We start from the raw sequence: 224,949 nt of genomic DNA, 5'->3' as shown, positions 1-224,949 counted from the left end.
TGCCCGGCGCGGAGTGGCCCTGGATGTAGATCATGTCGCCGTCGAAGGTGTCGGTGCGGCCACGGAAGAAATGATCGAAGCCGACGTCGTACAGCACCGCCGCCGACTGGTAGGTGGCGATGTGGCCGCCGACGTTGGAATGCTTGCCGGCACGCAGCACCATCACCATCGCGTTCCAGCGGATCATCGCGTTCAGTCGGCGCTCGATGGCCAGGTCGCCCGGGTAGGCCGGCTGGCGCTCGGGCGGGATGGTGTTGACGTAGGCCGTCCAGGCACGGGTATGCAGGTCGCCGTGCTGCTGGGCATCCAGATCGCTCAGCTGGTCGATCAGGTAATGCGCGCGCGGCCGGCCGCCGGCCTGCATCACCGCCTCCAGCGATTCACGCCACTCCCGTGTTTCCAGCGGGTCGGTATCGAAGGGGATCAGGGCTTGGTTCATGACTGTCTCCAGAGGGCGCCGGTCGGACTTCTGCCTGGGCGACAACACCGGCAGGGCGCACAGCACTGGAGCGGGGTCGCAACGGCGGGGCCGTGACGCGAAGGGCGGCCGTGGCGGCCACCGAGAAGACAAGCGTAGGTGCGTGCCCAGATCGCGGGTAGACGGGCGCGGCTTGGGTCTGCGCCAATCCAGTGTTGCTTCCCGTGTGTAGAGTCGAGCCATGCTCGACTCCACAACAGCGCGGCGGTTCAATCGTGATCGAACCGCAGTGGCTCGCTGCCCATTGCCGGGTCGCTGGTGCCGGGGCGGCCATCCTCGGCGCGTCCGGCCAGGCGCAGCAGACTTTCACCCGCGCTGAGCTGCAGGTCGTACCAGCCTGCGGTAGGGGCCGCATCCCAGGCCAGCGAGGTCTCGGCATGCGCCGGCAGCGCCAGCGTCTGCTCGGGCATGTGCCCGGTATAGGCACCGGCATGCACGCGCAATTGCTGCGCGCTGTCACCCATATTGCGCAGGTGCAGCCGCAGCTGGCCATCCGCACGCTCGACCGTGGCCTGCACAGCGGATGCCTTGGCGCTGCCCTTGAAGTGCCTGTGGAAGCCGTTCGGACCGAGCAGCCACAGGTCATAGCGGCCCTGGGCGTCCAGCGGCCAGCGCTCGCGCAGCGGCATGCCCGGCAGCAGCGTGTAGCGGCGTGGCACCGCGTCCAGCCGCAGCCGGTCGTAGACATGCAGCACAACCGCCGCGCCTTCGCAGGACAACGCCAGATCCACGCCCGAGGCGTCGACCGCAGCAATCGATGCCTGCGGGCGATAGGGCAGGGCCCGTGCTGGGCGCACGCCGCTTTCCTGTTTCGCCGGTTTCAGCCCCTCCGGCAGCGCCGGCACGGTACGCCCCGGCAGGGCCGCCGCACGTGCCGCCACCGCGCTTACATCGGGCAGGCCGCGCACGAACGGACGGGTATCACGCTGGGCGAAGTCGAAGGCGCCCGTCAGGTCACCGCAGACGGCGCGGCGCCACGGCGAGATGTCCGGTGCGGCCACGCCGAAGCGACGTTCGATCAGCCGTATGACCGAGGTGTGGTCGTACACCTGCGAATCGACCCAGCCGCCGCGGCTCCACGGCGAGATGACGTACAGCGGCACACGCGGACCGAGACCATACGGGCGTCCGCGCAGCTCGGCGGCATCGTACTTCTCGTCGCCCGGTGCGGGATGACGGTGATACTCGCCCTCGGTACTGACCGACGAGGCACCTGCCCATCCACCGTTCACCGGCGAGGGAGGGGCCGGTGGCGGCATATGGTCGAAGAAGCCGTCGTTCTCGTCGAACATCAGCAGCAGGGCGGTGCGGCTCCACACCTCCGGATCGGCGGTCAGCGCGTCCAGCACGCGTGCCGTATAGGCCGCGCCCTGTGCCGGGCTGGACGGGCCAGGATGTTCGCTGCCGGCAGCGTCGGCAATGATGAAACTGACCTGCGGCAGGCGCCCGTCCAGCACATCCTGGCGCAGCTGTGGCAGGCCACGGGTGCTGACACCGCGTGCGCGCAGCTGCGGATCATGCCCGGGCGCAGCGCTGTAGGCCCGACGGAACGCCTCGAAGCCGGCCAGCGGGTTGTCGGTGAAGTTGTCGGCCATGTCCTGGTAGATCTGCCAGGACACGCCGGCCTTCTGCAGGCGCTCGACATGGCTGGTCCAGCGGTACGACGCCGGATGCCCGCCGTGTTCGGGGAAGTTGTCGTGCGAGTTGGCGATCACCGGGCCACCCGCGCGGGCCTGCGCATCGTTGTGACCGGTCCACAGGAACACCCGGTTCGGGTTGGTGCCGGCCTGCATCGCGCAGTGGTACGCATCGCAGATCGTGAAGGCATCGGCCAGCGCGAACTGGAACGGCAGGTCGCTGCGCTGGAAGTAGCCCATCGAGTGGTTCTGCTTGGCCTTCGGCCATTGCCCCATGCGGCCGTGGTCCCAGGCGCGCTGCGCATCGGGCCAGGTATGCGGCGTGCCTTCCACGCGCATGTAGCCGAAGTGCGCGGCGGTATCCAGCGGGAAGGGCGCGATCGCACGTTTGCCGCTGGCATCAGGCTGCAGCCACAGGCTGCGGGTGCGGCCACCCGCTTCCAGCGCGGCGGCCGGGGCGACGAACCGATCACCGAAGCCACGTACGCCCGGCAGCGTGCCGAAGTAGTGGTCGAACGAACGGTTCTCCTGCATGAACACCACGATGTGCTGCAGGTCTTCCAGGCTGCGCGTCTGCGCGGCGGGGGCGATCGCTGCGGCCCGGGCGATGCTGGGCAGCAGCGGGGAAAGGCCGGCGGCAACGCCGGCCTGCAACAACCGGCGTCGGCCGATATCGGTCACGGGCTCACTCACAGGTCCACGCGGAAGGAGATGCCGACGGTGCGCGGAGCGCCGATGAAGGCGTTGTCGCGGCCGTCCACCCCTGCAAGATACCGCTTATCGGTGAGGTTGCTCACCACCAGGTTGGCACCCATGCCCTTCAGGCGCGGCGACAGGCCCTGCAGATCGAAGCCGATGTTGGCGTTGAACACGGTGGCCGAGGGCAGCTTGTTGACGTTGGCGGCATCGAGGTAGCGCGTGCCCAGGTAACGGCCGGAGAGGCCGAAGTTCCAGTTGGCGCCCTGCCAGTCGGCCGACAGCACCAGGGTGTTCTCCGGCTGGCCGATCACCTTGGCACCGTCGACGATGCCCAGCTGGGTATCGCGGGCGGCATTGCCACTGCCCAGGTACTTGGAGCGGTTGTAGGTGTAGGCCGCGTTGATCCGCCAGCCATTGTCCCAGCCATAGCCGAACGCCGCTTCCAGGCCGTTGCTTTCCACGCCACCGAAGTTCTCGTAGACGCCGTCGGTCTCGCCCAGGTAATCGATGCCGCTGACGAAGCCCGCCGGCAGGTAGACGATGCGGTTGTCGAACTTGATGTTGTACAGCGTGACCGAGGCGGTCAGCGGCCAGCGGCTGATGCGCATGCCCACTTCGATGTTGTCGGCGGTTTCGGGCTCGACGTTGCGGAAGCGCTGCGGGTCGGTCTCGCCAAGCACGCCGGACGGAATCGCGGCGAAGTTCTGCGAGAAGCCGGCGAACAGCTCCATGCCTTCCACGCCGGGTGCCCAGGTGAAGCCGGTGGAGAGCAGCGGATCGGACTTGGAATCGGAGGTGACGTGCTCACTGGCACCGATCACGCGGCGGCGCGACTGGTCGACGAAGAACTGCTTCACGCCCAGGCGCGCGCTGAACGGGCCGAAGCGGGCCACGTCCTCGACGTAGTACATCTGCTCGTCAACCTTGTACTTGTCCTCGAACTGCACCCAGTACGGCTGGTGGTCGAAGTCGATGCTCTGGCCGACATTGAGCAGGCGATGCCAGTCGCGGCGCGCCGAACGGTCCAGCTTCTCCACCCACAGGCCGCCACGGATCGTGTTGTCGACCGCGCCGAACGTCTGTCGCCACTCGACATCGGCGGTCACGCCCATGCGGTCGTTGTCGTAGTGCGTGTGGCGATACGACTGCGCGCCCTGCACGTTGCCGGCGTAGCAGTTCGGATCATATTCGGCGGTGAAGCCCAGCCGCGGCGTGCAGCCGGCCAGGCGCTGTGCGGCGCTGCCGTCGGGATTGACGAAGAAGATCTGGCCACGGTTGCTGCCGCCGTACACGGTCTTTCCACCGATGTACTCCGACTCGGGGCGGCCCGCACCGTCATCGCTGACCTGCGCCAGGTATGGTGGCAGCCAGTCGCCACGGCCTTGCATGCGGTGCCCGTAGGCGGCCACCGACGCTTTGAAACCATTGCCGCCGTCAAAGGCTGCGCGCAGGTAACCGAAGGTGTTCTCGCGCAGCGCACGCGAACCGGAACGGTAGTTCTGGTCCAGGTACGGGATGCCGGTCAGGGTGCCGACCAGGTTGTCGCGCTCCGGGTTGGTCGCGAAGCCCTTCGGCGAAACGCTGGTGTACTCCGGTTCGTCGGCATCGTTGTAGGACAGGTAGCCGGTCAGCGTCCAACGGTCCAGTTCGGTGATGAACTTGCCGGCGATGTGATCGTTGCTGGCGTGACCGGTGCCATCGATCCAGTCGTGTACCTTCGACGAAGACGCGCTGACCCACGCGCGGGTATGGCCCCCTAGCAGGCCGGTGTCGTAGCGCACGTAGTACTTGCGCGCATCGTTGTCACCGGCACCGACCACGAAGCGCAGGCGGCTGTCCTGCAGCGGATCGCTGGTGAGGAAGTTGAGCGTGCCGCCCAGCGCCTCGTTCGAGCGCGAGGAGATATCGGCGGTGCCCTGGCTGACTTCCACCGTCTCCAGATCGAGGGTGTCGATGTAGCGGTTGGCCAGCGAGCCACCGCCGTAGCCCGAACCACCGTTCGGCAGGCCGTCGATGGTGGTGCCGATCTGCTGCGTATCGCGGTTGGTGACGAAGCCGCGCATGCTGATCTGCGTGCCCCACACCGACGAACCGGTGGCATCGGCCTCGCTGACCACCACGCCCGGCACTTCATTGAGCGCATCGTTGACGCTGCTCATCACCGTCTGCCGGTTCAGCGTTTCCGCGCGTACCGAGGTCTTGGCGTAGCTGGTGGCCTGGCCGATCACCTGCACCTGGTCCAGGGTGCGGGCATCAGTGCTGCGCGCCTCGGCCGCGTCGCCCTGCGGTGCTTCGGCCAGGGCGTCCAGTGCAGGGGCGATCAGCAGGGCAAGCAGCGAAACACGGGGAAAGCGCGCAATCGTTCGCATCGAAACCGGACCTTCAGCAGAGGGAAGCCCCGGAGTGTCGGCAGCGCCAATGACATCGGCATGACGTAGAGATGCAGGAACCGTGTTGTGTGACGGCCGGTGCCTCCGGCCGCTTGCCTGTCAGTACCGCGCGTCCTTGGGTTTCGGGTCGCGCGGCCAGTCCTTGGCCTTGTTGGCGAAGTCCGGCCGCGGCTGGTTGATGAAGTAGCTGGCGATGTCCACCGCATCCTGGTCGGGCATCACCTGCTGCCCGAGCGGGGGCTCGCGGGTCACTGCCGGTGGCATGTTGTGCTTGACGAAACCGGCGGCCTTGTAGAGGCGCGCCATGCCGGCGCCGATGTTGAAGCTGTGGTCGCCCCACAGCGGTGGGAAGGCGATGTCACCGCTGGCGTCGCGCCGGCCTTCGCCGTTGTCGCCGTGACACGCTGCGCACTGCACGGCGTACAGCGCCTGGCCACGGTTCGGGTCCGGGGTCAGTGTGCTGTCGATCGGTCCTTCGCTTGGGGCGGCGACCTTTGCACCGTCTGGTACGGGACTGCTCAGCCACGCCATGTAGTCGAGTATCGCGCGCATCTGCGGCGCGTCCTTCGGCAGCGGCTTGCCGTTCATCGAACGCTGCAGGCAGCCATTGATGCGCTCGGCCAGCCCGATCACCTTGCCCGGGCGCGGCATGTAACGCGGATATGCACCACCGCCGGTGTTGAAGTAGTGGTTGCCGAACGGTCGCTTGCCTTCGGCCATGTGGCACGAATTGCAGTTCAGATCGTTGCCGACGTTGTCCGGCAGCAGCCGCGCGGTTTCGTTGAGGAGGCGGCGACCGAGCATCACCGATTCGGCATTGCCCAGCCCGGCGATCTCTTCGGCGCTGGGCGCGTGGTAGTGGCCGACCACCTTGCCCTGCGCATCAAGGATATCGATCGTGCTGGCCACGGCGGCATCCAGGTCCGGGTACAGGTGGCGATAGGCAAGGGTGCCAGCACCGGCCAGCAGCGCCATGCTGATCGCGCTGCCGATCAGCAGGCGGGAACGTCTGCGCGAACGCTTCATCGTGCGGCCTCCTGCGGAACGTAGTGCACCGGCTTGTCGCGCACCACCCGGCGCATCCGCGCCACGTCGACCTCGCTCACCGCGCCGGCCTGGTTGCCCCAGCTGCTGCGGATGAAGGTCAGGATCTGTGCCAGCTGCGCGTTCGGCAGCTGCTCGAAGCCGGGCATGGTGAAGGCCATGCGGTCATGCGGCGTATGCGGCGTGCGGCCGCCGATCAGGGTCACCTGCACCAGCGAACTGGGATCGTCAGCGAACACGATCGAGTTGCCGGCCAGGGCCGGATAGACGCGCGGCATGCCGCGGCCGTCGGCGCGATGGCAGGCCTGGCAGTGCTCGGCGTAGGCGAGCGAACCGGCCACGCGGTAGTCGCCGCTGCGCAGTGCGGCGGTGGTCGTATCGGTGCCGGGCGACCACTGCGCGCTACGCCCTTCGCGGGCGGGCAGCTGCTTCAGGTAGCGCGCCATCGCCAGCAGGTCAGCATCGGACAGGTACTGCGTGCTGTGCTCGACCACATCGGCCATGCCACCGAAAGCCGCCGAACGATCGGTGCGGCCGGTGCGCAGGAAGTCGACGATCTCGCCTTCGTTCCAGCTGGCCAGGCCGGTCGATTCATTGCGCAGGTTCTTCGCATACCAGCCTTCCAGCACCGAACCGGACAGGAACTGGCGGCTGCCATCGTCGGCCATGGCCTTTTCCTGGAAGGCCAGGCCGCGCGGCGTATGGCAGGCACCGCAATGGGCCAGGCCTTCAACCAGTTCAGCGCCGCGCTGCTGGCCGGCATCCAGCTTCGGATCCGGGCTGAAGCTGCGCGGGCGTGCGAACAGGAGCTGCCACCAGGCCAGTGGCCAACGCATGTTGGCCGGCCACGGGATGGTGCTGTCGGCGTTGTCCTGTTTCACCGGCTGCACCGAGCCCATGAAGTAGGCGTACAGCGCCTTGACCTCGGCATCGCTGGCGATCACATACGAGGCGTACGGCATGGCCGGATACAACGGCTGGCCATCGTGGCGGATGCCACGGCGCACCGCGCGCTCGAAGTCGGCGTAATCGTAGGCACCGATGCCGGTCTGCGGATCGGGCGTGATGTTGGTCGAGTAGATCGTGCCCATCGGCGTCTGCATGCCGAGGCCACCGGCGAACGGCTTGCCGCCCGGTGCGGTATGGCAGGCCGCGCAATCGGCGGCGCGCGACAGGTACTGGCCCTGCGCGATCAGCGTCGGGTCGTGGATATCGACCTGCGCCGTCTGCCGCGGCGCAAACCAGTAGGGCGTGGTGCGGGCGATGCCGTAGGCGGCGGCCAGCGAGGCGGCCAGGGCAATGGCGAGCTTGAGCGAGGTGCGCATGGCGGCACTGTGGAGATTCCCGCGCGCGTGTTCATTGATCCGGATCAATGACTGAACGGATACAGCTTGTACACCAAGCTGAATCGTTCCTGCGTTGTCATCAAGCCGTCATCCATGCGCGATAGATGGCCCGTGCCCGCGTCGCTAACCTGCCACGCTGTCGCACCTTTTCCCCGATTGCCCATGAAGCGCCTGCTGCTGTTGTTGCTGGCGTGCGCCGGCCTGTGGCTGGCTGCATGCTCTTCCTCGATCAACGCGTCGTCCACCTCGCTCGCCGATCGGCTGATCGCGCCGGGTGGTGTGTCGACCCTGCTCGATCGCCCGCGCATCGCCGCGGCCATTGCCGAACTGCCCAACCGCCATGGCTTCGCACCGGGTCGCGATGGCGTGCCGATCTTCTGGCGCGTGTTCGACCCGGGGGATTACGGCGCGCGCTACCGCTACCTGCCGCAGCGCCACGAGAACGGCCTGCCGCTGGATACCGGCCTGAGCCTGGCAGTACCGCAACCGTTCCGTGCGCAGGCGCCGCGCGGCACCGTGGTGCTGCTGCACGGGTGGATGATGAACGGTGATTCGATGTTGCCGTGGTCGCTGCAGCTGGCCGAATCCGGCTACCGCGTGGTCACGCTCGACCTGCGCAACCATGGCCAGTCCGGTGCGGGGCCGTCCGGCTATGGCACCTACGAATCGGACGATGTGGTCGATGTGATCAGCGAACTGCGTGCACGCGGCGAAGTGACCGGCCCGCTGTATCTGTTCGGCGTGTCGTATGGCGCGGCCACGGCGGTGTTCACCGCCGACAAGCTGGGGGACCAGGTGGAAGGCGTGGTGGCGATGGAATCGTTCGCCAACGCCGGCGTGGCCATCCGCACGATGATTCCGCACCTGATGGGGCTGCAGCCGGAAGGCCTGAAGGCGCAGGCGGTGGCCTCCTACGCGCGCTGGCGCTATGGCGGCCAGGACATCAACCAGGTGATCGCCGCCGCCAGCCGCCGCATCGACGTCGATCTGGACCGTGTGGACGTGGCCCGCGCCCTGGCCGATACCCGCGCCTGCGTGCTGTTGCTGCACGGGCAGGGCGACCAGCACATTCCGGTCAGCCAGGGCCGCGAGTTGGCCCTGGCCAACCCGCGCGCGCACTACATCGAGATGCGCGGCGAGGACCACATCACCCTGCCGCTGCGGCTGGACCTGCTGGCCGGCGTGGTCGACGACTGGATGGCGCGCGACGAGCACCACCCGAAGAGCGCCTGTCCGGCCCCGCAGCTGCCAGCCCAGGCCGAGTGGCTCACCCACACCTGAAAAGGGGACGGATGAAAAGGGGACGGAGGGGATCAAGTCGTTTCCCGCACACCTGCGTTGGAAACGACTTGATCCCCTCCGTCCCCTTTTTGTGTCAGGGCAGGCGTTGTGCCAGTGCGCGGGCGGAGGCGGCTACGCCGAGCAGCAGGGCGGCCACGCACAGGAAGGCGAAGCCGAGGCTGGTGGCGTGAGCCAGCGCACCAATGGCTGCCGGGCCGGCGAGGATGCCGGCGTACCCCAGCGTGGTGACTGCGGTGATGGCGATGCTCTCCGGCATCACCCGTTGCTGGCCGGCCATCGAGAACAGCGCCGGCACGATGTTGGCGCAGCCCAGCCCGACCAGCACGTAGCCGGCCAGTGCCACCGGGAACGACGGCACCAGCGTGGCCAGACTGAAACCGGCCGCTGCGGTGATGCCGCCGATGACGATCGTGCGGGTACGACCGAGGCGCTCGACGATGCCATCGCCGAACAAACGCATCGCGGTCATTGCCAGGGTGAACACCGCAAAGCCAGCCCCGGCCTGGTCGCGCGGCACCTGTCGCACTTCGGCCAGGAACACCGCGCTCCAGTCCAGCATCGAGCCTTCGCCGAGGAACACCACGAAGGCCAGCACGCCGATGAACAGCACCACGCCATGCGGCAACGCCAGCAACGGCCCCTCATGCAGGATCCGTTGCGGGCGCCAGTGCGGCGCCGAGAGCGCCGCCACCAGCAGCAGTGCCGTCACCGAAGCCAGCGCGGCCATCCACAACGGTGTTCCAAGCACCAGCAGGCCGGTCATGCAGCCGGCGCCGACGAAGCCGCCGATGCTGTAGAAGGCATGGAAGCCCGACATCATCGGCCGCCCGGCGTCGCGTTCGACGGCCACTGCCTGCATGTTCATCGCGCAGTCCAGGGCGCCGACGCCTGCACCGAACACGAACAGTGCCGCCCCCAGTACCAGTGGCGTCGGTGCCAGTACCAGCAGGGGCAGGGCGCACAGCATCATCGCGCAGGTGATCACCATTACCCGGCGGCAGCCCAGCCGCCCCGTCAATGCGCCCGCCAGCGGCATCGCCAGCAGCGAGCCGAGGCCGAGGCACAGCAGCACGGCACCGAGGCTGGCATCGGACAGCCCGGCCTTGGCTTTGGCGTAAGGCACCATCGGTGCCCATGCAGCGGTGGCGAATCCGGGAATGAAGAAGGCAGCACGGGTGGCGTGCTGCTGGGCACGTGGGGATGAAGGCGTCATGCGCGGCGCGAAGCTCCAGGGAATCGCCATGAAAACGGTTCCAGTCGGGTTCGGCAAGTGCCATGCATGACATCGGACGACGCATACGATTGCAGTGACCCGATTGCGTCACCAGTGATTAACGCAATGCACGGACAGTGGCTGCACGGTCGGCATCCCGCCGGCCGCTGCCGGAGACCTGTTCATGAGCACGACACCGACCATCCTCCTCGTCCATGGATTCTGGGGCGGGGCCGCACATTGGGCCAAGGTGATCCTGGAACTGCATCGCAATGGCCACGACCGCGTGCAGGCGGTGGAACTGCCACTCACGTCGTTGGCCGACGACGCAGGGCGCACCCGGAAAATGATCCGCCAGATCGATGGACCGGTGCTGCTGGTCGGCCACTCCTACGGCGGCGCAGTGATCAGCGAGGCCGGCAACGAGGCCAATGTGAAGGGCCTGGTCTACATCGCCGCCTTTGCTCCCGATGCAGGCGAGAGCCCCGGCGGCATCACCCAGCAGCATCTTCCGGAAGCGGCGCCGAACCTCGCCCCGGACAGCGACGGCTACCTGTGGCTGCGTGCCGACAAGTTCCATGAGAGCTTCTGCCAGGACCTGAGCGACGACGAAGGCCGGGTGATGGCGGTGACCCAGAAGGCGCCGCTGGCCAGCACCTTCGGCGATACGGTGAGCGACCCTGCATGGAAGCACAAGCCAAGCTGGTACCAGCTCTCGCGCCATGACCGCATGATCGCACCGGAAAACCAGAAGGCCATGGCCGGACGGATGCAGCCCAAGCGCCTGCTGGAGCTGGATGCCAGCCATGCCTCGCTGGCATCGAAGCCCAGGGAGGTCACCGCGTTGATCCTGGAGGCCTGCGCCGCCATCGGCGGTTGAGCCCCAGCAGCACAGCACGACGGCACGCTGCACGACAGCCGGGGCGCAGGGGAGTACACTCCTGCGCCTGCGGCTGTCCGGCCGCGTTCCCATCCTGCCTCCAGCCGCCGCCAGAGGATCCCACCCGATCGTGGAGGTCCTGTCGTGCTGTACGTGCCCGTTGTCCGTCTTCCGTCCTCATTGCCGCGTCGCCGCCTGCTGCCGCAGGTGCTCGCGCAGAGCCTGCTGGTTGCATTGTTGGGCAGCAGCGCAATGGCTGCCGCGCAGTCCGCTACTGAACCGGACAAGGAGGATCGCCAGGCACCCGCCTCGCAGACCCTGCAGACGGTGCAGGTCACCGCCAACCAGCTGGGCACCATCACCGAAGGCAGCGGCGCCTATACGCCGGGCACCATCGCCACCGCCACCCGCCTGGTGCTGACGCCGCGGCAGACTCCGCAGACCATCAGCGTGATCACCCGTGCCGAGATGGATGACTTCGGCCTGCACGGCATCGATGACGTGATGCGGGTGACCCCTGGCATCAGCATCGTCACCTACGACAGCGAGCGCACCGAGTACTACGCACGTGGCTTCGCCGTGCAGAACTTCCAGTACGACGGCATCCCGATGTCGCGTGACTCGGCCTACTCGGCGGGCAACACGCTCAGTGATACCGCCATCTATGACCGCATCGAGGTGCTCAAGGGCGCCACCGGTCTGTTGACCGGCATGGGAGATCCCGGCGCGACCATCAACCTGGTGCGCAAGAAGCCGGGCAAGGACTTCGCTGGCAGCGCGACGCTGGGTGTGGGGCGCTGGGATGACTACCGTGCCGAGATCGATGTCGGCGGCCCGTTGACCGCCGATGGACGCGTGCGCGGTCGTGCAGTGGGCGCCTGGCAGGACAAGCATTCCAATCTCGATTACTACCAGCGCACCAGCAAGGTCGGCTATGCGGTGCTGGAAGCCGATCTGGGCGAGCGCACACTGCTGACCGTGGGTGGCGATGCGATGGACAGCGACCCGAAGGGTTCGACCTGGGGCGGCATTCCGCTGCTGGACAGTGCCGGCAACTTCAATGACATGCCGCGTTCGTTCAACAACGGCACCCGCTGGAGTGGCTGGCGCCAGTACGTTCGCACCGGTTTTGCCACGCTCGAGCACACCTTCGCCAACGACTGGGTGGCCAAGCTGCAGCTCAACCACCAGGTCAACGGCTATGACGCGGCGCTGGCGGGTGCGGCCGGTGGCAATCCCGATCCGGTCACCGGCGAAGGCGTGTCGTTGTGGCTGGGCAAGTACGTTGGCAAGACTGTCAGCAACGCGGCCGACTTCTACCTGAGCGGTCATTTCGGCCTGTTCGGCCGCGAGCATGAGCTGGTGGTCGGTGGCAGCGCCTCGCGCAAGCGCTGGACCAATACCGGTTACTCGCCGCAGCCCGGCTATCCGACCGAGGTGCCCGATTACCGCGCATGGCAGGGCGACATTGCGGAGCCGCAATGGCAGCGCAGCTACGATAACAATGAAGTGACGCGCGAGAACGGCGTCTATGTGGTCGGTCGTTTCGACGTGGCCGATCCACTGAAGGTGATCGTGGGCAGCCGCCTGGCCAGCTACCGCTCGCCGGGCACGCGCGAGACCGGCGTGTTCGTGCCATATGCCGGTGTGGTCTATGACCTTGGCGAGCACTACTCGGTGTATGCCAGTTACAGCACCATCTTCAAGCCGCACAGCGAACGCGACGAGCAGGGCAAGGCGCTGGATCCGCTGGAAGGCCGCAGCTATGAGATGGGCCTGAAGGCCGAGTTCCTCGATGGGCGCTTCAACGCCAGTGCGGCGCTGTTCCAGCTCGACCAGGACAACTTCGCCCAGCCCACCGGCGGCAAGACGCCGGACGGGCAGGATGCCTATCGCGCCCTGATGGGCGTGCGTACCAAGGGCTACGAGCTTGAGATGTCGGGCCAGCTGGCCGAGGGCTGGCAGGTGCAGGGTGGCTTCTCGCACAAGATCGCCCGCCAGGCCGGTGCCAAGGTCACCACGCTGGAGCCGGAAAACCAGTTCAGCCTGCACACCAGTTATCGCCTGCGTGGCGACTGGAAGGGCCTGACGCTGGGCGGTGGCGCGCGCTGGCAGGATTCCACGTTCGGCGAGATCAGCAACCCGGCCACCGGTGCGCAGGTCGTGCATCGCACCCAGCCGTACTGGCTGCTCGATGCGATGGCGCGCTATGAATTCAACGATCGCCTGTCGGCCACGCTCAACGTCAACAACCTGCTGGACAAGCGGTATTACACGATCTTCAGCTGGTACAGCACCTACACCTGGGGCGAGCCGCGCAATGTGCGGTTGAGCTTGAATTACAGGTTCTGACGCCGGTCCTGTAGAGCCGAGCCCACGCTCGGCTGGCTGCCAACCGCAGCCGAGCATGGGCTCGGCTCTACAAAGACGCCCGCGATGCGTGATGGCATCGCGGGCGCTGTCGTTACAGCGGCAGGTCGAACACCAGCACTTCGGCGTCGTTGCCGTTCTCCAGGGTCAGCTGCGCTTCGTCGCTGACCTGCAGCGCATCACCGGCTTCCAGGGTGATGCCGTTCACCTGCAGCTGGCCGCGCGCCACCTGCACGTACGCGCCGCGACCGTTGCCGAGGGCGTGGTGCAGCTTCTGGCCGCCATCGAGGATGGTGGCGAAGATGCGGGCGTCCTGATGGATGCGCAGCGAACCGTCGGCACCGTCCGGCGAAGCGATCAGGCGCAGCTGGCCGCGCTTGCTGTCCGGCGTGAAGTGGGTCTCCTCGTAGGACGGCGCGATGTTCTCCGCATCCGGGAAGATCCAGATCTGCAGGAAGTGAACGGTCTCGTCGGCCGAGTGGTTGAACTCGCTGTGGGTGACGCCGCTGCCGGCGCTCATGCGCTGCACGTCGCCGTAGCGCAGCACCGAACCGGTGCCCATCGAGTCCTTGTGTTCCAGCGCACCGCCCAGCACGTAGGAGATGATCTCCATGTTGCTGTGGCCGTGGGTGCCGAAGCCCTGTCCGCCGATCACCTTGTCTTCGTTGATCACCCGCAGCGGGCCGAAGCTGACGTAGCGGGGGTCGTAGTAGTTGGCAAAGGAGAAGGTATGGCGCGAGGACAGCCAGCCATGCTCGGCCAGGCCACGGGTAGCGCTCTTGCGGATCTGCAGCATGATGGAATCTCCTTGTTCGATGGTTTCGATGGGGCGGGGTGGGCCGGTAGTCGCTGTGTTTCCCCGTTGGAGAGAAGTATCCGCTTGCGCCCAGGGTTTGAAAAACGGATAGTTTTGACAGCCATCATCGAAAAATTCGAATGCTCAAGCTCAGTCTCGATGCCCTGCAGATCCTGGACGCCATCGACCGCCGCGGCTCGTTCGCCGGCGCCGGCAAGGCCCTGCACAAGGTGCCCTCGACCATCTCCTACACCGTGGCCAAGCTGGAGGAGGACCTGGGCGTTCAGTTGTTCGACCGGGTCGGCCCGCGCGCCGAGCCGACCGAGGCCGGCCGCGCGCTGCTGGACGAGGGCCGTCACCTGCTGCGCGCCGCACGCGAGCTGGAACTGCGGGTGCGCCGGGTGGCGTCGGGCTGGGAGACCGAGCTGACCCTGGCGGTGGACTCGGTGTTCCCGACCTGGCTGCTGGGGCCGGACATCGCCGCCTTCCGTGAGGCCGAGGCGCCGACCCGGCTGCGGTTGATCGGCGAGGCGCTGTCCGGTACCTGGGAGGCCTTGCTGGATCGCCGGGCCGACCTGCTGGTCGGCGCGCCGGGCGAGGGGCCCAGTGGTGGCGGTTACGTGGTCGAGCCGCTGGGCACGGTGGATTTCGTATTCGCGGTCGCACCCGATCATCCATTGGCTGCAGTACCGGGCGTGCTCGGGCGCGAGCAGCTGGTCGAGCACTGCGCGATCGCTGTCTCCGATTCGGCGCGGCGGCTGTTGCCACGCACGGTCGGCCTGTTGATGGGGCAGGAGATGCTGACGGTGCCGGACATGGCCAGCAAGCTGAAGCTGCAATGCGAAGGCGTGGGCTTCGGCTTCCTGCCCGAGCCGTGCGCGCGTGCTGCGGTGGCGCGTGGCCAGCTGGTGATCCGCGAGGTGGAGGAACACAAGCCGGAAGAGACCTTCTGGCTGGCCTGGCGCACCGGTGAGGATGGCGCCGCATTGCGCTGGTGGCGCGAACGCCTGCGCAGGCCGGAGCTGCTGTCGCAGTGGTGGCAGGCGATGGCCAGGGGGTAGGTGTACGGCAGGGCTGCGCCCTGCACCCGCTACGAGCTGGAGCAACAGCAACAGCAACAGCTGGTTTGCTGAGGGATGGCGGGGTGGGTCCGGTTGCGGGAGACGCCGTAAACCCGTCCATGGGGGCTTGGCAGCCGCATCCATGCGGCTGACACTCCCGCAACCGGACCCACCCCGCCTTCGACAGATTTTCGCGATCTGCCGGAATGGGATGGCCAGCTCTTGGTGGGTGTCGACCTTGGTCGACACGGTAGATCCACGCCATGCGTGGATGCTCTTCGATCAATTGTCGAAATACTCGAACTCGATGGAGATTCATCCACGCATGGCGTGGATCCATCAGGTCGCGAGAATCTGTCAGAGGTGGGGCGGTGTCGGAGTGCGGGGTGTCAGCCGCATGGATGCGGCTGCCAAGCCTACAGGGACGTACTTGCGGCGTCCCCGCACTCCGACACCGCCCCGCCAACCTACGGAATGCCAGCTCTTGCCGTTGCAGTTGCCTTGGCTTGAAGCATTTGCAGGTGCAGGGCGCAGCCCTGCCGAAAAACACGCATAAAAAAACAGCAGGCCGAGGCCTGCTGTTTCGGTGTAATGGTGCGCCCGGAGAGATTCGAACTCCCGACCGCCTGGTTCGTAGCCAGGTACTCTATCCAACTGAGCTACGGGCGCCAATTACATAAACTTGTTGTGTTGACTGTGTATGGTGCGCCCGGAGAGATTCGAACTCCCGACCGCCTGGTTCGTAGCCAGGTACTCTATCCAACTGAGCTACGGGCGCGCGGTACACAATCAATTTACTGCTTAATTTTACTTCATTTCCAGCGGCGGATGCTGGAAACCTGTCGAGTGGTGCGCCCGGAGAGATTCGAACTCCCGACCGCCTGGTTCGTAGCCAGGTACTCTATCCAACTGAGCTACGGGCGCCCTGCGACAGGAGCGGAATTATGCGGATGTCGGCGCGCACCGTCAACAGTTTTGTGAAAATTTTCATCCAACTGAATGAAAAAGCTGTCAGCCACGGCGTCCGGGGCCTTCAGCCAGGCGAAGTGATCGGCGCGCGTACCCAGTTCCTGCGCGGACAGCACGCGCAGCTGCGCGACCACATTCGGCAGTTTCGCCAGCAGCGTCTGCATCGATCCGGTCGGTGCCAGCCAGTCATGTTCCATCAGCACCGCCTGCGCGCTGCCATGCACGCGCGCCATCTGCGCGTCGAGGTCTTCGTCCATGCCGACCGCGGCGTAATGGTTGTTCAGGCCCACGCGCGCCCAGTCGGCGATCAGGCCGCGCGCCTCGGTGCCGCCGAAGCCAAGGCGACGGCCATGCAGGACGCCCTGGCGTTGCGCGATCCACGGCAGGAAGCGGTAGACCAGCGGCAGCAGCCAGCCCCGTGGTGGCGGGAAGCTGCGCCAGAACGGTGAGCCGCTGGCAGCCAGCCACAGGCGCTTGAAGTGCTGCGGATTGCGGCCTGCATGCACGCAGGCCAGCTGCCCACCAAGGCTGTGGCCGCCGATGATCCAGGGCAGGGCGCCAGCCTCGTCATCCGCTGCAGCCAGAACGGCCTGGCTGCCCGGTAGATCCTGTTCGAGTACTTCCCGATAGCCCCAGTCCTGCGTGCGCGATGGCCGCAGCGAGCTGCTGCCGTTGCCGCGCCACTCATGCAGGTAGACCGCAACGCCCCTCGCTGCCAGTGCCTGCGCCAGCGGCAGATAGTGGCGCGCAGCCACGCCCAGCGCGGGCAGCCACAGCAGGCGCGCGATGGCCTGTGCGGGCACGCAGGCGATCACTTCGTAGCGATGGCCGTCGTTGCACTGCACGGCGAGGATGCGTGGCGTCAGGCTCATGCGTGCGGTGCCGCGCCGAAATGGTCGAGCACCAGCACTTCGCTGCGGCCCGGCGCATAGCCTTGCTGCAGCCCACGTGCAACGTAGTCGATGCCGGCTTCGCAGGCATTGGCCAGGCTCAGGCCATTGCACAGCTGCGCAGCAATGGCCGAAGCCAACGTGCAGCCGGTACCGTGCGCGTCCAGTGGCAGGCGCGCATGGATGAATTCTTCGCTGCTGACGCCGTCGAAATAGCGGTCGATCACGCGATTGCCTTCCAGCAGGTGGCCGCCCTTGAGCAGCACTGCGCCAGCACCGAGGTCGAGCAGGGCCGAGGCGGCCTGTTCTGCGTCTTCGCCGTTGCTGATCTTCCGGCCGACCAGCAGTTCTGCTTCCGGCGTGTTGGGGGTGATCAGCGTGGCCAGCGGGATCAGGCGCTCACGCATGGCCTGCAATGCGCTGTCTTCCAGCAGGCGTGCGCCGCTGGTGGCGACCATCACCGGGTCCAGCACCACGTGGGGGGGACGATGCTTCTCCAGTGCGTCGGCGACGGCGTTGATCACTTCGGCGTTGGCCAGCATGCCGAGCTTCACCGCGTGGATGTCGAAGTCGTCGAAGCAGGCGTCCAGCTGTGCACGCAGGAAGTCGATCGGTGGCACATGTACGGCGGTCACGCCGCGGGTGTTCTGTGCGGTCAGCGCGGCGATCGCCGAAAGGCCGTGCACGCGATGCGCGGCGAAGGCCTTCAGGTCGGCCTGGATGCCGGCGCCGCCGCCGGAGTCGGAGCCGGCGATGGTGAGGGCGGAAACGGGAGTGGTCGGGCTCATCAGGCGATTGTGCCGTGGTCCTGCAGGGGAGGGTAGATCCACGCCATGCGTGGATGCCTTTGATCCGTCAGGCGGGGTCAGATCCCTTTTTCGCAGGAAAAGGGATCTGACCCCCGGGCGCCCGCAGCGCGACCCTCAATGCCGCCAACGTGCCCACTGCTGGTACAGCACATAGCCCAGCCCGGTCAGGCCGGTCAGCAGGGCCGGAGCGAGCAGGGCGTCGTATTGCCAGCGTACGAACAGCCAGGCGCCGATGACACCGCCGGCGAGGAAGCCGCTGATGATCAGTCCGCTGAGGGTCAGGCGCCGCACCTGCAGCGGCAGCCCGCGCAGCAGGTGGCCGAGGCCGATGCCCAGGTCGGTGAACATGCCGCTGAGGTGGGTGGTGCGCACCACCGCGCCACTGAAGGTGGTGGCCATCGCGTTCTGCAGGCCGCAGGCCATGGCGGCGGCCAGCGCGCCCCAGATCTGCTGTTGTTCAAAGAGCGGAATGGCGATCAGCAGCAGCGCCGATTCCAGCGCCAGTGCCACGCCATAGCGCCGGCCCAGTTGCAGGGCGCTGTCCTGGATCAGCAGGCCGCTGAGCATCGCGCCCAGCGAGAACGCGATCAGCAGCCCCCACAGGTGCCCGACGGCGCGCCAGTCCCCCTGGGCCAGTGCCATGCCGAGCTGGCTGGTACTGCCGGTCATGTGGCTGACCGCCTGGTGCTCGAAACCGAGGAAGCCGACCACGTTGACCATGCCGGCTACGCACGAGAGCGCGACCGCACCGATCCAGACCCAGGTGGGCAGGCGTATTCCCATCGGCGAGGCCCCTCAGGGCCCGCCGAAGCCGCCGTTGAACTGCAGCTCGCTGAAGGTATTGCTGGCCGGATCGAACACTGCGCCCCAGAACTGTGCTCCGCCATCGCAGGCGCGGATCGCTTCCCGTGCGGGATTCACGCCGCTGTCGTCGTGCGGGAAGGCGTTGATGTAGATCAGCCGCTTGCCGGCACTTTCGATGCCGACGTACTGGCGGTCGAAGTCCAGCACCTTCGGCACCTGTGCTTCAAGCGATGACAGCCGCGCTTCCAGCTGATCGATCTGCTGCCGGCTGGGTGCCCAGTAGCCGCTGACCCGCCCGGCCTCGCGGCCGGGGCTGGGCCGCGAGCAGGTGTCGAGCACCTGCGCGGCGATGATCGGGCGGGTGACGACCCAGGACTGGCCGGTGCGCTCGGCGGTCGGCACGCTGGCCGGGCCGCGCGTAGTGGTGCAGGCGCCGAGCACGGCTGCGAGGGTGATCGCAGCCGTGGGCAGCAGCAGGCGGGTGCAGCGGTTCACAACACCTCCGAAGCGTAATCGGCCAGGCGCGAACGCTCGCCACGGCGCAGGGTGATGTGCGCACTATGCGGCCAGTTCTTGAAGCGATCCACCGCGTAGGTCAGGCCCGAAGTGGTTTCGGTCAGGTACGGGGTGTCGATCTGCTCGACGTTGCCCAGGCAGACGATCTTGGTGCCGGGGCCGGCACGGGTGATCAGCGTCTTCATCTGCTTCGGGGTGAGGTTCTGCGCCTCGTCCAGGATCAGGTAGCGCGACAGGAAGGTGCGGCCGCGCATGAAGTTCATCGAGCGGATCTTGATGCGGCTGGCGAGCAGGTCGTTGGTGGCCTGGCGGCCCCAGGTGCCGCCTTCCTGGTTGTGCGTGAGCACTTCCAGGTTGTCGGTCAGCGCGCCCATCCACGGCGTCATCTTCTCTTCCTCGGTGCCCGGCAGGAAACCGATGTCCTCGCCGACGCTGACCGTGGCGCGGGTCATGATGATCTCGCGGTAGCGCTGCTGGTCCATCGTCTGCGCTAGGCCGGCGGCCAGTGCCAGCAGGGTCTTGCCGGTACCGGCGGTACCCAGCAGGGTGACGAAGTCGATCTCCGGGTCCATCAGTGCGTTGAGCGCGAAGTTCTGCTCGCGGTTGCGCGCACTGATGCCCCACACGGCGTGGCTGCCGTGGCGGAAATCATCGACCAGCGACAGCACCACCTTGCCGTCGCCGACCACGCGGCTGACGCGCAGTTCGACTTCGTCTTCGCCGGGCAGGTAGACGTACTGGTTCGGGTACCACTCCTCGCCGTCCTGCGCGAGGATTTCGTAATGGGTACGGCCCTTGTCGCTCCAGCTGCGCAGGTCGTCGCCGTGGCGCTTCCAGAAGTCTTCCGGCAGCTCGGTGGCGCCGGTGTAGAGCAGGCTGAAATCGTCCAGCGCGCGGTCGTTTTCGTAGTCCTCGGACACGATGCCGGCGATGGCGGCCTTGATCCGCAGGTTGATGTCCTTGGAAACGAACACCACCGGCAGGTCCGGCGTTTCTTCCTTCAGGGCCAGGATCGCGCCGAGGATGGCGTTGTCCGGAATGACCTTGCCGAAGCTCTTGCCGGCATCGAAATGGCTGGTCTGGAAGCGCAGCTTGCCCGCGCTCTGCTTGCCGCGCAGCTGCAGGCCATTGGGCCGCTGCAGCGGAATGCCGTCGGCCAGGTTGTCCAGGCCCGATGCCTGCACCAGTTCGTTGAGGAAGCGGCTCACCTGGCGGGCGTTGCGGCTCGCTTCGGAGGTGCCCTTCTTGCCGTTGTCGAGCTCCTCGATCACCTGCATGGGCAGGTAGACGTCGTGCTCCTCGAATTTGAACAGCGCGGTGGGATCGTGCATCAGCACGTTGGTATCCAGCACGTAGATGCGCTTGCCTCGGGTCATCGTCGATTCCTGGTTACGGACAGGGAAAAACCACCACGGCCTGCTGCGGGGCAGGGTGATGGCAGACACAGTAGGCAGTGGGACTCACTTGGACTGGGAGGCCTTCAGTTCGGCGAGAACGGCATCGGCATGGCCGGCAACCTTGACCTTGCGCCAGGACTGCACGATGCGGCTGTCGGGGGAAATCAGGAAGGTGCTGCGCTCGATGCCACGTACCTGCTTGCCGTACATGTTCTTCATCTTGATCACGTCGAAGGCGGTGCACAGCGCTTCGTCGCCATCGCTGACCAGCGGGAAGCTGAAGCCCTGCTTGGCACAGAAGTTGTCGTGCGACTTCACCGAGTCGCGCGAGACACCGAGCACGACCGCACCGGCCTTCTTGAACTTCGGCAGCAGCGCGTTGAAGTCGATGCCTTCGGTGGTGCAGCCGGGCGTGCTGTCCTTGGGGTAGAAGTACAGCACCAGCCACTGGCCGGCATAGTCGCCGAGGGTGGCCTGGTTGCCACCGGACAGTGCCAGCGGCAGGGAGAGGGTAGTGCTGTCCAGGGTATCGCCGTTGTTCATGAGGTCCTTCTGTCGAGCCTGGGTTGTTTCTACGACAATTGCATGAAACGCCACGCGCCCGTGAGAGGCGCGCGAAAAATCCGCACTTCCGATCAGAATTTCATCGGGTCCATGATCGCGTCCAGGTTCAGGTGGTCGCAGAACTCGAGGAAATCGTCGCGCAGCGCGGCGATGTGCATGTTGGCCGGCACGCCGATGGTGACCTGCGCGCTGAACATCTCCGCACCGGTCTGCATGGCGCGGTAGCGGGTGCTCTGCAGGTTCTCGATGGTGATGCCCTGGCGGTCGAAGAAATCGGCCAGCTGGAACAGGATGCCCGGCTTGTCGGCAGCGATCACCTCGACGATGTACGGCAGCAGGTTGGACTGCGCCTGCTTGGCGGCGGTGCGGTACCAGACCAGCTTCAGGCCTTCCTCGCGCTCGAGCCGGGTCAGCATCGCTTCCAGCTTGGCCACCGAGTCCCAGGAGCCGGTGGCCAGGGCGGTGACCGAGACATCGCGACCGACCGTGGCCAGGCGTGCGTCCACCAGGTTGCAGCCGCTGTCGGCGATGCGGCGGGTGACGGACAGCAGGGGGGACTCCGGATGCGTCGTGTAGGCGTTGATCAGGAGGTGGTTTTCGCTCGGCGCGGGGCGCGGGGTGGTGTCGGTCAAGGCGATTCCGGGTAATGCATGCGTTAGTCTGAATGCCCGCCAGAGGCGGGGATCCACCGGTGTCCAGCATACTTGCCCGTGCTTTCGCGCCGCAAGTAACATTCAGGTCGCCCCCGGCCTTTCGTGGCGGGCGTTTTCCCTTTCCAGCCAAGAGCAGCACGTCCTTGTCCCTTTCCGGCCTCATCACCGCGCTGGCGACCCCGTTCCGGGCCGACGGCGCCCTCGATCCCGACGGTTGGCAGCGCCTGCTGCACCTGCAACTGGAAGGTCGCGTCCACGGCGTTGTCGTTGCCGGCTCGACCGGCGAAGCGGCAACGCTCACCGATGCCGAGTACGACCTGCTGCTGGCCAGCGCGGTCGAGCGCATCGGCGGCCGCATTCCGGTCATCGCCGGTACCGGCCTGTCGGGCACCGCCAAAACCATCGAACAGACCCGCCGCGCCGCTGCACTCGGTGCCAGCCACGCGCTGGTGGTGACCCCGCCGTACGTGCGCCCGACCCAGGCCGGCCTGATCGCGCACTACCGCGCGGTGGCCGACCAGGGTGGGTTACCGGTCGTGCTGTACAACGTGCCCGGCCGTACCGGTTGCGACATGCAGCCGGAGACCGTGGCCGAACTGGCCAGCCATCCCAACATCGTCGGCATCAAGGAGGCGGTGGGCGACACCAGCCGGGTGCAGGCGCTGCTGGCCCTGCGCAGCCCGCAGTTCGCCGTCCTCAGCGGTGACGACGGCACGGCGGCCCGGTCGATCCAGGCCGGCGTCGATGGCTTGATCTCGGTCGGTTCCAATGTGCTTCCGGGCGCCTACCGCCGGATGTGCGAGCTGGCCGCCGCCCACGACCATGAAGCCACCGGGTCCTGGGACGCGCGCCTGCAGCCGTTCCATGACTTCTGCGGTGTCGAGCCGAACCCGATTCCGGTCAAGGCGCTGCTGCGCCGTATCGGCATCGGCCACGACCTGCGCCTGCCGCTGCTGCCGCTGTCAGCGCCGCACCATGCGGCTGCCGACCATCTTGCCGGCGACATCGCCGCCCTCGAAGCCCTTTCCAGCCACTGACCTTTCGTCTTGGTCTGACCCAGGAGATTCACATGCGTCAATCCGTTTCCACTGTCCGCGTGCTGTCCTACGCCCTGCTTGCTGTAGCTGTTGCGGCCGGCACCACCGGTTGCTTCAAGCGTGGCGTCAAGGGCGACTACGCCCTGGCCCCGGAAATGCGCCCGCTGGAAGTGCCGCCGGACCTGAACCTGCCGGCCACGACCGGCGACAACAAGGTGCCGGCGCTGGTTTCGGCCACCAAGCCGGCAGCACCGGCGGCCGCGGCTCCGGCCGTTGGCAACACCGGTTTCACCATTGCCGGTGGCAAGGATGAGGCCTTCGCCAAGGTCGGTACCGCGCTGGAAGGCGTGGAGGGCGTGACCATCGCCAGCCGCGCCCAGCTGCTCGGCTCGTACGACGTGGCCTACGAAGGCAGCAACTTCCTGGTCCGCGTGGTCGCCGTCGATGCCGGCGCCTACATCTCCGCGGTCGACCCGCGTGGCCTGCCGGCCACCGCCGAAGCGCCGGTGAAGCTGATCGCCGCGCTGAAGGCGAAGCTGGCGCAGTAAGGGCCAGCCGGCTGGGTGTGGGCCTTGGTCCGCACCTGCCTTGGGTAGCGCCGGGCCATGCCCGGCGAGCGTGAAGCGCGGCCCAGGATCCGCCGGGCATGGCCCGGCGCTACCGGAAATGGAAAAGGGCGCCCAAGGCGCCCTTTTTCGTTGCTGCTGCTTGCGCCTCAGCGCCTCAGCGCTCCAGCAGCTTCAGCTTGTCCGGCTTGCCATCCCATTCGCCGGCGTCGGCCGGCGGGTCCTTGCGCACGGTCAGCACCGGCCACTCTTTCGCCAGTTCGGCGTTGAGGGCGACGAAGCCTTCCTGGCCGGCGGGGACATCGTCCTCCGGGAAGATCGCATTGACCGGGCACTCCGGCTCGCAGAGGGTGCAGTCGATGCACTCATCCGGGTCGATCACCAGGAAGTTCGGGCCTTCGTGGAAGCAATCCACGGGGCACACTTCCACGCAATCGGTGTGTTTGCACTTGATGCAGTTTTCGGTGACGACAAAGGGCATGGGCTGGGGGTGGATCGATTCCTGAACCCGCCAATTCTAGAACAGGTTGGCCTTCGGTGTCGGCGCAGGGCGGAAATCGGGCGTCTGGCAGGCGCGGCCGTGGCGGTCATTGGCGGCAGGGCAGGGCCTGTGCGACGCTGCGGGACGATCGGTCACCCATCGTGGCCGGATTCCCTTCCCAGCAGGATCGTCCATGTCCCAAGCCCAGCCCGGCACCGCGCCCCACGGCGGTGAGAACACTGCATTCATCGTCCTGATCAGCTGCGTGGCCACCCTCGGTGGATTCCTGTTCGGCTTCGACAGTGGTGTCATCAATGGCACGGTCGACGGACTTCGCCAGGCCTTCAACTCCAGCGAGGCGGCGCTCGGTTTCGAAGTCGCTTCGATGCTGCTGGGGTGCGCGATCGGTGCCTTCCTGGCCGGCTGGCTGGGGGATCGCCTGGGCCGTCGTGGCGTGCTGATCGTGTCGGCACTGATGTTCCTGGTGTCGGCGCTGGGCGCCGGTGCTGCCCACGCCTCCTGGCTGTTCATTGCTGCACGCGTGCTGGGCGGCTTCGCGGTGGGGGCGGCCAGCGTGATGTCGCCGGCCTACATCGCGGAAGTGGCCTCGGCGCGCTATCGCGGGCGTCTGGCCACCGTGCAGCAGATGGCGATCATCTGCGGCCTGTTCGCAGCGTTCCTCAGCAACTACCTGCTGGCCCGTGCCGCCGGGGCCTCGACCGAGCCGTTGTGGCTGGGCCAGGAGGCCTGGCGCTGGATGTTCTGGATGCAGGCGCTGCCCTCGGGGCTGTTCCTGCTGCTGTTGCTGGTGATTCCCGAAAGTCCGCGCTTCCTGGTCGTGAAGGGGCGCCCGGAGCAGGCGAGGGCGGTGCTGTCGCGCCTGTATGGTGAGGGCACGGCCGCGACCAAGCTGGCCGAGATCGAGGCCAGCCTGGCCCAGGACCAGCACAAGCCGCGCTTTGCCGACCTGCGCGACAAGGTCACCGGCAAGCTGCGCCCGATCCTCTGGGTCGGCATCGGCCTGGCGATGTTCCAGCAGCTGGTCGGCATCAACGTGGTGTTCTACTACGGCGCGGTGCTGTGGCAGGCGGTCGGCTTCTCGGAAAGCGACGCACTGCTGATCAATGTGCTGTCCGGTGCGCTGAGCATCGGCGCCTGCCTGCTGACGGTGTTGCTGATCGACCGCATCGGGCGCAAGCCGCTGCTGTGGATCGGCTCGGTCGGCATGTCGGTGGCGCTGGTGCTGATGGTGGTGGCCTTCGCCAGCGGCAGCCTGGCCGACGGTCGCCTGCAGCTGTCCGACGGCATGGGCCGGCTGGCGCTGGTCGCGGCCAATGTCTACGTGGTGTTCTTCAACATGTCCTGGGGCCCGGTGATGTGGGTGATGCTGGGCGAGATGTTCCCGAACCAGATCCGCGGCCCGGCGTTGGCGGTGGCCGGCGCGGCGCAGTGGACCTCGAACTTCGCGATCACCGTGACCTTCCCGATGCTGCTGGCCGGCATCGGCCTGGCCGGTGCCTATGGCATCTATACGGTGGCGGCCATCCTCTCGATCTTCTTCGTGGTCCGCTACGTGCGCGAGACCAAGGGCAAGGAGCTGGAGCAGATGGAAGGCTGACGTTGCTCACCTTTTCAGCGCCTCCCTGTTACGAGGGGAGGCGGCAGGCCAGCCGATCCAGGACACGCCGTAAACCCATCCATGGGGGCTCGATGGCGCCATCCATGTCGCCAGCGGTCCTGGATCGGCTGGCCTGTCGCCTCTCGATACATTGCGGGTGGCGGACGCAGGTGTGCGCGTCGGGATTGAATTGACTGCGGAGGAGCGAGGCTGTTCGTGCCGCCGTCGCGGGAAACTGTCAGGAGGGGGCGGGTCACCCTTGACTGGACCGTTGGCGCCATGGATGGCGCCATCGAGCACCATGGATGGGCTTTTGCGTGTCCAGGCAAGGGTGACCCGCCCCCTCCCGCGCAGGGACAGGGAGGCGCTACTGCGGCCAAGCCGACTGATGCCATTGCAAGCCCCGGAAAACAGAAAAGCCCGCACAAGGCGGGCTTTTTCGGTTCCTGCTGCGGCGACTGGCGCTCCCTAGGGGACTCGAACCCCTGTTTTAGCCTTGAGAGGGCCACGTCCTAACCACTAGACGAAGGGAGCGTAACTGTGTCGCTGCCGAGGCAGGAGCGCTAGTATATGCACCTCGATGCCATTGGGCAATCCCGAAACTTCAACCGGAAGCGCCAACATCATTTCCTCTGCTACATCACCGTTCAGCCTGCGCGTCATCCCGCGCGACCAGCACACGATCTCCCGCAAGGACATCAGCCCGAACGCCCTGCGCGTGCTTTATCGCCTGCGCGATGCCGGCTTCGGCGCCTACCTTGTCGGCGGCGCGGTGCGCGACCTGCTGGTCAATGGCCAACCCAAGGATTTCGACGTGGCCACCGACGCCACGCCCGAACAGGTCAAGCAGCTGTTCCGCAACTGCCGCCTGATCGGCCGCCGGTTCCGCCTCGCCCACGTTGTGTTCGGCCGCGAGATCATCGAAGTCGCCACCTTCCGCGCCAACAGCGATGACGGCAGCGGCGACCGCGAGATGGAAAACGGCATGCTCGTGCGCGACAACGTGTACGGCACCATCGAAGACGACGCCGTCCGCCGCGACTTCACCTGCAACGCCCTGTACTACGCCATCGAGGACTTCTCGGTGCGTGACTACACCGGCGGCTTCGAAGACGTGCAGGCGCGCCTGATGAAACTCATCGGCGACCCGGTGCAGCGCTACCAGGAAGACCCGGTACGCATGCTGCGCGCCGTGCGCCTGGCGGCCAAGCTCGGCTTCCAGATCGAAGAGGGCACCGCCGCGCCGATCCCGCAGCTCGCCGGCCTGCTCAACGAAGCAGCGCCGGCACGCCTGTTCGAGGAAGTGCTGAAGCTGTTCCTGTCCGGGCACGGCGTGGCCAGCTTCGAAGGCCTGGAGCGTTACGGCCTGCTCGACGTGCTGTTCCCGGAAAGTGCCAAGGCGCTGAAGTCCAACCGCACCGGCGCGCTGCGCCGCATGCTGGTCGAGGGCCTGGCCAACACCGATGCGCGCGTGGCCAACGACGAGCCGGTCTCGCCGGCGTTCCTGTTCGCGCTGCTGCTGTGGCCGGCGTTCTGCCGCGCGCAGGCGACCCTGCTCAAGCAGGGCGTGGCACCGGAAGAGGCACAGCGTCGTGCTGCCGACCGTGTGACCGTGCAGCAGCTGAGCACCATCGCATTGCCGCGCCGCTTCTCGCTGCCGATGCAGGAAATCTGGCTGCTGCAGTCGCGCTTCGGCTCGCGCCAGCGCAAGCGCGTATTCCGTACGCTCACGCACCCGCGCTTCCGCGCCGCGTTCGACTTCCTCAGCCTGCGCCAGGTGGCCTCGGCCGAGCACGCTGCCGATGTTGAATTCTGGCGTGAGGCACAGGCCCAGTCTGGCCGCGAGCTGGAATCGTCGCTGGATGCGATGCACAGCGAAGAGGGCGATGACGAGAACGGGGCACCGCGCAAGCGGCGCCGTCGTCGTCGCCGTCCGGGTGCCTCGGCCGGTGCAGCTGGCGAATAAGCAATGACGCCTGCGTGGATCGGCCTCGGTGCCAACCTCGGCGATGCGGCCACGACTGTCGGCGCGGCGATCACCGCGCTGGACGGCCTGCCCGGGACACGTGTGCTGCAGGCCTCGCGCCTGTACGCAACGCCGGCCTGGGGCAATGAAGACCAGCCACCGTTCGTGAACGCGGTGGCCGCGGTCGAAACGTCACTGGCGGCCGATGAACTGCTGCAGGCGATGCTGGCGTTGGAGCAGCGCTTTGGTCGCGTGCGTGATGCAGCGGTGCACTGGGGGCCGCGCGCGCTGGACCTGGACCTGCTGCTGTATGGCGCGCAGGTGCTCGACCAGCCCGGCCTGCAGGTACCGCACCCTTACATGCACGAGCGTGCCTTCGTGTTGGTGCCGCTGGCCGAAATCGCGCCGGATCTGGCCATTCCCGGGCATGGCCGCGTGCGGGATGCAGTGATGCGGGTGGATGCCTGCGGGATTGCGCCGATAGGGTGATAATGCCCGGGTTATCTCCCCCGGTTATCAGCACATGAGCACCCACGCAGACAGCAAGCCCTGGACCGTTCCCGCCCTGGCCGAGGCCAAGCGCAACGGCCAGAAGCTGGTCATGTTGACCGCCTACGACGCTGGCTTCGCCCGCACCTTCGATGCCAATGGTATCGACCTGATCCTGATCGGCGATTCGCTGGGCATGGTCGTGCAGGGCCATGATTCGACCCTGCCGGTGACCGTGGCCGACATGGTCTACCACACCCGCGCCGTGGCCCGCGTGCTGCAGCGTGCGCTGCTGGTGGCCGACCTGCCGTTCGGTGCCGATGCTACCCCGGAGCGCGCGCTGGATGCCTCGCTGCAGCTGCTGCAGGCCGGTGCCGAGATGGTCAAGATCGAAGGTGCCGGCTTCAAGGTCGACATCATCCGCTACCTGGTCGAGCGCGAGATTCCGGTCTGCGCGCATCTGGGCCTGACCCCGCAGTCGGTATTGCGCCTGGGCGGCTTCAAGATCCAGGGCCGTGGCGATGCCGCGCGCCAGCTGGTGGAAGATGCCAGGGCGGTGGCCGCCGCCGGCGCCAGCATCATGGTGCTCGAATGCGTGCCGACCCCCGTCGCTGCGGAAGTGACCGCGGCGGTGGATGTGCCGACCATCGGCATCGGTGCCGGCCCGCAGTGCGACGGCCAGGTGCTGGTGCTGCACGATTTCCTCGGCCTGGACAGTGGCCATCGCCGCCCCAAGTTCGTCAAGGATTTCCTTGCCGAAGGCGGCTCGGTGGCCGGAGCCACCCGCGCTTTTGCCGACGCCGTTCGCGACGGCAGCTTCCCCGACGAACAGCACGCCTACGCCCAATGATCCAGACCTTCAACGAGCTCGGCGCGCTGCGCGAGCAGATCGCCCAGTGGAAGCGCGAGGGCCTGCGCGTGGCGCTGGTGCCGACCATGGGCAACCTGCACGGTGGCCACCATTCGCTGGTGACCCTGGCCCGCCAGTACGCCGACAGGGTGGTGGCGAGCATCTTCGTCAATCCGACCCAGTTCGGGCCGAACGAAGACTTCAACCGCTACCCGCGCACGCCCGAGGCCGACGTGGCCGGGCTGGAGCAGGTCGGCTGCGACGCGGTGTGGTTGCCCAGCATCGAGGCCATGTACCCGCTGGGCGTGGACAAGACCACGCAGATGCACACGCCGGGCGTGAGCGAGGTGCTGGAAGGCGCCAGCCGCCCGGGCCACTTCGATGGCGTCTGCACGGTAGTGGCGCGCCTGTTCCTGCAGGTGCAGCCGGATGTGGCCGTGTTCGGCCGCAAGGACTATCAGCAGCTGGCCGTGATCAGGCAGATGGTGGCTGAGCTGTCGTTCCCCATCCAGATCGTCGGCGCCGAGATCGTGCGCGACGAGGACGGCCTGGCCAAGAGTTCCCGCAACCAGTACCTCAGCGCTGAACAGCGCCCGCTTGCGACGACCATCCACCGCACGCTGCTGGGCATGCGTGAAGGCTACGTGGCAGGGCAGGCGCGCGCGCAGATCGAGGCCGAAGCCACCGCTGCGCTGCAGGCGGCCGGTTTCCAGGTCGATTACGCGGTGCTGCGCACCCCTGAGCTGGCCGAACCGACCTTCGACGGCGGTGGACGCGTGGCGCTGATCGCCGCGCGCCTGGGCACGACGCGCCTGATCGACAACCTGGAATTCTGAGTCGCACCTGGCTCCTGGGCGCCCCCACGGGGCGCCTCTTACCATCCCACGGACGGGAGACTGGAAATGAAAGAACCGGACACTGATGCGGGCCGCCTCGCCCAGGCCTCGATCCTGGCGGTACTGGCGGCAGGCATGTTGCCGGCCCAGCTGTTTGGCGGCCTGTTGTTCGCGCTTGAGTTCAGGCGTACGCCGATGCCTGCGCTCACGGGGGGTGGGCTGATGTTCGTGCTGGCAGCCTGCAACGCGATTGCCGTGCTGCTGCCGATGGCATTGATCCAGCAGTCTCAGCGACGCCTGCGCCGGGCCGGTTTCGTGCTGGTCGGCTTTGGCCTTGGCGCGCTGGCGATGGCCACCTGCGGCTGGCCGGGTGAAACCCAGGGCCCGCTGCTTCACCGCCTGCGCTATGTCGATACCTTCGATGTGATCAGCTACGCCTTGATGGTGCTGGCGGCGGGTGGCTTCGGCCTGGTTGCCGGGCTGGCCTTCCATGCGGTGTTCCGCCTCTGGCTGGAGGGTGCCTCCGGCCGCGCTCCGGCAATGCCGCCGGGCGAGGGCACCTGAACGGCCTTCAGCGTCCTGCCTTGGACCCCTGACGATGGCCAAGCGGGTGCTAGAATCCGCTCTTTCCTTTGCCGTTGCAGCGCCCCCATGCACCTGTCCCTGCTCAAGACCAAGATCCACCGCGCCACCGTCACCCATTCCGAACTGAACTACGAAGGCTCGATCGCCATCGATGACAACCTGCTGGCTGCCACCGGCATCCGTGAGTTCGAGCAGGTGCACATCTGGGACGTGACCAACGGTGCGCGCTTCTCGACCTATGCCATCCGCGCCGAAGCCGGCAGCGGCGTTGTCTCGCTCAACGGTGGCGCCGCGCGCCACGTGCAGGTCGGTGACATCATCATCATCGCCGCGTTCGCCAGCATGACCGAGCAGGAAGCCGACAGCTTCAAGCCGAAGCTGGTGTACGTTGATGGCAAGAACCAGATCACCCACACCAACGACACGATCCCGACCCAGGCCGCATGACAACGAACAACGGATTCGACTCGCTGCATTCCCACGCCCAGCGCCTGAAGGGCGCAAGCATCCCCAGCCTCCTCGCCGCCGAACCCGGCCGCGTGCAGGACCTGGCGCTGCGGGTCGGTCCGTTGTACGTCAACTTCGCCCGGCAGAAATACGATGCCGCGGCGTTGCAGGCATTGCTGGCTTTGGCCGCCGAACGTGATGTCGGCGGTGCCATCACGCGCCTGTTCCGTGGTGAGCAGGTCAATCTGACCGAAGGTCGCGCCGCACTGCACACCGCACTGCGCGGCGACGTGGTCGATGCGCCGGTGGCGGCCGAGGCCTATGCCACCGCGCGCGACATCCGCCAGCGCATGGGCGTGCTGGTGCGCGCGCTGGAAGACAGTGGCGTGACCGATGTGGTCAGCGTCGGCATCGGTGGTTCCGATCTCGGCCCGCGCCTGGTCGCCGATGCGCTGCGCCCGGTCAGCGGTGCGCGCCTGCGCGTGCATTTCGTGTCGAACGTGGACGGCGCCGCCATGCAGCGCACGCTGGCCACGCTGGACCCGGCGAAGACCGCCGGCATCCTGATCTCCAAGACCTTCGGCACACAGGAAACCCTGCTCAACGGCCAGATCCTGCACGACTGGCTGGGTGGCAGCGAGCGCCTGTACGCGGTCAGCGCCAATCCGGAGCGTGCCGCCAAGGCCTTCGCCATCGCCGCCGAGCGCGTGCTGCCGATGTGGGATTGGGTCGGTGGCCGTTATTCGCTGTGGTCGGCGGTTGGTTTCCCGATTGCGCTGGCCATCGGTTTCGAGCGTTTCGAACAGCTGCTGGAAGGCGCCGCGCAGATGGATGCGCATGCACTGGATGCGCCGCTGGAGCGCAACCTGCCGGTGCTGCACGGCCTGACCGACATCTGGAACCGCAACCTGCTGGGCCATGCCACGCATGCGGTGATGACCTACGACCAGCGCCTGGCGCTGCTGCCGGCCTACCTGCAGCAGTTGGTGATGGAGAGCCTGGGCAAGCGCGTGCAGCGCGATGGCCAGCCGGTCACCACCGACACCGTGCCGGTGTGGTGGGGCGGGGCAGGCACCGATGTGCAGCACAGCTTCTTCCAGGCGCTGCACCAGGGCACCAGCATCGTTCCGGCGGATTTCATCGGCTGCGTGCACAACGATGATCCGTACACGATCAATCACCAGGCGCTGCTGGCCAACCTGCTGGCGCAGACCGAAGCGCTGGCCAATGGCCAGAGCAGCGACGACCCGCACCGCGATTATCCGGGTGGCCGCCCGAGCACGCTGATCCTGCTAGACGCGCTGACCCCACAGGCGCTGGGTGCGTTGATCGCCATGTACGAACACGCCGTGTACGTGCAGTCGGTGATCTGGAACATCAACGCCTTCGACCAGTTCGGTGTCGAACTTGGCAAGCAGCTGGCCAGTGGCCTGCTGCCGGCGCTGCAGGGCGAGGATGTGGCGGTAGCCGATCCGATGACCCGCGAGATCCTGGCGCAGCTGAAGCGCTGACGCCCTGGTAGTGCCGGCCGCTGGCCGGCATTCCGGCGATGCGCCCACCGTTCATGAGGTTGCCGGCCAGCGGCCGGCACTACCGGTGGACGGCGTGGCGTCTCACCGGCTCGGGTCGCGTTCCGGGCTGGGCCGCTTGGCCAGCTTGCGCTGCAGCGAACGCCGGTGCATGCCGAGCAGGCGTGCGGCCGCCGATACATTGCCGCCGGTCTCGTGCATCGCCTGCTGGATGTGTTCCCACTGCAGTCGGCTGATCGGCGTCATTGCATCGGGCACTTCCATTTCGCCGTCGTCGGCCGGGCCGTCATCCTCCTCGCCCAAGGCGCGCAGGATCATCGGTACCGTGGCCGGCTTCGGCAGGTAGTCGTCGGCCCCGAGCTTGATCGCTTCCACCGCGGTGGCGATGCTGGCGTAGCCGGTCACCAGCAGGATCCGCATGTCCGCGCGCAGGGCGCGCAACGGCTGGATCAGTGCCAGGCCGGAGTCGCTGCCCAGCTTCAGGTCGATCAACGCGAAGGCAGGCGGATGCTGGCGGGCCAATGCCAGCGCGCTGGCGGCATCCTGCGCGGTCTGGGTTTCAAGCCCCTTGCGGGCCAGGCTGCGCTGCAGGGTGCGCAGGTACAGTTCGTCGTCGTCGACCAGCAGGCCGAGGGTTGAGGCGCTCATGGGGTTTCCTCGCGTGGGGCCAGCGGCAGGCGGAAGCCGACGCGGCTGCCGGCCCCTTGGGCCGGGCGCATCCACATCTCGCCGTCGAGGCGTTCGATCGTGGCATGGGACAGGGCCAGGCCGACCCCCATGCCTTCACTCTTGCTGCTGCCGAACAGCTTGCCCGGCAGTACTGCGGCGCGCGCGTTGAAGCCGTGGCCGTAGTCGCGTACTTCGCCGATCAGATCGTCGCCTTCGATGCGCAGGTCCAGGTCCACGCGCGGCCGGCCGGCCTGTTCGCCGGCATCGGCGGCATTGTTCAGCAGCACCATCAGCAGGTGGCCCACGCCGGGGTCGAGGGGCAACCGCAGCGGCGCATCGTCGTTGCGGTGCAGGTCGATGGTCGGACGCACAAGGCGCCATTGCTCCAGCACCTGCTGGGCGCTGGAATGGCTGCGTCCGGGCGCATCGGCCGAGGCCGGTGCGGCCAGCGCCAGCACGCGCTCGCGGCACTGCACCAGCAGCTCGCGCAGCGTTTCCATGTCCTCGCGCACTTCCGGCTCTTCACTGCGCTCGGCCACATCGTCGGCCAGCAGAGTCATGGTGGCCAGCGGTGTATTCAGTTCATGCGCCACTGAAGCGGCATGGGTGGCCAGGGCGACGATGCCTTCGTTGCGGGCGAAGCGCTCGCGCAGTGCCGACAGTTCCAGTTCGCGCTCCCGCAGGGCCAGTGCCAGGCGGGTGGAGAACGCCAGCACCACCGCAGCGGAAATCAGGAAATTGGCAACCACGCCCCAGCGGTTGAGATCCTGCGCGCGGAAGTAGCCGTCCGGCAGGGACTGGCCGAAGATGCCACTGCTGGCATAGCCGAGCAGGCAGGCCAGCGCGACCGCCAGCGCCCAGCGCAGGGGCAGGGCGAATGCGGCCAGTGCGATCAGGATCAGGAACAGCGAACTGAACGGATTGGCCATGCCGCCGCTCCAGCCGACCATCCAGGTCAGGATGATCACGTCCACCAGGATGTGGCCGAATGCGGTCAGCGGCGCGGTGTCGGCCGCTTCCGGGCGCAGCTGGGTATAGACGTTGAACAGGGCCAGCACCGCCACGCCCGCCCACAACGGCAGCTGCGGCAACGGCAGCCCCAGCACCCAGGTGGCGACCAGGATGGTGGCGGCCTGGCCGCCCACGGCAAGCCAGCGCAGGCTGCACAGGGTACGGAGAAACGGGGCGTCGGGACCGGTCATGCACGCTCATCGTATGCGTTCACGCGTGCACGTGCCTGCGACAATCGGCCGCAGCCGTGCCGCCGGCTGAATGCGAGTCACCCCGAATGCAGGGCCGGGCGGTAGAATGCGCCCATGCACGACGCCGTCACCCGCCCGACTCCGCCCTCCGATGCCACTGCCTGGCCGCGCCGCCAGACCCATGCCGTCCAGATCGGCGGGGTCACCGTGGGCGGGGGCAAGCCGGTGGTGGTGCAGTCGATGACCAATACCGACACCTCCGACGTCGCTTCCAGCGTGAAGCAGGTGGCCGATCTGTGGCGTGCCGGTTCGGAGATGGTGCGGTTGACCGTCAACACCGTCGAGGCTGCCGCCGCCATTCCGCGCATCGTCGAGAAGCTGGCGATGATGGGCATTGACGTGCCCCTGATCGGCGATTTCCACTACAACGGCCACCAGCTGCTGACCGCCGAACCGGCGTGTGCCGAAGCACTGGCCAAGTACCGGATCAACCCGGGCAATGTCGGTTTCGGCAAGAAGAAGGATCTGCAGTTCGCCCAGCTGATCGAGTTCGCGATCCGCTACAACAAGCCGGTGCGCATCGGCGCCAACTGGGGCTCGCTGGACCAGGCCCTGGCGGCGAAGCTGATGGACGAGAACAACCTGCGCGAACAGCCCTGGGACGCCGGCCGCGTGCTGCGCGAGGCGCTGATCCGCTCGGCGCTGGATTCGGCCGAACAGGCAGTGGAGCTGGGCCTGCCGCGCGATCGCATCGTGCTGTCGGCCAAGGTCAGTGGCGTGCAGGAGCTGATCGCGGTGTACCGCGACCTGGCCCAGCGCTCCGACTTCGCCCTGCATCTGGGCCTGACCGAAGCGGGTATCGGTAGCAAGGGCATCGTTGCATCGTCCGCGGCGCTGAGCGTGCTGCTGCAGGAAGGCATCGGTGACACCATCCGCATCTCGCTGACCCCGGAACCGGGCCAGTCGCGCACGCAGGAAGTGATCGTCGCCCAGGAGCTGCTGCAGACCACCGGCCAGCGTGCCTTCACGCCGCTGGTCACGGCCTGCCCAGGTTGCGGCCGCACCACCTCCGAGTTCTTCCAGGAGCTGGCCAAGGTGGTGCAGAACCACGTGCGCGAGAAGATGCCGCTGTGGAAGATCCACCACCCGGGTGCGGAAAACATGACCCTGGCGGTGATGGGCTGCATCGTCAACGGGCCGGGCGAGTCGCGTCACGCCAACATCGGCATCTCGCTGCCGGGCACGGGTGAGACGCCTGCGGCACCGGTATTCGTCGATGGCGAGAAAAAGGTGACCCTGCGCGGCGACAACATCGCCCAGGAGTTCGTCGCTCTGATCGACGATTACGTCGAACACAAATATGTCCGAAGCGCCGGATAAGCCTGCGATCCTCGCCGCACCGGAGTCCGCCTCCGGCTTCCGCCACTGGATGGCGCGCAACGCCTGGCGCCTGGTCCTGTTGTTCGGTGGCGTACTGCTGCCGTTGGCAGGCTTTGTTGCCCTGGCGGACGAAGTGCACGAGTTTGAATCGTTCCATTTCGACGCGCCCCTGCTGTGGCAGATGCATGGCCTGCATTCGCCGTGGCTGGACCGTTTCTTCGTGCTGATCTCGAAACTGGGCTACGAGTGGTTCCTGATCCCGGCCGACGTGCTGATCATCGGCGCGCTGCTGGGCTACCGGCGCTGGCGCGAGGCGACCTTCGTCGCGGTCAGCTTCGTGGGATCGGCGCTGCTGAACATGGGCAGCAAGCAGTTCTTCCAGCGCCAGCGCCCCAGCCTGTGGGAATCGATTGCGCCGGAATCGACGTTCAGCTTCCCCAGCGGGCACGCGATGGGCTCGATGACCCTGGCGGTGACCCTGGTGCTGCTGGCCTGGAACACCCGCTGGCGCTGGCCGGTCCTGATGCTGGCACCCGCGTTCAGCCTGCTGGTCAGCGTGTCGCGGGTCTACCTTGGGGTGCATTACCCCTCCGACATCCTGGCCGGATGGTGTGCCGCGCTGGTTTGGGTGGTAGGGTGCTATCTGGTCATGTTCAGTCGCCGGCACCCTTGGCGACGTCACGGCCCGCCGCCAGCGAAGGCCAGCGAAGCACCACCACAGGGGGTTTGACGTGGATGGCCCTTGAGGGACGTCTACGTGATAGATCAGTTGTTTCGTTGCAGCAGGTTCTGCAAGACAGGGGGCAAGCACAACGCGCGGTTATGTGATGCGCAAGGCAGATCGTCGGCGCCGCATTCCGGACGCGCTTGCAGGGTATCGGCACCCTGCCTAGCTTGACCTGCAATGGCCGCATTCGAAGAGGTACGTGAATGACGATTCGAGTCTACCTGGTGGATGACCACGCACTGGTCCGCACCGGTATGAAGATGATTCTGTCGGGGGAAACCGACATCGAGGTGGTGGGCGAAGCCGAGACCGGTGAGGACGCACTGCGCGAGGTCCGCCAGCTGTTGCCGGACGTGGTGCTGTGCGACCTGCATCTGCCGGGCGTGAGCGGCATGGAAGTGACCGAGCGCATCGTCCGCAGCCACCGCAATACCCGCGTGGTGATCGTGTCGGTACTGGAAGACGGCCCGCTGCCCAAGCGCCTGCTCGAAGCCGGCGCGGCCGGTTACATCGGCAAGGGTTGCGATGCGCAGGAACTGCTGCGTGCGGTGCGTGATGTGGCGGCCGGTCGTCGCTACCTGGGCACCAGCATCGCGCAGAATCTGGCGCTGTCGACGGTGGAAGGCAATGGTTCGCCGTTCGACAACCTGTCGCCGCGCGAGCTTGAGGTGGCGCTGCTGCTGACCCAGGGCCTGCGCCAGGAAGATATCGCGCGGCGCCTGAGCCTGAGTGCGAAGACGGTGAATACTCACAAGGCGCGGTTGTTCGAGAAGATGGGGATTCACGACAACATCGCGTTGGCGCGGATGGCGAGCCAGTACGGGTTGGTGGATCCGGCGCGGCCGCTGTAACGGGTTTCGGCCAACGGCTGAGCCCCTCGCGGTGTGCGGTGCGGTTGGATTCTGGGGGGGGGGGGGCCGGGCGGATAGGCTGTGCAGGGGGCGCTGCAAGTACGTCCCTGTAAGCTCGGTCGCCGCATCCATGCGGCTCACGCCCCTGCACAACCCATCCGCCCGGCCACGGACAGTTTCCGTGCGCGTCCACCGCGGAATGAAGAAGGAAGAGCAGGAGCGGGTCGCGCGCTGCGCGCGCTCGTAGCTTGGGGTCGGATCCCTTTCCCGACGGAAAGGGCTCTGACCCCGATCCTCTTGTCAGTGGCCGCGGACGCGCTTGATGATCTTCGCGGCGTCGGCGGCGCTGGCGCGCACCTTGTCCCATTCGCCGTCGGCGATCCAGTTGCCCGGCACCATCCACGAACCACCGATGCAGACCACGTTCTTCTGCTCAAGGTACTCGGCAGCGGTGTTTTCGGTGATGCCACCGGTCGGGCACAGCTTGAGGTCGGCGACCGGGCCGGCCAGGCCCTTGATCATTGCCAGCCCGCCCACGGCCGTGGCCGGGAACAGCTTGCACACGCGGAAGCCGCGCGCGTAGAGCGACAGCAGCTCGGTTGGCGTGGCCGCACCCGGCACCACCGGCAGCGGCGCAGCGGCCAGTGCATCGGCCAGCGCCGGCGGTGTACCCGGGGTCACCAGGAAATCCGCACCCGCGTCGATGGACTGCTGCATCTGCTCCACGGTCAGCACCGTGCCCGCGCCCACCACCACATCCGGCAGCTCACGCTTGAGCATCGCCAGCGCTTCCATCGCCACCGGCGTCCGCAGCGTCAGCTCGATCGCTGGCAGCCCACCTTCCAGCAGCGCCGCACTGACCGCCCGCGCCTGGTCCAGCGTATGAATCGTCACCACCGGCAGGATGCCCGCCGCATGCAACAGCTCCGCCGCCTTCACCTGATGTTGTTCGATACCCATAGCTCTGCTTCTGCCTTTGCTTCTGCTTTTGAATTTGGTTTTCAGTGACCACTTCGCGGCGCGAGGGCGCCGGGAAACTGTGCTGAGGCGGCGGGTAGCCCCCGCCAGGACCGTGAGCGGCACGGATGCCGCGACCGAGCCCCCATGGATGGGTTTACGGCGTGTCCTGGTGGGGGCTACCCGCCGCCTCAACCAGGACACTCACCGCCAACGCACACCCGCAGCGCTCTTCAACCCTCAGGCGTCCTTCGCCTCATGCGGCGCCGCCGCCGCGGCCGCATCGTGCCCCAGCTCATACTCCGCGTCGTAATCCCACGGCCCGCCATCGGCCGCCGCCGGCCCGCACGAAATCGAGATCGCCCCCTGGTCCGCCGGACCCACCACGCGACGGTTGATCGCGAACAGATTGCGGCCCAGGTCATGCGCGGCCGGCGCGGTGTTCGGTGCCAGCGAACGTGCGGCCCATTCGGCCGCATCCACCAGCACTTCCAGCGTGCCAGCTTCACCGTCCAGGCGGATCATGTCGCCCTCGCGCACCTTGGCCAGCGGGCCACCGCGCGCCGCTTCCGGCGTCACATGGATGGCCGCCGGAATCTTGCCCGAGGCACCGGACAGGCGGCCGTCGGTGACCAGCGCCACACGCCGGCCCTGGTTCTGCAGCAGGCCCAGCAACGGCGCCAGCGAATGCAGTTCGGGCATGCCGTTGGCACGCGGGCCCTGGTAACGCACGACCGCCACGAAGTCCTGCGGCAGCAGGCCACCGGCGTGCAGCTTGTTCAACACCTGCGGTGCATCCACCACCACTGCCGGTGCTTCGATCGTGCGGTACTGCGGTTTCACCGCCGACAGCTTGATCAGCGACTTGCCCAGATTGCCGCGCAGCAGGCGCAGGCCGCCCTGGTGTTCGAACGGGTTGTCGACACCACGCACGACCTCGTCATCGGCGCTGTGTTCCAGGCCCGGCAGATAGACCAGCTGGCCGTCGCGCAGCTGCGGTTCGCGCGCGTAGTCGGCCATGCCGCCGCGCGCCACGCTGACCAGGTCGCCGTGCATCAGGCCGGCCTTGATCAGCTCACCGAACACGAACGCCGGGCCGCCGGCCGCAGCGAAACGGTTCACGTCGGCGTCGCCGTTCGGATAGACGCGGGCCAGCAGCGGAATCAGCTGCGACAGCTCGTCGAAGTCGTCCCAGGTCAGCACGATGCCGGCGGCACGTGCCACCGCGATCCAATGGATGGTGTGGTTGGTCGAACCGCCGGTGGCCATCAGCGCGATGACCGCGTTGATGATCGCGCGCTCGTCGATGATCCGGCCCAGCGGACGGAAGTCATCGCCCAGCGCGGTGATGTCCAGCGCACGTTCGGTCGCTTCGCGGGTGAGTGCATCGCGCAGCGGCGTGCCCGGATTGACGAACGACGCGCCCGGCAGCTGCACGCCCATCGCTTCCAGCAGCACCTGGTTCGAGTTGGCGGTGCCGTAGAAGGTGCAGGTGCCGGCGCCGTGGTACGAGGCGGACTCGGCTTCCAGCAGCTCTTCGCGGGTGGCTTCGCCGGCGGCATAACGCTCGCGCACTTCCGCCTTCTGCTTGTTCGGGATGCCCGGGGTCATCGGGCCGGCCGGCACGAACACCGCCGGCAGGTGGCCGAAGGCCAGTGCACCGATCAGCAGGCCGGGCACGATCTTGTCGCACACGCCGAGGTAGACGGTGGTGTCGAACATGTCATGGCTGAGCCCGATCGCGGTCGCCTGTGCGATCACATCGCGCGAGAACAGCGACAGTTCCATGCCGCCACGGCCCTGGGTGACACCGTCGCACATCGCCGGCACGCCGCCGGCCACCTGTGCGGTGGCGCCCAGCTCGCGGGCGATCCCGCGGATCTGCTCGGGATAGGTCTCGAACGGCTGGTGCGCCGACAGCATGTCGTTGTAGGCGGTGATGATGCCCAGGTTCGGCGTCACGCCACCGCGCAGGCGGCTCTTGTCGGTGCCGCCGCAGGCGGCGAATCCGTGGGCGAGGTTGCCGCAGCTCAGGCGGCTGCGGAACGGGCCCTCGCGCAGGGAGGCGTCGATCGCGGCCAGGTAGGCAGCGCGCGAGGCGGCGCTGCGGCGGATGACGCGCTCAGTGATGGCTTGCAGTTGCGGATGGAGGCTCATTGGCTACCGGCGTTCGTGGTGGCGAGAGGCAAGCGGCGGCATGCGCCGCCGCCGACATCAATCAGCCCAGTGGACGCGCAGGCGCGCGCCTTCCAGGTTGATCGCATTGAGGATCGGGTACTGCTGGGCGTCATTGCTGTCCAGCGCCTGGCGCAGCACCTGCAGCTTCTGCTTGCCGCGCAGCAGCAACAGGCGCTGGCGGCACTGGCGCAGGCCATGCGGCGTCAGCGTGATGCGCAGCGGCCACTGGTTCGCGCCCGGGCAGCCGGTGGCATCCAGCGCTGCGTAGGGCAGGGTGCTTTCCAGTGCACGGGCCAGGTCCTTCGAACCCGGGAACAGCGAGGCGGTGTGGCCGTCGTTGCCCATGCCAAGTGCCACCAGGCTCGGCGGCTGGCTGTGCTGGGCCTGCAGGTTGGCGGTATAGACGCATTCCGGCAGCGGCTTGCCGATCCGTACCAGCGGATCGAAGTGGGCGCCTTCGGCGCGCTTGAGCAGGTGCTCGCGGACCAGCCAGGCGTTGCTGTCGCGATCCTGCGGCGACAGCCAGCGCTCGTCGGCCAGGCTCACCTCCACGCGGTCCCAGTGCACGTCCAGTTCGGCCAGGGCCTGGTACACCGGCGCTGGCGTGGTGCCACCGGACAGCAGGATGCGCGCACGGCCTACTTCATTGATGTCGTGGTTGAGGGTCTGCGCCATCTCGGCGGCCACCGCTTCGATCCAGCCATCGGCGTCGCCGTGGTGGATGAACTCGATGCGATCGTCGTGGAAGGTGGGGCTCATGCGGCAACTCCTGGTGCGTCACGTTCGGCGTCGGCGGCATAGGCGGCGGCGCCCAGCAGCCCGGCGTGGGGGTGCATCACGGCCAGCGACGGCACCCGCGCCATGATCGAAGAGAACCGCCCCTTGTGTTCGAAGCGCTGGCGGAACCCGGAGTGCTGCAGTGAATCGAGCATCTTCGGGGTCAGTCCGCCGGTGAGGAACACGCCGTCCCAGGCGCCCTGGGTCAGTACCAGGTCGCCGGCAATGGCGCCGAACACTGCGCAGAACACATCGACGGTGCGCATTGCCTGCGGATCGCCATGCAGGGCACGGGCGGTCACGTCCACCGGTTGCAGCTGGCCCGGGTCGATGCCGGCCATCTCGCACACCGCGCGATGGATGTTGACCAGGCCGGGGCCGCAGATCAGCCGCTCGTTGGAGACGCGGCCGAACTGCTCGGACAGGATCTCCAGGATGCGGATCTCTTCCGGAGTACCCGGTGGGAAGCTGACATGGCCGCCTTCGGTTTCCAGCGGATAGCAGCGGCCGTGGCGCAGGATCAGGCCACCGACACCGAGGCCGGTACCCGGCCCGATCACCGCGTAGTTGCGCGGCTGGCCCGGCTTGCCCGGCACCCAGGCGGCACCGCCGACCTGGACCACGTCATCGGGTTGCAACAGCGAGATCGCCATCGCCTGCGCGGCGAAGTCGTTGATCAGGTGCAGTTCGTTGAAACCCAGCATCGCTGCGGTGCGGCTTCGCGAGATCACCCACGGATGGTTGGTGATGCGGGCTTCATCGCCATCGACGCGGCCGGCCACCGCGAACACGCCGCGGCTGGCGACAGCGCCGATCTGCTCAAGGTGGTGGCGGGCCGCATCGCCGAGCGACGGGAATTCGGCCACTGCATATTCGCGGATGCTCTCCTTCAGCAATGGCGCGTCCAGCGAGGTGTCGGCCAGGGCGAAGCGGGCGTTGGTGCCACCGATGTCGGCGACCAGCACCGGCTGCGAGCTGGCACTCATGCCGAGGCTCCGCTGTCCGGTGCGTCCACGCCCTGCGGCAGGAACTCCGTTGCGTTGCTCGGGCCCCACTGGCCAGCGGGGTAGGGTTCGAGCGGCAGCTTGGCCTCTTTCCATGCGTCAGCCACGCTGTCGATCCAGGCCCAGGCGGCACGTACCTCGTCGTCGCGCACGAACAGCGTATGGTTGCCGTTGAAGGCGTCCAGGAACAGGCGTTCGTAGGCGATGCGGCGGTGCAGGCCGGTCGGCACCGACAGTTCCAGTTCCAGCGGATGCAGTTCCAGCGCCCCCCATTCCGGGCCGGCCAGGCTGCTCATCAGGCCCAGTTCGATGTTCTCCTGCGGCTGCAGCTGGAACACCAGGCGGTTCGGTGCGGCCTGTGCACGTTGCGGGCGCTCGAACAGCCAGTGGGTGACCGGCTTCAGCGTGACCACCACGCGGGTGGTGCGCTCGGGCAGGCGCTTGCCGGTGACCAGGTGGAACGGCACGCCGCTCCAGCGCCAGTTGTCGATGTGCGCGGTGACACCGGCGAAGGTTTCCACGTCGCTGCCTTCCGGCGGCTGATAGGCCTGCGCCGGCTGGCCATTGATGGTGCCGGCGGTGTAGCGGCCGCGGATGCTGTCACGCGCGGCGTGCTTGGCATCGAGCGGACGCAGCGCGCGCAGCACCTTGACCTTCTCGTCGCGGATGCGGTCGGCTTCCAGCGAGGCAGGCGGCTCCATCGCCACCATGCACAGCAGCTGCAGGATATGGCTCTGCACCATGTCGCGCAGCGCACCGGAACGGGCGTAATAGGCATCGCGGCCATCCACGCCTTCACTCTCGGCCACCAGGATGTGCACCGATTCGATGTAGTTGCGGTTCCACACCGCTTCCAGCAGCGTGTTGCCGAAGCGCAGTGCGATCAGGTTCTGCACCGCCGCCTTGCCCAGGTAGTGGTCGAGGCGGAACACGCGGTCCTCGTCGATCCACTGGCCGATGGTGGAGATGATCTCCTCGGCGCTCTCGCTGTCGCTGCCGATCGGCTTTTCCAGCATCAGGCGCGCCGGCGCGGCGAGGGCGCCGCCCTTGGCCAGGCCTTCGCAGGTGGAGATGTACAGGCCCGGCGGAATGGCCAGGTAGCTGACGCACTTGCGGTGCACCAGGTCGGAAACCGCGGCGGCGACCGAGTCGACGTCGCGCAGGTCGACCGAACGGTAGTCGATGCGGCGCAGCAGGCCGTTGATGTCGTCCTGCGAGGCCATCGGCATGGCCTGCTGCAGGCGCGGGCGCAGGATGTCATGGAAGGCTTCGGTGTCATGCCCGGACAGGGCCAGCGCACGGATGCGGAAGTCCTCCGGCAGCAGGCCGTCGCCAAGCAGGCGAAGCAGCGAAGGGAACAGGTAGCGCTGGGCCAGATCACCTGTGGCACCGAACAGGAAGAGGGTGTCGTGCATCGCTCGAGTTTCAGATCCGGGTGACATCGTTGTCAATCGCTTCATGGCTGGGTTCGGGGGACATCCGCGCAACTGCCTGTCCGAGGTTCGTCAGGGGCGTTCTTCCGGGCATCGGAAGGCCGTTCCATTCGAAACCACTGCCCCGGCGGAAGCTTCGTTCCACCGCCGACGCAGATCGGTGCGCACCGATCATCGGATAGTGCCACGTGAAAACGTTTACATGGCAGAATGGGCAACTGTATTCGATTGCAGTGCTCGCCGTCATGCGGCAAGCGCGCAATCATCACTGCCATCGGGAGGGCCGAGGCAGTCCCAAAAGACAGCCCGGCTTCGGGCGGACCGGATAGGTGATATGGCAAAAGTGCAGTTGCAGGGTGTGCGCAAGGTCTATGACAACGGCCAGGTCGCGGTGAAGGACGCCACCTTCGAGGTCGCCGATGGCGAGCTGATGGTGCTGGTCGGTCCGTCCGGCTGTGGCAAGTCGACCCTGCTGCGGATGGTGGCCGGCCTGGAGGAGATCAGCGGCGGCACGCTGAGCATCGGCGACCGCGTGGTCAACGACGTGGCGCCGAAGGACCGCGACATCGCCATGGTCTTCCAGAGCTACGCGCTGTACCCGCACATGACCGTGGCCGAGAACCTGGCCTTCGGCCTGAAGCTGCGCGGCCATGACAAGGCCACCATCGACAAGCGCATCGCCGAGGCGGCGCAGACGCTGGGCCTGACCGAGATGATGGACAAGCTGCCCAAGGCGATGTCCGGTGGCCAGCGCCAGCGTGTTGCGCTGGGCCGTGCGCTGGTGCGCGAGCCGGCGGTGTTCCTGCTGGACGAGCCGCTGTCCAACCTCGATGCCAAGCTGCGCCACAGTGTGCGCACCGAAATCGCGCAGCTGCACCGCAAGCTGGGCACCACCATGATCTACGTGACGCACGATCAGGTGGAAGCGATGACCCTGGGCCAGCGCATCGTGGTGCTGAAGGACGGCATCATCCAGCAGATCGATACGCCGATGGCGCTGTACGACCGCCCGGCCAACCTGTTCGTGGCCGGCTTCCTCGGCAGCCCGGCGATGAACGTGCTGCGCGGCACGTTGCAGGGCGATGCCGGTGGCGTGACCGTGGTCGACGGCGACTGGCGTGCACCGCTGGGCCAGGCCACGATCGATCCGGCGTGGCTGCAGAAGCCGATCGCGGTGGGCGTGCGCCCGGAGCACCTGCAGCCGGCGGGCGCTGATGATGCGCATGCGTTCAGCGCGCGCATCGAAGGCATCGAACCGGTCGGCAACGAAATCTTCGTCAACCTCAGCAGTGGCCAGAATGCGCTGACCATGCGCGTGGCGCCGCAGTCGCTGCCGGCCGTGGGCGAGGATATCCGCGTGGCGATCCACCCGCAGGGCCTGCATTTCTTCAGCCCGGAAACCGGCGAACGCCTCTGATCCTGTAGAGCCGAGCCCACGCTCGGCTGCTTCGTTGCAGTGCGGACCAACGGTCCGCACCCACCCGGCCAAGGGGCCGGAATCAGTAGATCCACGCCATGCGTGGATGAAGCGGTAGCGCCGGGCCCTGCCCGGCGTGAACCTCAGCGCGCCAACCCATCCATCAACGGCACGCGCTGCGCCACGGCGCCACCCACCTGCAGCTCGGCGTCGCCGGCCTCCAGCGGCAACACCGCCAGCGCCAGGTCACCAGCTACGCTGGCAATCGTCCCCAGCGCGGCGCCGTCCTGCTGCACGCCATCGCCGGCCTGCGCCGGTGCCGCGGTCTGAAGCAGCTGCACCGCGCGCTTGGCCTTGCCGAGGAAGTGGGTGCGGGCGACGATTTCCTGGCCCGGATAGCAGCCCTTCTTCACGCTGTAGCCGTTCAGGCGATCCAGCCCCAGCTGCTGCGGGGTCCACACCTCGCGCTGGCTCTGCTCAAGCCGTGGCAGGCCGTAGCGCAGGTCGGCCTGGCGCCAGGCCAGGGCGAAAGCGGCCTCATCGGTTTCGCTGCCGGCGGCAAAGGCATCAGCAGCGCCGATGCGCAGGGTGCGCGGCAGGGCATCGCTGCCCAGGTCCAGTTCCCAGCCGTCACCGGCAGCGTGCGCAATTGCGGCGCCGCTGGCGGCCTCGGGCGCGGTGAACGCGCCGGCCACGCACAGATCGCTGCGTACCAGCACCTTCACCTTGCGACGGAACACGAAGCGCTGCAGTTGCGACGCAATCGCATCGGCATCGCCGTCGCCGTCGGCCAGCACCAGCATCACGTGGTCCTCGGCCAGCCGAAGCAGCTGGAACACCGCCAGGGTGCGGCCCTTGGCGCTCAGCCAGGCACTCCACTGCCAGTGCAGCAGGGGCAGGGCGGTGACGTCGCTGCTGAACTGGGCGTGGGCGAAAACGGCCGCATCCACACCCTGCAGGCTCAGCAGCTGGTGGCCGGGCAGGCGCGGATATCCGACGAAAGCAGGGGGCAGGTTGTCAGGCACGTGAACGAGGTCTAAAATTTGTGCGTTGCGAGACCGAACATGATAGGCCAAACAACCCCCACTCCCGACGACGAATCTGAAGCCCCGCTGGTCCCCGCGGCACCCGTGCCCGTGGAACAGGAAAAAGCAGAGGAATTCGGCGGCCGCGGCGGACTTGATCCGGTGCGGTATGGCGATTGGGAGAAAAACGGACGCTGCATCGATTTCTGATCAGCATTGAGCCAACGCGGCCGTGTGCCGCCCAGCCGAGACAACGAGCCCAGCGAATGGCGACCAGACAACGCCCACTTTCCCCGCACCTTCAGGTGTATCGCTGGCAGATTCAGATGGCCACCTCGATCCTGCATCGAGCCACTGGCGTCTTTCTGTCTGTTGGTGCCCTCATCATCGCCGCCGGCCTGCTGGCCCTGATGATGGGGCCCGAGTCCTGGAACTGCTTCACCGGCCACGCCGGGGCCTGGTATGGCCGCGTGTTCCTGTTCGCGTGGACATGGTCGTTCGCCTACCACCTGTGCAATGGCATCCGCCACATCGTGCAGGACTTCGCCATCGGCTTCCGCATCGCCACCTTCATCCGCAGCAGCTGGATGTCGGTCATCGGCAGCCTGGCGATCACCCTGGCCGTGTGGGCCTATGTGATGTTCGGAGGTGCCGCATGAGCAAGTTCCGTACCCCGCTGAAGAGCGTGCGTGGCCTGGGTTCGGCCAAGACCGGCACCGAGCACTTCGTGCATCAGCGTCTGACCGCTGCCGCGCTGGTGGTGCTGGGCATCTGGTTCCTCGTGTTCGTGCTGGGCCTGCTGGGCTCGGATTACGCGACCGCCACCGCCGCGATCGCCAAGCCGTGGAACGCGGTGCCGCTGATCGGCCTGCTGATCGCCATGTTCTGGCACGCGCAGCTCGGCCTGCAGGTCGTGCTGGAAGACTACATCCACGAATCGCTGCTGGCCCTGGTGCTGCAGACCGCGGTGAAGTTCGTCGCCGTGCTCGGCATGATCGTCAGTGTGTTTGCGGTGGGCCGCATCGCCCTCGGCGTTGCCTGAGCCCAGGCGCCAAGACAGGAATCCAGACTAGATGTCCGCTTACAAGATTACCGAACACAAGTACGACATGGTCGTGGTCGGCGCCGGCGGCGCCGGCCTGCGCGCCACGTTCGGCCTGGCCGCCAAGGGCCTGCAGACCGTGTGCCTGACCAAGGTCTTCCCGACCCGTTCGCACACCGTTGCCGCCCAGGGCGGTATCTCGGCCGCACTCGCCAACATGGGCGAGGACGACTGGCGTTACCACTTCTTCGACACCATCAAGGGTTCGGACTGGCTGGGCGACCAGGACGCCATCGAATACATGTGCCGTGAGGCCATTCCGGCCATCATCGAGCTCGAACATTACGGCGTGCCGTTCTCGCGTACCGCCGAAGGCAAGATCTACCAGCGCCCGTTCGGCGGCATGACCACCAAGTACGGCGAAGGCCCGGCGGCGCAGCGTACCTGCGCGGCGGCCGACCGTACCGGCCACGCGATGCTGCACACCCTGTACCAGCAGTCGCTGAAGCACGATGCGCGCTTCATGATCGAGTACTTCGCGCTCGACCTGATCTTCGATGACGAAGGCGCCTGCCGCGGTGTGCTGGCCCTGGACATGTCCGACGGCACCCTGCACCTGTTCCGCGCCCAGGGCGTGGTGCTGGCTACCGGCGGCTATGGCCGTGCCTACTTCAGCGCCACCTCGGCGCACACCTGCACCGGTGACGGTGGCGGCCTGGCCATGCGTGCCGGCCTGGCCATGCAGGACATGGAGTTCGTGCAGTTCCACCCGACCGGCATCTACGGCGCCGGCTGCCTGATCACCGAGGGTGTCCGCGGTGAAGGCGGCATCCTGCGCAACAGCAGTGGCGAGCGCTTCATGGAGCGTTACGCACCGCATTACAAGGATCTGGCCTCGCGCGACGTGGTCAGCCGTTCGATGACCATCGAGATCCGCGAAGGCCGCGGCGTCGGCGAGCACAAGGATCACATCCTGCTCGACCTGACCCACCTCGGCCCGGGCGTGATCGACGACAAGCTGCCGGGCATCGCCGAGAGCGCCCGCATCTTCGCTGGCGTCGACGTGCACAAGCAGCCGATTCCGGTCATTCCGACCGTGCACTACAACATGGGCGGCATCCCGACCAACTACCACGGTGAAGTGGTGCAGCGGGTCGGCGACAACGACAATGCCGTGGTGCCGGGCCTGTACGCCATCGGCGAAGCGGCCTGCGTGTCGGTGCACGGCGCCAACCGCCTGGGCTCGAACTCGCTGCTGGACCTGGTGGTGTTCGGTCGCGCGGTGGCCAACCGCTGCGCCGAGACCATCAAGCCGGGCGCGGCGCACAAGCCGCTGCCGGCCGATGCCTGCGACAAGGCGCTGGGCCTGCTGGACAAGCTGCGCCACGCCAACGGCGATACCCCGACCTCGGTCATCCGCGATCGCATGCAGCGCACCATGCAGGCCGACGCGGCGGTCTTCCGCACCAGCCAGACGCTGAAGGAAGGCTGCGAGAAGATGGACAAGATCTTCGACTCGTTCCAGGACGTGAAGGTCTCCGACCGTTCGCTGGTCTGGAACTCGGACCTGATCGAGACCTACGAGCTGAACAACCTGCTGCTCAACGCGGTGGCGACGATCAACTCGGCCGAACAGCGCAAGGAAAGCCGCGGCGCGCATGCGCACGAGGACTATCCGGACCGCGACGACGTCAACTGGCAGAAGCACACCCTGGTCAGCGTCGACGAGAAGGGCAAGTGCAGCTTCGACTACCGTCCGGTGCACATGTACACGTTGACCGACGACGTGTCCGTGGTGCCGCCGAAGCCGCGCGTGTACTGATCCGACCCCGCCTACCATGCAATCCGCGCCCAAGGGCGCGGGCCGCCTGAGCCAACGAGAGCAGCCATGGCCGAGTTTTCACTCCCCAAGAATTCCAAGATCACGAAGGGCAAGCACTTCCCCGTCAAGAACGGCGGCAAGAACGTGCGCACCTTCAAGATCTACCGCTGGAGTCCGGACGACGACAGCAACCCGCGCACCGACACCTATGAAGTCGATCTGGACGCCTGTGGCCCAATGGTCCTGGACGCCCTGATCAAGATCAAGAACGAGATCGACCCGACCCTGACCTTCCGCCGCTCCTGCCGCGAAGGTATCTGTGGTTCGTGCGCGATGAACATCGACGGCACCAACACCCTGGCCTGCACCCGAGCCATCTCGGACTGCGGCAAGAAGGAAGTGCCGATCTACCCGCTGCCGCACATGAACGTGGTCAAGGATCTGGTTCCGGACCTGACCCACTTCTACGCGCAGTACGCCTCGATCAAGCCGTGGATCCGCACCCAGACCCCGGCACCGCCGGACCGTGAGCGCCTGCAGTCGCCGGAAGACCGCAAGAAGCTGGACGGCCTGTACGAGTGCATCCTGTGCGCCTGCTGCTCGACCAGCTGCCCGAGCTACTGGTGGAACGGCGAGCGTTACCTGGGCCCGGCGATCCTGCTGCAGGCCTACCGCTGGATCATCGACTCGCGCGATGAGGACACCGGTGCGCGCCTGGACGATCTGGAAGATCCGTTCAAGCTGTACCGCTGCCACACCATCATGAACTGCGCCCGGACCTGCCCGAAGGGCCTGAACCCGGCGTTGGCGATCGCCGAGATCAAGAAGCTGATGATGGAACGCCGCGCCTGATACGGTCCGGCTGTACCTGGTAGAGCCACGCCATGCGTGGCTGCGCCACCTCAGTAGAGCCACGCCATGCGTGGCTTTGCTGTATCTGGAGAAACACGATGGAAGAAGACGTTCTGCTGAAGAAGCTGCGCTGGCGCTGCCGCCGCGGCATGCGCGAGCTGGACCAGCTGTTCGGCCGCTACCTCGACCACGAATGGAGCACTGCGCCGACCGAAGAGCGCGAGGTTTTCCTGTTCCTGCTCGACTGCGAGGACGATAAGTTGTGGCGCTGGTTCATGGGCTATGAGGCCTGCCCGCATGCGCACGCGATCCCCCTCATGCAGAAGATCCTCGCCCTCAAGCCTTGAGTGGCGGCCCTCACGGCTGCAGGCCTCCGCCCAGCTGGCGGTGCTGCTGGCCGCACCCTGGCTGCCGCGCGCATCGGACCTGCCGCCGCGCCTGCTGATGCCCGCGGTACTGCTGGCCTGGGCCATTGGCGTGACCGAACTGGCCTGGCGTCAGCGCAGGCCGCGCGTGCAGGTGCTTCTGCCGGCGCCACCCGAGCCGCTGCAGGTGGCGGGGAAGGAGGTGGAGGCGCCGCAACTGGTGGTGCGCGGCCCCTGGCTGCTGTTGCTCTGGCGTGAGGATCGGCGCCGCCGGCGCCTGCTGTTCTGGCCGGATGTGCTCGATTCCGGGCAGCGACGTGAACTGCGACTGGCCGTCGCCGCACGCAGCGTTTCCCGTCGGCCCCGGTCGATGGCACCATAAGCTGAATTGACCGGCGTGCCTGCATGTTCAAACCCATCCCCGTGGCCATCGGCCTGCGCTACCTGCGCGCCAAGCGCCGCAACGGCTTCATCTCCTTCATCTCGATGGCATCGATCCTGGGCATCGCGCTCGGCGTCACGGTGCTGATCACCACCCTGGCGGTGATGAGCGGTTTCCAGAAGGAAATCCGCAGCCGCCTGCTGCAGATGACCGCGCACACCACCATCAGCCGCGACGGCGAGCCGATGCCGGACTGGATGCGGGTGGTCGACGTGGCCAACAAGGATCCGCGCGTGGCCGGTGCCGCGCCGTACATCGAGATCCAGTCGATGATCAGCGGCCCACGCGTGCAGGGCGCGATCATCCAGGGCATCGATCCGGCGCTGGAGCCGAAGGTGTCGGTGATCGACAAGAAGATCACCAAGGGCAGCTATGACAGCCTCAAGCCAGGCAGCTTCAACGTACTGCTGGGCAAGGAGCTGGCGATCTGGCTGGGCGTGGACGTGGGCGACCAGGTGCTGGTGACCTTTGCAGAAGTGCAGGGCACGCCTGCCGGCGCGGTGCCACGGATGAAACGCTTCACCGTCAGCGGCATCTTCGAGGCCGGTTACAACGAAGTCGACCGTGGCGTGGGCTTCGCCAACATGCAGGACCTGGAGCGCGTACTGCGCAGCGACGGCGCCACCGGCGTGCGCCTGAAACTGCACGACATGGACCGTTCGTTGGAAGTGGGCGTGGATCTGGCGCAGAACCTCGGTGGTGCCTACCGGGTGAGCGACTGGACCCAGCAGAATGCCAACCTCTATCACTCGCTGCGCATGGAGAAGGTGGTGATGGGCATCCTGCTGTCGCTGATCATCGCCATGGGTGCCTTCAACCTGGTCTCCTCGCAGGTGATGCTGGTGACCGACAAGCAGGCCGACATCGCCATCCTGCGCACCCTCGGCCTCACCCCGGGCGGCGTGATGCAGGTGTTCATGGTGCAGGGCTCGCTGATCGGCATCTTCGGCACGCTGGCCGGCCTGATCGGTGGCATCACCCTCACACTCAACCTGGAGCGCATCCTCGGCGCCATCGAGAGCGTGTTCAACGTCAAGCTGATGCCGGAGGATGTCTACTACATCACCGGCCTGCCGACCGACATGCAGACCGGCGACGTGGTGGCGATCACCGTGGTCGCACTGCTGATGAGCTTCCTGGCCACCCTGTACCCCGCCTGGCGGGCAGCACGCACCCAGCCGGCGGAGGCCCTGCGTTATGAATAAGGTCTTCAACCGCGGCGATGAAGTAGTCCGCGCCGAAGCACTGGGCAAGACCTACGCCGAAGGACGCATGCAGACCCCGGTGTTCGATGGCCTGGACCTGACCGTGACCGCCGGCGAGACGGTGGCGATCATCGGTGCCTCCGGCGCCGGCAAGAGCACGCTGCTGCACCTGCTGGGCGGCCTGGACATTCCGACCGCCGGCGAGGTCTATGTGACCGGCCAGCGCATGTCGGCGCTGTCGGACACCGCGCGTGGCCTGCTGCGCAACCAGGCACTGGGTTTCGTCTACCAGTTCCATCACCTGCTGCCGGAGTTCACCGCGCTGGAAAACGTGATGATGCCGGTGCTGCTTGCCGGTACCGCCGTGGCCGAGGCGAGCAGCCGCGCCACCACGCTGCTGGAAGCGGTCGGCCTGGGCCACCGCCTGGATCACAAGCCGGGCGAACTGTCCGGTGGTGAGCGCCAGCGTGCCGCCGTAGCTCGTGCACTGGTCAATCATCCGGCCTGCGTGCTGGGTGACGAGCCGACCGGCAACCTGGATGACCGCACTGCCGGCACCGTGTTCGAGCTGATGCTGGAGCTCAACCGCGCACGTCACACCAGCCTGGTGCTGGTCACCCACGACCGCAGCCTGGCGCGTCGCCTGGACCGGGTGCTGGAGCTGCGCGAAGGGCGCCTGCACGCACTGGCCCATGCCGACGTCTGAGTCGCTGTGCCCGCTTTGGTAGAGGCCGACCCTGGTCGACCAGGGAAGCCGCCGACCAGCGGCTGAATGGGGATGCCGGTCGTCGCGCCGGCGTTGCCAGGCCAGGCGCATGATGGCGGCAGTTCCCCGAGGAGATCGCCATGAAGACCCCGCTTCTGCTGGCCGGCCTCTGCTTGGCCCTGGCCGCCTGTGCCACCACCGGTCGGATCAGCAGCACTGAAAAACTGGCCCTGTACCGCGCCCATGCGGGCGCGCCACAGAATGACATGCAGTTCTTCGGCAGCCTCAATGGCTGGACCGAACTGGGTGACAGCGCGCTGGCGGTGTGGACCCGGCCCAGCGAGGCTTATCTGCTGGAGTTGAGAGGCCCCTGCCAGGACCTGCCGTATGCCACCGCCATCGGCCTGACCAGCCAGATGGGCCGCGTGTCGTCGCGCTTCGACAAGGTGCTGGTGCGCGACCCCACCGGCGGCCCACGCATGCCGTGCTTCATCGACAGCATCCGCAAGCTGGACGTGAAGGCACTGCGCACCTCCGAACAGGAGCTGCGCCAGGCGCAGGTGCAGGAGCGCGAGGAAGCCGCGAAATAGAGAGGTAGCGCCGGGCCATGCCCGGCGGAATCGGGAACGCCGGGCATGGCCCGGCGCTATCTCGAGATCAGGCTTCCGGAGTGAAGCCAGCCGGCTTTTCCGCGTCCTTCTCGAACAGGAACTTGACCAGCTCGCCTTCAAGGAACGCGCGATGCTCCGGCGTGCGCGGCGACAGCCGGTTCTCGTTGATCAGCATGGTCTGGTGCGCCAGCCATGCGGCCCAGGCCTGCTTGCCGATGTTGTTGAAGATGCGCTGGCCCAGCTCGCCGGGGTAGGGCACGAAGTCCAGGCCCTCGGCATCGCGTTGTTCGTACTGGCAGAAGACGGTTCGGGGCATGGCACTCACTCGTGGTTGCGGGATTTCTTGGAGGTTCGTTTCGGCGTCTTGATCGTGGCGCCGTCGAGCAGTTTGCGGATCGGCGCCGGAAGGCCCAGCGCGGGCAGTTCGTCGGCAGCCACCCAGCGCAGCGTGGGTTCTTCCACGCGCAGTCCGTGTACCTGCCGAGACAATACCTGCAGATGCAGCTTGTAGTGGCTGAAGGTGTGCTGCAGCACCGGCAGTTCGTCGGCATCTTCCAGCGAGCCGTCGACATGCGTGTCGAACCAGTCCTGCAGGTCACTGCCCGCCTCGGCCTGCGGCAGCGTCCACAGCTGCGCCCAGATGCCGGTGTCCGGCCGCTTCTGCAGCAGCACGCGCTGCTGGGCGTCGCGCAGCAGCAGGGCGACCGCTTCGCGCTCGGGCAGCGTCTTGCTCGGCTTGGGCGTGGGCAGGTCCGCAGTGCGGCCTTCGCGGCGTGCCACGCACGCGTCCTGCAGAGGACAGATGACGCAGGCGGGTTTGGCCCGGCTGCACACGGTGGCGCCCAGGTCCATCTGCGCCTGGGTATAGTCGGCCATGCGCCCGGCCGGCACCTGTGCCACGTGCGCCTCGGCGATGGCCCACAACTGCTTCTCGATGGCCGGCAGGCCGGGGAAGCCGTCGATGCCGTGGTAGCGGCTGAGCACGCGCTTGACGTTGCCGTCGAGGATCGCGAACGGGTCGTTCCAGGCCTGGCTGAGGATTGCTCCGGCGGTGCTGCGGCCGATGCCGGGCAGGGCATGCAGCGCATCGAAGTCACGTGGCAGGTCGCCATCGTGCAGTTCGACGCAGCGCTTGGCTGCCGCATGCAGGTTGCGCGCGCGGGCGTAGTAGCCGAGCCCGGCCCATTGCGCCATCACCGCGTCGTTGCTGGCGGCGGCAAGGTCGGGCAGGGTCGGGAAGTGCTGCAGGAAACGCTGGAAATACGGGATGACCGTGGCCACCTGGGTCTGCTGCAGCATGATCTCCGACAGCCAGACCTGGTACGGGCTGCGCGGATGCTGCCAGGGCAGGTCGTGGCGGCCGTGGTCGTCGAACCAGTGCAGCAGGCGGGCGACGAAGTCGTCTTGCTGGGCGGTGTCGGCGCTGGCGTGCGGCTGGCGGGGCATTGGAGTTCCAGAGAGGCAGCCACCCGTGGGTTCACCCTTGTAGAGCCACCCCATGGGTGGCTGCACCAGAGTGCGGTGGCTGCACGGTCTATCAGGCACCCAGTGCTTCAGGCAGCAGGGCGTCGACGAAGGCTTCCGGATCGAACACGCGCAGGTCTTCCGGGCGCTCGCCGATACCGGCGAAACGGATCGGAATGCCGAACTCGCGGGCCAGCGCGAACACCACGCCGCCCTTGGCAGTGCCGTCCAGCTTGGTCACCACCAGGCCGGTCACGTTCACCGCAGCATTGAACTGGCGCAGCTGCGACAGCGCGTTCTGGCCGGTGGTGCCGTCGATCACCATCAGCACCTCATGCGGCGCGGTGGGGTCGATCTTGCCGAGCACGCGGCGGATCTTGCCCAGTTCGTTCATCAGGCCGGACTGGGTGTGCAGGCGGCCGGCGGTATCGGCGATCAGCACCGAGGTGCCACGGGCCTTGCCGGCCTGCAGCGCGTCGAACGCCACCGAAGCGGCATCGGCGTTCTGCCCCTGGGCGACCACGGCCACGCCGTTGCGCTCGCCCCAGGCCTGCAGCTGCGCCACGGCAGCGGCACGGAAGGTGTCGCCGGCGGCCAGCATCAGGCTGTGGCCATCATCCTTGAAGCGCTTGGCCAGCTTGCCGATGGTGGTGGTCTTGCCGACACCATTGACGCCGACGGTGAGCACCACGAAGGGCTTGGCGTTGCGGTCGATCACCAGCGGCTTGGCGACCGGCTGCAGGATCGCGATCAGCTCGGCGCGGAGCGCGGCCAGCAGCGCATTGGCATCAGCGAACTCGCGCGACTTCATGCGCTTGCGCAGGCCTTCGACCAGGTCGGTGGTGGCGCCCACGCCGACGTCGGCGGTGATCAGCGCGGTTTCCAGCTCGTCCAGCAGGTCGTCGTCGAGCTTGGGGTTGCGCGAGAACAGGCCGCCGAAGCTGCGCGCGATGACGCTGTTGCGCAGGCGTTCGCGCCAGCCGGGCTTGCCGGCCGGCGCCGGAACGGCGTCGACCGAAGCAGCGGCCGGCAGGTCGTCGGCGGCCGGTGCCGGGGTGGACTCAGGCGCCGGTGCCGGTTCGATGGCCGCGGGCGCGATGGGAGCGACGTCGATCACCGTCGGAGCTGCCGGAACCGGAGTGGCTGGAGCCTGAATCACCGGAGTGGGCTCGACAGCGACCGGAGCGACGGCTGCGGCGGGCAGCTCGACCGGTGCAGGCTCGGCTGGTACGACTACCGGTGCCGGCTCTTTGTCCTCGACCGGGGCGGCCGACGGGAACGCCGCCGCCAGCTCTTCAGCCGAGTAGTGCTGGGTCTTGGGGGCCTCCGTTGCGGGGGCATCCTGGGGCTTCTTGCGGCGGAAAAAACTGAGCATTGGCAAAAGGCGCTGAAATCAGGGGGATATGCTACCACTCGGGCCTGTCCGGCCGATGTGGACTCAAGGTCGCGGCCCGCCGGCCGTTAACTGGTCCGGAGGGCTGCGCGGGGCGGCCCGGAGACCACCATGAACAACGTCATGAACAACGTGATGGGAACTGCACTCGGCGGCATGCGTGCAGCCCAGCAGGGCGTGCAGGTGGCCGCGCACAATGTTGCCAACCTCGCGACCCCCGATGCCGAGCGCTTGCAGCTGCAGCGCAGTGCGGTGGCGCAGGGCGGGGTGGAGACGGCGGTGGCCACCACCGGTCCCGATCCGGGCGCGCCACTGGGTGATCTGCTGGCGGCCAAGGCCGAAGTGGTGGCTTTCGCTGCCAACGCCGCAGTGATCCGGCGGCAGGACCAGATGCTGGGCTCACTGCTGGATCGCGAGGCCTGAGCAACCCGCCTCGGCAGGTGCCAGCCGCCGCCCCTGGTGGGTGCCAACCGCCGCCTCTGGTAGGTGCCAACCGCCGCCTCTGGTGGGTGCCAACCTTGGTTGGCACGCCGGACCCGCCCTGGTAGGTGCCAACCTTGGTTGGCACTCATGGAGCAGTCGAGCATGGCTCGACTCTACAAAAGCGCGTCACCAAGGTTGACCTCCACCCTGCCGATCAGGCCGACAGCTCCAGCAGCAGCTTGTTCAGGCGCGCCACGTAGGCGCCCGGGTCCTTCAGGCTGTCACCGGCGGCCAGTGCGGCCTGGTCGAACAGCACCCGGCCGAGGTCGTCGAAACGCGCGCCATCGGCTTCGGCATCCAGCTTGGCGATCAGCGGATGGCCCGGGTTGATCTCCAGTACCGGCTTGCTGTCCGGCACCTTCTGCCCGCTGGCTTCCAGGATCTGGCGCATCTGCAGGCCCAGGTCCTGTTCGCCGATGGCCAGTACCGCCGGCGAATCGGTCAGGCGGTGCGAGACGCGCACTTCGGCCACGTCATCGCCCAGCACCGTCTTCAGGCGCTCCACCAGGCCCTGCTTGTCCTTGGCCGCTGCTTCCTGTTCCTGCTTGTCCGCTTCGGTTTCCAGCGCGCCCAGGTCGAGGTCGCCACGGGCGATGTCGACGAAGCCCTTGCCGTTGAAATCGGTCAGGTAGCCCATCAGCCACTCGTCGATGCGGTCGGTCAGCAGCAGCACTTCCACGCCCTTCTTGCGGAATACTTCCAGGTGCGGGCTGTTGCGCACCTGGCTGTAGCTCTCACCGGTCAGGTAATAGATCTTGTCCTGGCCTTCGGCCATGCGGCCGATGTAGTCGGCCAGCGACACGGTCTGCGCATCGGCCTCGCCACGGGTGGAGGCGAAGCGCAGAAGGCCAGCCACCTTCTCGCGGTTGTTGTAGTCCTCGGCCGGGCCTTCCTTCAGCACCTGGCCGAATTCCTTCCAGAACGTGGCGTACGGCTCGGGCTTGTCGGCAGCCAGCTTTTCCAGCATGTCCAGCGAGCGCTTGGTCAACGCGGCCTTCATCGAATCGATGACCGGGCCGGACTGCAGGATCTCGCGTGAGACGTTCAGCGACAGGTCGTTGGAATCGACCACGCCCTTGATGAAGCGCAGGTACAGCGGCAGGAACTGCTCGGCCTGGTCCATCACGAACACGCGCTGCACGTACAGCTTCAGGCCCTTGGGCGCGTCACGGTGGTACAGGTCGAACGGCGCGCGGCCGGGCACGTACAGCAGCGAGGTGTACTCCAGCTTGCCTTCGACCTTGTTGTGGCTCCACGCCAGCGGGTCGCTGTGGTCGTGCGCCACGTGCTTGTAGAACTCGGTGTACTCGGCGTCGCTGATCTCGGTGCGCGGGCGGGTCCACAGCGCGCTGGCGCGGTTGACGGTTTCCCATTCCAGCGCGGCGCCTTCTTCGCCTTCCTTCGGCATCTGGATCGGCAGGCCGATATGGTCCGAGTACTTCTTGAGGATGCTGCGCAGGCGCCAGCCATCGGCGAAGTCATGCTCGCCGTCCTTCAGGTGCAGCACGATGCGGGTGCCGCGCTCGGCCTTGTCGACGGTGGCCACTTCGAAATCGCCTTCGCCACGCGAGGTCCAGCGCACGCCTTCGCCTGCAGCCAGGCCGGCGCGGCGCGAGGTCACTTCCACTTCGTCGGCGACGATGAAGGCGCTGTAGAAGCCGACACCGAACTGGCCGATCAGCTGCGAATCCTTCTTCTGGTCGCCGGACAGCTGGCGCAGGAAGTCACCGGTGCCGGATTTTGCAATCGTGCCCAGGTGGGCGATGGCTTCGGCGCGGCTCATGCCGATGCCGTTGTCTTCGATGGTGATGGTGTGGGCGGCGGCGTCGAAGCTGACACGCACGCGCAGCTCGCTGTCGCCTTCCAGAAGGGCCGGCTGGGTCAGGGCCTCGAAGCGCAGCTTGTCGGCGGCATCGGCGGCGTTGGAGACCAGCTCGCGCAGGAAGATTTCCTTGTTGGAGTACAGCGAGTGGATCATCAGCTGCAGCAGCTGCTTGACTTCGGTCTGGAAGCCAAGGGTTTCGGTCTGGGTGGTCTCGGTCATCGATAAGGCTCCATGTGCAATGCCGCGCCAGCGCGTGCGGCCTCGCCAAGGGGTATGGCTGATTGTCCCGAAATCAAGGGGTTGTTCTGGCAGGGCGGCGCCCTGCACCCGCAGAGACTGAAGCAACAGCAACAGCAACAGCCGGCTATCCGTGGGATGGCGGGGCGGTGTGGGTTGGCAGGACACGCCGTAAACCCGTCCTTGGGGGCTCGTTGGCGCCATCCATGGCGCCAACGGTCCTGCCAACCCACACCGCCCTGCCTCTGACAGGTTCACTCGGCTGTTGGTGGGTGTCGACCTTGGTCGACACATCTGTCAGATATCGATACATCAAATGGGGTCAGATCCGTTTTCCGTAGGAAAACGGATCTGACCCCAAGAGTCGTTCCGACAGCTCGCAGGAAACTGTCGAAGGCGGGGTGGGGCCGGTTGAGGGGGTGTGAGCGGCATGGATGCCGCGACCAAGCCCCCATGGATGGGTTTACGGCGTCCCCCGCAACCGGACCCACCCCGCCATCCCACGGATAGCCCGCTGTTGCTGTTGCTTCGGCCGTTGCTGTGGCCTCTGCGGGTGCCGGGCGCCGCCCGGCCGAACTACAATCCCGCTCATGCTGAAATTCTCGAATGAACCCCGCCGGGGGCGCCAATGAGCGGCCGTGCGGGCAATGACGGCCAGGTCCGCATCATCGGCGGGCGCTGGCGCAACACCCGCCTGCCGGTGCCGACCCTGCCAGGCCTGCGGCCCAGCAGCGACCGCGTGCGCGAAACCCTGTTCAATTGGCTGATGCCCAAGCTGGGCGGTGCACGGGTGCTGGACCTGTTTGCCGGCAGTGGCGCGCTCGGGCTGGAGGCAGTCTCGCGCGGTGCCAACCACGCCACCCTGGTCGAGCGTGACGCTCAGCTGGGGCGCAATCTGACCGCCGCCGTGGCCAAGCTGCAGGCTACCGAACAGGTCACCGTGGTGCAGGCCGATGCCCTGCGCTGGCTGCAGGGCGCTCCGGCACAGCTGGCCGACCTGGTCTTCATCGACCCGCCGTTCGCCGACGGGCTCTGGCAGGACGTGCTGGCCCAGCTGCCGCGGCACCTGGCCGCCGATGCCTGGCTGTACCTGGAATCCCCGGCCAGCCACGTGCCGGTGCTGCCGCCGGAATGGCTGCTGCACCGCGAGGGCGGTACCCGCGAGGTGCGCTTTGCCCTGTACCGCCGCGCCACTGCTACACTTTGACTTCATCTGAACATCTGTATCCGCCCATGACCGTGGCCAACCGCCGCATCGCCGTCTACCCCGGCACGTTCGACCCGATCACCAATGGTCATATCGACCTGGTCAGCCGGGCCGCGCCGCTGTTTGAAAAGGTCGTGGTGGGCGTGGCGCAGAGCCCGTCCAAGGGCCCGGCGCTGCCGCTGGAACAGCGCGTGCAGCTGGCGCGTGGCGCACTCGGCCACCATGGCAACGTCGAGGTCATCGGCTTCGACACCCTGCTGGCCCATTTCGTACGTTCGGTCCAGGGCGGGGTGCTGCTGCGCGGCCTGCGCGCGGTGTCCGATTTCGAGTACGAGTTCCAGATGGCCAGCATGAACCGACATCTGATCCCCGAGGTCGAGACCCTGTTCCTGACCCCGGCCGAGCAGCACAGCTTCATTTCGTCCTCGCTGGTCCGCGAGATCGCGCGCCTGGGCGGCGACGTGTCCGGCTTCGTGCCGGCCGCGGTGCTCGAAGCCCTGCGCAAGGTCCGCGAAGCGAAGGCGGCACAGTCGTAAGCCCCGCTGTACCCGCACCCCATTACGTACAACACCACGCACCATTCCGGGAGGAAACCCATGAACACCACCATGCGCGCGATGCTGATCGCTTCGTTGGCCCTGGCCTTCACCGCCTGCAAGAAGGAAGAGGCCGCTCCGGTCGACGAGGCCAAGCAGGCCCTGGTCGCCCCGGCCAAGGATGACGATGCAGGCTGGAAGAAGTACCTGCAGGAAGTGGCCATCCAGAACATGGGCAACATCACCAACAGCCCGTTCCTGTACTACCTCTCCCCGGAATCGGACCCGGACTTCCAGTCCAAGTACGAGCGCCAGACCGAGAGCGCGACCCAGGCCGTGGCCCGTGGCGTGCAGCCGGGCAACATGCTGGCCTTCGGTTCGTCGGCCTCGGGCAAGATGGCTGACATGATCCAGGCCGTGTTCAAGGACGTGTCGCCGGATTCGATGAAGGGCGTGCGCGTCGTCTTCATCGGCCAGTCGGCCGACAACGCCCGCGTGCAGGCTGCCATCCAGCCGACCGGTGCCGAGTACATTTTCGTCGAAGCCAAGTAACACCGAGCCATGGCGGCCATGCTCCGGCATGGCCCGGGCGGCGTCCTGCAAGGGCGCCGCTGATGACCTGACCGGCCCGCGCGCCCGCGCTGGCCGGTCCTTTGTCCCAGGGCGCGGGCGAGGAGTATCGCCGTGTCGCTGAAAATCAACGAGCTCTGCGTCAACTGCGACGTATGCGAGCCGGCCTGCCCGAACCAGGCCATTGCGATGGGTGAAACCATCTACGTGATCGACCCTGCGCGCTGCACCGAATGCGTGGGGCATTTCGACGAGCCACAGTGCGTGGTCGTCTGCCCGGTCGAGTGCATCGATCCGGACCCGGAGATCGTGGAAACCGAAGACCAGCTGCTGGCCAAGCTGCGCCAGCTGCAGCACGATCACCCCGAACTCTATGCGGAGCCCCCATCCGAATGAAGACGCTGATCGTCCGTCCCCTGTTGCTGCTCGGCCTGCTGCTGAGCCCGATTGCCTGGGCCGACAGCCCGGCCCGTGCCGAGCGCCCCGATGGCGCGGCCATTGCCAGTGGGCACGCGCTGGCGACGCAGGCCGGCATCGACATCCTGGCGCAGGGCGGCAATGCCTTCGACGCTGCGGTGGCAGTGTCGTCCACGCTGGCGGTGGTCGAGCCGATCAGCTCCGGCCTGGGCGGCGGCGGCTTCTTCCTGCTGCATGACGAGGCCACCGGCAAGGACGTGATGCTGGACGCGCGCGAGACCGCGCCGGCCGCTGCAACGCCGCAGGCCTTCCTCGACAAGCAGGGCAACCTCGACCGTGACCGTTCGGTCAACGGTGCCTGGTCGGCCGGTATTCCGGGCCTGCCTGCAGCACTGGTCGAACTGTCGGCCAAGCATGGCAAGCTGCCGCTGTCGGCCTCGCTGCGGCCAGCCATCCGCATCGCGCGCGAAGGCTTCCCGGTGTACGACCGCATGGCCAAGGGCTATGCCTCGCGTCGTGAGGTGATGGAGCGCTATCCCGGCACGCGCGAGGTATACCTGCGCAACGGCAAGCCGATCGCCACCGGTGACCTGTTCAAGCAGCCGGAACTGGCGCAGACGCTGGAGCGCCTGGCCGCGGGTGGCTTTGATGGCTTCTACAGGGGCCAGACCGGAAAGCTGCTGCTGGCCGGTGTGAAGCAGGCCGGCGGCAAGTGGACCGCTGAAGAGCTGGCCGGCTACCGCGTGAAGCAGCGCGAGCCGATCGTCTTCAACTACAACGGCTGGAAGATCACCACCGCGCCGCCGCCGTCGTCCGGTGGCATCGCGCTGGCCAGCATGCTGCAGATCCTGGAAGGCTGGGACATCAACAAGATGGACCCGGCGCACCGCACCCACCTGGTGGTGGAGTCGATGCGCCGTGCCTACCGCGACCGCACCTTCTTCCTCGGCGATCCGGACTTCGTGCAGATCCCGCAGAAGGTGCTGACCAGCAAGGATTACGCACAGGGCCTGCGCGCCACCATCCATCCGGAGAAGGCCACGCCCAGCGACCTGCTGTCGGGCAATCCGACCCCGCTGGAAGACGATGAGACCACGCACTTCTCGATCATCGACCGTGACGGCAACCGTGTCGGCGCCACCCAGACCGTCAACCTGCTGTACGGCTCGGGGCTTATTCCGAAGGGCACCGGCGTGCTGCTGAACAACGAGATGGACGACTTCGCGCTGAAGCCGGGCACGCCCAATGCGTTCGGTGTGATGGGCTACGAGGCCAATGCGCCGAAGCCGGGCAAGCGCATGCTCAGCTCGATGACGCCGACCTTCATGGAGAATGCCGACAAGGTGGTGGTGCTGGGCACCCCGGGTGGCAGCCGCATCATCACCATGGTGCTGCTGGGCATCCTCGGCTACGACGCCGGGCTGGATGCGCAGCAGGTTGCCGCGCTGCCGCGTTACCACCACCAGTGGCTGCCGGACCTGATCGAAGCCGAGGACGATGCGTTCGACGCGGCGACGGTGAAGCAGCTGCAGGCGATGGGCCACAAGATCGACCTGCCGGGCAATGTCGCCGCGGGCGGCCGCGGTTCCAGCCACGTGTGGGGCAACCTGCAGACCGTGGAATGGGATCGCAAGGCCAATAAACTGTTCGGCGGCAGCGACCCGCGCAACCCGGTGGGCAGCGCCCAGGTCGTGCCGGCGCACTAAGGCGGCGGTAGCGCCGGGCCATGCCCGGCGAAATGAGAATCACCGAACCCCGCCACCCGGCGGGGTTTTCTGTTTTCTTCCTAGCGATTATTTAACGAGCCGGCGCCGATAATCGGCGCATGAAACTCTGGTCTATTCGTGGAAACTCGCAACGCCTCGATGGCGGCGCGATGTTCGGCAACGCGCCGCGTGCGTTGTGGGAAAAATGGGCGGCACCGGACGAGCTCAATCGCATCGAGCTGGCCTGCCGTGCGCTGCTTGCCAGCCCGCTGGAAGGCAAGACAGTGCTGTTTGAAACCGGTATCGGGGCATTTTTCGATCCGCGCATGCGCGAGCGTTACGGTGTGCAGGAAAGCCAGCACGTGCTGATCGATTCGCTGCGCGAGGCCGGTTTCGAGCACGAGGATATCGACGTGGTGGTGCTGAGCCACCTGCACTTTGATCACGCCGGTGGCCTGCTGGCGGCGTGGAGCGAAGGACGTGAGCCGGAACTGCTGTTTCCCAATGCGACCTATGTGGTCGGTGCGCAGCATTGGCAGCGCGCCATGCAGCCGCATCCGCGCGACCGGGCCAGTTTCATTCCGGAGCTGCCTGGCCTGCTGCAGGCCAGCGGCCGCCTGGAAGTGGTGGACGGCGAGTATTCGAAGGTACTGGGTCGCAGCGTCCGCTTCAGCTACAGCGATGGTCACACGCCGGGGTTGATGCTGGCCGAGATCGTCGGCCATGCGCACGCCGGCGAGGATGCGCATGGCGGGGTGGTGTTCTGTGCTGACCTGATTCCCGGCCGCTCATGGGTGCATGTACCGATCACCATGGGCTACGACCGCAACGCCGAACTGTTGATCGACGAGAAGCGGCAGTTCCTTGAGGACAAGCTGGCGCGCAACGTGCATCTGTTTTTCACCCACGATCCGCAGGTGGCACTGGCGCAGCTGGGGCGCGATGACAAGGGGCGTTTCGTGACCCTGCACGAGCAGGGCGAACTGAAGGCGCGCGCGCTGGGGTGAGGGGTGTTGTCGGCAGGGCTTGCAGCCCTGCACCTGCACGACGGCAACGTCAACGTCAAAAGCGGGCTATCCGTGGGGTGGCGGGGCGGTGTCGGATTGCGGGGACGCCGCAAGTACGTCCCTGTAGGCTTGGCCGCCGCATCCATGCGGCGGACACCCCGCAATCCGACACCGCCCCGCCTCTGACAGATGGCTGCGATCTGTCGGGGTCGGATCCCGTTGCTGTGCAACGGGCTCTGACCCCATTCGATTGAACTGGACTGTCTTACGAGGCCTTCAGGCAGCTGCTCATGAAGGTCTTGCGCGCGTCACCGGCCAGCTTCTTGGCACCCGCGTCAGCGTTGCACTTGCGCATGCGTTCCTGCTGCGCATTGACCGGCTTGGCTTCGGCGGCATGGCCACTGAGGCAGGAACTCTGCGCGGTCTTGTAGGCGTCCCCCTTCAAGCCCTTGTTCTTGGCCGAGCAGTCGGCCATGCGCTGCTGCTGTGGCGTGGTGGCATTGGCGGCCAAGGGCAGGCTGACCAGCAGGACAGCGGCCAGCAGGAAAGAAGCTTTCATCGAGGACACTCCAAGCGGTGGCGGGTGCGCGGAGCATTGGCCTGCGGGCAGCAAGGCCACGTGAAGAATCGTGCCCCGGCAGTGATCGCTTGCAGCGGCATTCAGATGGGCGTATTACTTAGCCATATGGGTAAGTATGATCCTGCCATTCAAGACGTGTTCCAGGCACTGGCCGACCCCACCCGATGCGCGATCGTGGCCGCGCTGGGGCAGGGGCCGCGCACGGTGTCGACCTTGGCCGAGCCTTTCGAGATGGCCTTGCCCTCGCTGATGAAACATCTGGCCGTGCTGGAGCGCAGTGGCGTGGTGCGCAGCCGCAAGCAGGGACGTGTACGCACCTGCGAACTGGTGCCGGAACGGTTGGGCCAGGCCGAGCAATGGCTGGCCGCGCAGCGCGCCGTGTGGGAAGCACGCGCCGAGCGCATGGTCGAGTTTGTAGAAACCCTTCACCGACAGGAGCAGGCCCATGGCCGTAGACGCAGGTAACAACCCCGACACCGATCTGGTCATCAGCCGTGTGCTGAACGCACCGCGTTCCGCCCTGTGGCGGGCGTGGACCGACCCGGAACTGCTGCGCCAGTGGTGGTGCCCGAAACCGTGGACCACCGAGGTACGCGCATTCGACCTGCGCCCCGGCGGGGCCTTCCACACCTTCATGCAGGGCCCCGACGGCGGCCGCAGTGACAATCCGGGCAGCTTCCTGGAGATCGTGCCGCAGCAGCGCCTGGTGTTCACCTCGATGCTGGGCCCGGGTTGGCGGCCGCAGTCACCGTGGCTGGGCTTCACCGCCATCATCACGATGGAGGACGAGGGCCAAGGCTGCCGTTACACCGCGCGGGTGATGCACCCGGACAAGGCCCTGCGTGACCAGCATGAGCAGCTGGGTTTCTTCGACGGCTGGAACACCGTCATCGGCCAGCTGGAAGCGTTCGCAGCCGGCCTGTAGTACAGCGCTTGGGGTCAGAGCCCTTTCCGTCGAGAGGGATCCGACCTCGTGCCGGTTGGGGTCAGATCCCTTTCGGCACGAAAGGGCTCTGACCGCCGGTACTCCGGATCAGCCCACGCGGGTACCGAAGATGCGATCACCGGCATCGCCCAGGCCCGGCAGGATGTAGCCCTTGTCGTTGAGCTGGGCGTCGATGGCCGCGGTGTAGATTTCCACGTCCGGGTGCACGGCCTTGACCGCCTCGATGCCTTCTGGCGCGGCCACCAGGAAGATGCCCTTGATGCGGCGGGCACCGGCACGCTTGAGCATGTCGATGGTGGCGATCAGGGTGCCGCCGGTGGCCAGCATCGGGTCCAGGATCAGCGCGTCGCGCTCTTCCAGGCGGCCGGTCAGGCGCTCGAAGTAGGGCACTGGCTGCAGGGTTTCCTCATCGCGCTGCAGGCCGACCACGCTGACGCGGGCGGCCGGGATCAGCGACAGCACGCCGCTGAGCATGCCCAGGCCGGCACGCAGGATCGGCACCACGGTGATCTTGGCGCCGGCGATGCGCTGTACGGTGACCGGGCCGGCCCAGCCGGGCAGGGTGTGCGGTTCGGTGTCCAGGTCGGCGGTGGCCTCGTAGGCCAGCAGGGTGCCCAGCTCGTTGGCCAGTTCGCGGAAATCCTTGGTGCTGAGCGCGGCATTGCGCATCAGGCCGATCTTGTGCTGCACCAGCGGGTGGCGCACTTCGACGATCTTCATGGTCGGGAAGGGGAAAAAGGAGAGAGGACGCCATTTTGCCGGATTGGGCGCACAACCCCAAACCGGGGCCGGAGACGGCCTGCATGAAATGTGCAGATCCATGTCACGGCCATGCAACCTTGCGGACATACCGTGCAGACCCATTCTTAACAGGAATGGGGATTCCCAGTGCATATCAAGACTCCGTTGGCCGTTGCCATCACCCTGACCCTGGCGATGGGGGCTGCCGCACCGCTGCAGGCCGCCGGGCAGCAGGCGGTCGCCGCCACCGGCGCCGTGGCCGCCGATGCGGTCGACCTGGACCGCATTGAAGTGCGCGCCCAGCTTGAATCGCAGATCCGCGCAGTGGACCTCAAGCGCAGCAGTGACGCGATCGAAGACGCGGTGTCCTCCGACGCGCTGGGCCAGTACCCGGACAAGAACGTGGCCGAGTCGCTGCAGCGGCTGCCGGGCATCAGCGTCACCCGCGACCAGGGCGAGGGCCGCTTCGTGGTGATCCGTGGCCTGGATGCCAATCTCAACAGCGTCAGCGTGGATGGCATCGCCGTGGGCACGCCGGAGGATTCCAGCCGCGCCGCCCCGCTGGACGTCATCCCGTCCGATTCCACCGAGCGCCTGCGCGTGGTGAAGTCACCCACCCCGGACATGCCCGGCGACGCCATCGGCGGCGCGGTGCTGGTCGAGTCGGCCTCGGCCTTCGACCGTGACGGCCGCAGCCTGCGTGGCAAGATCGAAGGCAGCCATCAGCAGCTGTCCGGTGAAACCAGCCCGAAGGCGGCCTTCAACTACAGCGAAGTGTTCAACGACACCTTCGGCGTGGCACTGGGCGTGAACTACCAGAAGCGCAAGTTCGAGTCGGACAATACCGAAGTGGAGTACGACGGCGAGGATGACGCCGCACCGGGCGACGTCACCGCGATCAACCTGCAGCACCGCAAGTACGAGATCGAGCGCAAGCGCATCGGCGCCAACCTCAACCTCGACTGGCGCCCGAACGAAGACAGCAGGTACTACCTGCGCACGCTGTACAGCCAGTTCGACGATGCCGAAACCCGCCAGCGCGTGATCTTCAACTTCGACGACGCGAAGATGGTCAAGACCGGCACGGACCAGTACCGCCTGGATGGCATGCCGAAGGATTCGATCGACAAGCGCATGCGCTATCGCACCAAGAAGGAAAACACCTTCGCGGCCAGCCTGGGCGGCGAGAACAAGCTGACCAACGCCGTGGTCGACTACAAGGTGGGCTACACCCGCACCGAAGAGCGGGTGAATGACGAGATGGAGGCGCGCTTCAAGCTCAATGGCAAGGCCTTCAATGGCACGCTTGACCAGAGCAGCCGCCTGCCCAGCTACAGCTTCGACAATCCGCAGTGGCTGGACAACAGCAACTACGCCTTCGACCGCTTCGTGCTCTCGCCCAAGCAGGTCAATGACAAGGAACACAGCGCGCAGGTCAACGTGCGCTTCGACGGCGACAGCGGCAGCATCAAGATCGGGCTGCTGGGCCGCTGGCGCGACCGCGACGTCAATGTCGACGAGAACGAACTGCGGGTCGGCCCGAAGGTCGCGCTGTCGAGCTGGAGCACCTCCTCGCCCGAACACCGCCATGGCAACCTGGGCGACGGCATGGACTCGGCTGCGATGCGCGCGTTCTGGGCGGCCAATGGCAGCCAGTACAGCGCCCGCCCGCAGGACATTGGCGGCAACGCGATGACCTCGCTGGAAGAAGACTACGTGGCCAGCGAGGACATCTTCGCCAGCTACGCGATGGGTACCTGGGACATCGGCGCACTGCGCATCATCGGCGGCGTGCGCGTGGAGAACACCCAGTTCAAGGCGACCGGCAACCAGGTGGACGTGGCGGCCAACGGCCGCAGCTTCACCGTCACCCCGCGCGTGGCCAACAGCAGCTACACCAACGTGCTGCCGGGCCTGCACCTGCGCTACGACGCCGCAGACGACTGGGTGCTGCGTGCCTCGGCCAACAAGACCGTATCGCGCCCCTCGTTCGGTGACATTTCACCTCGCGTGGGCTACAGCCGGGGTGACGAGGAAGTGCGCCTGGGCAATCCGGAACTGGACCCGTACGAATCGAAGAACATCGACCTGTCGGTGGAGAAATACATCGGCAGCAGCGGCATCGTCTCGCTGGGCCTGTTCCACAAGTCGATCGATGGCTACATCGTGGAAACCGTGCGCACCAACGACCCGGCCTACGGCGGTTTCGACGTGACCCAGCCGATCAACGGCCGCAAGGCCACCGTGCGTGGTGCCGAGTTCAACTGGCAGCAGCAGCTGGCCTTCCTGCCTTCCGGCCTGGATGGACTGCTGGTCGGTGCCAGCGGCACCTGGCTGGACACCACGTTCGATGCCGGCATCAAGGACCGCCCAGGCGAGGACTTCACCCTGCCGCGTGCCTCCAAGCACGTCTACAGTGCCCACATCGGCTATGAGAAGTACGGTCTGAGCACGCGGCTGGCGGCGGTGTACCGCAGCGAGTACCTGGACAGCATCGGCAAGGGCCGCGCCTTCGATATCTACGTTGCGCCGAACACCCAGCTCGACTTCTCGCTGGACTACAAGTTCACCTCGCGCGTGAGCATGTACCTCGAAGCGCAGAACCTGCTGGACAAGCCGCTTGAGCTGTACCAGGGCACGCGCTCGCGCACGCTGCAGATGGAAGAGTATGGCCGTACCTACGCGCTGGGCCTGAAGGTGGCACTGTGATGGGGCGTCGCATCACCGTCATGGCCGCGGCGCTGGCGGCTGCCCTGCTGGCGGGCTGCACGCCGGCCACCAGCAACGATCCGTCCGTGGCCAAGCCCGAGGCGAAGGCCACGGCCGAGCGTGCGGTGACCACCATCGCCGAGGCATTCCTTTCGCCGATGACGCCGGCCGACAACATCGATTCGCCCGCCGCCTGGCGTGCACCTGACGGAAAGCTGTGGCTGATCGCCACTGCCAAGGCCACCGACAAGCTGGTGGTCTACGACGGCAGCAGCGGCCAGCACCTGCGCGACGTCGGCAGCAGCGGCACCGCGCCAGGGCAGTTCGACCGCCCAAACGGCATCGCGGTGACCGACGATCTGCTGTGGATCGTGGAGCGCGACAATCACCGCGTACAGGTGCTGAGCCTGCCGGACTTCACCCCGCTGGCGACCTTCGCTGCGGACGACCTGCGCAAGCCGTACGGGCTGTGGGTCGACCGCCGTGCCGATGGCTACAGCGTCTACGTCACCGACTCCTGGGACAACGGCGAGGATGCACAGGGCCGTGACATCCTGCCGCCGCTGGCCGAGCTGGACAAGCGCGTGCGCCAGTACCAGGTGACCCGCGATGGTGCGAAGGTCGAAGCGAAGCTTGTGGCCAGCATTGGTGACACCACGGAGGCCGGTGCCCTGCGCGTGGTCGAATCGATCTGGGGCGACCCCGAGAACGATCGCCTGCTGATCGCCGAAGAGGACGAGAGCTACGCCAGCGAGTTCAAGGTCTACACGCTGGCCGGGCGTTTCACCGGCACTACCTTCGGTCGTGATGTGTTCAAGGCGCAGGCAGAAGGCGTGACCCTGCGCACCTGCGGCAAGGACGGCTGGTGGATCACCACCGAACAGGGCAAGCAGCGCAGCGTGTTCCACCTGTTCGACCGCCACACCCTTAAGCCGGTTGGCGCATTCCAGGGCAATACCGTGGCCAACACCGATGGCATCTGGATGATGCAGCAACCCAGTGCACGCTTCCCGCACGGTGCGCTGTACGCGGTGCACGACGACCAGGGCGTGGTGGCGTTTGACTGGGAGAGCATCGCCAGGCAGCTGGCGCTGCCGCTGGAGTGTGGCGCATGAGCCGGCCTTGCGTGATGCGCACGCTGGTGCTGGGCCTGCTGTTGGCCGTGCCGTCGCTGTCGTTCGCAGCGGCTGAACCGAACACCCAGGTGCCGGTGGGCAGCCGCCATTACGCGGCAACCATGGTGCCTGACCGCATCGTGGCTTCGCCTGCAGCCGATCCCAGCCACGGTTTCGCCGTGGCCTGGCGCACCGACGGCAGCGTGCAGGCGCCGCTGCTGGAAATCGCTCTGGCCGGTGATTCACCCGCCATCGAGGGCATCCGCCAGATCCGTGCGACGACCCGCACACTGCAGACAGAGAACGGTGTATCGCACCATCATCGCGCCGACATCGATGGCCTGGAGCCGGATACGCAGTACGTCTACCGCGTGCAGGGCGATGGCAGCTGGAGCGCCTGGAACCAGCTGCGCACGCTGGCTGCGCCCGACCAGCCGCTGACCCTGCTGTACTTCGGTGATACCCAGAACAAGAACGTCAGCCATGTCAGCCGCGTGGTGCGCGCCGCACAGAAGGCCGCACCCGCAGCACGCCTGAGCCTGTTCGCCGGCGATCTGGTCAGTGGTGGCGACGGTGCCGATGACAGCGAGTGGGGGGAGTGGTTTGCCGCCACCGGTTGGCTCGCGCAGGAAACGCTGGTGGCGCCGGCGATCGGCAACCACGAGTATTTCGAGGAGTTCGAGGACACCCCGCAGGAGCGCCGCGTGCTGGGCAGGCACTGGCCGGTGACGTTCGCGCTGCCGGGCAATGGTGCTGCCGCCGCACGGCAGACCAGCTACTGGTTCGATGCGCAGGGCGTGCGCGTGGCGGTGGTCGATGGCACTTCGGCACTCGACCTTGGCACGGCCAAGGCACAGGCGCAGTGGCTGGACAAGGTGCTGACCGGCAATCCGCAGCCGTGGACCCTCGTACTGCTGCACCAGCCGTTCTATTCGCCGCGCGAAGGCCGCGAGAACGCCGCGCTGCGCGACGTGCTGCTGCCGGTGGTACGCCGCCACAACGTCGATCTGGTGCTGCAGGGCCACGATCACACCTATGGTCGCCGTGGCGAAGGGCAGGCCGCGACGCCACAGTACGTGGTGACCGTGGCGGGGCCGAAGCAGTACCGTCTCTCCGACGAGGCACGAAAGACGATGGATCCGGTGGCCGAGGACACCCAGCTGTTCCAGGTGCTGCACATCGACCCGCAGCACCTGCGCTATGAAGCGCGCACGGTGACCGGCCGGCTCTACGATGCCTTCGAGCTGCGCCGCGACGCCAAGGGCGGCAAGCAGCGCACGGAGCTGACCGAAGGCCGCATCACGCCACGCGACTGCCCGCGTGCGCAGACCGCCAAGGGTCGTGCCGATCGTTGCTGGGAATGAGGAGAAGCAGATGACCACGCCCCGCCGCATCCTCCCGTTCGCCGCCATCGGCGCCGCTCTTCTGTTGCTGGCCAGTGCGGTGACCGCCGCCGATACTGTATTGCATCCGTTCCTGGTGGCGCAGCCGAAGCAGGCGCCGCAGGAGGTGAATCTGGCCGTGGAGATTCCGGCCGGCAGCTTCACCAAGTACGAGATCAAGGAAGATGGCCTGGTGCATGTGGATCGCTTCCAGTCGATGCCGGTCGCCTATCCGGCCAACTACGGTTCGATGCCGCGTACGTTGGCTGGCGACAACGATCCGCTGGACGCGCTGGTGCTGACCCGTGAACCGCTGCACCCGGGCGTGATCGTGCGCTTCCGGCCGATCGGCTACCTGAAGATGATCGACGGCGGCGAGCACGACGAGAAGATCATCGGCGTGCCTACCGACAAGGTGGATCCGACCTACGCTGGTATCCGCGATCTGGCCGATCTGCCGGAGATCGAACGACAGCGCATCGAAGCGTTCTTCCGTGTCTACAAGGACCTGCCGGCCGGGCGCAACCCGGTGCGGCTCAACGGTTGGGGCAACGCCGCCGAGGCGCGGGCACTGATCAGCGAGGCGATGCAGCGCTTCAGTCGGTAGATCCACGCCATGCGTGGATTCAGCCTGTCAGCGACTGCATGAAGCACTCGGCGTCCAGGCGGTTGCCCAGCACCTGCGCAACCGCCTGCACCGCCGCTTCCTCGTGCACGGCGCGGATGCCGCCATCGTCGTCATCGTTGTAGAGGTCGTCACCCGCATCCAGGTACACGGTGCCGGCAGCCGCCAGCATGGTCATCAGGGTCGGCACGTCGGCGGCGATCTCGCTGGCATCCAGCAGACCCGCACCGTGGTGGCTGAACAGCACACGGCCGTCATCCAGGTCGAGGATGAACGGATCGGCGCCGCGATCGGCAATCACCAGCCAGTTCGATGGCCAGTTGTCGATCGGCTCGCCGCTGATGCCATGCCAGCGATAGCCGGCCTGGTGACTCCACAGGCGCTGCAGCGGCGGTATCCAGACTTCGAGGCCGGGAATGGTGATGCCGGCATTGCCCACCCTTGCGTTGATCTCATGACCCAGCGGTCCCACCTGCGCGTAGAAGCGTGCCAGTACGGGCGGTAGCGGGAAAGGTCCCTGCCAGTCACCCTCGTGCTGGGCCCGAAGCAGGCCGAAGCGGGCGAATGGGGCATGCAGATCATCCATGGCGGGGTCCAACGAGGAGCGGCCCGGCAGCCTAGCAGACGGCGTCTGCGTGCAACGCCTTCACCGCCGCTGGCTATCATGTCCGCCTTCAACAACGAAGGCGGTGTCTGTGTCGGTAGCGTTGGTATGGTTCCGCCGTGATCTGCGGCTGCAGGACAATCCGGCCCTGCAGGCCGCGCTGGATGCCGGTCACGACGTGGTGCCGGTCTACATCCATGCGCCGCACGAAGAAGGCGAGTGGGCGCCGGGAGCTGCCTCCGATGCGTGGCGCCACCGTTCACTGGCCGCGTTGGATGCGGATCTGCGCGCGCGGGGTTCCTCACTGGTGCTGCGCAGCGGTGACAGCCTGCCCACGCTGTTGGCCCTGATCGAACAGACCGGCGCAGAAGCCGTGTACTGGAACCGCAAGTACGAACCGGCTACCCAGCCACGCGACGCGACTATCAAACGCACGCTGCGTGAGCTGGGCATCGACGCGCAGAGCTGCAATGGCAGCCTGCTGTTCGAACCCTGGGATATCGCCACCCAGCAGGGGCAGCCGTACAAGGTGTTCACGCCGTACTGGCGCAACGTGCTAAGCCATTGGCGCCTGCCCGCATTGCAGGCTGCACCGGAGAAACTGCCGGCACATGAGGTCGACAGCCGCGCGCTGGACGCGCTGCATCTGGCGCCTGCACTGGACTGGGACACCGGCTTCTGGGAGCACTGGCAGCCAGGCGAGGCAGGTGCGCTGGAAGCACTGTCCGTCTTTGAAGACGGTGCCCTGCGCGGGTACCGCGAGCAGCGCGACCTGCCGGACCGGGTCGGGACCTCGCGGCTGTCGCCGCACCTGCATTTCGGCGAAATCGCACCCTGGCGCATCGCCCACGCGCTGGAAGGGCTGCGCAGTGCCGGCACCGACGCCGACATCGATGGCTACCTGCGCCAGCTGGGCTGGCGCGACTTCGCCTACCACCTGCTGCATCACTTCCCGAAGACGCCCACCGACAACCTCAACCCGCGCTTCGATCGCTTCCCCTGGGCAACGCCCAGTGACGCGCAGCTGCGCGACTGGCAGCGCGGCAACACCGGTGTGCCGATCGTCGATGCAGGCCTGCGCGAGCTGTGGCACACCGGCTACATGCACAATCGGGTGCGGATGATCGTCGCCAGCTACCTGTGCAAGCATCTGCGTGCGCACTGGCTGCATGGCGCGCGCTGGTTCTGGGACACCCTGGTCGATGCCGACCTGGCCAACAACACGATGGGCTGGCAGTGGGTGGCGGGAACCGGTGCCGACGCCGCACCGTATTTCCGTGTGTTCAACCCCGTGACCCAGGCCGAGAAATTCGATCCGCAGGCTCGGTACATCAGCCGCTGGGTGCCCGAACTGGCCGCACTGCCGGTGAAGGCACGATTCGCGCCCTGGCAGCATCCGTTGCTGCTGGCGGCACGCGCACCGGGCTATCCACGCACGCCGCTGGTGGATCTGGCCGCGGGCCGCGACGCCGCGCTGGCGGCTTACCGCCAGTCGGGGGCAGGGTAAAGAGCGACCTGAGCGATCCGGTCAGTTAGCTGAACGTGGGCCTGTCGCGGTGCCCGATCATCATTCCGGCATCGCATCGGGCTGTTTATTCTCTTTGCGCCCGCAGGCCGCCGGCCGACCGGAAACCAAGGAGAACCTCATGATCCGCAACACCACCCGCAACGTCGCACTGGCCCTGATGAGTGCGGCCGTCCTGTCGGCCTGCGCCACCGGCGGCTCCTACGTACAGAGTGACCAGTACGGCAACCCGACCGAGCAGCAGAACCGCACCGGCCGCAACGCCCTGATCGGCACCGCCATCGGCGTGGCAGCCGGCCTGCTGACCGGCGACAGCGCCACCGAGCGTCGTCAGCATGCCCTGATCGGTGCCGGTATCGGTGCGCTCAGCGGCGCCGCCGTCGGCCAGTACCAGGATCGCCAGGAACGCGCGCTGCGCGAGCGCACTGCCAACACCGGCATTGACGTCCAGCGCCAGGGCGACAACATCATGCTGAACCTGCCGGACGGCATCACCTTCGACTTCGGCAAGTCGACCCTGAAGCCGCAGTTCTACGGTTCGCTCAACGGCGTGGCGGGCACCCTGCGTGATTACAACCAGACCATGATCGAAGTGGTCGGCCATACCGACAGCATCGGCAGCGACGCGGTCAACAACCGCCTGTCGAAGGAGCGTGCCGACTCGGTCGCGCAGTACCTGATCGGCCAGGGCGTGCAGAGCGTGCGTATCGAAACGCTGGGCGCCGGCAAGTCGTACCCGATCGCCGACAACAGCACCGATGCCGGCCGCGCAAAGAACCGCCGCGTCGAGATTCGTGTGATTCCGCTCAAGCAGTAACGCGTAGCGTTACTGCTTGAGCCGGTCCGGCCATCGGCCGGAACGAAAATGCCGCCCTTGCAGGCGGCATTTTTGTGGGTGCCGAGCGCTGCTCGGCACGCCGATAGCGCCTGTAGAGCCGAGCCACGCTGGAAAGCGGCATCGCGCGCCCGGGTAGATCCACGCCATGCGTGGATACCCTCGGTCATGCCGCCGAAGCGGCCACCTTCTCCAGGATCCGCTTGCCGCTGCTTTCCAGCGCTGCGTCTTCCTTTTCCTTCTGCTGCTGCGCCAGCTTCGCGCCCGGGCACTGCGCCAGCATGTAATTGGCGTCAAAGTTGAGCTTCTCGACCAGGAAGTCGACGAACGCCCGCACCTTCGGCGAAACCAGGCGGCCGCCGGCGAAGACGGCGTTGAAGTCCACTTCCGGGCCGGTCCAGCCAGCCAGCACGCGGCGCACCATGCCCGATTCGACGAACGGTTTGGCCATCACGTCGCCGGTCAACAGCAGGCCTTCGCCACACACCAGCGCGCCATTCAACGCAGACATGTCGTTGGCGGTCATCAGCGGGGTGACAGGGAAGTCGCGCAGTTCACCGCCGTTCTCGCCCAGCTGCCAGGTGAAGCGCGGCGAATTGCCAGTGTGGTACGGCTTGCGCATGGCCAGGATGCGATGGAACTGCAGTTCTTCCGGATGCAGCGGTTCGCCATAGCGCTCGATGTAGGCAGGGCTGGCGAACACCTGCGTACGCAGGCTGCCCAGCTTGCGCGCCACCAGGTTGGAATCGGGCAGGGCACCCACACGTAGTGCAAGATCCGCTTCACCTGCAATCAGGTCCAGCTTCTCGTTGCCCATATGCATGTCCAGGCGGATTTCCGGGTACTGCGCATGGAACTGGCCCAGCAGCGGGGCGATCCAGGTGATGCCGATCGAATAGGGCACGGTGAAGCGCAGCCAGCCACGCGGACCGGACTGCAGCTGGCTCACCGCGCTCTCGGCTTCTTCCAGTTCGCGCGCGATGCGCTGGCAATGCTCGTGGTAGATCGAACCGGCTTCGGTCAGGCCGAGGCGGCGCGTGGTCCGGTGCAGCAGGCGCGCGCCCAGGCGCGTTTCCAGCTCCTGCACTTTGCGGCTGACCGTGGTCTTGGGCAGGCCGAGCGATTTGGCAGCGGCAATGAAGCTGCCTTGCTCGACCACTTTGACGAAGATCAGCGTCTCGTTGAGATCGTGGGACATGGTCGGGGATCCTGGACGTCGGGGATGGGGCAATCGTGACAGAACGATTGGACCGGGAGCGGGATGATTATTCCCCTTAATCAGGACTAATCAAGTAAAGGTTTGAGGTCTATCGTGGCGCCATTCGTTAATTGGAGCCCGTCCGCCATGAGCCTGCGCAACATTCTTGCCCGACTCCGGAACGCCGGCCAGAACACCCTGGACCTGGCGATGACCGTCGAAGCCCGCCCGAGTTCCTTGGTACACAAGGACTTTCGTGAGTTTACCGCGCCCATGCGTCAGCAGCGTGGCGGCGCCATCCGCCTGGTCCCTCACAAGGGTGACCGACTGCGCCGAATCGGGACTATCCCGGATTTGGGAGGAAATGTCCCGTGAATGGGATGCTGACGCCCGAAGTCCTGGTCCTGGGCGGCACCGGTGCCGTCGGCCAGGGTGTGGTTGGCGCGCTGTTGGAGGCCGGCAGCCCGGTACTGGTTGTCGGCCGCGATCCGGGCCGGCTGGCGGCGCTGCACGAGCAGTTCGCCGATGAGCCGGGCCTGGAGACGCTGCTGGGTTCGCTCAGTGACGACGGCTCTGCGCGCGTGCTGGCCGAACGCATCACGCAGCGCCCGCGCCCGCTGGCGGCAGTGATCGCCGCAATGGGCGGCCCGTACCGCCGCGGTCGCGTGGTCGATCGCAATGGTGACGAACTGATGGGCGCGATGCAGGCCGATCTGATGCCGCACGTGCACGCGGTGCGTCATCTGCTGCCGCTGCTGCAGGACAACGTGCACGCGCGACGCTACGTGATGATCGGCAGCCCGGCCAACGCCAAGCCGTGGGCGGGCTACGGCGAGACCTCGATCACCACCGCCGCGCTGCGCATGTACGCGCAGGTCGTGCACCAGGAAGCGCAGGCGCTGGGCGTGCGCGCGCAGATGCTGGAAGTCTGCAGCCCCGTCTGTACCCCGGCCAACGCGGCCAATGCCTGCATCGAGTGGCCCAGCTCGCTGCTGGTCGGCCGTCGCGTGGTCTCGCTGTTGGATGGTTGCCGCGACAACCGCGCCATCGTCCGCTGTGACAGCAGCGATGCCGAACTGCCGCGCGGCCTGCTGCACCTGGAAGTTCCCCCTTTGTGGCGCGATACCGCAGGCGTCGCTTGACCTCGACCATGGTTGAGGTCGCAGTATGCGGCGCCGATTTTTGCAACACGTTCTCATCTAGCTGTACCACCCCTCCGTACGGATGCATGCCATGACTTCCCCCAATACCACCCCACATCGTTTCGGCCATCGCATCGCGATGGTCGGCGTGTCGATCCTCGCCGCGGCCGTGCTGGCGGCCTGCAGCGGCGGCCATGCCGAAGAAGCCGGTGCACCGCCTCCGCCGCAGGTCAGCGCAGCGCCGGTGCTGGTCAAGCAGGTCAGCCAGTGGGACGAATTCAGCGGCCGCGTCGAAGCGGTACAGAGCGTTGAACTGCGTCCGCGCGTGTCCGGCTACATCGACAAGGTCAACTACGTCGAAGGCCAGGAAGTGAAGAAGGGCGAAGTGCTCTTCACCATCGACGCGCGCAGCTACCAGGCCGAGTACGATCGCGCTGCCGCAGAACTGGCCCGTGCCCGCACCCAGGCTACGCTGGCCCGCAGCGAGTCCGAGCGTGCCAAGCGCCTGTCCGAGCAGCAGGCGATCTCCACCGAGACCGCTGAACAGCGTCGCGCGGCGGCCGACCAGTCCGGTGCCGCTGTGCAGGCCGCGCAGGCGGCGCTGGATGCCGCCCGCCTCAACCTGGAGTTCACCAAGGTGCGTGCCCCGATCGACGGCCGTGCCGGCCGCGCGATGGTCACCGCTGGCAACCTGGTCACCGCCGGCGACAGCGCCAGCGTGCTGACCACGCTGGTCTCGCTGGACACGGTGTTCGTCTACTTCGATGCCGACGAAAGCACCTTCCTGCGCTACGCCCAGATGGCACGCAAGGGCGAGCGCCCGAGCGAGCGTGACAGCGAGCTGCCGGTGAAGGTCGGCCTGTCCGGTGAGGAGGGTTACCCGCACTCGGGCAAGGTCGACTTCCTCGACAACCAGGTCGCCCGCAGCACCGGCACCATCCGCGTCCGCGCACTGCTGGACAACGCCGACCGCCAGTTCACCCCGGGCCTGTTCGCCCGCGTGCAGCTGCTCGGCAGCGGCCAGTTCCAGGCCCTGCTGATCGACGACAAGGCCGTGCTGACCGACCAGGACCGCAAGTATGTCTACGTGGTCGACAAGGATGGCAAGGCCCAGCGCCGCGACATCCAGCTCGGTCGCACCGCCGACGGCCTGCGCATTGTCGAACACGGCCTGGCCGCGGGCGACAAGGTGATCATCGACGGCGTGCAGAAGGTCTTCATGCCGGGCATGCCGGTGCAGGCCAAGGCGGTGGCGATGCAGCCACAGGCCGCGCCGGCACCGGGCCGCGATGCCACCGCCGCCCTGAAGTACTGATCCGCCGTCTCCTGATCCGAGTTTCCGCTTAGCTGCCGGCGCCAGCGGCAGCCTTCCCTGCCTTCGTCATTTCGGCGAGGGGCAGGGTGGCTGTTGCCCGCCGAATGCCTTTCCCAGGAATTCCTCCATGGACTTTTCCCGTTTCTTCATCGACAGGCCGATCTTCGCGGCGGTGCTGTCGATCGTGATCTTCGCCGCCGGCCTGATCACGATTCCAATTCTGCCGATCAGCGAGTACCCGGAAGTGGTGCCGCCGTCGGTGGTCGTGCGCACGGTCTATCCGGGCGCCAACCCCAAGGTCATTGCCGAGACCGTCGCCACGCCGCTTGAAGAAGCCATCAACGGCGTCGAAGGCATGATGTACCTGAAGTCGGTCGCCGGTTCCGACGGCGTGCTGCAGATGACCGTCACCTTCCGCCCGGGCACCGACCCGGACGCGGCGGCGGTGAAGGTGCAGAACCGTGTGGCGCAGGCGCAGGCGCGCTTGCCCGAGGACGTGCGCCGGCAGGGCGTGACCACGCAGAAGCAGTCGCCGACCTTCCTGATGGTGGTGCACCTGACCTCGCCGCAAGGCAAGTACGACACCCTGTACCTGCGCAACTACGCACGCCTGCACGTCAAGGATGCGCTGGCGCGTATTCCGGGCGTGGGTGACGCGCAGATCTTCGGTGGTGGCGACTACGCCATGCGCGCCTGGCTGGACCCGGACAAGGTGGCCTCGCGCGGCCTGACTGCCAGCGACGTGGTGCGCGCCATGCGCGAGCAGAACGTGCAGGTGTCGGCCGGCCAGCTCGGCGCCGAACCGCTGCCGGACAGCAAGTTCCTGACCCTGATCAATGCCCAGGGCCGGCTGAAGACCGAAAAGGAATTCGGCGACATCGTGCTCAAGAGCGGCACCGATGGCGAGATCGTGCGCCTGTCCGACGTGGCCCGTCTGGAGCTGGGTGCGGGTGACTACACCCTGCGCTCGCAGCTGGACGGCAAGAACGCGGTCGGTATCGGTATCTTCCAGTCGCCGGGTGCGAACGCGCTGGAAATCCGCGACCAGGTCATCTCGACGATGGACGAGATGCAGAAGACCATGCCGGCTGACGTGAAGTACGAAGCGGTGTATGACACCACCATCTTCGTGCGCGACTCGATCAAGGCCGTGGTCTCCACGCTGCTGGAAGCCATCGCGCTGGTGGTGCTGGTGGTGATCCTGTTCCTGCAGACCTGGCGTGCCTCGATCATCCCGTTGATCGCGGTGCCGGTGTCGGTGGTCGGTACCTTCGCCGCGCTGTACCTGCTGGGCTTCTCGATCAACACGCTGAGCCTGTTCGGCCTGGTGCTGGCGATCGGCATCGTGGTCGACGACGCGATCGTGGTGGTGGAGAACGTCGAGCGCAACATCGAGGAAGGGCTGTCGCCCACCGCGGCGGCACACCAGGCCATGCGTGAGGTGTCCGGCCCGATCGTGGCGATCGCGCTGGTGCTGTGTGCCGTGTTCGTGCCGATGGCGTTCCTGTCTGGTGTCACCGGCCAGTTCTACAAGCAGTTCGCAGTCACCATCGCCATTTCCACGGTGATCTCGGCGATCAACTCGCTGACCCTGTCGCCGGCCCTGGCCGCGCGCCTGCTGAAGGCCCACGGCGCACCGAAGGACGGCCCGAGCCGCCTGATCGACCGCCTGTTCGGCTGGGTGTTCCGTCCGTTCAACCGCTTCTTCAAGTCCAGCTCGGAGAAGTACGAGCGTGGCGTGGCGCGCATTCTCGGCCGTCGCGGCGCGGTGTTCGTGGTCTACGCGATCCTGCTGGTCGGTACCGGCGTGATCTTCAAGCTGGTGCCGCCGGGCTTCATTCCGACTCAGGACAAGCTGTACCTGATCGCCGGTGTGAAACTGCCGGAAGGTTCGTCGATCGCGCGTACCGATGAAATGCTGCGCAAGGTCGCCAAGATCGCCCAGGAAACCGATGGCGTGGCCCACACCATCTCGTTCCCGGGTTTGAACGCGCTGCAGTTCACCAACACGCCGAACACCGGTGTGGCGTTCATTCCGCTGAAGCCGTTCGCCGAGCGCCATGGCCGTACCGCCGCGCAGATCAATGCCGAGATCAACCAGAAGATCGCCGGGCTGCAGGAAGGCTTCGCCTTCGCGATGATGCCGCCGCCGATCCTCGGCCTGGGTAACGGCAACGGCTACCAGATGTTCATCGAGGACCGCGGCAACCTGGGCTACGGCGCGCTGCAGAATGCCGTGCAGGCAATGCAGGGCACCGTTGCGCAGACGCCGGGCATGGCCTTCCCGATTTCCAGCTACCAGGCCAACGTGCCGCAGCTGGATGCCGAGGTGGACCGCGTCAAGGCCAAGGCGCAGGGCGTGCAGCTCACCGAACTGTTCGACACCCTGCAGACCTACCTGGGTTCGGCCTACGTCAACGACTTCAACCAGTTCGGCCGTACCTGGCAGGTGATCGCCCAGGCTGACGGTCCGTTCCGCGAGACGGTCGAGGACATCGGCAAGCTGCGTACCCGCAACGACCGCGGCGAGATGGTGCCGATCGGTTCGATGGTCACCATCAAGCAGACCTTCGGCCCCGACCCGGTGCTGCGCTTCAATGGCTACCCGGCAGCGGACCTGGCCGGTGAAGCCGACCCGCGCCTGCTGTCCTCGGCTGAAGCGATGAACAAGCTGACCGAGATTGCCGGCAAGGTGCTGCCGGTGGGCATGACCACTGAATGGACCGACCTGAGCTACCAGCAGGCCACCCAGGGCAAGGCCGCCTTCATCGTGTTCCCGGTGGCGATCATGCTGGCCTTCCTGGTGCTGGCTGCGCTGTACGAGAGCTGGTCGCTGCCGCTGGCGGTGATCCTGATCGTGCCGATGACCCTGCTGTCCGCGCTGTTCGGCGTGTGGCTGACCGGTGGCGACAACAACGTGTTCGTGCAGGTCGGCCTGGTGGTGCTGATGGGCCTGGCGTGCAAGAACGCGATTCTGATCGTCGAATTCGCCAGAGAGCTGGAGATGGGCGGCAAGGGCATCGTTGAAGCCGCGCTGGAAGCCTGCCGCCTGCGCCTGCGCCCGATCGTGATGACCTCCATCGCGTTCATCGCCGGCACCGTGCCGCTGGTGCTGTCGCACGGTGCAGGCGCCGAGGTGCGCTCGGTGACCGGTATCACCGTGTTCGCCGGCATGCTGGGCGTGACCCTGTTCGGCCTGTTCCTCACCCCGGTGTTCTACGTGGCCCTGCGCAAGTTCGTCACCCGCAATGGTGGTGGCCAGCTGGTGCAGCACGGCGAGCCGACCATCCACCACTGACATGGAACCCCGCCGCCGCCGGTCATTGGCCGGTGGCGGCTTTCCCCTCACAAGGCATGAATCCATGAACACCCATCAGAACAAGATCGCGCTGGTCACCGGCGCCACCCGTGGCATCGGCGCCGAGACCGTGCGCCAGCTGGCCCAGGCCGGCGTGCACACGCTGCTGGCCGGCCGCAAGCGCGAGACCGCCGTGGAGCAGGCACTGAAGCTGCAGGCCGAGGGCCTGCCGGTGGAAGCCATCCAGCTGGACGTGACCGATGCGGCAAGCATCGCCGAAGCAGTCGAGCAGGTACGCCAGCGCCATGGCCGCCTCGACATCCTGGTCAACAACGCCGGCATCATGATCGAGAATCCGGCGCAGGCGCCGTCGGAGCAGTCGCTCGATACCTGGAAGCGCACCTTCGACACCAACGTGTATGCGCTGGTGGCGGTCACCCAGGCCTTCCTGCCGCTGGTCAAGCAGGCCAAGTCCGGCCGCATCGTCAACGTATCGAGCATGCTCGGCTCGCAGACCCTGCACGCCGACCCGGCGTCGGGCATCTACGATTTCAAGGTGCCGGCCTACAACGCCTCCAAGGCAGCGGTGAACAGCTGGACGCTGAGCCTGGCCTACGAACTGCGCAACACCCCGATCAAGGTCAACACCGTGCATCCGGGTTACGTGAAGACCGACATGAACGGCGGCAACGGCGAAATCGAAATCAGCGAAGGCGCACGTTCCAGCGTGGAAATGGCGCTGATCGGTGAATCCGGCGCCAGTGGCAGCTTCACCTACCTGGGTGAGGTGCTGCCATGGTGATCCGCACGTTGGCGATGGCCGTCTCCAGCCTGGTGCTGGCAGGCTGTGTCAGCGTCGGCCCGAACTACAAGGCGCCCGTGCAGGAGCCGGTGGTGCTGCAGGGAGCGCAGCAGCCGGTGTTCAGCACCACCTCGCCGGTGGCCAGCTGGTGGGCGCAGTTCGATGATCCGGTGCTGGAAGAACTGGTGCACGGTGCGCTGTCGGACAACCTCGACCTGCGCGTGGCGGTGGCCCGCGTCAGCCAGGCCCGTGCGGTGTTCGTCGAAAGCCGTTTCGACCAGGCCCCGCACATCACCGCAGGCGGCAGCTACGACCGCCGCAAGCAACCCGATCCGCAGCTGGGTGGGCAGCGGGTGTTCAGTGAAAGCTACCAGCTCGGCTTCGACGCCGGCTGGGAGCTGGATCTGTTCGGCCGCAAGCGCCGTGCTGCAGAAGCCGCGCGCGCCGACCTCGACGCCGAGCAGGCCAACCTGGCCGATGCGCAGGTACTGGTCGCCGCCGAAGTGGCTCGCAACTACTTCGAGCTGCGCGGTACGCAGAAGCGCATCGCGGTGGCCCAGCACACCCTGGTCAACCTGCGCGATACGCAGAAGCTGACCGAGGCGCGCTGGGAGCTGGGCGCTGGCAGCGAGCTGGACGTGCAGAGCAGCCGTGCCCGGTTGAAGGCGATCGAGGCCGACATTCCGCTGCTGGAAGTATCCGAGACGCAGTCGCGCAACCGGCTGGCGGTGCTGCTGGGCCAGCGCCCGGAAATGCTGACCGCCATGCTGGCACCGCATGAAGTGCCGGCGTTCGCCAAGGCGTTGCCGCTGGGCGATACCCGCGAACTGCTGCGCCAGCGCGCCGACGTGCGTGTGGCCGAGCGTCGCCTGGCGGCGGCGACCGCACGCGTGGGCGTGGCGACTGCGGACCTGTTCCCGCGGCTGTCGTTGTCCGGTTTCGTCGGCTTCCTCGGCGGCGACGCCAGTGGCCTGGTCAATGGCAACAACAAGGCCTGGTCGCTGACCCCGTCGCTGAGCTGGGCCGCGTTCGACTTCGGTACCGTGCGTGCACGCCTGCGTGCCAGCAAGGCAGAGGCTGAAGGCGTGGCCGCGCAGTATGAGCAGGCCGTGCTGCTGGCGCTGGAAGACACCGAGAACGCGCTGACCCGCTATTCCAAGCAGCAGGCGCGGCTGGCGATCGTGGTCGAGCAGGCGCAGGCGGCACGACGTGCCGAATCGCTGGCGCAGATCCGCTATCGCGAGGGCTCGGAAGACTTCCTGACCCTGCTGGATGCGCAGCGCACGCAGCTGGCGGCGGATGATGCATTGGCGGCGGCCGAGGCCGAAGTCAACGTCAGCGTTGTTGGCGTGTACAAGGCGCTGGGCGGCTGGGGGCAATCGCCGCAGCAACCCAGCGTGGCGCAGCTGCAGTAGGCATGAGGGGACGGAAGCCGCGGCTTCCGTCCCTATCTGCTTCAGGGCCAGAGATTGGCCGGTACTGCGCGTTCGCGCATGCGCACGATGCAGAAGCGATGGCCGGTGGGCGCTTCCATCACCCACCAGCGTTTGACGAAGCCGATCCGGCGCGCGCCGAGTTTTTCCAGTCGATCTGCCTCGGCATCGATGTCGTCGCTCTCGATGTCCAGGTGCACGCGCGAGGGGTGAGCGACCCGCTGCACCTCCACCTGCAGCCCTCCCGGCGCATCCCGCAGCTCGGCATACTCGGCGCCATCTTCGCCATACGATGGCTGCGGCTGCAGGCCGAGTGCGGCCGCCCAGAAGCGCGCGCCTTCGTCAGCGGGCGTGTCCTGGCAGTCGATGATGAATCCGGCCAGACGGCTCTGGTGCGCCATGACGTCCTCCGCAGATTGGGAATGGAGGCAGGGTAGCGCGTCGCGTGCTGTGGACGTTGTCACAGTCATGACGTTTCTGACTCTGCCGGAACCGGGGCCCGCGGTGTAACTAGTGGGGCAGATTCCAGGAGGGCAGGCGATGAGCGATGACAAGCGCGATACCCAGCGCATGCTGTTCGGTGATCCGGGGCCGCCTGGTGCAGGGCTGTCGGTAGCGGTCGTAGTGCTGATGGTATTGGCTACGATGGCGGCTGCGATCGGCTTCGTGCGCCTGCCGGACCAGATGCTGGGGCTGGGCCTGATCGGCATCTCCGTGTTTCTGGCGGTCGGTGCCCGCATCTGCCAGGCACGCAACCAGCATCAGGCGCTGTACCGGCTGATGTCGCGACAGCCGCCGCCGTAGCTGCGGCTGCCGCGCAGGTTCAGTGTTTCGGCCAGTCCAGCTCGACCACCAGCGGGAAATGATCCGATGGCAACACGCCGTCGATGCGACGGTCATCGGTGACGAAGCTGCGTGCACTGAAGCCACGCACCAGCACCCAGTCCAGCTGCACGGTGGCCTTGCCGGTGAAATCGTGGAAGGTCAGGCGTGGGCCCTGCGGAGCCTTCACCTGGGTACGGGTGTCCTGCAGCAGGCGGGTGAATGCCTTGTAGGTGTCACCACCGGGCTCGCTGTTGAAGTCGCCGGTCAGGACCACCGGCAGGTCGGTCGGCAGGGTTGCCAGATGCTTGCCGATCAGTTCGGCACCCTTCACCCGGCGCGGCTCGTCCTCGTCGCGGTAGGGCAGGTGGGTATCCATGAAGTAGAAACGACGGCCATCGTCCAGGCGCCGGAACAGGGCCCAGGTGACCATGCGCGGGTACAGGTTGCCCCAGGTGATGCTGCCGGGCACCTCCGGCGTATCGGACAACCAGAAGTTGCCGGATTCCTCGACGGCCAGCACCTTGCTGTCGTAGAACACGCCCATGTGTTCGTCACCGCTTCCGCCGCGGCGGCCTTCGCCGAACCAGCGGTAACCGGGCAGGTGCTCGGACAGGTAGTCGGCCTGCTCCTTCACCAGTTCCTGGGTGCCGATCACGGCAGGGTGTGCATCAAGGATGACCTTGACCATGGCATCGCGACGGTCCGGCCAGCGTTTGCCCGGTTCGGTATCAGCCGGGGTGCGGACATTGAACGACATCACTTTCAGTGGCGCCGGTGCGGCGGCCCAGGCAACGGCAGGCAGAGCAAGCGCCAACAATGCGCACAGCGCAGGGCGACGGAAGCGCGACAACATCGTGGAATCCCTCCATTCCATGAAAACGGTTTCATGGAGCATGCCATGGAAGGCGGGGGCAGCGGTATGCCGGGACGGGCGGATGGCAGGTGCCGGGCGGGCGGTGAAAGCGCCGCCCGGCGGATCGCGCGGGCGCGATCAGGAGATCATGTCTGCTCAGTCGGCGGGCAGGTACCACTGGCCATTCTGGTCAATCCAGTACACCCGGATGTAGGGAGTGCCATCCTCTTCGAAGTACGTCACTTCGCAACGTTGATGGTAATAGGGCCCCATCTTGACCCGGACGCAGTTCGTGTTCTCCGGACCACCGCCACCACCGCTGGCGGTGGCCTGGGACGACGTGGAGAGAGCTCCCACAGCAAGCATCAGTGCGGCCATCGAGGCCAGGTGCAGTTTCATGGGCATCATCCTTGTGTCTGCAATCGCGCATCTGCGCGGTGTCATGCAACTACCCCCGGTAGATCAGGCGACCGTGCGGCAGCTGCTGCGTACGCGCCGGCCCGGCTCGCGGCCCGGCGCAGTCCCTTCCCGGCTCAGTCGCGCAGGTAAGGGTTGCCGTACTCGTCGATCCAGTACTCGGCTGTGTAGACGTTGCCGAATTCATCGGTGTAGGTTTCCGTGCAGTGGTGGTGGACACGGTTGCGGTCCACATTCACAGGCACACAGGAAACATTCTCTCTCGGGACCCCTGTGTTGGCGTCCGCCACCGGAGCCAGGGTTGCAGTTGCCACCACCAACGCGGCCATCGTGGCCAGTTGCAGTTTCATAAGCATCATCCTTGCTTTCTGCAATCGCGCACATGCGCATGGCGTGTGTAACACGCGAACCAGACCGCCGGAAGTGCCTCGCCGCGATCAGTCTTCGATCTCGCCGCGACGGCTGGCGGCACGCACTGCCTGCGCGGTGGTCGCCACACCCAGGCGTTGGCGCGCGTGGCGCAGATGGTTCTCCACCGTGCGCGTGGAAAGCCCAAGCGTGGCCGCGATCTCAGCCTGCCGGCGGCCGGCGGCAACCCAGCGCAGCACTTCGCGCTCGCGGTTGCTCAGCGCGCTTCCCGAAAGCTCGGCAGGCGATTCGGCCAGATGGCGTGCGGCTCGGAATGCTGCGGTTGCAGCAGTCTCCAGCTGGAGGCGCGCGCTGGCCGACGCGTCGATCGACGTACCGGCAACGCTGATCGCGCCCTCCAGGCCGGTGGTGCCGAACACCGGCACCTGCAGACCATGCAGGCCTTCGCCGCGTGGCTGCTTCACTATCTGGTAGCGTTCGCCGCGAACGCCCTGGCGCTTGCTCCAGAAGAACGGCGCGTCGCTGTCCAGCACGTGGCGATTCACCGGGCAGGCGTGAAGGTAGCGCGCAAGGTCGGTATCGCTGCCATCGCCGAACCAGTCGCCTTCGATCCAGTACACGCGTTGTGTACCCCGCTCCAGCCCGGTGCCGGTGGCGAACACCAGCACGCGGTCGTAGCCGAGTGGTGCCGCGATGCCTCGCAGGACCGCACCCACCGCGCTCAGCGAACGGGCGCGTTCCAGTTCCAGCAACGCCTGCACCAGCGCGGTCATCCGGTTCAGCGCCCGGCCAGGGCGTCGAGCAGGGTGCGTGCAGCCAGTTTGCCCAGCGCATTGCCGGCCAGCGGGCTGTCACCGGTCAACAGCAGTCGGTCCTGCAGCACGCTGCCATCGATGCCGTCGTTGACGATCTGCACGCCCTGCTGTGCCAGGCGCTCACCGAAGAACCACGGCAACTGTCCAGGCATGTAGCCGATCTCCGGCGTCTGCCGGTCCATCGCATCGGGGAAGGCGCAGATGCGGTAGCCGCGGAACAGCGAACCGCCATCGGCCTCGTCCACGCCTGCAGCGAGCAGTGCAGCCGGACCGTGGCACAGGGTGATGATGTGGCGTTGCTGGGCCATCGCCCAGTGCAGGACGGCCTTCACCGCACGGCTCTGCGGCAGTCCGATCAGGGCGCCATGGCCGCCGGGGATGAACACCGCGGCATAGTCCGAATCCGCATCAAGCCCGGCGACCACCTTGTCCAGCGGCAGCGGCTGGCGGAAGCGCGACTCGTAACGTTCGTACAGTCCGCCGATCTCCTTGTCCTCGCGCGGGAACGCCCACCACTCGAATTTGGCGGCGTTGCCCGACAGCGTAGCCACATCGATGCCGAAGCCGGCCTTGTCGAGGTGGTACATCGGCAGCAGGGTCTCCACCGGATGGTTGCCGGTGGAGAACAGGTGGCCATTGGCGGTGGGCAGGTAGCGCTCGTCGGCGGCGATCATCAGCACCTTCCAGCGACCGTCGCGGCGTGCGTCCGGATAGTCGGCACCGGACAGGTCGCTCCTGGGCGAGGTGAACTGCGACAGCGAGTAGGGCGACGGGAAGAAGGCATCGCGCTCGGCCGGGTCGGGGCTGGGCTGGCGGCTGGGCTCTTGCGTGTTCATGCGGACCTCCTGCGGGGAATGTGAGGCCAGCATAGGAGGACGGGTGCGCAGGCGCGATGAGGGATTTCCCTCAGTCGGATGTCGCCGGCGCCTGTTGGCGCCAGGCATTCGGGCTCATGCCGAACGCGCGGCGGAACGCACGACTGAATGCGGGTTCGGACAGATACCCGACGTCTCCGGCAATCTGCGACACCCGTCGCTTGCCACTGCGCAGCATCTGCGCGGCCAGCTGCAGTCGCGATTCAGCCAGATAGCGCATCGGTGGCATGCCGGTGGCGAGGCTGAATCGCTGCGCGAAGTTCGAGCGGGACTGATTCAGGCACGCTGCGAGTGACTCGACGGTCCATGCGTGTGCGGGCCGGGCCTGCATCAACGCCAATGCTCGCCCGATCAGGGGGTCGGCCAAGGCGTGCAGACGCTGGCAGTTGTGCGGACCGGATGTTCCGAGCCAGTAGCGCAGGGTCCAGACAAACAACAGGTCGAGCAGGCGTGACAGCATCAAGCCGCTGCCCAGCGTAGGCCGGGCTGCTTCAGCCTGGATCGCGGCCAGGGTTACCGCCATCCAGTCGGCCGAGTTGGCGGGAAATCCGCTTGGCATCCGGTCCACCCCTGGGACATGCAACCAACCGGGCAGGGCATCGAGCAGCAGACGGCTGCCGGGGCCATCGAACCCGAACGATGCGGTGGTCAGATGGGCCGGCCCCTGCGCGTCGGCGGCGCAGTCGATGCGATGCGTCCGGCCATGCGGCATCAACAGCAGCTCGCCCGTACGCAGCGGCACGACGGCGGAATCTGCATGCAGCCGCGCCGTGCCGTGCTCGATGAAATGGAAGCACCCCTGGCCTTCGGCAACGGTGAGTGATCCGCCGGGCTGCATGACGTGGCGGCTGATGTCGCCGCCCTGCATGCGCGACGACTGGAAGATCGCAAACAGTGCGTCGGATCCAGCCTGGAGCGATTCGGTGTTGTGGAGCCTTGGCATGGTTTTCAGGAGTCCGTGCATCGCTGCTGGCGGGTGCGATCCGTAGTCTGGCCGGGTGGCTTCAGGCAGCGCGGGCTGCTGCCAGCCAACCATCCCATCCAAGTGAGGAGTCCTGCAAGATGAGCAAGCCAAGCATCATTCTGGTTCATGGTTTCTGGGGCGGTGCCGCGCATTGGGCCAAGGTGATCCTGGAGCTCGATCGCCGAGGCTTCCACGACCTGCATGCCGTGGAACTGCCACTGACATCGCTGGCCGACGACGCGGAACGCACCCGCCGCATGATCCGCCAGGTCCAGGGGCCGGTGCTGCTGGTTGGCCATTCCTATGGTGGTGCAGTGATCACCGAGGCCGGAAACGAACCCAACGTGATGGGGCTGGTCTTCATCGCCGCGTTTGCGCCGGATGCGGGCGAGAGCCCCGGCGGCATTACCCAGCAGCAGTTGCCCGAGGCGGCGGCCAACCTGGCGCCGGACAGCGACGGTTACCTGTGGCTGCAGCCGGGCAGGTTCCACGAGAGCTTCTGCCAGGACCTGCCGGTCGATGAGGCGCGGGTAATGGCGGTCACGCAGAAGGCACCTCTGGCGAGCACGTTCGGCGATGCAATCAGCGATCCAGCGTGGCGGCACAAGCCGAGCTGGTACCAGGTCTCCAGCGCTGATCACATGATCCATCCCGACAACCAGCGGCGCATGGCGGCGCGCATGCAGCCGCGTGCCACCCTCACGCTGGATGCCAGCCACGCGTCGCTGGCATCGCAGCCGGTAGCAGTGGCAGATCTGATCACCGAAGCTGCAGCCGGCGGAGAAGGCTGAGCAGTTCGTGCCTGCCGCAGTGGCGGTGTTCCGGCAAGCCCGGGCACCGCCGCTGTGATGCGGCCGCGCGGGACAGCCAGCGGCCGTGATGATGTGGGCTACCTGTTCTGGCGGTCGTGCTCCTGCATGTCCTCATGCAGGATCCGCCGCAGCTCGACGATGGCAGGCGTGGCTTCCTGCACGCTGTGACCGGACACGATCACCTTCTCCGAGTCCGCGTGCGGCAGGTGCGAGCTCCAGTACGGCACCAGTCCGTCGTCGGTCTTTTCCAGCGGGCCATCGGCCTTGGCGCGCGCGATGATCGAGTGGTAGTGCACCTTCGGCGACATCGGCAGGTCGGCCACCGCGCGGACGAAGGGATCATCCTTGTCCAGGTTCTGGATGCTGTTCATTTGGTAGCCGTGCTTGCCGTCATTGCGGTCGATCTGACCATCGTTGGCAATGGTGGCCACGTCTTCCAGCACGGTCAGCGGCAATCGCACCAGGCGTCCGATCCAGCGGCCCAGGCGGGTGCCGGCCACGTCGGTGCCGCGGTGCGGCGTGGCGATGAACACCACGCGCGACACTTCCGGTTCCGGCAGGAAGGTCAGCACCGGTGCGCCCTTGGTGCGCAGGAGTTCCTGCTGTGCGGGTGTCATCTGCGCGGTTGCCAGCAGCGTGTCCACCAGATGATCGCCGGAAGAGGAGATCATCAGCCGCGCGATCACGCCGCCCATGCTGTGCCCGACCAGCACCATGTCGTGCGAGGCCTGCGCCTTGCCGCCGGGATCGAAGTGCTTGAACACTTCGGCCAGCGTATGGCGCATTGCATCGTGGCTCATCGCGATGGGCATGTTGGTCGGGTAATAGAACTGCCAGATCTGGAAATCCTGGCGGATCTCGTCGTCACGCATCAGCTCGTTGGCAACGTTGACCCATGCTTCCGGGCTGCTGGCCAGGCCATGGATCATCAGCAGCACGCGGCGGTTGGGATCGTAAGGCTGCATCATGTACAGATGCGGCGTGTCGATGCCGCCCTTGCCGCCGAACAACGAGCGCAGCGACTGGTGGCTGAAGTTGGAACGCGCCAGCCACAGCGCGTAGCCAGCGGTGAAGTTCGCGGCCAGCGGCACCTGCTGGCCATGCAGGGTGACTTCCGTGACCTGGTAGGGATCGTGGATTTCCAGTTCCGGCTCGTCGTCGTGCAGCACTTCCCACAAGTTCTTTCCCGAGAAGCGCAGCAGCACCGTCATCGACGGCGACGGCATCTCGCTCCAGCTCTGCGTGGCCGAAGCGCTGGCCTGCGTCGCAGGCGTCGCTGCCGGCGGCGTGGTGGTCGTGGCGGCTGCGGGATCGTCCATCACCGCCACCAGTTCGGCACCGAAGCCATCGCGGCGATGCACGCTGCGCAGCGTGCCGGTGAACGACAGCGAGGCCGCCGGCACCAGCTCGGTGGGGGTGCGCGTATCCAGCGGCGATGCTTCGCCTGAAGGGGCCAGCACGAAGGTCCAGCGGCCCAGCTGGAAGTGGCTGGCTTCGCTGTGCACGCGGCCGGTGGCGTAGGCGTTGTACAGCTGTACCGAGGCTTCCTGCACGGCCAGGTTGTAGTAGTCGCGCACCTGGGTCTGGCGGTCTTCGAAGCCGCGCTGGTTGGCGGTGCGCTCGGTGAAGAACAGATAGGCGTAGGCCTGGCGCGCGACCTGCATCCACGCGTCCAGGCGCGGTTGGAAATCGGCATCCAGCTCGGTGATTGCGCTCTTGGCACGGCCGGAGGTGGAGTACTCGCGCTTCGGCGCGGGCAGGGTCATCGCATACTGCAGCCACAACTCGGCCAGGCTCGAACGCTTGTCCTCCTCGCGCACCACGATGCTGCCTTCCATCGCTTCGATGCAGGGCAGGCCCGGCTTGGCGCAGACGCCTTCATCCAGGCCGGCCACGCGCAGCGTTTCCATCGTCGCCGAGCTGAGCTTGCCGGTGGTGAGGATGTCGCCGCGCTTGAGCGCGATGTACTGGCCGGGCGTGACCGAAGCCACCTGCACCGAAGGGCCGAACTGGCGCAATGTCGCGCAGCCACCCAGGGTGAGGAGCACGGTGATGATGAGGGTCGTGCGGCCGATGAAGCCCAAGCCCGTGGTAGCCATACGATCCTCCTGCGCGGTCGCGCCACTCTAGCGGTCGGCATGTCAAAGCGGAACATACCGGGCGGTCGGTTTGGGCCCCTGAGCCACTGCCGTGCAAGCGATTCAGGCAGGTTCGTGTGACACTGGGGTGAATGGAGCGATGCAGGGACTGCGATGACGTGGCTTGAGACCCGGATCCCGCCGCCGCTGGTGATGCTGCTGTGCGCGGGAATCGGCTGGCTGGGTAGCCGGCTGTGGCCGGATGCGGTGTTGTCCCTGCCGATGCCAGCGCTGATGGCAGGCGGGGTGATGGCGATCGGTGTGGCGTTGAACCTGCTGCCGAAGCTCGCGTTCCAGAGGGCGCGCACCACGGTCAATCCGCTGCGCCCTTCGGCATCGAGCGCGCTGGTCATGCACGGCGTGTACCGCTACACGCGCAATCCGATGTATCTGGGCCAGGCAACGATCCTGACCGGTGCGATGTTGTACCTGCAGAACACGATCGCGTTGCTGGCGGTGCCGTTGTTCGTGCTGTACATCACCTGGCTGCAGATCATGCCGGAAGAGCGGGCGTTGCTGGCCCGCTTCCCCGAGGTGTATCCGTTGTTCCGCCAACGAGTGCGGCGTTGGTTGTAGCGCAGGTGATGCCGTTACCGGGTGATCTGGCACTTCACGGCAGCGGAATAGCCTTCGTAGTCGTCGCCTGCGATCACGTGCAGGGTGTGTCGCTTGTCGATGGCCTTCACGTATGAAGGCTCCTCCGTGTTGGCGTGCTCGTTGACCGTGGTCACTGACCATGCCTTGGCCAGACGCTTGGAATCAACGCCGTTCAAGTAGACGAAGAGGCTCTTCTCGCCTTCGGCCACGTTCACATCCGCGCTGGTGACGGTACCGCCGAACAGGGCAACCGGCTTGTCCTCCGGCTCGAAAGTGCCACCTGGTTTCCTGGCCAGGCCGGCGGCCTGCAGTGCATCGATGGCGTCGGCCTCGCTGAAGTTCGAGCCGGCCTTGCAGGCCAGCATGGCTTCCAGCGTGGCGGTGCCAGGTGGAGCAATGGCTGGTGCGGCGGCGTGCGTGGCCGGAGCTGCGGCGAATGCGGCGAATGCGGCGAAGAGCAGGGTGAGGGCGAGGGGGGCTTTCATGGCAGATCCTTCAACGTGTTGCGGGATAGCCGGTGGCGGGGCGAACAGACCCGGCCACCGGCCACATTCGACGCGATGGGTCAGTCGAACCAGACGAGTGGCATGTCGGCATTGAGCGACATGTGGCGGAAATCTCCCAATACCTGGGCCACGGCCTGCACGGTGTGGCAGCCCGTCCCCAGCGCGGATGATCCCGCGCTCAGGTAGCTGGCGGAGATGGTGCGGGTGCTGACCGAGTCCGGCTTGGAGCCCAACTGCTGGGTGCCGAGGCTGCCCACCTGCTGGCCATCGATCTTCAGGAACAGAAACACGCTTCCGCCACCGTCGTTCGGGTCACCCTGCACGCGAGACTTCGTCGAGAAAAGCACCACGCCGTTGTGCCCCTGCGGAATGCAGACCTGGCCCTCGCCAATGACCACCTGCGAGCCCACCGACGGACAGCCCGGCGCGAAGCCATTGGTCCCGACGCAGACATAGGCGAATCGGCGGTACGGGCCTGCGGCGGCGTAGTTGAATCCAGGATTCAACCCCTTTCCGACCACGCCAAAGCCGTTGGACAGCGTCACCAGTCGGGAATTGGCGCCGAACTTGTACTTTACGTTGTTGGTGTTGGCGTCCTGCGGTTGGTAGTACGGCGATTCGGACGCGACGAAGCTGACAGTGCTGTAAGCCGGCGGATTGACGAACAGGCCCTGCGAATAGAAGGGAGCCTGCGTTTCTGCGCCACTGAAGATGTCATTGATCGACCAGGTCATCGATTCGATGCCGGGCTCCTGCTCGTTCAGGAAAATCCCCATCATGCCATCGCCGTAGTTGCCCCACGCGAACGCGCGGCCGGAAGCCATGGCCACGATGGGGCCACCGGGATTGCCGGCCTGGGCAGTCATCAGCAGCTTGCGGTCCTTGGCCTGCAACGCCATTCCTTCAGGGCTGCCGACCGTATTGAAGTCCAGCTGTGCGGTGTCACTCGCAAGGCCGCTGTTGGTAACTGCGCCTGCAGAGGTGATGAGCACGGAGAGGTTGCTGGCGGAGCCGAAATTGACGGCAGAACCGATGGCCTGCCCGGCCAGGTTGACCGTATGGCGTCCGGCAGGCAGGTACTTGGCACCGATGACATTGAAGGAGTGCTGTTGGGCCGACGTTGACTGCCGCCAGTCGATGTAGCTGTCGTTGGAGACCACCTCACCGTTGATGGTGATGTAGGCATTGGCAGCCGAGCTGCCGCCAGGGAAGTACCGTCCATCCGACTGCACGTACACCCAACCGGGGGCGCTCAGATCGATGGTGCTCGAAAGCAGGGTTGCCGTGCCGGGTTGTACGCGCTGGTCAGCGGCCAGCTGCAGATAGCGGGAGCCTGGCGTGGCAGCGGAAGCCTGCCCCAGTGCCAACGCCACGGCCAAGCCCACAAACAGTGTGATGCGCTTCATCTGATGTCCTTTCAGGTTTCGGGTCACGTCGTGTGACGCATGGACTCTACTGGATCCGGATCTCAGCTTCTGTGACTGGCTCCCGATGCGGGTGGCATCAGGGGATGTCGGGACAGCAGACGAGGGCGCCATCTTCGGGAAACAAAAAAGCCGGAACCCCAATGACGGGAGATCCGGCTTCTTGCGGCCTCGACAGGCCATACAGATGGTGGAGGTGGGCGGAATTGAACCGCCGTCCGAAGGCACTCCATCCCCAGCACTACATGCTTAGCTCGCCGTTAGATCTCGTCCCCGAACAGCACGGCGTGCAAAGCGCATCCGGGAACCAGCCTGTTGTGTTCTAGTGCCGGACTGACAGGCAGCCACCCAGCGCGATTCCATGATAGTGACTCTACACCGCGAGCATGGACACAAGCGGTTTCGAGGCTTAGGCCTTAAGCGGCCAGAGCGTAGTTGTCGTCGTTGGCAACTAGAGTTTTGCAGCTGGATTTACGAGGAAAGCTACCCCCTCGGCATGCGCCAGGCGACTTCACAACCCCCGTCGAAACCAATGCACCCCCGGTTTCTACAGTGCTGCAAGGTACAGGGCCGATTCCGTGTCGCCACGGGCAGGGCCTGCCCAACGCCGCGAATGTTACGGCAATACGGCTGAACAGTCACGCACGGGAGTCGGAACCTGGAAATACACGATGGAGCCGGCGGAGGGGCCATCCGCCCGCCGCCGGTTCCGCCCATGTCGCTTGGCACGTTGTGGTCACAGCAGCGGCGTGCTCGAATCGGTCAACGCCCTTCCGCGGACGGCCCCGGCCATGCCCTCCAGCTCCCGCATTCTGCGATTCCGTGGTGCTGCCGCTGTACTCGCCGTCCTGATGGTGATGCCATTCTGCACGCTCCAGGCGGCGGAGCCTCCCTATTCGGTGGAGGTCCGCTACAGCCGGGTGCTGGATCTGTTCAATCTGCTGGACAACCTGCCGGACTGGCTGCCTGGATACACCTCGCCGGTGTATCGGGAAGCGTGGCAACGCCGCTTTGGCCTGAGCGATCAGGACAGGACGCTGCTGGCCGGCTACGCGGCTTTCCGGCAGCGCACGTCTCCGCTTGCGCGAAGCGGTTCGGAACCGTCGGCGCCGGCTGATCGCCTGTTCGCGGGTGCCGACACCCGCACCGGCGATCCTTACGCGAGGCATTTCCTGGCCGCGCCGTCCTTCATCGCAGCTGTTGACGCCGCCATCGCGGGGCAGGACAGGGAGGATCAGCTGCTGCTGCGCCGCTACTACGCGCACTTCGCGCCACGTGCCGAACAGCTGCTGGCGGTACAGGCGCCGTTTGTTGCGCAGCAAGCGTCGCTTGCCCGGCAATTGTCCGCGCCTGCGGTGCTGGCGCTGGCCCAGCAGATGAAGGCGTTCTTCAACGTGGACGATTCGCCCGTCTTCCAGGTCCGCTTCGTATGGTGGCCCGAGGCGGAACGAACCCAGGCCAAGCTACGCGGGGGCTACATCCTGCTGTTCTCGACGTTCGAGACCGACGACGATTGGGCGCCGATCGTGATGCACGAGTTCAGTCACTTCCTTTCGGCGGGACAGCCGGCGCCGCAGCGGCGGATCCTGGCCGAGTCCTTCGCCGCGTTGTGCCCGCAGGCCCTGGCGCTGCCCAACCCCCTCAATGCACTGGAAGAGCCGCTGGCGATCTACTGGGGCCAGTACCGTTTCGAGCAGCAGGTGCGGGGCGAGGCGCTGTCAGCGGAGCGCGCCTGGTACGTGCAGCCGCAGGCCGACCGTGCGGCGAAGGCGCTTGCATTGGCCTTCCCGGCCGGCGGCCCTGCGCCACGCCTGGAGGTCGGCCCCTTGCTGCGCGCTGCGGCGTCTGCCTGCAGCGCTCCAGAAGACGAGCGGCGTTGACCGGCACGCCGGCGTATCCGGTCCGCAGGGTTGGCACCTGCCAGCGCATTCTGGCAATCCGCAAGAAGTTGTAGAGCCGCCGTCATAGCGGATTGGTAACGTCATTGGCACGAATTTGCGACACACTGGCGACGACCATCCAAGCCAGGACAGACACGGAGACGGTGGGTGACCGATGCAAGCCAACAACGCAGCCTGCGACTGCTGATCGGGCCGGTCGGTGCCGACTACCAGCGGCGCGCGTTGCCGCCGGGCTGGGTCTGGGCGGTGCTGGCGGTGCTGCTGGCGGCCACCTGGCTGACAGAGCTGCCGGCCACGGCTGCGGCCGCGCTGATCGCCAGCGCGGTGGTGGTGCACTGGTCGCAGCGCGGTCGCATCCATTGGCTGGGTTGGCGCTTGCCGGGCCTGGCCGTACTGGCGGCCCTGCTGTGGGGGCCGGAAGTGCTGTCGCAGTGGTTCGAGCACGGGCTGGCCGTGGTCCTGATGTCGCTGGCCAGTCTCAGCATTGGCGTGCACGTGTGGCAGTCGCGGCAGATGGCGCGCCAGCTGCAGGGCGCGGCCGATGCGCTGGATGATGCCCAGCTGCTGTCGTTGCTGCCGGATGATGCCGCGCAGCTGGCCCAGCAGTGGCGGGAGGGGGATGATCGCTACGCGCCGGAACTGGCGGTGGTGATGCACCTGGCGGTGATGCACGCGGCGCTGGCGCCGCGCATGCGCGGGCAGGGCGTACTGGCGGGGTGATCCGCCTTTTGTAGAGTCGAGCCATGCTCGACTGCTTCTTTGCCGAAGCCGAGCATGGCTCGGCTCTACAGGGGGCCAAGGCAGCCGAGCATGGCTCGGCTCTACAGAGGGCCAAGGGAGCCGAGCATGGCCCGGTATTGCAGCCTTATGCGTCGCGGTTGCCGCGACGCATCACGCGCTGCTTCTCGATCGCCCAGTCGCGGTCCTTGGCGGCATCGCGCTTGTCGTGGGTCTGCTTGCCCTTGGCCAGCGCGACTTCGAGCTTGATCTTGTTCTTGCTCCAGTACATCGCGGTGGGCACGATCGTGTAGCCATCGCGCTCGACCTTGCCGACCAGCTTGTCGATCTCGCTCCGGTGCAGCAGCAGCTTGCGCTCGCGCCGGTCGTTGGCGACCACGTGGGTGGAGGCCTGGATCAAGGGGGTGATCTGGGCGCCGATCAGGAAGATCTCGCCGTGCTTCACGTAGGCGTAGGCATCGATGATGTTGCCGCGGCCAGCACGGATCGACTTCACCTCCCAGCCCTGCAGCGCCAGGCCGGCCTCGAAGCGTTCTTCGATGTGGTACTCGTGGCGGGCACGCTTGTTCAACGCGATGGTCTTGTTGGCCGTCGCGCTCTTTGCTTTATCCTTGCCGCTGTTCTTGCTCATTTCCGTATTGTCTCCGATTCGGGCCCGCCCGGTCGATTGCCGAAACGTCCTGTATTCATGCCTACTATCCGCCGCAGCGCCCTGGTCGAGCATTCGTCCGCGCGCATGTTCGACCTGGTCAACGATGTCCAGGCCTATCCGCGCCGCTTCCGCTGGTGCTCGGCTGCCCAGATCCTGGAGCAGGGCGAGGACCGCCTGGTGGCGCGCCTGGACCTGGGCCTGGGTTCGTTCAGCACCTGGTTCCAGACCGAAAACACCCTGCAGCGCCCGCACAGCATCGACATGCAGCTGCGCGATGGCCCGTTCAAGCAGTTGCACGGCCGCTGGGAATTCCATGCGCTGGCCGAGGACGCCTGCAAGGTCACCCTGACCCTGGAATTCGAGCCCAGCTCGCGCCTGCTGGGACCGGCCCTGGCGATCGGCTTCCAGGGTCTGGCCGATCGGATGGTCAATGATTTCGTCCGCGTTGCCGACGAGGCCTGAGCGATGATCGAGGTCGAGGTGGTGCTGGCCTGGCCGCAGCAGGTGCTGTCGCGCCGGCTGCAGCTGGACGAGGGCGCGACCGTGGCCGATGCCATTGCCGCCGCCGCGCTGGAAGGCAGTGACCGATGCCCGGCCGTGGCCGTGCATGGCGTACTGGCGCGCCCGCAGCAGGTGTTGCTGGAGGGTGACCGTATCGAGCTGCTACGCCCGTTGCTGGCCGACCCCAAGGACAACCGCCGGCGACGCGCGCTCGGCGGTTGATGCCCGCAACCCGTCCGTGGGGACGGGCAGGGGGCCTCAGCGGCCCTTCTTCTTCTTGTCCTTCGGCAGGTTGCGGCCGAACTGGCGCACGGTCTGCTGGGCCAGGGCCTTGTCGTTGCCCGGGAAGTAGTCGCCTTCCCAACGGGTCACGGTGTCATTCTCGAAGAACACCACGAAGTTCTTCACTTCGGTACGGCCCAGGCGGTTCACGCGCTGGCTGGAGGTGTAGTCCCAGCGCTGGGCGTGGAACGGATCGGGAATGGACGGGGTGCCCAGCAGCGCGGTGACCTGCTGCTTGCTCTGCCCGACCTGCAGCTTGGCCACGGCATCTTCCCGGATCAGGTTGCCCTGATAGATGGGTTGCTTGTAGATGATGCCGCACCCGGTGGTGGACAGGGCGACGGCGGCGACCAACAGGAGATTGCGCATCGGGACTGGCGGTTGGGGAAATCAAACCGATGATACACTCCCGGCGTGCCACCGCGACCCAATCCGAGGCAGCTGGCGCTAAATCGCCAATGAACGGAGACCTATGGAAACCCACGACCTGCGAAAAGTCGGCCTGAAGGTGACCCATCCACGGATGCGGATCCTGGCGCTGCTCGAACAGCGCAATGCCCAGCACCACATGACCGCCGAGGACATCTACCGCCAGCTGCTGGAGCATGGCGATGAGATCGGCCTGGCTACGGTCTACCGGGTGCTGACCCAGTTCGAGGCCGCCGGCCTCGTGCTCAAGCACAATTTCGAAGGCGGCCAGGCCGTCTACGAGCTGGACCGTGGCGGCCACCACGACCATATGGTCGACGTGGACAGCGGCAAGATCATCGAGTTCGAAAGCCACGAGATCGAGGAGCTGCAGCGCAAGATCGCAGCCGACCACGGCTACGAGCTGGAAGAGCACTCGCTGGTGCTGTACGTGCGCAAGAAGCGCAAGTAAGCCGATCCGGCCAGCCATATGCGACGAAACCCCGGGCCTGCCCGGGGTTTTTCGTTGGTGGGCCTGATGCTGGGGTCAGAGCCCTTTTCCATGGGAAAAGGGCTCTGACCCCTGACCTCCAAGCAGCGCGTCCAGATCCACCGCCTCGGCCATCGCCCGGTTCCCCGCATCACCCGGATGCAGGTGATCACCGGAGTCGTAGGCAGCGGCCATCCGTGATGGATCGGCCGGGTCGCGCAGCGCCGCATCCAGGTCGATCACTGCGTCGAACGGGCCGTCGGTGCGCAGCCAGGCATTGAGCTGGCTGCGCAGGGCGTCCTTGTCCGGCTGGTAGTAGTCGTCCAGCGGCGTACCGGGCAGGGCGCCGGCGAACGGCGGCAGGGTCGCGCCCACGATCCGAACGCCACGGCGATGGGCCTGTCCGGCCAGAGCGCGGTAGCCCGCCTGCAGTTCGGCAAGCGTGGGCCGCGCCTGCTTGCGCGCGAAGGCGGTGCCGGGCCAGCTGATGTCATTGATGCCAATCAGCACGATCACGCTGGACACGCCAGGCTGATCCAGTGCATCGCGCTGGAAGCGGGCCAGCGCGGATTCCCCCATGCCGTCGCGCAAGAGGCGGCCACCGGAGATGCCGGCATTGACCACCGCCACCCGCTGCGGGGCCAAGCGGGCGGCCAGGTGGTCGGTCCAGCGCTGGTCCCGGTCGAGGCTGGCGGTGGCGCCGTCGGTGATCGAATCGCCGATCACCACCACGCTGCGTGCGCTGGCCGGGGCCTCGACCTCGATGCCGGTCAGGAACAGCCGGGCTGTGGTGGCGCTGGTCCCGCTCAGGCCGCGTGCCTGGCTCTGGTCGCCGGGGGCGATCCAGCTGGTCTGGCGGCCGTCCCAGTGGAAGGTCTGCAACGGCGTCGACTCCGGCACAAAGACGCTGACCTGCAGCGCTTGGCGGTCCTGCACCGTCAGCGACAGCGGGTCGCTCAGCCGTTCCTGGCCGGGGCCGATCAGCACCTCGGGCCGGCCATCGAAGCGGAGCTGTTGCGGCGTCGCACCGGCCTGCGGCGCGACGCTGGCACCGCCGATCCGCAGCGGCTGGGTGCCATAGGCATTGCTCAGCCGCACCCGCAGGCGCGGGCCGCCCAGGCTGATGCGCGCGGTCTGGCGGAAGGTCTGGTCGTGCAGCGACGCCGGTATCAGTGACGGGAACAGGAAGTCCGCTCCCCAGACCGGTTGCGGGCTGGCCTGCCAGCTGGCCACCCAGTGCGGGGCAGGGGCGGCGCTGGCGGCACTGGACAGGCCGATCAATGCGGTGGCGGCGAGCTGGCTGAAGCGGTTCATCGGGCAATCCCGGGTGGAGGGAAGGCCATGGTGATTCCGCACTCATCTGTGAACTAGACTGCGCATGGACAATCATCTGTGAACTGGATTCATTGCCATGGCGCGCTCCGACATCAACCGATCCGGCGAACTGGAAGTGTTCGTGCGGGTGATCGAGACCGGGGGCTTTTCCGCGGCCGCCCGAACGTTGGAGATGACCCCGTCGGCGGTCAGCAAGCTGGTGGCGAGGCTGGAGCAGCGGCTGGGGACGCGCCTGCTGCAGCGTTCCACCCGCCAGCTGCAGCTGACTCCCGAGGGCTGCGCGTTCTACGAGCGCGGCCTGCGCGTGCTGGCCGACCTGGACGAGGCCGAGCGCTGTGCCAGTGCCCACGCCGAGCCGCGTGGACGCCTGCGGGTCAATTCCAACGTGCCGTTCGGCCAGCATTTCCTGTTGCCGCTGCTGCCGGCGTTCCTGCAGCGCAACCCGCAGGTAGGTGTGGACCTGACCCTCAACGACGAGGTGATCGATCTGCTGGAGCAGCGCACCGATGTGGCGGTGCGGGCCGGTCCGCTGAAGAGCTCCAGCCTGGTCGCGCGGCGGCTGGGCGCGACGCGGATGATGATCGTGGCCGCGCCGGCCTATGCGCAGCGCCACGGCCTGCCGGCCGACGTCGAGGCGCTGCAGTCGCACAACCGTCTGGACATCGGCCATGCGCGGGCGATGCAGGGCTGGCCGCTGCTTCAGGACGGACGTGAGCGGATGGTGCTGCCCAGCGGCAACGCCCGTGCCAGCAACGGCGATGCACTGCGCCAGCTGGTGCTGGGGGGGCTGGGCATGGCACGGCTGGCAGCGTTCCAGGTGCAGGCCGACATCGCTGCCGGACGCCTGCTGCCGGTGCTGGAGGAAGCCAATCCCGGTGACCTGGAAGAGGTGCACGCGGTGTTCCTGGGGCAGGGCGGCTACCTGCCGCTGCGGGTGCGCGCGTTTCTTGATTTCCTGGTGGAGAACGTCGACCTGGCGCAGCCACGGCGGTAGTGCCGGCCGCTGGCCGGCAACCTCACGCTCATCGTCCACCGGTGTTGGGTTGCCGGCCAGCGCCCGGCACTACCGTGCGGGTGGGTTGTAGATCCACGCCATGCGTGGATAACCGCGAGCAGGCCTCAGACCTGCAGCAGCTTGCGTGCGGCGGCGCGCGCTTCCTTGCTCACTTCCACGCCGCCGAGCATGCGCGCCAGCTCTTCCTCGCGCGCCTTGCTGTCCAGCTTCTCCACGGCGCTCTGGGTCATGCCTTCCACCGGCGCCTTGCTGACCCGGTAATGCGCGTGGCCCTTGGAGGCGACCTGCGGCAGGTGGGTCACGCACAGTACCTGGCGCTTCTCGCCGAGCGCGCGCAGCTTCTGGCCGACAATGTCGGCCACAGCGCCGCCGATGCCGGAGTCGACCTCGTCGAACACCATGGTCGGCACCGCATCCAGGTCCAGCGCGGCGACTTCGATGGCCAGCGAGATACGCGACAGTTCACCGCCCGAGGCGACCTTGCGCAGGGCGCGCGGCGGCTGGCCGGCATTGGCCGCGACCAGGAATTCCACGCGCTCGGCACCCTGCGGATCGGGCTTGCCGGCGTCCTGCGGCTCCAGCTCGATCAGGAACTGGCCACCGCCCATGCCGAGCTCGGCGATGATGCCGGTGGTGGTAGCCGACAGCTCGGCGGCGGCATTGCGGCGGCTGGCGGTGAGCACCTCGGCCTGCACGCGCCAGGCGGCAGCGGCCTTGTCGATCTCGCCGGCCAGGCGCTGCAGGCGCTCGTCGGCACCGCGCAGCTGTTCCACTTCGGCATGCATGCGCTCGCGCTGCGCGCCCAGCTCATCCATCGGCACGCGGTGCTTGCGGGCCAGGTCGTGCAGGCGACCGAGACGGCGCTCGTTCTCTTCGAACTGCTCCGGGTCGGCGTCGAGGTCGTCATGCACCCGGTCCAGCAGCGACAGGGCTTCGTGCAGCTGGATCGAGGCATTCTCGATCAGGCCATCCACCTCGCCCAGGCGCGGGTCGTGTTCGATCAGGCGTGACAGTTCGTGGCGTACCTGCTGCAGCAGGTCCAGTGCGGAACTGCCGTCGTCGCCGTTGAGCTGGTTGCTGGCCGCCTGGCAGGCGCTCAGCAGGGCGCTGGCGTGGGCCTGGCGGCGGTGGCTGGCGCCGAGTGCGGCAATCGACTCCGGCTCCAGGTCTTCACGGTCGAGCTCGCGCAGCTGGTGCTCCAGGAAGCCGATCCGGTCACTGACGTCGCCCTGTTGCGACAGCGCCAGCGATTCATCGACCAGTGCCTGCCAGGCCGCGGCGGCGCGGCGCACCTGGCGGCGTTCGTTTTCGTTGCGTGCATAGGCGTCGAGCAGGGCCAGCTGCGACGGGCGCGTCAGCAGGGCCTGCTGTTCGTGCTGCCCGTGGATCTCCACCAGCAGCGAGGCCAGGTCGCCCAGCTGCGCCAGGGTCACCGGGCGGCCATTGATCCAGGCCCGCGAACCGCCATCGGCGCGGATCACCCGGCGCAGCTGGCACTGTTCCTCATCGTCCAGCTCGTTGTCGGCCAGCCACTGGCGCGCGGCCTGCAGCTGCTCCAGCGCGAACTCGGCCGAAAGCTCGGCGCGGGCGGCGCCATGGCGGACCACGCCGCTGTCGGCGCGCAGGCCGGACAGGAAGCCCAGCGCGTCGACCATCAGCGACTTGCCGGCGCCGGTCTCGCCTGAAACCACGGTCATGCCTGGCCCGAACTCCAGTTCGGTGGCGCGGACGACGGCGAAATCCTTGATCGAAAGATGTCTGAGCATGGGTAAGGGGGTATCAGCAGCCGCGCAACGCTAGCACGCGGGCGAGGGAGGTCCAATGACTTGCCAAGGTGATGCGTCGCCATTATCTAGTGTCCGTGTCTCACAGGTTGATTCCATGCACGGTTCTCCCGACCAGCTTGCCCCGCGTGCGCGCCATCTGCTGCGCACGCTGATCGCGCGTTACATCCAGGACGGTGAGCCGGTCGGCTCGCAGACGCTGGCGCGCGTGGCCGGCCTGGAGGTCAGCCCGGCCACCATCCGCAACATCCTCGGCGACCTTGAGGACCTGGGCCTGCTGGCCTCGCCGCATACCTCGGCCGGGCGCGTTCCGACCGCGCATGGCTACCGGGTGTTCGTCGACAGCCTGCTGCAGATGCAGCCGCCGGGCGAGGGCGAGCTGGCCCGGTTGCGCCAGGAGCTGGCTGGCGGCGGCAGCACCCAGGCCCTGCTCGGCAGCGCCTCGGAGCTGCTGTCGGCGATGAGCCACTTCGTCGGCGTGGTCAGCGCGCCGCGGCGCGAGCAGTTCGCCTTCCGCCAGATCGATTTCGTGGCGCTGGACGGGCGACGGGTGCTGGCGATCCTGGTGTTCGCCGACAACGAGGTGCAGAACCGGGTCATCGAAACCCGGCAGGAGTTCGCACCGGGCCAGCTGGAGCAGGTGGCCAACTACCTCAATGCCCATTTCGCCGGCCTGCCGATGGCCGAGATCCGCACCCGCCTGCTGCTGGAACTGCGTGACGCCCGCTCGGAGCTGGAACAGCTGCTGGCGCACAGCATCGAGCTGGCCGAGCAGGCCCTGCAGCCGGCTGCCGACGACATGCTGGTGGCGGGCCAGACCCGCTTGATGGGGGTGCAGGACCTGTCCGACCTGGAGCGCCTGCGCGAGCTGTTCGAGCTGTTCTCCAGCAAGCGCGAGATACTGCAGCTGCTGGAGCGGACCATCCAGGCGCCCGGCGTGCGCATCTTCATCGGCGAGGAGACCGGGATGATGCCGCTGCAGGGCGTCTCGCTGGTCACCGCGCCGTACACCGCCAACGGCCAGGTACTGGGCGTGCTGGGCGTGATCGGCCCCAAGCGGATGGCCTACGACCGTGTGATCCCGCTGGTCCAGGCCACCGCCGATGTGCTCGGCGCGGCCTTTTCGCCGGCCGGCCGCACGCCGGGAACATCCGACGCTTGAAACGCAGCATCCCGCCCACACTAGGGTGGGTGGAGGCGGAGATTGACCGCCAGGGACCCAGACATGAACCACGAACATCCAGATATCGAATCCCAGCAGAGTGCCGCTGATGCGGCTGCCGCCGCCGGCGTCAACGACGAAGTGGAGCGCCTGCGCGCCGAAGTCGAGCAGATCAAGGCCGATGCGCTGCGTGAGCGCGCCGACCTGGAGAACCAGCGCAAGCGCGTGGCCCGTGACATCGAGCAGGCCCGCAAGTTCGCCAACGAGAAGCTGCTGGGCGAGCTGCTGCCGGTGTTCGACAGCCTGGATGCCGGCCTGAAGGCCGCCGGCGACGACCCGCACCCGCTGCGCGAGGGCCTGGAGCTGACCTACAAGCAGCTGCTGAAGGTCGCCGCCGACAACGGCCTGGTGCTGCTGGACCCGATCGGCCAGCCGTTCAACCCGGAACACCACCAGGCCATCAGCCAGGTGCCGACCCCGGGCGCTGTCCCGGGCAGCGTGGTGACCGTGTTCCAGAAGGGCTACCTGCTCAACGAGCGCCTGCTGCGGCCGGCGCTGGTGGTGGTGGCCGCCGACTGATTGCCACGTGGGGCAAGGCCGCCGGGCATGGCCCGGCGCTACCTGGCCCCGATCGGCATCGTCGGGCTATGCCCGGCGAAGGTTTTCCAGGCGCTGAACACAGCGTTCGGGAGATGGCTTGAATGTTCCACGAGCCTCCCCCACATCGTATTCATCCACCGGCCGAACGGCCGGACTGACCCCAACAAGCATCCTCAGGAGTCTCCCCCATGGGCAAGATCATTGGTATCGACCTCGGCACCACCAACTCGTGCGTGGCGATCATGGACGGCGGCAAGGCCCGCGTCATCGAGAATTCGGAAGGCGATCGCACCACCCCGTCGATCGTCGCCTACACCAAGGACGGCGAAGTCCTGGTCGGCGCCTCGGCCAAGCGCCAGGCCGTGACCAACCCGAAGAACACCTTCTACGCGGTGAAGCGCCTGATCGGCCGCAAGTTCACCGACGCCGAAGTGCAGAAGGACATCGCGCACGTCCCGTACAGCATCCTCGCCCATGACAATGGCGATGCCTGGGTGGCCACCAGCGACGGCAAGAAGATGGCCCCGCAGGAAATCTCGGCCAAGGTGCTGGAAAAGATGAAGAAGACCGCCGAGGACTTCCTCGGTGAGAAGGTCACCGAAGCGGTCATCACCGTGCCGGCCTACTTCAACGACAGCCAGCGCCAGGCGACCAAGGACGCCGGCCGCATCGCCGGCCTGGACGTCAAGCGCATCATCAACGAGCCGACCGCGGCCGCGCTGGCCTATGGCCTGGACAAGGGCGACAACAAGGATCGCAAGATCGTGGTGTACGACCTGGGCGGCGGTACCTTCGACGTCTCGGTGATCGAGATCGCCAACGTCGACGGCGAGAAGCAGTTCGAAGTGCTGGCCACCAACGGCGACACCTTCCTGGGCGGCGAAGACTTCGACAACCGCGTCATCGAGTACCTGGTTGAAGAGTTCAACAAGGACCAGGGCATCGACCTGCGCAAGGATCCGCTGGCCCTGCAGCGCCTGAAGGACGCCGCCGAGCGCGCCAAGATCGAGCTGTCCAGCGCCCAGCAGACCGAAGTGAACCTGCCGTACGTCACCGCCGACGCCTCGGGCCCGAAGCACCTGAACATCAAGCTGACCCGCGCCAAGCTGGAAGCGCTGGTGGAAGACCTGATCAAGAAGTCGATCGAGCCGTGCCGCGTCGCCCTGAACGATGCCGGCCTGCGTTCGAGCGACATCAGCGAAGTGATCCTGGTCGGTGGCCAGACCCGCATGCCGAAGGTGCAGCAGGCGGTGACCGAGTTCTTCGGCAAGGAACCGCGCAAGGACGTCAACCCGGACGAAGCCGTGGCACTGGGTGCGGCGATCCAGGGCGGCGTGCTGGGTGGCGACGTCAAGGACGTGCTGCTGCTGGACGTGACCCCGCTGTCGCTGGGCATCGAGACCATGGGTGGCGTGTTCACCAAGATCATCGAGAAGAACACCACCATTCCGACCAAGGCCTCGCAGGTGTTCTCCACCGCCGAGGACAACCAGTCGGCCGTGACCGTGCACGTGCTGCAGGGTGAGCGCGAACAGGCCCGCTTCAACAAGTCGCTGGCCAAGTTCGACCTGTCCGGCATCGAGCCGGCCCCGCGTGGCCTGCCGCAGGTGGAAGTGTCCTTCGACATCGACGCCAACGGCATCCTGCACGTGTCGGCCAAGGACAAGAAGACCAACAAGGAACAGAAGGTCGAGATCAAGGCCGGTTCGGGCCTGTCCGAGGAAGAGATCGCGCGCATGGTCGCCGACGCGGAAGCCAACCGCGAGGAAGACAAGAAGTTCCAGGAGCTGGTGCAGGCCCGCAACCAGGCCGACGCCCTGATCCATGGCACCCGCAGCGCCATCACCGAGCACGGCAGCAAGGTCGGCGGCGATGTCATCGGCAAGGTCGAGGCGGCGCTGGCCGACCTGGAAACCGCGATGAAGGGTGACGACAAGGCACAGATCGAAGCCAAGTCGAAGGCGCTGGAAGAAGCTGGCCAGTCGCTGTTCGCCGCTGCTTCGGCCGACCAGGGTGGTGCTGCCCCGGGTGCCGACGCCGGCAACGCAGGCAAGGCGCAGGATGACGTGGTCGACGCCGAGTTCACCGAAGTCAAGGACGACAAGAAGTCCTGATCCGGACCGACACGGGACGCTGGCCACCAGCGTCCCGTTGTCGCATCAGGGTCCTGACCGCCCACCGGCGTGTCGGGGCGCCCGACGCAAGAGCGGACCTGGTTCCGCTCTTCCGCTTTGACGAATCCCGACTTTCCGGAACCAGATTCACGATATGAGCAAGCGCGATTACTACGAAGTGCTGGGCGTTGCCCGCACCGCCACCGACGACGAGCTGAAGAAGGCGTACCGTCGCTGTGCGATGAAGTTCCACCCGGACCGAAACCCGGGTGATGCGGCGGCCGAAGCCTCCTTCAAGGAGTGCAAGGAAGCCTACGAAGTGCTGTCCGATGGCAACAAGCGCCGCATGTATGACAGCCACGGCCACGCCGCGTTCGAGCACGGCATGGGCGGCGGTGGTCCGGGCGGTCCGGACATGAACGATATCTTCGGCGATATCTTCGGCAACATCTTTGGTGGCGGCGGCGGTGGTCCGCGCCAGGCCCGTCGCGGTGCCGATATCGGCTACGTGATGGAGCTGGACCTGGAAGAAGCCGTGCGCGGCGTCGAGCGCCGCATCGAGATTCCGACCCTGGCCGAGTGTGGCGACTGCGATGGCAGTGGCTCGGAAGACGGCAAGGTCGAGACCTGCAACGTCTGCCATGGCCGTGGCCAGGTGCGCATCCAGCGCGGCATCTTCGCCATGCAGCAGGCCTGCCACAACTGCGGCGGCCGTGGCCAGATCATCGCCAAGCCCTGCAAGACCTGCCACGGCAACGGCCGTGTCGAGGAAGACAAGGTGCTGTCGGTGAAGGTGCCGGCCGGCGTCGATACCGGCGACCGCATCCGCCTGCAGGGCGAGGGTGAGGCTGGCCCGGCCGGTACGCCGCCGGGTGACCTGTACGTGGAAGTGCGCGTGCGCGAGCATGCGATCTTCCAGCGCGATGGCGACGACCTGCACTGCGATGTGCCGATCCGCATCTCGCAGGCGGCGCTGGGTGATACCGTGCGTGTGGCCACCCTGGGCGGCGAAGCGGAGATCCGCATTCCGGCCGAGACCCAGACCGGCAAGCTGTTCCGCCTGCGCGGCAAGGGCGTGCGTTCGGTGCGCAGCCGCAGCGAAGGCGACCTGTACTGCCGCGTGGTGGTGGAGACCCCGGTCAACCTCACCACCGAACAGCGCAAGCTGCTGGAGCAGTTCGAGGCCACCTTCGTCGGCGAGGAAGCGCGCAAGCATTCGCCGAAGTCGGCCACCTTCATGGATGGCGTGAAGGGCTTCTGGGACCGGATGACGTCCTGAGTTTTCAACGCAAGCGTTGAACGGTAGCGCCGGGCCATGCCCGGCGTTTTCGTATGCGGGCGCCGGCTGCATTCCGCCGGGCATGGCCCGGCGCTACCGGGAAATGCTCACCGGAAAAACGCCGCCGGCGTCTGCCCCAGCTGCCGTTTGAACATGCTGGTGAACGCACTCGGGCTGTCATACCCCATCGCCAGCGCAACATCGATGACCTTGTCGCCGACCGCCAGCCGCTCCAATGCGGCCAGCAGCCGGGCCTGCTGCCGCCACTGCCCGAAGGTCATGCCCAGTTCGCCGGCGAAATGCCGCTGGATCGTTTTCACGTCCACCTCCAGCGCCTGCGCCCAGTCCTGCAACGTGGCGTCGTCACCCGGATGCTTCTGCAGGTGCTGGCAGATCCGCCGCAGGCGCGGGTCGGTCGGGGCGGGCAGGTGCAGCGGCAGCACATCCATGCGATGCAGTTCGTCCAGCAGCAGGCGCACCACGCGGCCATCGCGGCTGTCTTCGATGTGCTCGCCCTTGATCAGGGTGGCTGCCTGCAGCAGTTCGCGCAGCAGCGGTGCCACCTGTACCGCGAACGGTTCGGCTGGCAACTGCGGGGCGAACGATGGATCGATGTACAGGCTGCGCATGTGCACGGCGGCAATGCAGTCCACCGCGTGCACCATGCCCGCCGGCATCCATATCGCACGGGTGGAGGGCACGACCCAGCGACCCACTTCCGAGCGCACCACCATCAGCCCGGAGATGGCGTAGACCAGCTGGTGGCGCTGGTGCTTGTGCCCGGCGATATGGGTGCCGGCCGGGTACTGGGTAACCCGGTAGGTGACCGGGCGATGCAGCGGCACATCGCGCCACGGCGCGGCCGGGTCGACATCGCTGGCAATGTCCTTTTTGCGATAGGGCATGACCCGAACGCGGCAGAAGGGAAGAGATCGCAACCGTAGCATGCGTGGCTCGCCCCCAACCTGACTGCGTCCATGTCCGCCCTGGCTTCCCCCGCAACACCCGCACGCCCGGTGGCTCCCGGCGTGCTGGCCGCCATTTCCACCTCGCATGTCGTCAACGACATGATGCAGTCGCTGATCCTGGCCATCTATCCGGTGATCAAGGGCGGCTTCAACCTCAGCTTCACCCAGATCGGCCTGATCACGCTGACCTACCAGCTGACCGCCTCGATCTTCCAGCCGCTGATCGGCGCAGCCACCGACCGTCGTCCGGCGCCGTACTCGCTGCCGATCGGCATGGCCTCGACCCTGTGCGGCATGCTGCTGCTCGGCTTCGCGCCCAACTATGCCGTGGTGCTGATGGCCGCGGCGATGGTCGGCATCGGTTCGGCGATCTTCCATCCGGAAGCCTCGCGCATCGCACGGCTGGCCTCGGGTGGCCGGCACGGTTTCGCGCAGTCGGTGTTCCAGGTCGGCGGCAACTTCGGTACCGCGCTCGGCCCGTTGATCGCCGCCGCGGTGATCGTGCCGTATGGCCAGCACGCAGCATCGTGGTTTGCCGGCGCCGCGCTGATCGGCATTGCGCTGCTGACCTATGTCGGCCGCTGGTACGCGCTGCACCTGGGCACCCCGCGCCCGGCCAGCACCGCCTCGATGGCTCCACGCCATCCGCCGCGCACCGTGGCCAAGGTGCTTGCAATCCTGCTGGTGCTGATCTTCAGCAAGTACTTCTACATGGCCAGCATCGGCAGCTACTTCACCTTCTACCTGATCCACCACTTCGGCATTCCGGTGGCACAGGCGCAGTTGCACCTGTTCGCGTTCCTGGTGGCGTCGGCTGCCGGCGGCTTCCTGGGTGGTCCGCTGGGTGATCGCATCGGCCGCAAGCCGATCATCTGGACCTCGATCCTGGGCGTGGCGCCGTTCGCACTGATGCTGCCGCATGCCGACCTGTTCTGGACCACGGTGCTGGCGGTGCTGATCGGTTTCGTGCTGTCCTCGGCGTTCTCGGCGATCGTGGTGTACGCACAGGAAATGATGCCGCACCGCATCGGCATGGTCTCCGGCCTGTTCTTCGGATTCGCCTTCGGCATGGGCGGCCTGGGTGCTGCCGTGCTCGGCCTGCTGGCGGACAAGACCAGCATCGAGTACGTCTACCACCTGACCGCGTTCCTGCCGTTGCTGGGCATCGTGGCGGCGTGGCTGCCGCCGTCGCGGCCTGCAGTTCACTGAGGGAGGCTGGGTTTGCAGGGCTTGCAGCCCTGCACCTGCTGCAAGCCAGAGCCGAAGCAACAGCAGAAGCTGGCTATCCGTGGGTTGGCGGGGTGGGTCCGGTTGAGGGGGACGCTGCAAGTACGTCCATGTAAGCTCGGTCGCCGCTTGCTCGTGTGCGCTTTCCTGCGCACACGGCAAGACCAGGGTTGGGCGTCCTGCCCAACCCGCCCGAGGCATGCCTCGGGCCCATGCGGCTCACGCCCCCTCAACCGGACCCACCCCGCCTTCGACAGTTTTTCGCGATCTGTTCGGACAGCTCGCGGGGTCAGATCCGTTTTCCGAAGGAAAACGGATCTGACCCCATTTTTGTGTATCGATATCTGACAGATTTCATCCACGCATGGCGTGGATCTACCAACCGTCATTGGAAGTCTGTCAGGGGTGGGGCGGCGTGGGATGGCAGGACCGTTGGCGCCATGGATGGCGCCATCGAGCCCCCATGGATGGGTTTACGGCGTGTCCTGCCATCCCACACCGCCCCGCCAAGCACACAGACAACCCAGAGCCGGCTGTTGCCTTTGACGTTGATCTGGCCTGCAAGCAGGTGCAGGGCTGCAAGCCCTGCCGAACCCCTCACCGGGCGTAGAATGCGGTCATGAGCGAATCCCTTGATAACCACCTGGTCCACGGCCGCCGCCAGCGGCCAGACGGTCCGTCGCCGATCGATGTCATCTCGGTCCAGTCGCAACTCGTCTACGGCCACGCCGGCAACAGCGCCGCCGTGCCGCCCATGCGCGCATTGGGCGTGCGCGTCGCGGAAATCCCGACCGTGCTGCTCAGCAATGCGCCGTTCTACGACACCACCCGCGGCCGCGTACTGCCCGCTGACTGGTTCGCCGACCTGCTGCTGGGCACCCGCGAACGTGGCCTGCCGCAGCGGGCGAAGATGCTCGTCTCGGGGTACTTCGGCAGCACCGCCAATGGTGCTGCCTTCGCCGACTGGCTGGACGAGATCCTGCCGGCCTGCCCGCAGCTGCGCTATTGCCTCGACCCCGTCATCGGCGACACCCACACCGGCCCCTATGTGGAGCCAGGCCTGGAAGCGATCTTCGCCGAGCGCCTGTTGCCGCATGCCTGGCTGGTCACGCCGAATGCTTTCGAACTCAATCGCCTCACCGGCATGCCGGCGTTGGCCGAAGCCGATGCCATCGCCGCCGCACGCACGCTGCTGGACCGTGGCCCGCACTGGGTGATCGCGCATAGCGTCGGCGGCAACCCGGGGGAACTGGTCACTCTGGCCGTCGGCCGCGAGGAAACCTGGCGCTGGACCTCACCGCTGCTGCCGGTGGACGTGGCCGGCACCGGCGACGTGCTGATGTCGCTGGTGGTGTCGTTCCTGCTGCGTGGTGAATCGATGCAGCAGGCGATCTCGCGTGCGATCGCCGGTACCCATGCAGCGTTGGAAGCGACCCTGGACAACGGTTTCGAAGAGTTCGACGTGATCGTCGCAGCACCCGCTGCCCTGGCCGATGGCGCACGCTTCCGCGCCGAACGCGTGGCATGAGCGACCTGCTCGAACGTACGCCGCGCACGGTCGGCATCGTCGGAAGTGCAGGCGCCTACGGGCGCTGGCTGACCCGCTTCTTCCAGCAGCACATGCAGCTGCAGGTGATCGGCCATGATCCGGCGGATACGCAATCGCATACGCCGGAGCAGTTGCTGGCACAGGCCGACGTGCTGGTCTTCTCGGCGCCCATCCGGCATACGCCCGCATTGATCGCCGAGTACGTGCGGCAGTCCGCAGGCCGCGAGCGCGATCGCCTGTGGCTGGACGTGACCTCGGTGAAGGAGGCGCCGGTGCAGGCGATGCTGGCCTCGCAGGCCGAAGTGGTCGGGCTGCACCCGATGACCGCGCCGCCCAAGGCACCCACCCTGAAGGGCCGGGTGATGGTGGTCTGCGAAGCACGGCTGCAGCACTGGCAACCCTGGGTCGATGCGTTGTGCGCGACGCTGCAGGCCGAGTGCGTGCGCGCAACCCCGCAGCACCACGACCAGATGATGGCGCTGGTGCAGGCGATGGTGCACGCCACCCATCTGGCCCAGGCCGGCGTGCTGCGCCAGTACCAGCCGCAGCTGGGCGACCTGGCCGCGATGATGCCGTACCGTTCGGCGTCGTTCGAACTGGATACGGCGATCATCTCGCGCATCCTGTCGTTGAACCCGGCGATCTACGAGGACATCCAGTTCGGAAACCCGTATGTGGCGCCGATGCTGGAGCGCTTGGTCGCCCAGCTGCAGGCCCTGCAGGCCCAGGTCGGGCAGGGCGACGACACTGCACGCAGTGCATTCCGCGAGCAGCTGCTGTCGGCCAATCGCAGCGCGTTCGGCGAGCAGGCGCTGGCCGAGGGCAACTACACCTTCGAACGCGTGGGCTATCTGCTGGCAGACCTGACCGAGCGCAACGCGCTGTCGGTGCACCTGCCCGAAGACCGGCCGGGTTCGCTGCGCGAACTGCTGAACGTGTTCGAGCAGCACCGCATCAGCCTGGCCTCGATCCACTCCTCGCGTACGCCCGGCGGCGAAGTCCATTTCCGCATCGGTTTCGTTGCGGGCAGTGATCCTGCAGCGATCACCCTGGCGGCGGCCGAAGTGGACGCCAGCGGCATCGGACGCGTGCTCGGCTGAGCGCATTCATCCACAGGCGGTGTGGATGATTCCTGAGCAAACATGTGGATAACCGCGTGCAGCCCTTGGCAGCCAAGGCTGTCAAGATGGTTGATCAAAAATTGACCACGCCGCTTCTGTAGAGCCGAGCCATGCTCGGCTGCTTTCGGCCAAGGCGCGTGTCGACCAAGGTCGACACCCACCAGAGCGGATCCGGTAGTGCCGGGCGATGCCCGGCGTACCTCAGATCGTCAGCCTCAGCTCACCACCGCTGGTGGTGAATTCGCGGCCATTGCGCACCAGCAAGCGACCATCGTCGAGCTCGTAGCGGGGCGTGGCTTCGGAGTGGTGCCCGCTGCCGTTCGCCTCGGGCTTGAACTCGATGATGATGTGGCTTTCACCATGGCTGTCGACGGCGGGGAACTGACGGAACGACATCGTGCACCTCCTTCAGCGGATGCTGTTGATGCGGTGCCAGCTTCACTCCGCCGATGTTAGCCGGCCGTCATCAATCGATGAACTGCAGTCGTGCCAGTTCAGCGTACAGGCCGCCTTCGGCAAGCAGCTGTGCGTGCGTGCCTTCCGCCACGATGCGGCCCTGGTCCATCACCACGATGCGGTCGGCCTTGAGCACGGTGGCCAGGCGGTGCGCGATCACCAGCGTGGTACGGCCAGCCATCAAGCGCTCCAGCGCCTGCTGCACGCCATGCTCGCTCTGTGCGTCCAGCGCGCTGGTGGCTTCGTCAAGCAACAGGATCGGTGCGTCCTTCAGCAGTGCGCGGGCAATTGCCACGCGCTGCTGCTGGCCGCCGGACAGGCGCGCACCGCGCTCGCCCAGCTCACTGTCATAGCCCTGCGGCAACGCGCGCAGGAAGCCATCCGCCTCGGCGGCGCGTGCGGCAGCCTCGACCTCGCTGTCGCTGGCCTGCAGGCGGCCATAGCGGATGTTGTCACGCGCACTGGCAGCAAACAGCGTCGGCTGCTGCGGCACCAGCGCCAACTGTCCACGCAGCTCGGCCGGGTCGACCTGGCGCACGTCGATGCCATCCACGCAGATGCGGCCCTCCGCCGGATCGTGGAAACGCAGCAGCATCGACAGCACCGTGCTCTTGCCCGCGCCCGACGGGCCGACCAGGGCCACGGTCTCGCCCGGGCGCACGTGCAGGTTGAAGTGGTCCAGCGCGGCCTGGTCCGGTCGCTGCGGGTAATGGAACACCACGTCGTCGAACTGGATCTCGCCACGCAGCGGCTGCGGCAGCACGTGCGGCTGCGCCGGCGCGCGGATCTCGATGTCTTCCTGCAGCAGTTCGCCGATGCGGCCCATGCCGCCGGCCGCGCGCTGCAGTTCGTTCCAGACTTCGGCCAACGCACCGACCGAGCCGCCGCCGATCAGTGCGTACAGCACGAACTGGCCCAGGGTACCTGCGCTGAGGCGGCCGTCGATGACATCGTGCGCACCCAGCCACAGCACGCCGACGATGGCGCCGAACACCAGCAGGATGGCGCTGGCGGTGACCAGCGACTGCGCACCGATGCGGCGGCGGGCGGCCTTGATGGCATCGCCCAGCGCGTGGTCGAAGCGGCCGCGCTCGTAGGGTTCGCGTGCGTGCGCCTGCACCGTCCGTACCGCACCGAGGGTCTCGCTGGCCAGACTGTTGGCATCGGCGATGCGGTCCTGGCTGCTGCGCGCGACGGTGCGCAGCTTGCGCGCGCCGATGATGATCGGCAGTACCGCAAGCGGAATGCCCAGCAGCGACCACGCCGCCAGCCGTGGGCTGGTGACGAACAGCATCGCCAGGCTGCCGACCACCGTGACGCTGCTGCGCAATGCCACCGACATGGTCGAGCCGACCACGCTGCGCAGCAGTTCACTGTCGGCGGTCAGGCGCGAGACCAGCTCACCGCTGCGGCTGCGGTCATGGAACCCGGCACCGAGCTGGATCAGGTGTGCATACAGGCGGCTGCGCAGGTCAGCAACGACCTTTTCGCCCAGCAGCGACACGAAGTAGAAGCGCGCGGCAGTGGCCAGGGCCAGCACCACGGCCACCAGCATCAGCAGGGCGAAGGCGCGGTTGATCTGGCCTCCGCTGCTGAAGCCATGGTCGATCATCTGCTTGACCGCCGGCGGCAGGCTCAGCGTGGCTGCTGAAGACACCGCCAAGGCCAGCAGCCAGGCGGTGAACAGGCCACTGTGGCGGCGCACGAACGGCCATAGCGTGCGCAGGCTGCCGAGGCGGCGCAGCGGCGGGGGCGAGGCGGGGGCGCCGTCCTTGTCAGTCATCCTGGTGGTCGTCTTCTATGCGGATACGGTCACGAGTGGCGTCGCGCAGGCGGATTTTCAATGCGTCGACCTGATCGGCCGGCAATTCGATCCGCAGGCACACCCCGCTCGCGTCGAACTGTTCATCGCGCTTCTCCGCGCCGAATGCCGGCAGGGCCGCATGCAGGGTGCCCAGGTCTTCGAAGCCGGCCTGCAGCTGCAACCGGGCCATGGCAACCAGCGCCAGCCGCGGCGCAGTGCGCAGGCATTCGGCGGCGGCGCCGCCGTAAGCCCGGACCAGGCCGCCGGCACCGAGCTTGATGCCACCGAACCAGCGCGTCACCACCACCATCACCCGATCGAAGCCCTGGCCGTCGATCGCGGCCAGGATCGGCCGCCCGGCGGTGCTTGCCGGCTCACCATCATCGCTGGAGCGGTAGTCCTGGCCATGCCGGTAGGCCCAGCAGTTGTGCGTGGCGTCGGCCACGGCAACCTGTTGCAGGAACGCCAGCGCTGCGGGGGCGCCGTCGATCGGCGCGGCATGGGCGATGAAGCGGCTGTGTTTGATTTCCAGCGTGTGGCTGACGGGCTGGGCGAGGGTATCGAGCATTCCCGTCATTCTACGGTGTTGCCGGGTACCCCCGTCCGTTTCAGTCGTCCAGCAGCGGGCGCAGGTCGCGCGGCAGGCGCGCTTCCGGATACTGCTGGATGTAGCGTTCCAGGCTGGCACGGGCGAGGTCGCGCTGGTCCTGGTCACGGCGCTCGCGGATCTTCTGCAGCCATTGCCGGCGTGGCAGGCGCGCGTCGGCGTCTACTTCGGCCTGCACCGTGTCCGCACTCAGTCCGGCTTCGCTGCTGCGACGCATGACGCCGGGTGCCGAGCGGTTGGTGGCAACGCGCTTGCTCGAAGTGACCTGGACCCGATCGAGTGCCGGAGCCGGTTCGGCGTCGGCTGTGCTGGCTGCGACTGGCGCAGCGCTGCGCGCCTGCATGGCGCCGACCGGAGCCGGTGCGGATGCTGGAGCGGGTGCGGCGTAGGCAACCGGTGGCGCCGCCGCCGGCGGAGGTGGTGGCAACGCCACGAAGGCGGTATCGGCGACAGGCTCTGCGACGTGTGCGCGTGCCACCTCTGCCTTCGCCGAGGCGGGGGCCGGCGCTTCAGCAGGCGCTGCCGGGGCTGGCACCGGGGCGCGGGCGAGGGCGGGTGCCGGAGCGGCAATGGGCGTCGCCTCGGAAGCGGCGGGGGGCATCGCCTGGGGTGCGGCGAATGGCGCCGCCTCTGGCGCGGGCGGAGCCGGAGCCATCGCAGTCTCGGCCGCATTGCCTTCGGCGGCCTGGTCGGCCACGGCGTCGTCAGCGGCAGGCGCGGCGGCGACCTGCGCTTCGCCGGCCGGAATCGGCGGCGGTTCCGGTCGCAGCTGCCAGGCGATGCCGATGGCGAACACCATCGAGGCGGCTATGCCGAACACTGCCGGCCAGCGTGGGCGTGCTTGCCGTGCGCGCGGTGCGTCCGCAGGGGCAACGGTGCCAGCGGCCGGAGCATCCACGGCGGCACGCGCCGCGGCCAGGATGGCAGCATCCAGCGCGGGCGGCGGTGCCTGCTCGGTGCGACGGCCGAGCAGCCGGGCCAGCTCGCGTTCTTCCGGCGTCAGGGGTTCGTCTCGGTTCATGCGTTCAGTCCCGCACGCAGCTTGTCCATCGCATAGCGCAGCCGCGATTTCACTGTCTCCCGGCCCACGCCGGTGATCTGGCCGATCTCCTCCAGGCTCAGTTCCTGATCCAGCCGCAGTTGCAGCACTTCGCGCTGCTCGGGCGGCAGTTGCTCCATCGCCAGCTGGATGCGGCGACGTTGTTCGAATTCAGAGAGTTCCGCTTCCGGGGTCTGCCCATCCTCGATCGCCGCCAGGCGCAGATCGGCGTCGGCTGGTGCAGCCGGGCGATGACGGGCCGCGCGCCAGTGGTCGTTCAGGCGGTTGTGGGCGATGCGGAACAGCCAGGTGCTGAACGCCGCCTCGGGTTGCCAGCCCGCGCGCGCGCTGATCACCCGCTGCCACACGTCCTGGAAGATCTCTTCGGCCAGCGCGGTATCGCGCAGTTGCCGCAGCAGGAAGCCGAACAGGCGCTTGCGGTGGCGTGCATACAGGCTTTCGAACGCGCGCAGGTCGCCACCGGCCCAGGCCAGCATCAAGGCTTCATCGGTTGGCAGTGCGCTGGCTTCCACGGCGTACAGGGTAAGGCCTGCAGGCGGTGGCGCATAGCCGGTGGCAGGGGCGGGCAGGGCGAGGTTCATGGCATGGAAGCGGCTACGGACAGCACGAAAAACGTACGAGCGCACGATTCGGGGTTTACGGGCTTCCATTGCCCCCCGGGTGGCGCGCTATGCTCGGCGGCTCAGGGGAGGCGACGCACAGACGGCGCCAAGAGATTGTCATTTGTCCACGCATGCTGAATCGGCGGAAGAGCCACCACACGAGGCCGTGTTGAGCACGGCGCTGGTGCGCGCGTTGCATGCGCTGTTGCCGGAGACGGCGGTGGTCCGCGTCGGTTGGGACGATCCGCAGCTGGGGTATGGCCAGGGGGGCTGGCCCTTGCTTGCGATTGGCAGCGCTGCGTCCGTGGAACCCGGCACCGGCGATGGCCAGCACGGCTGGGAGTATGACGGTGCGCGGCTGCTGCTGTCGGTTGCGGGCGCGGCGCCTTCACCCGCGTGGTGGGGGCTGGCCCGGCAGGCGATGGAGCTGGCCCTGCAGCGCGGCCGCCAGGCCGGCCAGATCAAGGCACTGGAAGAAGCCGAGCGGCTCCAGCAGGCCCTGTTCCAGATCGCCGACCTGGCCGGTGCCGACCTGGAGATGGGCGAGATGCTGCGCCACGTGCACGGTGTGCTGGGCACACTGATGTACGCGGAGAACTGCTACATCGTCGAGTACGACGATGTGCGTGAACAGATCCGTTTCCTGTACTTCGCCGACCAGGTGGATGACTTCGTTGCTGATCCGTCGCAGAGCCATGACGCCAGCGAGATGCCGCGCAGCCTGACCGTGGCGCTGCTGCGGCATGGCAAGCCGCTCAGTGGCCCGTCGCGCGAACTGCTGGCGCGGGTGGTTGAACAGGAGCATGACCCGCAGCGTGGTCCGGAAAGCCTTGACTGGCTGGGCGTGCCGATGCTGCGCGATGGCCGTGTCTGCGGCGCCATCGTAGTGCAGAGCTACGAGCATGCCGCCCGTTATGGCGAGGCAGAGCGGGCCCTGCTGGGGTTCGTTGCCCAGCACGTCCAGACTGCGATGGACCGGCGCCAGGCGCAGGTCCGGCTGGAACAGCAGGTGGAGCGGCGCACGCTTGAGCTGCAGCGCGCCAACCGCAGCCTGCAGGACGAGGTGGCCGAGCGTCGCCGCGCCGAACAGCTGCAGACCGCGCTGTACAACATTGCCGAGATGGCGATGTCGGCCGACAGCCTGGCCCAGTTCTACGGCCAGGTGCATGGTGTGGTCGGGCGCCTGCTCGACGCCCGGAATTTCTACATCGCGCTGGTCAACCCGGCTGGCAATGGCCTGGACTTCGTTTATTCGGTGGACGAGCACAACGCCAGCCGCGCGCCACGGCCGTTCAGCCGCGGCCTGACCGAATACGTGGTGCGCAACCGGCGCCCGCTGCTGGCTTCACGCGCGCAGATCGATGCGCTGCTGGCCAGCGGTGAAGTGCGCGAGTCCGGCGCACGCTCGCATTGCTGGCTGGGCGTGCCGCTGCTGCGCGACGACGAGGTGGTGGGTGCGATCGTGGTGCAGAGCTACAGCGAGAACAGCACGTTCAGCGTGCATGACCAGCGCCTGCTGATCTTTGTGGCGCAGAACATCGGTACCGGGCTGGCCCGGCAGCGCGACCAGCAACGGCTGCGTTTGGCGCACGCCGAGCTGGAAAAGCGCGTGGAAGAGCGTACCCGCGAGCTGGCCGAAGTGAACGAGAAGCTGCTCGGCCAGATCGGCGAACGCCTGCGCGCCGAGCAGCGCCTGACCCACCAGGCCATGCACGATGCGCTGACCGGCCTGCCCAACCGCCTGCACCTGCTGGATCGCCTGCAGGATGCCCTGGCACTGGCCAGGCGTGAAGGCGGGCCGGTATTTGCCGTTCTGTTCCTCGACCTTGACCGCTTCAAGCTGGTCAATGACAGCATCGGCCATGCCGCCGGTGACCGCATGCTGGTGGAAGTGGCCAAGCGCATCGTGTCGATGGCCGGTACCGAAGATGTGGTGGCACGGCTCGGCGGTGATGAGTTTGCTGTGCTGCTGCAGTGCCCGCAGGGCCTGGCGCAGGCATTGGATTTCGGCCAGCGGCTGCTGCTGGCGTTGCAGGAGTCGATGTGGATCGCCGGGCGCGAACTGTTTCCGTCCGGCAGCTTGGGCATTGCCCTGTGGAATCCGCGCTACCGCACCGGTGAAGAGCTGCTGCGCGATGCGGACGCAGCGATGTACCGGGCCAAGGCGCAGGGCCATGACCGCTGTGCGATCTTCGACGAGGACATGCGCGAAGAAGCCATGCGCAGCCTGGACCTGGAAGCCGATCTGCGCCGTGCGATCAACAACCGCGACTTCCTGCCGTTCTACCAGCCGATCGTGCGCTTGTCCGACGGTGAAGTGGTCGGTCACGAGGCGCTGCTTCGCTGGCAGCATGAGCGCCGTGGCCTGCTGCTGCCCGGTGCGTTCCTGGAACTGGGCGAAGAGAGCGGCCTGATCGAACAGGTGGACTGGCTGATCTACGAGCAGGTCATCGCGGGGCTGGCACGGGGGGGCGAAGGCTACGTCTCGGTGAACGTGTCGCCTCGGCATTTCCGCTCGGCGGAGTTCAGTGATCGCCTGTTCGGCCTGCTCGACAGCTGCGGTGCCGATCCGCGCCGGCTGCGCCTGGAAATCACCGAGGTGGCGTTGCTGGACGATGGCCCGCACACGCTGCGCATCCTGCAGGGCCTGCGCGAGCGCGGCATCCAGGTGCAGCTGGATGATTTCGGCACCGGCTTCTCCGCGTTGTCCTACCTGCATCGCTTCCCGATCAGCACGCTGAAGATCGACCAGAGCTTCATCGCCGGCCTGCATGGTCCGGAAGTGCAGAGTACGCGCGCGCTGGTTGAAGGCGTGCTGTCGCTGGCGCGCACGCTGGGCATCGAAACCATCGGCGAAGGCATCGAGACCGACGCGCAGCGGCAGACCCTGCGCGAACTGGGCTGCGATTACGGCCAGGGCTACCTGCTGGGGCGGCCCGCCCCGTGGGCGCACGCGGCGGCCTGAGCCGCTGCGTGCAGCTGCATCATCGCAGGGCGGCGCGGCGCTTCTCGTCGATCCACTTCGAGGCCTGTGCCGGCTGGTAGTTCTTCATCCACTCCAGCATCTCTTCGATGTCCGAGCCGTACCACAGGTCCTGGCGCTGGTCCGGGTGCAGGAAGCGCTCTTCCACCATGCGGTCGATCATGCCGATCAGCGGGGCGTAGAAACCTTCCACGTCGAGGAACGCGCATGGCTTGTTGCCGATGCCCAGCTGGCGCCAGGTCAGCATCTCGAAAATCTCTTCCATGGTGCCGAAGCCGCCCGGCAGGGTGACGAAGCCGTCGGCGAGGTCGAACATGCGCGACTTGCGCTCATGCATCGAACCGACGATTTCCAGTTCGGTCAGGCCACGATGGGCCACTTCCCAATCGGCCAGCTGGCGCGGGATCACGCCGGTCACCTCGCCGCCGGCGGCGAGCACGGCATTGGCCACGGTTCCCATCAGGCCGACGTTGCCGCCGCCATACACCAGGCGCAGGCCGTCGCGGGCGATGCGGTCGCCCAGTGCAATGGCGCGTTCGGTGTAGGCCGGCTTGCTGCCAGCGTTGGAACCACAGTACACACAGATCGATTTCATGGATCTTCCTGTCTCTTGGCCGGAAACGAAAACGCCCCGTCGCCGACCGGAAGGCGGTCAGGGACGGGGTGTGCGTAGAGTATGAGGCCTTGAGAAGCCTTCTGTAGAGCCGAGCCGCGCTCGGCTGCTCTTCGTTCAGATCGCCACATGCCCTTGTAGAGCCGAGCCATGCTCGGCTGCTCTTCGTTCAGATCGCGGCAAGGTCCCAGCCGAGCATGGCTCGGCTCTACAAGAAGCAGGGGCTTACGCCGCCGCGGCCTGCTCGCGGCGCGGGCCTTCACGCAGGGCGCGGCCGACCATGCCCACCAGCAGGTCCAGCTCCTCGCTGTCCATGCCGAAGTGCGGGGTGAAGCGCAGTGAGTTCTCGCCACCGTGGATCACGTTGATGCCGTGCTGGCGCAGCCATTCCTCGGTGGAGTTGGCGCCGTAGCACTTGAACTGCGGAGCCAGCTCGCAGGAGAACAGCAGGCCGGTGCCCTGCACCTTGGTGATCAGGCCACCCAGCTCGCCCTTGAGCTGCTCCAGCTTGCGCACGGCCTCGGCACCGCGCTCGGCGATGTTTGCACGCACCTGCGGGGTCAGCTGGGCCAGGGTGGCGCAGGCCACGTCCAGCGCACGCGGGTTGCTGGTCATGGTGTTGCCGTAGATGCCCTTGCGGTACAGCTGCGCGGCATGCTCGGTCACCGCCAGCACCGACAGTGGGTACTGCGCCGCGTTGAGCGCCTTGGAGTAGGTTTCCATGTCCGGCGGGTCCAGGCCTTCGAAGCCCGGGTAGTCGACGACCGAGAGCACGCCATGCGCGCGCAGGCCGGCCTGGATCGAGTCCAGCAGCAGCAGGCTGCCATGGGCACGGGTCAGTTCGCGGGCCACGGCATAGAACGCCGGCGGCACCGAACGGCCCGGGTCGCCTTCGCCCATCACCGGCTCCAGGAACACCGCTTCGATGAACCACTGGTTGCGTGCGGCATCCTCGAACACCTTGCGCAGGCCGGCCTCGTCATAAGGCGCCACGGTGATCACCGAATCCTCGCCACGGTAGCTGGCCAGGTGCTGCATGTAGCTCTTGCGGCTGGAATCGGAATACAGGGCCGGGCGGTCGGTGCGGCCATGGAAGCTGCCCTTGACCACCACGCGCTTGATCGCGGCACCGGCGTGCCGTGCGCCGGGGTCGGTCTGCAGCTTGGCATTGACGTCGGCGATGCGCGCGGCCAGGCCGACCGCTTCGGAGCCGGAGTTCAGGCACATGAAGCGGGCGAATGGGCAGCCGCCACGGCGGTGGCCGATCTCGGCGCGCAGGGCGGTGATGAAGCGCTGCTGCGACAGGCTGGGGGTCATGATGTTGGCCATCACCTGCGGGCGGGCCATCGCCTCCAGCACGGCGTCCGGGGTGTGCCCGAAGCCGAGCATGCCGTAGCCGCCGGCGTCGTACAGCACCGCACCCTTCAGGGTGACCACCCAGGGGCCGCGCGCGGCCAGCGCCACGTACGGCGTCACCGCGTCATCGGCGTAGAAATTGACGAAGCCGTCCTGCATCGCGTCGATCTGCGCCTGTTCGTCCTGCGCCAGCAGCGGCCCCAGGTCGGCCTGCACGCGCGCGAATTCCTCGGCGGCGGCGTCCACCGCGGCGATCAGCTGCGGGTGGTGGGCGGACAGGGCGGTCAGGGTGGCGTCGTCCAGGCCGGTGGTGAGGCGGGTGCCGGGCTGGCTGCGCAGGGGGGCGAGGCGTTCGATGAAGCTCATTGCAGATCTCCTGAAACAATGGGTCGCACGGGTCTTCAAAAGCAAAACGCGCGTCATCACGCGCGCTTGGGGCAGGCTCGTGCAGCGGACTTCCGGCTCGATGCTAGCACTTGTTTTTTTGCGCGATAACCCCGCATAAACCTGCTGCATAGCAGCATTTTGCGCGACGTTCGCCGCGAAGCGCGCCGGCTCGCAGACGCTGGACGTACAATGCGCGCCATTGTCGACCTGTTGCCGCCTACCGCCTTGAAGAAGTCCGATTTCCATTACGACCTGCCGGCTGAACTGATCGCGCAGGCTCCCTTGGCCGAACGTTCCGCCAGCCGCCTGATGCTGGTGCCACCCGCACCGGCCGCCTTCACCGACCTGCAGGTGCGTGACCTGCCGTCGCTGCTGCAGCCGGGCGACCTGCTGGTGTTCAACGACACCCGGGTGATCCCGGCGCGCCTGTTCGGGCAGAAGGCCAGCGGTGGCCGCGTGGAGATCCTGATCGAGCGCCTGCTCGGCGGCCAGCAGGCCCGTGCGCAGGTCGGCGCGAGCAAGTCGCCGAAGGCAGGCAGTCGCATCGCCCTGGACGCCGGTGGCGAAGCCGAGGTGCTGGGCCGTGATGGCGAGTTCTACGTGCTGCAGTTCCATGTACCCGAGTCGCTGGAGCAGTGGCTGCTGCATGCCGGCCGCCTGCCACTGCCGCCATACATCCAGCGCGAACCGGGCGTGGACGACCGCGAGCGCTACCAGACCGTGTTCGCGCGCGAAGTGGGTGCGGTGGCGGCACCGACCGCCGGCCTGCACTTCGACGAACCGCTGCTGGCCGCGCTGAAGGACAAGGGCGTGGAGTTCGGCCACGTCACCCTGCACGTGGGCGCGGGCACCTTCCAGCCGGTGCGCGCCGATGACCTGAAGGACCACGTGATGCACCGTGAGTGGCTGAACGTCGGCGCCGAACTGGTGCAGCAGGTGCGGCGCACGCGCGCCGCCGGCGGCCGGGTGGTCGGCGTCGGCACTACCGTGGTGCGTGCGCTGGAAAGCGCGATGCGCGATGGCGAGCTGCTGCCGTTTGCCGGCGAGACCCAGATCTTCATCACCCCGGGCTACCGCATCCGCAGCGTCGACGCGATGCTGACCAACTTCCACCTGCCGGAAAGCACGCTGCTGATGATGATCTCCGCGTTTGCCGGCAAGGAGCGCGTGTTCGAGGCCTACCAGCACGCGATCGAGCAGCGCTACCGCTTCTTCAGCTACGGCGACGCGATGCTGCTGTTCCCGCAGGCGGGGTAGGGGGCTGACCTCTGCTTGCCTCTGGTGGGTGCGCACCTTGGTGCGCACGTGCCGGTGCTTGCAGGCCAGGAAAGCCACGCATGGCGTGGCTCTACTACCCAGGCAGATCCACGCCATGCGTGGATGAAACCGGTAGCCCCGGCCCTCCCGGGCAAACCGCTCCGCCGGGCATGGCCCGGCGCTACCGGAGCAGGAAGGGCGGTTTTGGGAGACAATGGGCGACTATTTGCCTGAACGACCGCTCCATGTCCCGACTGCAGTTCCAGCTCCAGACCCGCGACGGCCGTGCCCGCCGTGGCCGCCTGACCTTCCCGCGTGGCACGGTGGAAACGCCGGCTTTCATGCCGGTGGGTACCTATGGCTCGGTCAAGGGCATCCTGCCGGACCAGGTGCGCGCGCTGGGCGCCGAGATCATCCTCGGCAACACCTTCCACCTGTATCTGCGCCCGGGCCTGGACATCATCGCCGACCATGGCGGCCTGCACGGCTTCTGCCGCTGGGATGGCCCGATCCTGACCGACTCCGGCGGCTTCCAGGTGTTCTCGCTGGCCCACCGCCGCAAGATCACTGAGCAGGGCGTGACCTTCGCCTCACCCACCGACGGTGCCCGCGTGTTCCTGGGCCCGGAAGAGAGCATGAAGATCCAGAAGGTGCTCGATTCGGACGTGGTGATGATCTTCGACGAGTGCACCCCGTACCCGGCCACCGAAGACGTTGCCCGCCGTTCCATGGAGCTGAGCCTGCGCTGGGCCCAGCGCAGCCGCAACGCGCATGACGAACTCGGCAACGACGCGGCTCTGTTTGGCATCGTCCAGGGCGGCGTTCACACCGACCTGCGCAGCCGCTCGGCCGAGGCCCTGCAGGCGATCGGCTTCGACGGCTATGCCATCGGCGGCCTGGCCGTGGGTGAGCCGGAGCACGAGCGCAATGCCATGCTCGACCACCTGGACCCCGAGCTGCCCGGCGACCGTCCGCGCTACCTGATGGGCGTGGGCCGGCCGGAAGACCTGGTCGAGGGTGTCGCACGTGGCGTGGACATGTTCGATTGCGTGATGCCGACCCGCAATGCGCGCAACGGCCACTATTTCACATCGTTCGGCACCGTCCGCATCCGAAATTCGCAGTACGCGCGGGACATGGACCCGATCGAGCCGGGCTGCGGCTGCGTGGCCTGCACCGGCGGCTACACCCGCTCCTACCTGCGCCACCTGGACCGCTGCAACGAGATGCTCGCGCCGATGCTGGGCACCCTGCACAACCTGTTCTATTACGAAAAGCTGATGGCCGACATCCGCGCGGCGATCGAGGCGGGAACCTTCCTGGCCTTCCGTGAGTCTTTCTACGCGGCACGCGGGGCGGTCGCGCCGCCCCTGTAACCCCGACGCCCCCTGCCAAACGGCCCAAGGACGAACGCCCGGGGCCGTGGCATACTTCAAGGCTGACCCAGATCCGCGGTCGCGACCGTGGCACCTGATGGGTGCCGGGGCGCCGCCCAACCAAAGGACCAACGATGAACCTGCTTGCCTTCCTGATTCCCGCCGCCCACGCCCAGGCCGCCGGCGGCCAACCGCAGGGCATGGGCCTGACCACGCTGCTGTTCCCGGTCATCCTGATCGCCATCATGTACTTCCTGATGATCCGCCCGCAGATGAAGCGGCAGAAGGAGCACAAGGCCATGCTGGAGAAGATCAAGCGTGGCGACGAAGTGCTGACCAACGGCGGCATCGCCGGCATCGTCACCGACATCGGCGACAACTTCATCACCATCGAAGTGGCTGACAACGTGCGCATCCGCGTGCAGAAGGGCGCCGTCGGCAACGTGCTGCCGGCCGGTACCCTGAAGTCGGCCCAGTAAGCCACTCCCTTTCCGATGCACAACCGCGGCGCCGGGGATGGCGCCGCGCGGGACCCAAGCAATGCTCGAATTTCCACGCTGGAAGTACGTCGTCATCCTGATCGTACTGGCGCTCAGCGCGCTGTACGCGCTGCCCAACATCTACCAGAAGGACCCGGCCGTCCAGATCACCGCCAACCGTGGCGGGCAGGTCGACGACGCGCTGCGCGACCGTGTGCTGGCCGACCTGAAGAAGGCCGGTGTGGACACCCTCGGTGCCGAGAAGGAAGGGGAGAGCCTGATCGTCCGCCTGCCGGACCTGAAGGCGCAGTCCGCCGCCAGCGACGCCCTGCGTGACACCGTCGGCGAGAAGTACACCGTGGCCCTGAACCTGGCCTCGACCGTGCCGGACTGGCTGGCCAACCTCGGCGGTCGCCCGATGGTGCTGGGCCTGGACCTGCAGGGTGGCGTGCACTTCGTGCTGCAGGTCGACCAGAAGGCCGCCCTGGACAAGCGCCTGGACGCCTACACCGAAGACGTGCGCAGCACCCTGCGTGACGCGCGCATCGCGTACCAGTCGGTGGAGCGCCGCGCGGACAACAGCATCGTGGCCAACCTGAGCCCGTCCGCCGGTGATGACGCCGCGCAGCGTGCCCGTACGGCCCTGGTCAAGGCGCAGCCGACGCTCGGCTACGACGTCAGCGGCAACCGCATCACGGTCACCGTGCCGGAGACCGAGATCGCGCAGATCGCCAATGGCGCCATCGAGCAGAACATCAACACCCTGCGCAACCGCGTGAACCAGCTCGGCGTGGCCGAGCCGATCATCCAGCGCCAGGGTGCCGACCGCGTGGTCGTGCAGCTGCCGGGCGTGCAGGACACTGCCGAAGCCAAGCGCATGATCGGCGCCACTGCCACCCTGGAATACCGTGCGGTGGTCGAGGGCAATGCGCAGGACGCCATCAACTCCGGCCGCATCCCGCCGGAAGCGAAGGTCTACCAGCGCCGTGACGGTGGTGGTCCGATCCTGCTGAACAAGCGCGTGATCGTCACCGGCGACCAGATGGTCGGCGCGCAGGCGGTGACCGACTCCAACAGCGGTGCACCGGCGGTCAGCGTGACGCTGAACAACGTCGGCGGCCAGCGCATGTTCGATTTCACCAGCGCCAACGTGAACAAGCCGATGGCGGTGGTATACACCGAACGCGTGCCGACCGTGACCATGGTTGACGGCCAGGAAGTGCGTGGTTTCAAGGTCAACGAGGAAGTGATCTCGGTGGCCAACATCAACGGCGTGTTCGGCAAGAACTTCCAGACCACCGGCCTGCAGAAGAAGGAAGCCGATGACTTGGCCAAGCTGCTGAAGTCGGGCTCGCTGGCCGCACCGATGGACTTCGTCGAAGAGCGCGTGGTCGGCCCGAGCCTGGGCGCCGAGAACGTCAAGAACGGCATGCGCGCGGTGGTGTTCGCGTTCCTGTTCACCCTGGTGTTCTTCAGCGTGTACTACCGCATGTTCGGTGTGATCACCTCGGCAGCGATGCTGTTCAACCTGCTGATCGTAGTGGCGGTGATGTCGCTGTTCGGCGCCACCATGACCCTGCCGGGTTTCGCCGGCCTGGCGTTGTCGGTGGGCTTGTCGGTGGATGCCAACGTGCTGATCAACGAGCGTATCCGTGAAGAGCTGCGTGCCGGCGTGCCGGGCAAGACCGCGATCGTGACCGGCTACGAGCGTGCCTCGGGCACCATCCTCGACGCCAACCTGACCGGCCTGATCGTCGGTGTGGCGCTGTTCGCATTCGGTACCGGTCCGCTGAAGGGCTTCGCGCTGACCATGATCATCGGTATTTTCGCCTCCATGTTCACCGCGATCACCGTGTCGCGTGCGCTGGCGACGCTGATCTACGGCCGTCGCAAGAAGCTCCAGAACGTGGCCATCTGACGGGACGACACGCACAATGAAACTGTTTCCGCTGCACATCCTCCCGAACGACACCAAGATCGACTTCATGCGCTGGCGCCATGTCGCCATGGCAGTCACCATCGTGGTGTTCCTGGCCTCGATTGCCATCATCGGCATCAAGGGCTTCAACTACGCGCTGGACTTCACCGGCGGCACCCTGATCGAAGCCCGCTTCGACAAAGCGGTGGACGTCGAGCAGGTCCGCAACAAGCTCGAGCAGAATGGCTTCGAAGGCGCCCAGGTACAGAGCGTCGGTGGCAACACCGACCTGCTGATCCGCCTGGCCCCGCACGGTGAGCATGCGCCGGGTACCGGTGACGCCGCCGCCGAGGACAAGGCCACTGCCGCCGCAGTGGTGAAGGCGCTGTCTTCGGCCGACAACCAGGCCACCGTGCTGCGCAACGAGTTCGTGGGTCCGCAGATCGGCAAGGACCTGGCGATGAATGGCCTGTACGCCACCATCTTCATGCTGGCCGGCTTCCTGATCTACATCGCGGTGCGCTTCGAATGGAAGTTCGCGGTCACCGCCAGCATCGTGGCGATGTTCGACCTGATCGTGACGGTGGCTTACGTGTCCCTGCTGGGCCGTGAGTTCGACCTGACCGTGCTGGCCGGCCTGCTGTCGGTGATGGGCTTTGCGATCAACGACATCATCGTGGTCTTCGACCGCGTCCGCGAGAACTTCCGCAGCCTGCGCGTGGACTCGATGGAGGTGCTGAACCGTTCGATCAACCAGACGCTGTCGCGTACGGTGATCACCGCGGTGATGTTCTTCCTGTCGGCACTGGCGCTGTACATGTACGGCGGCAGCTCGATGGAAGGCCTGGCCGAGACGCACATGATCGGTGCGGTGATCGTGGTGCTGTCCTCGATCCTGGTGGCGGTGCCGATGCTGACGATTGGCTTCCTGCGCGTGAGCAAGCAGGATCTGCTGCCGAAGGCAAAGGACGTCGAGGCCCTGGCCCGTCGCCCGTAATTGCCTGCTGCATGCAGCACATAGAGAACCCCGCGCAAGCGGGGTTTTTTGTTGGCAGGGCTGCGCCCTGCACCCGCCGAGGCAACAGCAATAGCAACGGCAACATCAACAGCGTGCATTCCTTGGGATGGCGGGGCGGTGTCGGAGTGCGGGGACGCCGTAAACCCGTCCATGGGGGCTTGGCAGCCGCTTGCTCGTGTGCGCAGTCCTGCGCACACGGCAAGACCGGGGTTGGGCGTCCTGCCCAACCCGCCCGAGGCATGCCTCGGGCCCATGCGGCTGACACCCCGCACTCCGACACCGCCCCACCGTTGACAGATTCCTGCGGCTGTTGGTGGGTGTCGACCTTGGTCGACACATCTGTCAGATATCGAGCAATCAAGATGGGGTCAGATCCGTTTTCCTCCGGAAAACGGATCTGACCCCAAGAGCTGTTCCGACAGATCGCGGAAAACTGTCGAAGGCGGGGTGGGTCCAGTGGCAGGGGTGTGAGCCGCATGGATGCGGCGACCAAGCCCCCATGGATGGGTTCACGGCGTCCCCTGCCACTGGACCCACCCCGCCATCCCTCAGGAACCGGCTTTGGCTGTTGCCTCGGCTCCGGCCGTTGCCTCTGCGGGTGCAGGGTGCAACCCTGCAAAACAAACACCACCCTACGCCAGCGTCGGTTGTGCATTCGGCCCCCGCGCACTACGATCCTGCGGTTCGCGCGCGCAGGCGCGCGCCCGTATTCCTGCTGAGCGCCCCGTGCGCCGCATCTGCCAACCCGAGGTATCCATGGTCATCAAACCGCGCGTCCGCGGCTTCATCTGCGTCACCACCCACCCGACCGGCTGCGAAGCCGCGGTCAAACAGCAGATCGACTACATCCGCGCGCGTCCGCCCATCCAGAACGGCCCCAAGCGCGTGCTGGTCATCGGTGCCTCCACCGGTTACGGACTGGCCGCGCGCATCACCGCCGCGTTCGGCAGCGGTGCCGCAACCCTGGGCATCTTCTTCGAGCGACCGGGCACCGAATCCAAGCCAGGCACCGCCGGCTGGTACAACTCGGCCGCGTTCCACAAGTTCGCCGACGAAGCCGGCCTGTACGCCAAGAGCATCAACGGCGACGCCTTCTCCGATGAAGTGAAGGCCAGGACCATCGAGATGATCAAGGCCGATCTGGGCCAGGTCGACCAGGTCGTCTACAGCCTGGCCGCGCCGCGCCGCAAGCACCCGAAGACCGGTGAAATCATCAGCTCCACGCTGAAGCCGATCGGTGAGCCGATCACCCTGCGTGGCCTGGATACCGACAAGGAAGTGCTGACCGAGACCCACCTGCAGCCTGCCACCCCGGAAGAAATCGCCGGCACCGTTGCAGTGATGGGTGGTGAGGACTGGCAGATGTGGATCGATGCGCTGGCCGATGCCGGCGTGCTGGCCAACGGCTGCACCACCACCGCCTTCACCTATGTGGGCGAAGAGATCACCCAGGCGATCTACTGGAACGGTTCCATCGGCGCCGCCAAGAAGGACCTGGACACCAAGGTGCTGGGCCTGCGCGAAAAACTGGCGAAAATCGGCGGCGACGCGCGCGTGTCGGTGCTGAAGGCCGTGGTCACCCAGGCCAGCTCGGCCATTCCGACCATGCCGCTGTACCTGTCGCTGCTGTTCAAGGTGATGAAGGAAAAGGGCACCCACGAAGGCTGCATCGAGCAGCTCGACGTGCTGTACGACATCCTCTACGGCGGCAAGGCCGACGGCGTGGCGATCGATCGCCTGCGCCACGACCTGGTCGATGGCGAGGGCCACACCGTTGCGCTGGTCGATGAGGAAGGCCGCCTGCGTGCCGACTACAAGGAAATGGCGGCGGACGTGCAGGGCAAGGTGGTCGCGCTGTGGCCGCAGGTGACCAACGAGAACCTGTACGAGATCAGCGACCTGGCCGGCTACAAGGCTGACTTCCTGCGCCTGTTCGGCTTTGGCGTGGAGGGTGTCGACTACGAGGCCGACGTCAACCCGGACGTGAAGATCGACAACCTGGTCGACATGACCTGATCAATGAAAAGGCCGGCGAAAGCCGGCCTTTTTGTTTGTGTAGAGCCGAGCCATGCTCGGCTGCTCGTCGCTTGAGTCCCGCAGCCGAGCATGGCTCGGCTCTACAGAGGGGCATCACCCGAACTCGAACCCCATCTCCGGCAGCGCCGGGCCGACGAAGTCGCCCTGCACGTAGTCCACGCCGGCACTGAACAGCAGGGTCATCGAATTGGCATCGCTGACGAACTCGGCGATGGTGCGGATGCCGGCTTCCTGCGCCCGTGCGGTGATCTGGCTGATACGGTCGATGTTCTCGCGGGTGGCCGCCAGGTCGCTGGTGAAACCGCGGTCCAGCTTGAGGAACTGCGGCTGGAAGTGGGCCAGCAGCTGGAACGAGTCCAATCCCGAACCAAACTGTTCCAGGCCGATGCGGCAGCCCAGCGGTGCTACTTCGGCAAGGAACTGCTGCGCACTGCGCAGGTGGGTGAACACCTTCGCTTCCGGCGCATGCAGCCACAGTCGTTCACCGGGTACACCCTGCGCCTGCAGTTCGCGCCGCAGGGTGGCGATCATCTGCGGGTCGTCGAACGACTCCGGCGTCACTTTCACCAGCACCTGGGTGGCATGGCCCTCGCGGGCGCGCTGGCCGAGCACTGCGATCGCCTGTGAAACCACCCAGCGGTTGATCTCCGCCAGCAGGCCGTACTCCTCGGCGATGCCCAGGAACGCGGTCGGGCTCAGCAGTTCGCCATTGTGCTCCAGGCGCAGGTAGGCCTCGTACAGCTCCAGCGGCTCGCCCTGCAGGTTCAGCACCGGCTGGTAGTGCAGCTGGAAGCCGTCGCCGGCCAGTGCTTCACGGATACGGGTGACCCAGCGCAGCACGCGCTCTTCCTCGACGCGGTCGGCCGCGGCCGGGTCGAAGATGCGGCAGGTATTGCCCAGTTCGGCGGCGGCATGCGTGCACTCGCTGGCGCGTGCGAGCACCTGGCCGATGCTGGCGATCTTCTCGCCCACCTGTACGCCACCGATGCTGACCGTCACCGTGGCCGAGCGCGCACCGATGCTGAACACATGCGCTGCATATGCTTCGCGGATGCGCTCGGCCAGTGCCACGGTCTGTGCGTAGGGCCCGGCCTGCAGCACGGCGAAATTGTGTTCGCCGAAGCGGGCCAGCTGGGCCTGCTGGCCGACCACCTCGGCCAGCAGGGCGGCCAGGGCGCCGATCAGGGTGTCGGCCGATGCCAGGCCGATGTCCGGCAACAGGCGCGCATAGTGGTCCGGCTCGATCAGCAGCAGGCCGAACTGGCCTTCGCTGCGGCCGGCCTGGGCCACCGCGCTTTCCAGCTGCAGCATGAAGGTCGGGCGGTTGAGCAGGCCCGTGACCTGGTCGCGCTGGCGCAGGTCCTCCACTTCGCGGGCCAGCTCCGGATCGAATTCCATGCGGCGGCGAAGCACCACCTGCAGGCAGGATTCGCCTTCGTAGGTGGCCGCGGTGAATTCCATGGTTGCCGCGAACGTGCTGCCATCCTCATGGCGGGCATCGAGCTGGTACTGCGGTGGCGGCGCCTCGCCACGGCTGAGGCCCTTCAGCAGCTGCTTGAAGCCCTCCACGTGCTGGGCTGCGACCATGTCCAGCAGCGAAATGCCTTCGATGTCGTCGAAGTGCTCGTAGCCGAACATCTCCAGGTAGGCGTCGTTGGCGCGGATGTGCATGCCTTCATGCACGTAGGCGATGGGGTCGCGCGAGGAGGCGATCAGCGCATCGCAGCGGCGCTCGGTCTCACGCATCTGCGCCTCGATGCGGCGCAGGCCGCGACGGGCCTGCAGGTCCACCCATTGGTCGCGGACCACGGCCAACAGATGTTCGGAGCGCTGGCGCAGGGCGAGGGCACGGATGCCGTGGCTGCTGGCCTGCACCAGCTCGTCCTCGTCGATGCGCTCGGCCAGCAGTACCAGCGGGATGTCCTTGCCACTGGCGGCGATGTGCTGGGCCACCAGCGGCAGCGGTATGCCCTGCGAGGGCGACGCCAGCACCAGGTCGATGGCCTGGCTGGACAGCACCTGGGACAGCTCGGCCGTATCCTGCGGCCTCCACGGGCGTACCGCGATGCCGCTGTTGCGCAGGGTGCTGACAATGGCTTCGGCGTTTTCGCCGCTGTCATCGACGATCAGCAGGCGGATGGTGATGTCGTTCGCGTTCTGCATGCACTGGTCCCCAATCTGCGAATCTAGATACACGATGCGCGGCGAACCGTCCATGCGCGCACCCCTTGCGCGCATCGAACGGCGATCTGGTTCACACCACGCCACCGGCCGCGTGGCCGCTGGCCCAGGCCCACTGGAAGTTGTAACCACCCAGCCAGCCGGTCACGTCCAGCACCTCGCCAACGAAATGCAGGCCCGGCACGCGCTTGGATTCCATCGTCGAGGACGAGACCTCGGCGGTATCCACGCCGCCCAAGGTGACTTCGGCAGTGCGGTAACCCTCGGTGCCGCTGGCCACCAGCGGGAACGCGCCCAGCAGCTGCGCGGCCTGGCGCAGCACCGGCTCGTCCAGCTGGCGCACGGGCCGGTCGGGCAGCCAGTGCTCGCACAGGCGCTGCGCCAGTCGCTTGGGCAGCACCTCACCCAGTACCGTGCGCAGCTCGGCGGCCGGGCGCTCGCGCTTCATCTGGCGCAGCCACTCGCCAGCATCCTGGCCGGGCAGCAGGTCCAGCTCCAGCGCATCGCCGGGTTGCCAGAACGAGGAGATCTGCAGGATCGCCGGGCCGCTCACGCCGCGATGGGTCAGCAGCATGAAGTTCTGGAAGCGCTTGCCGTTGCAACGTGCCTCGATCGGCAGGGCGACACCACTCAGATCGGCCAGCCGCTCCTGGTGCTTGCCGCTGAGCGTCAGCGGCACCAGGCCTGCGCGGGTTGGCAGCACCTGGTGGCCGAACTGGCGCGCGATCTCGTAGCCGAAGCCGGTCGCGCCCATGCTCGGAATCGACAGGCCGCCAGTGGCCACCACCAGCGAGGCGCAATGGAACAAGCCATGCGTGGTGTGCAGGCGGAAGCCATCGCTGCAGTGCTCGATGCGCTGCACGGCACAGTCGGTGCGGATCCGCGCGCCCGCGGCCTGGCATTCGTCCACCAGCATCTTCACGATCTGCTTGGACGAGACGTCGCAGAACAGCTGGCCCAGCTCTTTTTCGTGATAGGCGATGCCGTGCTTGCTGACCAGCTCGATGAAGTGCCAGGGCGTGTAGCGCGCCAGCGCCGACTTGCAGAAGTGCGGGTTGGCCGACAGGAAGTTGGCCGGGGTGGTGCCGGTGTTGGTGAAGTTGCAGCGGCCACCGCCGGACATCAGGATCTTCTTGCCGACCTTGTTGGCATGGTCGATCACCTGCACCTGGCGGCCGCGCTGGCCAGCCGTGATCGCGGTCATCAGCCCGGCCGCGCCGGCGCCGATGACCACCACGTCGCAGCGGATCGTGCTCATGCCTTGGCGCGCTTGCGCCAGTTCGGGATCACGTCGAGCTGCATCTGATCGTTGAGCAGCTGCACTTCACCGTCCTGGATCAGCACGCTCCAGCGCATCGCGCGCTGGACCTGCTGGCCCCAGCGTTCGACGAATTCACCGTCCAGATCAACCACCGACAGGTTGTCGAAGCGCGCCAGGCCCTTGCCCTGCTTGCCCCACCAGATGTCCGAGGCGTTGCCGCCGTAATTGATCACCTGCACCTGGCGGCTGCGGTTGCTGGCCTTGCGGATGCGGGATTCGTCGGGATGACCCAGGTCGATCCACTGCAGGATGTCGCCGGTGTAGTCGTGTTCCCACAGGTCCGGCTCATCGTCGGTGCTCAGGCCACGGCCGAACTCCAGGCGGTCTCCCGCATTGAGCGCGAAGGCGAGCAGGCGCACCATCAATCGTTCGTCGGTCTCGGACGGGTGCTGGGCCAGGGTCAGGTTATGGGTCGCGTAGTAACCGCGATCCATGTCGCTGATCTGCAGTTCGGCCTTGCGGATGGTGGCGGTAAGAGCCATGGGGGATCCGTGGACTAAAGACGACAATGATAGAGGTTTGCTCCTGGGGTGTCCGTTGCGGGGCTGTCTGCCGGACGTCAACGTGGCACGCTTGCACGCTTTCCCCGCCGCAGGAATGGATCCGATGACCCTGCCCAGCCGTCTGCAGCTGCCACCCGGCCACTGGCCCAGCCTGCTCGAAGGCCTGTGCGCACGTTTCCCGCGCATCGACCGTGCGCAGTGGCAGGATCGCTTCGCGCGTGGCCGCGTGCAGGACGTGCAGGGCAGGGCGCTGTCGCCGGACATGCCCTGGCAGGCGGGGCTGGAGATCCAGTACTTCCGCGAGGTGGCCGACGAGCCGGTGATTCCCTTCGCCGAGACCATCCTGCACCTGGATGAGCACCTGCTGGTGGCCGACAAGCCGCACTTCCTGCCAGTGACGCCGGCCGGCAGCTACGTGCGCGAAACCCTGCTGGCGCGCCTGATCGCACGCACGGGCAATACCGGGCTGGTACCGCTGCATCGGCTGGACAGGCTGACCGCTGGCCTGGTGCTGTTCTCGACGCAGGCGGCTACGCGCGATGCCTACCAGCGGTTGTTCCGCGAGCGCCGCATTGAAAAGACCTATGAGGCGCTGGCACCGGCGCTGCCCGGACTGGCGTTCCCGCTGCGGCGGCACAGCCGGCTCGCGCCGGGCGAGCCGTTCTTCCGCATGGCCGAAGTGCCGGGCGAGCCCAATGCGCGCAGCCTGATCGAGCCGATCGAGGCCGAGGGGCCGATCTGGCGCTACCGGTTGAAGCCGGAAACCGGCCGCAAGCACCAGTTGCGCGTACACATGGCCGCGCTGGGCGCGCCGATCGAGGGCGATGACCTTTACCCGCAGCTGCAGTCGCGGCCGGAGGGCAGCGCCGAGCCACCGCTGCAGCTGCTGGCACAGGCGCTGGCCTTCGATGACCCACTCACCGGGGAGCCGCGGCGGTTCAGCAGCCAACGGCGCCTGCGCCGAATGGACCAGGGCGGCTAGCGCGGGTCAGCGGGCCGGGCGCCGCGCCAGCCAGCGGTCCAGCTCGGCGGCGAACAGCTGCCGGTCGCGCGGTCCCAGCGGAGGCGGTCCTCCGGTCTGCACCCCGGCGCCGCGCAGCTCCTCCATGAAATTGCGCATCGACAGGCGCTCGGCCATGTTGTTCGGCGTGTACAGCTGGCCGCGCGGGTTCAGCGCCACGGCCTTCTTCTCCAGCACCAGTGCGGCCAGCGGGATGTCCTGGGTGACTACCAGGTCGCCGGCAGCCACCCGTTCGACGATGGCACTGTCGGCCACGTCCAGGCCCTGCGGCACCTGGATCGAGCGCAGCCAGCGCGATGGCGGTGTGCGGATCCACTGGTTGGCGACCAGAGTCAGCTCGATCCCGACCCGTTCAGCGGCCCGGAACAGGATGTCGCGAATGACGGTGGGGCAGGCATCCGCGTCCACCCAGATGCGCGGGGGGGCGGGTTCAGCTTGGGTTTCAGCTTCAGTCATTTACCCAGTGTAGGGTAGGAAAAACCTGAATGGGGACTCGGGTTTAGCCCTGATCGGCTGCCAGCCCTTGCCACGCCTAGCGGGCGGGGTCTGCCCATGAACGTCCGGGCTATCGCTTTTTGCAGAAAACACGCGTATCGTTCGTCCCACTGTGTTTGCTAGGGTCACCGTGAATCGTGGCCTGGTGCAGTTGATCTCACGATCCGCTCATCGATCCGCTTTACCAACGCCTGCAACTCAGTCTCGGCCCCGATACCCGGTGGCTGCGATTTTTTCAACATGTGTTTCAGGAGTTAGTCAAATGTCTGATCGTCAGACCGGCACCGTCAAGTGGTTCAACGACGCCAAGGGCTTCGGCTTCATCACCCCGGAAAGCGGCCCGGACCTGTTTGTGCACTTCCGTGCCATCCAGGGCACCGGCTTCAAGACCCTGCAGGAAGGCCAGAAGGTTACCTTCATCGCCGTCCAGGGTCAGAAGGGTATGCAGGCTGACCAGGTGCAGGCGGTCTAATCCGTCTGCTACCGTTTGGTAGCCAGAACGCCGGAAGCGAAAGCTTCCGGCGTTTTTTGTTGCCCGCTGTTCTGTAGCGTCGAGCCATGCTCGACTGCTCTCAAAGGCAGTCGAGCATGGCTCGACTCTACATGGGGCATGCAGCCATCACGGTACGATGTGGGCTTCCCCAAGGATCGTCCCCATGCGCATCGTCCACCATCTGGAAAACTCCCGTTCCCTGCGCGTGCTGTGGATGCTGGAGGAGCTGGGGCTGGACTACGAGCTTCGCCGCTATCCGCGCGATCCCAAGACGCTGCTGGCACCGGCGGAGCTTCGCAACGTGCATCCGCTGGGCAAGTCGCCGGTGCTGCAGGATGGCGAACTGGTGCTGGCCGAGTCCGGTGCCATCCTCGACTACCTCGCGGATCGCTATGACACCCAGCGCCAGCTGTCGCCGTCACCGATGCCGGCCGATGGCGCAGAGCGCATCGCCTACCGCTATTGGCTGCACTACGCCGAAGGCTCGGCGATGCCGCCGCTGCTGCTGACCCTGGTGATGGGCCGCATCCGCAACGCGCCGATGCCGTTCTTCGCGCGCCCGATCGCGCGCAGCATCGCCGACAAGGCCGAGCGCGGCTTCATCGGTCCGCAGCGGCGCCTGCACCTGGACTGGATGGAGCGCCGCCTGGCCGAAAGCCCGTGGTTCGCGGGTGAGCGGTTCAGCGCAGCCGACATCCAGATGAGCTTCCCGATCCAGGCCGCGGCCGCACGGGGTGGTGGCCTCGACGACAAGCCGGCGCTGCGTGGCTTCCTCAAGCGCATCAGCGAGCGGCCGGCCTACCAGCGCGCCGAAGCCCACGGCGGGCATCTGCAGGCGCTCAGCGGCAATTGAGGAGGGCGGCGGTCGCCCCCATCTTCAACGCCATGGATACCGACAGCCCCCGTTTCGACAACCGCCTGCTGCATGCCCTGCCGGGTGATTCAGAATCCGGCCCGCGCCGCCGCGAAGTACTGGGCGCCGCCTGGTCGCCGGTGATGCCGACGCCGGTGGCAGCCCCCACGCTGCTGGCCTGGTCGCCGGACGTTGCCACGATGCTCGGCTTCGACACCACCGAGGTCGAGAGCGAAGGCTTTGCGCGTGTGTTCGGCGGCAACGCGCTGTACGCCGGCATGCAGCCGTGGGCAGCCAATTACGGCGGCCATCAGTTCGGCCAATGGGCCGGGCAGCTCGGCGACGGCCGCGCGATCTCGCTGGGCGAACTGGTCGCACCCGATGGCCGTCATTGGGAGCTGCAGCTGAAGGGGGCGGGCCCCACGCCGTATTCGCGTGGCGCCGATGGTCGCGCAGTGCTGCGCTCATCGATCCGCGAATTCCTGTGCAGCGAAGCGATGCATCACCTGGGCGTGCCGACCACGCGTACGCTGTCGCTGGTCGGCACCGGCGAAGACGTGGTGCGCGACATGTTCTATGACGGCCACCCGCGTGCCGAGCCCGGCGCGATCGTTTGCCGGGTATCGCCCTCGTTCCTGCGCTTTGGTTCATTCGAGTTGCCAGCGTCACGCGGCGAAACCGCGCTGCTTCAGCAGTTGGTCGACGCCTGCATCGCCCGCGACTTCCCGGAGCTCGAAGGGCAGGGTGAGGCGCTGTACGGCGACTGGTTTGCGCAGATCGCGGTGCGCACCGCCGAGATGATCGCGCACTGGATGCGCGTCGGCTTCGTGCATGGCGTGATGAACACCGACAACCTGTCCGTGCTCGGCCTGACGTTGGACTACGGCCCCTATGGCTGGGTCGAGGACTTCGATCCGGACTGGACACCGAACACCACCGATGCCCAAGGCCGGCGCTATCGCTTCGGTACACAGCCGCAGGTGGCGTACTGGAACCTGAGCCGATTGGCACAGGCGTTGTCACCGTTGTTTGCCGATGTCGAACCGTTGCAGGCAGGATTGGCCGCGTACCAGTCCACGTTCGTCGCCTGCACCCGTCGCGATGCCGCAGCCAAGCTCGGCCTGGCTGCGGCGGATGATGAAGACCTGCAGCTCTACCTGCGCTGGCAGCAGCTGATGCAGGACGGCGCGATGGACATGACCCTGGCCTGGCGCGCGCTGATGCGCATCGATCCAGCGGCACCGGACGCAACGGTGCTGGACGCGGTGTACTACGACGAGGCACGCCAGCAGTCGGTGCAGGCACCGTTGCAGCAGTGGCTGCAGGATTACGCAGCGCGGCTGCGCGTGGATCCGCTGTCGGCCAGCGAGCGCACGGCGAAGATGGCCGCGGCCAATCCGCTGTACGTGCTGCGCAACTGGCTGGCGCAGGAGGCCATCGATCGCGCCGAACAGGGCGACCTCGGCGGTGTTCATGCGTTGCAGGATGTACTGCGTGATCCATACACCGAGCGTGCCGGGCTCGAGCACTTTGCCGGCAAGCGCCCGGCCTGGGCCGACAACCGCGCCGGCTGCTCGATGCTGTCCTGCAGTTCCTGAGAGTGGGGTTCGGCAGGGCTGCGCCCTGCACCCGCAGAGGCAACAGCCGAAGCCAAAGCGGCTCTGGATTGCTGATGGTCTGGCGGGGCGGTGTGGGGCTGCAGGACACGCCGTAAACCCGTCCCTGGGGGCTCGATGGCGCCATCCATGGCGCCAACGGTCCTGCAGCCCCACACCGCCCCACCTCCGACAGATTCCCGCTGCTGTGGGAAGGTGTCGACCTTGGTCGACACGGTAGATCCACGCCATGCGTGGATGCTCTTCGTTCAATTCTCGAAATATTCGATTTCGACGGAGATTCATCCACGCATGGCGTGGATCTACGACAGATCGCAGGAACCTGTCGAAGGCGGGGTGGGTCCGGTTGCGGGGGCGTGAGCCGCATGGATGCGGCGACCGAGCTTACATGGATGTACTTGCAGCGGCCCCCGCAACCGGACCCACCCCGCCATCCCTCGGAATGCGGCTTTTGCTTTCGCTTTTGCTTGCGCGGTGGCCTCTGCAGGTGCCGGGCGCAGCCCTGCCGAACACCCCCAACAGGCAGCCGGCGCCCGGAACAGGTACCCTATGCCGCCATCAGATAGCCAACGTGACATGACCGACGCCCTCGTCGCTCCGCAGTGGGCCTCCCGCCTGCGCGACATCGCCGACTTCCCCAAGCCCGGCATCCTCTTCAAGGACATCATGCCGCTGCTCGCCCACGGCGAGGACTTCCGCGGTGCCATCACCGCGATGGCCGACCGTTGGCGCGACCAGAAGCTGGACGCGGTGGTGGGCATCGAATCGCGTGGCTTCATCCTTGGCGCCGCGATGGCGCTGGAGCTGGGCGTGGGCTTCGTGCCGGTGCGCAAGCCGGGCAAGCTGCCTGGCCAGGTGCTGCGCGAGGAATACACGCTGGAATACCGCAGCGACTGCATCGAAGTGCATGCCGATGCGCTGCCGGCCGGCGCGCGCGTGGCGATCATCGATGACGTGCTGGCCACCGGCGGCACGCTGGTCGCTGCCTTGTCGCTGGTGCGCCGCCTGGGCGTTGACGTGGTCGGCGCCGGTGTACTGGTCGAACTCGACGGCCTTGGCGGCCGTGCGCGCTGGGAAGCGGACCTGCCGCTGCACACCGAACTGGTGTTCTGAGTCTGTCGCCGGGCGTGGCCCGGCGCTACACACGGCATGCAGGTAGCGCCGGGCCATGCCCGGCGACCACCTTGCCAATCACATCATCCGCACGCGGAAGCGACGGCCCTTGATCTTGCCGGCTTCCAGCTTTGCCACGGCCTTGTTGGCCTGCTCACGCGCGATCGCCACGTAGGAACGGGTCGGGAAGATCGCGATCTTGCCGATGAACTTGCTCGACAGGCCGGCGTCGCCGGTCAGTGCACCGAGGATGTCGCCCGGGCGCAGCTTGTCGGTCTTGCCACCGTCGATGCGCAGCGTGCGCATCGCGGCCTGCGGCAGCTCGGCCGGGCGCGCGGTCGCCAACGGCGTCTTCTGCCAATCCAGCGGTTGCCCCATCTGCGCTTCGATGGCTTCGGCGCGGGTCTTTTCGCGGCCGGCCACCAGGCTGATCGCCAGGCCACTGGCACCGGCACGGCCGGTACGGCCCACGCGGTGCTGGTAGCTCTCCACGTCGGTCGGCAACTCGTAGTTGATCACCGCGGCCAGTTCTTCCACGTCCAGGCCACGTGCGGCCACGTCGCTGGCGACCAGTACGTTGCAGCTGCGGTTGGCCAGCAACAGCAAGACTTCCTCGCGGTCGCGCTGCTCCATGTCGCCGTGCAGGGCGAGTGCGGAGAAGCCGAACTGCTGCAGCGAGTTCGCCACTTCGTCCACGTCCTTGCGGGTGTTGCAGAACACCACCGCCGATTCCGGCGTGTACTTCAGCAGCAGGCCGGCCAGCGCCTTCTGGCGGTGCGCCGGTTCCACTTCGCAGAACATGTGGCGGATGGCCGGTGCCTGGTCGGCGCCTTCCACGGTCACTTCCACCGCATCGCGCAGCAGGTCACGCGCCATGGCGCGGATGCTGTCGGGGAAGGTGGCGGAGAACAGCAGGCTCTGGCGGTCCTTGTGGGTGCGGCCGGCGATCTCGCGGATCGGCTCCTCGAAGCCCATGTCGAGCATGCGGTCGGCCTCATCAAGTACCAGCGTGCGCACCGCGCCAAGATTCAGCGCGCGCTTGCGCGCCAGTTCCTGCACGCGGCCGGGGGTACCGACCACCACGTGCGGGTCATGGCCTTCCAGGGATGCCAGCTGTGGGCCGAGCGGCACGCCGCCCACCAGCAGCAACAGCTTCAGGTTGGGGATGCCGGTGGCCAGCTTGCGGATCTGCTTGCCGACCTGGTCGGCCAGTTCGCGGGTCGGGCACAGCACCAACGCCTGCACGCGGATCAGGCTGGGGTCGATGGACTGCAGCAGGCCCAGGCCGAAGGCGGCGGTCTTGCCGCTGCCGGTCGGCGCCTGTGCGATCACATCGCGGCCATCGAGGATGGCCGGCAGGCTCTGCGCCTGCACGGGGGTGAGAGTGGTGTAGCCGAGGGCATCCAGGCCGGGCTGCAGGGCCGGGCTCAGCGGCAGGGTCGAGAAGTCAGTCATGGCGCATTGTACCTGCCTGCGCGGCCGGTCCTGCTCCGGGGCCTTCATCCACGCATGGCGTGGATCTACGGGTGGGTGCCGACCGTTGGTCGGCACTGCCCTCAGCCCAGCACCGCCAGCACGCCCTGGTGAATCGCCAGGCCACCGAACAGCAGCCAGGCGAACAGGATCAGCGCCAGCAGCAGCGGCTTCAGGCCCGCCTGGCGCAGCGCCGAGACGTGGGTGGTCAGGCCCAGCGCGGCCATCGCCATCGCCAGCAGTACGGTGTCCAGCTGCACCAGCCCCGCCTGCAGGCCGGCCGGCAGCAGATGCAGCGAGTTGAACCCGGCCACCGCCACGAAACCGAACGCGAACCACGGCACCACGATGCGCGCCTTGTTGCCGTTGGCGCTGGCCTTGCCGCTACGCGCCAGCCACAGCGACAACGCGATCAGGAACGGCGCCAGCAGCATCACCCGCACCATCTTGGTGATCACCGCGGTATCGGCGGCGGCTTCGTTCACCGCACGGCCGGCGGCCACCACCTGCGCCACTTCGTGCACCGTCGCACCGGTGAACAGGCCGTACTGCCGCGCGTCCATCGCCAGCCAGCCGTGCGATTGCACCAGCGCGTACAACGCCGGATACAGGAACATCGCCAGCGTGCCGAACACCACCACCGTAGAGACCGCCACCGTCACCTGCGCCGCACGGCCACGCACCACCGGTTCGGCGGCCATCACGGCCGCTGCGCCGCAGATTGCGCTGCCGGCGCCGATCAGCATCGCAGCCTCGCGTTCCATCTTGAACACGCGCACGCCCAGCCAGCAGGCCAGGCCGAAGGTGCTGGCAACCACCAGCACGTCCATCAGCACGCCGCTGACACCGACATGTCCGATGTCCTGGAAGGTCAGGCGCAGGCCGTACAGCACGATGCCGGCGCGCAGCAGCCAGTGCTTGGAGAAACCAACACCGGCCGCGCTGCTCGGTGCCAGCCGCGGATAGAAGGTGTTGCCGACCACGATGCCGGCCACGATGGCCACGGTCAGTGCGCTCAGGCCATGCGCCTGCAGCCAGGGCAGCTCGGCCAGGTACAGCGACGCCGCCGCGACCAGGCCGACCAGCAGCAGGCCGGGCAGGCGCGGCTGCCAGCGCTGGCGCAGGGCGGGCAGGGACCAGGGGGAGAGGGCGGGGGCGTTCATGGCAGGGGCAGGGCTGGAGGGATGGGGCAAGCGTGCGCCTCAGACGATGACCTGTAAAACGAATAATATGGGTGAAACCTACCCATCTAGAAGGTAAGCGCCATGCGCCTGACCTTGCGCCAGCTGCAGGTCTTCGTCGCCATCGCCGATCACGGCAGCACCACCGCTGCGGGCCAGGCCATCGCGCTTTCGCAGTCGGCCAGCAGCGCCGCCCTGCAGGAGCTGGAGGCACACTTCGGGACCCCGCTGTTCGACCGCATCGGCCGCCGCCTGGCGCTGAACGGGCACGGCCGCGCGCTGCTGGAGCCTGCCCGCACGCTGCTGGTCAACGCCGCCGACCTGGAGCGGCAGCTGGCCGCAGGCGGCGACCCGGCGCAGGGCGCACCGCTGCGGCTGGTACTGGCGGCCAGTACCACCATCGGCAACTACCTGCTGCCACCGCGCATCGCCGAGCTGCTGCGCCAGGCGCCGCAGGCCGAGGTTGATCTGCGCATCGACAACAGTGCCGGCGTTGTCGCCGCCGTGCAGCGCTTGGACGTCGACGCCGGCCTGATTGAAGGCCCCTGCCACGAACGTGGCCTGCAGGTCGCGGCCTGGCAGCAGGATCCGCTGGTGATCGTCGCTGCCGCCGATGCCCCCGCGCGCTGGTCACTGGATGAACTGCGCCGCGCCCGCTGGCTGCTGCGTGAGCCCGGCTCCGGCACCCGCGAGGCGGTGGAGCAGGCGTTGTTGCCGCATCTGCGTGGCTTCGCCCAGACCCTGCAGCTGGGCAATACCGAAGCGATCAAGCAGGCCGCGATCGCCGGCCTCGGCCTGGCCTGTCTGTCGCGCCACGCGCTGGAAGAACCCTTGGCCCTCGGCCGCCTGCGCGTGCTCGAGACCCCGCTGCCCGACCTGCAGCGCACCCTGTGGCTGGTGCGCCACCCCGGCAAGCACTGGCTGCCGGGCCTGCAGGCGTTGTTGGGGGAGGTGGGGTAATTCATCAGATTCCCATGTGTCGACCAAGGTCGACACCCACCAGAGCAGAATGCCGTCACGGCAGATCGCAGGAAATTGTCGAAGGCGGGGTGGGTCCGGTTGCGGGGGCGTGAGCCGCATGGATGCGGCGACCGAGCTTACATGGACGTACTTGCAGCGTCCCCCGCAACCGGACCCATCCCGCCATCCCACAGGAAACCAGCTTTTGACGTTGCTTTGGCTGCGGCCGTTGCCTCTGCGGGTGCCGGGTGCAACCCGGCCGACGCCCCCAACCCGTACAATATGCGGATGCCTCTGATTACTCTGCAGAACGTCGACTTCAGCGTCGGCGGCCCGTTGTTGCTGGAAAAGGCCGAACTGTCGATCGAGCCGGGCGAACGCATCGCCCTGATCGGCCGCAACGGCGCCGGCAAATCCACCCTGCTCAAGCTGCTGTCCGGCGACCACAAGCCCGATGACGGTGAAGTACGCGTGCAGCAGGGCGTGCGCGTCACCCGCCTGGAGCAGGAGGTGCCTCACGGCGCCGCCGGCTCGGTGTTCGACGTCGTCGCCGATGGCCTCGGCGAACTGGGCCAGTGGCTGGCCGAATTCCACCACCTCAGCCATGCCGAGGTGTTCGATGGCGAAGCCCTCGGCAATGTGCAGGCCAAGATCGATGCCGCCAACGGCTGGGGCCTGGACCAGCGCGTCAGCGAAACCCTGACCAAGCTCGACCTCGACGGCGAGGCCGAGTTCGGCCGCCTGTCCGGCGGCATGAAGCGCCGCGTGCTGCTCGCCCGTGCACTGGTCTCCAGCCCGGATGTGCTGCTGCTGGACGAACCGACCAACCATCTGGACATCGAAGCCATCGACTGGCTCGAGGCGTTCCTGAAGGGCTGGAGCGGCAGCGTGGTGTTCGTCACCCATGATCGCCGCTTCCTGCGTGCACTGGCCACCCGCATCGTCGAGATCGACCGCGGCCAGGTCACCAGCTGGCCGGGCGACTGGGCCAACTACGAGCGCCGCCGCGAGGAACGCCTCAACGCGCAGGCGCAGGAAAACGCGCGCTTCGACAAGCTGCTGGCGCAGGAAGAAGTGTGGATCCGCCAGGGCATCAAGGCCCGCCGCACCCGCGACGAAGGCCGCGTGCGCCGCCTGAAGGCGATGCGCACCGAGCGTTCGCAGCGCCGCGATCTCAGTGGCAACGTCAAGATGGAAGCCGCGCAGGGCGTCAGCTCCGGCAAGAAGGTCATCGACGTCAAGGACATTTCGTTCGCCTTCGGCGAGCGCACCATGGTCCGCGACTTCACCACCACCATCCTGCGTGGCGACCGCATCGGCCTGATCGGCCCCAACGGCAGCGGCAAGACCACGCTGCTGAAGCTGCTGCTGGGCGAGCTGCAGCCGGCCAAGGGCGAGGTCAACGCCGGTACCAATCTGCAGATCGCCTACTTCGATCAGTACCGTGCGGTGCTGCGCGAGGACTGGAGCGCGATCGAGAACGTGGCCGAAGGCCGCGATTTCCTCGAGTTCAACGGCAAGCGCAAGCACGTGCATGCCTACCTGCAGGACTTCATGTTTACCCCGGAACGTGCGCGTGCGCCGATCACCCGCCTGTCCGGCGGCGAGCGCAACCGCCTGCTGCTGGCCAAGCTGTTCGCGCAGCCGTCCAACCTGCTGGTGATGGACGAACCGACCAACGACCTGGACGTGGAAACGCTGGAGCTGCTGGAAGAGCTGCTGGGCGAGTACACCGGCACGCTGCTGCTGGTCAGCCACGATCGTGACTTCATCGACAACGTGGTGACCTCCACGCTGGTGATGGAAGGCGATGGCGTGATCGGCGAGTACGTGGGTGGTTACAGCGACTGGCAGCGTTATGCGGCCAGCATCGCAGCGCCTGCCGCGGCCCCTGCGGCCAAGCCGGCGGTCGCTGCACCTGCCGCGCCGGCAGCTGCTCAGGCGGCACCCAAGCGCAAGCTGGCCTACAAGGAAGCACGCGAACTGGAGCAGCTGCCGAAGACCATCGAAAAGCTGGAAGGCGATGTCGAAGGGCTGACCTCGGCGATGAACGACCCGTCGTTCTACACCCGCAGCAGCGCCGAAGTGACCGCGCACACCCAGCAGCTGGCCAAGGTGCAGGCCGAGCTGGATGCCGCGTACGCGCGCTGGGAAGAACTGGAAGGCTGAGTCTGCCGGGTTCATGCGGACCAGCGGTCCGCACCTACCAATGCGGGTGTCTGGTAGATCCACGCCATGCGTGGATGGGGGCACCCGTGCGGACCTAGGTCCGCACCCACCAAAGCGGATTCCGCACCCACCGGGGGGGGGCAGCGGTCATTTAACCCCGTGCAGATCCCGCAGCTGGCTCGGCCGGCTGCCGAAATACGCCGCCAGATCGGCGATGTCCTGATCGCTCAGGTCCTTCGCCTGCGGCGTCATCAGCATGTGCTGGCGGTCACCGGCGCGGTAGGCCTGCAGCGCGTGCGCCAGGTAGTCGCCGTACTGCCCACCGAGCTTCGGATAGGTTGGGTCGATCGGCGCATTGCCGTCGGCCCCGTGGCAGTCGATGCAGCTCTGGTTGGTGGCCTTGCCCTTCACCTTGGCGCGGGCTTCGCCGGCGGCCTCGCGGCCTGCAGGCAGGCCAGCCGAAGAGGAAGAGCCGTGTTCGCCGCTGGCATGGCCCGGGTCGGCGGCGGATTTCTCGCTGTTTTCCACCTGCGACTGCGAACAGGCGGCCAGCAGCAGGGCAACGGACAGGGCGATGGCATGACGCATCGGATGCGCGGCTTTCGACATGGGCGGGCCTTACTTGACGGTGGACAGGTAAACAGAGAGATCGGCGATCTCCTGTTCGCTGAAGCTCATCGACTGCGCCTGCATCGTCGGATGCCGGCGCTTGCCCTGGCGGTACTCGGTCAGGGCCTGGGCCAGGTACTGCTGGGTCTGGCCGCCGATCTTCGGCACCCGGTAGCTGGGGTAGGCGTTCTTGTAGCCGGTGATGCCGTGGCACCCCTGGCAGGTGTAGGCCAGCACGCGGCCATTGTCGAAGTTGCCGGTGGGCGCGGCAGGCGCCGGCGCAGCGGCAGCAGCCGGGGCCGGAGCGGGTGTGGCAGGAGCAGGAGCGGGCTGTGCGGCGGCCCCAAGGGGCAGGAGGACGGCCAGAGCGAGACAAGCGGCGAGCGGCTGCGGGCGCATGGTGTCGTTTCCGGGGATTCGGGTCTGGTCGTTCCGGCGTGGGGTACGGAACGACCCGAGTATAGCCTCAGGTTTCATCTAGCTGAAATGGGGTCGGTCCGACCGGTGGCGTGAAGGCACCATGACCTTTGGGATATGGTGTGGCCGTGAAGTGGTGCATTACTTTGCTACCACACCTGTCCACGCATCCTCCAGGGACCTGACGATGTCGCATCCAACCTTCCTGTCCGGCCGTCGCAGCGGAATCTGTGCCGCCGCACTGCTGATCTCCACCTCCCTGCTGCTGGGCGGTTGCGCCGCAGGGCCCAATTCCGAAGCCAAGGCCGCCGAGACCAAGGAGGAGAAGAAGGTCGACGCGGTGCCGGTCGAAGTGGCGGTGGCCAGCCACCGTGCGGTCGCGGCCAGCTACACCGGAACCGCTGCGCTGGAGCCGCGCGCCGAATCGCAGGTGGTCGCCAAGACCTCCGGCGTGGCGCTGGCGGTGCTGGTCGAGGAAGGCCAGCGGGTGACCGCTGGCCAGCCGCTGGTACGCCTGGACCCGGACCGCGCACGCCTGGCTGTTGCCCAGAGCGAAGCGCAGATGCGCAAGCTGGAAAACAACTACCAGCGCGCCCAGAAACTGGTTGGCCAGCAGATGGTCAGTGCCGCCGATGTCGACCAGCTGCGCTTTGATCTGGAAAACGTCCGCGCGCAGTACCGCCTGGCGACGCTGGAACTGTCCTACACCACGGTGGTGGCGCCGATCTCCGGCGTGATCGCCTCGCGCTCGATCAAGACCGGCAATTTCGTGCAGATCAACACGCCGATCTTCCGCATCGTCGACAACTCGCGCCTGGAAGCCACCCTCAACGTGCCCGAGCGCGAACTGGCCACGCTGCGTGCCGGCCAGCCGGTAACGTTGGCCGCCGATGCACTGCCGGGCCAGAGCTTCACCGGCACCGTCGACCGCATCGCGCCGGTGGTGGATTCGGGCAGCGGCACGTTTCGCGTGGTCAGTGCCTTCGATGGCGCCGCCCACGCGCTGCAGCCCGGCATGTTCGGGCGCATCCGCATCGATTACGACCAGCGTGCCGATGCACTTGTGGTGCCGCGCCTGGCGCTGCTCGACGACGGTGAGCCGGCGGTGTTCCGGGTGCGCGAAGGCAAGGTCGCACGCGTTCCGGTCAAGCTGGGTTACGCCGAGGGCCCGTGGGTGGAGATCCGTGATGGCCTGGCGGCCGGTGATCAGGTGGTCACCGCCGGCAAGGTCGCGCTGCGCGACGGTACCGCGGTGCAGGTGATCGCCGATCCGAAGGCAAAGGCGAAGACGGTTGCAGCGGCCGCCAAGCCGGCGGACAAGGCCGGGAGCAAGCAATGACCGCCCCGGGCCACGACCACGGTGCCTCGCCGGCGAGCGACGGCGCCGCCGCCGGCATGCGCGGCGGCCTGGTGGAATTCGCCACCCGCCGCCGCGTGACCATTGCCATGTGCACGGTCACCCTGCTGCTGTTCGGGCTGATCGCGCTGGGCAACCTCAAGGTCAACCTGCTGCCTGACCTGAGCTACCCGACGCTGACCGTGCGCACCGAGTACACCGGTGCGGCGCCGACCGAAATCGAAACCCTGATCACCCAGCCGGTCGAAGAAGCGGTGGGCGTGGTCAAGAACCTGCGCAAGCTGAAGTCGGTCTCGCGCACCGGCCAGAGCGACGTGGTGCTGGAGTTCGCCTGGGGCACCAACATGGACCAGGCCAGCCTGGAGGTGCGCGACAAGATGGAGGCGCTGAACCTGCCACTGGAGGCCAAGGCCCCGGTGCTGCTGCGCTTCAATCCGTCCACCGAGCCGATCATGCGCCTGGTGCTGTCGAGCAAGGACGCGCCGGCCACCGATGCCGATGCGATCCGCGAGCTGACCGGCCTGCGCCGCTATGCCGATGAAGACCTGAAAAAGAAGCTGGAGCCGGTCACCGGCGTGGCGGCGGTCAAGGTCGGCGGCGGCCTGGAAGACGAGATCCAGGTCGACATCGACCAGCAGAAGCTGGCGCAGCTGAACCTGCCGATCGACACCGTCATCAAGCGCCTGAAGGACGAGAACATCAACATCTCCGGCGGTCGCCTGGAGGAGGGTTCGCAGCGCTTCCTGGTGCGCACCGTCAACCAGTTCGCCGACCTGGAGGAGATCCGCAACCTGCTGGTCACCACCCAGGCGTCGAACGGCAGCGCGGCCGACTCGGCGCTGCAGCAGATGTTCAACATCGCCGCGTCGACCGGTTCGGCGGCCGCCATCGCGGCGGCCTCGGCGGCGCAGAGCGCATCGTCCGGCGGTGGCTCCAGCGTGGTCGCCAACGGTGTGCCGGTGCGCCTGAAGGATGTGGCCACCGTGCGCCAGGGCTACAAGGAACGCGAAGCGGTGATCCGCCTGGGCGGCAAGGAATCGGTTGAACTGGCCATCTACAAGGAAGGCGATGCCAACACCGTGTCCACCGCCGAAGCGCTGCGCAAGCGCCTGGAGCAGATCAAGGGCACGTTCCCGTCCGATGTCGAGATGACCACCATCGAGGACCAGTCGCGCTTCATCGAGCACGCCATCGCCGACGTCAAGAAGGATGCAGTGATCGGCGGCCTGCTGGCGATCCTGATCATCTTCCTGTTCCTGCGTGATGGCTGGAGCACGTTCGTGATCAGCCTGTCGCTGCCGGTCTCGATCATCGCCACGTTCTTCTTCATGGGCCAGCTCGGCCTGAGCCTGAACGTGATGTCGCTGGGCGGCCTGGCACTGGCCACCGGCCTGGTGGTGGACGATTCGATCGTGGTGCTGGAGAGCATCGCCAAGGCCCGCGAGCGCGGCCTCGGCATCCTGCAGGCGGCGATTGCCGGTACCCGCGAAGTGAGCATGGCGGTGGTCGCCTCGACCCTGACCACCATCGCGGTGTTCCTGCCGCTGGTGTTCGTCGACGGCATCGCCGGCCAGCTGTTCCGCGACCAGGCACTGACCGTGGCGATCGCCATTGCGATCTCGCTTCTGGTGTCGATGACCCTGATTCCGATGCTGAGCTCGCTGAAGGGACGGCCACCGCTGGCGTTCCCGGAAGAAGCACCGAACGAGCCGTGGCAGCCGCAGAACCGCTGGCAGAAGCCGGTCGCACTGGGCCGTCGTGGTGCCGTCGCAACCGCGCGCTGGAGCTTCTACGCGCTGGCCTGGCTGGTGGTGCGCGCGTGGCGTGGCGTGGTGGCGGTGGTCGGCCCGGTCATGCGCAAGGCCAGCGACCTGGCAATGAAGCCCTACGCCGGTGCCGAGCGCGGCTACCTGCGCCTGCTGCCGAGCGCGCTGGCCCATCCGGGCAAGGTGCTGGGCGTGGCCACGATCATCTTCGTGGCGACCATGGCGCTGGTGCCGATGCTCGGTGCCGACCTGATCCCGCAGCTGGCACAGGACCGCTTCGAAATGACGGTGAAGCTGCCGGCCGGCACGCCGCTGAAGCAGACCGATGCGCTGGTGCGCGAGCTGCAGCTGGCCCACGGCAACGGCGAGGGCGTGGCGTCGCTGTACGGCGTCAGTGGCAGTGGCACCCGCCTGGATGCCAGCCCGACCGAGAGCGGCGAGAACATCGGCAAGCTGACCGTGGTGATGGAAGGCGGTGGCAACGCGCGTACCGAAGCGGAGATCACCGAGCGCCTGCGTGACACCATGGGCCAGCATCCGGGCGCACAGGTCGACTTCGCGCGGCCGGCGTTGTTCAGCTTCTCCACGCCGCTGGAAATCGAGCTGCGCGGGCAGGACATGGCGACGCTGGAAGTGGCTGGCCAGCGCCTGGCGGCGATGCTGCGTGGCAATGCGCACTACGCCGACGTGAAGTCGACGGTGGAAGAGGGCTTCCCGGAAATCCAGATCCGCTTCGACCAGGAGCGTGCCGGTGCACTGGGCCTGACCACCCGACAGATCGCCGATGTGGTGGTGAAGAAGGTGCGCGGCGATGTAGCCACCCGCTACAGCTTCCGTGACCGCAAGATCGACGTGCTGGTGCGTGCCCAGGAGGGCGACCGTGCCAGCGTGGAGAGCATCCGCCGGTTGATCGTCAATCCGGGCAGCACCCGCCCGGTCACGCTGGACGCGGTGGCCGACGTGGTCGCCACCACCGGCCCCAGCGAGATCCATCGCGCCGACCAGACCCGCGTCGCCGTGGTCTCAGCCAACCTGCGCGATATCGATCTGGGCGCGGCCATGCGCGAAGTGCAGCAGATGGTGGCCGAACAACCGCTGGGCGCAGGCGTCGGCCTGCATATCGGCGGCCAGGGTGAGGAGCTGGCGCAGGCGGCGAAGTCGCTGATCTTCGCCTTCGGCCTGGCGATCTTCCTGGTCTACCTGGTGATGGCCTCGCAGTTCGAGTCGCTGCTGCATCCGTTCGTGATCCTGTTCACCATCCCGCTGGCACTGGTCGGCGCGATCCTGGCACTGATGCTGACCGGCAAGCCCATCTCGGTGGTGGTGTTCATCGGCCTGATCCTGCTGGTCGGCCTGGTCACCAAGAACGCGATCATCCTGATCGACAAGGTCAACCAGCTGCGCGAGGCCGGCGTGGCCAAGCACGAAGCACTGGTGGAAGGTGCGCGCTCGCGCCTGCGGCCGATCATCATGACCACGCTGTGCACGCTGTTCGGCTTCCTGCCGCTGGCGGTGGCGATGGGCGAGGGTGCCGAAGTGCGCGCACCGATGGCGATCACCGTGATCGGTGGCCTGCTGGTGTCGACCCTGCTGACCCTGCTGGTGATCCCGGTGGTGTACGACCTGATGGATCGCCGCGGTGATGCCTATTACCGCGAGCGTGGCCGCAAGCACGCCGGTGAGATCGAGCCGGGTGCGGCGGGCAGCGCGGCGGGCGCGGAGGAACCGGCATGAGTGTTGCCGAGTTCTCCATCCGTCGCCCGGTCACCACCATCATGTGTTTCGTGTCGCTGGTGGTGATCGGCCTGATCGCTTCGTTCCGGCTGCCGCTGGAAGCGCTGCCGGACATCTCCGCGCCGTTCCTGTTCGTGCAGATCCCGTACACCGGTTCGACGCCGGAGGAAGTGGAGCGGACCATCATCCGCCCGGTGGAGGAATCGCTGGCGACGATGACCGGCATCAAGCGCATGCGCTCGTCGGCCACCTCCGAAGCGGCGTTGATCTTCATCGAGTTCAGCGACTGGGACCGCGACATCGCCATCGCCGCCTCCGATGCACGCGAGCGCATCGATGCGATCCGCAGCGACCTGCCCGATGACCTGCAGCGCTACAACGTGTTCAAGTGGTCCAGCAGCGACCAGCCGGTGCTGAAGGTGCGCCTGGCCAGCACCACCGACCTGACCACTGCCTATGACATGCTCGACCGCGAGTTCAAGCGGCGCATCGAGCGTATCCCCGGTGTGGCCCGCGTCGACATCACCGGCGCGCCGCCGAACGAAGTCGAGATTGCCATCGACCCGAACCGGCTCAACGCGCACGGCCTGAGCATCAATGAGCTGAGCGAGCGCCTGCGCACGCTGAACTTCTCGATCTCGGCCGGGCAGATCGACGACAACGGCCAGCGCGTGCGCGTGCAGCCGGTGGGCGAGATCACCGACCTGCAGGAAATGCGTGACCTGGTGATCAACGCCAAGGGCCTGCGCCTGGGCGACATCGCCGACGTGCGCCTGAAGCCGGCACGGATGAACTACGGGCGGCGCCTGGACGGCAACCCGGCGGTCGGCCTGGACATCTTCAAGGAGCGCAGTGCCAACCTGGTGGAGGTGTCGCGCGCGGCGCTGGCGGAGGTTGAAGCGATCCGTGCCGAAGCGTCGATGCGCGACGTGCAGATCAAGGTGATCGACAACCAGGGCAAGGCGGTAACCTCCTCGCTGCTGGAGCTGGCCGAGGCCGGTGCGGTGGGCCTGATCCTGTCGATCACCGTGCTGTTCTTCTTCCTGCGCCATTGGCCGTCCACGCTGATGGTGACCCTGGCCATTCCGATCTGCTTCACCATCACCCTGGGTTTCATGTACTTCGTCGGGGTGACGCTGAACATCCTGACCATGATGGGCCTGCTGCTGGCCGTGGGCATGCTGGTCGACAACGCCGTGGTGGTGGTGGAGAGCATCTACCAGGAGCGCGAGCGCATGCCCGGGCAGCCGCGGCTGGCCTCGATCATCGGCACCCGCAACGTGGCCATCGCGCTCAGCGCCGGTACGCTGTGCCACTGCATCGTGTTCGTGCCGAACCTGTTCGGCGAGACCAACAACATCAGCATCTTCATGGCGCAGATCGCGATCACCATCTCGGTCTCGCTGCTGGCCTCGTGGCTGGTTGCGGTCAGCCTGATCCCGATGCTGTCCGCGCGCATGGCCACGCCCAAGCTGGTGCACTCGCAGACCGGCCTGATCGCGCGGCTGCAGCGCCGCTACGCCAGGCTGCTGGACTGGTCGCTGCACCATCGTGGCTGGAGCCTGCTCGGCATTCTGCTTGTCGTGCTGGTCAGCCTGGTACCGATGAAGCTGACCAAGATCGACATGTTCGGTGGTGACGGCGGCAAGGACATCTTCATCGGCTACATGTGGAAGGGCGCCTACACCTACCGGCAGATGTCCGAGGAAGTGGCGCGGGTGGAGAACTGGATCGATGCCAACCGTGAACGCCTGCACGTCAAGCAGGTCTATTCCTGGTACAGCGAGCAGGAAGGCAGCTCGACCGTGGTCACCCTGGATGAGAAGTACGCCAAGGACATCAAGGCACTGCAGGAAGAACTGCGCAAGGGCCTGCCGAAGTCGGCGCGTACCGACTACTTCGTCGGCAACCAGGGCGGCGATGGCGGTGGTGGCGGCAACCAGGGCGTGCAGGTGCAGCTGGTCGGCGATTCCAGCAGCATGCTGCAGGAGATCGGCCAGGAGGTGGTGCCGCTGCTGGCGCAGCGCACCGAGCTGCGCGATGTACGCATCGACAACGGTGAAAAGGGTGGCGAGCTGAAGGTGCGCGTCGACCGCGAACGTGCGGCGGCGTTCGGCTTCAACGCCGAACAGGTGGCCAGCTTCGTCGGCCTGGCGCTGCGCGGTGCGCCGATGCGCGAGTTCCGCCGTGGCGACAACGAAGTGCCGGTGTGGGTGCGTTTCGCCGGTGCCGAGCAGAGCAGCCCGGAAGACCTGGCCGGTTTCAGCGTGCGTACCGGCGATGGCCGCAGTGTGCCGCTGCTGAGCCTGGTCACCGTTGATGTCGGTTCGTCAGCCACCCAGATCGGCCGCACCAACCGCCAGACCACGCTGACCATCAAGGCCAACCTGGCCGAGAAGGTCACCGCGCCGGATGGCCGCAAGGCGATGGAGTCGGTGCTCAAGCCGATGAACTTCCCGGCCGGCTATGGCTACACCTTCGATGGCGGCGATTACGGCAACGATGACGAAGCGATGCAGCAGATGGTGTTCAACCTGTTGATCGCGCTGGTGATGATCTACGTGGTGATGGCGGCGGTGTTCGAGTCGCTGCTGTTCCCGGCGGCAATCATGAGTGGCGTGCTGTTCTCGATCTTCGGCGTGTTCTGGCTGTTCTGGATCACCGGTACCTCGTTCGGGATCATGTCCTTCATCGGCATCCTGGTGCTGATGGGCGTGGTGGTGAACAACGGCATCGTGATGATCGAGCACATCAACAACCTGCGGCGCGGTGGCATGGGACGCACGCAGGCGCTGGTGGAGGGCTCACGCGAGCGATTGCGCCCGATCATGATGACGATGGGCACGGCGATCCTGGCGATGGTGCCGATCTCGTTGACCAATACGCAGATGTTCGGCAACGGCCCGGAGTACGCTCCGATGGCGCGCGCGATTGCCGGCGGCCTGGCGTTCTCGACGGTGGTCAGCCTGCTGTTCCTGCCGACGATCTACGCAGTGCTGGATGACCTGCGCAATGCCGTGACGCGGCTGATCCGCCGCGCGCGCGGTCTGGAGGTCGTGGCGGGTACCCCGGTGTAGTGGTCGAGCTTGCTCGCCCGTAATGCGCGACAACGTGTTGTGGTGTGGGGGAGGCCGGTCGTAGTGGGGCGGCCTCCCCCTTTTTTTTGATGTTCTGCGCAGGGCATGCTCGGCGGATCTTTGCGGCCGGCGTAACGCGTGCCAACCAAGGTTGGCACCTACCGGTCGCGCGCGTAGACGCCATGCGGCCGGTAGCGCCGGGCCATGCCCGGCGGGGCGTTGCAATCAACCGGCGACCTTGCCCCAAACCTTGAACGTGGTGAGCCACAGACCGAGCATGCTGCCGATGTTGGTCAGCATGAAGGTCAGCACCACGCGCGTGACGCGGTTGCTGTACCAGCCCTTCAGGCTCTGCGCATCGTCGCGCAGCTTCAGGAAGTCCTCGTAGGCCGGCTTGCGCAGGCGCGCTTCCACCAGCGCCGAGAACGCACCGGTGGGGATGCTCAGGCGGAACGGCTTGAATGGGGCCACCGCGATCGCGGTGAGGATGCTCAGCGGATGGCCGCCGGCCAGCAGGCAGCCCAGGCCCGCCAGGCCGCCGGTGTACATCGCCCAGGTTGCCAGCAGTTCGGTACCCACGCCGAGGCCGCCGCGGTAGAAGCCCACGCCGATGCCGGTCGCCACGATGGCCAGGATGCCCAGCGTGAACCACGGGATGTTGCGCTTCTTCGGTACCGCTTCCAGTTCGGCACGCAGCGGCGTCGGTGCTTCGGTGTCGGTTTCCAGGTAGCGCGCCAGGCCTGCAAGGTGACCCGCACCGACAACCGCCAGCACTTCACGCTGCTGCGGGTTGTGTTCCTCGCGCAGGCGCGTGGCCATGTAGCGGTCGCGCTCGCCGATGATGGTCTCGTACAGCGCCGGGCTCTCGCTGGCGAACTCGCCGAAGCTCGACTCCAGCATGTCGCCCTGCTTGAGCTTCTCGATCTCGTTTTCGCCCACTTCCTCGGACGAGAACAGGCCGGCACCAAGGCCGGCGACCAGCTTCAGCTTGCCGAAGAAACCCAGCCGCTGCGAGGCGCGGCGGAAGGTCAGGCCGACCTCGCGGTCGATCAGGTGCACCGGCAGGTTGCGCTCGCGGGCCAGTTCCACTGCGCGCTTCAGTTCGGCGCCGGGCTCGATGTCCAGCTGTTCGGCCAGGCGGCGCTGGTAGGCGGACAGGGCCAGGTTGGCGGCGAACAGGGCGACGCGGCCCTTGCGGATCACCTCGACCAGGTCGAGCTTGGCCAGCGTGTCTGGATCACTCAGTGCCTGCAGGCGCTGCGGGTCAAGCTCGACGGCCACCGCATCGAAACGGCCGCTGTCGATGGCTTTCTCCACCGCCTCGACGCTGGCACGCGAAACGTGGGCAGTGCCCAGCAGGGTGTAGCGCACGCCGTCGCGTTCGACGACGCGCACCGGCTGGCCGGCGAACAGATCGTCGCCGGTCTCGGGAAGGGTTTCGGTCATGGGTTCATTCATTGGAAGGTGCGGTGTCGGCGCCGTCGCCGAGCGCGCGCTGCATCTGCACGGTATCCAGCCAGCGGCCGTGCTTGCGGCCGAGGCCACGGAACACGCCGACCAGCTCGAAGCCGAAGCGTTCGTGCAGCTTGATTGAAGCGGTATTGGTGGGTTCGCCGATCACCGCCACCATCTGCCGGTAGCCTCGCGTCACGCAGGCATCGATCAGGGCCTGCAGCAGGCCGGTGCCGACGCCCTTGCCCTGGAAGCCGGCATCGACGTAGACCGAGTTTTCCACGGTCCACTGGTAGGCGACGCGGGTGCGGTAGGTGTTGGCATAGGCATAGCCAGCCACCTGGCCGTCGATCTCGGCGACCAGGTAGGGGAAGCCGCGATCGACGATGTCGCGCATGCGGCGCAGCATCTCGGTCGCGTCCGGGATGTCGTACTCGTAGGTGTTGACGAAGTCGGTCACTTCCACCGCATAGATCGCGGTGATCGCGTCGATGTCGGCCGGGCCGGCATCACGGATGAGGACGGCCATGCGCGGCTCCGGCTCAGTCGATGTAGCGCTTGAGCAGGTCACCGTACGCGTCGATGCGACGGTCGCGCAGGAACGGCCAGATGCGGCGCACGTGCTCGCTGCGCTGCAGGTCGACATCGCACAGCAGCACGGTGGCGTCGGTGCCGGCTTCGGCCAGGAACTCGCCCTGCGGGCCCAGCACGTGACTGTTGCCCCAGAACTGGATGCCCGACGCGCCCAGCGGCGATGCCTCGTGGCCGACGCGGTTGCAGCTCAGCACCGGCAGACCATTGGCCACAGCGTGGCCGCGGTGGCTCAGCACCCAGGCGTCGCGCTGGCGGGTCTTCTCGTCCTGGACGTCGTCCGGGTCCCAGCCGATCGCGGTCGGGTACAGCAGCAGTTCGGCACCGGCCAGCGCCATCAGGCGCGCCGCTTCCGGGTACCACTGGTCCCAGCACACCAGTACGCCAAGGCGACCCACCGAGGTGTCGATCGGCTTGAAGCCGATGTCGCCCGGGGTGAAGTAGAACTTTTCGTAGAAACCCGGATCGTCCGGGATATGCATCTTGCGGTACTTGCCGAGCAGCGTGCCGTCCTTCTCGAACACCACGGCGGTGTTGTGGTACAGGCCGGCGGCGCGGCGTTCGAACAGCGAGCCGACCAGCACCACGCCATGCTTCTTCGCCAGCGCGCCCAAGCGCTCGGTGCTCGGGCCCGGAATCGGCTCGGCCAGGTCGAACTCGTCCACCGACTCGTGCTGGCAGAAGTACGGACCGTTATGCAGTTCCTGCAGCAGCACCAGTTTCGCGCCCTGCGCAGCCGCCTCGGCCACGCGTGCTTCGATCACCGCCAGGTTGGCGGCGGCATCACCGTGGTTGCGCTCCTGGATCAGGGCGACGGTAAGGGGGCTGCGCGAGTTCATGCGGGGCGTTCCTGCGGGGGAAAACCTGCATGTTAGCGCGGATGGACGGCGACGGCGTGTCGCGCGCTGAATGGGTGCACGCAACCGGTAGCGCCGGGCCATGCCCGGCGGATTTTCCAGATGCGGCAGCGTTCGCCGGGCATGGCCCGGCGCTGCCGGTTCGGCTTACGCCTTCAACAGCCCTGCCGGCAGCTGCATGGTGATGCAGTGCAGGCTGCCGTTCTGCCAGATCAGCGAGCGGCAGGGTACCTGCACGATCTCGCGGCCCGGGTGCGCCTGCGCCAGCACGTCGCGGGCCAGGTCGTCGGCCGGATCGCCGTAGGCCGGCATCAGCACCGCGCCATTGACGATCAGGTAGTTGGCATAGGAGGCGGCCAGGCGGCGGCCCTCGTCGATCACCGGCTGTGCCCACGGCAGCGGGAACAGGCGGTACGGCTGGCCATCCTTGGTGCGCAGCGCGGCCAGTTCGTTGCCCATCGCCTGCAGCTCGGCGTAGTGCGAGTCGCTCTCGTCGTCGCAGGCCTGATAGACGATGCTGTCAGCCGAAGCGAAGCGGGCGAGGGTATCGATATGCGCGTCGGTGTCGTCGCCTTCCAGGTAGCCGTGGTCCAGCCACAGCACGCGGTCCTGCTGCAGCCAGTCGGCCAGGTCGGCGCTCAGGCTGTCGCGGTCGCGGTCGGGGTGGCGCTCGTGCAGGCACTTCCAGGTGGTCAGCAGGGTGCCTTCGCCGTCGGTTTCGATGCCGCCGCCTTCCAGCGCGAACGGGATGCTGCGCACCGGCGCGTCATTGAACACGCCGGCCTGGTCCAGCACGCCCACCAGCTGGTCATCCAGGGTGGCGTCGAACTTGCCGCCCCAACCGGTGAAGCGGAAGTCCAGCAGCTGGAAACCGCCGTCGGCGCGGCGCAGGGTGATCGGGCCGGAATCGCGCAGCCAGGTATCGTCGTAAGCGGCCGTGGTGAAGTGGACCTTGTCCATGTCGATGCGGTTGGAGCGCAGCCGCATTTCGGCATAGGTCTCCACATCGTCGTCGGCCACGCAGATCAGCACCGGCTGGAAGCGGGTGATGGCCGCGACCAGGGCGATGTAGGTCTCTTCCACCTGGCCCAGGCGGTCGGCCCAGTCGGTGTCGGCGGTGGGCCAGGCAATCAGGACGCCACTCTGGGCTTCCCACTCGGCAGGAAAACGAAGGGTCTGGTTCATGGTCTCGCTACACAGGCCCGCCCACGGCGGGTAATGGGATCAACGGATCGGCGGTTTCGGGCCGATTTCGTTCGGGTCCGCCTGGTTGGCCACCACGTTGATCACCTTCTGCTTCTCGAAGTAGACGGTGAACTGCGGGTACACCCAGCGGTTGATGGTCGGCCATTGCCGTTTCTGCCCGCCGCGCGGCTGCAGCTGCTCGCTCGGCGCGCCGAACTGCGCCTGCACCTGCTGCATGCTCTGGCCGCGCACGGGCAGGGCACCGGCCGGCTTCTCGCGGGCGCGGTCGACAAGCAGGGTATCGGCCAGCGCCGGCGTGGCGGCGACCAGCGTGGCCATCACGGCCAGGACAGACAGGTAACGCTTCATCTCGATCTACTCCCCAGTGGTCAAGAAAGGCGATTACAGCAAAAACGGCAGGAAAAAGCCGCATAAACAAAAAACCGCCCGAAGGCGGTTTCTTGCATCGGGTCGGCCCCGCGTAGGGCCAGCCGCAGCCGCGAGGGCTGTTGGGCTTAGCGCTGACGCGCCTTGAAACGCGGGTTCGACTTGCAGATGACGAAGATCTTGCCGCGACGACGGACGACCTTGCAGTCGCGGTGACGGGCCTTCGCCGACTTCAGGGAGGACAGGACTTTCATGGCATACCTCGGCGTAAACAGTAGTTGTTCGGGTGGAGCGTGGCCGCGATATGCGAAAGACAATCGGCAGTTGACGCTCGTTCAAGCCCGCCATTCTACCGGGCTTTTTGTCGATGTTTCAAGTGGTTGCGCGAAAGTCGCCGCGCGGGCCCCCGGGCAGGGGCTAGAATGACCCCTTCACACGCTCTGGGAACCCCATGAATCCACTCGCCCCCGTCCTGACCATCGACGGCCCTTCCGGGGCCGGCAAGGGTACCATCAGCCGCATCATCGCGCGCCGGATGGGCTGGCATTACCTGGATTCGGGCGCGCTGTACCGTGCAGTGGGCGTGGCCGCGAGCTGGGCAGACATCGACACCTCCGACGCCTCGGCGCTGGTGCGCTGCACTTTCGACACCCATGTTCAGTTTGTTGAACAGGGTGAGTCGATGCGGGTCATGGTCAACGGCACCGATGCCACCGACGAGCTGCGCCTGGAGACCACTGGCGCCCTGGCCTCGGCCATTGCCGCCATTCCCGAGGTGCGCGCGGCCCTGAAGGAGCGCCAGCGCGCATTCAGGGAGCTGCCCGGCCTGGTCGCCGACGGTCGTGACATGGGCACGGTGATCTTCAAGGACGCCCCCTACAAGGTCTTCCTGACCGCCAGTGCCGAGGAGCGCGCCGAGCGCCGGCATAAGCAGTTGAAAGACAAGGGGGTTTCTGTTAACTTTGATGACCTCCTGCGCGAGATCATGGCCCGCGACGCCCGTGATGCTCAGCGTACCGTGGCGCCCCTGAAGCCGGCAGACGATGCTGTCCTCATCGACACCACAGGCATCGGCATCGATGATGTCGTTGCCCGAGTGATGGATCTGCTTCCGGTTCCGGCTGCCTGATCCGTTCGCGCGGGAGCACTGCCAGCTGCATCGGTGGTGGTCGCGCAAAGCAGTGCTGTACCAGCTCCGTCGCGCAATGATGCGTGGCGGTTTTCCTACTACACACGACCTGCGATTCCGGGGTCGACCAACAGGCGGGCGGTCGCCATTCCCCTGAAGGGGACGCCACCGACCCATGTGTCCAACAGAGTAAATCTAATGACCGAATCATTTGCCGAACTGTTTGAAGCCAGCCAGGCCAACCTGGCCAAGCTGAAGCCGGGCGCCATCGTCAGCGGTACCGTTGTTGAAGTCCGCGGCGACGTCGTGGTGATCAACGCTGGCCTGAAGTCCGAAGGCATCGTGCCGATCGAACAGTTCCGTAACGACGCTGGCGAAATCGACGTCGCCGAAGGCGACATCGTCAAGGTCGCCCTCGACTCGATCGAGAACGGCTTCGGCGAAACCGTCCTGTCGCGCGAGAAGGCCAAGCGCGCGATGGTGTGGGACGAGCTGGAAGAAGCGTTGGAAAAGAACGAAACCATCACCGGCCGCATCAGCGGCAAGGTCAAGGGTGGTTTCACCGTGGACATCAAGGATGTCCGCGCCTTCCTGCCGGGTTCCCTGGTCGATGTGCGCCCGGTGCGCGATCCGGCCTACCTGGAAGGCAAGGAACTCGAGTTCAAGCTCATCAAGCTAGACCGCAAGCGTAACAACGTCGTGGTCTCGCGCCGCGCTGTCGTCGAAAGCGAGCACTCGGAAGAGCGCGAGCAGCTGATGGACAAGCTGCAGGAAGGCGCGATCCTGAAGGGTGTCGTCAAGAACCTGACCGATTACGGCGCGTTCGTGGACCTGGGCGGTATCGACGGCCTGCTGCACATTACCGACATGGCGTGGAAGCGCGTGCGTCACCCGTCGGAAGTCGTGAACGTCGGCGACGAGCTGGACGTCCGCGTGCTGAAGTTCGACCGCGAGCGCAACCGCGTTTCGCTGGGCCTGAAGCAGCTGGGCGAGGATCCGTGGGACAACATCGGCCGTCGTTACCCGGCCAACAGCCGCGTCTTCGGCAAGGTCTCCAACGTCACCGATTACGGTGCATTCGTTGAGATCGAGCCGGGCGTCGAAGGCCTGGTGCACGTCTCCGAGATGGATTGGACCAACAAGAACGTCAACCCGTCCAAGGTTGTCCAGGTTGGTGATGAAGTCGAAGTGATGGTGCTGGACGTCGATGAAGAGCGTCGCCGTATCTCGCTGGGCATGAAGCAGGTTGCCGCCAATCCGTGGGAAACCTTCGCTGCCACCCACAAGAAGGGTGACAAGGTGTCGGGCCAGATCAAGTCGATCACCGACTTCGGCATCTTCATCGGCCTGGACGGCGGCATCGACGGCCTGGTCCACCTGTCCGACATCAGCTGGAACACCACCGGCGAAGACGTCGTTCGCAACTTCAAGAAGGGCGATACCCTGGACGCCGTCGTCCTGGCTGTCGATCCGGAGCGCGAGCGCATCTCCCTGGGCGTGAAGCAGCTGGAGCAGGATCCGTTCGGCCAGTACATGGCTGCCAATCCGAAGGGCTCCAAGGTTGAAGGCGTGGTGAAGGAAGTCGACGCCAAGGGCGCGATCATCGAGCTGGCTGACGGCATCGAGGGTTACGTTTCGGCTCGCGACATCGCCAACGAGCGCGTTGACGATGCTACCCAGCACCTGAAGGTCGGCGACAAGATCGAAGCCAAGTTCGTGGGCATGGACCGCAAGGGCCGTACCCTGCAGCTGTCGATCAAGGCCAAGGACGACGCGGAAATGCGCGAAGTGCTGGAGGAATACCAGTCCTCTTCGGCTTCCAGCGGCACCACCCAGCTGGGCGCGCTGCTGCGTGCACAGCTGAACGGCAACAAGTCCGAGTAATCGGCCTTACGCTGTTTGTTGTTTCCTGGACGGCCCGGGCTTCTGCCCGGGCCGTTTCAGGCTGAGATGCCCCTGATGTGAGCCGGTAATGACCAAATCCGAACTGATCGAAATCCTTGCGCGCCGCCAGGCGCACCTGAAGGCCGATGATGTCGATCTGGCGGTGAAGTCGTTGCTGGAAATGATGGGCGGTTCGCTGTCCGCCGGGGATCGCATCGAAATCCGTGGTTTTGGCAGCTTCTCGCTGCACTATCGTCCGCCGCGCCTGGGTCGCAACCCGAAGACCGGCGAATCGGTTGCCCTGCCGGGCAAGCACGTCCCCCACTTCAAGCCGGGCAAGGAACTGCGCGAGCGGGTCAGCAGTGTGCTGCCGCTGGACGCCGATCCGGCCTGAGCCCCCCGTCGCGCCACCGCGTGCGAATCCAGCCGCGGGTCGGATAAGCTACGGACTCCTGCCACTGGAGCTGTCGCATGAAGGTCTTTCGTCTGCTGGTCCTGCTGGCGGTCCTGATCCTTGGGCTGATCATTGGTGCGGTCAACATGACCGCGATGTCGATCAACCTGCTGTTTACCCAATTGAATACCTCCGTCGGCGTGGCGCTGATTGCGGCCCTGCTGATCGGTGTCATCGTCGGTGCCGGCCTGGTGCTGGTGAGCGTGGTCATTCCGCTCTACAGCCAGCTGCGCCGTGCCAACAAGTCCGTGGCGGCAACGCCGGCCGCGGGTGTTTCCCCCCAATCTTTTGATGGACGCTGATCGAAGATGGATTTCGTCACCGAGTGGCTGTGGTTTTTCCTGTTCGTTCCGCTGGCCGCACTGGCCGGGTGGGTGATCGGCCGGCGTGGCGGCCAGCGCCACGGTGACAACCAGGTCAGCCGCCTGTCCAGCACCTACTTCCGTGGCCTGAACTACCTGCTCAACGAGCAGCCGGACAAGGCCATCGAACTGTTCCTGCACATCGCCGAGCTGGACAAGGAAACCTTCGAGACCCAGGTCGCGCTGGGCCACCTGTTCCGCCGCCGCGGTGAAGTCGACCGCGCCATCCGCCTGCACCAGGGGCTGGTCAACCGCCACGACCTGAGCGACGCGCAGCGCGTGCAGGCCCTGCTGGCGCTGGGCGAGGACTATATGAAGTCCGGCCTGCTGGACCGTGCAGAGACCGTGTTCACCGAGCTGGCACAGCTGGACCAGCGCGCCCCGCAGGCGCTCAAGCACCTGATCGGCATCTATCAGGCCGAGCGTGACTGGGAAAAAGCGATCGACAACGCCACCCGCTTCGAAGACGTCACCGGCGAGCCGATGGGCAAGCTGATCGGGCAGTTCGAATGCGAACTGGCCGAACGCTTCCGCGGTGTCGGCAAGCTGGAAGAGGCGAGGGCGGCGATTGCCCGCGCCTACCAGGCCGACGCCATGTCGGTGCGCGCCGGCATCATCGAAGGTCGCCTTGAGACGGATGCGGGCAACGCTGAAGCCGCCGTGCGCGCATTCGAGCGTGCCGCGCGCAACGACCCGGAGTACCTGCCCGAGCTGCTGCCGGCGTTGATGGAAAACTACCGCAAGGTCGGCGACCTGGGTGGCGCACGTGCGTTCCTGTCGGAAATGACCGAGCACTACCGTGGCATCGCCCCGGTGCTGGCCCTGACCCGACTGATGGAAGAGCAGGAGGGCGTGGCTCCGGCCCGAGCCTACCTTGGCCGCCAGCTCAAGGATCGCCCGTCGGTGCGTGGCGAATCGGCGCTGATCGACCTGACCCTGGCCGAGGGCGCCGATTCCACGGCGACCCTGCATGACCTCAAGCACATCACCGACCAGCTGCTGGTGCGCAATCCCGCTTACCGCTGCACCCGTTGCGGGTTCGGTGCACGCACCCACCACTGGCAGTGCCCGAGCTGCAAGGAATGGGGTACGGTCAAGCCGCTGCTGAACTACGCGGTGCTCTGATCCATGCCGTGGCTCGTGATGGGCGCGCTGCTGGGGCTGGCCCTGCTGAGTGCGGGGTTGACCTGGGCGGCACGGGGGTATGCCCTGCGCCAGCAACTGGTGGACCAGCCTGGCGAGCGTCGCAGCCATAGCGTGGCGACGCCGCGCGGTGGTGGTATCGCCATCGTCATCAGCCTGCTGGTCACCGCCGGCGCAGCGATGTGGTTCTGGCCCGAATCGACGCCAAGCCTGCTGGTGGCCAGCCTAGGCCTGGTACTGGTGGCGGGCATCGGCTGGTGGGACGATCACCGGCCGTTGCCGGCCATGCGCCGCCTGCTGGTGCACTTCATTGCCGCCGCGCTGCTGGCCGCCCTGGTCAAGGTGCACGGTGGAAGCTGGTTGCTGGCCGGGCTGGTGCTGGTATTCACCGCCTCGTTGATCAACATCTGGAACTTCATGGATGGGATCAACGGTATTGCCGCCAGCCAGGCCATTGTCGTTGCACTGGGGCTGGCGCCGGTGCTGCCCTGGCCGTACTCGCTGGCGGCGGTGGCGCTGGGCCTGGCCTGCCTGGGTTTCCTGCCGTTCAATTTCCCGCGGGCCCGGATCTTCATGGGTGATGTCGGAAGTGGCGCGCTGGGCTATGCAGTCGCCGTCGTCCTGGCCATCGCCGCGGTGCGTACCGATATCAACTGGATCCTGCTGCTGGTGCCGGCTTCGGCGTTCCTCGTGGACGCGGGCTTCACACTGGCGGCGCGCATCATTTCCGGACAACGCTGGATGGAACCCCATACCCAGCACGTCTACCAGCGGGCGGTGCAGGCAGGAGCCAGCCACGCCCAGGTGACAGGGATGTACTTTGCTTTGGGCCTGTTCAGTATTACAGTGCTTAATGTCTGCTCCAATTTGCAGCCGAGGTGGGAGGCTGTCCTGGCGGTCGCGTGGTTTCTCGCGCTGAGCGTCCTCTGGCTCCTCCTGCGCAATGGATTGCGTCACCGACAAGGAACTACCTGACTTATGGCTTCACCCTGGCGGGACAGAATTCTCGGCCTGATGCCGCGTTCGGCCATCGTCTGCCACGACCTGTTCATGGTCTGGGCATGCTGGCAGCTGCTCCACGCCGGGCGGTACTCGATCCTCCCCAACGCGCCCGCGCTTCCGCTCTGGAATGTCGACACCACGCTGGTGCTGCTGCTGCAGGGCCTGGTGTTCTGGCGCGTAGGCCTGTATCGCGGGTTGTGGCGCTTTGCCAGCGTCAGTGACCTGCTGAACATCTTCAAGGCCAGCTTCATCGGCCTGGTCGGCATCGTGCTGGTGCTGATGTGGAAGCGTTTCGACGGCGTGCCGATGTCGGTGCTGGTGATCTATCCGTTCGCGCTGTCGGCGCTGCTGGGCGCGCCGCGCCTGCTGTACCGGGCCTGGAAGGATTACCAGGCACTGCAGTCGGATTCGAGCGCGCGCCGCGTGCTGATCCTGGGTGCCGGGCAGGCCGCTGAGACCCTGGTTCGGGATCTGCGCCGCTCCGGCAACTTCGAGCCGGTCGGCCTGCTGGACGACGCACCGCACCTGCGCGGTGCCAAGCTGCAGGGCCTGCCGATCCTGGGCAGCCTGGATGATGCCCCGGCCGTGGTCCGCGAGACTGCAGCCAAGTTGCTGGTGATCGCCATGCCCTCGCTGGATGCCGCAGGCATGCAGCGGGTGGTCGCCATCTGCGAAAGCACCGGCGTGCCGTTCCGCACCGTGCCCAAGCTGAGCGACATCCTGCAGGGCCAGTCGCTCCCCGGCCAGCTGAAGGAAGTGGCGATCGAGGATCTGCTCGGCCGCAAGCCGATCACCCCGGACTGGAACCTGATCCGCGGCTGGTTGGGCGGGCGCACCGTGATGGTCACCGGTGCCGGTGGCTCGATCGGCTCGGAACTGTGCCGCCAGTGCGCGCGCCATGGCGCCGGCCGCATCATCCTGCTGGAGATCAGCGAGCTGCTGCTGCTGACCATTGAAGGTGAGCTGCGCCGCAGCTTCCCCGATATCGAGATCGAAGCGGTGCTGGGCGATTGTGGCGATCCTGCGGTGATCCGCCATGCGCTGTCGCTGCATCCGGTCGACACCGCGTTCCATGCTGCGGCTTACAAGCATGTGCCGGTGCTGGAGCGGCAGCTGCGCGAAGCCGTGCGCAACAACATCCTGGCGACCGAGAACGTGGCCCGTGCCTGCCTGGAAGCCCGCGTCGAGCATTTCGTGTTCATCTCCACCGACAAGGCGGTGGACCCGGTCAATGCGCTGGGTGCCAGCAAGCGCTATGCCGAGATGATCTGCCAGAGCCTGGACCAGAAGTCCACGCACACCCGTTTCGTTACCGTGCGCTTCGGCAACGTGCTGGCCTCGGCCGGCAGCGTGGTGCCGCTGTTCCGCGAGCAGATCCTGCGAGGTGGGCCGGTCACGGTCACCGATCCGGAAGTCAGCCGCTACTTCATGACCATCCCCGAGGCCTGCCAGTTGATCCTGCAGGCAGCGGCTTCGGCCTCGCACGGTGCGATCTACACGCTCGACATGGGTGAGCCTGTGCCGATCCGGCTGCTGGCCGAGCAGATGATCCGCCTTGCGGGCAAGCAGCCGTACAAGGATGTGCAGATCATCTACACGGGCCTGCGTCCGGGCGAGAAGCTGCACGAGACGCTGTTCTATTCGGATGAGGACTACCGCGCCACCGCGCATCCGAAGGTCCTTGAGGCCGGTGTCCGCATGTTCTCGCGCGATCTGGTGCTGGGCAACGTCCCGCGCCTGCGCGAGGCAGTCTGCAGCTACGACACCGAAACCATCAAGGAAGTCCTGTTCGCGACGATGCCCGAATTTTCGCCAATCGAACAGGATGCTTACATTTCATCCGCTAAAGTCGTGCCCTTTCCGGCACGCGAGGCCAACAGGCACCAATGAGCAAGCGAATTCGCAAAGCAGTTTTCCCCGTAGCGGGTCTGGGGACGCGTTTTTTGCCAGCAACCAAGACCGTGCCGAAGGAGATGCTGCCGATCATTGATCGGCCGCTGATCCAGTACGCGGTGGATGAAGCAATCGAGGCGGGCTGTGACACGCTGGTGTTCATCACCAACCGTTACAAGCATGCAGTCGCCGACTATTTCGACAAGGCCTACGAGCTGGAGCAGAAGCTCGAGCGCGCCGGCAAGCAGGAGCAGCTGGAGCTGATCCGTCACGTACTGCCCAATGGCGTGCGCGCGATCTTCGTGACCCAGGCCGAGGCGCTGGGCCTGGGCCATGCGGTGCTGTGTGCCAAGGCCGTGATCGGTGACGAACCGTTCGCGGTGCTGCTGCCGGACGACCTGATCTGGAACCGCGGCGACGGCGCGCTGAAGCAGATGGCCGATCTCAACGAAGCCAGTGGCGCCAGCGTCATTGCGGTTGAAGATGTGCCGCACGACAAGACCGCCAGTTACGGCATCGTCGCGACCGAGGCCTTCGATGGCCGCAAGGGCCGCATTTCGCAGATCGTGGAGAAGCCGAAACCGGAGGACGCACCGAGCGATCTGGCGGTGGTCGGCCGCTACGTGCTGAGCCCGAAGATCTTCGAGCTGCTGGAGCAGACCGGCAGCGGTGCCGGTGGCGAGATCCAGCTGACCGATGCGATCGCGCAGCTGCTGAAGACCGAAGAGGTCGATGCCTACCGGTTCGAGGGCACTCGTTTCGACTGCGGTACGCACCTGGGGCTGGTGGAGGCGACGATCCGCTTTGCGCTGGACAACCCGAAGCTGGCAGGGCCGGCGCGGGAGAAGCTGGCGGCGATGCTGGCGGAATGAGGGTTTTATCAAGCGCTCCGTTCGCGGCGCCTTGACTGATACGTGGGGGAGGGGGCGGATGGCCCTCTCCAAAACACGCCAAAGCCCTTCCATGGTGCTCGATGGCGCCATCCATGGCGCCAACGGTTTTGGAGAGGGCCATCCGCCCCCTCTCGACAGTTTCCGTGCGGCGCGGACGGGAAGGGCGGAATCAAGGGCAGGGGCAAAAGCAAAAAAGGCAGCCAATGGCTGCCTTTTTTCGTGGGTCGGGGTCAGAGCCCTTTGCGTAGCAAAGGGCTCTGACCCCAGCTCTTGCTTTGCTCATCCCTCCGCCGCGCGGAATGATGGATGGCGCGGGTGGGTGAGGCTGACCGGGACTGTCAGCGGCATGGATGCCGCTGCCAAGCCCCCATGGATGGGTTCACGGCGTGTCCCGGGCAGCCTCACCCACCCGGGCCCCACAGCCAACCAACAATCAGCCGGCAACGCCTTGATCCTTACAGCGCCTCGAAAATACCCGCTGCGCCCATGCCGGTGCCGATGCACATGGTCACCATGCCGTACTTCTGCTGGCGACGACGCAGGCCGTGCAGCAGGGTCGCGGTGCGGATCGCACCGGTCGCGCCCAGCGGGTGGCCCAGGGCAATCGCGCCGCCCAGCGGGTTCACCTTGCTCGGGTCCAGGCCGCAATCGCGGATCACCGCCAGCGACTGCGCAGCGAAGGCTTCATTGAGTTCGATCCAGTCCAGCTGGTCCTGGGTCAGGCCAGCCTGTTTCAGGGCCTTCGGAATCGCGGCGATCGGGCCGATGCCCATCACTTCCGGACGCACGCCGGCCACCGAGAAGCTGACGAAACGGGCCAGCGGGGTCAGTCCGTAATCCTTGATCGCCTGCTCCGAAGCCAGCAGCACCGCACCGGCGCCATCGCTCATCTGCGACGAGTTGCCGGCGGTCACGGTGCCGCCGAACTGGCCGTTGCGGAACACCGGGCGCAGCTTGGCCAGGCCTTCAGCGGACGAGTCCGGGCGCGGGCCTTCGTCGGTGTCGGCGATCTTGTTGCGGGTGATGATGCGCTGGCCATCGGCCAGGTCCGGCAGGTGCGAGACGATTTCGTACGGGCTGATCTCGTCCTTGAAGTCGCCGTTCTGGATCGCGGCCATGGCCTTCTGGTGCGAGGCGAGGGCGAAGGCGTCCTGGTCTTCGCGCGAGACCTTCCACTCTTCGGCCACCTTCTCGGCGGTGATGCCCATGCCGTAGGCGATGGCCACATGGTCGTTGTCGAACACGCTCGGCGCCATCGCGATCTTGTTGCCCATCATTGGCACCATCGACATCGACTCGGTACCACCGGCCAGCATCAGGTCGGCGTTGCCCAGGCGGATCGCGTCGGCGGCCTGCGCCACGGCCTGCAGGCCGGAGGAGCAGAAGCGGTTTACGGTCTGTGCGGCGATGGTGTTCGGCAGGCCGGCCAGCAGCACGCCGATGCGTGCCACATTCATGCCCTGCTCGGCTTCCGGCATGGCGCAGCCGATGATCGCGTCATCGATGCGGTTGACGTCCACGCCCGGGGCCTGGGCGACGACGCTGCGCAGCACGTGCGCAAGCATGTCGTCGGGGCGGGTGTTGCGGAACATGCCCTTGGGCGCCTTGCCAACCGGGGTACGGGTGGCGGCGACGATGTAGGCGTCCTGGATTTGCTTGGTCATTGCAGTGATCTCTCGAATAGGTTTTGTAGAGTCGAGCCATGCTCGACTGCCACATCAGGGAGTGCCCACCAAAGTGGGCACCCACCAAAAGCAGGGATGGCGATCAATTACGCAGCGGCTTGCCGGTCTTCAGCATGTGCGCGATGCGGGCCTGGGTCTTTTCCTGCTGGGCCAGTTCGACGAAGTGCTTGCGCTCCAGGGTCAGCAGCCACTCTTCGTCCACCAGGGTGCCGCGGTCGACCTTGCCGCCGCACAGCACGGTGGCGATGCGCTCGGCGATCTCGTAGTCGTACGGGCTGATGAAACGGCCTTCCAGCATGTTGACCAGCATCATCTTGAAGGTGGCGATACCCACGTCACCGGCGACCTGGATGCGGCGCGCCGGCAGCGGCGGACGGTAGCCCGCTTCGGCCAGGGCGCGTGCTTCGGTCTTGGCGATGTGCAGGGCCTCGTAGCTGTTGAACACCACCTTGTCGGTACTGCGCAGCAGGCCCAGTTCCTTGGCGTTGACCGCCGAGTTGGACACCTTGGCCATCGCCACGGTCTCGAAGGTCTTCTTCAGTTCAGCGAACACATCGCCGCCCGGGCCTGCGGCCTGCGAGGCACGCACGGCCAGTTCCTTCAGGCCACCACCGGCCGGCAGCAGGCCGACGCCGGCTTCGACCAGGCCAATGTAGCTTTCCAGGAAGGCCACGGTCTTGGCGCTGTGCATCTGGAACTCGCAGCCGCCGCCCAGGGCCAGGCCGCGAACCGCTGCCACCACCGGCACCAGCGAGTACTTGATGCGCTGGCTGGTGCGCTGGAAGTTGGCGACCATCTCTTCGAACTGGTCGACCTTGCCGGCCTGCAGCAGGCCGAGCGCACCGGCCAGGTCGGCACCGGCGGAGAAGGGTTCCTTCTGCTGCCAGATCACCAGGCCCTGGAAATCCTTCTCGGCGCGGCTGACGCATTCCTGCAGGCCATCAAGCACCTGGTCGGACACGGTGTTCATCTTGGTCTTGAAGCTGACCACGGCGATGCCATCACCGTCGTGCCACATGCGCAGGCCGTCGTTCTCGAACACGGTCTCGCCCGGCGCGAACTTCTCGCCCAGCAGTGGATCCGGGAAACGCTGGCGCTGGTACACCGGCAGCGACGAACGCGGCAGCTTGGCGTTGCGCGACGGGCTGTAGCTGCCTTCGGCGGCGTGCACGCCGTCGCGGCCATCGAACACCCAGTCCGGCAGCGGGGCGTTGCTCATGCTCTTGCCGGCGACGATGTCATCGGCGATCCACTGTGCCACCTGCTTCCAGCCCGCGGCCTGCCAGGTTTCGAACGGGCCCAGCGACCAGCCGTAGCCCCAGCGGATGGCCAGGTCGACGTCACGCGCGGTCTCGGCGATATCGGCCAGGTGGTAGGCGCTGTAGTGGAACAGGTCGCGGAAGGTCGCCCACAGGAACTGCGCCTGCGGGTGCTGGCTCTCGCGCAGCTTGGCGAACTTCTCGGCCGGGTTCCTGATCTTCAGGATCTCGACCACTTCCGGTGCGGCGGTGCGGTCGGCCGGACGGTAGTCCTGCTTCTCCAGGTCCAGCACCACGATGTCCTTGCCGACCTTGCGGAAGATGCCTGCGCCGGTCTTCTGGCCCAGCGCGCCCTTGGAAATCAGCGCGTCCAGCCACTTCGGCGACTTGAAGAATTCATGCCACGGGTCGTTGGGCAGGGTGTCGCCCATGGTCTTGATGACGTGGGCCATGGTGTCCAGGCCGACCACGTCGGAGGTGCGGTAGGTGGCCGACTTCGGGCGGCCGACCAGCGGGCCGGTCAGGCCGTCCACTTCATCGAAGCCCAGGCCGAACTGCTGGGTGTGGTGGATGGTGGACAGGATCGAGAACACGCCGATGCGGTTGCCGATGAAGTTCGGGGTGTCCTTGGCGTACACCACGCCCTTGCCCAGGGTGGTGACCAGGAATTCTTCCAGGCCTTCCAGGACTGCGGCATCGGTGGTGGTGGCCGGGATCAGCTCGGCCAGGTGCATGTAGCGCGGCGGGTTGAAGAAGTGCACGCCGCAGAAGCGATGGCGCAGCTGCTCGGGCAGCACGTCGGCCAGCTTGTTGATGCCCAGGCCCGAGGTGTTGGACGCCAGCACCGCGTGGTCGGCCACGAACGGGGCGATCTTCTTGTACAGGTCCTGCTTCCAGTCCATGCGCTCGGCGATGGCCTCGATGATCAGGTCGCAGTCCTTCAGCTGCTCCAGCCCGGATTCGTAGTTGGCCGGTGTGATGGCTTCGGCCAGCGACTTGCTGGCCAGCGGCGCCGGGCTCAGCTTGCCCAGGTTGGCGATCGCCTTCAGCACGATGCCATCGGCCGGACCTTCTTTGGCGGGCAGGTCGAACAGCACGGTGTCGACGCCAGCGTTGGTGAGGTGGGCGGCGATCTGGGCACCCATGACGCCGGCACCCAGCACGGCGGCGCGGCGGACTAGCAGGGAATTGGACATGGTGTAGGGCCTTTGTTGGTCAGCAGTTACTGGGTGGAATCAAAGGGAAGCGGGCAGGGCGCTGGCGCGTGCGGCGGCGCGGAACCCGGCTTCGGCGAAATGGATCAGTTCGTGGGCGGCATGGGCACGATGCGCCGCTTCGGTGACACCGGCGGGACGCTTGATCAGCCCGAAGTCAGCCATCGCATAGGTCAGTGAGCCGGCCAGGAAGTCGAGGCGCCAGTACAGCTCCTCCTTGCTCAGGTCCGGTACGCATTCGCCGATGGCCTTGCCGAACGCACGCAGCACGTGGCCGTAGTGGTCGGACAGGAACTTGCGCAGGTTGTCGTTCTTCTCGGCGTAGGCGCGGGCGATCACGCGCACGAAGGCGCCGCCGTTCTGGCGGTCCTGGGCCAGCGCCAGCGCCGGCTCGACAAAGGCGGCCAGCACCGGGCGCAGTTCGCCGGGATGCTCCGCGCGGGCACGTTCCAGCTGCGACAGGCGGGCGCCGGTCATCTCGTCCATGCGGCGGCGGAACACCTCGTTGACCAGGTTTTCCTTGGAGCCGAAGTGGTAGTTGACCGCGGCGATGTTGACGTCGGCCTGGCTGGTGACCTGGCGCAGCGAGGTGCCGGCGAAGCCGTGCTGGGCGAACAGCTCCTCGGCGGCACCGAGGATCCGGTCCTTGGTCGAGAAGTGGGCGGGCTTGGCCATCGGTGGGCGGACCTTAATCAAACGATTGTTTGATACTAGAACCAGACGGTACCGTATGGCATTTTGCAGTGCAGCAAAAATTCCCGGGGCGGTCAGAATCCGCTCAGGTGGGTGAATGGGCGCGGTGGGGTCGGATCCCCGCAGGGGCTCCGACCCCTGGCCGCGACGGGGTTGCCGGCCAGCGGCCGGCACTACCACCGCGCCGCTTTATCTTTTACAATTCGCCTACGTTTATCAGGCTAAGCCCGCGTCCCGACGCGGGTTTTTTTCATGTTACCCTTCGGGCCATCAGCGGCCCGATTCCATTGGAGACATCCCATGGCGCTGGAGCGCACCCTTTCGATCATCAAGCCGGACGCCGTTGCCAAGAACGTCATCGGCGAAATCTACGCCCGCTTCGAGAAGGCCGGCCTGAAGGTCGTGGCCGCCAAGTACAAGCAGCTGTCGCGCCGTGAAGCCGAAGGCTTCTACGCCGTGCACCGCGAGCGTCCGTTCTTCAACGCACTGGTCGAGTTCATGATCTCCGGCCCGGTGATGATCCAGGCCCTGGAAGGCGAGAACGCCGTCCTGGCCCACCGCGACCTGCTGGGCGCCACCAACCCGAAGGAAGCCGCCGCCGGTACCATCCGCGCCGACTTCGCCGAATCCATCGATGCCAACGCCGCCCACGGCTCGGACTCGGTCGAGAATGCCGCGATTGAAATCGCCTACTTCTTCGCCGCCACCGAAGTCGTTTCGCGCTGAGAGTAATGCCGTGAACGAGGTCGTACAGTCCCCCGCCATCCAGCCGCTGCCGAAGTCGGCACCCACGGCTGGCAAGCAGAACCTGCTCGACCTCGATCGCGCGGGCCTGGAGAAGTTTTTCGTCGAGGTTCTTGGCGAAAAGAAGTTCCGTGCCCATCAGGTGATGAAGTGGATCCACCATCGCTACGTCACCGACTTCGATGAAATGACCGACCTCGGCAAGGTCCTGCGCGCCAAGCTGCAGGCCCATGCCGAGGTACTGGTTCCGAACATCGTGTTCGACAAGCCCTCCGCCGACGGCACCCACAAGTGGCTGCTGGCGATGGGCGTGGATGGCAAGAACGCCATCGAGACCGTGTACATCCCGGACAAGACCCGCGGCACGCTGTGCGTGTCCTCGCAGGTCGGTTGCGGCCTGAACTGCACGTTCTGCTCCACCGCCACCCAGGGCTTCAACCGCAACCTGACCACCGCCGAGATCATCGGCCAAGTGTGGGTTGCCGCACGCCACCTGGGCAACGTGCCGCACCAGATGCGCCGCCTCACCAACGTGGTGATGATGGGCATGGGCGAGCCACTGATGAATTTCGACAACGTCGTGCGCGCCATGAGCGTGATGCGCGACGACCTGGGCTACGGCCTGGCCAACAAGCGCGTGACCCTGTCGACCTCCGGCCTGGTGCCGCAGATCGACCGCCTGTCTGCCGAAAGCGACGTATCGCTGGCGGTGTCGCTGCATGCGCCGAACGACGCGCTGCGCGAGACGCTGGTGCCGCTCAACAAGAAGTACCCGATCGCCGAGCTGATGGCCTCGTGCGCACGCTACCTGCGCGCCAACAAGCGCCGCGAATCGGTCACCTTCGAATACACCCTGATGAAGGGCATCAACGACAAGCCCGAGCATGCCCGCGAGCTGGCCCGCCTGATGCGCCAGTTCGACAACGCGGTGCAGGCCAAGGATTCGGGCAAGGTCAACCTGATCCCGTTCAACCCGTTCCCGGGCACCCGCTACGAGCGTTCGGAAGAAGCGCACATCCGCGCCTTCCAGAAGATCCTGCTCGACAGCAACGTGCTGACCATGGTCCGCCGTACCCGTGGCGACGACATCGACGCCGCCTGTGGCCAGCTCAAGGGCCAGGTGATGGACCGCACCCGCCGCCAGGCGGAGTTCAACAAGACGCTGCAGGCGGGGAAGGGGAGCGATGCCGCGGCCTGACCGCCTCTGGCTGGTTCTGCTCGCAGGCACGCTGGCCCTCGCGGTCGGCGGCTGCAAATCCCATCCCAAAGCCAAGCTCGGCCCGAGCGAGGCGCCGGTCTACTCCGTCCGTGATCCGGATGGGGTGCGGCAGCAGGTGCGCTGGCAGGAGTTGCTGACCCTGGCCGGCCGCGACATCCAGGGCGGTAATCTCGATGCTGCCGAGCGCAAGGCGCGCGAAGCCCAGAAGCTGGTGCCCACGGCCCCTGACGGCCTGGTCCTGCTGGCGGGCATCGACGAGCGTCGTGGTCGCAGCCAGCAGGCCGGCGAGAACTTCCGCAAGGCCGCCGAGCTGGCGCCGCAACGCGGCGACGTGCTCAACAACTATGGTGCCTGGCTCTGCCAGCAGGGCCAGGCCGCTGAATCGCTGATCTGGTTCGATCGTGCCCAGCGGGCGCCGGGCAATCCCGCCGTAGCCGAAGCACAGGCCAATGCCGGCAGCTGTGCGCTGGATGCAGGCCAGTTCGAGCGTGCCGAGCGCGACCTGCGCGCGGCGCTGGCGACACTGCCCGGCAACCCGGTCGCATTGGAGGCCATGGCCCAGCTCAGCTTCCGCCAGGGCCGCTACATGGAGGCCCGGGCCTTCGCCGAACGTAGGATTGCGGCTGCACCCGCAACGCGTTCCGTGTTACAACTTGCGTCTCAAATCGAAGCGCGGCTGGGGGATAGAGCGGCATCTGACCGCTATCTCCAGCGGATTCGACAGGAATTTCCGCAGGAAGCGGGCTCCTAACTCCAGGGTTGATGCATTGTGATTGATGACCAGACTGTGAGCGCTCTCGAGACTGCGGCCGGCTGCGGCACCCGCCTGCGCCAGGCCCGTGAAGCGGCCGGACTGACCCTTGAGGATGTCGGCTCGCGCCTGCGCATGCCGGTCCAGGTGGTCAAGTCGCTGGAAGAAGAGCAGTGGCAGAAGCTGGGCGCGCCCGTCTTCGTGCGCGGCCAGCTGCGCAGCTACGCGCGCCTGCTTGATGTCGACGTGAGCCAGCTGCTCGAGCAGGCCCAGGTAGGTCCGGTGGTGCCGCCCACCCTGGTCAGCCATACCCATACCCCGCGTGCGCGCCGCATTGCCGAGAACCTCGGCCGGCGCGTGCTGTACGTCGGCATCACCGCCGTGCTGGCCGTGCCGGTGTGGTTCGCCACCCGCGGCCATTTCGATGGCAGCGCCACGCCGTCGCCGAACACCGCCTCGCTGGACGCGATCCCGGCCGCTGTGCCGGTGGCCCCGTCCGCTGCGGGTGTCGAGCCCTCGGCCCCGGTTGAAGTCGCAAGCGCCCCGGCCAGCAAGCCGGCCGCAACGCCGTATGTCGCTTCGCTGTCCCCGGTGCCGCGTTCGGCACCCGCTGCGCCCGCGGCTGCCAATACGCTGGAGATGCAGTTCAGCGGCGACAGCTGGGTCGATATCGGTGGTCCGGACGGCGCCACCGTCGAGAAGGCGCTGATCAAGTCCGGCGAGAGCCGCAGCTTCACGCCGGGCCAGGTGACCCGGGTGACCCTGGGCAACGCCTCGGCGGTCCAGGTTCAGCAGAACGGCGCTATCGTCGATCTGACCCCCTACCAGCGAGCCAACGTGGCACGCTTTCAGGTATCCTCTGAAGGCTCCGTAGTCCCGGTTTCGCACTGAGGCGCGGTTTCACCACCTTCGATTAAACCCAATGGTCCCTCCCGATGGGCGGGGCGAGAGTACGCATGGCGATCGACGATCTGCTCGACGAGCACGAACAAAGTGAACGCGTCCGCAGCTGGCTGCGGAAGAATGGCGCCAGCATCCTCGGTGGCGTAGCCATCGCGATCGGTGCCATTGCCGGCTGGCAGTGGTACCAGAAGGATCAGGGCGGCAAGCTGGCCTCGGCCAACGTGGAGTACCAGAAGGCGCTGGTCGGCCTTCAGCAGAACAAGCTCGACGACGCTGCCAAGGCAGTGAAGGCGCTCGAAGCCGGCCCGTCCAGCATCTACGGCGACCTCGCGGCGCTGCAGCTGGCCAAGGCCCAGGTCGACGCCGGCAAGAATGAAGAAGCGCTGGCCACCCTGCGCGCCGTGAAGGTCGAAGGTGACCTGCAGCGCGTGGTCGACCAGCGTGTGGCCCGCCTGCTGGTGGCCACCGGCAAGAGCGACGAGGCGATCAAGCTGCTGGGCAGCGCCACCGACAGCAGCAGCCTGGAAATCCATGGCGATGCGCTGCTGGCGCAGGGCAAGCGCGATGACGCCCGTGCACAGTACGAGAAGGCGCTGAAGTCGCTGGACGTGGCAGCGCCGCAGCGGCGCCTGCTGGAAACCAAGGTTATGGATGCCGGCGGCACGGTCGCCGCCCCTGCGGAGTCGGTTTGATGAGTCAGAAGGTCATGATCACCCGCGTCGCCACCGTGCTCCTGATGGGCATGGCCCTGACCGGCTGCAGCACCATGAAGGGCTGGTTCGCCGGCAAGGACGCGGCAGCGAAGAAGGCCCAGGAGCCGGCTGAGCTGGTCAAGTTCGAGCCGAGCGTGAAGGTCAACAAGGCCTGGTCGGTCAACCTCGGCAAGGGCGAGCGCCGCATCGGCGTGCGCCAGGGCCCGGCCGTGGCCAATGGCCATGTGTTCGCCGCAGCGATCACCGGTGGCGTGCATGCCATCGACCTGCAGACCGGCAAGAAGGTCTGGACCTGGGAGCCGCAGAAGGAAAAGAAGAAGCCGAAGCTGCGCCTGTCCGGCGGCCCGGGTGTCGGTGAGAACCTGGTCGTGATCGGCACGCTCGATGGCCAGGTCATCGCGCTGGACATCAACGACGGCAGCGAGAAGTGGCGCGCCCGTGTTCCGGGTGAAGTCATTGCCGCGCCGGCCGTGGCCCAGGGTCTGGTGTTCGTGCGCAGCAACGACGGCCGCGTCACCGCCTTCGATGCCGGCAACGGCACGCAGAAGTGGTTCAACCCGAGCGAACTGCCGGCGCTGACCGTGCGCGGCAACGCGCCGGTGGTCACCGGTCCGGGCGTGCTGTTCATCGGCAAGGACGAAGGCGCGGTTGCCGCGCTGGCCATGCAGGATGGGCGTACCCTGTGGGAACAGAACCTCGGCAACGGCGAAGGCCGTACCGAGCTGGACCGCATGGCCGACGTCGATGGCGCTCCGGTGCTGGAGGGCAACACCCTCTTCGTGAGCAGCTTCAAGAACCAGACCATGGCCATCGAAGGCCCGACCGGTCGCCCGCTGTGGGCACGTGACCATGGCGGTGCAGGTGGCGTGGCGGTGTCGTCGGGCAACGTGTTCGTCACCGACAACAAGGGTGGCGTGTTCGGCCTGGACAAGGCAACCGGCGCTGCCATGTGGTCGCAGACCGAGCTGGCGCGTCGTTCGCTGACCGGCCCGGCGCTGCACGGTGATTACGTGGTCGTCGGCGACTACAAGGGATACGTGCACTGGTTGAAGACCTCCGATGGTGCGATGGCGGCACGGGCGAAGAGCGGCGGTGACGCCCTGCTGGCCCAGCCGGTCGTCGTCGACGGGGTGCTGCTGGTGCAGAACGTGGATGGCAAGCTGACCGCCTTCCGGTTGGCAAATTAAAAATTGGAGTAATCGCGATGCTGCCTTTGGTCGCCCTGGTTGGACGGCCGAATGTCGGCAAGTCGACTATTTTCAATGCGCTTACGCGCACCCGCGACGCGCTGGTCCATGACCAGCCCGGCGTCACCCGTGACCGCAATTACGGCGTCTGCCGCCTCGACGAGGACAATCATTTCCTCGTCGTGGATACCGGCGGTATCGCCGGTGAGGACGAAGGTCTGGCGGGCGCTACCACGCGCCAGGCCCGGGCTGCCGCGGCCGAAGCCGATCTGATCCTGTTCGTCGTGGATGCCCGCGAGGGCGCCTCGGCGCTGGACGACGAGATCCTGGCCTGGCTGCGCAAGCTGTCGCGCCCGACGCTGCTGCTGATCAACAAGATCGACGGCACCGACGAGGACAGCGTGCGTTCGGAGTTCGCCCGCTACGGCTTCGGCGAAATGCTGACCGTCTCGGCCGCACATCGCCAGGGCCTGGACGACCTGCTGGACGAAGTGATCCAGCGCCTGCCGGAAGAAGGCAGCGGCGAAGAGCTGGACAACGACCCGAATCGCATCCGCATCGCCTTCGTCGGCCGCCCGAACGTGGGCAAGTCGACCCTGGTCAACCGCATCCTCGGCGAGGAGCGCATGATCGCCTCTGACGTGCCGGGCACCACCCGCGACTCGATCGCGGTGGACCTGGAGCGTGACGGCCGCGAGTACCGCCTGATCGACACCGCCGGCCTGCGCCGTCGTTCGCGCGTGGACGAGGTCGTCGAGAAGTTCTCGGTGGTCAAGACCATGCAGTCGATCGAGCAGTGCCAGGTGGCCGTGCTGATGCTGGATGCCACCGAAGGCGTGACCGACCAGGACGCCACCGTGCTTGGTGCCGTGCTCGACGCCGGCCGTGCACTGGTGATCGCCATCAACAAGTGGGATGGCCTGACCGAGTACCAGCGCGAACAGGCCGAGACCATGCTGTCGCTGAAGCTGGGCTTCGTGCCGTGGGCCGAGTCCGTGCGCATCTCGGCCAAGCATGGCTCGGGCCTGCGTGAGCTGTTCCGTGCGGTGCACCGCGCGCACGAATCGGCGAACAAGACCTTCACCACCAGCGAAGTGAACAAGGCGCTGGAAGTGGCGTACGAGACCAACCCGCCGCCGACCATTCGCGGCCATGTCTCCAAGCTGCGTTACGTGCACCCGGCCGGCGCCAACCCGCCGACCTTCATCGTGCACGGCACCCGCCTGAAGGAGCTGCAGGAGTCGTACAAGCGCTACCTGGAGAACTTCTTCCGCAAGCGCTTCAAGCTGATCGGCACGCCGGTGAGCTTCATCTTCCGCGAGGGTGCCAACCCGTACGAGGGCAAGAAGAACGTCCTTACCGAGCGGCAGATCAAGGCCAAGCGGCGCTTGATGAAGCACGTCAAGGGCAAGTAACCGGAAAGGCGGCCGCAGGGCCGCCTTTTTCGTTTGACGGCGCCACTCAGGCGGTGCACCAGGCGGCGCCTTCGGATGTCACTTGGCGTCCAGGCTCTTCTTGAAGAATGCGATGAGCTTGTCGAAGGGGATCAGATCCACTCGATCATACAGGTCGACATGTCCCGCTCCCGGCACGATGTAGAGCTCTTTGGGCTGGCCGGCCAGTCGATAGGCCTCCTCACTGAACTCAAGCGAATGGGCTTCGCTGCCTGCAATGAACAGCATCGGCCTGGGCGAGATGGTCTCGATATCGTTGAACGGATAGAAGTTCATGAATCGAACCTCGCTGCTGAGCATGCGGTTCTGCGTCTGTTCCAGCGTGTAGCCCTTGGGAATGGCAATGCCGCGCGGCGTACGGTAAAAGTCCCAGAACTCCCTGGTCACCGGATCAGTCCTATCATCCGGCTTGGCGGGCAGATAGTTCAGGAAGATGCCCTTGCCGGTGGTGAACTCCTCATAGCGCTGCTCTGCGGCCTTCTCAAGCAGTGCCTTGCGCTGCTCCAGGCTCACCGAGTGCTTCAGACCGTTGCGGGTCACCGCGCCCATGTCGTACATGCTGACCGTCGCCACCGCCTTCAGGCGCGGGTCCAGCTTGGCCGCCGCGATCGAGAAGCCGCCGCTGCCACAAATGCCCAGAGCGCCGATGTGATTGCGATCGACAAAGTCGCGGGTGCCGAGGAAGTCCACCGCGGCACTGAAGGCTTCGACATAGAGTTCCGGTGCAACCAGGTTACGAGGCTCACCGTCGCTTTCACCCCAGAAGGGCAGATCGATGGCCAGAGTGACAAAGCCCTGTTCTGCAAGCTTCTGGGCGTACAGCTGCGAGCTCTGCTCCTTCACCGCACCCATCGGATGACCAACGATGACTGCCGGCGCGTGGGTGCCGCTGCGCAGACTCCTGGGACGATAGAGGGTGCCGACCACGTTCATCTTGTACTGGTTAACGAAGTTGACCCGTTCACCAGACACCGTGTTGCTCTTGTAGAAGTTGTCCGCCCCCGCCGGGATTCCACCCGTTGGGGCCGGGGCGGCGGAGGCAGCGAAGGGGGCGACGGAGCAGGCGACCAGCGCCAGCAACAGAGTGGTGCGCTTCATGGGAGTCCTTTGGTAGACGGTGAGGGGTGCGGGATGCACCGGGCGATCACCTTGGATGCCACGATAGACCGGGGTCGCCCCGCCGATAATTGGGCTGCAACTACAAGCATTGCTGAGTCTTGCTCACAAATGGTGGTACGCTGACCCCCGCGCTCCGACGGGCTGATCCGGCACATGACAGCTATCAAGACCAATGACCTGCAGGCCTTCGTGGTGGTTGCACAAGAGCAGAGCTTCACCAAAGCTGCCGCCAGGCTCGGGGTGACCCCATCAGCGCTGAGCCATTCCATGCGCTTGCTGGAGGAGAGGCTGGGAATTCGCCTTCTGGCCAGGACCACGCGCAATGTCGCAACCACCGAAGCCGGTGAGAGGCTGCTAAGTTCGATCGCTCCGCACTTTGACGCTATTGGCGAGAGCGTGGAAGCGCTGGGAGAGCTTCGCGACCGCCCTGCAGGGACGCTTCGCATTTCCTGCACCGACGATTCTATCGAGATGGTGATGCGTCCCAGACTTGCGGGGTTTCTCGAAGCCTATCCAGAGATCACCGTCGAGTTCTTTGTCGACTATGGGTTCTCCAACGTCGTTGAGGAACGCTTTGATGCCGGGATCCGGCTGGGAGAGGCCCTTAGCAAGGACATGATTGCTGTCCGGGTTGGCCCGGACTGGCGCTTGATAGTCGTGGCATCGCCGGAATATTTCGCCAAGCACGCTCCGCCCAGGAAGCCGGCAGATATCACCAAGCACAAATGCATTCACATCCGTCATCGGCCGACCGGCTCGATCTACTCGTGGGAATTTGAGGAAAAAGGCAAGGAATTCACCGTACAAGGCGATGGGCAGCTCGTGTTCAACAGCATGACGCACGTCATGAACGCGGCGCTGGATGGATTAGGACTTGCCTATGTCCCAGAGCCCTTGGTGCGCGATGCCATTGCGTCCGGACGCCTCATCCAAGTGCTTGATAAGTGGTGCGTCCCGTTCTCTGGCTACCACCTTTACTACGCAAACAGGCGTCAGCATTCTTCAGCATTTGCTGCTCTTCTGGACTGGTTCAAGTACACCACCTAGCCGGCACCAACTTCAGCGCGCAGCATTGCCATTGGTCCGAGCGGTCGCGGCCGCCACCAGCGATCCAAGGATCAGCACGAACGCACTGGCGATGAACGTGATCCGATAACCGCTGGAATCAAACAGCACGCCGCCAACGGTTGAACCCAATGCGATGGAGAGCTGAATAACCGCAACCATCAAGCCGCCGCCGGCCTCGGCGTCGTTCGGGAGAGACTGCGCCAACCACGACCACCAAGCCACAGGGACAGCGGTCGCCACCAGGCCCCAAAGTGCGAGCAGGGCGAACACCAAGCCGGTCATGTGACCCAGGACGACCAAGGCCACCGCGACAGCGGCCATTACCAGCGGAACCACGATTAGAGGCTTGTAAACGCCCCTCTTGATCACTGAGCCAATGATCACCGTTCCAACGAAGCCCGCCAACCCGAGGGCAAGCAGCATCATCGACAGCTCCGTGACGCTGACACCCGTGACCGTTTCAAGGAACGGGCGCAGGTAAGTAAACAGTATGAACTGGCCAATGAAGAAGAGACCGACGGCCGCCATGCCGCGGCGGACAATGCGCTGGTACGGCACGCCGAATGCACCAGCCGGGGCGCCATTACCCTTCTCGGCTTTGAGCGAAGGGAGACTGATCCACTGCCAGATCAGCGCGATCAATGCGATGGGCACCACGCACATGAAGGCCCCTCGCCAACCGATGACACCGCCAAGGTAGCTGCCGAGCGGGGCTGCAACGACTGTTGCCAGTGCGTTGCCGCCGTTGAAGATGGCCAAGGCCTTGGGAACACTCTTGGCCGGCACCAGGCGCATGGCGATGGCTGCTGACATCGACCAGAAACCGCCGATCACCACGCCGATGAGCGCACGGCCCATCATGTAGACCGGATAGCTGGGTGCCAAGCTGACGATCACGCCAGACACACCCATTGCCATGGTGAGCAGAAGCAGCAGCGTCTTGCGGTTCAGATTGCCGGCCAAGCGACTGATCGACAGACTGGTGATGACGGCAAAGGTGCCGGAGATGGCGATGCCGTAGCCTGCCCAGCCCTCTGAGACGCCTAGAGAGGTCGCGATGGGGGTAAGCAGGCTCACCGGCATGAATTCCGATGCGATCAGTCCGAAGACGCATAGCGTCATTGAGAGCACGCCTGCCCAATTGGCGGTGGTGGTGGCGCTCGCGTCTGCCGCACCTTCCGTTGTACTTGGCGATGTTGCGGGGTTCATGTGGATCGACTCCTGATGGTTCGCATGTCTGATGCCCCACCCTCAGCCAGGGCTGAGGTAAGCGCGGGGCTAGAAGCAGGGGCGACGGCAAGATGCGTCGGCTTGAGCTAAGCCGTTGGCTCGATCACCGGCCCGGAAACGAGCCGTCACTCTGGCGAGCGCTATGGTGTCGTGGGTTCAGCCCGCTGATAAGCAGGTGTAATCTCTAAGCACTACTGAGATCACCTCAGTAATCCCCGCCGCGGCAGTAGGGCCTGGGGAGAAGCCCGGATGCATGTCGCATGCAAGGCTCGGGGGCATTGCGTCCCAGCGAGTTTCCGCGATGAGCGAGTATTGCAGGCAAGTGCGCCCTCATGGCGTTTGACGGGGAATGGGGTCAGGTCCCTTTTCCTTCGGAATAGGGATCTGACCCCCGGGGAAGCTCCGTGGGCAGGGCCTGCGCGATAATGCCGCCATGAGCATCCAAGAGCTTTCCCCCACGCAGGCACGCGAGCGCCTGGCCCACGGCGCCGTGCTGATCGATGTGCGCGAGGCGCACGAACGGGCCGGTGGCATGGCCGAGGGCGCGCGCGGCGTGGCCAAGGGCGAGCTGCAGGCCGACCCGGCCGCGCATCTGCCGCGGCGCGACCAGGAAATCCTGCTGATCTGCCAGAGCGGCAAGCGCTCGGCCGATGCCGCGCAGTCCCTGCTGGAGGCGGGCTACACAAACGTCGCTTCCGTGACGGGCGGCACCGTGGCCTGGCGCGAGCAGTCGCTGCCGCTGGTGCAGCCGCTGGCCAGCGCCGCCGACCGCGATTTCTTTGATCGCTATTCGCGGCATCTTCTGTTGCCACAGGTAGGCGAAGCTGGCCAGCGCACGCTGCAGCAGTCGCGCGTGTTGGTGCTGGGAGCGGGTGGGCTGGGTGCCCCGGCCGGCTTCTACCTGGCCGCTGCGGGGGTAGGGCACCTGCGCTTCGCCGACCACGACCGCGTGGAGCGCAGCAACTTGCACCGGCAGATCGTGCACACCGAGGCCAGCGTCGGCCAGCTCAAGGTCGATTCCGCACGCGAACGGTTGCTGGCACTGAATCCCTCCATCGAGGTCGAGGCGGTGCCGGAGCGGGTCACCTCCGAGAACGTGGATGCGCTGCTTGAGGGCGTGGACGTGGTGCTGGACGGCTCGGACAACTTCCCGCTGCGCTACCTGCTCAACGACGCCTGCATCAAGCACGCCAAGCCGCTGGTCTATGCCGCCATCGAGCGCTTTGATGGCCAGGTAAGCGTGTTTGACGCTGGCCGCCAGCGTGGCGTGGCGCCGTGCTACCGCTGCCTGTTCCCGGAGCCGCCGCCGCCAGAGTTTGCGCCGAACTGTTCCGAGGCGGGGGTGCTGGGGGTGCTGCCTGGGTTGGCGGGGGTGCTGCAGGCCACCGAGGTGCTGAAGCTGCTGCTCGGCATCGGCGAGCCGCTGGTGGGGCGGCTGCTGCGCTTCGATGCGCTGGGCATGCGCTTCCGCGAGACCGGCATCCGCCCGGACCCGCAGTGCCCGGTGTGTGCGCCGGGCGTGCCGTTCCCGGGGTATATCGATTACGCCGCGTTTTGCCGGGGTGGGTGATTGCCGTAGGTAGCGCCGGGCCATGCCCGGCGGGCAATTACGCGTGGGATGTAAAACCGCCGGGCACGGCCCGGCGCTACCGTCGATAGATTCGGAATGATGCTGGGGGTCGCTCCCGCCATCGTTCCACCTCCAATACAATCCGGCGCAACATGCGTGCTATTGCCGTCATCGGCATTGCTCTATTGTTGAACCCGATTCTGGATCTTGGGGAAAACACCGCATGGCGGTAGAAGCAGCGACCAGCGAGCTGGTCAAGGTCGTGGCCCTGTTGGGTGCGGCGGTGGTGATGGTGCCCCTGTTCCGCCGGGCCGGCCTGGGCTCGGTACTGGGCTACTTCGCCGCTGGCCTGGCGATCGGGCCGTTCGGGCTGGGCTGGTTCTCCGACCCGCAGGCCATCCTGCATACCGCCGAACTCGGCGTGGTCATGTTCCTGTTCGTGATCGGCCTGGAAATGCGGCCCTCGCACCTGTGGAGCCTGCGCAAGGAAATCTTCGGGCTGGGCACGCTGCAGATCGTCACCTGTGCGCTGGTGCTGACCAGCATCGCCAAGCTGTTTGGGTTGCCCTGGCAGGTGGCCTTCATCGGCGCCACCGGCTTCGTGCTGACCTCCACCGCGGTGGTGATGCAGCTGCTGGCCGAGCGCGGTGACATCGCGCTGCCGTCGGGGCAGAAGATCGTCTCCATCCTGCTGTTTGAAGACCTGCTGATCGTGCCGTTGCTGGCGCTGGTGGCGTGGATGGGCCCGAGCGCGGGCAGTGCCGATGGCGAGGGTTCGCGCTGGCTGTCGGTGGCGGTTGGCGTCGGTGCCATCGTCGGCCTGGTGCTGGTCGGCCGCTTCCTGCTCAACCCGCTGTTCCGCCTGCTGGCCGAATCGAAGGCACGCGAGGTGATGACCGCCGCCGCGTTGCTGGTGGTGCTGGGCGCGGCGCTGCTGATGCAGCTGTCCGGCCTGTCGATGGCGATGGGCGCGTTCCTGGCCGGCGTGCTGCTGAGCGAATCGACCTTCCGCCACCAGATCGAAGCCGATATCGAACCGTTCCGCGGCATCCTGCTCGGCCTGTTCTTCCTCAGCGTCGGCATGGCGCTGGACCTGGGCGTGGTGGCTTCGCACTGGCAGCTGATCGCCGGCCTGGTGCTGGCGCTGATGGCGGCCAAGGCGCTGTGCATCTACGTCGTTGCGCGTGTGATGGGCAGCGACCACGCGCAGGCGCTGGACCGTGGCGTGCTGATGGCGCAGGGCGGTGAGTTCGCCTTCGTGCTGTTCTCCGCGGCGGCGGCCGCTGGTGTGATCGATGTGGACATCAATGCCAACTTCACCGCCGTGGTGGTGCTGTCGATGGCGCTGACCCCGCTGGTGGTGCTGGTCTACAAGCGCGTGGCGCCGAAGCCGACGGTGAACCTGGAGGGCGTGGACGAGGCCGACGGCCTGTCCGGCAGCGTGCTGCTGATCGGCTTCGGCCGCTTCGGCCAGGTGGCCAGCCAGTCGCTGCTGGCGCGCGACGTGGACGTGACCATCATCGACAACGATGTGGAGATGATCCAGAGCGCGGCCCGGTTCGGCTTCAAGATCTACTACGGCGATGGCACCCGCCTGGACGTGCTGCATGCTTCCGGCGCGGCGACCGCGCGCGCGATCGCGGTGTGCGTGGACAAGGCGGACGCCGCCGACCGCATCGTCGAGCTGGTCGCGCACGAATTCCCGCAGGCCAAACTGATGGTGCGCTCGTTCGACCGCGAGCATTCACTGCGGCTGATCCATGCCGGCGTCGATTTCCAGATCCGCGAGACCTTTGAATCGGCCGTGCTGTTCGGTCAGGCCGCGCTGGTCGAGCTGGGCGCCGACGAGGACGACGCGATCGAGATCGCCGAGCAGATCCGTCGCCGCGACGCCGAGCGTTTCGAGCTGGAAATCGCCGGTGGTGGTCTGAATGCCGGCGCGCGGATGATCTATGGCAACGCCCCGCAGGGCGTGCCGACGCCGACGCCGTTCACCGCCCCGAAGCGGGAGAGCAAGACGCTGAACCCGCAGGATGTGCCGGAAGAGGAAGAATGAGGTGCCGCGCATCGCGCTCGCCGGGCGTGGCCCGGCGCTACCGTGGTGCGCACGGGTGGGGTAGCGCCGGGCCATGCCCGGCGAGCGCAGCGGCCGCCCGGATTGGCGGTGGGCGAGGGGGCCTGAATCGGGGACAATAGCGTCCCCGCCGCCGCCGTCCCCCGCTCCCGATGACCGATTCCGCTCCCCAGCATCCTGCCCGCATCCTCGATGGCCGCCGCATCGCCGAGGACCTGCTCGACAGCCTGAAGGTGCGCGTCGACGCCCGCGTGGCCGCCGGCGGCAGCCGCCCAGGCCTGGCCGTGGTGCTGGTGGGTGGCGACCCGGCCTCGACCGTGTACGTGCGCAACAAGCGCCGCGCCGCCGAGAAGGTCGGCATCGAGGCGCATGACTACGATCTGCCGGCCGGTACCACCGAAGCCGAGCTGCTCGACCTGATCGACCAGCTGAATGCCGACCCGAAGATCAACGGCATCCTGATCCAGCTGCCGCTGCCGGGCATCCCCGACGCGCGCCGGCTGATCCAGCGCATCGACCCGCGCAAGGACGTGGACGGTTTCCACCCGGAAAACGTCGGCCACCTGGCCCTGCGCGAGTTCGGCCTGCGCCCGTGCACCCCGCGCGGCATCACCACGCTGCTGGGCCACACCGACCAGCCGGTGCGCGGCCGCAACGCCACCATCGTCGGCGTGAGCAACCACGTCGGCCGCCCGATGGGCCTGGAGCTGCTGATTGCCGGCTGCACCGTCACCAGCTGCCACAAGTTCACCCCCAAGGACGTGCTGGAACAGGCCGTGCGCAACGCCGACATCCTGGTGGTGGCGGTGGGCCGCCCGGGCATCGTTCCGGGCGAGTGGGTGAAGCCGGGCGCGGTGGTGATCGACGTGGGCATCAACCGCTTGGATGACGGTCGCCTGGTGGGCGATGTCGGGTTTGAGGCCGCTGCCCAGCGGGCCAGCTGGATCACCCCGGTGCCGGGTGGCGTCGGCCCGATGACCGTGGCCACGCTGATGCAGAACACCCTGGAAGCCGCTGAAGCCTCCTGAGGGTAGCGCCGGGCCATGCCCGGCGGATGTTTGCGGCGCCGCTGCGCTCGCCGGGCATGGCCCGGCGCTACCGGGGTTGCATTGATGCCCCGCGATTCCCGCCGACCCGCTCCTGGTAGGTGCCAACCTTGGTTGGCACGATCCGTCCGGCACCTAGACCCCAGATGGGCCCATGGACCCGATGGATGTGTGTCAACCAAGGTTGGCACCCACCCAAGCCCCCCCTGAACCAATCACCGCCCGCGCGACACTGCGTCGCATCTACCCCCTGCCACGCGGCGCGAAAACAGGGTAAAATGTCGCGCTTCCCCACATCTCGGGTATGCCGATGCTGCGCATCCAGGCTGAAGCACTCACTTACGACGACGTCTCGCTCGTCCCCGCCCACTCGACCATCCTGCCCAAGGACGTCAACCTCGAAACGCGGTTGACTCGCGACCTGAAGCTGAAGCTTCCGATCCTGTCCGCAGCCATGGATACCGTCACCGAAGCCCGCCTGGCCATCGCCATGGCCCAGCTCGGCGGCATGGGCATCATCCACAAGAATCTCAGCCTGGAACAGCAGGCCGCGGAAGTGGCCAAGGTCAAGAAGTTCGAGGCCGGCGTCATCCGCGACCCGATCACCGTCGGCCCGGAAACCACCATCCGCGACGTGCTGGCCCTGACCCAGGCGCACAACATCTCCGGCGTGCCGGTGGTGGGCAGCGACGGCCTGCTGGCCGGCATCGTGACCCACCGCGACATGCGCTTCGAGACCGAGCTGGACGATCCGGTCCGCCACATCATGACCAAGAAGGATCGCCTGATCACGGTCAAGGAAGGCGCCGCGTCCGACGAAGTGCTGCAGCTGCTGCACCGCAACCGCATCGAGAAGGTGCTGGTGGTCAATGATTCGTTCGAACTGCGTGGCCTGATCACCGTCAAGGACATCCAGAAGAACACCGACTTCCCGAACGCCGCCAAGGATCTGTCGACCCGCCTGCTGGTCGGCGCCGCTGTCGGCGTGGGTGGCGATACCGATCGCCGCGTGGAAGCGCTGGTCGCTGCCGGCGTGGACGTGATCGTGGTCGATACCGCGCACGGCCACTCGCAGGGCGTGCTGGACCGCGTCAGCTGGGTCAAGAAGAACTTCCCGAACGTGCAGGTCATCGGCGGCAACATCTGCACCGGCGAAGCCGCACTGGCGTTGCTGGACAGCGGCGCGGACGCGGTGAAGGTCGGCATCGGCCCGGGCTCGATCTGCACCACCCGCGTCGTCGCCGGCGTCGGCGTGCCGCAGGTCACCGCCATCGACCTGGTGGCCGAAGCGCTGCAGGACCGCATCCCGCTGATCGCCGACGGTGGCATCCGCTACTCGGGCGACATCGGCAAGGCGTTGGCCGCCGGTGCCTCGACCATCATGGTCGGTGGCCTGCTGGCCGGTACCGAGGAATCGCCGGGCGAGACCGAGCTGTACCAGGGCCGTTCGTACAAGAGCTACCGCGGCATGGGCTCGCTGGCTGCGATGGAGAAGGGGTCCAAGGACCGTTACTTCCAGGACGCCGCCACCGCCGACAAGCTGGTGCCGGAAGGCATCGAAGGCCGCGTGCCGTACCGCGGCCCGGTGGGCGGCATCATCCACCAGCTGATGGGCGGCCTGCGCGCCACCATGGGCTACGTGGGCTGCGCCACCATCGAAGACATGCGCAGCAAGCCCAAGTTCGTGAAGATCAGCGGCGCCGGCCAGCGTGAGAGCCACGTCCACGACGTGACGATCACCAAAGAGCCGCCGAACTACCGCGCCTGATGCGCTTGCGAACTGCTCTTGCGATTACGGGCAGCCTGCTGATGGCAGGCTGTTCGTTGTCCGAACCGCCGCCGCGCTCCGGGTCTCCGGGCGCGGCGGTTTCGCAATTGCAGCACGTGCAGGCGTGCCAGAACGCGTTCTCGCTGCCGAAGGGCTGGCAGGTGCAGGCCGCTGGCGAGCAGCGCTGGCTGCTGAAAGGCACCGGCGAGCGCCCGTTGCAGGTCATCCTGCGGTGCGTTACCGATCTGGGTGACAGGCTTGAAGATCCTGTGGTCACCGCCGAGCTGGGGCCGCTGGAGCCGAAACGGATGAGCGTGCAGTCCGCGTTCTGGGGCAACGCCGTAGATTCCGGTTACCCGATGCACGCCTTTCAACGGCGCATCGTGCGCGGCACCGAAGTGCAGGAAATCGCCGAGCTGCCGCGCGCTGACCGCTCCAACCCCACCGCACCGCACGGCCTGCTGATGCTGCGCTGGGACGAGGAAGACCCCTCACATATTCAACAACGCGAGGCGTTCATCGCCACGCTGACACAGAGCCTTGAAGCGCCGGGCGCTGCGAAAAACACCACTGGAACGGCACCATGACCAACATCCATAACGACAAGATCCTCATCCTCGATTTCGGCGCGCAGTACACGCAGCTGATTGCCCGCCGCATCCGCGAACTGGGCGTCTACTGCGAAATCTGGGCGTGGGACCACAACCCGGCCGAGATCGCCGGCTTCGGCGCCAAGGGCATCATCCTGTCCGGTGGCCCGGAATCGACCACGCTGCCGGGCGCCCCGGCCGCACCGCAGGAAGTGTTCGACAGCGGCCTGCCGATCTTCGGCATCTGCTACGGCATGCAGACCCTGGCAGCCCAGCTGGGCGGTGCCACCGAAGCCGCTGACCAGCGCGAGTTCGGCCACGCCGAAGTGAACGTGATCAACCCGGATGCGCTGTTCAAGGGCCTGAGCGACCACGGCGGCGAGCCGAAGCTGAATGTCTGGATGAGCCACGGCGACCACGTCTCCGTTGCGCCGCCGGGCTTCACCATCACCGCCACCACCGACCGCATTCCGGTGGCCGCCATGGCCAACGAAGAAAAGCGCTGGTACGGCGTGCAGTTCCATCCGGAAGTGACCCACACCCTGCAGGGCCAGACGCTGCTGCGCCGCTTCGTGGTGGACGTGTGCGGCTGCCAGACCCTGTGGACCGCCGCCAACATCATCGACGACCAGATCGCCCGCGTGCGCGAACAGGTGGGCGATGACGAAGTGATCCTGGGCCTGTCCGGCGGCGTCGATTCGTCCGTGGTGGCTGCGCTGCTGCACAAGGCCATCGGCGAGAAGCTGACCTGCGTGTTCGTGGATACCGGCCTGCTGCGCTGGCAGGAAGGCGACCAGGTGATGGCGATGTTCGCCGAGCACATGGGCGTGAAGGTCGTGCGCGTGAACGCCGCCGACCGCTACTTCAAGGCGCTGGAAGGCGTGAGCGACCCGGAAGCCAAGCGCAAGATCATCGGCAACCTGTTCGTTGAGATCTTCGACGAAGAGTCGAACAAGCTGAGCAACGCCAAGTGGCTGGCGCAGGGCACCATCTACCCGGACGTGATCGAGTCGGCCGGCAGCAAGACCGGCAAGGCGCATGTGATCAAGAGCCACCACAACGTGGGCGGCCTGCCGGAGCACATGAAGCTGGGCCTGGTGGAGCCGCTGCGCGAGCTGTTCAAGGACGAAGTGCGCCGCCTGGGCGTTGAACTGGGCCTGCCGCGCACCATGGTCTACCGCCATCCGTTCCCCGGCCCTGGCCTGGGCGTGCGCATTCTGGGCGAGGTGAAGCCGGAATACGCCGAACTGCTGGCCAAGGCTGATGCCATCTTCATTGATGAGCTGCGCAAGGCCGACCTGTACGACAAGACCAGCCAGGCGTTTGCCGTGTTCCTGCCGGTGAAGTCGGTGGGCGTGGTGGGTGACGCGCGGGCTTATGAGTGGGTGATTGCGCTGCGTGCGGTGGAGACGATTGACTTCATGACGGCGCACTGGGCGCATCTGCCGTATGAGTTCCTGGGTACGGTGAGCAACCGGATCATCAATGAGTTGCGGGGGGTGTCGCGGGTGGTTTATGACATCTCGGGGAAGCCGCCGGCTACTATTGAGTGGGAGTGAGTTGAAAGAACGAGGGCGCCGAAAGGCGCCCTTCTTGTTTACATGGCTTAGTGGATACATTTCGAAAATGTTCTAAAGTGGAAAGAACTTGGGCGATCCAGAACTTCGGCAAGTTCTGGCGGGGATTGCGGATCGAACACGGGCTAGGAGAAAGGGATTTAGGATGCAGCATCCCCACGAATTATCATTGGCGATCGCAAATTCTCGAGGAGGCGTTCAGAAAAAGGCTCGATTGATGATCTTCCGTGCGGAAGGAGGGGCATATCCGTTCGGTACTTTCTTCTGTGAGGACGGCTTCTTTCACGCGGATGAAGATATCGCGTTTTCCGTCGTAAAGTGCGGCGGATGGAGGTCGGTTGCCGACGAATTGCCATTTTCGGAATTTGCATGGGCATCTCCCGCGCAAGTTCGAATATTGGGGTCATTACTATTCTGTCAGGTAATTGACGAAGCTTGGGTGCGGCTGTACCCAGTAATTGGTCGGCATTTGGTTTTGGAGCCGGACGAACTCGATCTGGCGGACGTTAATGTCGTCCAGTTGATCAGATCTCGTATTTTGAATTCTTCGGATTTCCTATTGAATCCGAACGGAACTGCAGGTATTCCCGCATCCATTGGTTGTGCGAGATATGATCTGCTGAGCTCGGAATCCGTAGCGATGAGTAGATTTCCAAGCTCATATCGTAGTATCGATCCGAGAAATCTAGTCCTTATGCGCGGCATTCAGGCGCTGGTGAAGTCTGACATGCTTGGGTGCCATCAGGAGTTTGGCGAGGAGTCCGTGCTCTCCATTTATATCGCGATGGATGCTTCGTTCTCCCTGATCCAGAGGGAGCTAATCAAAGCGGGGAACCCAAATCCCTCCGCGAACGACGCCGCTAGATGGTTGCGCAGAGTCTTTGACGAACCCTATGGCTTTGATGCACCTAGTGATTTTGAGAAATATCTTGGTGAGTTCTATGAGAGCAGGATATCTGCAATACATCCGGCCAGTCGCTTTGGGGACTGTCCATTCCCTCCGGCGATTTGGGGTGATGCGATTCATCTAAGATCTATTCTTCGTCAGGTTTTTTCCTATCTTGTGCATGGAGCGCATTTTGACGACTTTGATTCTGCGGTTTCAAGGTTTCATCGCGCGTGATTTAGTGTCTGGGAACTGAAGGGGGAATTGATAATTAATTCTCAATCACATGGAATTTTAAAAATTCTAGTATGCGTGCACGATGTCGGACTCCAAGTCTCTCACTGCCTTTGTAATTTTTAAAGTGAGGAGTCGGTCTACTTTCTCGTCTGACATTGCGGCTACGCGCTCTCCAAGCCACATTGATAGGCGCTCGCGCTTCTGTGCGGCGCTAAGATTATCGAAGTTTGGGATGTAGCTCCCAGCCTCCAAGCTCTTTCCACTGAGCTCATAGTATGTCTTGATAAGGGACTTGGGTTTGAATTTATCCTTTAGCCCAAAGCGATTCATTAGCTTGGAGATTGTCCAGTTTACGGCGCGTAACTGTGATGTTTCTGTGATCTGTGAAAAATAGCAAACCCATCCGAGTCTTTTGTTGTTGAAGGTGCATCCCGTGATTCTTAGGTTTATTTTCCACTTGCAGTATGCGAGAGCTCTGGATCTCTCGGCATCGCTCCGGGCTGCTGAGGCCTTGTGCTTGTAGGCTGTAAGAATTTTCGCAATTGAAGATTCAAATCTCAGTATGCTCTCGCGTCGAATTCGAATTCGATTGCTGCTGATGAGGTAGCCTAAAAAGCTGAACTCTTGGCTTAGTTTATCTATCTTTGTTTTTGAGTCTCCTCCTGGCTCATGGGCCTTGAGACCCATTTTCTTGAGCCTGGTGATGATCTCACTGGCAGTCGGCGCTGCCTGATCATTTGACGTCAGAATGAGTATGTCGTCGACGTATCTGCAATACCAGATTCCTTCAATTGAATTGAAGTGTTTATCTACTTCAATCATTGATATCTCGGCCAGTAGATTGGAAACTGCGAGGCCTTGGGGTACACCTATTGTGGTAGGCTTTAGGCCCTTCGATGTTTTTGATTCTGGCACTGTCGGTGTCGTGATGGCACTTCGGATTAGAGATCGAATTTCGATTTTCCTGATTCTCTTCCAAGTGCTTCCAAGAACTAGCTTGTGCGGAATGGATGGATAAAATCCTTGAAGATCTATCTTCGCGAACTCGGAAAATTCGCCGGATGATAGTTTCCCCTTGAGTGTCTCGATTGCGATGTGGGGCAATTTAAGCTTGGCTTCGGGATAGACGTCGCCCAAGCATTCGCAAAGTGCGCGCAATGTTATACGGTCTCGGACGGTTGGAATTGAAATTTGTCGCGGCTTTGAGTTGTAGCCTTTTGATATGAGCTTCTCTTTATAGGCCGTAAATTTGTACTTGCCTTGGATGATCTTTGAATGAATTAACGAAATTTCATCCCCGAGTCTTTCTCCTAGGGTCGAAGGCTTTACTCGGTCGATTCCGATGGCTGAAGACTTTGATATGCGCTCCGCGTATATCTCGATCAAGTGATCCTTCGAGAACCTGGCTCTGAAACTTTCAGGGGCCTTCATTGGCAAGTATCCATTGCGCAGTACGCTGCAATTAAAGGTGTGGCATAGAGGGTGATTATCAATATGTACCTTAGTATTATTGATGCGACGCCTCTTGCGTACTCAATTTTAGTGGGAATTCTGCTTGTCAGACCAGTGGATAACACCCGCGCCAAGATGTCATCCATTGATGTATGATTCTCGCTGTCCCTGAGCAGTCCGGCGTACAAATCTTGCTCTGCGAGAGTTGGACCGGTTGGCTGGATGTCGTTGTAAAGTTTCTGCAAATGCAAGTAGTTCCCTCGCATCAGCATGGCGCGGCCTCTGAAATCCCTGTTCGTTACAGATAGTGAGATTGCTAGCAGGCCAATTGAAAGTATGGCGCCCAATATGTCGGTGTTATCGCCAAGTATGGTTGGATATCTGATGCTCAGAATGGCTAGGATCGAGCTCAGAATTGCGTACCAGACCAAAAGGAGTTGCGAATGGAAATCCATTCGCTCCAATCGTTCGTGAGCTTTTATTCGAGCCTTGTAGGTGAACCAGATCTTGTCCCTCACGACCCTCTCCAAGAAAAAGAAAAGAGGGGGCAGGGAGTCTTGGTTACCGTTGAACATCCCAAAGGATCAGTAGGCCGGAGCCCAACAGCCGAAGCTGTTACTTATTAGTGCCGCCCTCGCCTAGGCGAGAGGAAATGCCTGCCCCCGAGGCCGATCTTACGGTTAAACCTTCTGAATAGGAAGATGGGTGCCCAAGCCAAAGTGGGCATATGGTGATCACTCGGCCTAAGCTGCCATAGTTGGGGGCATCTAGCACGCTTGCCTACTCCTACAGCTATTGCAAGTGAAGTGAGCCTCATATCGTCGGTAATGGTGGCATGGGGCAGATGAGCGCCACACCTACTCCGGCCTAACCTCCCGACAAGCCCACTCAACCAACCCCCTACAAGCCAGGAACAGCCCATCCACAACCCCTTCATCCAAATGCCGCTCCGGGTCCGCAGCCACCCGGCAGCGGTCCGCGGCATGTAGCACCTCCAGCACCGTCAGCGCCCCCACCATCGCGCGCTCACTCCTTGCGAGGCTGACTCGCCGTCCAGGCGACACATCGTTCTCCGGCCAAGGCAGTCCATCTGCGCCTTCACACCGTCGGATGCGCTTGAGGATGCCGATCAGGGAGTTGAGGTCGGGCGGCGGGGTGTCGTCGTTGATGGGCTCAACGGATGTATACGAGGAAAAGTTCTCGGAATCGTTCATGGCGTCGGCTTCCCTGGCTGTACTTAACAGCGCCACCGCGAAGAGGGTGGCGGACGGTGCGGGTTCCAAACCGGGACAGACAGTTGTCAGAAGACCGGCGGGTCCGGAGACCCCCACGCACCGCCCGCCATAAAGGCCGACGGATTACCCGCCGGCACCGGTTTAAGACGGTGCCGACGGGTAAGCGTAAACAACTCTCTGTCTCGGGTTTGGACGCCCGGCCACCCGTTGTCGGTGGCGCGCCATGGTGTTTACGCCGTCGCTCCGAATGCCAATAGAAATTCCCGAAGAAATCGCAGGAATCGAGAGCGAAGAACTATTGTGGCACGCACCATTCGTGCAGCACGCGACATCGCCAGACGCATTCGCGCAGTCACCCTGCTGATTGCGAATCAAACTGGCGTAATCGCCCACGCCACAAGCGAATAGCGCGACAGCCTTCTTAGCACCCCTTTCGGCTCAAAATCGAATGGCGCCGCCGCCCGATCACCCGTGCACCTGAAAAACCGGTTCAATCACGACACTGCCTAACAGGCATCGCACCCTCAACCGACGCCGCCCTCAGCTTCGGCTGCGTTCCCCACCAACAACTCAATCATCGCCCGCGCCGCCGCGGACTGCCGCCGATGCGGCGCATAGATCACCGAGAACGGCCGTGACCGCCCCCGCAGCTGCGGCAGCACCTCCACCAGCTGCCCGCGCTGTAACCGCTCGCGCACGATGAACTCGTAGCTCTGGCAGATGCCGATGCCCTGTTCGGCCAGCGACACCACGCCCAGCACATCGTCGGAGGTCTCGATGGACGAACGCGGCAGCCAGTCCACGTCGCGCCCCTCGTCACGGAAGATCCACGGCGCCAGCCGCCCGGTGCGCGGCATCACGAAGGGCAGGCACAGGTGCTGTTGCAGGTCGTCCAGCGTCTGCGGCGTGCCACGGCGTTGCAGGTAGCCCGGCGCGGCCACCAGCAGCAGCGGCGCGTCTTCCAGCTTCCGCCCCACCAGCCCGCTGTCCGGCAGCTGGCCCAGCCGGATGGCCAAGTCGAAGCCTTCGGCCACCAGGTCCACGTTGCGGTTGGTGATGTTCAGTTCCACCTGCACCTGCGGGTACTGCTGCGCAAAGCGCGCCAGCACGGGCGGCAGCCGGTAGTGGCCATAGGTGGTCGGCACGCTCAGGCGCACGCGGCCTGCCAGCGCGCCGTCTTGGCCCTGTACGTCGCGCTCGGCGTCGTCCAGCAGGCCAAAGGCCGTGCGCGCCTGTTCCAGATAGAGCCGCCCGGCGTCGGTCAGGCCCACACGGCGGGTGGTCCGTTGCAGCAGCTGCCGGCCCAGCCGCGCCTCCAGGCGGGTGACCGCGCGGCTCAGCACCGAGGGCGTGGTGGACAGCGCCACCGCGCCGGCCGTGAACGAGCCGTGCTCGACCACCGCCAGGAACACCTCCACATCGCCCAGGTAGTCGAACTTGCGGCTCATTTGGCTCTCCGGGGAACAGATGTTTTGCGGTGGGGCCAATTTATCGCCGCTGGGGCGATGAATAAAGTGGCGGCCATTCCCCGATAGGAGTTCCCCATGAACCTGATGACCCGGCTGGCCGCAGCGCTGGCCCTGACTCTGGCCGCCAGCGGCGCGCAGGCCGCCAACGTGCTGGTGGTGCTGTCCGATGAAAACCACCTGGACCTGAAGGACGGCAAGGTGCTGTCCACCGGCTTCTATCTCAACGAGCTGATGCAGCCGGTCAAGCTGCTGCTGGACGCGGGCCACGAGGTGACCTTCGCCACGCCGCAGGGGCGGGCGCCGACGGTGGATGCGTCCTCGGTGACGCCGGCGTACTTCGGCAACGATGCCGCGCAGCTGACGCTGCACAAGGAGTTGCTGGATAAACTGGCGCTGACCTCGCCGACCGCCTCGCCGGTGGTCAGCCTGGCGCGCGTTGAGCAGCAGGGCTACGCACGCTTCGACGCGGTCTACATTCCCGGTGGCCACGCGCCGATGCAGGACCTGCTGAAGAGCCCGGCGCTGGGCCGGCTGCTGGCCGACTTCCACCAGCGCAACAAGACCACCGCGCTGGTCTGCCACGGGCCGATCGCGCTGCTGTCTACGCTGCCGGATGCGGGTGGTTTCGTGGCGAAGCTGGAGGCGGGTGCGACGCCGGCCACGCCGAAGTGGATCTACAGCGGCTACCAGATGACGGTGATCAGCAATCAGGAAGAAGAGCAGGCCAAGCCGCTGCTGGGCGGCGGTGAGATGAAGTTCTACCCGCAGACCGGGTTGCAGCGGGCGGGTGCGACGTTCAGCAGCAACATCACGCCCTGGACCGGGCATGTGGTGGTGGACCGCGAGCTGATTACCGGGCAGAACCCGGCTTCGGCGCTGGAGGTGGGGCAGCGGTTGGTGGAGCGTCTGAAGTAAGGCGGGCCCTGCATCGCATGCGGTGCCGTGGCACCATGGTGGATCGGCTTCGTCCTTATCGGCGGGGCCGGTTTTCCAGGGAAGCCCTTCACTAAGACATGCGAACGTCCATCCGCTTCATTCTCTCCGCCCTGTGCCTTGGCCTGCTGTCTGGCTGCGCCAGTGGGCCGGACTACCACCATTCCAATCGCGAGATCACCGGCGCGTTCGTGGCCGACGACGGCAAGTTGTACCTGCTGCCGGTCTATGACGAGCCGATGCGCTTCGATGCCTCGCCATTCCGTGATTACCGTGCCCTGATGGACAGCCCGCTGCGCGAGGCCGTGGTCTGCGCGCAGCTGTACTTCCGTGAGGACTGGCGCGTGCCGGCCGACCGGGCCAAGGTGCATGGCAGCTACGCGCTGCTGCTGCGGCCCGAGCAGGTGACGCCGGAACAGGCGGCGCAGTTCAAGCTGGAGCGGTTGGAGATCAGCCCGCAGGTGGCCAAGGCTATCGCTGCGTTGACGCGCCAGCCGTACATCCTTGAAGCCCGGACCCGCTACGAACTTGCGGCCAACCCGGACTGCAATCTTTCCAGGCAGGGCGGCAGCTATTACAGCGCGCTGTTCGAGAGTGACGGCGAGCGGGTGAAGTTGCCGGACGCTGCGGCGCTGGCCGCGAAGGCGAAGCTGGCGCAGCCGATTACCGCGCGGGCCGAGCGGATCCGGCCGGACGATACGGACAAGCCGGGGGTTGGGACGGCGGCCGGGAAGGTGCTGGGCGCGGCGTTGGTGCCGGTGGCGGTTCCGGTGTTTGTGTTGAGCCTGCCGTTTTTGGGGCCGGATCATTGGAAGTGAAAGGGCGTTGAGGGAGAGTCATCCACGCACGGCGTGGATCTACTTGGGCATCGCCTGAACGTTCATCCTGGAGATCTGTGTGCCCAGCACGCTGGAAACTGTTTTGAAGACCGTAGGTTTCATTGTCCTTGCGGCACTTCCGTTGGTGATCCTCTGGTTTACCCTTCGGCGAATGGCAGCAACTGCTCGCTCGTCCGTGAAATCGGGGCTGCGTTTGCATGCCCCGCGCCGGATTTCCGGCACGTCCATGACCTTGGTGATGGTGGATGGCAAAGAGGATCGCGAGCACTACTTCTTTGATGCGGAGTCCTTTTACCTGCGGCGTGGGCCGGTGCCCACGGCGGTTCCGCTTTCGCAGATCACCTCAGTCACACGAACGTCCGACAAGATCTACGGGCGCTATGTCTGGCAGGTGTGCTTCAGCAGAGCGTCGGGCAGAAAGTGCGTGACGTTCACCAACAACCTGACGCTGTTCAACCGCGATTTCCTGCTGTTCCTGGAGGCGGTGCGGAAGGCCAACCCGCTGGCGACCGTTGAGCGAGCGGGTCTGTTCTTCTGATTGTGCGGCGATATCAGCGGCGCTGATTGGCAAATAGAGGGGCCAGGAGGGCGGGTTGTTGAGAATGATCTCGCACGTGTCTGACCCACTCAGCCCATGCTGGCGGCGCGGATCTGGATATCCTGCTGCACGCGCTGATCTTCCAGTTGCTGCTCAAGCTGGTTGGCGATGGCGCGCTGCTGCGCTTCGCGGCTGACGGCGTCGAACTGCTGCATGGATTCTTCCACCGTGGTCTGCGCAGCCAGTTCGGTCGGCATTGCTGCGCGCTGGTGTGCCGGGTCGCTGGGCTCGCCCTGCACCACGAACAGGGTGTGACCGGCCGGTTTGTCTGCCGTGGCGTTGCTCAGCAGTACGTGGTCGACGCGGTCCAGGTCGTTGTCCTTGGCCAGCACCAGCAGGCTGGCGGTCATGCGCTCGCTGGCTTCGTCGAAGGTGCGACCGTGTTTGGCGTCCAGCGCCGCTACGCCTTCGCGCACCTGTTGGTAGAGCGCATGATCGGGATGCTCGGGCTGGGTAGGCAGCAGGGGTGCGGGCGGCGCTTCGGGTTCCTGGACTGTTGCGCTTGAGGGCGATGCCACCGGGGCCCCCACGTGTGGTGGGGTGCAAGGAGGCTCGTGCTTCGAGACCAAGGGCGCCGCGTCTGTCATCAGCGCGGGCGTAGCTGGCTCGGCTGCTGCGAGGGTGACTGGAACGTCTGACTCCGGCTGGACCGGCGCCGGCTTCGCTTCGGCTTCGTGGAGGCGGGCAGTAGCCGGCACGGCTTCAGCCACTTCGGTCTGGATTGACGGGGCCGGGGAGTGGCTGTGAGTTGTAACGGGCTCCTGCGCAGGAGCCGGGGGCCCGACATCCGGCGTAGGTAACGCACTCACTTCTGGCTGTGCGGGAGCACGCTCAGCGGTGTGACTGCCGGGTGGCGGCACGGAGGCTGCCGGCATCGTGTGCGCAGGAAGCTCTGCCTCGGTATACGCTTGCCGCTCGCTTGACTCATCCCGTGCAGGTTGCGTTGCAGCGGCTGCGGTCGGCTCCTGTCGTGGTGCTTCGCGGCGAGCCGGTTCCTGCACCGGTTCCGTACGATCGGATGGCGTCGGCGCTGCAGGCGGAGGAGCGCGATGCTCTTGCGTCAGAGTTGGTTCGTTGGGCGCAAGTGCAACGCGTTCAACGGTGCGCGCATCACTCACGGCTTGTGGCGTCAGGCGTTCTTCGGCGTGCTCTCCGCGAACCTCGGCCACGGCAGCGGCGGCCATCTGCTGCACCTGCGGTGCCGCGACGCCAAGTCGATTGGCTTCCTGCATGGCTTGGTCGTGGGCATCGCGCTCGTTGGCGGTCAATGCTTCGATACTGCGTTCGTGGGCGCCGGGTACGGGCGCCTCCATCTGTTGGATGGCGCGGATCTGCGGATAGGTTCGGTTCAACTCGTCGCGGATGTTGCCCTCGGCCAGCGAGTCGTAGATCCAGCCGTCATGCAGCCACTCACCATCGCCTTGATGCTGATAGGTGCGTCCGTCGGAGGCGAGTACGTGATCGGGATGCTCACGGGCCCAGATCACTTCATCAGGAATAGCTCCGTACCGGGACCAGCCTTGTGCGGTGTAGGCCTCCTCATACTGCTTGGCAAAGGCCGCCGAGCTCCGGGCGGCGTTGAAGGCCATGATGCCCTGTGCGGCTTCATCAAGCTGCGCAGCCTTGGTGGCGTCGGCAACTTCGACCGTGGTGTTCTTGATGCCATGTTCGAGGACCTGATGGACGACCTCGCGTCGCCATTCACCGTTCTCCGGGTTGCGCTCCCAGGAACGCGGAAGGGCGCTGGGTGTATCGCTGGCGTCGCCGGCAATGCTGAAGGGATTGATCGGTTGATCCGGCTCGGAGAGCCGCAGCCCGACGGCCCTGCTTGAGGCCTGGTAGTTCAGTTGCTGGGTCAATTCGGCGTCGGCCGTGAGCAGCGTGGTTGCGCCGTAGATCGGGCGATCGGCCAGGGTACCGACGGTGCCTACGATCTCCCGCTCGCTGTGTGTCCAGCCATTCTCGGGATGCGCCGGGTCAAACGTCCAGATTCTGCCGGTGTTGTCGGCCTGATTGTTGATCTGGTACTTCTCGATCCAATCGACGATCTCACTGCCGCCCCAGGCGCCTAACCCGCCACCGATGATGCCGGTAACAATGGAGCCGGGGCCGGACTCGATGCCCAGCAGCGTACCGACCTTGGCGCCCACGGCCGCACCGGTCCAACCGCCGACACTGCGTGCACCGAAGTCCAGCAGCGTGGCTTCTGCGCCCGTCCGGTTGTCGCGCGCGTATAGGTCGGCAATCCTTGTTCCTTCCGTGGCGGCTTCAACGACCGTGGCTGTGGCGCCACCGATGACGGCGCCCCGCACCATGTTTGGGCGCACGCGGATGGTGTGGTCGATGCCGCGTGCTTCCTGGATGTTGGGCGTAATGCCTTCAACAACCTTGAGCGTTGCGCGCTCATCGAGAACGGCTGCCGCTGTTGGTGGGCTGACCTTTGTGTTGTGGGGCAGGGTATCCTCAAGCTCGGCGTGCCAGCGGCCTTGTGCGCGCCAGTCATCGCGCAGTGTCTGGGTGATTCGCGGGTCATTCAGCCGAGCTTCGCGTTCCGCTTCCAGGGCTGTGCCGGGTAGGCGGGTATCGCTATGGCTGTCGTAGACCTGAGCGCCTTTGCGTCCGTAGAGTCGAATTTGGATGCCTGTCTCGGCCTGAACCTTGTCCAGATTTCCGGGTAGGGCATCGTAAACGTGTTTGCGCACGTCTTCCGGGACGTAGCGGCCGAAGCCATAGTTGTCCAGAGAGTTGGAAAAGCGTGCATCCACGCCAAGTTCGCTTTCCAGCCGATGCGCGACGACGCCTCGAATCTCCACTTCGTAGCCTTTGGCCTGAAGATCCTTGATCAGCGTGATCGCACTATCACCATTGCCCAGCGTCGTGTCGAGGATGAGGTTCCTACGACCCTCGACTGCTCCCGCACGCAGTTCTTTCGCCCAGTGGCTGGCGTCCTCGTGGGTGTGCCCGGCCCAAGTGTACGGGTGCCGCTCGTACAGCCGCTCTACATCTGGATACGCATCGCGTAGTTCGTCGGGATCCACGACAACTACATTCCCGCCAAGTTCCGCTCTGCTGATGTCCTTCAGCCTGCCCTTTCCTGCGCCTGGTTGCCCTGCGAGGAGGATGGCCTTTGGTGTTGTCTGTGAGGTGTGGTGATTCAAGCCACTCTCGGGAATGATCGTTTCCCGAAGAACCCGCTGATGCACGTCTGCCGGCAACTGACCATCCTTGGAGGCCATTAGCTTTACTCCATACTGGCGTCAAAGTGGGCACGCAGCTCGCTGAGATTCGCTAGGCCAATGTTGCTGGACCTGGCAAATGACATCACTCGTTCCTTTTCTTTGGCTCGTTCGATCGCTTGCGGATCGCCTGATGCCACAGCGGCGTCAATTTCAGCGCGCGCTTCAATCTTGAAGGCGCTAAGACAGTCCTCCAACTCCCAGACTGCGGCCTCGAAGGGTGGGGTGGACTTGATTCTTCTATTCTTTATCGAATTGAGAGCCTTCTGCAGTTGCTGGATATGATCCGGATAGTCCTTGAGCAATTCAAGGAGCTTTGCCGGTACCGGGGGAAGGGGCTGAGGCATGGCTTTCACCTATCTGGCGATTTGATGCGTTCTCACGAGTATCTGCACTTGCAGTGGCAAGTTCAATGCTGCCCACGGCAGGTCGGCTATCGTCTCCCGGCTTGCCAGCTGGAACCTCCGTCTTGGGGTGACCCTAGCGCTGGCCCCATTCATGCCGCTCTTGGGACTACTTTCTCTCCTGGCAGTCGGCGTTTCAGCGCTGGCCGGCCACCACAAGACTATTCACGTGCCTCGGTCTTTGGCCAAGAAGTAGCCCGCCAGATCGCTGACGTTCAGCATGCTGGCTCGGGAATCTCAAATTCGACGGTACGGATCAATTCTCCTTCACCTTGGTCATGTCTACTCCGCAAGAATGAAGGCATGAGGCATCAGCTGGCTTGTAATTTGGTCCAAACGGCTTTCCGGAAGGATGACATCAGAGATGCGGGCGAAATGACTTGCGGGGCTCAATTGCAGATGCGGCTCCAACTAGCGCCGCTTCTCCGATTCCTTGAAATAATCGCGAAGTTCATGGAGACCTTTCATTCCGCCATTGCCGGATCGCGCTCGGAACATCAGCTTGAATTTGCCGTCGGTCGCTGAAATCAATTCAGCATCACCTGATGCCTTAGCTGCCGTCAGCTCAGCCTGGGCGTCATTGATAAAGCTATCGAGACAATCCTCGAGCTTCCACACTGCATCCTCAAACGGCGGTAAAGACCCCGTGCTTCTGGTGTTGACGGAAATGAGCGCTTCCCGCAGCCTCTCGATAAGCTCCGGATAGTCCTTGAGCATTTCCCGGAGGTTCGCCGGGACAGGAGGGGAAGCAAAAGCCATGACTATCACCCTTTCGGCAGACCCATGCGGATTCAAGAGTATCCGCATATTCCCTGGCGGGTCCAATATCATTTGCGACATCAGGCAGAGTGCCCGAGCGGCCTCCGTCCTTGGGATCATCGAGTTGAGGCTACGTTGAGGGAGAGCATCCACGCGTGGCGTGGATCTACTGGAATCGCGGCAGTCACGTGTGGCGTGGATCTGCGGGGCTAAACTGGTTGCCTGTACTTGATGGAAGCTCGCCCATGTTCTCTGGAAAGGTTGCGGTGGTTACCGGTTCCACCAGCGGTATTGGTCTTGGTATCGCCACGGCGCTGGCCCGGCAAGGGGCCGACATCGTGTTGAATGGCTTCGGCGATGCGGCGGAGATCGAGCGCATTCGTTCGCGGTTGGAAGCTGAGTTCGGTGTGCGAGTGGCGCATGACGGCGCCGACCTGTCGCGTGGCGAGGCGGTGCGCGGACTGATCGACCACGCCGTGGCGAAGATGGGCCGCATCGACATCCTGGTGAACAATGCCGGCATCCAGCACACCGCCTCGATCGAGGAATTCCCCGTCGAGAAGTGGGATGCGATCCTGGCGCTGAACCTGTCGGCCGTATTCCATGCCACGGCAGCGGCCTTGCCGCACATGAAGCAGCAGGGCGCTGGCCGCATCATCAACATCGCGTCGGTACACGGCCTGGTGGGCTCGGTGAACAAGTCGGCCTATGTGGCGGCCAAGCATGGCGTGGTGGGCTTCACCAAGGTGACCGCGCTGGAGAATGCGGGCACCGGCATCACCGCCAATGCCATCTGCCCGGGCTGGGTGCGAACGGCGCTGGTCGAGCAGCAGATCACCGCGTTGGCGGAGAAGGAAGGCACGGATCAGGAGTCCGCCGCTCGCGCGCTGCTGGCCGAGAAGCAGCCTTCGCTGCAGTTCGTGACGCCCGAGCAGCTGGGCGAGATGGTGGTGTTCCTGGCCTCGGACGCCGCAGCGCAGATCACCGGCACGGCGCTGCCGGTGGACGGGGGCTGGACGGCCCGTTAGTGTGCCGGTTGCGTGCGCCGCTGCAACATCGGTAGCGCCACCAGCGTTACCAGAATGGTGAACAGCACCAGCGACGAACCCACGGTGCCGAAGCCCAGGCCGCCCTTTTCCAGCGGCTTGGTGAGCAGATCGCCGAAGGTGGCGCCGAACGGACGGGTGAGCACGAAGGCGATCCAGAACAGGATGACCCGGTTGATGCCCTTGATGCGGGTGGCGAACGCGGTGAGCGCGATGAGGCTGCCGATCAGCAGCGCGCCGCCGGTGAAGCCCAGCCCGGAATCGTCGGCGAGGAAATCACCCAGCGCTGTGCCGAGCGTGTTGGAGAACAGGACGGCGGTCCAGTAGAAGCCCTCGGCGCGGCGCGATGCGATGTTGCTGACCGAGATCGACTTTTCCGATACCCGCCAAGCCAGCAACACCAGCGCCAGGCAACCGGCCAGCAGGCTGGCGCCGGTGGCGTAGCCCAGGCCGAGCGTGCGGTCGATCAGGTCGGACATCGTCGTGCCGGCGGTGCTGGTGGCGAGCACCACCGACCAGAACAGCACAGGATGGAAGCGCCGTGCCGACAACTGCATGCCCAGCAGGCCGGCGAAGATCGCCAGCAGAATGGCCGAGCTGGCCACGTAGCCCAGGTTGAGCGTCATCGACAGCAGGTCGCCCGCGGTCTCGCCGAGGGTAGTGGCGGCGATCTTCATCACCCAGAAGCCGAGGGTGACCGCCGCCACCTTGCTGTGCAGGGAATCTGCGTCTGAAGCACTCATCGAACGTCGCCTGGGGAGCCTGCCGGTGATGCTGTGGCGGGCGGCGTCGGAGTGCAGTCGGAACCGGGTTCGGTGAGGGTGAGCGTGGGGCTGGCGTTCAGCCCGCGCTGGCGGGGGCCGAAAGGCGAGCCAGCAGGGCATCCCAGTCGGCAACGAAGCAGCCGTTGTGGCCGCGGTTGCATTCGGTGATCCACGCGTCCAGTGATTCACTTTGTGCGCGGTAAGCGCTGACATCGCCCAGCACGGCGAAGTGCAGGCGGTAGTTCACCAGCATCTGCAGCCACTGACCGGCCATGCCGGAGCGAAGCTCGAAGAAGTCTGGCGACAGGCGTTGTACCGGAATGGCGATCCATTCGGCCTGATGCCCGAGGGCGTCGCCGACCAGGTCGCGCAGGCCGTTGCCGTCGAGTGCAGGGCCCTGCGACTCGACGCGCAGGATGCGGGTGCTGCCGAGCAGTTCCAGAGAAGGGGGCATGGGGTGTCCTGAAATCCGTGTCGTGTGCCCAGTATGGTCGTGTGCGTCTGTGACAGCGAGCGGGCACAGCGTGAAGCCTGCAGGCGAACGCGCTACGCTGCGCCCAGCACAGGGAAGGGGAGAAGGACGTTGGCCAGGTCGATTTCATCACTTGCCGTGACGTTGGGCCTGTTGGCACTGTCCTGGCCGGTGTTCAGCGGCAACACGCAGCAACGCGCCGCCACGTATTCCAGCGTCTGCAGGCATGCCGAGTCGGGCGACCTGCTTGGCCTGGAGGTGTCATTCGTCAGCGATGTCGACGGCGGCTATGCCTTGGTCCAGCGCTACGAGGGGGCGGCCACTCCCCCGGAGCTGATGCAGGTCAAGCGGCGTGGCGATGACCTTGTGCTGGCGAGTGGTGCAACGGATGCCATTGCACTGCACCAGGACGGCAAGCGCATGCAGCTGACCTACCTGGACGGCCAGCTGAGCGCGGCGGGCACGCCGTCTGACACCCTGACTCCCTCATCGCCGGTGTGGCAGGGGAAGAACGTCGCCGCCTGCAACTAGCGCGGCGACGCTCTTTCTTTACGGGTTGCGATGCTCAGCTAGGCTTGGCAAACACATCCAGCCCTTTGCCTGTCTCCAGCAGCGACTTCAGGCTCGACAGCACGATCGGCCAGCCCTGGCGGATGCCGGTATCCATGCCGCTGCCCGGTTCAAGCTCGTCGTGGGTAACGGTCAGCCGCACCATGTCCTGGTAAGGCACGATTTCGAAGGTGACCCGGCTGTAGGCAGCGGGATTGTCGGCCTGTGAGGCGGCGGCCCAGGTGATGACCAGCCGCGAGGGCGGGGTGCTTTCCACCACTTCGCCGACCAGCTCGACCGAGCGCGTTTCGTTGGCACGCACATGCTGCCAGCGCGAGCCGGGCTTCCAGTCCGAGACGTTCTCATGGCCCCAGTAGCGGCTGGCGATCTCGGGGCGGGTGATGGCCTCGAACACCTTCTGCGGTGTGGAGGCGATGTAGATCACGTGGATGAAGCAGGTAGTCTCTGCGGACATCATCATTCTCCTTCCAGTTCTCGTTTCAGGTCATGCAGCAGGCCCAGGCGCTGCTGCTCGAACTTGCGTACCCAGCGCTCGTAGACTTCATGCAGCGGCACCGGGTTGATGAAGTGCAGCTTCTCGCGGCCGCGGCGCACCGTGCTGATCAGGTTGGCGTCTTCCAGCAGGCCCAGGTGCTGGGTGACCGATTGCCGGGCCATGTCCAGGTGCTCGCAGAGCTGGCCCAGGGTCTGGCCGTTGTCTGCGCAGAGCAGGTCCAGCAGCGTCCTGCGCGTGGGGTCGGCCAGTGCCTTGAACACCTTGTCTGCATTCATGCGGGATGTCTTCAGTTCCAGTTGTCGATCCTGATGTCGTGCGGGTTGGGCTGGCCCTTGCCGGTTTCCAGCAGCGCTTTGAGGCTCATCAGGAACACCGCCCACTTGGTGCTGCAGTGGGAGGTGAACTCGACGCGTTCCTTCCAGCCTTCGTGGGTGAACAGCACGATGCAGTAGTCGCCTTCCTGTTTCAGTGCGAAACGCGCATGCGTGCCGATCCATTCGGCGGGGCCGGCCAGGAACTTCCAGAGCACGAGTTCGCCAGGAACGAGCTGCTCCAGCTTCATCTGCATGGCGCCGATTTCCTGGCCGTTGTTGGTGAAGCGGACCTTCACCGTCCCGCCGACGTTGCGGTCGCCATGGGTGTCTTCGGCCCACCAGGCGGCGACGCCTTCGGGGGTCGCCAGGGCCTGGTACACCTGGCTTGCGGGGGCCTTGATGCCGACCCGATGTGCGATATCCACCATTGCAGGTTCCTCGCGTGGGCGGGCAGGTGCCGCCGTCGAGTGGAATATATGCAGGCAAATGCCTGCATGTCAAATCTGGTCGTTTGGAGGGACTTGCCAGGCATGGCCTGGCACTACTGCGTCACTGGGTCGCAGGCTGGCTGAAGCATGAGGGAGACGGGTTCGGCGCTAGAGTGGGGTGGACCCCCTCCAGGAAGGAGCAGTGCATGTACTACAGCAGTGGCAACTACGAAGCCTTCGCGCGCCCGCGCAAGCCGGCTGGTGTGGATGGCAAGAGCGCCTGGTTTGTGGGCTCGGGGCTGGCCTCGCTGGCCGGTGCGGCGTTCCTGGTGCGCGACGGGCGCATGGCTGGTGAACGCATCACCATCCTTGAGCAGCAGCAGATTGCCGGCGGCGCGCTGGATGGCCTGAAGGTGCCGGAGAAGGGTTTCGTGATCCGCGGTGGCCGCGAAATGGAGAACCATTTCGAGTGCCTGTGGGATCTGTTCCGCTCGATTCCCTCGCTGGAGATCGACGACGCCAGCGTGCTGGACGAGTTCTACTGGTTGAACAAGGACGACCCGAACTACTCGTTGCAGCGCGCCACGATCAATCGCGGCGAGGATGCGCACACCGATGGCCTGTTCACGCTGACCGAGCAGGCGCAGAAGGACATCATCGCGCTGTTCCTGGCCACCCGGCAGGAGATGGAGAACAAGCGCATCAACGAAGTGCTCGGCCGTGATTTCCTGGACAGCAACTTCTGGCTGTACTGGCGCACCATGTTCGCGTTCGAGGAGTGGCATTCGGCGCTGGAGATGAAGCTGTACCTGCATCGCTTCATCCACCATATCGGCGGGCTGCCGGATTTCTCTGCGCTGAAGTTCACCAAGTACAACCAGTACGAATCGCTGGTGCTGCCGCTGGTGAAGTGGCTGCAGGACCGGGGCGTGGTGTTCCAGTACGGCACCGAGGTGACCGACGTCGACTTCGATCTGCAGCCGGGCCGCAAGCAGGCCACGCGCATCCACTGGGTTCGTGACGGGGTGGCCGGTGGCGTGGATCTGGGTGCGGATGATCTTGTTTTCATGACGATCGGTTCGCTGACCGAGAATTCGGACAACGGCGACCACCACACCGCGGCGCGCTTGAACGAAGGCCCGGCACCGGCCTGGGACCTGTGGCGACGCATTGCCGCGAAGGATGCAGCATTCGGGCGCCCGGACGTGTTTGGCGCGCATATCCCGGAGACCAAGTGGGAATCGGCGACGGTAACCACGCTGGATGCGCGCATTCCGGCTTACATCCAGAAGATCGCCAAGCGCGATCCCTTCAGCGGCAAGGTGGTGACCGGCGGCATCGTCAGCGTGCGCGACTCGCGCTGGCTGATGAGCTGGACGGTGAACCGCCAGCCACATTTCAAGAACCAGCCGAAGGACCAGATCGTGGTCTGGGTGTATTCGCTGTTCGTGGATACGCCCGGCGATTACGTGAAGAAGCCGATGCAGGACTGTACCGGCGAGGAGATCACCCGCGAGTGGCTGTACCACCTGGGCGTGCCGGTGGAAGAGATCGACGAGCTGGCCGCGACCAGCGCGAAGACGGTGCCGGTGATGATGCCGTACATCACCGCGTTCTTCATGCCGCGCCAGGCCGGTGACCGCCCGGATGTGGTGCCGGAGGGGGCGGTGAACTTCGCCTTCATCGGCCAGTTCGCCGAATCGAAGCAGCGCGACTGCATCTTCACCACCGAGTACTCGGTGCGCACGCCGATGGAGGCGGTGTACACGCTGCTGGATATCGAACGCGGCGTGCCGGAGGTGTTCAATTCCACCTACGACGTGCGCTCGCTGCTGGCTGCGACCGGGCGCCTGCGTGATGGCAAGGAACTGGACATTCCAGGACCGGCGTTCCTGCGCAACCTGCTGATGAACAAGCTGGACAAGACCCAGATTGGTGGGCTGCTGCGCGAGTTCAAGCTGGTGCAGGAGGACTAGGCCTCGCCGGGCGTGGCCCGGCGCTACCGGGAAAGCTGCGTCAGGTAGCGCCGGGCCATGCCCGGCGAGCGTAGCGACGGAGAGATGGCATCAAGGCTGAGCCCGCGTGCTCCGCGGGTCAGTCGGCCAGTACGCTGTCGGCACCTTCGCGGTAGCTCGCGCGGGCGCTGCCACACACCGCATGGGCGGCTGCGTTGGCCGGCAGGCCGGTGGCCTTGATGCCGCGCAGCGTGTTGCCCTCGAATACCTCGGCGTAGCGTTCGGCGGCCAGCGTGCCGTCGGGCAGTACGTACAGCAGGACACGCTGCAACGTGGATTGCCCCTGCAGTGGCAGCGGCTGCCGGAACGCAGGCACGTGCACGCGCGCGCTGTGCCAACGAGTCGGTGCATCGACGGTTTGCCAGCGCACCTGCAGGGGGGCGTCCAGCGATAACAATGCGGTGCCGAGGGGGGAGCCGTAGGCCGTGCAGTCCCCGGGCGCGTCCGGGATGCTCGCGATGGCCCTGTCACCAATGTCCAGTACGGTGCCATTGACCTCCAGCCGCACGATCGGTACACCGCCGTAGTTGTGGATTTTGAACAGCACCAGGCCTTCGAAGCGGCTGCGTTCCAGATCGTCGGCAGTGAAGCCGCTGAGGCGTGCGAGTGTTGGCGCGACCTCCACGTGATCGCTGTAGTGGTAGTAGATGTGCACGAGTTCTGGTGTGCCTGCGCGGCGCCATCCGGCATTGAAGGGGGCGGTGTCCGGATACGGCTGGCGCTCCAGGGGCACATCGGTGACAGCGCGATCTCCAGAGGGTGTGGCGTAGCGATAGTGGTCAACGGAGCGCTTCAGGCGCCCGTCCTCATACGGGAACGCTCCGTCTGCATCGGACTGTGCATTGGGATAGCGATGGAAAGCCATGAACTGCCCAGGTGTGTCACCCTGCATGGGCAGGTCCGGGCCAGCGCCGGAGCCGGTGGATGCATACGGCGTGGTGTCCAGCCACAGCGGCTGCCCGCTGAGGTTGACGTGCAGCTCTGCGATGGAGGCACGCGAACCGCCACCAAGGCTGGCCCAACTGCTCTGCAGGGAATGCCACAGCGGAATGATGAGCATGGCGGCGGCGGTCGGCACGAACATCAGCGCGTGTACGCGGCCGGGCACCTGACCGCGCTGCCGCACCATGTAGCGCAGCCACGCCAGCAGCAGGACAAGCAGCAAGGGGAGGCCGACCCAGATCGCGACGGTGGCCAGCGCCACGACGCCCCAGCCCAGGTTGGGCGTCGCCACCGCGATGAGCGAGAGCGCGGCGATGAGCACGGCCAGCAGCAGCGACACGCCGATGCCGACGCGGTAATTCCTGTAGGGGCTGTCAGTCATCACCGTTCCATCGGCAGTGTGGGGCGTGCCCCTATCTTGCGGCGGTGGGGGCGCCGTGGAAAGCCGGGAAAGAGGGCACTCAGCAGCCGACCAGGCGGTCGGCACCGATGCCGTTGCGATGCTGGCTGCGGTATTCGGTCGGGCTGGCGTCGGCCTGGCTGCGGAAATGGCGGCGGAAGGATTCCTGTGAACCAAAGCCGGCCTGCTCGGCGATCCACTGCAGCGGCCGGTCGGTGGTTTCCAGCAGTTCGCGGGCGTAGGCCACGCGTTCGCGGATCAGCCAGTCGATCGGCGACAGGCCGGTGGCTTCCAGGAACTGCCGTTGCAGGGTGCGTTGGCTGAGTGCGGCCTGCTCGGCGAGGCTGCCAAGCGAATGTGGCTCGCGGAGGTTGCGGCGCATCCACTCCATCAGCTTCGCCAACCGCGTGGGCTCGCCGTTGGGAATGGCACGGCTGACGCGCTGGCTGCGCCCGGCATCGCGCCACGGTGCCAGCACCAGCCGTTCGGCGACGAGGTTGGCCACGCGCGCACCGTAATCCTTGCGCACCATGTGCAGCATCATGTCCATGCCGGTGGCCGAACCAGCGGAGGTGATGATGCTGCCGGTATCCACGTACAGCACATCCTCGCGCACGTCGATGCGCGGGAACGCATGCGCCAGCGCTTCGGTAAGGCGCCAGTGGGTGGTGGCCTGGCGGCCATCGAGCAGCCCGGCCCAGGCCAGCACGAAGGCGCCGGAGCAGATCGAAGCGATGCGTGCGCCACGGGCATGCGCGCGGATGAGGGCATCAAGCAGTGCCTGGGGTGGACGCTCGCTGGGCTCGCGCCAGCCGGGAATGACGATGATGTCGGCGTCGTCGACGGCATCGAGCGCGTAAGGCAGCTGCACCTGGGTGCTGCCGAGCATGCGCAGCGCACCCGGTTCGCCCGCACACAGCTGGGTGCGGTACCAGGCCACGCCCAGTTCCGGCCGCACGGGTGCGAACAAGCCAACCGCACAGCCGAACTCGAACAGCCCCTGGCCGTGGCAGGCGACGATGGCAACGAGCGGCGCGGTGGGATCGGCGGGAGGGCTGGGCATGGCCTGATGCTACGGGCGGTGGTGCACCGCGCGCAGTGGTGTGCGGGCATGAGGTGATGCCTGTGAAGCATGTGCGCGGGGGGCGTTGATCGGAAGCAGGCTGGGGATGGCCATCGGGCTTGGGACAACCGACTGGGTAGAGTCGACTGTTAGTCGACTGCTGTTGGCGACACCGCTTGGATGCCCGCGCTACGCGCGATAGTCGACTAACAGTCGACTCTACCCTGCCGTTCGCCGTTCGTCCGTCGCCATCCATGGAAGCGCCATCGGGCGGCGTGGCGCCCAGCCTTGTCTAACGTCATTACCAGCAGTCATGTGGGTGGCCGGATGTTACGGCTGGGTGACGCGTTCATGCCTGTCGCGGTGGGTGAACAGGCCCTTGAATGGAAGCGTGTTCCCGGCCCACCCCCACGAGCCCCCATGCCTGCCGCCCACGCCCCTGTCCTGAGCTCTCTTGCCGTCCTGATCGCGGCCACCCTCGCCACGTCGCCCAGCCATGCCGCTGAAGCCGATGCGGATCCTGCCACCACGGCCGCATCCGCCAATGTCGCGGCATCCACGCTGGATGCCGTGGTTGTTACCGGTTCGCGCACCAGCACGCGCACGGTGAAGAACAGCTCCACGCCGATCGATGTGATCTCCGCCGAAGACCTCACCGCCACCGGCCAGGCCAACCTGCTGGAAGCACTGCAACGCGCGCTGCCGTCGCTCAGCCAGATCGGTGGCTACCAGAGCGACCAGGAGAGCCTGATCCGCGGCTACCAGCTGCGCAACCTGTCGCCGGGTTACACGCTGGTGCTGGTGAACGGCAAGCGCCGCAATGCCAGCGCGTACGTCAGTGGCGCAAACGGTGGCGGCTTTCCGGGCCATGCCTGGGCCGACCTGGCGCTGATTCCGGTCTCGGCCATCGACCATGTGGAAGTGCTTCGCGATGGTGCGTCGGCCATCTATGGTTCGGATGCAATCACCGGCGTGGTCAACGTGATCCTCAAGTCGCAGGCACATGGTGGCGAACTGGCTGTGGAAAGCGGGCAGAGCACCGACGGGGATGGATCGCGCACCAGCGTGCGTGCCAACGTGGGCCTGCCGTGGGGCGCCGATGGCTTCGTCAACCTGTCCGGCGAGACCACGCGGCAGCACCACGCGATCCGTACCCGCCGCTACATCGATGGCTATCTGAGCTATCCGGCGGTAGATGCCAACGGCAATCTGGTCGCGCTGCGCCCGAACAACCGGTTGCCGGCCGGCGCATCGCCGAACCCGGCAGAAGCCAGCCGCAATGCTGAGGCCAACACGATCCTCAGCTCGCCTTCGTATGCGCTGAAGGCGTTTGCGGTGAACGTGGGCCATGGCCTGGGCGACAGCGCGCAGTTCTACGCCAATGCCACCGCCAGCGATCGCACCGCACAGGCGATCCAGAACTTCCGCCTGCCAGCGACCATCTTCACCACCTACAAGGCACCCGGCGTCTTGAGTGTGTTCCCCGATGGCTTCCTGCCGGTGCTGGAAACCAAGGAGAAGCAGTACACCGGCACCGCGGGCGTGAAAGGCCAGATCGCGGGATGGGACTACGATGCCAGCCTGACCGGCAACCGCAGCACGGTGCGCACCTACACCCGTAATTCGGTGAACTATTCGCTTCCTTACCCGGGATCGCCCACCGATTTCTATGACGGCAAGCTGGACTACCAGCAGGGTATCGCCAACCTGGACCTGCGCCGTGGCTTTGAGGTGGCAGCGTTCGCCTCGCCGCTGGAAGTGAGTGCGGGCGCCGAGTACCAGCACGAACAGTACGAACGCGGGGCAGGGCAGTGGGAGTCGTACACCGGCTTCGGTGCGGCCGCCTTCGTGGGCTACTCCACCGCCGATGCAGTGAAGGCTACGCGCAACAGCAAGGCAGTCTATGCGGGCGCGGCCACCAACATCACGTCGCGCTGGTACCTGGATGCCGCCGCGCGCTGGGAAGACCATTCCGACTTCGGCAGCGTTTCCACGGGCCGCCTGACCACGCGCTTCGACTTCACCGATGCGCTGGGCGTGCGGGCCACGGTCAGCAACGGCTTCCATGCGCCCAGCCTGGGCGCGCAGTTCTACCAGGCCACCGGCAGCTGCCCCTGCGGCACAACGCTGGTGGCGCAGGTGTCGTCGCCGGCGGCGATCGCACTGGGTGCCACACCGCTGAAGCCTGAGAAGGCCACCAACTACAGCCTAGGCGTGACCTGGGACCCGAGCCCCGCGTTCCATCTGGCCGTGGATGCGTACCAGATCGACATCCGCGGCCAGCTCGGGCAGTCCAGCCAGATCGGCTACAACGCGCAGGATCCGGCGCGCATCACCGACAACAGCGGCACGGTGCTGAGCGCGGCGCAGAAGAACACCATCGATGCGCTGCTTGGGTCGGCCGGCATCAGCATCCTGCCGGGTGATGCCTTCTACGCCAGCTACTTCACCAATGTGGGCAATACCCGTACCCGTGGCGTTGAGCTGACCCTGGAAGCGAACCAGGAAACGGCATGGGGCAAGCTGCGCTGGAGCTACGCGGCCAACGTGGGCCGCACCACCATCCAGAAGGTCAGCGACATTCCGGCGGCGCTGCAGGGGCTGCCGAACATCAACCTGCTGACCAAGAGCAGCGAGTACGCGCTGCGCTTCCGTACGCCGAGCTACACGCAGGTGGCCGGGCTGGGCTGGCAGAACGGGCGCTGGCGCTCGAATGTGGACTTCACGTATTACGGCCCGATCAAGCGCCTGAACAACGGCGTGGAGTACAAGCAGCCGCCGGTGCTGGTGACCAATCTCTCCGGTGCGGTGGAACTGGGTGCGGGCTGGAGTGCGGCGCTGGGCATCAACAACGTGTTCGACAAGCGCACGCGCAAGGTGCCGGAGTACGCGCGCAGTGCCACCGATGTGGCCAGCATCGAGACGACCTGGGACAACGGCGATGTGCTGGGCAACGTTGGGGCGTACTGGTATGGGCGGGTCAGTTACCGGTTCTGACCTGGAGCAGTCGAGCATGGCTCGACTCTACAAGGGCGGGAAGCAGCCGAGCATGGCTCGGCTCTACAAAAGGCGAAAGGCGGCCGGACGTAGTCCGGCATCATCGAGGAGCAGTTCATGTCTTCTGCATTGAAGGTGGTTGCATTGGTGGGGTCGCCGACCAGTTCGGCGACGTCGCGCACGTTGCTGCTGGTGCGGCATCTGCTGGCATCGCTGCAGCAGCGGGTGCATGCCAACGTGGATCTGGTGGAGCTGGCGCCGATCGCGCGCTCGCTGGGGCAGTCGTTGTCGCGCGATGAAGCGGAGCCAGCCGTGGAGCAGGCGCTGCAGACGATCGAGGCGGCCGAACTGTTGGTGGTGGCTGCACCGGTCTATCGGGGGGCGTATCCGGGGCTGTTCAAGCACCTGGTCGATTTCATCGGGCTGGAGGCGCTGGTGGATACACCGGTATTGCTGGCGGCAACCGGCGGCAGCGAGCGCCATGCGCTGGTGATCGATCACCAGCTGCGGCCGCTGTTCAGTTTCCTGCAGGCGCACACGCTGCCGATCGGGGTGTATGCCACGCCGGCTGATTTCGATGGCGACCGTATCAACAGTGCGGCCTTGCAGGCACGCATCGCGCTTGCGACCGAGCGCGCGGCCGGGCATCTGGCTGTGCAGGCGCTGGCGGTACCGGCGCCGCTGCGACGGATCGCCTGACGGCATAACCGGCGGCGCTTTGCTTATGGCCAAGGCGCATCTGCATGGCCGGATCTGACCGCCGATTGTCGCCTGGCATCGCCGTCCCGGCGGCCGTCATCTCTAGCATCGATATCGAAGCGGCATCGCATTGCCGCCCCCCCGATGAGGACGCCCCCGTGAGTCTGGACGCAACCGATAAGCCCATCCTGTTCCTGCTCGACCGTGAGTTCGAGGACGGACAGATTCCCGGCCAGCGCTTCTTCTGCCGGCACAGCCTGCTGCTGGAAGGGGCGCTGTCGAGCATCGACGGCCTGGATGCGCAGCTGGACGTGCGCCGCATCGGCTTCGCGCGGCCGCGCCGCGAGGTGATCGCCGAGATCGGCGAGCAGGACCAGTCGTTGCCCAAGCTGGTGCTGCCGCAGGGCGTGCGCAGCGAACTGGCCAGTGGCGCGCACCAGGATCGCCAGTACATCTCCGGCGCCGAGCCGATCCTGGCCGCGCTGAACGGGTTGCTTGGCATTCCCGTGGCCCACCCCTGAGCGAGGACGCGACGATGAGCTATCAGATCAGCGTGTTGGACAAGAGCCCGGTGGCCGAGGGCGCCTCGCCGGAGCAGGCGCTGCGCAACAGCCTGCAGCTGGCGCAGCGCGCCGAACAGCTGGGCTATCACCGCTACTGGTTTGCCGAGCACCATGCCGCGCCGACCTTGGCCAGCCCCGCGCCGGAAGTTCTGGCGGCCTGGGTGCTGGCGCAGACCCGGCGCATCCGTATCGGAAGCGGCGGAGTGATGCTGCGCCACTACGCGCCGTATAAGGTGGCGGAGAACTTCAACCTGCTGGCGGCGCTGGCGCCAGGGCGCGTGGACCTGGGCGTGGGCAAGGCCCCCGGTGGCCTGCCGGCCTCTACGGCGGCATTGGCAGCGGGGCGACCGGCGTTTGCCGATTTCGACCAGCAGCTGCGCGACCTGGAGGGTTACCTTTCCGGCACCGAAACCGAGGCGCAGGCGCGCCCGATTCCGCAGCAGGCGCCGGAGCGCTTCCTGCTTGGTGCCAGCCCGCAGAGTGCGAAGCAGGCGGCTGAGCTGGGCTGGCGCTTCGTCTACGCCGCGCATTTCGATGGTGATCCGAAGCACATTGAGGCCGCGTTCGACGCCTACCGCAGCGTCTCCTCGCAGCCGCCACTGCTGGCCACGGTGGCCTTCGCCGCACCTACGGCCGAAGCGGCTGCGCGTCACATCGGTGCGCTGCGCGTCTACAAGCTGCACCTCGGCCCCGGCCAGACGGTGAACCTGCCCAGTCCCGAGGCGGCCGCCGAATATGCGCGCCAGGTAGGCGTGGCCGACTTCCGCATCGAGGAAACCCGCCCCAGCGTGTTGTCCGGTGATGCACAGCACGTGCGCGACGAGCTGGACGCGCTGCACCGACGCTTCGGTGTTGGCGAATTCATCCTCGACGCGCCGGTGGCCGACCTCGACGCACGCCTGACTTCCCTTGAGCTGCTGTCGCCCGCGCCACGCGCGGCGGTGGCCTGACCTGCAGGAGCGATTCCCATGAGCACCACCCCGCGCCACATTCCGTTCGGCATCATGCTGCAGGGTCCCGGCAGCCACATGCATGCCTGGAAGCATCCATCCAATCCGGCTGATGCCAGCGTCAACCTGCAGTTCTACATCGACATCGCGCGCACGGCCGAGGACAACGGCATCGCCTTTGGCTTCGTGGCCGATGGCCTGTACATCAACGAAAAGTCGATCCCGCACTTCCTCAACCGCTTCGAGCCGATCTCGCTGCTGTCGGCGCTGGCCACCGCAACGAAGAAGATCGGCCTGGCGGGCACGCTGTCGACCTCCTACAGCGATCCGTTCACCGTAGCCCGGCAGTTCGCTTCACTGGATCTGCTCAGCGGCGGTCGCGCCGGCTGGAACGTGGTGACCTCACCGCTGGAAGGCTCCGGCCGCAACTACGGCCGCCCGCATCCGGAGCACGCCCTGCGCTACCAGATCGCCGATGAGTATCTGGACGTCGTGCAGGGGCTGTGGGATTCGTGGGATGACGATGCCTTCGTGCGCGAGCGTGACAGTGGCACGTTCTTTGCGCCGGAGAAGTTCCGCCGCCTCGACCACAAGGGCCGCTTTTTCCAGGTGGAAGGCCCGCTCAACATCCAGCGTTCGCCGCAGGGCCAGCCGGTGATCTTCCAGGCGGGTTCGTCTGACGATGGCATCGCGCTGGCCGGCAAGTACGCCGATGCAGTGTTCACCCATTCGCCGTCGCTGGAAGAAACCCGCGCGTTCACCCAGAAGGTGAAGAACTCGGCGATCGCGCACGGCCGCAGCGGCAACGACGTGAAGATCTTCCCGGGCATCGGCCCGATCGTCGGCCGCACCGCCGAGGAGGCCGAAGCCAAGTACCAGGCGATTGCCGCGCTGGCCACGCTGGAAGATGCGCTGGCCTACCTCGGGCGCTTCTTCGATCACCACGATTTCAGCCAGTACGACCCGGATGCACCGTTCCCGGAGCTGGGCGACATCGGCAGCAATTCGTTCCGCTCCACCACCGACCGCATCAAGCAGGACGCGCGCGAGAAGGGCCTGAGCCTGCGCCAGGTGGCACTTGAAGCGGTGAGCCCACGGCCGAACTTCATCGGCACACCGGAGCATGTGGCCGACGAGCTGATCCGCTGGTTCGATGCCGGCGCCAGCGATGGCTTCATTCTCGGCTTCGCCGCACAGCGCGAAGGCCTGGACGATTTCGTGACCCAGGTGCTGCCCATCCTGCAGGCCCGTGGCTACCACCAGCGCGAACTGGAAGGGCAGACCCTGCGCGAGCATCTGGGCCTGCCGTACAAGGCCAGCCGTCATTCAACCGACGCCGAACCAGCGCGGAAGGTAGGGTAAGGCGATGAGCGGAGAGAATTCGGTAGCGCAGGGCCATGCCCGGCGGAATCCCGCGTCCATCGGCGTGCTGCCCGAAATCGCAGCACGCGCCGAGGCCGCCATCGCGATCCGCCACGATCTGCACCGGCACCCGGAGTTGGCCTTCGAGGAACATCGCACCAGTGCACGTGTGGCCGAGCTGCTGCAGCAGTGGGGTTATGAGGTGACCACCGGGCTCGGCGGCACCGGTGTGGTCGGCACGCTTCAGCGCGGGCAGGGCAGCCGTCGTCTCGGCCTGCGCGCCGACATCGATGCACTGCCGATCCCCGAAGACTCCGGGCTGGCCTACGCCAGCCAGACCGAGGGCCTGATGCATGCCTGCGGCCACGATGGGCATACCGCCATCCTGCTGTCCGCTGCACACTACCTGGCCCATCACGGTGATATCGACGGCACGCTGCAGCTGGTATTCCAGCCCGCCGAGGAAACCGGCTCGGGTGCCTCCAAGATGATCGCCGACGGCCTGTTCGAGCGTTTCCCGGTGGATGCGATCTATGGGCTGCACAACTGGCCGGGCGTGCCGGTGGGCCACTTCGGTTTCGTCGATGGCCCAGCGATGGCCTCGGTGGACTGGGCGCGGTTGAAGGTGATCGGCAAGGGCGGCCACGGCGCCGAGCCACAGGGCAGCGTCGATCCGATCCTGGTGGCGGCGCACATCATCACCGCGCTGCAGAGCGTGGTGTCACGCAATGTCGATCCACGGCAGATGGGCGTGGTCACCGTCGGTTCGATCCACGGTGGGCAGGCCGCCAATGTGATTCCAGACGTGGTGGAGCTGAAGCTGACGGTGCGCGCCTACCTGCCCGAGGTGCGCGATACGCTGCGGCGCCGCGTCACCGAACTTGCCGAGCAGACCGCCGCCGCGTTTGGTGCGCGCGCCGAGATCGAATTCCCGCGCGGCTTTCCCAGCGTGATCAATCACCCGCAGCAGACCGCCTACATCCGCGAGGTGGCGGTGCAGGGCTTCGGTGCCGAACAGGTCGTTCCCGAGTTTGCGCCGCGCACGGCCAGCGAGGATTTCGCCTTCCTGCTGCAGGCGCGACCCGGCAGCTTCGTGTTCGTGGGCAACGGTGACAGCGCCCCGCTGCACAGCCCGCGCTATGTGTTCAACGACGCGGCCATCGCACCCGCCGCCAGCCTGTGGGCACGGCTGGCCGAAGACTATCTGGTGAAGGACGCGACATGAGCAGCAACGAACGCTTCCTCTATACCTCGGTGGATGATCCGCTGGCACGGCCACTGTTCGATGGCCTGGAGCAGGAGTACGACAGCCGCTACGCCGACGTGCGCCGCCGCATCGGCGGCAGCGCCCGCGAGGAACTGCAGCGCTACCCGGCGCAGGCCTTCGCCGCACCGGTAGGGGCGTTCGTGCTGCTGCTGCGTGATGGCGCTGCCATCTCGGGTGGCGCCTTCATGCCGCATCGTGATCCGGATACCGCCGAGTTCAAGCGCATCTGGACGCTGCCCGGGCTGCGCCGCCAGGGCATCGCGCGGCGCGTGCTGCAGGAGCTGGAAGACCAGGCGGCACGCCAGGGCTATCGGCGTGTGTTCCTGACCACCGGCTTCCGCCAGCCCGAGGCGGTCGGCCTGTACCTCAGCCATGGCTACACCGCGCTGTTCGATCTGGACGCGGATCCGGAAACCATCGCGCACCTGCCGTTCGAGAAGCTTCTTGGGCAACCGACGCCGGTGCTTTCGCCTTCGCAGGCCGTGCTGCACGGGGTCCACGCATGAGTACGCCTTCGTCTGCACTTGAGGGAATCACTGCGCGTCCTTCACCAACGCCGGCGTTGAAGATCGTGCCGGCGCGCCATCCGTTGCAGGTGGTCGGAACGGTCCTGGCGCTCGCGCTGATCCTGATCGGCCTTCAATCAGTACTTGGGAATCCGCGTTGGGGCTGGGGCACCTTTGCCGAATGGTTCTTCGCGCGTCCGGTGCTTGAAGGCCTCGGTCGCACGCTGCTGCTGACCGCACTCGGTACCGGCCTCGGTTTCGCGCTGGGTACCTTGCTGGCGCTGGCCCGCGTGTCCGGCTCGCCGCTGCTGTCGGCGGTGTCGTGGAGCTACGTGTGGCTGTTCCGCTCGATCCCGCTGCTGGTGCTGTTGTTGCTGCTGAACAACCTGGGCTACCTGTACAGCACCATCGAGCTGGGCGTGCCGTTCACTGGCATCAGCCTGTTCTCGTACCCGACCACGCAACTGATCGGCGTGTTCACCGCAGCAGTACTGGGCCTGACCCTGAACCAGGCGGCGTTCTCGGCCGAGGTGATTCGTGGCGGCATTCTCTCGGTCGACCACGGACAGTATGAGGCGGCCGCTGCGCTTGGCCTGCCGCGTGGCCGCCAGGTGCGCCGCATCATCCTGCCGCAGGCAATGCGCTCGATCCTGCCGGCCGCGTTCAACGATGTGATCGGCCTGGCCAAGAGCACGTCGGTGGTCTACGTGCTGGCGTTGCCGGAGCTGTTCTATACCGTGCAGGTGATCTACCGCCGCAATCTGGAGGTGGTGCCGCTGCTGATGGTGGCCACAGTCTGGTACCTGGTGATCCTGACCGTGCTGTCGCTGCTGCAGCGACGCGTGGAGCAGCGCTTCGCGCGCGGCCAGCTGCAGCGCGAGCGCTCGGTGTCGCGCGTCTCATCGCCCGAGCGCGTGCAGAGCGATGCCACACCGCGCGTGGCCAACCGCCCGCGCATCGCCACCCAGGTCGAAGCGGGCGAGGGTGCGGCGGTATCGCTGCATGGCGTGGGCAAAGCGTTCGGTGAGCAGCCGGTGCTGGAAGACGTGAACCTGGACCTGCGCGCCGGCAGCGTGACCGTGCTGATCGGCCCCTCGGGTGCAGGGAAATCCACGCTGCTGCGGCTGATCAACCACCTGGAGCGCGCCGACAGTGGCTACGTGACTGTCGGTGGCCAGCTGATCGGCTACCGACGCGAGGGTGACACTCTGTACGAACTGCCGGAGCGTGAGATCCGCCGTCGCCGCGCCGAAGTCGGCATGGTGTTCCAGGGCTTCAACCTGTTCCCGCACCTGACCGCGCTGGAGAACATCATCGAGGCGCCGATCGCCGTGCGTGGCGTACCGCGCGCGCAGGCCGAAGAGCAGGCGCGCACGCTGCTGGAGCGGGTCGGCCTGGCCGACAAGGCCGATGCGTTCCCACGCCAGTTGTCAGGCGGCCAGCAACAGCGCATCGCGATCGCCCGCGCGCTGGCGCTGCAGCCGAAGGTGCTGTTGTTCGACGAACCCACCTCGGCGCTGGACCCGGAGCTGGTGGCGGAAGTGCTCAGTGTGATCGAAGAGTTGGCCAGCTCCGGTACAACGCTGGTGATCGTCACCCATGAGCTGGGCTTCGCCCGCCGAGTGGCCGACCACGTGGTGATGATGGACCAGGGCCGGGTGATCGAGCAGGGCACGCCCGAGGCGTTGTTCGAGCGCCCGCGCCAGCAACGCACGGCCGATTTCCTGGCCAAGACCCTGTAACCCCCAAGGAATGCCATGAGCCCTGCAGCACCCCGTCGTCCCTCACGCAGCACCTTGTTGATCGCAGGCGTGCTGGTCATCGGCATCGCCGGCATCGTCTACTCGCGCGTGCGCCAGGCCCCGGAGGCTGCGACGGTGGCTGCGACCAGCCTGGCCGGAGCGAACAGCACGGTGCTGAAGGGCACACTCGATCCCAAGGCGCAGGCCTTGGTTCCCGCGGGCTACCGCTTCGTCACGCCGGGGGCGTTCACCGTGGCGACCCATCCGGGACAGTTGCCATTGGCCGACTACGGCGCCGACAGCAAGGACGTGGTCGGCATCGAGCCCGACATCGCGCGCCTGATCGCCGATGCGCTGGGCCTGAAGCTGGTGATCGTGCCGGTGGCATGGGCCGATTGGCCGCTGGGGCTGGAGTCGGGCAAGTACGATGCAGTGCTGTCGAACGTGACGGTCACTGAAGAGCGCAAGAAGAAGTTCGATTTCTCCAGCTATCGTTACGACCTGCTGGGCATCTACACGCGCACTGATGGGCCGATCCAGAAGATCGAGAAGCCGGCGGACGTGGCGGGGCTGAAGGTGGTGGTGGGCGCCAGCACGAACCAGGACCAGATCCTGCGCCAGTGGGACCAGCAGAACATCGCCGCGGGCCTGAAACCGGTGGAGTACCAGTACTTCGACGACGCGGTGGTCGGCCGTTTGGCGGTAATCACCGGCCGCGCCGATGTCTCGTTCGAGCCCAATGCCACCGGCGCGTACTCAGCACGCGATGGCAAGGTTCGGCGCGTAGGCCTGTTCCCCGGTGGCTGGCCGAACGCCGCTGCGATCTCGGTGACCACGCGCAAGGGCAGTGGCCTGGCCGATGCGGTGACGCAGGCGCTGAACACCCAGATCGGCAGCGGCACCTACGCGCAGGCGCTGAAGCGATGGAATGTGGCCGAGGAAGCGGTGCCGCAGTCGCAGACCAATCCACCGGGGTTGCCGACGCTGCAATGACACCGGGCGTGGCCCGGCGCTACCTCCGCTTCTGTAGAGCCGAGCCATGCTCGGCTGCGGTTCGCGCGGTTCGCGGCAGAAGCATCCACGCATGGCGTGGATCTTATCTCTTGCCGATCTGGCACCTTGGGTGCCGAGAGCCCGGCGTGGGCGACCGTGTGGATCCAGGTCTTGCGACCGAGAAGTAGCTTGGGTCCCCACGCCGGATTCTCCCTGAACCG

206 protein-coding genes, 4 tRNA genes and 1 other RNA gene (1 of these 211 only partly in view) are annotated in these 224,949 nt (G+C 66.2%); 120 read left to right on the top strand and 91 right to left on the bottom strand.

Annotated elements, in window-relative coordinates:
• From aceE to AC5P88_RS08435, 5 genes are all read right to left on the bottom strand, one after another.
• A protein-coding gene (gene aceE / locus AC5P88_RS08455) for a pyruvate dehydrogenase (acetyl-transferring), homodimeric type (RefSeq protein WP_495224789.1) crosses the window boundary here: on the bottom strand, positions 1–439 show its 5' end (the start). The gene continues 2,231 nt to the left of window position 1, outside the view; the window shows 439 of its 2,670 coding nt (coding positions 1–439); the start codon lies at positions 437–439; its stop codon lies beyond the left edge, outside the window.
• A gap of 248 nt (positions 440–687) precedes the next feature.
• A complete protein-coding gene (locus AC5P88_RS08450; protein ID WP_106550712.1) occupies positions 688–2,796 on the bottom strand; it encodes a phosphocholine-specific phospholipase C in 2,109 nt (702 codons plus the stop codon).
• Positions 2,797–2,804: 8 nt separating this feature from the next.
• Positions 2,805–5,183, bottom strand: a complete 2,379-nt coding sequence (locus AC5P88_RS08445) for a TonB-dependent receptor (RefSeq protein ID WP_106550711.1) — start codon at positions 5,181–5,183, stop codon at positions 2,805–2,807.
• Positions 5,184–5,303: 120 nt separating this feature from the next.
• Positions 5,304–6,230: a c-type cytochrome gene (locus tag AC5P88_RS08440; RefSeq protein ID WP_495224788.1), complete on the bottom strand. Its 927-nt coding sequence runs from the start codon at positions 6,228–6,230 to the stop codon at positions 5,304–5,306.
• Positions 6,227–7,573: a c-type cytochrome gene (locus AC5P88_RS08435; protein ID WP_049428167.1), complete on the bottom strand. Its 1,347-nt coding sequence runs from the start codon at positions 7,571–7,573 to the stop codon at positions 6,227–6,229. Before AC5P88_RS08435 ends, AC5P88_RS08440 begins: the two co-directional genes overlap by 4 nt.
• Positions 7,574–7,756: 183 nt before the next feature.
• Between AC5P88_RS08435 and AC5P88_RS08430 the strand changes: the two genes are divergently transcribed.
• The gene (locus tag AC5P88_RS08430; RefSeq protein ID WP_049428170.1) at positions 7,757–8,875 is read left to right on the top strand and encodes an alpha/beta hydrolase; all 1,119 of its coding nucleotides are present in this window, start codon (positions 7,757–7,759) and stop codon (positions 8,873–8,875) included.
• Between the two features lie 94 nt (positions 8,876–8,969).
• Here the strand turns inward: AC5P88_RS08430 and AC5P88_RS08425 are convergent, their stop codons facing one another.
• A complete protein-coding gene (locus AC5P88_RS08425; RefSeq protein ID WP_106550723.1) occupies positions 8,970–10,109 on the bottom strand; it encodes an MFS transporter in 1,140 nt (379 codons plus the stop codon).
• A gap of 184 nt (positions 10,110–10,293) precedes the next feature.
• Between AC5P88_RS08425 and AC5P88_RS08420 the strand changes: the two genes are divergently transcribed.
• A complete protein-coding gene (locus AC5P88_RS08420; RefSeq protein ID WP_106550709.1) occupies positions 10,294–10,989 on the top strand; it encodes an alpha/beta hydrolase in 696 nt (231 codons plus the stop codon).
• Between the two features lie 144 nt (positions 10,990–11,133).
• A complete protein-coding gene (locus AC5P88_RS08415; RefSeq protein WP_106550708.1) occupies positions 11,134–13,341 on the top strand; it encodes a TonB-dependent siderophore receptor in 2,208 nt (735 codons plus the stop codon).
• Positions 13,342–13,453: 112 nt separating this feature from the next.
• Here AC5P88_RS08415 and AC5P88_RS08410 read toward each other — a convergent pair whose 3' ends face one another.
• Complete coding sequence (locus AC5P88_RS08410) at positions 13,454–14,155, bottom strand: pirin family protein (protein ID WP_049428172.1); 702 nt, start codon at positions 14,153–14,155, stop codon at positions 13,454–13,456.
• Between the two features lie 140 nt (positions 14,156–14,295).
• Between AC5P88_RS08410 and AC5P88_RS08405 the strand changes: the two genes are divergently transcribed.
• Complete coding sequence (locus AC5P88_RS08405; protein WP_106550707.1) at positions 14,296–15,216, top strand: LysR family transcriptional regulator; 921 nt, start codon at positions 14,296–14,298, stop codon at positions 15,214–15,216.
• Positions 15,217–15,808: 592 nt separating this feature from the next.
• Here AC5P88_RS08405 and AC5P88_RS08400 read toward each other — a convergent pair.
• The 10 genes from AC5P88_RS08400 to AC5P88_RS08355 form a co-directional block, all read right to left on the bottom strand.
• Positions 15,809–15,885: transfer RNA gene (locus tag AC5P88_RS08400), tRNA-Arg, on the bottom strand.
• A 32-nt stretch (positions 15,886–15,917) separates the two neighbouring features.
• Positions 15,918–15,994, bottom strand: a tRNA-Arg gene (locus AC5P88_RS08395).
• A 69-nt stretch (positions 15,995–16,063) separates the two neighbouring features.
• Positions 16,064–16,140 (bottom strand) — tRNA-Arg (locus tag AC5P88_RS08390).
• On the bottom strand, positions 16,131–17,057 hold the full coding sequence (locus AC5P88_RS08385; RefSeq protein ID WP_106551315.1) for an alpha/beta hydrolase family protein: 927 nt from the start codon (positions 17,055–17,057) through the stop codon (positions 16,131–16,133). The genes AC5P88_RS08390 and AC5P88_RS08385 overlap by 10 nt, the downstream gene beginning before the upstream one ends.
• Positions 17,054–17,863, bottom strand: coding sequence for a bifunctional hydroxymethylpyrimidine kinase/phosphomethylpyrimidine kinase (thiD, locus tag AC5P88_RS08380; RefSeq protein WP_106551314.1), 810 nt, complete (start codon positions 17,861–17,863; stop codon positions 17,054–17,056). Before thiD ends, AC5P88_RS08385 begins: the two co-directional genes overlap by 4 nt.
• A gap of 135 nt (positions 17,864–17,998) precedes the next feature.
• Positions 17,999–18,667, bottom strand: a complete 669-nt coding sequence (locus tag AC5P88_RS08375) for a YoaK family protein (protein WP_049430678.1) — start codon at positions 18,665–18,667, stop codon at positions 17,999–18,001.
• 12 nt (positions 18,668–18,679) lie between these two features.
• Positions 18,680–19,183 (bottom strand): hypothetical protein, encoded by a 504-nt coding sequence (locus AC5P88_RS08370; RefSeq protein ID WP_087803265.1) that lies wholly within the window; start codon positions 19,181–19,183, stop codon positions 18,680–18,682.
• A complete protein-coding gene (locus tag AC5P88_RS08365; RefSeq protein WP_014036782.1) occupies positions 19,180–20,580 on the bottom strand; it encodes a PhoH family protein in 1,401 nt (466 codons plus the stop codon). The genes AC5P88_RS08370 and AC5P88_RS08365 overlap by 4 nt, the downstream gene beginning before the upstream one ends.
• Before the next feature lie 84 nt (positions 20,581–20,664).
• Positions 20,665–21,144 carry a peroxiredoxin gene (locus AC5P88_RS08360; protein WP_087803263.1) on the bottom strand — a complete coding sequence of 160 codons (480 nt, stop codon included), beginning with the start codon at positions 21,142–21,144 and terminating at the stop codon, positions 20,665–20,667.
• A 92-nt stretch (positions 21,145–21,236) separates the two neighbouring features.
• Complete coding sequence (locus tag AC5P88_RS08355; RefSeq protein ID WP_005409051.1) at positions 21,237–21,797, bottom strand: glycine cleavage system transcriptional repressor; 561 nt, start codon at positions 21,795–21,797, stop codon at positions 21,237–21,239.
• Positions 21,798–21,961: 164 nt separating this feature from the next.
• Here AC5P88_RS08355 and dapA point away from each other — a divergent pair, with 164 nt between their 5' ends.
• Both dapA and AC5P88_RS08345 read left to right on the top strand, forming a co-directional pair.
• Positions 21,962–22,855 (top strand): 4-hydroxy-tetrahydrodipicolinate synthase, encoded by an 894-nt coding sequence (gene dapA / locus AC5P88_RS08350; protein WP_111113869.1) that lies wholly within the window; start codon positions 21,962–21,964, stop codon positions 22,853–22,855.
• A gap of 32 nt (positions 22,856–22,887) precedes the next feature.
• Entirely contained in the window at positions 22,888–23,403 is a 516-nt protein-coding gene (locus AC5P88_RS08345; RefSeq protein ID WP_005409053.1) for a hypothetical protein, read from the top strand.
• 175 nt (positions 23,404–23,578) lie between these two features.
• Here the strand turns inward: AC5P88_RS08345 and fdxA are convergent, their stop codons facing one another.
• Positions 23,579–23,902: a ferredoxin FdxA gene (gene fdxA / locus AC5P88_RS08340; protein ID WP_005409054.1), complete on the bottom strand. Its 324-nt coding sequence runs from the start codon at positions 23,900–23,902 to the stop codon at positions 23,579–23,581.
• 193 nt (positions 23,903–24,095) lie between these two features.
• Here fdxA and AC5P88_RS08335 point away from each other — a divergent pair, with 193 nt between their 5' ends.
• The gene (locus AC5P88_RS08335; protein ID WP_087803261.1) at positions 24,096–25,520 is read left to right on the top strand and encodes a sugar porter family MFS transporter; all 1,425 of its coding nucleotides are present in this window, start codon (positions 24,096–24,098) and stop codon (positions 25,518–25,520) included.
• Positions 25,521–25,979: 459 nt separating this feature from the next.
• Here AC5P88_RS08335 and AC5P88_RS08330 read toward each other — a convergent pair.
• A tRNA-Glu gene (locus AC5P88_RS08330) sits at positions 25,980–26,054 on the bottom strand.
• 52 nt (positions 26,055–26,106) lie between these two features.
• On the opposite strand from AC5P88_RS08330, the gene pcnB reads away from it, so the two are divergent.
• The 7 genes from pcnB (at position 26,107) to pgi (ending at position 32,204) form a co-directional block, all read left to right on the top strand.
• Positions 26,107–27,486, top strand: a complete 1,380-nt coding sequence (gene pcnB, locus AC5P88_RS08325; protein ID WP_099472939.1) for a polynucleotide adenylyltransferase PcnB — start codon at positions 26,107–26,109, stop codon at positions 27,484–27,486.
• Between the two features lie 3 nt (positions 27,487–27,489).
• Positions 27,490–27,975 (top strand): 2-amino-4-hydroxy-6-hydroxymethyldihydropteridine diphosphokinase, encoded by a 486-nt coding sequence (gene folK, locus AC5P88_RS08320; protein WP_106550775.1) that lies wholly within the window; start codon positions 27,490–27,492, stop codon positions 27,973–27,975.
• A 34-nt stretch (positions 27,976–28,009) separates the two neighbouring features.
• Positions 28,010–28,825 (top strand): 3-methyl-2-oxobutanoate hydroxymethyltransferase, encoded by an 816-nt coding sequence (gene panB, locus AC5P88_RS08315; RefSeq protein WP_061480290.1) that lies wholly within the window; start codon positions 28,010–28,012, stop codon positions 28,823–28,825.
• The gene (gene panC / locus AC5P88_RS08310) at positions 28,822–29,661 is read left to right on the top strand and encodes a pantoate--beta-alanine ligase (protein WP_495224787.1); all 840 of its coding nucleotides are present in this window, start codon (positions 28,822–28,824) and stop codon (positions 29,659–29,661) included. The genes panB and panC overlap by 4 nt, the downstream gene beginning before the upstream one ends.
• Positions 29,662–29,727: 66 nt before the next feature.
• On the top strand, positions 29,728–30,225 hold the full coding sequence (locus tag AC5P88_RS08305) for a hypothetical protein (RefSeq protein ID WP_099472945.1): 498 nt from the start codon (positions 29,728–29,730) through the stop codon (positions 30,223–30,225).
• An 87-nt stretch (positions 30,226–30,312) separates the two neighbouring features.
• On the top strand, positions 30,313–30,693 hold the full coding sequence (panD, locus tag AC5P88_RS08300) for an aspartate 1-decarboxylase (protein WP_005409061.1): 381 nt from the start codon (positions 30,313–30,315) through the stop codon (positions 30,691–30,693).
• On the top strand, positions 30,690–32,204 hold the full coding sequence (gene pgi / locus AC5P88_RS08295; protein ID WP_106550778.1) for a glucose-6-phosphate isomerase: 1,515 nt from the start codon (positions 30,690–30,692) through the stop codon (positions 32,202–32,204). Before panD ends, pgi begins: the two co-directional genes overlap by 4 nt.
• Positions 32,205–32,306: 102 nt before the next feature.
• On the opposite strand, the gene AC5P88_RS08290 is transcribed toward pgi, so the two are convergent.
• The gene (locus AC5P88_RS08290; RefSeq protein ID WP_005409063.1) at positions 32,307–32,870 is read right to left on the bottom strand and encodes a response regulator transcription factor; all 564 of its coding nucleotides are present in this window, start codon (positions 32,868–32,870) and stop codon (positions 32,307–32,309) included.
• Positions 32,867–34,093, bottom strand: coding sequence for an ATP-binding protein (locus AC5P88_RS08285; RefSeq protein WP_111113864.1), 1,227 nt, complete (start codon positions 34,091–34,093; stop codon positions 32,867–32,869). The genes AC5P88_RS08290 and AC5P88_RS08285 overlap by 4 nt, the downstream gene beginning before the upstream one ends.
• Positions 34,094–34,207: 114 nt before the next feature.
• On the opposite strand from AC5P88_RS08285, the gene ispG reads away from it, so the two are divergent.
• From ispG to AC5P88_RS08270, 3 genes are all read left to right on the top strand, one after another.
• Positions 34,208–35,473, top strand: a complete 1,266-nt coding sequence (ispG, locus tag AC5P88_RS08280; RefSeq protein WP_106550780.1) for a flavodoxin-dependent (E)-4-hydroxy-3-methylbut-2-enyl-diphosphate synthase — start codon at positions 34,208–34,210, stop codon at positions 35,471–35,473.
• The gene (locus tag AC5P88_RS08275) at positions 35,454–36,203 is read left to right on the top strand and encodes a phosphatase PAP2 family protein (protein ID WP_106550781.1); all 750 of its coding nucleotides are present in this window, start codon (positions 35,454–35,456) and stop codon (positions 36,201–36,203) included. Before ispG ends, AC5P88_RS08275 begins: the two co-directional genes overlap by 20 nt.
• A 200-nt stretch (positions 36,204–36,403) precedes the next feature.
• The gene (locus AC5P88_RS08270; protein ID WP_005409067.1) at positions 36,404–37,051 is read left to right on the top strand and encodes a response regulator; all 648 of its coding nucleotides are present in this window, start codon (positions 36,404–36,406) and stop codon (positions 37,049–37,051) included.
• 300 nt (positions 37,052–37,351) lie between these two features.
• On the opposite strand, the gene eda is transcribed toward AC5P88_RS08270, so the two are convergent.
• From eda to zwf, 5 genes are all read right to left on the bottom strand, one after another.
• Positions 37,352–38,011: a bifunctional 4-hydroxy-2-oxoglutarate aldolase/2-dehydro-3-deoxy-phosphogluconate aldolase gene (gene eda / locus AC5P88_RS08265; protein ID WP_049429315.1), complete on the bottom strand. Its 660-nt coding sequence runs from the start codon at positions 38,009–38,011 to the stop codon at positions 37,352–37,354.
• 237 nt (positions 38,012–38,248) lie between these two features.
• Positions 38,249–40,165 (bottom strand): phosphogluconate dehydratase, encoded by a 1,917-nt coding sequence (edd, locus tag AC5P88_RS08260; RefSeq protein ID WP_111110829.1) that lies wholly within the window; start codon positions 40,163–40,165, stop codon positions 38,249–38,251.
• A 57-nt stretch (positions 40,166–40,222) separates the two neighbouring features.
• Positions 40,223–40,945: a 6-phosphogluconolactonase gene (gene pgl, locus AC5P88_RS08255; RefSeq protein ID WP_106550784.1), complete on the bottom strand. Its 723-nt coding sequence runs from the start codon at positions 40,943–40,945 to the stop codon at positions 40,223–40,225.
• Positions 40,942–41,949, bottom strand: a complete 1,008-nt coding sequence (glk, locus tag AC5P88_RS08250) for a glucokinase (RefSeq protein ID WP_495224786.1) — start codon at positions 41,947–41,949, stop codon at positions 40,942–40,944. The genes pgl and glk overlap by 4 nt, the downstream gene beginning before the upstream one ends.
• Complete coding sequence (gene zwf / locus AC5P88_RS08245; RefSeq protein ID WP_106550785.1) at positions 41,946–43,382, bottom strand: glucose-6-phosphate dehydrogenase; 1,437 nt, start codon at positions 43,380–43,382, stop codon at positions 41,946–41,948. Before zwf ends, glk begins: the two co-directional genes overlap by 4 nt.
• A gap of 352 nt (positions 43,383–43,734) precedes the next feature.
• Between zwf and AC5P88_RS08240 the strand changes: the two genes are divergently transcribed.
• Positions 43,735–44,817, top strand: a complete 1,083-nt coding sequence (locus AC5P88_RS08240) for an ABC transporter ATP-binding protein (protein ID WP_106550786.1) — start codon at positions 43,735–43,737, stop codon at positions 44,815–44,817.
• A 143-nt stretch (positions 44,818–44,960) separates the two neighbouring features.
• Here AC5P88_RS08240 and ygfZ read toward each other — a convergent pair whose 3' ends face one another.
• Complete coding sequence (gene ygfZ, locus AC5P88_RS08235) at positions 44,961–45,842, bottom strand: CAF17-like 4Fe-4S cluster assembly/insertion protein YgfZ (protein WP_495224785.1); 882 nt, start codon at positions 45,840–45,842, stop codon at positions 44,961–44,963.
• 39 nt (positions 45,843–45,881) lie between these two features.
• Here ygfZ and AC5P88_RS08230 point away from each other — a divergent pair, with 39 nt between their 5' ends.
• The 10 genes from AC5P88_RS08230 (at position 45,882) to AC5P88_RS08185 (ending at position 52,866) form a co-directional block, all read left to right on the top strand.
• Complete coding sequence (locus AC5P88_RS08230) at positions 45,882–46,052, top strand: DUF1674 domain-containing protein (protein WP_005409075.1); 171 nt, start codon at positions 45,882–45,884, stop codon at positions 46,050–46,052.
• A 56-nt stretch (positions 46,053–46,108) separates the two neighbouring features.
• Positions 46,109–46,501 (top strand): succinate dehydrogenase, cytochrome b556 subunit, encoded by a 393-nt coding sequence (gene sdhC / locus AC5P88_RS08225; protein WP_099554228.1) that lies wholly within the window; start codon positions 46,109–46,111, stop codon positions 46,499–46,501.
• Positions 46,498–46,884, top strand: coding sequence for a succinate dehydrogenase, hydrophobic membrane anchor protein (gene sdhD, locus AC5P88_RS08220; RefSeq protein WP_099554226.1), 387 nt, complete (start codon positions 46,498–46,500; stop codon positions 46,882–46,884). Before sdhC ends, sdhD begins: the two co-directional genes overlap by 4 nt.
• 31 nt (positions 46,885–46,915) lie before the next feature.
• Positions 46,916–48,706 carry a succinate dehydrogenase flavoprotein subunit gene (gene sdhA / locus AC5P88_RS08215; RefSeq protein WP_164139248.1) on the top strand — a complete coding sequence of 597 codons (1,791 nt, stop codon included), beginning with the start codon at positions 46,916–46,918 and terminating at the stop codon, positions 48,704–48,706.
• 66 nt (positions 48,707–48,772) lie between these two features.
• Positions 48,773–49,558: a succinate dehydrogenase iron-sulfur subunit gene (locus AC5P88_RS08210; protein ID WP_005409079.1), complete on the top strand. Its 786-nt coding sequence runs from the start codon at positions 48,773–48,775 to the stop codon at positions 49,556–49,558.
• A gap of 98 nt (positions 49,559–49,656) precedes the next feature.
• Positions 49,657–49,905, top strand: coding sequence for an FAD assembly factor SdhE (locus AC5P88_RS08205; RefSeq protein WP_005409080.1), 249 nt, complete (start codon positions 49,657–49,659; stop codon positions 49,903–49,905).
• Complete coding sequence (locus tag AC5P88_RS08200) at positions 49,856–50,305, top strand: hypothetical protein (protein ID WP_495224784.1); 450 nt, start codon at positions 49,856–49,858, stop codon at positions 50,303–50,305. Before AC5P88_RS08205 ends, AC5P88_RS08200 begins: the two co-directional genes overlap by 50 nt.
• 23 nt (positions 50,306–50,328) lie before the next feature.
• The gene (locus AC5P88_RS08195; RefSeq protein ID WP_049427320.1) at positions 50,329–51,570 is read left to right on the top strand and encodes a lipoprotein-releasing ABC transporter permease subunit; all 1,242 of its coding nucleotides are present in this window, start codon (positions 50,329–50,331) and stop codon (positions 51,568–51,570) included.
• A complete protein-coding gene (gene lolD, locus AC5P88_RS08190; protein WP_111110819.1) occupies positions 51,563–52,276 on the top strand; it encodes a lipoprotein-releasing ABC transporter ATP-binding protein LolD in 714 nt (237 codons plus the stop codon). The genes AC5P88_RS08195 and lolD overlap by 8 nt, the downstream gene beginning before the upstream one ends.
• A 140-nt stretch (positions 52,277–52,416) precedes the next feature.
• Positions 52,417–52,866: a DUF6491 family protein gene (locus tag AC5P88_RS08185; protein WP_106550790.1), complete on the top strand. Its 450-nt coding sequence runs from the start codon at positions 52,417–52,419 to the stop codon at positions 52,864–52,866.
• A gap of 67 nt (positions 52,867–52,933) precedes the next feature.
• Here the strand turns inward: AC5P88_RS08185 and AC5P88_RS08180 are convergent, their stop codons facing one another.
• From AC5P88_RS08180 to ftsY, 3 genes are all read right to left on the bottom strand, one after another.
• Positions 52,934–53,203: an oxidative damage protection protein gene (locus tag AC5P88_RS08180; protein WP_014036808.1), complete on the bottom strand. Its 270-nt coding sequence runs from the start codon at positions 53,201–53,203 to the stop codon at positions 52,934–52,936.
• 5 nt (positions 53,204–53,208) lie between these two features.
• Positions 53,209–54,333, bottom strand: coding sequence for an A/G-specific adenine glycosylase (mutY, locus tag AC5P88_RS08175; RefSeq protein ID WP_495224783.1), 1,125 nt, complete (start codon positions 54,331–54,333; stop codon positions 53,209–53,211).
• A gap of 91 nt (positions 54,334–54,424) precedes the next feature.
• Entirely contained in the window at positions 54,425–55,726 is a 1,302-nt protein-coding gene (ftsY, locus tag AC5P88_RS08170; protein ID WP_106550792.1) for a signal recognition particle-docking protein FtsY, read from the bottom strand.
• Between the two features lie 141 nt (positions 55,727–55,867).
• Here ftsY and AC5P88_RS08165 point away from each other — a divergent pair, with 141 nt between their 5' ends.
• Complete coding sequence (locus AC5P88_RS08165) at positions 55,868–56,167, top strand: hypothetical protein (protein ID WP_106550793.1); 300 nt, start codon at positions 55,868–55,870, stop codon at positions 56,165–56,167.
• A 214-nt stretch (positions 56,168–56,381) separates the two neighbouring features.
• Here AC5P88_RS08165 and htpG read toward each other — a convergent pair whose 3' ends face one another.
• On the bottom strand, positions 56,382–58,271 hold the full coding sequence (gene htpG / locus AC5P88_RS08160) for a molecular chaperone HtpG (protein ID WP_495224782.1): 1,890 nt from the start codon (positions 58,269–58,271) through the stop codon (positions 56,382–56,384).
• 646 nt (positions 58,272–58,917) lie between these two features.
• On the opposite strand from htpG, the gene rsmD reads away from it, so the two are divergent.
• From rsmD to AC5P88_RS08130, 6 genes are all read left to right on the top strand, one after another.
• Positions 58,918–59,496: a 16S rRNA (guanine(966)-N(2))-methyltransferase RsmD gene (gene rsmD / locus AC5P88_RS08155; protein ID WP_106551411.1), complete on the top strand. Its 579-nt coding sequence runs from the start codon at positions 58,918–58,920 to the stop codon at positions 59,494–59,496.
• Between the two features lie 26 nt (positions 59,497–59,522).
• Entirely contained in the window at positions 59,523–60,032 is a 510-nt protein-coding gene (coaD, locus tag AC5P88_RS08150) for a pantetheine-phosphate adenylyltransferase (RefSeq protein ID WP_005409091.1), read from the top strand.
• Positions 60,033–60,092: 60 nt separating this feature from the next.
• On the top strand, positions 60,093–60,584 hold the full coding sequence (locus AC5P88_RS08145) for a hypothetical protein (protein WP_197633690.1): 492 nt from the start codon (positions 60,093–60,095) through the stop codon (positions 60,582–60,584).
• A gap of 132 nt (positions 60,585–60,716) precedes the next feature.
• Entirely contained in the window at positions 60,717–60,998 is a 282-nt protein-coding gene (locus tag AC5P88_RS08140) for a YfhL family 4Fe-4S dicluster ferredoxin (RefSeq protein WP_004153175.1), read from the top strand.
• Entirely contained in the window at positions 60,995–62,725 is a 1,731-nt protein-coding gene (gene ggt / locus AC5P88_RS08135; protein ID WP_495224781.1) for a gamma-glutamyltransferase, read from the top strand. Before AC5P88_RS08140 ends, ggt begins: the two co-directional genes overlap by 4 nt.
• Positions 62,726–62,844: 119 nt before the next feature.
• The gene (locus AC5P88_RS08130) at positions 62,845–63,732 is read left to right on the top strand and encodes an MBL fold metallo-hydrolase (protein WP_005412984.1); all 888 of its coding nucleotides are present in this window, start codon (positions 62,845–62,847) and stop codon (positions 63,730–63,732) included.
• Positions 63,733–63,997: 265 nt separating this feature from the next.
• Here the strand turns inward: AC5P88_RS08130 and AC5P88_RS08125 are convergent, their stop codons facing one another.
• The gene (locus AC5P88_RS08125; RefSeq protein ID WP_106549394.1) at positions 63,998–64,291 is read right to left on the bottom strand and encodes a PsiF family protein; all 294 of its coding nucleotides are present in this window, start codon (positions 64,289–64,291) and stop codon (positions 63,998–64,000) included.
• A gap of 60 nt (positions 64,292–64,351) precedes the next feature.
• Between AC5P88_RS08125 and AC5P88_RS08120 the strand changes: the two genes are divergently transcribed.
• Positions 64,352–64,777: an ArsR/SmtB family transcription factor gene (locus tag AC5P88_RS08120; protein WP_495224780.1), complete on the top strand. Its 426-nt coding sequence runs from the start codon at positions 64,352–64,354 to the stop codon at positions 64,775–64,777.
• Positions 64,758–65,237: an SRPBCC family protein gene (locus tag AC5P88_RS08115; protein ID WP_495224779.1), complete on the top strand. Its 480-nt coding sequence runs from the start codon at positions 64,758–64,760 to the stop codon at positions 65,235–65,237. The genes AC5P88_RS08120 and AC5P88_RS08115 overlap by 20 nt, the downstream gene beginning before the upstream one ends.
• Positions 65,238–65,345: 108 nt before the next feature.
• On the opposite strand, the gene upp is transcribed toward AC5P88_RS08115, so the two are convergent.
• Positions 65,346–65,978, bottom strand: coding sequence for a uracil phosphoribosyltransferase (gene upp / locus AC5P88_RS08110; protein ID WP_005409099.1), 633 nt, complete (start codon positions 65,976–65,978; stop codon positions 65,346–65,348).
• Between the two features lie 216 nt (positions 65,979–66,194).
• On the opposite strand from upp, the gene AC5P88_RS08105 reads away from it, so the two are divergent.
• Genes AC5P88_RS08105 through AC5P88_RS08090 form a run of 4 tightly spaced genes read left to right on the top strand, consistent with a single transcriptional unit; the run spans position 66,195 to position 71,812 of the window.
• On the top strand, positions 66,195–68,708 hold the full coding sequence (locus tag AC5P88_RS08105) for a TonB-dependent receptor (protein ID WP_495224816.1): 2,514 nt from the start codon (positions 66,195–66,197) through the stop codon (positions 68,706–68,708).
• Positions 68,708–69,823 (top strand): phytase, encoded by a 1,116-nt coding sequence (locus AC5P88_RS08100; protein WP_495224778.1) that lies wholly within the window; start codon positions 68,708–68,710, stop codon positions 69,821–69,823. The genes AC5P88_RS08105 and AC5P88_RS08100 overlap by 1 nt, the downstream gene beginning before the upstream one ends.
• Positions 69,820–71,187, top strand: a complete 1,368-nt coding sequence (locus tag AC5P88_RS08095; protein ID WP_495224777.1) for a purple acid phosphatase family protein — start codon at positions 69,820–69,822, stop codon at positions 71,185–71,187. Before AC5P88_RS08100 ends, AC5P88_RS08095 begins: the two co-directional genes overlap by 4 nt.
• 10 nt (positions 71,188–71,197) lie before the next feature.
• On the top strand, positions 71,198–71,812 hold the full coding sequence (locus AC5P88_RS08090; protein WP_495224776.1) for an inorganic diphosphatase: 615 nt from the start codon (positions 71,198–71,200) through the stop codon (positions 71,810–71,812).
• Between the two features lie 19 nt (positions 71,813–71,831).
• Here AC5P88_RS08090 and AC5P88_RS08085 read toward each other — a convergent pair whose 3' ends face one another.
• Complete coding sequence (locus AC5P88_RS08085; RefSeq protein ID WP_495224775.1) at positions 71,832–72,416, bottom strand: SMI1/KNR4 family protein; 585 nt, start codon at positions 72,414–72,416, stop codon at positions 71,832–71,834.
• 109 nt (positions 72,417–72,525) lie between these two features.
• On the opposite strand from AC5P88_RS08085, the gene AC5P88_RS08080 reads away from it, so the two are divergent.
• On the top strand, positions 72,526–73,941 hold the full coding sequence (locus tag AC5P88_RS08080; protein WP_495224815.1) for a cryptochrome/photolyase family protein: 1,416 nt from the start codon (positions 72,526–72,528) through the stop codon (positions 73,939–73,941).
• A 139-nt stretch (positions 73,942–74,080) separates the two neighbouring features.
• A complete protein-coding gene (locus AC5P88_RS08075) occupies positions 74,081–74,776 on the top strand; it encodes a YiaD family glycine zipper/OmpA-like lipoprotein (protein ID WP_010484399.1) in 696 nt (231 codons plus the stop codon).
• Between the two features lie 184 nt (positions 74,777–74,960).
• Here the strand turns inward: AC5P88_RS08075 and AC5P88_RS08070 are convergent, their stop codons facing one another.
• Positions 74,961–75,992, bottom strand: a complete 1,032-nt coding sequence (locus tag AC5P88_RS08070) for a LysR family transcriptional regulator (RefSeq protein WP_005409107.1) — start codon at positions 75,990–75,992, stop codon at positions 74,961–74,963.
• Positions 75,993–76,139: 147 nt separating this feature from the next.
• Here AC5P88_RS08070 and AC5P88_RS08065 point away from each other — a divergent pair, with 147 nt between their 5' ends.
• From AC5P88_RS08065 to AC5P88_RS08040, 6 genes are all read left to right on the top strand, one after another.
• Positions 76,140–76,367, top strand: a complete 228-nt coding sequence (locus tag AC5P88_RS08065; protein ID WP_049414419.1) for a hypothetical protein — start codon at positions 76,140–76,142, stop codon at positions 76,365–76,367.
• Positions 76,364–77,134: an SDR family NAD(P)-dependent oxidoreductase gene (locus tag AC5P88_RS08060; protein ID WP_495224774.1), complete on the top strand. Its 771-nt coding sequence runs from the start codon at positions 76,364–76,366 to the stop codon at positions 77,132–77,134. The genes AC5P88_RS08065 and AC5P88_RS08060 overlap by 4 nt, the downstream gene beginning before the upstream one ends.
• Positions 77,135–77,225: 91 nt before the next feature.
• Positions 77,226–78,449, top strand: coding sequence for an efflux RND transporter periplasmic adaptor subunit (locus AC5P88_RS08055; protein WP_111111987.1), 1,224 nt, complete (start codon positions 77,226–77,228; stop codon positions 78,447–78,449).
• 127 nt (positions 78,450–78,576) lie between these two features.
• Positions 78,577–81,747, top strand: coding sequence for an efflux RND transporter permease subunit (locus AC5P88_RS08050; RefSeq protein ID WP_057496844.1), 3,171 nt, complete (start codon positions 78,577–78,579; stop codon positions 81,745–81,747).
• A gap of 64 nt (positions 81,748–81,811) precedes the next feature.
• Complete coding sequence (locus AC5P88_RS08045; RefSeq protein WP_106549383.1) at positions 81,812–82,549, top strand: SDR family oxidoreductase; 738 nt, start codon at positions 81,812–81,814, stop codon at positions 82,547–82,549.
• Positions 82,543–83,964: an efflux transporter outer membrane subunit gene (locus AC5P88_RS08040; protein WP_106549382.1), complete on the top strand. Its 1,422-nt coding sequence runs from the start codon at positions 82,543–82,545 to the stop codon at positions 83,962–83,964. The genes AC5P88_RS08045 and AC5P88_RS08040 overlap by 7 nt, the downstream gene beginning before the upstream one ends.
• A gap of 41 nt (positions 83,965–84,005) precedes the next feature.
• Here AC5P88_RS08040 and AC5P88_RS08035 read toward each other — a convergent pair whose 3' ends face one another.
• A complete protein-coding gene (locus AC5P88_RS08035) occupies positions 84,006–84,383 on the bottom strand; it encodes a VOC family protein (RefSeq protein ID WP_495224773.1) in 378 nt (125 codons plus the stop codon).
• Positions 84,384–84,522: 139 nt separating this feature from the next.
• On the opposite strand from AC5P88_RS08035, the gene AC5P88_RS08030 reads away from it, so the two are divergent.
• Complete coding sequence (locus tag AC5P88_RS08030; RefSeq protein WP_049429133.1) at positions 84,523–84,786, top strand: hypothetical protein; 264 nt, start codon at positions 84,523–84,525, stop codon at positions 84,784–84,786.
• A gap of 19 nt (positions 84,787–84,805) precedes the next feature.
• Here AC5P88_RS08030 and AC5P88_RS08025 read toward each other — a convergent pair whose 3' ends face one another.
• From AC5P88_RS08025 to AC5P88_RS08000, 6 genes are all read right to left on the bottom strand, one after another.
• Complete coding sequence (locus AC5P88_RS08025; protein WP_495224772.1) at positions 84,806–85,660, bottom strand: endonuclease/exonuclease/phosphatase family protein; 855 nt, start codon at positions 85,658–85,660, stop codon at positions 84,806–84,808.
• A gap of 156 nt (positions 85,661–85,816) precedes the next feature.
• Entirely contained in the window at positions 85,817–86,059 is a 243-nt protein-coding gene (locus AC5P88_RS08020) for a hypothetical protein (protein ID WP_049429131.1), read from the bottom strand.
• 134 nt (positions 86,060–86,193) lie between these two features.
• On the bottom strand, positions 86,194–86,427 hold the full coding sequence (locus tag AC5P88_RS08015; protein WP_049429130.1) for a hypothetical protein: 234 nt from the start codon (positions 86,425–86,427) through the stop codon (positions 86,194–86,196).
• An 87-nt stretch (positions 86,428–86,514) separates the two neighbouring features.
• Positions 86,515–87,219: a PA1136 family autoinducer-binding transcriptional regulator gene (locus tag AC5P88_RS08010; RefSeq protein WP_495224771.1), complete on the bottom strand. Its 705-nt coding sequence runs from the start codon at positions 87,217–87,219 to the stop codon at positions 86,515–86,517.
• A 5-nt stretch (positions 87,220–87,224) separates the two neighbouring features.
• Entirely contained in the window at positions 87,225–88,097 is an 873-nt protein-coding gene (gene hchA, locus AC5P88_RS08005; RefSeq protein WP_495224770.1) for a glyoxalase III HchA, read from the bottom strand.
• A gap of 70 nt (positions 88,098–88,167) precedes the next feature.
• Positions 88,168–89,100 carry a helix-turn-helix domain-containing protein gene (locus tag AC5P88_RS08000; RefSeq protein WP_495224769.1) on the bottom strand — a complete coding sequence of 311 codons (933 nt, stop codon included), beginning with the start codon at positions 89,098–89,100 and terminating at the stop codon, positions 88,168–88,170.
• A 98-nt stretch (positions 89,101–89,198) separates the two neighbouring features.
• Between AC5P88_RS08000 and AC5P88_RS07995 the strand changes: the two genes are divergently transcribed.
• Positions 89,199–89,891 (top strand): alpha/beta hydrolase, encoded by a 693-nt coding sequence (locus tag AC5P88_RS07995; RefSeq protein WP_495224768.1) that lies wholly within the window; start codon positions 89,199–89,201, stop codon positions 89,889–89,891.
• A 98-nt stretch (positions 89,892–89,989) separates the two neighbouring features.
• Here the strand turns inward: AC5P88_RS07995 and AC5P88_RS07990 are convergent, their stop codons facing one another.
• Positions 89,990–92,011 carry an esterase/lipase family protein gene (locus tag AC5P88_RS07990; RefSeq protein ID WP_495224767.1) on the bottom strand — a complete coding sequence of 674 codons (2,022 nt, stop codon included), beginning with the start codon at positions 92,009–92,011 and terminating at the stop codon, positions 89,990–89,992.
• A gap of 153 nt (positions 92,012–92,164) precedes the next feature.
• Between AC5P88_RS07990 and AC5P88_RS07985 the strand changes: the two genes are divergently transcribed.
• Positions 92,165–92,626 carry a methyltransferase family protein gene (locus tag AC5P88_RS07985; RefSeq protein ID WP_106549373.1) on the top strand — a complete coding sequence of 154 codons (462 nt, stop codon included), beginning with the start codon at positions 92,165–92,167 and terminating at the stop codon, positions 92,624–92,626.
• A 14-nt stretch (positions 92,627–92,640) separates the two neighbouring features.
• Here AC5P88_RS07985 and AC5P88_RS07980 read toward each other — a convergent pair whose 3' ends face one another.
• The 3 genes from AC5P88_RS07980 to ssrA form a co-directional block, all read right to left on the bottom strand.
• Positions 92,641–93,132 (bottom strand): hypothetical protein, encoded by a 492-nt coding sequence (locus AC5P88_RS07980; RefSeq protein ID WP_106549372.1) that lies wholly within the window; start codon positions 93,130–93,132, stop codon positions 92,641–92,643.
• A gap of 80 nt (positions 93,133–93,212) precedes the next feature.
• Positions 93,213–94,691 (bottom strand): hypothetical protein, encoded by a 1,479-nt coding sequence (locus AC5P88_RS07975; protein WP_495224766.1) that lies wholly within the window; start codon positions 94,689–94,691, stop codon positions 93,213–93,215.
• 74 nt (positions 94,692–94,765) lie between these two features.
• Positions 94,766–95,119: a transfer-messenger RNA gene (gene ssrA / locus AC5P88_RS07970) on the bottom strand.
• Positions 95,120–95,326: 207 nt separating this feature from the next.
• On the opposite strand from ssrA, the gene AC5P88_RS07965 reads away from it, so the two are divergent.
• Together AC5P88_RS07965 and AC5P88_RS07960 are read left to right on the top strand one after the other, a co-directional pair.
• Complete coding sequence (locus tag AC5P88_RS07965) at positions 95,327–96,457, top strand: hypothetical protein (protein ID WP_495224765.1); 1,131 nt, start codon at positions 95,327–95,329, stop codon at positions 96,455–96,457.
• 168 nt (positions 96,458–96,625) lie between these two features.
• Complete coding sequence (locus AC5P88_RS07960) at positions 96,626–97,198, top strand: hypothetical protein (RefSeq protein ID WP_495224764.1); 573 nt, start codon at positions 96,626–96,628, stop codon at positions 97,196–97,198.
• Positions 97,199–97,343: 145 nt separating this feature from the next.
• On the opposite strand, the gene smpB is transcribed toward AC5P88_RS07960, so the two are convergent.
• Complete coding sequence (gene smpB / locus AC5P88_RS07955; protein ID WP_005409231.1) at positions 97,344–97,847, bottom strand: SsrA-binding protein SmpB; 504 nt, start codon at positions 97,845–97,847, stop codon at positions 97,344–97,346.
• A gap of 57 nt (positions 97,848–97,904) precedes the next feature.
• On the opposite strand from smpB, the gene AC5P88_RS07950 reads away from it, so the two are divergent.
• Together AC5P88_RS07950 and AC5P88_RS07945 are read left to right on the top strand one after the other, a co-directional pair.
• Complete coding sequence (locus AC5P88_RS07950) at positions 97,905–98,330, top strand: type II toxin-antitoxin system RatA family toxin (RefSeq protein WP_005409232.1); 426 nt, start codon at positions 97,905–97,907, stop codon at positions 98,328–98,330.
• 3 nt (positions 98,331–98,333) lie between these two features.
• Positions 98,334–98,591, top strand: a complete 258-nt coding sequence (locus tag AC5P88_RS07945; protein WP_005409233.1) for an RnfH family protein — start codon at positions 98,334–98,336, stop codon at positions 98,589–98,591.
• A 36-nt stretch (positions 98,592–98,627) separates the two neighbouring features.
• Here AC5P88_RS07945 and AC5P88_RS07940 read toward each other — a convergent pair whose 3' ends face one another.
• Positions 98,628–99,020 (bottom strand): outer membrane protein assembly factor BamE, encoded by a 393-nt coding sequence (locus tag AC5P88_RS07940; protein ID WP_005409234.1) that lies wholly within the window; start codon positions 99,018–99,020, stop codon positions 98,628–98,630.
• A gap of 103 nt (positions 99,021–99,123) precedes the next feature.
• Between AC5P88_RS07940 and fur the strand changes: the two genes are divergently transcribed.
• Positions 99,124–99,531: a ferric iron uptake transcriptional regulator gene (gene fur / locus AC5P88_RS07935; protein WP_005409235.1), complete on the top strand. Its 408-nt coding sequence runs from the start codon at positions 99,124–99,126 to the stop codon at positions 99,529–99,531.
• 75 nt (positions 99,532–99,606) lie between these two features.
• Here fur and AC5P88_RS07930 read toward each other — a convergent pair whose 3' ends face one another.
• Entirely contained in the window at positions 99,607–100,863 is a 1,257-nt protein-coding gene (locus tag AC5P88_RS07930; protein ID WP_495224763.1) for an SGNH/GDSL hydrolase family protein, read from the bottom strand.
• 97 nt (positions 100,864–100,960) lie between these two features.
• Here AC5P88_RS07930 and AC5P88_RS07925 point away from each other — a divergent pair, with 97 nt between their 5' ends.
• Entirely contained in the window at positions 100,961–101,878 is a 918-nt protein-coding gene (locus tag AC5P88_RS07925) for a LysR family transcriptional regulator (protein ID WP_495224762.1), read from the top strand.
• Positions 101,879–102,003: 125 nt separating this feature from the next.
• On the opposite strand, the gene recN is transcribed toward AC5P88_RS07925, so the two are convergent.
• Entirely contained in the window at positions 102,004–103,665 is a 1,662-nt protein-coding gene (recN, locus tag AC5P88_RS07920; protein ID WP_286075553.1) for a DNA repair protein RecN, read from the bottom strand.
• Between the two features lie 115 nt (positions 103,666–103,780).
• On the opposite strand from recN, the gene hrcA reads away from it, so the two are divergent.
• The 4 genes from hrcA to dnaJ all read left to right on the top strand — a co-directional run bounded on the left by hrcA (position 103,781) and on the right by dnaJ (position 108,838).
• Positions 103,781–104,845: a heat-inducible transcriptional repressor HrcA gene (gene hrcA, locus AC5P88_RS07915; protein WP_005416180.1), complete on the top strand. Its 1,065-nt coding sequence runs from the start codon at positions 103,781–103,783 to the stop codon at positions 104,843–104,845.
• 63 nt (positions 104,846–104,908) lie between these two features.
• Positions 104,909–105,424, top strand: coding sequence for a nucleotide exchange factor GrpE (gene grpE, locus AC5P88_RS07910; protein WP_495224761.1), 516 nt, complete (start codon positions 104,909–104,911; stop codon positions 105,422–105,424).
• 209 nt (positions 105,425–105,633) lie between these two features.
• The gene (dnaK, locus tag AC5P88_RS07905) at positions 105,634–107,559 is read left to right on the top strand and encodes a molecular chaperone DnaK (protein ID WP_495224760.1); all 1,926 of its coding nucleotides are present in this window, start codon (positions 105,634–105,636) and stop codon (positions 107,557–107,559) included.
• 154 nt (positions 107,560–107,713) lie between these two features.
• The gene (gene dnaJ / locus AC5P88_RS07900; RefSeq protein WP_495224759.1) at positions 107,714–108,838 is read left to right on the top strand and encodes a molecular chaperone DnaJ; all 1,125 of its coding nucleotides are present in this window, start codon (positions 107,714–107,716) and stop codon (positions 108,836–108,838) included.
• A gap of 107 nt (positions 108,839–108,945) precedes the next feature.
• On the opposite strand, the gene AC5P88_RS07895 is transcribed toward dnaJ, so the two are convergent.
• A complete protein-coding gene (locus tag AC5P88_RS07895; RefSeq protein WP_495224758.1) occupies positions 108,946–109,743 on the bottom strand; it encodes an AraC family transcriptional regulator in 798 nt (265 codons plus the stop codon).
• 72 nt (positions 109,744–109,815) lie between these two features.
• Here AC5P88_RS07895 and AC5P88_RS07890 point away from each other — a divergent pair, with 72 nt between their 5' ends.
• The 3 genes from AC5P88_RS07890 (at position 109,816) to AC5P88_RS07880 (ending at position 113,682) form a co-directional block, all read left to right on the top strand.
• Positions 109,816–111,015, top strand: coding sequence for an MFS transporter (locus tag AC5P88_RS07890; RefSeq protein WP_495224757.1), 1,200 nt, complete (start codon positions 109,816–109,818; stop codon positions 111,013–111,015).
• Positions 111,016–111,652: 637 nt separating this feature from the next.
• Positions 111,653–112,561, top strand: a complete 909-nt coding sequence (gene pdxY, locus AC5P88_RS07885) for a pyridoxal kinase (RefSeq protein ID WP_106551081.1) — start codon at positions 111,653–111,655, stop codon at positions 112,559–112,561.
• Entirely contained in the window at positions 112,558–113,682 is a 1,125-nt protein-coding gene (locus tag AC5P88_RS07880; protein ID WP_495224756.1) for a prephenate dehydrogenase, read from the top strand. Before pdxY ends, AC5P88_RS07880 begins: the two co-directional genes overlap by 4 nt.
• Positions 113,683–113,904: 222 nt before the next feature.
• On the opposite strand, the gene AC5P88_RS07875 is transcribed toward AC5P88_RS07880, so the two are convergent.
• The 5 genes from AC5P88_RS07875 to AC5P88_RS07855 form a co-directional block, all read right to left on the bottom strand.
• Positions 113,905–114,099, bottom strand: a complete 195-nt coding sequence (locus tag AC5P88_RS07875; protein WP_049428506.1) for a hypothetical protein — start codon at positions 114,097–114,099, stop codon at positions 113,905–113,907.
• A 70-nt stretch (positions 114,100–114,169) separates the two neighbouring features.
• Positions 114,170–115,942, bottom strand: coding sequence for an ABC transporter transmembrane domain-containing protein (locus AC5P88_RS07870; RefSeq protein ID WP_106551079.1), 1,773 nt, complete (start codon positions 115,940–115,942; stop codon positions 114,170–114,172).
• Positions 115,935–116,531: an IMPACT family protein gene (locus AC5P88_RS07865; RefSeq protein ID WP_495224755.1), complete on the bottom strand. Its 597-nt coding sequence runs from the start codon at positions 116,529–116,531 to the stop codon at positions 115,935–115,937. Before AC5P88_RS07865 ends, AC5P88_RS07870 begins: the two co-directional genes overlap by 8 nt.
• A gap of 40 nt (positions 116,532–116,571) precedes the next feature.
• A complete protein-coding gene (locus AC5P88_RS07860; RefSeq protein WP_495224754.1) occupies positions 116,572–117,591 on the bottom strand; it encodes a hypothetical protein in 1,020 nt (339 codons plus the stop codon).
• Positions 117,588–118,106, bottom strand: coding sequence for an RNA polymerase sigma factor (locus AC5P88_RS07855; protein WP_238378638.1), 519 nt, complete (start codon positions 118,104–118,106; stop codon positions 117,588–117,590). The genes AC5P88_RS07860 and AC5P88_RS07855 overlap by 4 nt, the downstream gene beginning before the upstream one ends.
• A 292-nt stretch (positions 118,107–118,398) precedes the next feature.
• Between AC5P88_RS07855 and AC5P88_RS07850 the strand changes: the two genes are divergently transcribed.
• Positions 118,399–121,197, top strand: coding sequence for a bifunctional diguanylate cyclase/phosphodiesterase (locus AC5P88_RS07850; RefSeq protein WP_258393956.1), 2,799 nt, complete (start codon positions 118,399–118,401; stop codon positions 121,195–121,197).
• Between the two features lie 19 nt (positions 121,198–121,216).
• Here AC5P88_RS07850 and AC5P88_RS07845 read toward each other — a convergent pair whose 3' ends face one another.
• Together AC5P88_RS07845 and AC5P88_RS07840 are read right to left on the bottom strand one after the other, a co-directional pair.
• Entirely contained in the window at positions 121,217–121,810 is a 594-nt protein-coding gene (locus AC5P88_RS07845; RefSeq protein WP_049428514.1) for an LOG family protein, read from the bottom strand.
• A gap of 243 nt (positions 121,811–122,053) precedes the next feature.
• Complete coding sequence (locus tag AC5P88_RS07840; protein WP_495224753.1) at positions 122,054–123,550, bottom strand: aminotransferase class III-fold pyridoxal phosphate-dependent enzyme; 1,497 nt, start codon at positions 123,548–123,550, stop codon at positions 122,054–122,056.
• A gap of 210 nt (positions 123,551–123,760) precedes the next feature.
• On the opposite strand from AC5P88_RS07840, the gene queA reads away from it, so the two are divergent.
• The 6 genes from queA to fabV all read left to right on the top strand — a co-directional run bounded on the left by queA (position 123,761) and on the right by fabV (position 131,635).
• Positions 123,761–124,828 carry a tRNA preQ1(34) S-adenosylmethionine ribosyltransferase-isomerase QueA gene (gene queA / locus AC5P88_RS07835; protein ID WP_106551075.1) on the top strand — a complete coding sequence of 356 codons (1,068 nt, stop codon included), beginning with the start codon at positions 123,761–123,763 and terminating at the stop codon, positions 124,826–124,828.
• Positions 124,829–125,073: 245 nt separating this feature from the next.
• The gene (gene tgt / locus AC5P88_RS07830; protein ID WP_029379947.1) at positions 125,074–126,204 is read left to right on the top strand and encodes a tRNA guanosine(34) transglycosylase Tgt; all 1,131 of its coding nucleotides are present in this window, start codon (positions 125,074–125,076) and stop codon (positions 126,202–126,204) included.
• Positions 126,205–126,338: 134 nt separating this feature from the next.
• Entirely contained in the window at positions 126,339–126,683 is a 345-nt protein-coding gene (gene yajC, locus AC5P88_RS07825; protein ID WP_005409257.1) for a preprotein translocase subunit YajC, read from the top strand.
• 61 nt (positions 126,684–126,744) lie between these two features.
• Positions 126,745–128,601: a protein translocase subunit SecD gene (gene secD, locus AC5P88_RS07820; RefSeq protein ID WP_181358245.1), complete on the top strand. Its 1,857-nt coding sequence runs from the start codon at positions 126,745–126,747 to the stop codon at positions 128,599–128,601.
• Positions 128,602–128,617: 16 nt separating this feature from the next.
• Positions 128,618–129,598 (top strand): protein translocase subunit SecF, encoded by a 981-nt coding sequence (gene secF, locus AC5P88_RS07815; RefSeq protein WP_033834415.1) that lies wholly within the window; start codon positions 128,618–128,620, stop codon positions 129,596–129,598.
• Between the two features lie 777 nt (positions 129,599–130,375).
• Positions 130,376–131,635 carry an enoyl-ACP reductase FabV gene (gene fabV / locus AC5P88_RS07810; protein WP_495224752.1) on the top strand — a complete coding sequence of 420 codons (1,260 nt, stop codon included), beginning with the start codon at positions 130,376–130,378 and terminating at the stop codon, positions 131,633–131,635.
• A gap of 114 nt (positions 131,636–131,749) precedes the next feature.
• Here fabV and AC5P88_RS07805 read toward each other — a convergent pair whose 3' ends face one another.
• From AC5P88_RS07805 to AC5P88_RS07795, 3 genes are all read right to left on the bottom strand, one after another.
• Positions 131,750–133,819 carry an EAL domain-containing response regulator gene (locus AC5P88_RS07805; RefSeq protein ID WP_495224751.1) on the bottom strand — a complete coding sequence of 690 codons (2,070 nt, stop codon included), beginning with the start codon at positions 133,817–133,819 and terminating at the stop codon, positions 131,750–131,752.
• 91 nt (positions 133,820–133,910) lie between these two features.
• Positions 133,911–135,095 (bottom strand): BaiN/RdsA family NAD(P)/FAD-dependent oxidoreductase, encoded by a 1,185-nt coding sequence (locus tag AC5P88_RS07800; protein WP_495224750.1) that lies wholly within the window; start codon positions 135,093–135,095, stop codon positions 133,911–133,913.
• The gene (locus tag AC5P88_RS07795; protein WP_106551293.1) at positions 135,092–135,640 is read right to left on the bottom strand and encodes a YaeQ family protein; all 549 of its coding nucleotides are present in this window, start codon (positions 135,638–135,640) and stop codon (positions 135,092–135,094) included. The genes AC5P88_RS07800 and AC5P88_RS07795 overlap by 4 nt, the downstream gene beginning before the upstream one ends.
• A gap of 124 nt (positions 135,641–135,764) precedes the next feature.
• Here AC5P88_RS07795 and AC5P88_RS07790 point away from each other — a divergent pair, with 124 nt between their 5' ends.
• Positions 135,765–136,643: a pseudouridine synthase gene (locus AC5P88_RS07790; RefSeq protein WP_495224749.1), complete on the top strand. Its 879-nt coding sequence runs from the start codon at positions 135,765–135,767 to the stop codon at positions 136,641–136,643.
• A 6-nt stretch (positions 136,644–136,649) separates the two neighbouring features.
• Here the strand turns inward: AC5P88_RS07790 and AC5P88_RS07785 are convergent, their stop codons facing one another.
• Entirely contained in the window at positions 136,650–137,138 is a 489-nt protein-coding gene (locus AC5P88_RS07785; RefSeq protein WP_495224748.1) for a YaiI/YqxD family protein, read from the bottom strand.
• A gap of 301 nt (positions 137,139–137,439) precedes the next feature.
• Between AC5P88_RS07785 and AC5P88_RS07780 the strand changes: the two genes are divergently transcribed.
• The 4 genes from AC5P88_RS07780 (at position 137,440) to AC5P88_RS07765 (ending at position 141,252) form a co-directional block, all read left to right on the top strand.
• Positions 137,440–137,649 carry a cold-shock protein gene (locus tag AC5P88_RS07780; protein WP_004153307.1) on the top strand — a complete coding sequence of 70 codons (210 nt, stop codon included), beginning with the start codon at positions 137,440–137,442 and terminating at the stop codon, positions 137,647–137,649.
• 184 nt (positions 137,650–137,833) lie between these two features.
• Positions 137,834–138,523, top strand: a complete 690-nt coding sequence (locus tag AC5P88_RS07775) for a glutathione S-transferase family protein (protein WP_495224747.1) — start codon at positions 137,834–137,836, stop codon at positions 138,521–138,523.
• 32 nt (positions 138,524–138,555) lie between these two features.
• Positions 138,556–140,121 (top strand): protein adenylyltransferase SelO, encoded by a 1,566-nt coding sequence (locus AC5P88_RS07770; protein WP_495224746.1) that lies wholly within the window; start codon positions 138,556–138,558, stop codon positions 140,119–140,121.
• Between the two features lie 594 nt (positions 140,122–140,715).
• Complete coding sequence (locus tag AC5P88_RS07765) at positions 140,716–141,252, top strand: adenine phosphoribosyltransferase (protein ID WP_049457836.1); 537 nt, start codon at positions 140,716–140,718, stop codon at positions 141,250–141,252.
• Between the two features lie 78 nt (positions 141,253–141,330).
• Here the strand turns inward: AC5P88_RS07765 and dbpA are convergent, their stop codons facing one another.
• Both dbpA and AC5P88_RS07755 read right to left on the bottom strand, forming a co-directional pair.
• Positions 141,331–142,707, bottom strand: a complete 1,377-nt coding sequence (gene dbpA / locus AC5P88_RS07760) for an ATP-dependent RNA helicase DbpA (RefSeq protein WP_106551413.1) — start codon at positions 142,705–142,707, stop codon at positions 141,331–141,333.
• A 101-nt stretch (positions 142,708–142,808) separates the two neighbouring features.
• The gene (locus AC5P88_RS07755; protein WP_495224745.1) at positions 142,809–143,888 is read right to left on the bottom strand and encodes a YeiH family protein; all 1,080 of its coding nucleotides are present in this window, start codon (positions 143,886–143,888) and stop codon (positions 142,809–142,811) included.
• 102 nt (positions 143,889–143,990) lie between these two features.
• Between AC5P88_RS07755 and AC5P88_RS07750 the strand changes: the two genes are divergently transcribed.
• Together AC5P88_RS07750 and AC5P88_RS07745 are read left to right on the top strand one after the other, a co-directional pair.
• Positions 143,991–144,866: a LysR family transcriptional regulator gene (locus AC5P88_RS07750; RefSeq protein WP_495224744.1), complete on the top strand. Its 876-nt coding sequence runs from the start codon at positions 143,991–143,993 to the stop codon at positions 144,864–144,866.
• 288 nt (positions 144,867–145,154) lie between these two features.
• Positions 145,155–147,035 (top strand): ATP-binding cassette domain-containing protein, encoded by a 1,881-nt coding sequence (locus AC5P88_RS07745; protein WP_111112401.1) that lies wholly within the window; start codon positions 145,155–145,157, stop codon positions 147,033–147,035.
• Between the two features lie 147 nt (positions 147,036–147,182).
• Here the strand turns inward: AC5P88_RS07745 and AC5P88_RS07740 are convergent, their stop codons facing one another.
• Together AC5P88_RS07740 and AC5P88_RS07735 are read right to left on the bottom strand one after the other, a co-directional pair.
• Complete coding sequence (locus AC5P88_RS07740) at positions 147,183–147,644, bottom strand: c-type cytochrome (RefSeq protein ID WP_019661289.1); 462 nt, start codon at positions 147,642–147,644, stop codon at positions 147,183–147,185.
• Between the two features lie 9 nt (positions 147,645–147,653).
• Positions 147,654–148,043, bottom strand: a complete 390-nt coding sequence (locus tag AC5P88_RS07735) for a c-type cytochrome (protein WP_111112400.1) — start codon at positions 148,041–148,043, stop codon at positions 147,654–147,656.
• 205 nt (positions 148,044–148,248) lie between these two features.
• On the opposite strand from AC5P88_RS07735, the gene AC5P88_RS07730 reads away from it, so the two are divergent.
• Genes AC5P88_RS07730 through AC5P88_RS07720 form a run of 3 tightly spaced genes read left to right on the top strand, consistent with a single transcriptional unit; the run spans position 148,249 to position 155,995 of the window.
• Positions 148,249–149,400 carry an efflux RND transporter periplasmic adaptor subunit gene (locus AC5P88_RS07730; RefSeq protein ID WP_021204157.1) on the top strand — a complete coding sequence of 384 codons (1,152 nt, stop codon included), beginning with the start codon at positions 148,249–148,251 and terminating at the stop codon, positions 149,398–149,400.
• Entirely contained in the window at positions 149,397–152,918 is a 3,522-nt protein-coding gene (locus AC5P88_RS07725) for an efflux RND transporter permease subunit (protein ID WP_495224743.1), read from the top strand. Before AC5P88_RS07730 ends, AC5P88_RS07725 begins: the two co-directional genes overlap by 4 nt.
• Positions 152,915–155,995, top strand: coding sequence for an efflux RND transporter permease subunit (locus AC5P88_RS07720; RefSeq protein WP_495224742.1), 3,081 nt, complete (start codon positions 152,915–152,917; stop codon positions 155,993–155,995). The genes AC5P88_RS07725 and AC5P88_RS07720 overlap by 4 nt, the downstream gene beginning before the upstream one ends.
• 225 nt (positions 155,996–156,220) lie before the next feature.
• Here the strand turns inward: AC5P88_RS07720 and AC5P88_RS07715 are convergent, their stop codons facing one another.
• From AC5P88_RS07715 to ykgO, 6 genes are all read right to left on the bottom strand, one after another.
• Positions 156,221–157,441, bottom strand: a complete 1,221-nt coding sequence (locus AC5P88_RS07715) for a TraB/GumN family protein (protein WP_495224741.1) — start codon at positions 157,439–157,441, stop codon at positions 156,221–156,223.
• 4 nt (positions 157,442–157,445) lie between these two features.
• Complete coding sequence (locus AC5P88_RS07710) at positions 157,446–157,976, bottom strand: GNAT family N-acetyltransferase (RefSeq protein WP_106550995.1); 531 nt, start codon at positions 157,974–157,976, stop codon at positions 157,446–157,448.
• A gap of 13 nt (positions 157,977–157,989) precedes the next feature.
• Entirely contained in the window at positions 157,990–158,877 is an 888-nt protein-coding gene (locus AC5P88_RS07705; RefSeq protein ID WP_005409280.1) for a carbon-nitrogen hydrolase, read from the bottom strand.
• A 165-nt stretch (positions 158,878–159,042) separates the two neighbouring features.
• A complete protein-coding gene (locus AC5P88_RS07700; protein WP_106550994.1) occupies positions 159,043–160,080 on the bottom strand; it encodes an agmatine deiminase family protein in 1,038 nt (345 codons plus the stop codon).
• 39 nt (positions 160,081–160,119) lie between these two features.
• Positions 160,120–160,449, bottom strand: a complete 330-nt coding sequence (locus AC5P88_RS07695) for a hypothetical protein (protein ID WP_495224740.1) — start codon at positions 160,447–160,449, stop codon at positions 160,120–160,122.
• Between the two features lie 146 nt (positions 160,450–160,595).
• Complete coding sequence (gene ykgO / locus AC5P88_RS07690; protein WP_005409283.1) at positions 160,596–160,721, bottom strand: type B 50S ribosomal protein L36; 126 nt, start codon at positions 160,719–160,721, stop codon at positions 160,596–160,598.
• A gap of 197 nt (positions 160,722–160,918) precedes the next feature.
• On the opposite strand from ykgO, the gene cmk reads away from it, so the two are divergent.
• The 8 genes from cmk (at position 160,919) to galU (ending at position 169,206) form a co-directional block, all read left to right on the top strand.
• Positions 160,919–161,596, top strand: a complete 678-nt coding sequence (cmk, locus tag AC5P88_RS07685; protein WP_005409284.1) for a (d)CMP kinase — start codon at positions 160,919–160,921, stop codon at positions 161,594–161,596.
• A gap of 198 nt (positions 161,597–161,794) precedes the next feature.
• A complete protein-coding gene (gene rpsA, locus AC5P88_RS07680; protein ID WP_005409285.1) occupies positions 161,795–163,480 on the top strand; it encodes a 30S ribosomal protein S1 in 1,686 nt (561 codons plus the stop codon).
• An 88-nt stretch (positions 163,481–163,568) separates the two neighbouring features.
• Positions 163,569–163,874 (top strand): integration host factor subunit beta, encoded by a 306-nt coding sequence (locus AC5P88_RS07675; RefSeq protein ID WP_005409286.1) that lies wholly within the window; start codon positions 163,569–163,571, stop codon positions 163,872–163,874.
• 77 nt (positions 163,875–163,951) lie between these two features.
• Positions 163,952–164,236: a LapA family protein gene (locus AC5P88_RS07670; protein ID WP_106550992.1), complete on the top strand. Its 285-nt coding sequence runs from the start codon at positions 163,952–163,954 to the stop codon at positions 164,234–164,236.
• 6 nt (positions 164,237–164,242) lie between these two features.
• Entirely contained in the window at positions 164,243–165,421 is a 1,179-nt protein-coding gene (gene lapB, locus AC5P88_RS07665; RefSeq protein ID WP_495224739.1) for a lipopolysaccharide assembly protein LapB, read from the top strand.
• Positions 165,422–165,424: 3 nt separating this feature from the next.
• Positions 165,425–166,414 carry an MraY family glycosyltransferase gene (locus AC5P88_RS07660; protein WP_495224738.1) on the top strand — a complete coding sequence of 330 codons (990 nt, stop codon included), beginning with the start codon at positions 165,425–165,427 and terminating at the stop codon, positions 166,412–166,414.
• A 3-nt stretch (positions 166,415–166,417) separates the two neighbouring features.
• The gene (locus tag AC5P88_RS07655; RefSeq protein ID WP_495224737.1) at positions 166,418–168,331 is read left to right on the top strand and encodes a polysaccharide biosynthesis protein; all 1,914 of its coding nucleotides are present in this window, start codon (positions 166,418–166,420) and stop codon (positions 168,329–168,331) included.
• Positions 168,328–169,206 (top strand): UTP--glucose-1-phosphate uridylyltransferase GalU, encoded by an 879-nt coding sequence (gene galU / locus AC5P88_RS07650; RefSeq protein ID WP_295551405.1) that lies wholly within the window; start codon positions 168,328–168,330, stop codon positions 169,204–169,206. The genes AC5P88_RS07655 and galU overlap by 4 nt, the downstream gene beginning before the upstream one ends.
• 476 nt (positions 169,207–169,682) lie before the next feature.
• Here the strand turns inward: galU and AC5P88_RS07645 are convergent, their stop codons facing one another.
• The 3 genes from AC5P88_RS07645 to AC5P88_RS07635 all read right to left on the bottom strand — a co-directional run bounded on the left by AC5P88_RS07645 (position 169,683) and on the right by AC5P88_RS07635 (position 174,060).
• The gene (locus AC5P88_RS07645) at positions 169,683–170,891 is read right to left on the bottom strand and encodes an acetyl-CoA C-acyltransferase (RefSeq protein ID WP_057500646.1); all 1,209 of its coding nucleotides are present in this window, start codon (positions 170,889–170,891) and stop codon (positions 169,683–169,685) included.
• Positions 170,892–170,994: 103 nt separating this feature from the next.
• Positions 170,995–173,367, bottom strand: coding sequence for a 3-hydroxyacyl-CoA dehydrogenase/enoyl-CoA hydratase family protein (locus AC5P88_RS07640; RefSeq protein WP_495224736.1), 2,373 nt, complete (start codon positions 173,365–173,367; stop codon positions 170,995–170,997).
• Between the two features lie 39 nt (positions 173,368–173,406).
• Positions 173,407–174,060 (bottom strand): TetR/AcrR family transcriptional regulator, encoded by a 654-nt coding sequence (locus tag AC5P88_RS07635; RefSeq protein WP_005409294.1) that lies wholly within the window; start codon positions 174,058–174,060, stop codon positions 173,407–173,409.
• A gap of 318 nt (positions 174,061–174,378) precedes the next feature.
• Here AC5P88_RS07635 and ndk point away from each other — a divergent pair, with 318 nt between their 5' ends.
• From ndk to der, 7 genes are all read left to right on the top strand, one after another.
• Entirely contained in the window at positions 174,379–174,804 is a 426-nt protein-coding gene (ndk, locus tag AC5P88_RS07630; protein WP_008265389.1) for a nucleoside-diphosphate kinase, read from the top strand.
• A gap of 10 nt (positions 174,805–174,814) precedes the next feature.
• Positions 174,815–176,020, top strand: a complete 1,206-nt coding sequence (gene rlmN / locus AC5P88_RS07625) for a dual-specificity RNA methyltransferase RlmN (protein WP_005409296.1) — start codon at positions 174,815–174,817, stop codon at positions 176,018–176,020.
• Positions 176,007–176,792 (top strand): tetratricopeptide repeat protein, encoded by a 786-nt coding sequence (locus AC5P88_RS07620; protein WP_049427441.1) that lies wholly within the window; start codon positions 176,007–176,009, stop codon positions 176,790–176,792. The genes rlmN and AC5P88_RS07620 overlap by 14 nt, the downstream gene beginning before the upstream one ends.
• An 18-nt stretch (positions 176,793–176,810) precedes the next feature.
• The gene (locus AC5P88_RS07615) at positions 176,811–177,683 is read left to right on the top strand and encodes a RodZ domain-containing protein (protein WP_495224735.1); all 873 of its coding nucleotides are present in this window, start codon (positions 176,811–176,813) and stop codon (positions 177,681–177,683) included.
• 65 nt (positions 177,684–177,748) lie between these two features.
• Entirely contained in the window at positions 177,749–178,387 is a 639-nt protein-coding gene (locus tag AC5P88_RS07610) for a YfgM family protein (RefSeq protein ID WP_043884373.1), read from the top strand.
• Positions 178,387–179,595: an outer membrane protein assembly factor BamB gene (bamB, locus tag AC5P88_RS07605; RefSeq protein ID WP_005409300.1), complete on the top strand. Its 1,209-nt coding sequence runs from the start codon at positions 178,387–178,389 to the stop codon at positions 179,593–179,595. Before AC5P88_RS07610 ends, bamB begins: the two co-directional genes overlap by 1 nt.
• Before the next feature lie 17 nt (positions 179,596–179,612).
• Positions 179,613–181,010, top strand: coding sequence for a ribosome biogenesis GTPase Der (der, locus tag AC5P88_RS07600; protein WP_495224734.1), 1,398 nt, complete (start codon positions 179,613–179,615; stop codon positions 181,008–181,010).
• 78 nt (positions 181,011–181,088) lie between these two features.
• Here der and AC5P88_RS07595 read toward each other — a convergent pair whose 3' ends face one another.
• Positions 181,089–182,147 carry an alpha/beta hydrolase gene (locus AC5P88_RS07595; protein WP_495224733.1) on the bottom strand — a complete coding sequence of 353 codons (1,059 nt, stop codon included), beginning with the start codon at positions 182,145–182,147 and terminating at the stop codon, positions 181,089–181,091.
• A gap of 174 nt (positions 182,148–182,321) precedes the next feature.
• Here AC5P88_RS07595 and AC5P88_RS07590 point away from each other — a divergent pair, with 174 nt between their 5' ends.
• Positions 182,322–183,215, top strand: coding sequence for a LysR family transcriptional regulator (locus AC5P88_RS07590; RefSeq protein WP_106549638.1), 894 nt, complete (start codon positions 182,322–182,324; stop codon positions 183,213–183,215).
• A gap of 12 nt (positions 183,216–183,227) precedes the next feature.
• On the opposite strand, the gene AC5P88_RS07585 is transcribed toward AC5P88_RS07590, so the two are convergent.
• Entirely contained in the window at positions 183,228–184,445 is a 1,218-nt protein-coding gene (locus AC5P88_RS07585; protein ID WP_495224732.1) for an MFS transporter, read from the bottom strand.
• Positions 184,446–184,899: 454 nt separating this feature from the next.
• Between AC5P88_RS07585 and moeB the strand changes: the two genes are divergently transcribed.
• The 7 genes from moeB (at position 184,900) to AC5P88_RS07550 (ending at position 194,214) form a co-directional block, all read left to right on the top strand.
• Positions 184,900–186,036 carry a molybdopterin-synthase adenylyltransferase MoeB gene (gene moeB / locus AC5P88_RS07580; protein ID WP_495224731.1) on the top strand — a complete coding sequence of 379 codons (1,137 nt, stop codon included), beginning with the start codon at positions 184,900–184,902 and terminating at the stop codon, positions 186,034–186,036.
• A 223-nt stretch (positions 186,037–186,259) separates the two neighbouring features.
• Positions 186,260–188,092 (top strand): monovalent cation:proton antiporter-2 (CPA2) family protein, encoded by a 1,833-nt coding sequence (locus AC5P88_RS07575; protein WP_495224730.1) that lies wholly within the window; start codon positions 186,260–186,262, stop codon positions 188,090–188,092.
• A 170-nt stretch (positions 188,093–188,262) separates the two neighbouring features.
• Positions 188,263–189,138, top strand: coding sequence for a bifunctional methylenetetrahydrofolate dehydrogenase/methenyltetrahydrofolate cyclohydrolase FolD (gene folD, locus AC5P88_RS07570; RefSeq protein ID WP_010484605.1), 876 nt, complete (start codon positions 188,263–188,265; stop codon positions 189,136–189,138).
• Between the two features lie 328 nt (positions 189,139–189,466).
• Positions 189,467–190,924, top strand: a complete 1,458-nt coding sequence (gene guaB, locus AC5P88_RS07565; protein ID WP_005409308.1) for an IMP dehydrogenase — start codon at positions 189,467–189,469, stop codon at positions 190,922–190,924.
• Between the two features lie 107 nt (positions 190,925–191,031).
• A complete protein-coding gene (locus tag AC5P88_RS07560) occupies positions 191,032–191,511 on the top strand; it encodes a hypothetical protein (RefSeq protein ID WP_180875987.1) in 480 nt (159 codons plus the stop codon).
• Positions 191,508–193,073 carry a glutamine-hydrolyzing GMP synthase gene (gene guaA / locus AC5P88_RS07555; protein WP_049483147.1) on the top strand — a complete coding sequence of 522 codons (1,566 nt, stop codon included), beginning with the start codon at positions 191,508–191,510 and terminating at the stop codon, positions 193,071–193,073. Before AC5P88_RS07560 ends, guaA begins: the two co-directional genes overlap by 4 nt.
• A 163-nt stretch (positions 193,074–193,236) precedes the next feature.
• The gene (locus AC5P88_RS07550; protein ID WP_495224729.1) at positions 193,237–194,214 is read left to right on the top strand and encodes a hypothetical protein; all 978 of its coding nucleotides are present in this window, start codon (positions 193,237–193,239) and stop codon (positions 194,212–194,214) included.
• A gap of 66 nt (positions 194,215–194,280) precedes the next feature.
• Here AC5P88_RS07550 and AC5P88_RS07545 read toward each other — a convergent pair whose 3' ends face one another.
• The 4 genes from AC5P88_RS07545 to AC5P88_RS07530 form a co-directional block, all read right to left on the bottom strand.
• Positions 194,281–195,645: a reverse transcriptase domain-containing protein gene (locus AC5P88_RS07545; RefSeq protein WP_495224728.1), complete on the bottom strand. Its 1,365-nt coding sequence runs from the start codon at positions 195,643–195,645 to the stop codon at positions 194,281–194,283.
• A complete protein-coding gene (locus AC5P88_RS07540; RefSeq protein ID WP_495224727.1) occupies positions 195,642–196,241 on the bottom strand; it encodes an SLATT domain-containing protein in 600 nt (199 codons plus the stop codon). The genes AC5P88_RS07545 and AC5P88_RS07540 overlap by 4 nt, the downstream gene beginning before the upstream one ends.
• A gap of 282 nt (positions 196,242–196,523) precedes the next feature.
• Positions 196,524–196,880, bottom strand: coding sequence for a hypothetical protein (locus tag AC5P88_RS07535; RefSeq protein WP_065175061.1), 357 nt, complete (start codon positions 196,878–196,880; stop codon positions 196,524–196,526).
• A 545-nt stretch (positions 196,881–197,425) separates the two neighbouring features.
• Positions 197,426–198,349 carry a LysR family transcriptional regulator gene (locus tag AC5P88_RS07530; protein WP_495224726.1) on the bottom strand — a complete coding sequence of 308 codons (924 nt, stop codon included), beginning with the start codon at positions 198,347–198,349 and terminating at the stop codon, positions 197,426–197,428.
• 96 nt (positions 198,350–198,445) lie between these two features.
• On the opposite strand from AC5P88_RS07530, the gene AC5P88_RS07525 reads away from it, so the two are divergent.
• From AC5P88_RS07525 to AC5P88_RS07515, 3 genes are all read left to right on the top strand, one after another.
• Entirely contained in the window at positions 198,446–199,285 is an 840-nt protein-coding gene (locus tag AC5P88_RS07525) for a type 1 glutamine amidotransferase domain-containing protein (RefSeq protein ID WP_495224725.1), read from the top strand.
• Positions 199,286–199,383: 98 nt separating this feature from the next.
• The gene (locus tag AC5P88_RS07520) at positions 199,384–200,121 is read left to right on the top strand and encodes a hypothetical protein (protein ID WP_495224724.1); all 738 of its coding nucleotides are present in this window, start codon (positions 199,384–199,386) and stop codon (positions 200,119–200,121) included.
• Between the two features lie 79 nt (positions 200,122–200,200).
• Entirely contained in the window at positions 200,201–200,680 is a 480-nt protein-coding gene (locus tag AC5P88_RS07515; RefSeq protein WP_495224723.1) for a hypothetical protein, read from the top strand.
• An 89-nt stretch (positions 200,681–200,769) separates the two neighbouring features.
• On the opposite strand, the gene AC5P88_RS07510 is transcribed toward AC5P88_RS07515, so the two are convergent.
• The 3 genes from AC5P88_RS07510 to AC5P88_RS07500 all read right to left on the bottom strand — a co-directional run bounded on the left by AC5P88_RS07510 (position 200,770) and on the right by AC5P88_RS07500 (position 205,139).
• On the bottom strand, positions 200,770–203,976 hold the full coding sequence (locus tag AC5P88_RS07510; RefSeq protein ID WP_495224722.1) for a zeta toxin family protein: 3,207 nt from the start codon (positions 203,974–203,976) through the stop codon (positions 200,770–200,772).
• A 5-nt stretch (positions 203,977–203,981) separates the two neighbouring features.
• Positions 203,982–204,323: a hypothetical protein gene (locus AC5P88_RS07505; protein WP_021202901.1), complete on the bottom strand. Its 342-nt coding sequence runs from the start codon at positions 204,321–204,323 to the stop codon at positions 203,982–203,984.
• Positions 204,324–204,791: 468 nt separating this feature from the next.
• A complete protein-coding gene (locus AC5P88_RS07500; protein WP_227852190.1) occupies positions 204,792–205,139 on the bottom strand; it encodes a hypothetical protein in 348 nt (115 codons plus the stop codon).
• 245 nt (positions 205,140–205,384) lie between these two features.
• Between AC5P88_RS07500 and AC5P88_RS07495 the strand changes: the two genes are divergently transcribed.
• Positions 205,385–206,167 carry a 3-hydroxybutyrate dehydrogenase gene (locus tag AC5P88_RS07495; protein WP_495224721.1) on the top strand — a complete coding sequence of 261 codons (783 nt, stop codon included), beginning with the start codon at positions 205,385–205,387 and terminating at the stop codon, positions 206,165–206,167.
• Here AC5P88_RS07495 and AC5P88_RS07490 read toward each other — a convergent pair.
• Complete coding sequence (locus AC5P88_RS07490) at positions 206,164–206,928, bottom strand: COG4705 family protein (RefSeq protein WP_495224720.1); 765 nt, start codon at positions 206,926–206,928, stop codon at positions 206,164–206,166. The genes AC5P88_RS07495 and AC5P88_RS07490 overlap by 4 nt on opposite strands.
• 97 nt (positions 206,929–207,025) lie before the next feature.
• A complete protein-coding gene (locus AC5P88_RS07485) occupies positions 207,026–207,403 on the bottom strand; it encodes a DUF4180 domain-containing protein (protein ID WP_495224719.1) in 378 nt (125 codons plus the stop codon).
• 171 nt (positions 207,404–207,574) lie between these two features.
• Here AC5P88_RS07485 and AC5P88_RS07480 point away from each other — a divergent pair, with 171 nt between their 5' ends.
• Positions 207,575–207,952 (top strand): hypothetical protein, encoded by a 378-nt coding sequence (locus tag AC5P88_RS07480; protein ID WP_495224718.1) that lies wholly within the window; start codon positions 207,575–207,577, stop codon positions 207,950–207,952.
• 34 nt (positions 207,953–207,986) lie between these two features.
• Here the strand turns inward: AC5P88_RS07480 and AC5P88_RS07475 are convergent, their stop codons facing one another.
• From AC5P88_RS07475 to AC5P88_RS07465, 3 genes are read right to left on the bottom strand one after another with little or no spacing between them, the layout of a single operon-like run.
• The gene (locus tag AC5P88_RS07475; protein ID WP_495224717.1) at positions 207,987–208,445 is read right to left on the bottom strand and encodes an SRPBCC family protein; all 459 of its coding nucleotides are present in this window, start codon (positions 208,443–208,445) and stop codon (positions 207,987–207,989) included.
• 2 nt (positions 208,446–208,447) lie between these two features.
• A complete protein-coding gene (locus tag AC5P88_RS07470) occupies positions 208,448–208,762 on the bottom strand; it encodes an ArsR/SmtB family transcription factor (RefSeq protein WP_495224716.1) in 315 nt (104 codons plus the stop codon).
• A gap of 11 nt (positions 208,763–208,773) precedes the next feature.
• Positions 208,774–209,229 carry an SRPBCC family protein gene (locus AC5P88_RS07465; protein WP_495224715.1) on the bottom strand — a complete coding sequence of 152 codons (456 nt, stop codon included), beginning with the start codon at positions 209,227–209,229 and terminating at the stop codon, positions 208,774–208,776.
• Between the two features lie 206 nt (positions 209,230–209,435).
• On the opposite strand from AC5P88_RS07465, the gene AC5P88_RS07460 reads away from it, so the two are divergent.
• Entirely contained in the window at positions 209,436–211,205 is a 1,770-nt protein-coding gene (locus tag AC5P88_RS07460) for an oleate hydratase (RefSeq protein WP_495224714.1), read from the top strand.
• Between the two features lie 118 nt (positions 211,206–211,323).
• Here the strand turns inward: AC5P88_RS07460 and AC5P88_RS07455 are convergent, their stop codons facing one another.
• Both AC5P88_RS07455 and ftrA read right to left on the bottom strand, forming a co-directional pair.
• Positions 211,324–212,568 (bottom strand): hypothetical protein, encoded by a 1,245-nt coding sequence (locus AC5P88_RS07455; protein WP_495224713.1) that lies wholly within the window; start codon positions 212,566–212,568, stop codon positions 211,324–211,326.
• A 79-nt stretch (positions 212,569–212,647) separates the two neighbouring features.
• The gene (gene ftrA, locus AC5P88_RS07450) at positions 212,648–213,649 is read right to left on the bottom strand and encodes a transcriptional regulator FtrA (protein ID WP_495224712.1); all 1,002 of its coding nucleotides are present in this window, start codon (positions 213,647–213,649) and stop codon (positions 212,648–212,650) included.
• A 420-nt stretch (positions 213,650–214,069) separates the two neighbouring features.
• On the opposite strand from ftrA, the gene AC5P88_RS07445 reads away from it, so the two are divergent.
• The 9 genes from AC5P88_RS07445 to AC5P88_RS07405 all read left to right on the top strand — a co-directional run bounded on the left by AC5P88_RS07445 (position 214,070) and on the right by AC5P88_RS07405 (position 224,728).
• On the top strand, positions 214,070–216,646 hold the full coding sequence (locus AC5P88_RS07445; RefSeq protein WP_495224711.1) for a TonB-dependent receptor plug domain-containing protein: 2,577 nt from the start codon (positions 214,070–214,072) through the stop codon (positions 216,644–216,646).
• Between the two features lie 117 nt (positions 216,647–216,763).
• The gene (gene msuE, locus AC5P88_RS07440; RefSeq protein WP_495224710.1) at positions 216,764–217,345 is read left to right on the top strand and encodes an FMN reductase; all 582 of its coding nucleotides are present in this window, start codon (positions 216,764–216,766) and stop codon (positions 217,343–217,345) included.
• A 158-nt stretch (positions 217,346–217,503) separates the two neighbouring features.
• Complete coding sequence (locus AC5P88_RS07435) at positions 217,504–217,866, top strand: DUF3088 family protein (protein WP_005416277.1); 363 nt, start codon at positions 217,504–217,506, stop codon at positions 217,864–217,866.
• Positions 217,867–217,880: 14 nt separating this feature from the next.
• Positions 217,881–218,858, top strand: a complete 978-nt coding sequence (locus AC5P88_RS07430; RefSeq protein ID WP_495224709.1) for an MsnO8 family LLM class oxidoreductase — start codon at positions 217,881–217,883, stop codon at positions 218,856–218,858.
• Between the two features lie 18 nt (positions 218,859–218,876).
• Positions 218,877–220,220, top strand: coding sequence for an LLM class flavin-dependent oxidoreductase (locus tag AC5P88_RS07425; RefSeq protein WP_111113774.1), 1,344 nt, complete (start codon positions 218,877–218,879; stop codon positions 220,218–220,220).
• A gap of 4 nt (positions 220,221–220,224) precedes the next feature.
• A complete protein-coding gene (locus AC5P88_RS07420; protein ID WP_495224708.1) occupies positions 220,225–221,445 on the top strand; it encodes a M20 aminoacylase family protein in 1,221 nt (406 codons plus the stop codon).
• The gene (locus AC5P88_RS07415; protein WP_495224707.1) at positions 221,442–221,993 is read left to right on the top strand and encodes a GNAT family N-acetyltransferase; all 552 of its coding nucleotides are present in this window, start codon (positions 221,442–221,444) and stop codon (positions 221,991–221,993) included. Before AC5P88_RS07420 ends, AC5P88_RS07415 begins: the two co-directional genes overlap by 4 nt.
• Complete coding sequence (locus tag AC5P88_RS07410; RefSeq protein WP_495224706.1) at positions 221,990–223,735, top strand: amino acid ABC transporter permease/ATP-binding protein; 1,746 nt, start codon at positions 221,990–221,992, stop codon at positions 223,733–223,735. Before AC5P88_RS07415 ends, AC5P88_RS07410 begins: the two co-directional genes overlap by 4 nt.
• 15 nt (positions 223,736–223,750) lie before the next feature.
• On the top strand, positions 223,751–224,728 hold the full coding sequence (locus tag AC5P88_RS07405) for an ABC transporter substrate-binding protein (RefSeq protein ID WP_495224705.1): 978 nt from the start codon (positions 223,751–223,753) through the stop codon (positions 224,726–224,728).
• The last annotated feature ends 221 nt before the right edge of the window (positions 224,729–224,949 follow it).

The organism is Stenotrophomonas sp. YJH_SMC_8 (assembly GCF_059371315.1).
This window is presented reverse-complemented; position numbering and strand designations above follow the sequence as displayed.

What these genes read in the sequence shown, in the direction of transcription:
- AC5P88_RS07660 (WP_495224738.1), top strand. Translation starts at nt 165,425, where the DNA reads ATGCCGTGGCTCGTGATGGGCGCGCTGCTGGGGCTGGCCCTGCTGAGT.
- AC5P88_RS08335 (WP_087803261.1), top strand. Translation starts at nt 24,096, where the DNA reads ATGTCCCAAGCCCAGCCCGGCACCGCGCCCCACGGCGGTGAGAACACT.
- AC5P88_RS08045 (WP_106549383.1), top strand. Translation starts at nt 81,812, where the DNA reads ATGAACACCCATCAGAACAAGATCGCGCTGGTCACCGGCGCCACCCGT.
- AC5P88_RS07460 (WP_495224714.1), top strand. Translation starts at nt 209,436, where the DNA reads ATGTACTACAGCAGTGGCAACTACGAAGCCTTCGCGCGCCCGCGCAAG.
- AC5P88_RS08285 (WP_111113864.1), bottom strand. Translation starts at nt 34,093, where the DNA reads ATGACCGGTCCCGACGCCCCGTTTCTCCGTACCCTGTGCAGCCTGCGC.
- AC5P88_RS08440 (WP_495224788.1), bottom strand. Translation starts at nt 6,230, where the DNA reads ATGAAGCGTTCGCGCAGACGTTCCCGCCTGCTGATCGGCAGCGCGATC.
- AC5P88_RS07785 (WP_495224748.1), bottom strand. Translation starts at nt 137,138, where the DNA reads ATGACTGAAGCTGAAACCCAAGCTGAACCCGCCCCCCCGCGCATCTGG.
- AC5P88_RS07715 (WP_495224741.1), bottom strand. Translation starts at nt 157,441, where the DNA reads ATGACCGAAACCCTTCCCGAGACCGGCGACGATCTGTTCGCCGGCCAG.
- galU (WP_295551405.1), top strand. Translation starts at nt 168,328, where the DNA reads ATGAGCAAGCGAATTCGCAAAGCAGTTTTCCCCGTAGCGGGTCTGGGG.
- secD (WP_181358245.1), top strand. Translation starts at nt 126,745, where the DNA reads ATGCTCGAATTTCCACGCTGGAAGTACGTCGTCATCCTGATCGTACTG.
- AC5P88_RS07875 (WP_049428506.1), bottom strand. Translation starts at nt 114,099, where the DNA reads ATGTCGTTCCGTCAGTTCCCCGCCGTCGACAGCCATGGTGAAAGCCAC.
- AC5P88_RS07720 (WP_495224742.1), top strand. Translation starts at nt 152,915, where the DNA reads ATGAGTGTTGCCGAGTTCTCCATCCGTCGCCCGGTCACCACCATCATG.
- guaB (WP_005409308.1), top strand. Translation starts at nt 189,467, where the DNA reads ATGCTGCGCATCCAGGCTGAAGCACTCACTTACGACGACGTCTCGCTC.
- AC5P88_RS08405 (WP_106550707.1), top strand. Translation starts at nt 14,296, where the DNA reads ATGCTCAAGCTCAGTCTCGATGCCCTGCAGATCCTGGACGCCATCGAC.
- bamB (WP_005409300.1), top strand. Translation starts at nt 178,387, where the DNA reads ATGAGTCAGAAGGTCATGATCACCCGCGTCGCCACCGTGCTCCTGATG.
- lapB (WP_495224739.1), top strand. Translation starts at nt 164,243, where the DNA reads ATGGATTTCGTCACCGAGTGGCTGTGGTTTTTCCTGTTCGTTCCGCTG.
- AC5P88_RS07950 (WP_005409232.1), top strand. Translation starts at nt 97,905, where the DNA reads ATGCCTACTATCCGCCGCAGCGCCCTGGTCGAGCATTCGTCCGCGCGC.
- AC5P88_RS07585 (WP_495224732.1), bottom strand. Translation starts at nt 184,445, where the DNA reads ATGAACCCCGCAACATCGCCAAGTACAACGGAAGGTGCGGCAGACGCG.
- AC5P88_RS07980 (WP_106549372.1), bottom strand. Translation starts at nt 93,132, where the DNA reads ATGAAAGCCCCCCTCGCCCTCACCCTGCTCTTCGCCGCATTCGCCGCA.
- AC5P88_RS08240 (WP_106550786.1), top strand. Translation starts at nt 43,735, where the DNA reads ATGGCAAAAGTGCAGTTGCAGGGTGTGCGCAAGGTCTATGACAACGGC.
- AC5P88_RS07455 (WP_495224713.1), bottom strand. Translation starts at nt 212,568, where the DNA reads ATGACTGACAGCCCCTACAGGAATTACCGCGTCGGCATCGGCGTGTCG.
- dnaK (WP_495224760.1), top strand. Translation starts at nt 105,634, where the DNA reads ATGGGCAAGATCATTGGTATCGACCTCGGCACCACCAACTCGTGCGTG.
- AC5P88_RS07420 (WP_495224708.1), top strand. Translation starts at nt 220,225, where the DNA reads ATGAGCGGAGAGAATTCGGTAGCGCAGGGCCATGCCCGGCGGAATCCC.
- moeB (WP_495224731.1), top strand. Translation starts at nt 184,900, where the DNA reads ATGAGCATCCAAGAGCTTTCCCCCACGCAGGCACGCGAGCGCCTGGCC.
- AC5P88_RS07750 (WP_495224744.1), top strand. Translation starts at nt 143,991, where the DNA reads ATGCGCCTGACCTTGCGCCAGCTGCAGGTCTTCGTCGCCATCGCCGAT.
- AC5P88_RS07730 (WP_021204157.1), top strand. Translation starts at nt 148,249, where the DNA reads ATGTCGCATCCAACCTTCCTGTCCGGCCGTCGCAGCGGAATCTGTGCC.
- AC5P88_RS08145 (WP_197633690.1), top strand. Translation starts at nt 60,093, where the DNA reads ATGAACACCACCATGCGCGCGATGCTGATCGCTTCGTTGGCCCTGGCC.
- AC5P88_RS07525 (WP_495224725.1), top strand. Translation starts at nt 198,446, where the DNA reads ATGAACCTGATGACCCGGCTGGCCGCAGCGCTGGCCCTGACTCTGGCC.
- AC5P88_RS08365 (WP_014036782.1), bottom strand. Translation starts at nt 20,580, where the DNA reads ATGACCCGAGGCAAGCGCATCTACGTGCTGGATACCAACGTGCTGATG.
- ftsY (WP_106550792.1), bottom strand. Translation starts at nt 55,726, where the DNA reads ATGCTCAGTTTTTTCCGCCGCAAGAAGCCCCAGGATGCCCCCGCAACG.
- fur (WP_005409235.1), top strand. Translation starts at nt 99,124, where the DNA reads ATGGAAACCCACGACCTGCGAAAAGTCGGCCTGAAGGTGACCCATCCA.
- AC5P88_RS08105 (WP_495224816.1), top strand. Translation starts at nt 66,195, where the DNA reads ATGGGGGCTGCCGCACCGCTGCAGGCCGCCGGGCAGCAGGCGGTCGCC.
- AC5P88_RS08030 (WP_049429133.1), top strand. Translation starts at nt 84,523, where the DNA reads ATGAGCGATGACAAGCGCGATACCCAGCGCATGCTGTTCGGTGATCCG.
- htpG (WP_495224782.1), bottom strand. Translation starts at nt 58,271, where the DNA reads ATGACCGAGACCACCCAGACCGAAACCCTTGGCTTCCAGACCGAAGTC.
- AC5P88_RS08410 (WP_049428172.1), bottom strand. Translation starts at nt 14,155, where the DNA reads ATGCTGCAGATCCGCAAGAGCGCTACCCGTGGCCTGGCCGAGCATGGC.
- AC5P88_RS08165 (WP_106550793.1), top strand. Translation starts at nt 55,868, where the DNA reads ATGAACAACGTGATGGGAACTGCACTCGGCGGCATGCGTGCAGCCCAG.
- AC5P88_RS07495 (WP_495224721.1), top strand. Translation starts at nt 205,385, where the DNA reads ATGTTCTCTGGAAAGGTTGCGGTGGTTACCGGTTCCACCAGCGGTATT.
- AC5P88_RS08130 (WP_005412984.1), top strand. Translation starts at nt 62,845, where the DNA reads ATGAAACTCTGGTCTATTCGTGGAAACTCGCAACGCCTCGATGGCGGC.
- AC5P88_RS07985 (WP_106549373.1), top strand. Translation starts at nt 92,165, where the DNA reads ATGACGTGGCTTGAGACCCGGATCCCGCCGCCGCTGGTGATGCTGCTG.
- AC5P88_RS07500 (WP_227852190.1), bottom strand. Translation starts at nt 205,139, where the DNA reads ATGGCTTTTGCTTCCCCTCCTGTCCCGGCGAACCTCCGGGAAATGCTC.
- sdhA (WP_164139248.1), top strand. Translation starts at nt 46,916, where the DNA reads ATGTCCGCTTACAAGATTACCGAACACAAGTACGACATGGTCGTGGTC.
- AC5P88_RS08290 (WP_005409063.1), bottom strand. Translation starts at nt 32,870, where the DNA reads ATGAGCGCCTCAACCCTCGGCCTGCTGGTCGACGACGACGAACTGTAC.
- AC5P88_RS07710 (WP_106550995.1), bottom strand. Translation starts at nt 157,976, where the DNA reads ATGGCCGTCCTCATCCGTGATGCCGGCCCGGCCGACATCGACGCGATC.
- AC5P88_RS07635 (WP_005409294.1), bottom strand. Translation starts at nt 174,060, where the DNA reads ATGGCCAAGCCCGCCCACTTCTCGACCAAGGACCGGATCCTCGGTGCC.
- yajC (WP_005409257.1), top strand. Translation starts at nt 126,339, where the DNA reads ATGAACCTGCTTGCCTTCCTGATTCCCGCCGCCCACGCCCAGGCCGCC.
- AC5P88_RS07880 (WP_495224756.1), top strand. Translation starts at nt 112,558, where the DNA reads ATGAGCGACCTGCTCGAACGTACGCCGCGCACGGTCGGCATCGTCGGA.
- AC5P88_RS08115 (WP_495224779.1), top strand. Translation starts at nt 64,758, where the DNA reads ATGGCCGTAGACGCAGGTAACAACCCCGACACCGATCTGGTCATCAGC.
- AC5P88_RS07575 (WP_495224730.1), top strand. Translation starts at nt 186,260, where the DNA reads ATGGCGGTAGAAGCAGCGACCAGCGAGCTGGTCAAGGTCGTGGCCCTG.
- AC5P88_RS08075 (WP_010484399.1), top strand. Translation starts at nt 74,081, where the DNA reads ATGATCCGCAACACCACCCGCAACGTCGCACTGGCCCTGATGAGTGCG.
- grpE (WP_495224761.1), top strand. Translation starts at nt 104,909, where the DNA reads ATGAACCACGAACATCCAGATATCGAATCCCAGCAGAGTGCCGCTGAT.
- AC5P88_RS07410 (WP_495224706.1), top strand. Translation starts at nt 221,990, where the DNA reads ATGAGTACGCCTTCGTCTGCACTTGAGGGAATCACTGCGCGTCCTTCA.
- AC5P88_RS08430 (WP_049428170.1), top strand. Translation starts at nt 7,757, where the DNA reads ATGAAGCGCCTGCTGCTGTTGTTGCTGGCGTGCGCCGGCCTGTGGCTG.
- AC5P88_RS07540 (WP_495224727.1), bottom strand. Translation starts at nt 196,241, where the DNA reads ATGTTCAACGGTAACCAAGACTCCCTGCCCCCTCTTTTCTTTTTCTTG.
- AC5P88_RS07405 (WP_495224705.1), top strand. Translation starts at nt 223,751, where the DNA reads ATGAGCCCTGCAGCACCCCGTCGTCCCTCACGCAGCACCTTGTTGATC.
- AC5P88_RS08210 (WP_005409079.1), top strand. Translation starts at nt 48,773, where the DNA reads ATGGCCGAGTTTTCACTCCCCAAGAATTCCAAGATCACGAAGGGCAAG.
- AC5P88_RS07530 (WP_495224726.1), bottom strand. Translation starts at nt 198,349, where the DNA reads ATGAGCCGCAAGTTCGACTACCTGGGCGATGTGGAGGTGTTCCTGGCG.
- ftrA (WP_495224712.1), bottom strand. Translation starts at nt 213,649, where the DNA reads ATGCCCAGCCCTCCCGCCGATCCCACCGCGCCGCTCGTTGCCATCGTC.
- AC5P88_RS08125 (WP_106549394.1), bottom strand. Translation starts at nt 64,291, where the DNA reads ATGAAAGCTTCTTTCCTGCTGGCCGCTGTCCTGCTGGTCAGCCTGCCC.
- AC5P88_RS07550 (WP_495224729.1), top strand. Translation starts at nt 193,237, where the DNA reads ATGCAGCATCCCCACGAATTATCATTGGCGATCGCAAATTCTCGAGGA.
- AC5P88_RS07490 (WP_495224720.1), bottom strand. Translation starts at nt 206,928, where the DNA reads ATGAGTGCTTCAGACGCAGATTCCCTGCACAGCAAGGTGGCGGCGGTC.
- msuE (WP_495224710.1), top strand. Translation starts at nt 216,764, where the DNA reads ATGTCTTCTGCATTGAAGGTGGTTGCATTGGTGGGGTCGCCGACCAGT.
- upp (WP_005409099.1), bottom strand. Translation starts at nt 65,978, where the DNA reads ATGAAGATCGTCGAAGTGCGCCACCCGCTGGTGCAGCACAAGATCGGC.
- AC5P88_RS08000 (WP_495224769.1), bottom strand. Translation starts at nt 89,100, where the DNA reads ATGCACGGACTCCTGAAAACCATGCCAAGGCTCCACAACACCGAATCG.
- AC5P88_RS08085 (WP_495224775.1), bottom strand. Translation starts at nt 72,416, where the DNA reads ATGGATGATCTGCATGCCCCATTCGCCCGCTTCGGCCTGCTTCGGGCC.
- AC5P88_RS07930 (WP_495224763.1), bottom strand. Translation starts at nt 100,863, where the DNA reads ATGAACCGCTTCAGCCAGCTCGCCGCCACCGCATTGATCGGCCTGTCC.
- pdxY (WP_106551081.1), top strand. Translation starts at nt 111,653, where the DNA reads ATGAGCGAATCCCTTGATAACCACCTGGTCCACGGCCGCCGCCAGCGG.
- AC5P88_RS07415 (WP_495224707.1), top strand. Translation starts at nt 221,442, where the DNA reads ATGAGCAGCAACGAACGCTTCCTCTATACCTCGGTGGATGATCCGCTG.
- AC5P88_RS07485 (WP_495224719.1), bottom strand. Translation starts at nt 207,403, where the DNA reads ATGCCCCCTTCTCTGGAACTGCTCGGCAGCACCCGCATCCTGCGCGTC.
- ggt (WP_495224781.1), top strand. Translation starts at nt 60,995, where the DNA reads ATGAAGACGCTGATCGTCCGTCCCCTGTTGCTGCTCGGCCTGCTGCTG.
- AC5P88_RS07805 (WP_495224751.1), bottom strand. Translation starts at nt 133,819, where the DNA reads ATGCAGAACGCGAACGACATCACCATCCGCCTGCTGATCGTCGATGAC.
- AC5P88_RS07890 (WP_495224757.1), top strand. Translation starts at nt 109,816, where the DNA reads ATGTCCGCCCTGGCTTCCCCCGCAACACCCGCACGCCCGGTGGCTCCC.
- AC5P88_RS07735 (WP_111112400.1), bottom strand. Translation starts at nt 148,043, where the DNA reads ATGCGCCCGCAGCCGCTCGCCGCTTGTCTCGCTCTGGCCGTCCTCCTG.
- AC5P88_RS08195 (WP_049427320.1), top strand. Translation starts at nt 50,329, where the DNA reads ATGTTCAAACCCATCCCCGTGGCCATCGGCCTGCGCTACCTGCGCGCC.
- der (WP_495224734.1), top strand. Translation starts at nt 179,613, where the DNA reads ATGCTGCCTTTGGTCGCCCTGGTTGGACGGCCGAATGTCGGCAAGTCG.
- AC5P88_RS08010 (WP_495224771.1), bottom strand. Translation starts at nt 87,219, where the DNA reads ATGACCGCGCTGGTGCAGGCGTTGCTGGAACTGGAACGCGCCCGTTCG.
- AC5P88_RS08180 (WP_014036808.1), bottom strand. Translation starts at nt 53,203, where the DNA reads ATGCCCCGAACCGTCTTCTGCCAGTACGAACAACGCGATGCCGAGGGC.
- AC5P88_RS08385 (WP_106551315.1), bottom strand. Translation starts at nt 17,057, where the DNA reads ATGAGCCTGACGCCACGCATCCTCGCCGTGCAGTGCAACGACGGCCAT.
- AC5P88_RS07430 (WP_495224709.1), top strand. Translation starts at nt 217,881, where the DNA reads ATGAGCTATCAGATCAGCGTGTTGGACAAGAGCCCGGTGGCCGAGGGC.
- AC5P88_RS07425 (WP_111113774.1), top strand. Translation starts at nt 218,877, where the DNA reads ATGAGCACCACCCCGCGCCACATTCCGTTCGGCATCATGCTGCAGGGT.
- AC5P88_RS08230 (WP_005409075.1), top strand. Translation starts at nt 45,882, where the DNA reads ATGATAGGCCAAACAACCCCCACTCCCGACGACGAATCTGAAGCCCCG.
- AC5P88_RS07940 (WP_005409234.1), bottom strand. Translation starts at nt 99,020, where the DNA reads ATGCGCAATCTCCTGTTGGTCGCCGCCGTCGCCCTGTCCACCACCGGG.
- AC5P88_RS07470 (WP_495224716.1), bottom strand. Translation starts at nt 208,762, where the DNA reads ATGAATGCAGACAAGGTGTTCAAGGCACTGGCCGACCCCACGCGCAGG.
- dbpA (WP_106551413.1), bottom strand. Translation starts at nt 142,707, where the DNA reads ATGACTGACTTCTCGACCCTGCCGCTGAGCCCGGCCCTGCAGCCCGGC.
- AC5P88_RS07790 (WP_495224749.1), top strand. Translation starts at nt 135,765, where the DNA reads ATGACCCTGCCCAGCCGTCTGCAGCTGCCACCCGGCCACTGGCCCAGC.
- AC5P88_RS07865 (WP_495224755.1), bottom strand. Translation starts at nt 116,531, where the DNA reads ATGCTCGATACCCTCGCCCAGCCCGTCAGCCACACGCTGGAAATCAAA.
- AC5P88_RS07740 (WP_019661289.1), bottom strand. Translation starts at nt 147,644, where the DNA reads ATGTCGAAAGCCGCGCATCCGATGCGTCATGCCATCGCCCTGTCCGTT.
- AC5P88_RS08425 (WP_106550723.1), bottom strand. Translation starts at nt 10,109, where the DNA reads ATGACGCCTTCATCCCCACGTGCCCAGCAGCACGCCACCCGTGCTGCC.
- AC5P88_RS07675 (WP_005409286.1), top strand. Translation starts at nt 163,569, where the DNA reads ATGACCAAATCCGAACTGATCGAAATCCTTGCGCGCCGCCAGGCGCAC.
- folD (WP_010484605.1), top strand. Translation starts at nt 188,263, where the DNA reads ATGACCGATTCCGCTCCCCAGCATCCTGCCCGCATCCTCGATGGCCGC.
- coaD (WP_005409091.1), top strand. Translation starts at nt 59,523, where the DNA reads ATGACCGTGGCCAACCGCCGCATCGCCGTCTACCCCGGCACGTTCGAC.
- AC5P88_RS08420 (WP_106550709.1), top strand. Translation starts at nt 10,294, where the DNA reads ATGAGCACGACACCGACCATCCTCCTCGTCCATGGATTCTGGGGCGGG.
- AC5P88_RS07780 (WP_004153307.1), top strand. Translation starts at nt 137,440, where the DNA reads ATGTCTGATCGTCAGACCGGCACCGTCAAGTGGTTCAACGACGCCAAG.
- AC5P88_RS08015 (WP_049429130.1), bottom strand. Translation starts at nt 86,427, where the DNA reads ATGAAACTGCAACTGGCCACGATGGCCGCGTTGGTGGTGGCAACTGCA.
- AC5P88_RS08360 (WP_087803263.1), bottom strand. Translation starts at nt 21,144, where the DNA reads ATGAACAACGGCGATACCCTGGACAGCACTACCCTCTCCCTGCCGCTG.
- AC5P88_RS08040 (WP_106549382.1), top strand. Translation starts at nt 82,543, where the DNA reads ATGGTGATCCGCACGTTGGCGATGGCCGTCTCCAGCCTGGTGCTGGCA.
- lolD (WP_111110819.1), top strand. Translation starts at nt 51,563, where the DNA reads ATGAATAAGGTCTTCAACCGCGGCGATGAAGTAGTCCGCGCCGAAGCA.
- AC5P88_RS08200 (WP_495224784.1), top strand. Translation starts at nt 49,856, where the DNA reads ATGCGCACGCGATCCCCCTCATGCAGAAGATCCTCGCCCTCAAGCCTT.
- tgt (WP_029379947.1), top strand. Translation starts at nt 125,074, where the DNA reads ATGTCCCGACTGCAGTTCCAGCTCCAGACCCGCGACGGCCGTGCCCGC.
- AC5P88_RS08020 (WP_049429131.1), bottom strand. Translation starts at nt 86,059, where the DNA reads ATGAAACTGCACCTGGCCTCGATGGCCGCACTGATGCTTGCTGTGGGA.
- folK (WP_106550775.1), top strand. Translation starts at nt 27,490, where the DNA reads ATGACGCCTGCGTGGATCGGCCTCGGTGCCAACCTCGGCGATGCGGCC.
- AC5P88_RS07445 (WP_495224711.1), top strand. Translation starts at nt 214,070, where the DNA reads ATGCCTGCCGCCCACGCCCCTGTCCTGAGCTCTCTTGCCGTCCTGATC.
- AC5P88_RS08065 (WP_049414419.1), top strand. Translation starts at nt 76,140, where the DNA reads ATGAGCCTGCGCAACATTCTTGCCCGACTCCGGAACGCCGGCCAGAAC.
- ykgO (WP_005409283.1), bottom strand. Translation starts at nt 160,721, where the DNA reads ATGAAAGTCCTGTCCTCCCTGAAGTCGGCGAAGGCCCGTCACCGCGAC.
- AC5P88_RS07520 (WP_495224724.1), top strand. Translation starts at nt 199,384, where the DNA reads ATGCGAACGTCCATCCGCTTCATTCTCTCCGCCCTGTGCCTTGGCCTG.
- AC5P88_RS08055 (WP_111111987.1), top strand. Translation starts at nt 77,226, where the DNA reads ATGACTTCCCCCAATACCACCCCACATCGTTTCGGCCATCGCATCGCG.
- AC5P88_RS07800 (WP_495224750.1), bottom strand. Translation starts at nt 135,095, where the DNA reads ATGAGCACGATCCGCTGCGACGTGGTGGTCATCGGCGCCGGCGCGGCC.
- hchA (WP_495224770.1), bottom strand. Translation starts at nt 88,097, where the DNA reads ATGAACACGCAAGAGCCCAGCCGCCAGCCCAGCCCCGACCCGGCCGAG.
- AC5P88_RS07510 (WP_495224722.1), bottom strand. Translation starts at nt 203,976, where the DNA reads ATGGCCTCCAAGGATGGTCAGTTGCCGGCAGACGTGCATCAGCGGGTT.
- AC5P88_RS08205 (WP_005409080.1), top strand. Translation starts at nt 49,657, where the DNA reads ATGGAAGAAGACGTTCTGCTGAAGAAGCTGCGCTGGCGCTGCCGCCGC.
- AC5P88_RS08185 (WP_106550790.1), top strand. Translation starts at nt 52,417, where the DNA reads ATGAAGACCCCGCTTCTGCTGGCCGGCCTCTGCTTGGCCCTGGCCGCC.
- AC5P88_RS07860 (WP_495224754.1), bottom strand. Translation starts at nt 117,591, where the DNA reads ATGAACCGAGACGAACCCCTGACGCCGGAAGAACGCGAGCTGGCCCGG.
- AC5P88_RS08100 (WP_495224778.1), top strand. Translation starts at nt 68,708, where the DNA reads ATGGGGCGTCGCATCACCGTCATGGCCGCGGCGCTGGCGGCTGCCCTG.
- edd (WP_111110829.1), bottom strand. Translation starts at nt 40,165, where the DNA reads ATGAGCCTCCATCCGCAACTGCAAGCCATCACTGAGCGCGTCATCCGC.
- AC5P88_RS07645 (WP_057500646.1), bottom strand. Translation starts at nt 170,891, where the DNA reads ATGACCAAGCAAATCCAGGACGCCTACATCGTCGCCGCCACCCGTACC.
- AC5P88_RS07870 (WP_106551079.1), bottom strand. Translation starts at nt 115,942, where the DNA reads ATGACTGACAAGGACGGCGCCCCCGCCTCGCCCCCGCCGCTGCGCCGC.
- AC5P88_RS07595 (WP_495224733.1), bottom strand. Translation starts at nt 182,147, where the DNA reads ATGAAGCGCACCACTCTGTTGCTGGCGCTGGTCGCCTGCTCCGTCGCC.
- AC5P88_RS07765 (WP_049457836.1), top strand. Translation starts at nt 140,716, where the DNA reads ATGACCGACGCCCTCGTCGCTCCGCAGTGGGCCTCCCGCCTGCGCGAC.
- AC5P88_RS07655 (WP_495224737.1), top strand. Translation starts at nt 166,418, where the DNA reads ATGGCTTCACCCTGGCGGGACAGAATTCTCGGCCTGATGCCGCGTTCG.
- rpsA (WP_005409285.1), top strand. Translation starts at nt 161,795, where the DNA reads ATGACCGAATCATTTGCCGAACTGTTTGAAGCCAGCCAGGCCAACCTG.
- AC5P88_RS08070 (WP_005409107.1), bottom strand. Translation starts at nt 75,992, where the DNA reads ATGTCCCACGATCTCAACGAGACGCTGATCTTCGTCAAAGTGGTCGAG.
- ispG (WP_106550780.1), top strand. Translation starts at nt 34,208, where the DNA reads ATGCACGACGCCGTCACCCGCCCGACTCCGCCCTCCGATGCCACTGCC.
- AC5P88_RS07695 (WP_495224740.1), bottom strand. Translation starts at nt 160,449, where the DNA reads ATGAAGCGTTACCTGTCTGTCCTGGCCGTGATGGCCACGCTGGTCGCC.
- sdhD (WP_099554226.1), top strand. Translation starts at nt 46,498, where the DNA reads ATGAGCAAGTTCCGTACCCCGCTGAAGAGCGTGCGTGGCCTGGGTTCG.
- fabV (WP_495224752.1), top strand. Translation starts at nt 130,376, where the DNA reads ATGGTCATCAAACCGCGCGTCCGCGGCTTCATCTGCGTCACCACCCAC.
- AC5P88_RS07755 (WP_495224745.1), bottom strand. Translation starts at nt 143,888, where the DNA reads ATGAACGCCCCCGCCCTCTCCCCCTGGTCCCTGCCCGCCCTGCGCCAG.
- AC5P88_RS07775 (WP_495224747.1), top strand. Translation starts at nt 137,834, where the DNA reads ATGCGCATCGTCCACCATCTGGAAAACTCCCGTTCCCTGCGCGTGCTG.
- secF (WP_033834415.1), top strand. Translation starts at nt 128,618, where the DNA reads ATGAAACTGTTTCCGCTGCACATCCTCCCGAACGACACCAAGATCGAC.
- AC5P88_RS08025 (WP_495224772.1), bottom strand. Translation starts at nt 85,660, where the DNA reads ATGTTGTCGCGCTTCCGTCGCCCTGCGCTGTGCGCATTGTTGGCGCTT.
- AC5P88_RS08375 (WP_049430678.1), bottom strand. Translation starts at nt 18,667, where the DNA reads ATGGGAATACGCCTGCCCACCTGGGTCTGGATCGGTGCGGTCGCGCTC.
- eda (WP_049429315.1), bottom strand. Translation starts at nt 38,011, where the DNA reads ATGGGTATCGAACAACATCAGGTGAAGGCGGCGGAGCTGTTGCATGCG.
- cmk (WP_005409284.1), top strand. Translation starts at nt 160,919, where the DNA reads ATGAATCCACTCGCCCCCGTCCTGACCATCGACGGCCCTTCCGGGGCC.
- fdxA (WP_005409054.1), bottom strand. Translation starts at nt 23,902, where the DNA reads ATGCCCTTTGTCGTCACCGAAAACTGCATCAAGTGCAAACACACCGAT.
- AC5P88_RS07705 (WP_005409280.1), bottom strand. Translation starts at nt 158,877, where the DNA reads ATGAACTCGCGCAGCCCCCTTACCGTCGCCCTGATCCAGGAGCGCAAC.
- AC5P88_RS07535 (WP_065175061.1), bottom strand. Translation starts at nt 196,880, where the DNA reads ATGAACGATTCCGAGAACTTTTCCTCGTATACATCCGTTGAGCCCATC.
- mutY (WP_495224783.1), bottom strand. Translation starts at nt 54,333, where the DNA reads ATGCCCCGCCAGCCGCACGCCAGCGCCGACACCGCCCAGCAAGACGAC.
- AC5P88_RS07545 (WP_495224728.1), bottom strand. Translation starts at nt 195,645, where the DNA reads ATGAAGGCCCCTGAAAGTTTCAGAGCCAGGTTCTCGAAGGATCACTTG.
- AC5P88_RS08445 (WP_106550711.1), bottom strand. Translation starts at nt 5,183, where the DNA reads ATGCGAACGATTGCGCGCTTTCCCCGTGTTTCGCTGCTTGCCCTGCTG.
- AC5P88_RS07840 (WP_495224753.1), bottom strand. Translation starts at nt 123,550, where the DNA reads ATGAGCTTCATCGAACGCCTCGCCCCCCTGCGCAGCCAGCCCGGCACC.
- zwf (WP_106550785.1), bottom strand. Translation starts at nt 43,382, where the DNA reads ATGCACGACACCCTCTTCCTGTTCGGTGCCACAGGTGATCTGGCCCAG.
- AC5P88_RS07745 (WP_111112401.1), top strand. Translation starts at nt 145,155, where the DNA reads ATGCCTCTGATTACTCTGCAGAACGTCGACTTCAGCGTCGGCGGCCCG.
- dnaJ (WP_495224759.1), top strand. Translation starts at nt 107,714, where the DNA reads ATGAGCAAGCGCGATTACTACGAAGTGCTGGGCGTTGCCCGCACCGCC.
- hrcA (WP_005416180.1), top strand. Translation starts at nt 103,781, where the DNA reads ATGCACGGTTCTCCCGACCAGCTTGCCCCGCGTGCGCGCCATCTGCTG.
- recN (WP_286075553.1), bottom strand. Translation starts at nt 103,665, where the DNA reads ATGCTCAGACATCTTTCGATCAAGGATTTCGCCGTCGTCCGCGCCACC.
- AC5P88_RS08435 (WP_049428167.1), bottom strand. Translation starts at nt 7,573, where the DNA reads ATGCGCACCTCGCTCAAGCTCGCCATTGCCCTGGCCGCCTCGCTGGCC.
- rsmD (WP_106551411.1), top strand. Translation starts at nt 58,918, where the DNA reads ATGAGCGGCCGTGCGGGCAATGACGGCCAGGTCCGCATCATCGGCGGG.
- AC5P88_RS07670 (WP_106550992.1), top strand. Translation starts at nt 163,952, where the DNA reads ATGAAGGTCTTTCGTCTGCTGGTCCTGCTGGCGGTCCTGATCCTTGGG.
- AC5P88_RS07620 (WP_049427441.1), top strand. Translation starts at nt 176,007, where the DNA reads ATGCCGCGGCCTGACCGCCTCTGGCTGGTTCTGCTCGCAGGCACGCTG.
- AC5P88_RS08345 (WP_005409053.1), top strand. Translation starts at nt 22,888, where the DNA reads ATGCGTCAATCCGTTTCCACTGTCCGCGTGCTGTCCTACGCCCTGCTT.
- AC5P88_RS07700 (WP_106550994.1), bottom strand. Translation starts at nt 160,080, where the DNA reads ATGAACCAGACCCTTCGTTTTCCTGCCGAGTGGGAAGCCCAGAGTGGC.
- AC5P88_RS07505 (WP_021202901.1), bottom strand. Translation starts at nt 204,323, where the DNA reads ATGCCTCAGCCCCTTCCCCCGGTACCGGCAAAGCTCCTTGAATTGCTC.
- AC5P88_RS07465 (WP_495224715.1), bottom strand. Translation starts at nt 209,229, where the DNA reads ATGGTGGATATCGCACATCGGGTCGGCATCAAGGCCCCCGCAAGCCAG.
- AC5P88_RS07795 (WP_106551293.1), bottom strand. Translation starts at nt 135,640, where the DNA reads ATGGCTCTTACCGCCACCATCCGCAAGGCCGAACTGCAGATCAGCGAC.
- AC5P88_RS07725 (WP_495224743.1), top strand. Translation starts at nt 149,397, where the DNA reads ATGACCGCCCCGGGCCACGACCACGGTGCCTCGCCGGCGAGCGACGGC.
- ndk (WP_008265389.1), top strand. Translation starts at nt 174,379, where the DNA reads ATGGCGCTGGAGCGCACCCTTTCGATCATCAAGCCGGACGCCGTTGCC.
- AC5P88_RS08275 (WP_106550781.1), top strand. Translation starts at nt 35,454, where the DNA reads ATGTCCGAAGCGCCGGATAAGCCTGCGATCCTCGCCGCACCGGAGTCC.
- AC5P88_RS07945 (WP_005409233.1), top strand. Translation starts at nt 98,334, where the DNA reads ATGATCGAGGTCGAGGTGGTGCTGGCCTGGCCGCAGCAGGTGCTGTCG.
- smpB (WP_005409231.1), bottom strand. Translation starts at nt 97,847, where the DNA reads ATGAGCAAGAACAGCGGCAAGGATAAAGCAAAGAGCGCGACGGCCAAC.
- AC5P88_RS07990 (WP_495224767.1), bottom strand. Translation starts at nt 92,011, where the DNA reads ATGGCTACCACGGGCTTGGGCTTCATCGGCCGCACGACCCTCATCATC.
- AC5P88_RS07895 (WP_495224758.1), bottom strand. Translation starts at nt 109,743, where the DNA reads ATGCCCTATCGCAAAAAGGACATTGCCAGCGATGTCGACCCGGCCGCG.
- AC5P88_RS08050 (WP_057496844.1), top strand. Translation starts at nt 78,577, where the DNA reads ATGGACTTTTCCCGTTTCTTCATCGACAGGCCGATCTTCGCGGCGGTG.
- AC5P88_RS07845 (WP_049428514.1), bottom strand. Translation starts at nt 121,810, where the DNA reads ATGAAATCGATCTGTGTGTACTGTGGTTCCAACGCTGGCAGCAAGCCG.
- AC5P88_RS07925 (WP_495224762.1), top strand. Translation starts at nt 100,961, where the DNA reads ATGGCGCGCTCCGACATCAACCGATCCGGCGAACTGGAAGTGTTCGTG.
- AC5P88_RS07640 (WP_495224736.1), bottom strand. Translation starts at nt 173,367, where the DNA reads ATGTCCAATTCCCTGCTAGTCCGCCGCGCCGCCGTGCTGGGTGCCGGC.
- panB (WP_061480290.1), top strand. Translation starts at nt 28,010, where the DNA reads ATGAGCACCCACGCAGACAGCAAGCCCTGGACCGTTCCCGCCCTGGCC.
- guaA (WP_049483147.1), top strand. Translation starts at nt 191,508, where the DNA reads ATGACCAACATCCATAACGACAAGATCCTCATCCTCGATTTCGGCGCG.
- AC5P88_RS07610 (WP_043884373.1), top strand. Translation starts at nt 177,749, where the DNA reads ATGGCGATCGACGATCTGCTCGACGAGCACGAACAAAGTGAACGCGTC.
- AC5P88_RS08035 (WP_495224773.1), bottom strand. Translation starts at nt 84,383, where the DNA reads ATGGCGCACCAGAGCCGTCTGGCCGGATTCATCATCGACTGCCAGGAC.
- glk (WP_495224786.1), bottom strand. Translation starts at nt 41,949, where the DNA reads ATGAGTGCCAGCTCGCAGCCGGTGCTGGTCGCCGACATCGGTGGCACC.
- AC5P88_RS08305 (WP_099472945.1), top strand. Translation starts at nt 29,728, where the DNA reads ATGAAAGAACCGGACACTGATGCGGGCCGCCTCGCCCAGGCCTCGATC.
- AC5P88_RS07995 (WP_495224768.1), top strand. Translation starts at nt 89,199, where the DNA reads ATGAGCAAGCCAAGCATCATTCTGGTTCATGGTTTCTGGGGCGGTGCC.
- AC5P88_RS07855 (WP_238378638.1), bottom strand. Translation starts at nt 118,106, where the DNA reads ATGCTGGCCTGGGCCGGTGGCGACCTGCGCGCGTTCGAAAGCCTGTAT.
- queA (WP_106551075.1), top strand. Translation starts at nt 123,761, where the DNA reads ATGCGCGCCATTGTCGACCTGTTGCCGCCTACCGCCTTGAAGAAGTCC.
- AC5P88_RS07475 (WP_495224717.1), bottom strand. Translation starts at nt 208,445, where the DNA reads ATGTCCGCAGAGACTACCTGCTTCATCCACGTGATCTACATCGCCTCC.
- AC5P88_RS07975 (WP_495224766.1), bottom strand. Translation starts at nt 94,691, where the DNA reads ATGGCGCCCTCGTCTGCTGTCCCGACATCCCCTGATGCCACCCGCATC.
- pgl (WP_106550784.1), bottom strand. Translation starts at nt 40,945, where the DNA reads ATGAGCCCCACCTTCCACGACGATCGCATCGAGTTCATCCACCACGGC.
- AC5P88_RS08090 (WP_495224776.1), top strand. Translation starts at nt 71,198, where the DNA reads ATGACCACGCCCCGCCGCATCCTCCCGTTCGCCGCCATCGGCGCCGCT.
- panD (WP_005409061.1), top strand. Translation starts at nt 30,313, where the DNA reads ATGCACCTGTCCCTGCTCAAGACCAAGATCCACCGCGCCACCGTCACC.
- pgi (WP_106550778.1), top strand. Translation starts at nt 30,690, where the DNA reads ATGACAACGAACAACGGATTCGACTCGCTGCATTCCCACGCCCAGCGC.
- AC5P88_RS08095 (WP_495224777.1), top strand. Translation starts at nt 69,820, where the DNA reads ATGAGCCGGCCTTGCGTGATGCGCACGCTGGTGCTGGGCCTGCTGTTG.
- thiD (WP_106551314.1), bottom strand. Translation starts at nt 17,863, where the DNA reads ATGAGCCCGACCACTCCCGTTTCCGCCCTCACCATCGCCGGCTCCGAC.
- sdhC (WP_099554228.1), top strand. Translation starts at nt 46,109, where the DNA reads ATGGCGACCAGACAACGCCCACTTTCCCCGCACCTTCAGGTGTATCGC.
- panC (WP_495224787.1), top strand. Translation starts at nt 28,822, where the DNA reads ATGATCCAGACCTTCAACGAGCTCGGCGCGCTGCGCGAGCAGATCGCC.
- AC5P88_RS07770 (WP_495224746.1), top strand. Translation starts at nt 138,556, where the DNA reads ATGGATACCGACAGCCCCCGTTTCGACAACCGCCTGCTGCATGCCCTG.
- AC5P88_RS07590 (WP_106549638.1), top strand. Translation starts at nt 182,322, where the DNA reads ATGACAGCTATCAAGACCAATGACCTGCAGGCCTTCGTGGTGGTTGCA.
- AC5P88_RS08270 (WP_005409067.1), top strand. Translation starts at nt 36,404, where the DNA reads ATGACGATTCGAGTCTACCTGGTGGATGACCACGCACTGGTCCGCACC.